This window comes from Streptomyces sp. NPDC048191, from assembly GCF_040652655.1.
Lineage (GTDB): Bacteria > Actinomycetota > Actinomycetes > Streptomycetales > Streptomycetaceae > Streptomyces.
Genome location: NZ_JBEZMO010000018.1, coordinates 1 through 186,037, shown reverse-complemented (window position 1 = coordinate 186,037; position 186,037 = coordinate 1). Strand labels below are relative to the sequence as shown.

Below are 186,037 nucleotides of genomic sequence, written 5' to 3'. Positions count from 1 at the left end.
GCCGCCGCGGGAGCGGCGGCGACAGGCCTGCGTCCAGCGGGCTGTCAGGCCGCGGCCCTGAGCGCAGCCGCCAGCCTGACGGCGCGCTCGGCCTGGATGCGGGCGGCGGCGCGGGTGGTGTCGTCGACGGGGTTGTTGCCCTGGGCGTCGACGTGAGAGGTGCCGTACGGATTGCCGTCGATGAACTTGGCGGGGTCCGTGAAGCCGGGGCTGACGGTGATGCCGCCGAAGTGGTGGATGGAGTTGTAGAGGGCGAGCAGCGTGGACTCCTGTCCCGCGTGGGCCGTGGCGCTGGAGACGAAGCCGCTGTAGACCTTGTCGGCGAGCTTGCCCTGGGCCCAGAGGCCGCCGAGGGTGTCGATGAACTGCTTGAGCTGGGAGGAGACGTTGCCGAAGCGAGTGGGGGTGCCGAAGAGGACGGCGTCGGCCCACTCGATGTCCTCGGGGGTGGCCTCGTGGATGTCCGCGGTGGCCGCGTGGTTGGCCGCCCAGGCGGGGTTCGAGTCGATGGCCGCTTGGGGAGCGAGTTCGGCGACCTTGAGCAGGCGTACCTCTGCGCCGGCCTTGACGCCGGCGTCGCGGAGCTCTCTGGCGATCTCGGCGATGGTGCCGGTGGACGAGTAGTAGACGACGGCGAGATTGACGGGGGTGGCCACGGAGGCTCTCCACTTCATGGGACTAGGGGCAACGGTCGTGAAGCCGACCGGTCACTTATATTAGTCGACCGGTCGTCTAGTGCAAGTGGCAGTTGGCGGGGACGGCCGTCAGGAGCCGACCGGAAGGTGCGCGGGCCGATCAGCCGTACGCGTGGGGCTCAGCTGAAATCGGGCCCGCTCGTGCGCGTCCGCTTGATCTCGTGGAAACCCGACGTGGAGGCAAGGGTGAGCACGCCGTCCCACAGCCGGGCGGCCTCCTCGCCCTTGGGGGCGGGCGTCACGACGGGGCCGAAGTAGGCGACGGGGCCGCCGCCCGCGTCCGGGCCGGGGACGGCGATGATCGGGCTGCCGACGTCCTGGCCGACCAGGGTGATTCCCCGGCCGTGGGACGCCCGCAGCTCCTCGTCGTAACGGTCCGTGTCGCCGGCGTCGGCCAGCTCCACGGGGAGTCCGGTCTCTCGCAGGGCGGCTTCCAGCGTGGCCCGGTCCTTGGGCTGCTGCTGCAGGTGGTAGCGGGTGCCGAGGGCGGTGTAGAGGGGTTCGAGCACCTCGGGCCCGTGGGTGAGGCCGGCCGCGGTCAGGACGCGTACCGGCGCCCACGCCTCGCCCATCAGTACGCGGATGCGCTCGGGCAGTTCGTCCAGCCGGTTCTCGTTCAGGACGGACAGGCTCATGACGTGCCAGGACACCTCGACGGGCCGGGTCCTCGCCACTTCCAGGATCCAGCGGGACGTCAGCCAGGTCCACGGGCACACGGGGTCGAACCAGAAGTCGACGGGGGTGACGGACACGGGGGAGGTCGGTTCGTGCATGGGAAACTCCAATTGCCGCTGCGATGTGTGTGGTTGGGGCCGGAGCCTGGCCGACGAGGTCGGTGCTCCGGCGGCGGTCGGCCGTTGCCGGGGAGTTCGGTGGAGGCCGACAGCGCGGGCCGTGCGGGCGGATTGCGGCCGGTTGCCGACGTCCCCGCTCGACACGGCGCACGGCGTCGCTGCCGGGCACGAGGCGCACGGACGGTTCGTCGCCGTCGAGCACCTGGAACAGGGCCGTCTTCGCGGCGTGTGCGCAATCGCCGCCTGTGGGTCGTCCTCTGCCCGCCGGGCGGCCCGTACCGTGCCGAACACGACGTCGTGGTCCGGTACGGCAGTGGTGGACGGTCTGCCGACCGCAGGCCGTGGGGCGTCGCTCTGCGCGGCCGCTGACGGATCCGGCCTGCTCAGTGCCCCGGCTTGCCGGCCCACAACTCCCAGGCGATGCCGTCCGGGTCGGCCACGGAGATGAATTCCGCGTAGCCGGCGTCCCGCACAGGCGAACGGGGCACCCCGAGACCGTCCAGGTGCCGGGCCCAGCTGCCCAGAGCGGCTTGGTCGGAGAGGCCGAGTGAGAAATGGTCGAGCCCGGTGCGGGACGGGTCGAACATGTCGCCGCTCCGTCGGAGGGGCTGGTGGACGGCCAGGACGAGCCCGCTGTCGGCGTGGTGCATGATCTGCCGGGGATGCCCGACGCCGACCGGCCCGGGCCTCACCTCGCCGACAGGCTCGAATCCGAGCGCCTGTCGGTACCAGTCGACGCCGGCAGCCATGTCGCGCACCACGATGGCGATGTGGGCGATCCCGGTGAACGTGCTCATGTCGCGTTGTCTTCCTGTCCTGTTGTCTCTCGCCGTCTTGATGTCTCTCGTCCACGGCCGCCGGTCACGAGGCGGTCCGAACAGGTCGGCGTACCGGTTCCGGCTCGGCCCGGACGAACCGACGGGAGCGGGGGCGAGGCGGCGCGGGTCCCACTCGGGCTAGCAGCGCTCTCAACTCGGCCGTCGGGCGCTCGTCGAGTTCCTCGACGAGGGTGACGATGTCCTCGCGCAGCGCCGGGGCGGCGCAGGGCTCACTGAGCCGGTGGAACCGCTCGTACTGCGGCCCTCCCGCAGGTCTGCGCATCGAGTGGGTGGCCGGAGGCGGGTTCGGAGTGCCGGACGGGGTGACCGGGCGGCGGCATGTGGTGGGGGAAGCCGATGCGGAGGACCAGTGCGGCGAGCGCCGCGGCCAGGACGACGACGGAGGCCAGGATCAGGGCCTGGTGGTAGCCGTGGTGGAGCAGGGGGGTCGCGACCAGTGGGCCGAGGATCTGGCCGACCGAGTATCCGGCGGTCAGCAGAGCCACGGCGCGTGGGAACCGCAGGTGCGCGCCGGTCGCGAGGGCCAGCGTGCTCACGCCTATGAAGGTCGCCCCGAAGAGCACCGCGGAGATCAGTGCGGCCGCGACCCCGCCGACCAGCGCCGGCAGGGCGATGCCCACGGCCTGCACGCCGAGCGCGGCGAGCAGGAGGCCGGGGCGGGACCATCGGCGGCCCAGCCAGGCCCACAGCGCGGAGGACGGAACGGCCGCCAGCCCGACCAGTACCCAGGCGCCGCTGCCGATCCAGCCGGGCGAGGTCTGCTCGATGGCCGCCACCAGGAAGGTGCCGGAGATGATGTAGCCGATGCCCTCCAGCGTGTACGACGCGAGCAGGGCGCCGAACCAGCGATGGGTACGCGGCCCGGATGTCCGTACGTGCGTCACCGACGCGGACGGGACCGGTCGCGGGGCGGGCTCGGGTCGCAGGCCCCAGGCGGCGAGGGTGAGTGCCGCGGCCAGGGCTGCCGAGGCCCACCACGCGGCCTGCCAGGTGCCGACCGTGCGCAGCATCAGGACGAGCAGGCCCGACAGGGCGATTCCGGCGCCGACTCCGCCGAACGCCCAGCCGGGCAGGTGGGCCGGGTGCGCGCGCAGATGGCTGAGCAGTGAACTGGCGGCGATGACGAAGATCAGCGCGCTGAGGACTCCCGCGCCCAGCCTGAGCAGCAACCACACGGTGGTGGAGTGGGTCAGCGGCATCGCGGCCAGGGAGGCGACCAGCGCCAGCAGGCTCCCGCGCAGCACGGCCGTGGAACGCACCAGCCGCGGCAGGAGGATTCCGGCGAGGGCCCCGACCAGGTAACCCACGTAGTTGGCGGTCGCCAGGTTCGCTCCCGCGCCGGCCGACAGTCCGGCCTGTGCGTGCATCAGCGGGAGGATCGGGGTGTAGACGAAGCGGCCCACTCCCATGCCGGTCGCCAGCGCGGCAGCGGCCTGGGCGACGTGGATCCAGGGTGAGGCGAGCGTGCCTCCCAGGGCGTAGGTGTCGTCTCGCGACGGTGTTGCGGTCATGCGAGCAAGTCCCTTGAGGGTGTTCGGCAGATCAATCGGAACGGCGGGGGCCGGTGGGGTCGCCCGGGGGCGGGACCGACGGGTTGCGGCGGTCATGTCGTGCTGCCGAGCCGCCCGGGCCGTGCTGAGCGGGTACGCCGGTGACCTCGACCGAGCCGCCGTCGGGTCGGTCGAGCGTGAGGTGGTACCAGGCGGGCAGCGCGATGATGTGCCGTCGGCTCGCCGGCCGGCCGCACGGGACCGACTGCGGCCTGCTGCCCGCAGCCTCGGAGCTGACGTGCTGTCCGTTTCCCATGGGCTCAGAGTGCGCCTGGCACCGGGGGAGACTCCAGGACCGGCTTCCTCGTTGCTGGGAGCCTCGGCCTCATAGCGGTTGGAGGACTCTCGGCGACGACATCAATTCCTTCTCCGTGATCGGGAGGTCGTCACCCGCAGGCGGGGGCGCCTCAGCGCGGCCCCGCTTTCCGGCTCGACCGACGGCCGTGGTCCCCACCGTCGATCGGGTGGGCGGTGACGAACAGGAACTCCGCGCGCACGACCACGAGTACGTCGGTGAGGACCGGGAGGGGGGAGCAGGACCGGGCAGCTCGAGCCGGGTCTGCGGGCCGTCGACGTGCGCGTCCCTGATGGCGACGCTCCGCTCGGTTTCGATCCCACCGGCTGCGGGTCACGCGGACGCACGCGCGGTTGGCGGCAGGAGGCGTTCAGTCCGGGAGGTCGTCCCCGCCTGCCCGAGCCCGACGACGTGAGGAGCCGCGAAGCAGCTCGAGTGACGGGACGTGTCTCGTGCGGGCCCTGGTGGCGGGACGGTCAGTACCGGGCGCCGACGGGCGCCGGGATGGCGTCGAGGTCGGCGAGGTCGGTCGCGGACAGCTTGACGTCCGAGCCGCCCGCGTTGTCGGCGAGGTATTGACGTCCGAGCCGCCCGCGTTGTCGGCGAGGTATTTGGGGGTCTTGGTGCCGGGGATGGGCACGACGTGTTGGCCCTGTGCGACGAGCCAGGCGAGGGCGACCTGCGCCGGGGTGGCGCCGACGCGGTCGGCGACTTCGCGCACCTTGGCCGCGATGTCGAGGTTGGCCCGGAGGTTGTCCTGCTGGAAGCGGGGCAGACGCCGCCGCTGGTCGTTCTGCGGCAGTTCGTCGAAGGAGCTGAAGCGGCCGAGGAGGAAGCCGCGGCCCAGCGGCGAGTACGGCAGCAGGCCGATGCCGTGTTCCTGGCAGTAGGGCAGGACCTCGGCCTGCACGTCACGGGTCCACAGGGAGAACTCGGACTGCACGGTGGTGACCGGGTGGATGGCCTGGGCGCGCTTGATCTGCTCCACGCCGACCTCGGACAGGCCGATGTGCCGGGCCTTGCCGGCGGCGACGGCCTCGGCCAGGACGCCCCAGGTCTCCTCGATCGGGACCTCGGGGTCGACGCGGTGGAGCTGGTACAGGTCGATGTGGTCGGTACCCAGGCGGCGCAGGCTGGCGTCGATGGCGGCACGGACATGTTCGGGCCGGCCGTTGGGCCTGACGAGCGGGGCACCGCCCGGGCCGCCGGTGGGGTCGATGCATTCCATCCCGGCCTTGGTGGCGATCACCGCGCGGTCACGGCGGTCGGCCAGGGCCCGGCCGACGAGTTCCTCGTTGGTGTAGGGGCCGTAGACGTCGGCGGTGTCGATCAACGTCATGCCCAGGTCGAGGGCCTCGTGAAGGACGGAGACGGAGGTGGCTTCGTCGCGTGCGGCGGCCATGTCGTAGGCGAAGCTCATCCCCATGGCGCCCAGGCCGATGACGCCGACCTGCGGTCCGTGGGTGCCGAGGGTGGTGGTGCGCATGCTGTGTGCCGCCTTCGTATCGGATCTCGGATCAAGGGGATGTCGCGATCGGCGTCGTACTTGGTCGACCGGTCGACTATTGGCAACGTAGGGGGCTGGGCCGGGGGAGTCAAAGGCCGAGCGGTCCTGAGCCGCGACCTGATTCCTCGCAGCTGAGAGATCCAGATTCCCAGTGCACGTCGGTGCGGCGGTGGCCCCGACGGCGTGGTGCCACAAAGTGGCCTCCCCACCGGCCCGCGGTGCCCAGCGGTCCTTTCATGACGAGTCTTCTCCGAGCTGGTAGGTGAGGCCTCCCACTGCAGGTGGGGGGCCTGTCCCCGGGGTGGGCCGCCGGAAGCGCTGCGGAACATTGCCGACCGGTCGACTAGTTCTCTAGGGCGACCGGCTGACAACGTCGGTTCGCACAATCACTCGCGAAGAAGGTCATCATGAGCATTCCTGGCAAGAAGGTCGCCGTCATCACCGGTGCGTCGCAGGGCATCGGCGCCGGTCTGGTGGACGCCTACCGCAAGCTCGGCTACGCCGTCGTCGCCACCTCCCGTGGTATTGCAGCCTCGGAGGAGCCGGACATCCTCACTGTTCAGGGTGACATCGCCGACCCTGCCACCGCCGAGCGCGTCATCGCCGCCGGGCTGGAGCGCTTCGGCCGCATCGACACCCTGGTCAACAACGCCGGCGTCTTCGTCGCCAAGCCGTTCACCGAGTACACGCAGGAGGACTACGACACGGTCACCGGCGTCAACCTGAGCGGGTTCTTCCGCATCACCCAGCTCGCCGTGGAGCAGATGCTCCGCCAAGGCGGCGGCCACGTCGTCCAGATCACCACCAGCCTGGTCGACCACGCCAGTTCCGCGGTCCCCTCAGTGCTGGCATCCCTGACCAAGGGCGGTCTGCAGTCCGCCACCAAGGCCCTCGCCATCGAGTACGCCACGCGAGGCGTCCGCAGCAACGCGGTGGCGCTCGGCGTCATCAAGACCCCCATGCACCCGGAGGCGTTCCACGAGACGCTCGCCGCCCTCCACCCGGTCGGGAGGATGGGCGAGATCGGCGACATCGTCGACGCGGTCGTCTACCTCGAGAACGCGTCCTTCGTCACCGGCGAGATCCTCCACGTCGACGGCGGCCAGAGCGCCGGCCACTGATCCGTCGCCCCCGGGCGCTGTGTCAGCCGCCCGGGGGCTGCGGTGCCCCGGCATAGACGACCGGTCGTACACTTGCGGCATGGGACGTACCAGTGATGCGCGGGAGAAGATCCTCACCGCCGCGCAGTCGCTCATCGAACTGCGTGGCTACTCGGCGTTGGGCGTGGCCGAGATCTGCAAGGCCGCCGGCGTGCCCAAGGGGAGCTTCTACTACTTCTTCGAGTCCAAGGAGGCCCTCGCCCTCGCCGTGCTCGACGAGCACTGGGAGGCCCAGCGTGGTGACTGGGCCCGGGCCCTGCGGGACGATGTGGAGCCGCTGTCGCGGCTGCGCCGGCTGTTCGAGGAGACCGCGGCGGGCCTGCGCGCGGGTCAGCAGAGCTGCGGGACCGTCTCCGGATGCATGTTCGGCAACCTCACTCTGGAGCTGAGCAACCAGACCGAGCCCATCCGTGAGCGCTTGCAGCAGATCTTCGACGCCCAGGTGGACATGGTCGAGAAGGTCGTCGCGGAAGCCCGGGAGCGCGGGGAGGTCGCCGTCGGCGACACCCGGGACGCCGCCCGGTCGGTCGTCGCCCAACTCGAGGGCCAGGTGCTGTTCGCCAAGCTCTACAACAACACCCAGTACCTCCAAGTCCTGTGGGAGAACTGCCTGTCGCTGCTGTCCGCGCGTCGGACGGACGCGACGGCCGTCAGCTCCTCCTGACCAGCCCTGACCCCGGGGTGCTCGGGTGCTCACCGGGCCCAGGGGTGGTGCGGAACGCGGACACTTCCTCTTCGGCCGGGTGGGCCTCCGGTGCCGCGAGCGCGTATCGCCCCTTCCTGGTGGGTGCGGCCGTCGGAGATCCGGTGGTTGCCTGTGCGGTGGCACGCATTGGCGATTTTCGGTCAGTATGTTCCTGTTCGTGTATTTCCGGCACGCCTTGACGGGGAGGGGCGCGGGTCGACGCCGGCGCGGTGGCGGGTCCCGACCGGAAGGACGATCATGAGCAATCCCAGTCGCAAGGTCGCCGTCGTCACCGGTGCGTCGCAGGGTATCGGCGCCGGTCTGGTGGACGCCTACCGCAAGCTCGGCTACGCCGTCGTCGCCACCTCCCGCGGCATCGCCCCTTCCTCGGATTCCGAGATCCTCACTGTTCAGGGTGACATCGCCGACCCTGCCACCGCCGAGCGCGTCATCGCCGCCGGGCTGGAGCGCTTCGGCCGCATCGACACCCTGGTCAACAACGCCGGCATCTTCGTCGGCAAGCCGTTCACCGAGTACACGCAGGAGGACTACGACACGGTCACCGGCGTCAACCTGAGCGGGTTCTTCCGCATCACCCAGCTCGCCGTGGAGCAGATGCTCCGCCAAGGTGGTGGCCACGTCGTCCAGATCACCACCAGCCTGGTCGACCACGCCAGTTCCGCGGTCCCCTCGGTGCTGGCGTCCCTGACCAAGGGTGGTCTGCAGTCCGCCACCAAGGCCCTGGCCATCGAATACGCCTCGCGAGGCGTCCGCAGCAACGCGGTGGCGCTCGGCGTCATCAAGACGCCGATGCACTCGGACGACTCTGATGAGACGCTCGCCGCCCTGCACCCGCTCGGGAGGGTGGGCGAGATCGGCGACATCGTCGACGCGGTCGTCTACCTCGAGAACGCGCCCTTCGTCACCGGCGAGATCCTCCACGTCGACGGCGGCCAGAGCGCCGGCCACTGAGCGAGCAGGGCGACCGTGACGGCCGCGTCCGTCAACGGCTCTTGATCCTCGGAAGGGGGCGAGGGCGGAGTGGCCAGCCATGAGATTCGCAAAACCAGCCAAAGCTGACACCTTCCGGCAAGCTGGTTGGCGGAGGTGGTCGCCGTGGCAAGCGATGCTCCGCTGATGGTCATGGATGGTGCGGGAGCCGTGGTGGAGTGGAGCCGCCAGGCGCAGGAGCTACTGGGTCATACCGCGGGCGAGGTAGTGGGACGACCCGTAACAAGCCTGGTCAGGCCCGTCCCCGCCGCTTCCGGCCACTCCTTGGGACGCGACCGGGTAGCGCTGTGTCATCGAAGTGGCCGTGCGGTCGCCGTCGATCTGCGGATGCGGCCACTGCTCCGCGAGGACGGCTCTGTCGCGTGGGCCGTGTTCCAGGCCGCAGCGGACGAGCACAAGGCGTCCTGGACGGGCGCGGCAGTGCTCGAAGCCCTCTTCGCGCAGGCACCCTTCGCCGTGTACGTCCTGGATCCGACGCTTCGGATCACCGCATGCAACGCAGCCGCGCAAGTGATGTGCCAAGCGGCCCCGGCGCAGATCGTCGGACGCCGCCTCGGCGATGTGTACGACTTCCCCGCCGCGGAGGACGTGCAGAGCATCCTGCGCGGCGTACTGGAGAGTGGCGCGTCGTCATCGGAGCATGCGGTGTGCTTCCACGCCAGGAACGCCCCGGAAACGGCGTGCACGGCCCGTGTCTCGGCCTTCCGGCTGGAGGACCGGCAGGGGGCGGTCCAGGGGGTCGCCGTGCTGCTGCTCGGTGCCACTCAACGTGAACAGGCGCGTGCCCGCTCGCGCATCGTCCATGCGGTGCGGGAGCGAGTGGGGCGGACCCTCGATCTGATCACCACCTGCCAGGACTTGGCGGAAGCGCTGGTGCCGGGCTTCGCCGACGTGGCGGTGGTGGAAGTCGTGGACGCTCTCGCGCGCGGTGAGGACCTGCCGCTCGGCCCCGTCGGGCGAGACGTTCCGCTACGTCGTGCTGCTTTCCGGTACAGCGGCGGCGAACAACAGGTGCAGGCCCACCCGATCGGCGACGTGCGCGGCCTGCCGTACTCGACCCCCTACGCACAGACCCTGACCGACCTCGAGCCCCACGTCGTCGCACTGGACGGCAAGCCGTCATGGCTGGCGGCCGATCCCGAACGCGCCCGAGCGATCCAGGCGTCGGGTGCCCGCACGCTCCTTGCCGCTCCCCTGACCTTGCGAGGCAGGGTGCTCGGGCTGCTGAGCCTGTACCGGACGAAGCGAGGCGACTGTTTCGGGGAGGAGGATGTCGCTCTGGCCATGGAAGCGGCGGCCCACACGGCCGTATGCCTCGACATTGCTCGACGGTTCGCCCGCGAGCACACCACTGCAGCGACCATTCAGCGGCATCTGCTGGCTCCGTGTCAGGCTTCGGGGACCGGCATCCAAACCGCCCACCTGCTCATGCCGGGAACTCAGGGAGCAGGAGGCTGCTTCGATGCCCTGTCCCTGCCCGGCGCCCGTACCGCGCTGGTGATCGGCGAAGTCGCCGGAGAGGGCATCCACGCCGCAGCCACCATGGGGCAAGTACGCACGGCCGTACAAACCCTGGTCGCCCTCGACCTGGAACCCGACGAGCTCCTGGCGCGCCTCAACGACACCGCGACACGCCTGGCCCGTGAGCGAGCCGCGCTGCCCGCCGACGACCCGCTACGCCGACAGCCGCTGACCGCCACCTGCGCGTACGCGGTCTACGACCCACTCGACAGGACCTGCAGCATCGCCCGGGCCGGCCACCCCCCGCCCGTCCTCGTCCACCCCGACGGCACCACCGAGCTCTTCGACCTGCCCGACGGGCCTGCGCTGGGCAGCGCCGACGGGGCGCCGTTCGCCAAGACGACCGTCTTCCTCACGGAGGGGAGTGTCCTCGCCTTCTACACCACCTCGCTCGTGTCGGCTCTCTCCTCCGACGGACCGGCCGACCTGGGCTCCCTCCACCGGCTGTTGGTACACGGCCCGCGGCCCCTGCAGGACATCTGCGACGACGCCGCCAACCGGCTGGGCGACAACGCCCCCACCGGAGACGCAGTCCTCCTCCTTGCCCGCACCAGCGGCTTTCCCGCAGACCAGGTCGCCACCTGGGACTTGGACAACCGGCCGGAAGCCGTGAGCCAGGCGCGGGCGCGCACGCGGCACCGGCTCGCCAGGTGGGGAGTCGACGACGAGACCGCGTATTCAACCGAATTGATCGTCAGCGAGTTGGTGACCAACGCGATCCGTCACGGTGCCCCACCCGTGCAACTGCGTCTGATCAAAGACCGCACCCTGACGTGCGAGGTCCACGACAGCAGCCCCTCCGCACCACATCTGCGCCACGCCCGAACGGTGGACGAGGGTGGCCGGGGCCTGTTCATCTCTGCGCAGCTCAGCGAGGACTGGGGCGTCCGCTACACCTCCGGCCCCGGCGGCAAGACCGTGTGGGCCGAACAGGCGCTCGCGGTCTAGTGAAGGGGATCCGGCCGACGACCGTACAGGGCTGCCATGTCTCATCCTTGGTGAAGTCGACGCGGGGCCCATGAGTTCGTCCTGCTGCGGCCGGTCGTGATCGGGGACGCGGCCGCGCGTCTGCCGGGGTATCTCTCCGTCAGCTGCCGGCCAGGGGCAAAGCGGCATCACCGGCCGGGGAGCCGCTCGGTGATTTCCTGCAGCACCCAGCCGTTGCCGTCCGGGTCCGTGAACGAGGCGAACGACGCGTAACTGCGCCGCTCGGGGTCCGGACCGGGCACCCGGTTCTCGTTGCCTGCATGGTGGAACACTCCGCCCGAGTCGTGGAAGGCCTCACTTGCCTCAACACCGTTGCGTGCCAGCTCCGCTCGCGCTGCCTCGATGTCCGAGACCACGAGATGGAGGCCCTCGGCGGATCCCGGCACGGCCGAGCTGACCCCGTTACCGAAGATCACCGAGCACGGGGACCCCGGCGGTGTCAGTTGCACCACCCGGAAGCCGTCATCGGCGACGAAGTCGGCATCCAGGCGCCAGCCCAGCGACTCGTAGAAGCCCTTCGACCGGTCGACGTCAGAGACCGGTAGCACTACGACTTCGAGTTTCATGTCCATGGTGGAGCCTTCCTGCCCTTCCGGCGGCTGTGCACACCGCCGGTCGCCACGCCTCCCGCGCTCTGGCACTCAAGAGGTGCAGGCGCGGAACACCTGACGAGGGCTGATTGGGCACCGGCAGCAGATTGGTTGTGGAAGCCCTGCCATGGGGGTGGGCTAGAGGCTGCGCGTGTTCGATCAGGTTCGAGGCAACCGTCGGCCGGTCGCCACCGGCGCGCCGGTCTTCGCACCAGGTCGGCGGCGGCGCGCCGAAGAGACCCCTCCACGGTACTGCTCCGCCACAGCCGCGCCACTCCTGCCTCGAAGCGCCCTCAGCCCTCAGCGCGCCCTCAGGCGCATCCGGCCTGGGGCCCGCGGTGGCCAGGGGCCGGAACGGCAGGTTGGCCCCATGACCAGACGTGCCACACGCGCCGCCGCCCGCGTGACCGCACGGGCCGCCGAGGCGGCCGTCCTGCTGCAGGACGGTCCCGGCCAGGGCCGGTGACCGGGGCTGGCAACGGATGCGAGCGACCGCCAAGTGCGGGACGGTGGATCCGGGGCGTCTCCAGGGCCGGGCACCGGCCCCTGACCTGTATCGACTGAGAGTCCGTGCCTCTCACACGCGAGGAAACCGGTCGTGGCGCCCGGCCCGGCCGACAGACGAACCTGACCACGACCGCGCTCCAGGGGGAGGGCACCCTCGACACGCCGATACAGGACGGTTCTCATGATCAATAGGCGGGCCTTCGGTAAAGCCGTCGGAGCAGGAGCCGCCGGCACAGCGGCCGCGTCGCTGGCGGGACGGCTCGGCTCGTCCTCCGCGTCCGCCTCGGTGGCCACTCCTCCCGGAGGGAACGCCTCGACGGCCGGCCCAGCGCAGGGGCGTACCTCGTTCACGTCGTTGAAGCAGGTCAGGGCCGGCGAGTTGAGCATCGGCTACGCCGAGACCGGCCCGGCCCACGGCCCGGTGGTCATCCTGCTGCACGGGTGGCCGTACGACATCCACAGCTATGTCGACGTCGCACCGCTGCTGGCCTCCGAGGGCTACCGCGTCATCGTCCCCTACCTGCGCGGCTACGGCACCACCACGTTCCTGTCCCGGGGGACCTTCCGCAACGGCCAGCAAGCCGTGGTCGCGCTGGACATCATCGCCCTGATGGACGCCCTCCGGATCGGGAAGGCGCTGCTCGGCGGCTTCGACTGGGGCGCGCGGACGGCCGACATCATCGCGGCACTGTGGCCGAAGCGCTGCAAGGCCCTGGTCTCGGTGACCGGCTACCTCATCACGAACCGGGAGAAGAACAAGCAGCCGCTGCCTCCTGCGGCCGAGTGGGCGTGGTGGTACCAGTACTACTTCGCCACCGAACGAGGCGAGTTGGGCCTGGCTGAGCACCGCCACGACTTCGCCGAACTGATCTGGCGCAACGTCTCCCCGACCTGGCACTTCGACGACGCCGCCTTCAACCGCACAGCTGCGGCCTTCAATAATCCGGACTACGTCAGCATCGTGATCCACAACTACCGCTGGCGGCTGGGCCTTGCGGCGGGCGACCCACGCTACGACGGCATCGAGGCCAAGCTCGCCACGGGCCCGGCCATCGGTGTGCCCACGATCACTGTCGACGGCGCGTCGGATCCGTTCACCCCGGCCGGCGACGGTGCCGCGTACCGCGCCAAGTTCACCGGTCCGTACGCCCACCGCACGCTCAAGCGCACAGGGCACAACGTGCCGCAAGAGGCTCCGGAGGCGTTCGCCCAGGCGGTCCTGGACGCCGACCGCCTCTGACGTCTGGAATTCCGAGGGCCGGCCTCGAAGCTCCGGCGGTTCCCTCGTCTTCCGGGACCTTCTCCGGCCCCGTCCGGACTGTCAGAATGCCGGCATGCACATTCGGGGGGATGCGCGGCCGTGCCTGCGGCGGTTCGCAGCCGGGCCGGTCGGGGGGATCGCGGCCGCGGCCGCGACACTGCTGATCGTCCTGTCGGGCCGCTACGGATTCCACCGCGACGAGCTGTACTTCCTGCTCGCCGGCCGGCACCCGGCCTGGGGCTACCCGGACCAGCCACCCCTCACCCCGCTGCTGGCCAGGCTCGGCGCGGAACTCTTCGGCCCCACCCCGACCGGCGTGCGGATCCTGCCCGCGCTGCTCACCGCGGTCACCATCACGCTCACCGCGCTGATCGCCCGTGAGCTGGGCGCCGGACCCAGCGGGCAGGTACTGGCGGCAGGATCCGCGGCCTGCTCGGGCTACACGCTCGGAATCGGCCACCTGCTCTCCACCGCGACCTTCGACCTGACGGTCTGGCTGGCGATCGTTCTGCTGGCGCTCCGGCTTCTGCGCACGGGTGAGTTCCGTTGGTGGCCATGGCTCGGAGCGTTGGTCGGGATCGCGCTGCTGAACAAGCTGCTGGTGCTGGGGCTGTTGCCGGCCCTGGCGCTGGGCGCGCTGACGGCCGGGCCGCGCGGCTTCTTCGTACCGCGTCCACGCGCGCTGCTGGGTCCGCTGACCGCCGTCCTCGCCGCGCTGCCCTTCGCGATCCCCACTCTGTGGTGGCAGGCGGTGCGCGGCTGGCCCGAGCTGACGGTGGCTCACGGAATCAGTGCCGATGCCGGAACCGGCGGGCGCCTGCTCGCCCTGCCGATGCAGTTGCTCCAGTACTCGCCGGTGCTGGCACCCCTGTGGCTGACCGGGCTGAGCCGGCTGGTGCGCCGGCCGGAGCTGCGCTGGGCCCGACCGATCGTGGTGGCCTGGGTGGTGCTGTGCCTGCTGGTGCTGGCCGGCGGCGGCAAGGGGTACTACCCGATTCCGCTGCTGTACGCGATCAGCGCCGCCGGGTCCGAGCCCTATGCCCACTGGATCCGCGAGCACCGCGCCAAGCTGGCAGGCGCACTGCTCGCGGCCCTGCTCACCAGCGCCCTGGCCGCCCTGCCGGTGCTGCCCGCATCGGCGCTGACCGTGCCCATGGCCGTTGACCCCGACCTCGGCGAGGAGGTCGGCTGGCCACAGCTCGCACGCGCCACCGCCACCGGCTGGGAGGCGATCCCCGCCGACCAGCGAGCCACCGCCGTGCTGCTGACCGCGAACTACGGCGAGGCCGGGGCCGTCGCACGGTACGGGCCCGCCCTCGGCCTGCCCGCACCGTACTCCGGCCACATGGGCCTGCACGCCTGGGGCCCACCACCGGCCACCGCCACCGGGCCGGTACTGCTCGTGCACCCGGCGGGCCACCCCGAGTTGGAGCGGCACTTCACCGGCTGCCACATGGTGGCGCGCGTCGACAACGGGCACGGCACCGCGAACCAGGAGCAGCACGCGGCCGTGGTGCTCTGCGCAGGCCCGGACCGGCCATGGTCCGTGCTCTGGCCGCTGCTGCGCCGATACTGAGTAGCCACGTTCCTCCGCACGGTCACCCGTACGTGGCTCAGTACTCCTTCACGTGCGCGGACGCCCACAGACTCACTCGATCACCGGGCCTTTGAAACGCCGCTGCGCTTCCGCGAGTTCCACCTCGGCGGCCGCTCTCCCGCCGGGCCGTCGCACCAGGTGCGGCCGGGAACATCACGTAACCCTCCCGGCTTGCGGCCGCACATCCGCATCGGTCTCTCGTCGTGAGCGTAGACACCTCACGATGCCAGGCGCCTGCGGCGCACACCCTAACGGTGCGTGGTGCTCCCTTTGCCGACGGTGCCCGGGGCGGCTCCGGCGGGCGGGTGTGGCTTCGCATCGGCCTCGCCGACCGGGGAACTCGGTGTCCCGGGACTCGGGGCGCATGGCCGTCGATCGGCGGAGGAGGTGCCGTTGCCGTGGACGACGGGGAGAAGTGGGAGATGCACGACGAGGTACGGCTGTCGCGCCGCGAACGTCTCCAGCTGCTGCAGATGGAGACCGAGCTGCGGCGGGACCGCCGTTTCGCGCGTCGCATGGGTGATGGGCACGGGGAGTTCTGGCTGCCGCTCGCGGTACTGCTGCTCGGGATCGCCTCCGCGTTCGCGGCCGTCATGGGTGTCCGCACCTCGGACCCCGCGCTGCTGTGGTGCTTCGCCCTCCTGTGGCCCCTGACCCTCATCCAGGCATTCCGCCTTCTGGGCCGGGCGGTCCGGCGCCGGGGCCGCTCCGGGGAGCGGATGCGGCCGTGGCGCCAGAGGACGAGGTGACCCGGACAGAACCGGACCCCGGCCCGGGTGGGCCGGGGTCCGCTGCTCAGTCGTGCGCTCTCAGCTCTGCTTCCCCCGCCCCGACAGCGCGTCGCGCATCCGGTCGACCAGACCCGCGCCCGGCGCCAGCAGCTTGTTGGCCGGGGGAGTGTCCGGGGCCGACGGGTGCGGCCGGGTGGGGGCCATCTTCTTCGCGCGGCGCACCTTGTCACCGAGATCCATCAGCATGTCGGCGGGACAGGCGGCCTCCAACCGCGGGAAGAGGTTCTGCTCCTCGTCGGTCACATGGGACCGGATCTCGGTCATCAGCTGCGCCATCAGCGTGTCGAACCGGGCGTCGTCCGCCCGGCAGCCCTCCAGATCCTTCATGATCTGCTCGGCCTTGGCGTGATCCTCGAGCTCCTTGTCCGCCAGGGCGTCCCCGCCCGTCAGGTGCTCGCGCACCGCCGGGTACAGATAGGACTCCTCCGCGACCGAGTGCCGTACCAGCTCGATGGTGGCCTGGTCGGCGAGGTTCTTGCGGTTCTCGGAGCCGGGCGGCAGCGCCTCGATACGGCCGAAGATCTCCTCGACCTCACGGTGATCGGTCGTCAGCTCCTGAATGACGTTTCCGCCGTGACCCATGTCGTCACCTCCTGCGAGACATCGCGGCGGCCCATGAACGGCCTGCCGTCGCCGCGTCGAGTGCCCCGAGCGCGGCGCGCTACACGGCGGCCCGCCCCGCCGGGCGAGCCCCCGCATGCCGGGCCGCCGGCATCCGGCCCGCTCGCGGAGCGCCGAAGCTCACTCGCCCGGCCGCGTGTCGGCCGAACCCACCGAGGTGCGACACGCCCGGGCAGAATCGTTGCATCGGGCGCGGGGCCGGAGGCACAGTGAACTCCCGGTCAAGACGCGGCCGGCTGATCCTTCCCCGCTCAGGAAGTCCGATCCTCATGGAAAACGATCAGCTGTCCCGCGCCCGGGTCCGCCCCGGCAGTCCGACCCCGCTGCTCCTGCAGATCGTGCGCGAGCACCGGCCCGAGGCAGGGGCGGTCAGCGTCCTGAAGGCCCGGGGTACGGTCGACGGCTCCAACGCCCTGGAGTTCTCGGAGGCACTCGCCGAGCACATCGCCGGGGCCGAGGGCGCCGGCGAGCACCCCGTGCTGGACATGACCGAGGTGTACCTCGCCTGCGCGGCCGCGGTGCGCTCCGTGGACCGGGCGACCGGGGCCCTCGCCTTCTCCGGCCGCGCCCTGCCCGTCGTACAGCCCCGGCCGCATGTGCGGGAGGCGCTGCGTGCGGCAGGGCTGCCGGGCGTCCGGGTGTACGCCACCATGGCGTCCGCCCTCGTCTCCCTGGAGCCCCGGAGACGGGTGAGCCCGCGGCCCGGCGGCCGCGGTTGGTGAGCCGGCCGGCCCGCCCCGCCCGGCGCGGTGGATGGCGCGGTCGGGGGTCGGGCCCCTACCGTGCACCGTGGTCAGGAAGAGGCCGCCCGAGTCCGTCGCGACGTCCTGTCCGGGTGATGCCATGAACCCCTCCTCCGACCCGCCCGCCGCCGCGGCCCCGGTCGTCATCGAGTCGTCCGTCGTCGAGGGGCTACCCGCCGAGGGAGCGCTGTTGCTGCGCATCTCCGGCAGCCTCGACGCCGCCGGGGCCCAGGCCTGGTCGGCGGAACTGCGCGGCCACCTCGAACAGGCGGACCGGGCGGGTCTGCGCCCCGTTCTCGACATGGCCCATGTGCAGCTCGGCGGCGCCGCGGTGCTGCACACGCTCAGCGAGACCAGCCGGTCGCGCGCCGGACGCCCGGACCTGATCATCGTCCGGGCCCGGCCCGGAGTGCGCGAGGCGGTGCACCTCGCCCGCCTGGACGGGGTCCGGCTCTACGCCACCCTCGACGAGGCGCTGCGGGAGCTGGCCCGCGCCGCCTCCCGCGTCGAGGATCTGCCCGCGTGGCGGTCGCAGATGGCGGATCCGCTGCGGCCCAGTTACGAGGATCTGCGCAAGGAGGTCCGCGCGCTGCGCGCCCGGGTGCGCACCGCCCCCGTCATCGGCATGGCGCAGGGCGTGCTCATGGTCCGCTACGGCCTGCCGGACTCCGGCAGCGCCTTCCGGGTGCTGCGCGAGGTGTCGCAGCGCTTCAACGTGCCGTTGCGGGTCCTGGTCTCCGCCGTGGTGGCGGCCAGGCCCCCGGACGGCGAGGTGTGGTTCCCGGGCCGGCGTCCCCTGCCGCTGCCCCAGTTGCGGATCCTGGCCCGCGAGGGGCGCGACCCCCGCTACCGGCGGCAGATGATCGACGCCGTGCTGCACGAGGCGCTGGCCATCGCGCGGGCGGAGGCCGGGTACGTGCTGTTCGTCGACCCGGCCATGAACGCCCTGGTGCCGGAGACCCACTACGGCTGTGCGGACGTGCTGGTCGACCATCTCGTGCGCGGCCGCGACGAGGGCACGGCCGAGGCGGTGGCCCGGTTGCGCGGACGCCCGGTCAGCCTGCCCGACGTGGCCACCGACGCGCTGCTCTCCGAGGACTCCCGGCGCGTCCTGCTCATCACGGGCACCCGCGCCCTGCAGAGCGTCCCGGTGCTGTCCTCGGCCGGCTCCTGCACCGGCGTGATCACCCTGCACTGGCCCGACGCCGGGCACCGGCCCACGGCCGGCGAGGCCGAGGCCCTCGGTCTGCTGGCCTCCGACACGGCGGCCTGGCTGAGCTGGTACCACCGCTCGGTACTCCTCGACGCCCTCGAACACGTGCACCGGACGCTGACCGGCGCCGCGCCGCCGCCCGAGGACGGGGTGGGAGATCCGCGCCGCCCTGGGAACCCGGACCTCGCACGCACCATCCACTCGGAGGGAGTCCGGCGCATGTCCAATCCGCAGCAGCCCGAACAGCGGCGCAGTGACAAGGGAGGCGCCACCCCGCAGGACAGCGGCGAGCTCAAGGCCCGCCAGGCGGCCGCCCGCGACGACGGCGCCCGCCCGCACGGCTCGGACAAGGGGGAGAAGGGCGGCGGCGAGGGCGGCGGAGTGCCCCCGGCCCAGCGCCCCGAGCATCCCTGACCGGCCCTAAGCGGTTCCCCGCGCCCGAAGGGGCGCGGGGAACGGCGTGCCGGGGTGCTCCGCCCGCGGCCTCCGCGCTGCGCAGGCACTACGCTCCCCCGTATGCGGATCTCCGTCTCCTCCGACATGGACGAACCCGTGGCCCGCCTCCTCCTCGCCGAGTTGCCGCGCCGCGGTCACGAGGTGCGGGCGCACGGGGCCCTGCGGCCCGGCGCCGACGCGCAGTGGGCGGCCTGCTCCGAGGCGGCCGCCCGGGACGTGGCCGAGGGTGCCGCGGATCAGGCGGTGGTGTGCTGCTGGACCGGTACGGGCGCCTCCATCGCGGCGAACAAGGTGCCCGGCGTACGCGCGGCGCTGTGCACGGACGCCGTCACGGCGGACGGGGCGCGCCGCTGGAACGACGCGAACGTCCTCGCCCTGAGCCTGCGCCTGACCTCCGAACCGCTGCTGAAGGAGATCCTCGACGCCTGGTTCGCCGCCGAACCCAGCCAGGACCCCGAGGACCGGCGGAACGTGGCCCGCGTCGACGGCCTGGACGCCGCCCGGACGGATTCCTAGAGGCGTACGGCGGCCCGGCGCGGGCCGGGACGGACCGACGGAACGAGGAGTCCCGGTGGTTTCCGGATTCAGTGGGCGCCGAGTCCGCCACCGCCGAAGGAGCCACTGGAACCCCGGCTCCAGCGCGGGCGGTCCTTCGAGGCGCTCGGCTTGGAGTCCTGGTTCCTCAGCTCGTACGGGGTGAGCGGCCGGCCGCCCTCGGGTGTCTGGGGGACCTCCTCGAAATCCCTGTTCTCCCGCACCTCGCGCACCGGGCCCTCGGGCGGCAGCTTGGGCTGTTCGTCGGGCCGCGGCCGGGGGGACTCGCGGTACCGGACGCGGGAGGTCATCCAGAAGCCGCCGGCGAGCAGTGCCAGGACGCCCATGGCCACAATGAACAGGACAAGGCTCATCAGGCCGCTCGCTGCGGCCAGCTGCATCGATGCGGTATTCATAGGACAGGAATACCCGCCCCAGAACCGGACGAACCGGACACTATGTGTGACGGGTGGGGACGTACGGCGACCTCCCCCGCCGGACGGGCGCGTCCCGTCCGGCCCGGCGCGTCAGTGGCGCCCGCCCCCTGGTTTGCGGCCCCGCGCCCCGGCTACCCGCACGGGGTGACCACAACGCCGACTTCGCAGCAGCTCTACCGGTTCCTGGAGGACCGCTTCGCGTGTGCCCAGGCGTGCACCGAGTGCGCCCGGGCCTGTGCGGTGCGCGCGAGTCTGACCGACCCGGACGGCAGCGAGTGTCACGACCGGGTGCGCAGGCTGGGGATCATGTGCGCGGAGGTGTGCGACGCCACGTGCCGTGTGCTGGGCGAGGAGTGCCGGCAGGACGAGGGGGAGATCCGGGTGCGGCTGGAGTGGTGCCGCTCGGTCTGCCTGGAGTGCGCCCGCGCCTTCGACGCCCAGCCCGGCGCAGAGTCGGCAGCGGCCACCTGCCGCTCGTGCGCCGACGCCTGCTCCGAGTTCCTGCAGACTCTCGCCTGACCTTGCCCGGAACCCACACCTGAGCCTCCGGCCGCACGGTCCGTCCCCGCGCCTGCTGCCACCCGGGGCCATCTGCCGCGCCGGCGCTCCCGCCCGCACCGGGGCCGGGACCTCCTTCCCCCGCGGGTCGGGGCCTGCTGCCGTCCCCGCGCCTCCCGCCCGACCGAGGGTCGGACCTGAGCCCTCTGCCGCTCCGCTTCGCCCGTTCCCGCGCTCCTGCTTCTCTCGTCGCTCCTGCGTCTCGCGTCGCTTCCACGCCTCCCGCCCGTGGGCGTCCCGCCCACGCTTGAGCCTCGCGCCTGTACTTGAGTCTCCGGTCCGCACTTGAGCCTCCAGCGCCCGCGCCTGGCGGTGTCCGCTGTTCTCGCGCCTGGCGGTGCCCGCCGCGCCCGCGCCTGGCGGTGCCCGCTGCTCGCTCCCGTCGAATTCCCCCGTGGCGTGTCATTCCCTATTTCTGGAACACGTTCTACGGTGTGCGCCGTCAGGACCGCCCGTGGGGAGCCTGGAGGCGCCGTGCATCTCGACCACACGCCCGAGCAGCAGCGACTGCGCGCCAAACTGCGCGCCTACTTCGCACAGCTGGTCCCGGACCATGCCTACGCCCGGTACGCCGACCCCGCCGCACAGAAGCGGTTCTACCGCGAAACCATCCGCCGTCTCGGCGCGGACGGCTGGCTCGGCGTCGGCTGGCCCGAGGAGTACGGCGGACGCGGCATGACGGCGATGGAGCAGTTCATCTTCTTCGACGAGGCCGCGCAGGCCGGCGTGCCGCTGCCGCTGATGGCGCTGAACACGGTCGGCCCCACTCTCATGCGCTACGGCACCGAGGAGCAGAAGGCGTACTTCCTGCCGCGCGTCCTGTCCGGCGAGATCGACTTCGCCATCGGATACAGCGAACCGGACGCCGGCACCGACCTGGCGTCGCTGAAGACCCGGGCCGTACGGGACGGGGACCAGTACGTCGTCAACGGGCAGAAGATCTGGACAACCAACGGTGACACCGCCGACTGGGTCTGGCTGGCCACCCGCACCGATCCCGCCGCCCCGCCGCACAAGGGCATCACCATGCTGCTGGTGCCGACCTCCGACCCCGGCTACTCCTGCACGCTCATCAACACCCTCGCCTCCCACGACACCACCGCCAGCTACTACGAGAACATCCGCGTCCCGGTCTCCCGGCGCGTCGGCGAGGAGAACCAGGGCTGGCAGCTGATCACCAACCAGCTCAACCACGAACGCGTCACCCTCGCCGCGCACGGCACCATGGCCATCCGCGCCCTGTACGACGTGCAGCGCTGGGCCATGGAGACCAAGCTCGCCGACGGCCGCAGGGTCGCCGACCTGCCCTGGGTGCGCCGGCTGCTGGCCCGTACCCACACCCGGCTCGACGCGATGAAGCTGCTCAACTGGCAGATGGTCGGCGCCGTCGAGGACGGCACGCTCACCCCGCAGGACGCCTCCGCCGTCAAGGTCTACGGCTCCGAGGCCCGCCGGGACGCCTATGCCTGGCTCATGGAGATCGTCGGGGCCGCCGGACCGCTGAAGGAGGGCTCGGCGGGTGCCGTCCTGCACGGCGAGCTGGAGCGCGGCTACCGTTCGGCCGTCATCTTCACCTTCGGCGGCGGCAACAACGAGATCCAGCGCGAGATCATCTCCTGGATCGGTCTGGGGATGCCCAGGGTGCGGCGCTAGCCTGCGGGCATGGGCGACCCCGGGCTGTTCACGCCGAACTCCGTGACCTGGCAGATGCACGGCGACCCCATGATGTGGGTCGCCGGTGTCCGCGCGCTGTACCTCCAGGCCCTGCACCCGCGGGCGGTCCGCGGCGTCATACAGAACTCGGACTTCCGGCGCGACGCGTGGGGCCGGCTGATGCGCACCGCGAACTTCGTCGGTACGACGACCTACGGCACGACCGACGCTGCCGAGCGCGCCGGCGCCCGCGTACGGAAGATCCACAGCATGCTGACGGCGACCGACCCGGACACCGGCGAGCAGTACGGCATCGACGAACCCGGGCTGCTGCTGTGGGTGCACTGCGCGGAGATCGACTCGTATCTGCACGTGCTGCGCCGCTCCGGATTCCCGCTCACCGACGCGCAGGCCGACCGGTACATAGCCGAACACCGGGTCAGCGCACGTCTGGTGGGCCTCGATCCGGTGGCCGTCCCCGCGAGCCGGGCCGAACTCGCCGCGTACTTCGGCGAGGTGCGGCCGGAGCTGGCCGTGGGGCCCGACGCGCGCGAGGTGGACGACTTCCTGCTCCGCCCGCCGACGCATCCCCTTCTCGTACCGGCGCGCGAGGTGCTGTGGCGGCGCGTGGCGGAGCTTGCGTACGCCGCTCTGCCGCCGTACGCCCACGAGTTGTACGGCAGACCGGCCCCCGCACCCGCGGTCGTCACCCGCCGCTTGCGGCTCACGGGCGCGGTACTGCGGCGCGTTCCCCCACGTGTGCGCTGGCAGCTGCCGCCCAAACACATCCTGCGGGCCATGGCGAGGCTCGGCCCGCAAGCGCGTCCGGCACCATACAAAGTGGGGCGATAGACCGCCATACTGGACGAGTCAGGGGGGTCTGGCGCGGATCGGACCGGCGCTTTGCGGCCGGGCGTGGTCCCGAAGTGGCCTTCCGGCGGCGGGGCGGGCGGCGACGGGGGCGGCGGATCGCTATGGGGGAGCACAGGCTGGTTCAGGGCCGGTACCGGCTGCTCGACCTGATCGGGCGGGGTGGGATGGGCGAGGTGTGGCGGGCCCGGGACGAGTCCCTGGGCCGGCAGGTCGCGGTGAAGTGCCTCAAGCCGCTCGGCCCGTACCACGACCCCTCCCTCGCCGGCGTCCTGCGGGAGCGGTTCCGGCGTGAGGCCCGGGTGGCCGCGGGCCTCTCGCACCGCGGAGTGACCGTGGTCCACGACTTCGGCGAGTCCGACGGCGTTCCGTACCTCGTGATGGAGCTGCTGGAAGGGCGTGACCTGAGCCGGCTGCTGCAGGACAACAAGGGCCATCCACTGCCCGTGGACCACGTGGAGGACATCGCCGCCCAGGTCGCGGCCGCCCTCGCCTACACCCATCGACAGGGCGTGGTCCACCGCGACTTGAAACCGGGCAACATCGTGCTGCTGACCGACGGCACGGTGAAGCTCTGCGACTTCGGCATCGCCCGCCTCGGCCACGACATCGGCTTCACCAGCCGGCTGACCGGCACCGGCGTCGCCCTCGGCACCCCGCACTACATGTCCCCGGAACAGATCGGCGGCGGTGAGGTGGACGAGCGCAGCGACCTGTACTCGCTGGGCTGCGTACTGTACGAAATAGCCACCGGCGCACCGCCGTTCGATCTGGAGGACGCCTGGGCGATCCTCATCGGCCACCGCGACACCCCGCCCCGTCCGCCCCGTGAACTGCGCCCGGAGCTGCCCGGCCGCCTGGAGCGGATCATCCTCGGCCTCCTGGCCAAACGGCCCGAGGAACGCCCGTACGACGCCGGTGAGTTGGTCCGCCGGATCCGGGGCGGGCGCGCGACGGACACCGCCGCCACGGCCGTGGAGTTCCCGGCGCCGGCAGGCGCTGCCCGGCCGCCGTCCTGGAGCCGGGGCATGACCACCGGCCACAAGGCGCTCGGCGCCGGACCGGGCGCGCTGCCCCCGGATGCCGGGGCGGCTCTGTCCGGCCGCTGGCTGGTCGCGCCCGAAGGGGGCGCGGGGCCGCGTCCGATACGCGGCTCCGGGCGCGAGGCGGGTCCCCCCGGGATCGAACGAAGCCGGGGAACCGGGGGAGCGGCCGGCGACCACGGACCCGCGGACGCTCGACGCCCCGTGGCGGCGCTCCCCGCAGGGCGCACGGCAGGTCCCGGGGAGCGGCCCGCCCGCCCCGGCCCCGACCACCCCGAGACCCTGGCCGCCCGCTACGAGACCGCCTTCGCCCTCGTCCGCGCCGGCCGGCTCGCCGAGGCGCTGGACGCCTACACGGACCTCGCCGAGACCAGAGCACGCGTCCTCGGCGCCGACCACCCCGACACCCTCGCCACCCGCCAGGAGTCGGCCTATGCGCTCGGCCGGCTGGGCCGTCACTTCGAGGCCCACCAGGTGTACGCGGAGGTGCTGGCCGCGCGGGTGCGCGTCATGGGCCCCGACCACCCCGACACCCTGCGCTGCCGGCACAACCTCGCCTGCACCCTCGGCCGGCTCGGCCGCCTGGACGACGCGCGCCGCACGGCCCTGGAGGTGGCCGCCGCCCGGGCCCGGGTCCTCGGCCCCGACCACCCCGACACCCTGGTCTCACGCTCCGAAGTCGCCTACGCCGAGGGTCAGTCGGGCCGCTGGGAGGAGGCGCTGCGCATCTACGGGGAGGTCGCCGAGGCCAGAGCGCGGGTGCTCGGGGCCGACCATCCCGACACCCTCGCCGCCCGCTACGAGACCGCTCTCAGCCTCGGCCGGCTCGGCCGCAGCGCGGACGCCCTGCGCCGGTACCGGGAGCTGATCGTGGACCGCAGCCGTGTCCAGGGCCCCACCCATCCCGAGACCCTGCGCGCCCGGCACGGGCTCGGGGTCAACCTCGGCCGTCTGGGACGCTGGGAGGACGCGCTGACCGAGGCCCGGGACGTCTGCCTGCTCCGCGAGCACACCCTGGGGCCCGCGCACCCCGACACCCTCGTCAGCCGCCGCGAGGTCGCGGTCGCCCTGGGCTGGCTGGGCCGCTGGGCGGAGGCCCTCACGGAGTACCGGTGCATCGCCGCCACCCGGGAGCAGATTCTCGGCCCGGACCACCCCGACACCCTCGCCGGCCGTGGCGACGAGGCCCACTGCCTGGAGCGGCTCGGCCGGGGCACCGAGGCCGGCGAGCTGTACCGCAGGCTCGCGGTGGTGCGCCGGCACGCGTCCGACGGAGCCTGACCACGGTCGGGGCACGCCTCTGGCCGCAGTGGATCATCACGTGTTACGAAGAACCATGGCTGCCAACGAGCTCACCCGCACATTCGACGCCGTCATTGTCGGCGGTGGACACAACGGCCTGGTCGCCGCCGCCTATCTGGCCCGGGCCGGCCGTTCGGTGCTGGTGCTGGAACGGCTGGACCACACCGGCGGCGCCGCCGTCTCGACCCGCCCGTTCGCCGGCGTCGACGCCCGGCTGTCGCGCTACTCCTACCTGGTCAGCCTGCTGCCGCGGAAGATCCTGCGCGATCTCGGGCTCGACTTCCAGGTCCGCTCCCGCACCATCTCCTCGTACACCCCCGTCGAGCGCGCGGGACGGCCCACCGGGCTCCTCGTCGGTGGCGGCGAGCAGCGCACCCGGGAGGCCTTCGCCCGGCTGACCGGCGGCGAGCGCGAGTACGCGGCCTGGCAGCGCTTCTACGGCATGACCACCCGCCTCGCCGAACGCGTCTTCCCCACCCTCACCGAGCCCCTGCCCGGCCGCGAGGAACTGCGCCGCCGCATCGACGACGAGACCGCCTGGCGGACCCTGTTCGAGGAACCGATCGGCGTCGCCGTGGAGGAGAACTTCGAGGACGACCTGGTCCGGGGCGTGGTCCTCACCGACGCCCTGATCGGCACCTTCGCCGACGCCCATGACCCGTCTCTCGTGCAGAACCGCTGCTTCCTGTACCACGTCATCGGCGGCGGCACCGGCGCCTGGGACGTGCCCGTCGGCGGCATGGGGGCCCTCACCGACGCCCTGGCCGCCGCCGCCCGCTCCGCGGGCGCGGTCGTCGCGACCGGGCACGAGGCGGTCCGGATCGCCACCGACGGACACACCGCCGAGGTCACCTACCGCACGGCCGACGGCGAGGGCGTCGCCGCCGCCCGGCACGTCCTGGTGAACGCCTCCCCGCAGGAACTGGCCGCGTTGACGGGGGACCCGGCGCCCGAGCCCGCCGAGGGCGCCCAGCTCAAGGTCAACATGCTGCTCACCCGGCTGCCCCGGCTGCGCGACGCGGCCGTCGACCCGCGCGAGGCCTTCGCCGGCACCTTCCACATCGCCGAGGGCTACCGGCAGCTCGCCACCGCCCATGCCCAGGCCGCCGCCGGCGAACTCCCTACGGCCCCGCCCTCGGAGATCTACTGCCACTCCCTGACCGACCCCACCATCCTCGGCCCCGACCTCGCCGAGCGCGGCTACCAGACGCTCACCCTGTTCGGTCTGCACGCCCCGGCCCGGCTCTTCGACCGGGACAACGACGCCGCGCGCGAGGAGCTGCTGAAGTCCACCCTCGCCCAGCTCGACGCCCACCTCGCCGAGCCCCTCACCGACTGCCTGGCCACCGACGCCGACGGCCGTCCCTGCATCGAGGCCAAGACCCCGCTCGACCTCGAACGGGACCTGCGGCTGCCCGGCGGCAACATCTTCCACCGAGCCCTGTCCTGGCCCTACGCCCAGGAGGGGACGGGCCGTTGGGGAGTGGAGACCCGCCACCCGAACGTCCTGCTGTGCGGCGCGGGCGCGGTGCGCGGGGGAGGGGTGAGCGGGGTGCCGGGGCACAACGCGGCGATGGCCGTGCTGGAGACCACCGCGTAGCCGACCGCCCCGAAACAATCTGACGGAACGTCAGAAAAGCCCTTCCGTCGTCCGGTCGGCTGCGGCATCCTGCGCCCATGCAGACGGAGCTGAGCAGGAAACTGGGAGTCGAGCACGCCGTCTTCGGCTTCACGCCGTTCCCCGCCGTCGCCGCGGCCATCAGCCGGGCCGGCGGCTTCGGCGTGCTCGGCGCGGTCCGCTACACCGCCCCCGATGACCTCAAACGCGACCTCGACTGGCTCGACGCGCACGCCGGCGGCCGGCCCTACGGGCTGGACGTCGTCATGCCCGCGAAGAAGGTCGAGGGTGTGACCGAGGCGGACGTCGAGGCGATGATCCCCGAGGGGCACCGGCAGTTCGTGCGCGAGATCCTCGCCAAGTACGGGGTCCCCGAGCTCGCCGAGGGCGAGGCGTCCGGGTGGCGCATCACCGGCTGGATGGAGCAGGTCGCCCGCACCCAGCTCGACGTCGCCTTGGACTACCCGATCAAGCTGCTCGCCAACGCCCTCGGCTCCCCGCCCGCCGATGTCGTCGCCCGCGCCCATGACCGGGGCGTGCTGGTCGCCGCGCTGGCCGGCAGCGCCCGGCACGCCCGCAAGCACCAGGAGGCCGGCATCGACATCGTCGTCGCGCAGGGCTACGAGGCCGGCGGGCACACCGGCGAGATCGCCACCATGGTGCTCACGCCCGAGATCGTCGACGCCGTCGACCCCCTGCCCGTCCTCGCCGCGGGCGGCATCGGCAGCGGACAGCAGGTGGCGGCCGCCCTCGCTCTCGGCGCACAGGGTGTGTGGCTGGGCTCTGTGTGGCTGACCACCACAGAAGCAGACCTGCACTCGCCCGCCCTGACCCGCAAGCTCCTCGCCGCCGGGTCCGGCGACACCGTCCGCTCCCGGGCCCTGACCGGCAAGCCGGCCCGTCAGCTCCGTACCGAGTGGACCGACGCCTGGGACGACCCGGCCGGACCGGGCACCCTGCCCATGCCGCTGCAGGGCCTGCTGGTCGCCGAGGCGGTCTCCCGGATCCAGAGGTACGAGGTGCAACCGCTGCTCGGCACGCCGGTCGGGCAGATCGTCGGCCGGATGAGCAGCGAACGCAGCGTCCAGGCCGTCTTCGACGACCTCACCCGCGGCTTCGAGGAGGCCGTGGACCGCATCAACCGCATCGCCGGAAGGAGCGGCCAGTCGTGAGCACACCCCCCGCCGGTTTCTGGGCCGAGGCCGCCCAGCACCCCGACCGCCCGGTCCTCGTCGCGCCCGACAGCGAGGAGTGGACCGCAAAACGCCTGCACAGCGCCGCCAACCGGCTCGTCCACGGGCTGCGCGCGGCCGGCCTGGAGCGCGGCGACGCCTTCGCCGTCGTCCTGCCCAACGGCGTCGAGTTCATCACCGCCTACCTGGCCGCCACCCAGGCCGGCCTCTATCTGGTCCCGGTCAACCACCACCTCGTCGGACCCGAGATCGCCTGGATCGTCGCCGACTCGGGCGCCAAGGTGCTCATCGCCCACGAGCGGTTCGCCGCCGCCGCGCGGGCCGCCGCCGACGAGGCCGGACTGCCCGCCACCCACCGGTACGCGGTCGGCGCGGCCGACGGGTTCCGGCCGTACACCCAACTCCTCGACGGGCAACCGGAGTCCGCGCCCCCTGACCGGGAACTCGGCTGGGTCATGAACTACACCTCCGGTACGACGGGACGCCCGCGCGGCATCCGCCGCCCGCTGCCCGGCAAGGCCCCCGAGGAGTCGTACCTGGGCGGCTTCCTCGGCATCTTCGGCATCAGGCCGTTCGACGACAACGTCCACCTCGTCTGTTCGCCGCTGTACCACACGGCCGTCCTGCAGTTCGCGGGCGCTTCCCTGCACATCGGCCACCGCCTGGTCCTGATGGACAAGTGGATCCCGGAGGAGATGCTCCGCCGCATCGACACCCACCGGTGCACGCACACCCACATGGTCCCGACCCAGTTCCACCGCCTGCTGGCCCTCCCGGACCAGGTGAAGGCCCGCTACGACGTCTCGTCCATGCGGCACGCCATCCACGGCGCCGCCCCCTGCCCGGACCACGTCAAGCGGGCCATGATCGACTGGTGGGGGCACTGTGTGGAGGAGTACTACGCGGCCAGCGAGGGCGGCGGTGCCTTCGCCACCGCCGAGGACTGGCTGAAGAAGCCCGGCACGGTCGGCAAGGCCTGGCCGATCAGCGAGCTCGCGGTCTTCGACGACGAGGGCAACCGGCTCCCGCCCGGTCAACTGGGCACCGTCTACATGAAGATGAGCACCGGCGGCTTCTCGTACCACAAGGACGACGCCAAGACCCGGAAGAACCGCATCGGTGACTTCTTCACCGTCGGCGACCTCGGCTACCTGGACGAGGACGGCTACCTCTTCCTCCGCGACCGCGAGATCGACATGATCATCTCCGGCGGGGTCAACATCTACCCGGCCGAGATCGAGTCGGTGCTGCTCTCCCATCCGGGTGTCGCCGACGCGGCCGCCTTCGGCATCCCGCACGACGACTGGGGCGAGGAGGTCAAGGCCGTCGTCGAACCCGCCCCCGGCCATCAGCCGGGCCCGGCTCTCGCCGCCGCCCTGCTCGACCACTGCGCCGAGCGGCTCGCCGGCTACAAGCGGCCCAAGAGCGTCGACTTCGTCGCCGAGTTGCCCCGCGACCCCAACGGCAAGCTGTACAAGCGGCGGTTGCGGGACCCGTACTGGGAGGGGCGTGCGCGGGTGCTGTGACCGGGAGCGGGGACGGACGGGGTCAAGGGCGAGGGGGCGGACAGCTCTCCAGGAATGCGGCGAGGCCGGCGGCGTCGGTGCCGGTCTTGCGGTACACACAGGACAACAACAGCCGCACGCCTTGCTCGGTGAGGCGCAGTTCCTTGGCGATGACCGGCACCGGGTGCCCCCGCACGACTAGTCCGGCGGCCCGGTGTTCCCGAGCGGTCAGGGTGTCCGCCTGCACATAACGCAGGGGCAGCGGACGCAGTCCGGCCACCGAGAGTTCCTCCCGGGCCCGGGAGGCCAGTGCCTCGGCTCCGCAGTGGACGGCGCCTTCCAGGCCCTGGTAGAGCCGGTCGGCGGCTTCCTGCAGCCGCCCGTTGCGGGACAGCGCGGCGCCGAGGCCGATCTGGGCGCGGGCGAGCTCGTAGGCGGCGGGCGACTGTTCCAGGTGGAGGACGGCTTCCGCGTACAGGTCGAGGGCCGCCGGGCCGCCCGTCACCTCGGCGAGGGTGTGGAGGGCCTGGCCGATGGTCGAGGCGGCGCCGAAGTCCCGGGCGCGCTTCACGGCGTCCCGGGCGTGGCCGGCCGCCTCGTCCGGGGCGGTGGGGGCGAGCGCGGAGGCGAGCCGGAGCAGCCAGGGGCACCAGGCCGGGTTCCGCCAGGCCCGTCCGTCCAGCCAGTCCCCGACCGCGGACAGGAGTGCCGCCGCCTCGACGTGCCGTCCCTCCGCCAGGAGCAGTTCCGCGTACACCGTCCGGGGATCGGGGTAGATGACGGCGTTCGGCGTCGTCTCGCCGAATCGGTGCTCGTCGGCGAGTGCGCGCGCCTCGGTGACGCGCCCACGGGCCAGCAGTGTCTGGACCAGGATGCCGACGGCGAACCACCGCGCGGGTACGGCCCCAGGCACTTTCTGGGCGATGCGCAGGCCTTCCCGCGCGAGGTCGTCGGCTTCGGCCAGGCAGCCCCGGTGGTAGCCGATGTAGCCGGCGAGGGTCTGGCCGAGGGCCAGGTGGGAGCCGCGCCACCCCTTGGCGACGCACTCGGCGATGCCCTTGTTGAACAACTCCTCGGCCCGGCGCGGCTGGTCGCCGTACATGAACACCAGGGCGACCGAGACGGGTACCTCGAATCCGTGGTTCTCGTCGATCCAGCTCATGCCGCCGTGGAGTGCCTTCTCGGCGTACGCGAGGGCGGTCTCGCGCGGTTCGCCGCGCTTGACGGCATCCCACGCCCGTAGTCCGAGGATGTAGCGTTCCTCCAGACCGCGGCCGGGCAACTGCTCGGCCAGCCGCGCCAGCGTCCGGGAGCGGGCGGGTGAGCCGGGGTCGTCGGTGCGGACCATGCTCCAGACGAACTGATCGGCCTGCATGCGCAGTTTGACGCGCGGATTCGTGGCCTGCTTCGCCTCTTTCGCGGCCACGTTCACGGCCTCGGCCAGCTGATCGGTGTGGGCCAGCGCCTGCGTCAGCCGGAAGACGATGGAGGCACGCAGATCGGGGTCGACGGCGCGTTCCGCCAGCGCCTGGCGGAGGTGGCGCACGGTGGCCGTGGGCTCGATCAGGAATGTGGCGCAGGCGAGTTCGTGAAGGACCGCGGCGCGGTCCTCGGGCGGGGGCGGCTCCTCCAGCGCACGGTTCAGCAGACGCCGGGCGGCCTCGGTGGCCCCGGCGCGGAGGTACTCACGAGCGGCCTCGCGCAGGCATGCGACCGTCTCGGAACTGCCCTCGCAGGGAACCTCCAGCAGGTGCCGTGCGGCGGCTGTGGGGCCGTATCCCGCGGCCAGCACGGTCTGTGCCGCGGTGTTGTGCAGGCCGACCCGGAACGCCGTGCGGATCGACCGGTAGATCGTCGTGGCGATCAGGGGGTGAAGGAACTCGAGCTCACCTTCCGGGCCGTGGCCGTCGGCCAGGATCCGGGCCGCGCGCAACTTCTGGGTCGCCTCGGCGACGGCCTCGTCGCCGAGCACCGCGATGGTCGCGGCCAGCCGCGGTGAGAAGGGTGAACCCAGTACGGCCGCGGTGTGCGCGAAGCGGACGGTCGCCGTGTCCAGCCGCTCCAGGCGCTCGATCAGCCCCGGCCCCTTGATCGCGGCGGCGAGTTCACGCATCGCGGGCAGGTCGCTCTCGGTGCCGCTCAGTTTCCGCTCGGCGAGTCCGATGGCGAGCTCCACCGCCTCGAAGGGGCTTCCGCCGGTGGCCGACCAGCATTCCTCGCAGAACCGGTCCTCGGCCGCCGCCCCGATCTCGTTCCTGACGATCCGCGCCACGCCGTCGGCGGTGAGCAGCGCCAGGTCATGAGGGCGGTTCCCCCGGTCTCCGGCCGGCGAACGGAGCTCGCCCGCCTCGGGCGGCAGCTCGTCGGGCCGGTAGGCCACCACGATCAGCAGCGGAAGGTCCTCGACCCGTGGGGCGAAGGAGGCGAGCCAGGTCAGGGACTCCGCGTCCGCCCAGTGCAGATCGTCGAGCAGCAGGACGACGGGCGCCTTCTGCACGGTGAGGCGCGTCATGACCCAGTCGAGACCTTCGCGGACCCCGGTCGGGTCCGGCGCGGGGGCGGAGCCCCTCGCTTCGAGACCGAGCGCGGGGGCGACGATGTCGTACCAGCTCCCCAGGAACGAGCGGAGTTCCGCCCCGTCCATGGCGGCCAGGGACGGCTGCACCAACTGGCGCACCACGCGGAACGCCGCTCCCTGTTCCGTCTCCCCGCCCCTGCCCGACAGCACCGTGAATCCATGGGCCGCGGCCCGGGCACGTGCCTCCGCGACGAGTGCCGTCTTGCCCAGGCCGGCCGGCCCGGTGAAGGCGAGCAGTCCCCTGTGCCTCGCGCGCGGCACGCCGTCCGTGGTGCGCCGCAACTCCTGGAACGCGGCATCCAGGGCCTGGAGTTCCCGTCGGCGCTCGATCAACATCCGCTGCTCCATGATCGGTTGCCGCGGCTCCGTCGCCATGTGCCGTACCGCCTTCTCTCACTCGGCCCGGGAAAGCCGAGCGTACGCCTCGTGGGGGTGCGGCAGACCGGATCGGACTCCATAAGGTGAATCGACGCCGGGGGATGGGAGAATGCCCGCTCGCCGGGTATGGGGTCCGAATGCACTCGCCCCCGCCGCGGTGCGACGGGGGCGACTACGGCTCGGCGGGCACCGACGCCACGTCCGCGTACCGCGGCACGGTGCGTGACCAGTAGTAGCACCCACGGATCCAGCCGATCATGCCCTCCACGTAGCCGACGCCCACCGGACTCAACTGGGGTTCGATCTCCGCGTAGAGCCTCTGGATCTCTTCGATCGTGCCGTTGATCTGCCGGACGGCCAGGAGGACGGCCGTCTGCAGGGAGCACCGGTGTTCACGCTGGTGGGCAAGGGCCAGATTGATCATTTCGCCCGCGCGCTGTTCTTTCACCGCGGAGAAGAGGTCGGGAATCCACACCGCCGCGTCCGCCGACAGGCGGCTCAGCCGCCGTACGACGGGATGGTGGAGTTCGGCAGGGGAGAGCTCATGTGGCTGGGCGGCCTCGCACAGTGGGTGGAACGGTTCGACGCCCGCGGTCAGCGACCGTATCGAGGTGCAGTCTCCGGTCCGCAAGGGGAGGGGGTGGGCCTGAGCCACTGCTTCGTACAACAGGCCGTGCACGTATTCCCGGCTCTTCCAGGCCCACCGCGCGGCCTGTGCGGGTGTGCACCGTTCCCGGACCCGCCGGTGGAGATCGGCCAGTGCCGCGCCGAGCGGAGTGCCGGGCGGCCGGCCGTCCCGCAGAATCGCGATGCTCTCGCACAACATGGGCAGCAGCCCGCCCGGTGAGCCGCGCCCCGTTTCCTCGGCACGGTCGTCGAAGACGAACTGGTAGGCGATCTGATCGGCCACGATCTGCAGAAGACCGGGATCCATGGTGGGACTGTTGTAGGACGCGAGTTCGGCCGGACGAGTGCGGGCGATCATCGCCGCCACACCCGGTTCGTCGGTCAGCCCCCACGCCCTCAGCCATGCCTCGACGCCGGCCGCGGCTTCGGTTTCACCGGGGTTGCGCTGGAAGGGGAACGGCATGTGGAGGTGGCGGTCGATGAGGTCCTTGAGCGTGGAGACCGGAATCGCGTCGGGTACCCCGACCGCGACTTCCTCATGTGTTGCCGACAACGTGGTCACCTGCCGTCCGGGAGTCCGATGCGCGAGAACGGGCTTCGCACGCCATCACCAGGGCGCGCGGCCCCAGTGTGATCGCCGGGCGCGGCGGCTGTGCGACATACCCGGGCACATGGCGCAGGCGCCACCGCCCCGCGAGGGTCGCGAGTGCCAGGGTGGTCTCCACCATGGTGAACTCGTCGCCGAGGCATTTGCGGTTGCCCGCGGAGAACGGCATCATCGCGCGGCGCTGTGCGGCGGTGGGCCTCCCCGGCAGCCAGCGAGCGGGGTCGAAACGCCCGGGGTCGGGAAACGACGAGGGATCGTGGTGCAGGAGGTAGGGGCTGTACAGAACGGTGGCCCCCTCGGGCAGCCGGCACCCGGCCAGTTCCGTCTCCCTGGTGGCGACGCGCGTGAAGAGCCAGCCGGGTGACGAGTGGCGCAGTGTCTCGGAGACCACGCACCGGGTGTGGACGAGGTGCGGCAGATCGTCCGGGCCGGGCCGTCGGCCGCCGGGGAGGACGGCGTCGAGCTCGGCGTGCAGACGGCGCTCCGCCTCCGGATGGCGGGCCAGCAGGCTGAAGGCGTCGGCGAGGCACAGTGCCGGGGCCTCGACGCCCGTGAGCAGCAGCGTGATCAGGTGGTCGTGGACGTCCTGGTCGGTGAGGGCCGCCGCTCCGCCGTCGCCGCGGGTGGCCGCCAGCAGGGTGCCCAGCACGTCGTCCCGGCCGGCGCCCCGGCGGCGCTCCGCGATCGCCGTGTCGATGATCGCGTGCAGGCGGGAGAGCGCGTTCCGGTAGCGGCGGTTGGCAGGGGTGGGGAGACGGAAGAGGCCATCGATCGGTACGACGGTGCGGACGAAGAGGCCACGGACGACGTCGGTGAGACAGTCCCGGACTTCGGCGGTCGTCGCGTCGTCCAGGGCGTCGGACAGGAGGACCCGGCTGATCACGCGTGTCGTGAGGGTCATCATCGCCTCGGTGACGGGGACCGTCCGACCCGTCGGCCAGGCGTCGCACACCGACGCGGCCTCCTCGGTGACGAGCTCCGTGCAGGCGGCCACGTGGGAGGGGCGGAAGCGGGGCTGCAGCAGCCTGCGCTTGTCCCGGTGGGCCGCCTGACGGCAGGTGACGAGACCGTCCCCCATGAGTTTCCCGAGCCTGTCGTAGAGCGGGCCCCCCTTGTCGAAGGTGTGCGGATCCATGAGCACCTCATGGGTCAGCTCCGGGTGGCACACCATCCAGGCGCGCTGGGGGCCCAGCCGTATCTCGACCAGGTCCCCGTACGCCGGCAAAGAATTCAGAAACGCCAGCGGCCGTCGGTATAAGGCGATACCGTGGCCGAGGAGTGGGAATATGCCGGGAGCAGTACCTGTCCTCCACATTCGTTTCTGATCGGGCGCAGCAGAGCTCATGGATACCTCCTGCCCAACGTGACACGCGAAATGAGTGAAGCCGTCACGGACTTGGCACTTGAGACAAGTCCTGCCCAGGTTCAACGGCGCCTCTTTCCGGAAACCTTTCTCCAAAGGGGCGCACGGGAGCACGGAGAAGCAAAAATCACTTTCTGCGCAGGGGCGTTGATGCTTTGTGCATCGAACGCGATGTCCGCTTTTCTCTCACGTCCGGGGTGCTTGACCTGGCTCCGCGACGGAACGAGGATCATGAGCCATGACGCAGGGACACGGCAGCACGGTCGACGGGGTGCTGCGGCGCAGCGCCCGGCGCACCCCGGCCCGCCTCGCGGTGGAGTACGGCGAACGCCGCTGGACGTACGAGGAACTCGACGACGCCGTCTCCCGCGCGGCCTCGGTGCTGCTCGCGCAGGGGCTGAGCCCCGGCGACCGGGTCGGTGCCTTCGGCCACAACTCCGACGCCTATCTGATCGCCTTCCTCGGCTGCGCCAGGGCGGGCCTGGTCCATGTGCCCGTCAACCAGAGCCTGACCGGGGACGACCTGGCCTACCTGGTCGGCCAGTCCGGCAGCACGCTCGTGCTGGCCGACCCCGGCCTCGCGGACCGACTCCCGGACGGCGTACGGACGCTGGCGCTCAGGGACGCCGAGGGCTCGCTCCTCGCCCGGCTGGCGGACGCGAGCCCGTACGACGGGCCCGAACCCCGCACCGAGGACCTGGTGCAGCTGCTGTACACCTCCGGTACGACCGCCCTGCCCAAGGGCGCGATGATGACCCACCGGGCTCTCGTGCACGAGTATCTGAGCGCGATCACCGCCCTGGACCTGAGCGCCGGCGACCGTCCGGCGCACGCGCTGCCGCTGTACCACTCGGCGCAGATGCACGTGTTCCTGCTGCCGTATCTGGCGGTCGGCGCGACCAACATCATCCTGAACGCCCCGGACGGGGACCGCCTCCTGGACCTGATCGAGGAAGGCCGCGTGGACAGCCTGTTCGCGCCGCCCACGGTGTGGATCGGACTCGCGGGCCGGCCCGACTTCGCCACCCGCGACCTCGACGGCCTGCGCAAGGCCTACTACGGCGCGTCGATCATGCCCGTCCCGGTGCTGGAGCGGCTGCGGGAACGCCTGCCGAGGCTCGCCCTCTACAACTGTTTCGGGCAGAGCGAGATCGGTCCGCTGGCCACGGTGCTCGGCCCCGACGAGCACGAGGGCCGGCTGGACTCCTGCGGCCGGACGGTGCTGTTCGTGGACGCCCGGGTCGTGGACGACAAGGGTGAGGACGTGCCCGACGGCACGCCCGGCGAGATCGTCTACCGCTCACCGCAGTTGTGCGAGGGCTACTGGGACAAGCCGGAGGAGACGGCCGAGGCCTTCCGGGACGGCTGGTTCCACTCCGGTGACCTCGCGGTGCGTGACGCCGACGGCTACTTCACGATCGTGGACCGGGTGAAGGACGTCATCAACTCCGGTGGTGTCCTGGTGGCTTCGCGCCAGGTCGAGGACGCCCTGTACACCCACGAGGCCGTCGCCGAGGCCGCCGTGATCGGCCTGCCCGACGAGCGGTGGATCGAGGCGGTCACGGCGGTCGTGGTCCCGCGCGGTGAGGTGACGGAGGACCAGCTCGTCGCCCACGTGAAGGAGAAGCTCGCTCCCTTCAAGGCGCCCAAACGGGTGCTGTTCGTGGCCGAGTTGCCGCGCAACGCCAGCGGGAAGATCCTCAAACGCGAACTGCGGGACCGGTTCAGCGGTTAGCCGGGGCCGTCAGCCGTCTTCGACTGCAGCAGGGCGTCGGACAGCGAGCGCCGCTGCGGCAGTGCCGACGAGCGCCTTCCCCGACAGGCCGGCCGACGCGGCTCTGCCCTCGGCGGAGCGGGCCGCCGGGAGCGGGGTGCCCGGCTATCGTGCCCCGCATGGACACCGCCGCGCTGCGCACCATCGAGGCGAACGGCATCACGCTGGCCTGCCGTACGTGGGGCCCCGCCGACGCCCCGCCCGTCGTGCTGCTGCACTGCCGGGGCGCGGACGGCTCGGACTGGACGCGGATCGCCGAACGGCTCGCGGCACCCCCGCGCCCACGCCGGGTGTACGCCCCGGACCTGCGCGGCCACGGACACAGCGACTGGCCGGGGGACTACCGGGCCGAGGCGATGTGCGACGACGTCCTCGGCCTGCTGGCCGCCCTGGGCCTGGACAGCGCCGATGTCGTGGGCCATTCGCTGGGCGGCATCGTCGCCTACCTGCTGGCGCAGCGCCGTCCCGGACTCGTACGGCGCCTGGTGCTGGAGGACGTCTGCGCACCCGTACCGCTCGTCCCGCCCCGCCCGCCCGCCGAACGGCCCGAGGGAGGACTGCCGTTCGACTGGGCGATGGTGCGGGCGACCGACGGGCAGCGCAACGCGCCCGAACCTGTGTGGTGGGACCACATGGGCCGGATCACCATGCCGACGCTCGTCATCGGGGGCGGCCCCACCAGCCACATTCCGCAGGACCAGGTCGCGCTGCTCGCCGGCCTGATCCCGGGCGCCTCGCTCGTGACCGTGGACGCCGGGCACCTGGTGCACGAGTGCCGCCCGGATGAGTTCCTCGCCCTGGTCCGGGAGTTCCTCGACCGATCCTGACCGAGGGATCGACGTCGGCGGGGTCAGCGCGGTTGTGGACCGAACGCCTTCAGGAACCGGTCGCGGAAGCTGTCCATCGCCCAGATGGGGGCGTTGGCGGCGGGCTTCAGGCCCTCCGTCCAGCCCCAGCCGGAGACCCGGTCCAGCACCTTGGGATCGCGGGCCACGATGCTGACCGGCACGTCCCGGCGCGGGCTGTTCCCGGTGACGGTGGGCACGGGCTGGTGGTCGCCCAGGAAGACCAGGACGGTGTTGTCGTTGCCGTAGCGGCGCAGGAATCCGACGAGGCTGTTCAACGAGTACTCGATGGAGGTGTGGTAGGCGGTGCGTACGCTCGCCGGGTCCTTCCAGACCTCCTCCTGGGACTTGCCCTCCGTCCTGACCTGCTGGAAGACCGAGCCGTCGCCGAGCTTCGCCCAGTCGACCATGCGGGGCAGGGGTGCCCAGGGATAGTGGCTGGAGGTGAGGATGATCTCCGCCATGATCGGGCCGCGGCCGGGCTGGGCGAACTCCCGCCGCCGGAACGTCTCCAGGGCGAACTGGTCCGGCACCTGCGACCAGCCGAAGTCCGGGCCGTGGTAGTCGAGGTGATGGCCGTCGTAGACATGGTCCAGCCCGAAGAACCGGCCCTCGGGCCACGCCACCAGCACCCCCGGCACCACACCGACCGTGCGCCAGGCACCGGTCCTGCGGAAGGCGCCGGTGAGGGTGGTCCGGTCGCTGGAGGTGAGGCTGCGGAACCGCTGCTGGTTGCTGATCCACAGGCCGGACAGGAAGGTCGAGTGGGCCAGCCAGCTGCCGCCCCCGACCACCGGCGAGCGCAGCCAGCCGCTGCGCGCGCGGAACCCCGCGGCCCCGAGGGTGTCCGTGCTCTCCTTGAGGACGGCGTTGACCTGCGGGGCCATGGCCGGGTCCTCGATCGCCGAGCGGCCGTAGCTCTCGACGAACGTGAACAGCACGTCCTTGCCGCGCAGGCCGGTCAGCAGCTGGTTCGGGGGCGTGTGGGCGAAGGCGTCGCGGGCGGCCTGGCGTCGGAACAGCCGTGCGTCGGCGAGGGAGACACGGACCTGTTCGGCGCGGTCGCCGAGGAGACCCGCGTCGAGCGTCGAGGCGACGGGCGTGCCACCGGTCTGCACACCCAGCACGACGCAGGTGACCCAGGCGGTGCCCAGCACCAGGACGGTGCGGACGGACCGGGCGCGGTGGCTGGCCAGCAGCGTGGCCAGCCGGACCGTCGCGCCCGCGGTCAGGACGAGGACGGCGACCACGAGGAGCAGGGCACCGGCGATGGCGGCCAGCTCCCCGGTGCGGCCGGAGGTGTCCCGCAGATAGTCCGCCGCGTTGCCCAGCAGGCCCCAGTCCAGCACCAGGTCGAAGGGGCGGTACAGCACCGAATAGAAGCCGATGTCGAGGAATTTGAGGAGGGTGACCAGCCCGATCAGCAGGCCGGCGGCCACCGCCCCGGCACGCCTCGCCCGAGTCGGCAGCACCAGCAGCACGGTGGCGAGCAGGATCCCCTCGGCCGGCAGGCGCAGGAACGCCTTCGGGGTGAGACGGTCGGGCTGGTCGGGCACCAACAGGGCGGCGAGAATCAGACCGACGGCGAGGACGGTCACGCCCGCCGCCACGACTCGGCCCCACCCGCCGGCCGGGCGGCGCTCGGCGGCCCTCTCCCACGTGATACCGGCCCGTCCGCCGGTCGGTCGGACTGTGGCCGCCACTTCCTGCATGACGCGGGCCAGCCCGCCGAGTGGGCCCGTGGCGGCCGGTCCCCGCCCGCCACGGGCCCGCCTCGCGAGCCGGCGGGCCACTCCGGGCGCCCCCACCTCCCGCGCCACAGGTCCGCCGTCCTTCTCAGGCCTCCCCGCGCCGCCCGCCCCAGCGGCCTCGCCGCCGCCTGCCGACCCGGCCGGACTTCCGGTGCCGACCGGGCCGCCAGCCGCGTCGCCTGCTGCCCGCCCCGGGGGTCTTGTCGCGCCGGTCGTCCCGGTGGGACTTCCGCTTGCGTCCGGCTCGGCGGGTTGCTCGCCCGCTGTCTGTCGGGTGGGGCCGTGGGTTCTGGTTGGTCTGGTGGGTTGGTCGCCGACTGTCTGTCCGGCGGGGCTGTTCGCTGCGGTCGTCCCGCTGGGACTTCCGTCTGTGCCCGGCTCGGTGGGTTGGTCGCCGACTGTCTGTGGGGTGGGGTTGTTCGCTGCGGCCGGTCCGGTGGGACTTCCGTCTGTGCCCGGCTCGGTGGGTTGCTTGCCAGCTGTCTGTGGGGTGGGGTTGTTCGCTGCGGCCGGTCCGGTGGGACTTCCGCCTGTGCCCGGCCCGGCGGGTTGCTTGCCAGCTGTCTGTCGGGTGGGGCCGTTCGCTCCGGTAGCCCCGGTGGGACTTCCGCTTGCGCCGGGCCCGGAGGGCTCCTCGCCCGCTGTCAGTCCGGCTGGGCCGTCCAATCCGGTCGGGCCGGTGGAGCCGTCCGCTCCGGTCGGTCCGGCAGGACTCGCACCACCGGTCGGTCCGGTGGCCCCGACGCCCCCCGGCGGCCCGCTGGGACCCCCCGCCCCCTTTGGCCCGGTGTTCGTCTCGTCCGTGCGCTCCGGCAGGTGGCGTGGCGTGTGGTGAGGCACCCGGAGATCCTTCCGTGCGTGGCCCGGTGCCGGTGCGGAAGGCCGGGACCGGCACCCACCGTCCGACCGATGATCACCCAAAGTAGCCGAAGGGCGTCGATCGTGCGCACAGAGTAGTCCTACGGGGTGGTGAGGGGCGGCACGCCCCGGGGGCTACCGCCGGTCGGCCGACGCCGCCACGTCCCGCGCCCACCGGTAGTCGGCCTTGCCGCTCGGGGACCGCCGGATGGAGTCCGTGATCACCAGCTGGCGGGGGACCTTGTAGCCGGCCAGCCGGGTGCGACAGTGGGTCTGTATGTCGGCCAGCGTCGGATGCGTCGCTCCCTCGCGCAGCTGCACCACGGCCGCCACATGGTTGCCCCAGGTCGCGTCCGGCACCCCTGCGACCAGCGCGTCGTAGACGTCCGGATGCGCCTTGAGCGCCTGCTCGACCTCCTCCGGGTAGACCTTCTCGCCTCCGGTGTTGATGCACTGCGAGCCCCGGCCGAGCACGGTGACCACGCCGTCCTCGTCGACCGTCGCCATGTCGCCGAGCAGGACCCAGCGCTGTCCGTCCTTCTCGAAGAAGGTCTCGGCGGTTTTCGCCGGGTCGTTGTAGTAGCCGAGCGGCACATGGCCGCACTGCGCGACCCGGCCGGGTTCGCCCGCGGCGACCGGTTCGCGCGTCGCCGGATCCACCACACGCGTACGGGAGTTGACCCGCAGGCGGAATCCCCGCTCGGGACCCGAGTCCTCCGTCGCCGTACCGTTGAAGCCGGACTCGGAGGAGCCGAAGTTGTTGAGCAGCATCGCGTTCGGGACCAGCTCACGGAACTGCCGGCGCACCGTCTCCGACATGATCGCGCCCGACGAGGACACGCTGAACAGGGCCGAGCAGTCCGTCCCCTTGAGCGGCCCGCTCAGCGCGTCGATCAGCGGCCGGAGCATCGCGTCGCCGACCAGCGACATGCTGGTGACCTTCTCCTTCTCGACGGTCCGCAGTACCTCGTCCGGTACGAACCTGCGGTGCAGGACGACCCGCTGGCCGAAGTTGAAGCCGATGAACGCCGTCAGCGTCGAAGTGCCGTGCATCAGCGGGGGAGTGGGGAAGAAGGTGATCCCGGAACCCCCGGCGGCGACCCGCTCGGCCAGCTCCTCAGGTGTCTTCACCGGCTCCCCGGTCGGCGCGCCGCCGCCCAGCCCCGCGAAGAAGAGGTCTTCCTGGCGCCACATCACACCCTTGGGCATGCCGGTCGTGCCGCCGGTGTAGATGATGAACTGGTCGTCCCCGGAGCGGGCCGGGAAGCCCCGCCCGGGCGAGCCCGCGGCCTCCGCGTCGGCGAACGGCACCGCCCCGGGCACGGCCACCGGCGCCACCCCGGGCGCCGCCGTACCGACCCGCAGCAGATGCCGCACCTTCGGTGTACGTGGCAGCGCCGCCGCCACCCGGTCCGCGAACTCGCTGTCGAAGACCAGCGCGACCAGGTCGGCGTCCCGGTAGAGGTACACCAACTCCTCTTCGACGTACCGGTAGTTGACGTTCACCGGAACGATCCGCGCCTTCAGGCAGCCCAGCACGGTCTGCAGGTACTCGACGCCGTTGTACAGGTGGAGACCGAGGTGTTCGCCCGGCCGAACGCCGCTGTCGGCGAGGTGGTGGGCGATGCGGTTGGCGGCCGCGTCCAGTTCCGCGTAGGTCAGCCGGCGCTCGGTGCCGGTGCCGGGGTGGTCGACGTAGACCAGCGCCTCGCGGTCCGGGACCACGTCGACGACCGACTCGAACAGGTCGGCAAGGTTGTACTGCACCGCTCCTCCTGACCCCGATCGCGCCCGCATGCGTCCACTAGCGGGCCATCAGAGCAAAAGGCGCCGCAACTGTGAAGGGCTCGCACCAAGAAATCTGACTGTCTGTCAGAAAACCCGTGAAGCTCCCTTGAAGTGCCTCCCCGCCTACTGCAACCTGTTCTCGTTCTCACCGAGGGGAGAAAGCCCATGGGCGGGACGGAACACCTCACCGTGCGGCGTGCGGGCGCCACACTGGTGCTCACGCTCAACAGGCCCGACGCCAGGAACGCGCTCTCGCTCGCGATGCTCGTCGGCCTCTACGACGGCTGGCTCCAGGCCGACGCGGACGACGGGATCCGCTCGATCGTGCTCACCGGGTCCGGCGGCTCCTTCTGCGCGGGCATGGACCTGAAGGCGCTGGCCGGGAACGGCATGCAGGGCGAGCAGTACCGCGACCGGCTCAAGGCCGACCCGGACCTGCACTGGAAGGCGATGCTGCGCCACCATCGCCCCCGCAAACCGGTCATCGCCGCCGTCGAGGGGTACTGCGTCGCGGGCGGCACCGAGATCCTGCAGGGCACCGACATCCGCATCGCGGGCGAGTCCGCGACCTTCGGCCTGTTCGAGGTCAAGCGCGGACTGTTCCCCATCGGCGGCTCCACGGTCCGGCTGCAACGCCAGATCCCGCGCACCCACGCCCTGGAGATGCTGCTCACCGGACGGCCGTACACCGCCCGGGAGGCCGCGGACATCGGCCTGATCGGCCATGTCGTCCCCGACGGCACCGCGCTCGAGTCGGCCCTGGAGATCGCCGAGCGCATCAACGCCTGCGGCCCGCTCGCCGTCGAGGCCGTCAAGGCGTCGGTGTACGAGACCGCCGAGATGACGGAGACCGACGGGCTGGCGGCCGAACTCACCCGCGGCTGGCCGGTCTTCGACACCGCCGACGCCAAGGAGGGCACCCGCGCCTTCGCGGAGAAGCGTCCCCCCGTCTACAAGCGCGCCTGAACCGCCGAAGGAGTCCCAGGATGCCCGAAGTCCTCCAAGCGCCCCTCGTCGTCGAGTTCCCCTTCACCCGCTCCCTCGGCCCCGTCCAGAGCGCCTTCCTCACCGGCCTGCGCGAACGCGTGGTCCTCGGCGTGCGGACCACCGACGGGCGCACCCTCGTCCCGCCCGTCGAGTACGACCCCGTCACCGCCGAGGAGATCCGCGACCTGGTGGAGGTCGCCGCCACGGGCACGGTCACCACCTGGGCGTGGAACCACGAGCCGCGCCGCGGCCAGCCCCTCGCCACCCCCTTCGCCTGGGTCCTGGTCCGGCTCGACGGCGCCGACACCGCCCTGCTGCACGCCCTCGACGCCACCGGGCCCGAGGCCGTCCGCACCGGCATGCGGGTCCGCGTGCGCTGGGCGGCCGAACGCACCGGCGCCATCACCGACATCGCCTGCTTCGAGCCGTACGACGGCGAACCGGCCCGACCGTCCGGCCACACCGGCGCATTCGAGAACCCGCTCACCGGCATCGTCGCCCCGGCCCGCCTCGACTACACCTACTCGCCCGGCCGTGCCCAGTCCGCCTACATCCACGCCCTCTCCGCACAACGGACCGTCGGCGAACGCTGCCCCTCCTGCCGCAAGGTGTACGTCCCCCCGAGGGGCGCGTGCCCCACATGCGGCGTGGCCACGGCGGAACAGGTCGAGGTGGGTCCCCGCGGCACGGTCACCACCTTCTGCATCGTCAACATCAAGGCGAAGAACCTCGACATCGAGGTGCCCTACGTCTACGCGCACATCGCCCTCGACGGCGCCGACCTCGCCCTCCACGCCCGGATCGGCGGTATCCCGTACGACCGGGTGCGCATGGGCCTGCGCGTCGAGCCCGTGTGGACCGAGGGTGCCCGCTACCCCGACCACTACCGGCCCACCGGTGAACCCGACGCCGACTACGACACCTACAAGGAGCTGCTGTGACCCGGGAGATCGCGGTCGTCGCCTTCGCCCAGACCGACCACCGGCGCTCCAGCGAGGAGTCCTCCGAGGTCGAGATGCTCATGCCGGTCCTCCACGAGGTCCTGGCGCAGACCGGACTGAAGACGGCCGACATCGGCTTCACCTGCTCCGGTTCCAGCGACTACCTCGCCGGCCGCGCCTTCTCCTTCACGCTCGCCCTCGACGGCGTCGGCGCCTGGCCTCCGATCTCCGAGTCCCACGTCGAGATGGACGGCGCCTGGGCACTGTACGAGGCCTGGACCAAGCTGCTCACCGGCGACGCCGACACCGCGCTCGTCTACTCCTACGGCAAGTGCTCGCCCGGGTCGGTCCGGGACGTCCTCACCCGCCAGCTCGACCCGTACTACCTCGCCCCCCTGTGGCCCGACGCCGTCGCCCTCGCCGCTCTCCAGGCGCAGGCCCTCGTAGACGCCGGCGACACCGACGAACCCGCGCTCGCCGCCGTCGGCGCGCGCAGCCGGGCGGACGCGGAGGCCAACCCGCACGCCCAGCTCAGGGGCCTGCTGCCGCACGGCGACTACGTCGTACGGCCGCTGCGCACCGGCGACTGCCCGCCCGTCGGGGACGGCGCCGCCGCCGTGATCCTCGCGGCGGGGGAGCGGGCCCGGGAGCTGTGCGAGCGGCCCGCCTGGATCCGGGGCATCGACCACCGGATCGAGGCGCACGGCCTCGGCGTCCGCGACCTCACCGACTCGCCGTCCACGCGGCTCGCCGCCGAGCAGGCCGGTGCCTTCGAACGGCCCGTCGACACCGCCGAGTTGCACGCGCCGTTCACCGCCCAGGAGGTGGTTCTGCGCAAGGCGCTCCGCCTCGGCGACGACGTACGCGTGAACCCCTCCGGCGGGGCCCTGGCCGCCAACCCGGTGATGGCCGCCGGACTCGTCCGCATCGGCGAGGCCGCCGCCCGCATCCACCGCGGCGCGTCCGACCGCGCCCTCGCCCACGCCACCTCCGGTCCGTGCCTGCAGCAGAACCTGGTCGCCGTACTCGAAGGGGATCCACGATGAGCAAGGAGCCCGTGGCCGTCACCGGCATCGGCCAGACCAAGCACGTCGCCGCCCGCCGGGACGTCTCGATCGCCGGACTCGTCCGCGAGGCGGCCCGAAAGGCCCTGGAGGACGCCGAGTTGACCTGGGCCGACATCGACGCCGTGGTCATCGGCAAGGCGCCCGACTTCTTCGAGGGCGTGATGATGCCCGAGCTGTACCTGGCCGACGCGCTCGGTGCCGTCGGCAAGCCCATGCTGCGGGTGCACACCGCCGGCTCCGTCGGCGGATCCACGGCGCTGGTGGCGGCCAACCTGGTCGCCGCCCGCGTCCACGGCACGGTCCTCACCCTCGCCTTCGAGAAACAGTCCGAGTCGAACGCCATGTGGGGCCTGTCCCTGCCGATCCCCTTCCAGCAGCCCCTGCTCGCCGGCGCCGGCGGCTTCTTCGCCCCGCACGTCCGCGCCTACATGCGCCGCAGCGGGGCCCCCGACAGCATCGGCTCCCTCGTCGCCTACAAGGACCGGCGCAACGCCCTGAAGAACCCCTTCGCCCACCTCCACGAGCACGACATCACCCTGGAGAAGGTCCAGGCCTCACCCATGCTGTGGGACCCCATCCGCTACTCCGAGACCTGCCCCTCGTCCGACGGCGCCTGCGCGATGATCCTCACCGACCGCGCCGGAGCCGCCCGCGCTCCGCGGCCGCCCGCCTGGATGCTCGGCGGCGCCATGCGCAGCGAGCCCACCCTGTTCGCGGGCAAGGACTTCGTGTCCCCCCAGGCCGGCAAGGACTGCGCCGCCGACGTCTACCGGCAGGCCGGCATCGCCGACCCGCGGCGGGACATCGACGCCGTCGAGATGTACGTGCCGTTCTCCTGGTACGAGCCCATGTGGCTGGAGAACCTGGGCTTCGCCGCCGAGGGCGAGGGCTGGAAGCTGACCGAGTCCGGGGCGACCGAGCTCGACGGCGACCTGCCCGTCAACATGTCGGGCGGCGTGCTGTCCACCAACCCGATCGGCGCCTCCGGCATGATCCGCTTCGCCGAGGCCGCGCTCCAGGTGCGCGGCCAGGCCGGAGAACACCAGGTGGACGGCGCCCGGAAGGTGCTCGGGCACGCCTACGGCGGCGGCTCCCAGTTCTTCTCCATGTGGCTCGTGGGAGCGGCACCCCCCGACCACTGAAAGTCCTTCCCACGTGGCCTGTTGGGCATCGTGAGCGGTCGCTAGGCTGACCCGCGGACGATGTGACCGGGAGGAGCACGGACGTGGCCGAGACCACCACCCAGCAGAAGCCGCTCGCGGGCTGGGACAAGCCGGAGCTGGACCTCAGCAAGGCCGAGTGGCAGTCCAGCAGCCGAGGGCTGGGAGATGTCCAGATCGCCTTTGTCGAGGGCTTCATCGCGATGCGCAACAGCGACCGTCCGGAGAGCCCATCCCTGATCTTCACGCCGGCGGAATGGGGGGCGTTCGTCTCCGGAGCCCGGGAAGGCGAGTTCGACCTCACCTGACCGGGACGACCTGACCTGAACCGGGGGTGTTCCGAGCCGATTTCCGGACACGCGACCAGTGGGACCGCGCTGGGACCGATGCCTGCGCCAGGCTGGCCCCAGCAAGGGGAAGGTCGTGTTCCGAAAGGTGAGGGACGATGAGCACTGCGCCGGTCATCGCCGCGGTCGACGGTTCGGACGACAGCCTGCGCGCACTGGAGTGGGCCTTCGACGCCGCCCGGCGCCGCGCCGCGCCGCTGCGGGTGGTGCACGTACGGCAGTACGCCGCCTGGGGCCAGGCCGACGTGCTCGTCGCCGCGCCGCCCGAGACGGAGGGCGATCCCGTCCTGGACGACGTGCACACCCGGCTCGCGGACCGCGGCGAGGAGCCCGTCGTCGAGTACGTCGCCCTGGAGGGCGTACCGGGTGCCGTGCTGCCCGAACTGGGCACGGACGCCGAGCTGTTGGTCCTCGGCTCCCGCGGCCGCGGCGGCTTCGCCAGCCTGCTGCTCGGCTCCAACGGGCTCGCCGCCGCCCGGGACGCCGAGTGCCCGGTGGTCGTCGTACCCCGGCCCGGCAGTGAGGTGCACGGGGAGGGGCCGGCCGAGCCCGGGCCGCGGGTGGTCGTAGGCCTGCACGTCGACAGCCCCGACGAGGCCACCCTCGACCTGGCCTTCACCGAGGCCGCCCTGCGCGGCGCCCGAGTCCAGGTCGTCGCGGCCTACCCGTGGCCGGTGCAGATCTGGTCCGCCCCCGGCCAGATCCTGCCGCCCCAGGTCGACCGGGACGCCATCGAACACGAGACGCGCGCCCTCGCCGAGGGCTTCCTCGGCCCGCACCGCGAACGGCACCCCGGGGTCCGCGCCGACGCCGAGGCGCTGCCCGGCGACGCGGCCGGCCACCTCGTCGCCGCTTCCAAGGACGCCGAACTGGTCGTCGTCGGCCGGCACCGGCGACGCCTGCTCGCACCGGCCCGCATGATGGGCTCGGTCACCCAGGCCGTCCTCCTGCACGCGGCGAGCCCGGTCGCGGTGGTGCCCCCAGGGCCGCCGGAGGACTGAGCCGGTCCGGTCGGCGTAGCAGACCGCACCGCGCCCCGCAATCCGTCCGGTGCCGAGCGGCACGGACCGGGCTGTGGTGTCCCGCGCCATGGTGACGGCCCCCACGCGTACGTACGGTTCCGCCACGCCCGGCGCCGAGTGCGCCGTCCCCGCGCACGAGCGGCCGGGACCCGTGTCCTGCGAAGGAGCCGCCCATGACACCGCCCCCGTTCACGAAGGCGCCCGGAGAGCCGCCCCGCGCCCGCCTGCTGCCCCGCCTCCTCGCCGTACTGGCCGTCGTCCTCGGCACCGCGCTCGCCGGCCCCGCACCCGCCGCCCAGGCCTCCGTGACGCTCACCAGGGTGAGCGACTTCGGATCCAACCCGGGCGCGCTCACCATGTACGTGTACCGGCCGGCGTCCCTGCCCGCGCACCCACCGGTGGTCGTGGCCCTGCACGGCTGCACCCAGAACGCCCAGGGCTACGCCGACAACTCGGGTCTGCCCCGGCTCGCCGACCGGGACGGTTTCCTGCTGTTGTTCGCCGAGACCGGCTCCGCCAACAACCCGAGCCAGTGCTTCAACTGGTTCCAGACCACGGACAACCGGCGTGGGCAGGGTGAGGCCCTCTCCGTCCGGCAGATGGTGAGCCAGGCCGTGAGCGCCTATGGCGCCGACCCCCAGCGGGTCTACGTCACCGGTCTGTCCGCGGGCGGCGCGATGACCGCCGTCATGCTGGCCACCTACCCCGACGTCTTCTCGGCCGGCGCCGTCGTCGCGGGCCTGCCCTACGACTGCACCAAGGACAACAGCCCCTACACGTGCATGAACCCGGGCGTCGACCTGAGCCCGGCCGAGTGGGCGCAGCGGGCGCGGGACGCCTACCCGTCGTACACCGGGCCGTGGCCGCGCGCCGCCGTATGGTACGGCGACCAGGACACCACGGTCGTCCCGCGCAACGCCACGGAGTTGCGCGACCAGTGGACGGCCCTGCACGGCCTCTCCCAGACCCCGAGCCGCACCACGGCCATCGGCCCCGACGCCACCCAGCAGGACCAGTACCTGGCCGCCGACGGCACGGTCGCCGTCGAGGTCGACCGGGTCCCCGGCATCGGCCACGGCACCCCGGTGGACCCGGGCACCGGCACCGACCAGTGCGGCAGCACCGGCGCGCCCTACTTCCCGGCCTCGATCTGCTCCAGCTACTGGATCGCCCGGTTCTTCGGACTGGACACCACCGACCCGGGCGGTGGCGACGGAGGCGGTGGCAGCGGCGCCGCCTGCTGGACGGCGAGCAACTACGCCCAGGTGCAGGCCGGACGCGCTACCACCAGCGGCGGAAACACCTACGCCAAGGGATCCCAGCAGAACATGGGCCTCTACAACACGTTCGTCACCCACACCCTGAAGGAGTCGCCCACGGGTTACTACACCATCGCCGACAGCGGCTGCCCCTGACAGAAGGTCAGCCACCCTCGGCCATAGGGGTCGACAACGCTCCGGGGGCCGTCTTCATGGCGGCCCCACACATGTCCGGCGCACCCACCGCGCCCCTAGCCTCCAGCGCGTCCACCCGCAACCGGAGGGAACCCGAATGCCCACCACACCACACGGACGGCCCACCCGACGAGCCGTCCTCCCCGCACTGGCCCTCACCGCGGCCTGCCTGCTCCTGCCCACCCCGGCCACGGCGGCACCCGCCGGCCCGGCCGACGGGCACTGTGCCGGCCGCGCCCAGCTCCGGGTGCCCGGCGCCGAACGGCAACAGGCCGACTGCCTGGACGAGCTGACCACCGCCGGAACCGTGGCCTCCGGCCACACCGACCCCGCCGACTACGCCGGTCTCACCCCCAAGGACCTGCCCACACCCACCGGCGTCCCCGGCATCCAGATCGACGGCTACTTCCCCGACACCTCCACCACCGACACGAACCACGGCTGGCACCACGACTCCCAGTTCGTCGTCCGCCTGCCCGACCACTGGAACGGCGGACTGGTCGTCGCCGGAACGCCCGGCAACCGCGAGCAGTACGCCAACGACAAGGCCGTCTCCGACTGGGTGCTCGCCCGCGGCTACGCCTACGCCGCCACCGACAAGGGCAACACGGGCACCGCCTTCTACCGCGACGGCGGGCGGCCCGGCGACGCCATCGCCGAATGGAACGCGCGCCTCACCCAGCTCACCCGCGCGGCCCGCGCCGTCGTCGCCCAGCGCTACCACCGGCCCCCTGCCCGCACCCTCGCCACCGGCCTGTCCAACGGCGGGTACCTCGTCCGCTGGCAGCTGGAGAATCACCCCGAGCTCTATGACGGCGGAGTCGACTGGGAGGGCACCCTCTGGCGCACCGACGGGCCGAACCTGCTCACCTTCCTGCCGCAGGCCCTGCGCCACTACCCCGCGTACGCCGCCGGCGGCCCGGGCGCCGCCGAGGCCGGGGCCGCGCTGCATCAGGCCGGCTTCCCGGCCGGCTCGGAGTTCCTGTGGCCGTACCACGACCAGGTCTACTGGGACCTCACCCAGCGCATCTACCGCGAGGAACTCGACCCCGGCTACGACGGCGCCACCGAGGCCGGCACCCCCTTCTGCGCCTCCGGCACACCCGCCTGCGACGCCGACTACGACTACGCGGCCCGCCCCGCGTCCGTGCACCGCGCCGTCGACCGGATCGCCCTCACCGGGCGCATCGGAAAGCCCTTGATCACCATCCAGGGCACCCTCGACGTGCTGCTGCCGATCAGCCAGGACTCCGACGTCTACGCCCGCATGGTCCACGCGGCCGGACGCGGCTCCCTGCTGCGCTACTACCGCATCGAGGACGGCACCCACACCGACTCCCTGGTCGACGCCTTCCCCGACCGGCTCCGCCCCATGGTCCCCTGCCACCACGCGGCCTTCGAGGCGCTGGAGGGCTGGCTCTCCGGCACCGCCCTCCCACCCGCCGACCACACGGTCCCCCGCCCGGCCGGTGCCGCTCCGGCGACGCTCCTGACCAGCTGCCCCCTGCGGTGAGGGGCAGCGGGGCCGCGACCCCGGAGGGGCACGCCGAGGGGCGCGGGGCCGTGTCCGACATGCGGCTCCGCCGCGGGCCGCGACGCGCCACAACGGACCCGCGGCCGAAAGACGAACCCGGCGGCCCCGTCGCGGCGCGACGCGCGGAGCCCACGTACCATGGCCGCATGTCGTTCCTCCGCCGCCGCAGCGCCACCCCTGCGGGACCCGACTTCGACGTGCTGGCCATGGACCCGGGCGACTGGCCGGGCAACCTCGGCGCGGGCCTGCTGCCCGCGCCCGACGGCACCTGCCAGGGCGTCTTCCTGCGCTACGACCTCTTCGGCGGCCGCGGCCCCGCCATGATCATCGGCAATCTCCCCGAGGGCTCCCCGGCCCGCGAGGTGGCCGAGGACGAGATCCCCTTCGAGGTGGGCCAGCTGCTGATCGCGCTGGAGAACGACGAGGAGGTCACCGTCGTCGGTGTCGAGGACACCCCGGTCCTCCAGGGCGACAACCTCCTCATCGTGCGGCGGCTGAAGCTGTCCGAGTCCCGCATCTCCTGCGTCCAGTTCGACCGCAGCGACGGCGTCCTCGTCACCATCGCCGCCTGGGACCGCCCCATCACCGACGACCTGTACGCCCTGCTGAAGCCGCTCCCGGCGGAGCTTTTCCAGCAGGGCTGAGGCCACCGGCCGCGGCTAGCCGGCCGAGCCCTCGAGGGTCACGTCCGCCGCACGGACGAAGCCGACCCGGTGGCCGTACTGGATCTCGTAGTACAGGTCCTTGCCCACCACGACCCGGTGCGAGTCGGTGGTGAAGGTGACCGCGTAGTAGTACTCGCCCGGCACCTCGTCACCGGCCACGTACTTCTGTCCCGCCGGGATCGTGTACGGCAGCGGGACGACCGACTGCGCGGGCACTCCCGCCGGGTAGGCCTCCTTCTCCGGATACGCCCTGCCGTACACCGGGACGCTCGCCAGGCCCTCCTTCGGGGTGATCACCAGACCCTTGGCGGGCACCGCCGTCGGCGCCTTGCGCGGGTTCTCGAACCAGGCCTTCTGGCCGAGGTACCAGATCGCGGTCCAGTCGCCCCAGCGGTCCGCGACCGCGTACCGCTGACCGGTCGAGGCACGGGACGACAGGTCGTTCACGTCGATGGTCGGGTCCTTCTTCAGCCCGATGTCCTTGATCAGCGGCGCGTTCACGTCGTGGTCCGAGTACAGCCGCACCTCGCTGGAACCGTGCGCCGTGCACGGCGCGCCGCTGGTGGTGCAGCCCGTGTAGGCCGGCTGGTTCGAGGAGTAGTCCGGCAGGATCGTCACCAGCCCGCCCCGCTTGCCGGCGGTGCGCTCGAACGGGTGGCCCAGCAGCTGGAAGTAGTGCCGCCAGTCCCAGTAGGGGCCCGGGTCCGTGTGCATACCGGGGATCGTGGACGTGGTCGGACCGGGCACGTTGTCGTGGCCCAGGATGTGCTGCCGGTCCAGCGGGATGTCGTACTTCCGGCTCAGGTACTTCACCAGCCGGGCCGAGGAGCGGTACATCGCCTCCGTGTACCAGGCGTCCGGGTTGGCGAGGAAACCCTCGTGCTCGATGCCGACGGACCGGGCGTTGATGTCCCAGTTACCCGCGTGCCAGGCCACGTCCTTCGCCTTGACGTGCTGGGCGATCAGACCGTCCGTGGAGCGGATGGTGTAGTTCCACGACACATAGGTGGGGTCCTGGATCAGGTTCAGCACCCCGTCCCAGGTGCCCTCCGTGTCATGGATGACGATGTACTTGATGCTCTGCGACACCGGCCGGTCGCCGAGATCGTGGTTGCCGTAGTCGTCGTTCCCGAACTGCGCGTACGGTGCCCAGACCGCCTCGCAGGACACCGAGCGCGGGCACTCGACGTCGTCCGTGGGCAGGGTGGGCAGGCCGGTCTCCGCCAGCTGGGCGGTGTCGGCGGTCAGCCCCGGCTGGGCCGCGAGCGCGACCAGCTGGCCGTCGTCCGTGGTGCGCTCCTCGCCGGTGCGCAGCACGTCGTACACGTCGTTCGCGTAGGCCGCCGCGGTCGCCGAGTCGTCGGCGCCGGAGAACCGGGCCACCGCGGCGTACCAGTCGCCCGGGTCGGCGCTCAGCGGCTCGCCGAGCTGCTTCTGGGCGTCGGCCAGCAGGGCCGCGCCGCCGGCCACGTTCGCCTCCGGGTCGGTGCGCAGCTGCTCGGCGGTCAGGCCGGTCAGGCCCGCCGCCTTCGGCAGCGTCTTCAGGCGGGCCGGGAGCGTGGACTCGGCCGGCACCTTGATGTCGGGGTGCACGGCGGCGCGGGCGCTGTCGCCGCGGGCGTCCTCGCCGCCCTCGGCGAGGTGCTCCGTGGTGGCGACGGCGGTCCGGGCGTCCGTGAGGTGCATCGGGCCGTAACCGCCGGACACGCTGGGCGCGCCGGCGTGCCAGTCCCAGCGGGACTGGAGGTAGGAGACGGCCAGCAGGACGCTCTGCGGCACGTGGTACTCGGCCGCGGCGGTGGCGAACGCGTGCTGCAGCCGGTCCGCGGAGGAGTCCGTGGCGCTGTGCGCGGGAGTCGCGCCGAGCAACGGCAGCAGCAGGGCCGCCGAGGCCAGGGGGCCGGCGGCCCGTCGCAGCTGTCTGTGACCGGATGTGGACTGGGAATCGGTGGCGGAACCTCGCAATGCGGCCTCCTGTGACGGGCGGGCGTGGCGGGGCGTGCGGCGCAGAGCTGGGTCAGTGGTACCGGCTTGCCGACGATCCGTCAATGATGCCTTCGAGAGGGCGATTTCCCATGTCACGGAGGTGTTCGGCGAGTTTCGCCGTGGTGGTGTGCGGGCCTGCGAGGCGTCACTGGCGTACACCAGTGGTCGCGGCCGGGGCCGGACACACGAAGGTCCGCGGTGCGCCGCCGCTCTGGCGCACCGCGGAGCCGTCGTCCCCGTCAGCGAGTGCCGACCGCCGCTCGTACGGCCTTGCGGGCCATCTGGCAGTCGTCGTGCAGCCGCCTGAGCAGCAGCCGCTGTTCCTCGCCGGACGGCGCAGCACCCGGGTGGGCCACGCCCGGTGCCGCCGGGGCCACCTCGTGCATCGAACGCTGCACGGCCGTCTCGTAGGTACGGATCTCCCGGGTCAGCACCAGCATCAGATTCACCAGGAAGGCGTCCCGGGAGGCCGGGCCCGCCGACTGGGCGATCTGGCTGATCTGGCGCCGGGCGCCGGGCGCGTCCCCGAGGACCAGCCACAGCGTCGCCAGGTCGTACCCCGGCAGATACCAGCCCGCGTGCTCCCAGTCCACCAGCACTGGACCGGCCGGTGAGAGCAGGATGTTCGAGAGCTGGGCGTCGCCGTGGCAGAACTGCAGCATCCCCTGGCGGCCCACCTCGTGGGCGATGCCGTGCAGCAGCTTCTGGAGGTCGCCGAGGTCGCGGTCGGTGAGCAGGCCCAGCTCGTGGTACCGGGAGATCCGGACGCCGTAGTCCAGCGGCCTGTCGAAGGTGCCCGCGGGCGGCCGCCACGCGTTCACCCGGCAGATCGCGCCCAGCGCGGCCCGGATGTCCGCGCGCGGCGGGGCCTCCACCGGATGCCGCTGCAGCGCCGCCACACGGCCCGGCATCCGCTCGATCACCAGGGTGCAGTTGTCCGGGTCCGCCGCGATCAGCCTCGGCGCACGAACCGGAGGCCGGTGCCGGACGAACGAGCGGTATGCGGCTATTTCATGACGGAACCGCTCGGCCCAGGCGGGCGAGTGGTCCAACAGACACTTGGCCACGGCCGTGCTGCGCCCTGTCGTCCCGACGAGGAGGACGGACCGTCCGCTGCGCCGCAGCACCTGCACCGGAGCGAACTCCGGACAGATCCGGTGCACCGCCGCGATCGCGGTGCGCAGCTGCGCGCCCTGGGGGCCGGACAAGTCGAGTCTTCCGCTGAGTGGTTGGGTGCCGGTCTGGCCCGGGATGCGCCGGGGCCGGCCCGTGACCGGGACGGGGCCGGCCGGACGCACCACCGGGTCCAGGTATGGTCCGCCACCCGCCGGGCGGGGACGCAGCGGTCGGGGCGGGGCGGACACGGAGGACGATGCTGCGTACATGGGAGATACAGATCCCTTCGTGTGCCTACGGTGCCTGCCTGAGGTTCCGTGCCCGTGGCACATGCGCGGGGCCGGGGCTCCGGGGAGCCCGTACTCCGATCGCATGTACTGCGGGCGTGCGCCTGCCCGTCCCGGCCGCCGGGGTGCACCCTGGGGAATGCACCCGCTGGCTCCACAAGAGCCGAGCGGCGACCGGGTCGGGGTGGCGCGTTCCTACTCGACACCCGATGCCCAGTGGCACACCATCTGGCGCACCCTGGCGAACCCTGGCGAATAGTCGCCCGGCAACCTCCACCGGGCTACTGTCAACTCAGCCGAGAACCTGGGGGCTTGACGTGAGCGGACAACCCAACACCCGCCTTGCGGACCTGTTCGGCCTGGCCGGCTGGTCCAAGGGGGAACTCGCGAGGCTGGTCAACAAGCAGGCGGCGGCCATGGGCCACCCCCAGTTGTCGACCGACACCTCCCGGGTTCGGCGGTGGATCGACACGGGAGAGATCCCGCGCGATCCGGTACCGCGGGTGCTGGCAGCTCTGTTCACCGAGCGTCTCGGCCGTGTCGTGACCATCGAGGACCTCGGTCTGGTACGGCACGGGCGTACGGGAAAACGGCAGGGCGACGGGATCGAGGAACATCCCGACGGCGTGCCGTGGGCGCCCGAACGGACCGCCGCGGTCCTCACCGAATTCACGGGAATGGACCTCATGCTCAACCGACGCGGCTTGGTGGGCGCGGGTGCCGCGCTCGCCGCGGGATCCGCACTCAGCGGCGCCATGTACGACTGGCTGCACACCGACCCCACCCTGAAGGCCGACGCCCCCGTCCTCGACGACCCCCTGCACGCCGACCCCGCCGGGTTCGACCGCTATGAGGCCGCCCCCGTCGGGTCGCAGGAGATCGAGGAACTGGAGCGCTCGGTCGAGGTGTTCCGCGCCTGGGACGCGGCCCGTGGCGGCGGGCTTCAGCGCAAGGCGGTCGTGGGCCAGCTCAACGAGGTGGGCGGCATGCTCGCCTACCACCATCCACCCCATCTCCAGCGGCGCCTGTGGGGCGTGGCTGCCAACCTCGCCGTCCTCGCGGGCTGGATGTCGCACGACGTCGGCCTGGAGCCCACGGCGCAGAAGTACTTCGTCATCGCCGCCCACGCCGCCCGTGAGGGCGGGGACCGGCCGCGCGCCGGCGAGGCCCTGTCCCGGGCGGCCCGGCAGATGGTGCACCTCGGCCGGCCCGACGAGGCACTGGACCTGATGAAGCTCGCCCAGTCCGGCTCGGGCGACCGCCTGCAGCCGCGCACGAAGGCGATGTTCCACACCATCGAGGCCTGGGCGCAGGCGTCCATGGGCAAGGCCCAGGCGATGCGCCGCACCCTCGGCCAGGCGGAGGACCTGTTCGTCTCGGACCGGCAGGACGTCGAACCACCGGACTGGATGCAGACCTTCAAGGACGAGGACCTGTACGGCATGCAGGCCCTCGCCTACCGAACGCTGGCGGAGTTCGACCCGAGTGCGGCCGTGCCCGCCCAGCACTACGCGGAGAAGGCGCTCTCCCTGCGCATCGACGGGCGGGAGCGGTCGAAGATCTTCGACCACCTGTCCATGGCGTCGGCCTGCTTCATCGCCGACGACCCCGAACAGGCCGACCGCTACGCTCGGCTGGCCCTGATGTCGATGGGCTCGAACTCCTCCCGTCGCACCTGGGACCGGCTGCGCCAGATGTACCGGCTCACCGCGGAGTACGCCGGCTACCCGAAGATCCACGAACTGCGGGAGGAGATCCGGCTCGCCCTGCCCAAGCCGCGGGCCAAGGGCGCGGGCAGCGCACAGACGTGAGCGCACGGACACCCGGCCCGTGCGCCGCATTCCCTCGGTGACGTCACTTCATGCGGTGGGTCTGTCAGTTCATGCGGTGACCCTGGCGACGAGCACACAGGCGTCGTCCTCGCGTCCGCCCCCGCCGAACTCCTCGACCACCGTCCGTACACAGTCCTGGGCGGTGCGGGCCGCGGCGAACCGTGGGGCGAGAGCGAGCAGTCGCTCCAGGGCCGGGGTCGGGCTGTGCCCCGGCACCAGCCCGTCGGTGTGCAGCAGCAGGAGGTCACCCGGTTGCAGGGCCTCGACGGCCTGCCCGTAGACGGCGCCGGAGGTGGCGCCGAGCAGGACACCGTCGGGTGCCTTCAGCACGCGCCCCGTCCCGTCGCGGAACAGCAGCGGGGCGGGGTGTCCTGCCTGCGCCCAGACCAGGGTGTGGGTCTCGGGCCGGTAGCGGCAGCAGACGGCGCTGCCGAGGGCGGGCTCCACGGTGGCGTCCAGTAACTGGTTGAGCATGCCGAGCAGTTCACCCGGCCCGGTCCCGGCCAGCGCCATGCCGCGTACGGCACCGAGCAGCATCGCCATGCCGGAGGCGACGGCCACCCCGTGTCCGGTGAGGTCACCGACGCTGAGCAGGGTCTCGCCGTCGGCCAGTTCCAGCGCGTCGTACCAGTCGCCGCCGAGCGGGGTGGTCGTCGCCGCGGGGAGGCGGCGGGCGGAGAGGTCGAGGGTCCGTGGCCCCTGGTGCGGGAGCCGCAGGGAGCCGCGCCATGGCGGTAGCACGGCTTCCTGCAGCTCGGCCGCGATCCGGTGCTCGGTCTGCTCCTGCCGGCGCTGATGCTGCAGCGAGTCACGGGTCTCGCGCACCGTGCGCCGGCAGCGGCGCAGTTCGCTGACGTCCCGCAGCACGGCCCACATCGAGGCCGTGCCGCCGTCGGCGCCGAGCACGGGTTCGCCCATCATGTGCACCGCCCGTACCGAGCCGTCGGGCCGTACGACGCGGAACTCCCCGTCGATGGGCTTGCCGTCGACCAGGCAGTCGGTCACCATCGCGGTCAGTTCGGGCCGGTCCTCGTCCAGGACCAGTGCGGGCAGTTCGTCCAGGGTGAGGGCGGGTGAGGCCGGGTCGAGGCCGAGGATCTGGTACAGCTCCCCGGACCAGCTCGCCTCGTCCGTCAGCAGGTTCCAGTCGGCGCTGCCGACGCGGCTGAGCAGCGAAACGCCCGGGCCGGCGGTCGGTACGGGCCGGGCGGCGGGCGTCCCGACGGGCCCGGCCGGGGTGGCCGGCGCGACGTCCGGGCCGTCCCGGAGCTGGGCCAGGTGGGCGTCCAGGTCGTCCAGTTGGTGCAGTGCGAGGTCGTACAGGGCGCGCTGCCAGCGTTCCTCCGGGTCCGAACCCTCACTCGGGGTGTCCCGCCGCACCGCGTCCACGTCCCCCTTGAGCCGCCGCGTCTGGGTGATCAAAGCCTCGACCGAGCCGCGTCCGGGTGGCTGGGCGGCTGGTCGGTCCGCGGAGACAGGGGACGGCATGACGCACTCCGTTGGGGGACGATACGGCCAGGAAGGGGCGGGGGGACCGTTACGACTTTCGCACAGCCCGCGACGCCCCGTAAGGGATTTGGCAACACACGATACGGTGGTGCTTCCGGCATATGCCAGAGTCTTCCCGGAGTGACCCCGGCGCACGAATGACGTACGCGTTCGGCGGCTCAAGTCGTAGGAACCGTACGGGGGTTGTGGCACGCGGGCCGCGTTCGCCGGACGCTCACGCGTATGTTCGTCGCTCCTGTGTTCCAGTGTGCCACGGCCGTCTTGTACCCATCGATTTCTGACCGGATTTGACGGCATGCGAGGCGGCCCTGCGGAGTCCATTAGGACATGGATGCCATCACAGTCGAACAGTCCGCCCAGGCCCGGCTCATCACCGCCGAGGACCACGAGGTCCCGGTGTCGGCCACGCTGCGCTACACCACGGGTGATCCCCTGGCCGTCTTCGTCGACTTCCCCGCCGAGGCCGCCCTCGACGGGGAGGAGGTCACCTGGGTCTTCGCGCGGTCCCTGCTCGACCAGGGGCTGCGCGCCCCGGCCGGCCACGGGGACGTGCAGATATGGCCGTACGGCCGCACGCGCACGGTCCTGGAGTTCCACTCCCCGCACGGACTCGCCCTGTTGCAGTTCCCGGCGTCGGCGCTGCGCCGCTTCCTGCTGCGCACCTACGCGGTGGTGGGCGCCGGGCAGGAGGACGTCGCCGGAGTGGTGGAGCAGGGCCTCAGCACCCTGTTCGGCGGGGTGTGAGGGGAGCCCGGCCGACTTCGGCTCCTGTTCACCTTCGCCTCACCGCATCGGTATGGACCCTGACGATCACCGCGGGCACCTTGGCGCGCGGTGTGCCGCAGGGGCACCGACGACGAAGAGGGCGGGGCGAATGACACCGATCAGCCGAAGAGACTTCGTGGGGCTCGGCGCATCCGTGGCGGCGGGTGTCGCACTGGGCGGCGCCGACACCCGGCCGGCAGCGGCGGCGACCACGGCGACCGGCACGATCCGGGACGTCGGGCACGTGGTGATCCTCATGCAGGAGAACCGCAGTTTCGACCACTACTTCGGCCGGCTGAAGGGCGTGCGCGGCTTCGACGACCGCAGCGGCATCACCCTCAGCGGCGGCTACCCGGTCTTCGACCAGCCGAACGGAACGGGCCGCCAGTACCCGTGAAAGCTCAGCGCCACCCCCTCCGCCGGCGGCGAGGACGGCGCGACCCTCGCCCAGTGCAACGGCGACCTGCCCCACTCCTGGTCCTCGCAGCACTCCGCCTGGAACAAGGGCCGCATGGACAACTGGGTCGCGGGCGTCGGCAACGTCCGTTCGCTCGGCTACCTGGACCGCTCGGACATCCCCTTCCACTACGCGCTCGCCGACAACTACACGATCTGCGACGCCTACTTCTGCTCCACGCTCAGCGCCACCGGACCCAACCGCACCTACCTGTGGAGCGGCAAGGTCGACTCCACCAGCTACGACGGCGGAGACGGGTCCGGCCTGACCTGGCAGAACTACGCCGAGGCGCTGCAGGCCGCCGGAGTGAGCTGGAAGGTCTACCAGAACGCGGCCGACAACTACGGCGACAACGGCTGCGCCTACTTCAAGGACTTCGCGAACGCCAAGGCCGGCGACCCGCTGTACGACCGCGGCATGTCCTCGGTGCCGAAGGTGACCGGCTCGACCCCCGACGACATCGCCGCCGCCATCAAGGCCGACGTGCTGGCGGGCACGCTGCCGCAGGTCTCCTGGATCGTCCCCAACCAGGCCTTCTCCGAGCACCCCTACGCCCCGCCCGGCGACGGCGCCCACTTCGTGAACCTCGTCTACCAGGCCCTCGCCGCCGACCAGGACGTCTTCGACTCGACCGTCCTGTTCCTCAACTACGACGAGAACGACGGCTGCTTCGACCACGTGCCACCGCCGGCGCCGCCCGCCGGTACCGCCGGTGAGTTCCTGGGCGGGGTGCCGTACGGCTTCGGTTTCCGGGTGCCGATGCTCGTCATCTCGCCCTGGACGCGCGGCGGCTGGGTCTCCTCGGAGGTCTTCGAGCACACCTCGGTGCTGCGCTTCCTGGAGACCTGGACGTCCGCCCTCGGCAAGCCCGCCAAGTGCGCCAACATCAGCGACTGGCGACGCAGGGTCAGCGGTGACCTCACCGGGGTCTTCGACTTCGCCAACCCGGTCCACGGCCCGGTGTCCCTGCCCGCGACCAGCGTCATCGGCATGGGCACCTGCGGCCCGCTGCCCAACCCGGTGCCGACCGACAACGCCCTGCCGGCGCAGGAGCCCGGCACCCGCCCGGCCCGCGCACTGCCCTACCAGCCGGGCGGCTACCTGGACCACCTGGAGTTCGGCGCGGCCGGCCAGATCCTCGCCTGGTTCACCATGACCAACCAGGGTGCGCCGGCGTCCCGGGCGGCCCACTTCTCCATCCACCCGAACGCCTACCGCGACACCACCCCCTACCAGTACACCGTCGACCCGGGCGGCACGGCCTCCGACTACTTCAACATCGGTGCGGGCTTCGGCGGCGGCACGTACGACTTCACGATGGTCGGCCCCAACCGTTTCCTGCGCCGCTTCCAGGGCGACGCGACCAAGGCGGGCAAATCCGCGGAGGTGGGCACCCGTTATGCCGTCGAGCCGGGCACGGGCAAGCCGGCGGTCTACTTCAGGATGGCCAACTCGGGCTCGTCCTCGGTGAGGTTCACCATCACCTCGAACCACTACCGCAGCGACGGCCCCTGGACCTACACCGTCGCCGCCGGCGCCTCGGCGGAGGACTACTTCAACGCCGTCGCGTACCAGAACGGGTGGTACGACTTCACGGTGACCGTCGACTCCGACGCGACCTGGTCGCGCCGTTTCACCGGGCACCTGGAGACGGGTGCCGCGAGCGTCAGCGGCTGATCCCGGCGTAGAGGTCCGGGCGCGGGGCGAGGTCGACGGCCACCCGGCCGCCGGTGTCCAGCGCCCGGACCCCCGCCTCGGCGACGACGGACGCCGCGTAGCCGTCCCAGACGCTCGGGCCGGTGACCTCGCCCCTCCGCGTGGCGTCCACCCACGCCTGCACCTCGCGGTCGTAGGCGTCGGCGAAGCGGACGAGGTAGTCCTGCGCCACGTCCTCGCGGGCGCCGCCCGCCGTGGTGACCACCATGGTGTGCTCGTCGCCGATCCGCGCGCTGCCCATCTCGCACACGGCCTCGCAGCGCACCTGGTAGCCGAAACCGCAGTTCACGAAGACCTCGACGTCGACCAGCGCGCCCCCGTCCGTCTCGAACAGCACGAACTGCGGGTCGAGCAGGCCCTCGGGGGCACCGGACGATGGCACGGGGCGCAGCACCGTCACCGCCGTCAACTCCTGCCCGAGCAGCCAGCGGGCCGCGTCGATCTCGTGCGCGACGGAGCTGTTGATCAGCATGGCGCTGGTGAAGTGGCCGGGGGAGGAGACGTTGCGGTGGGTGCAGTGCAGCATCAGGGGCCGGCCCAGCCCGCCGCCGTCCAGCAGCGCCTTGAGCCGGCGGTACTCGCTGTCGTAGCGGCGCATGAAGCCGATCTGGGCCAGCCGGCGCCCCAGCCGTGCCTCGGCCTCCACCACCCGCAGCGCACCGGTGGAGTCGGGCACCATGGGCTTCTCGCACAGCACCGGCAGCCCGCGGGCGAAGGCGGCGAGCAGGGCCTCCTCGTGGGCGGGGCCGGGGGAGGCGATCAGCACGGCCGCCACGCCGGGCGCGTCGAGCGCGGCCACCGGGTCCGCGTGCACGGTGACTCCGTCGAGGCCGGCCGCGGCGTTCCCGGCACGCTCCACATCGGGGTCGGCCACGGCCGCGACCCTGGCACCACTGACCACTTGGTCGAGGCGTCGTATGTGGTCGGCCCCCATGTGTCCGGCACCCAGTACGGCCACTCCCAGCAGGTCACCCATGCGCGCGCTCCCTTACGCCGACGATCACGCCGTAGCGTACGCCGCGCAGGGAGCGCTACCGGGGTGTGCCGGGGGTGTGCCGGGGGGTGCCGGGGATGCCGGGACCTCAGTACCTCAGTACGCCCGCGATGCCGTCGGCGTCGCTCAGCGTGCCGTCGGGTACGAAGCGGACCTCGGCACCGGTCTCCAGGCACTGCTCGACGATCTCGTCCACGATGTCCTCGCGGGCGTCCAGGTCGCCGGCCGCGGTCGGCACCAGATGCTCGCCGAGGTCACTGACGGTCGCCCGGTAGTTCTCCTCCACGGCGAGCAGCCGCACCCGGCCTTCCCGTGCGCTCTGCCACAACTCGTCGAGACCGGCCGCGAAGGTGCGGTGACCGCGTGCCGAGGTCAGCTCCCGGACCACGGCGGTGGTGTCCTTGCGGGCCTCGGCCTCCAGCACCGGCCGCAGCGCCTGCCACACCGCCTCGGGGCCGGCGTGCGCGAGACCGCCGTGCGGGACCTGGACGGCGTTCTTGGCGACGCTGCCGACCTCGTCCAGCAGGGAAAGCGCGGCCTGTTCACCGGTGATGTACACCGGCCGGGGATGGTCGCGCAGGACGGTGCTCATCGCGGTGTCGGCCTCGCGGAGGAACTGTCGGGTCCCCTCGTCGCGGAAGGTGCTCGGCAGGCCGCCCGTGCGCATCTGGCGCTCGGGGTCGAAGTTCACCTGCCTGCGCTCCAGCGGGAAGCCGCCGACATGGTCCTCCACCACGCGCTCCTCGCCGCCGCTCCACAGGGTGACGCGGTCCGCGGAGACGGACAGCACCCAGAAGGGGCGCTCGGCCGCCTGCGCGGCGACCAGGTTGCGGGTGAGGAAGGTGTCCGAGAGCACCACCCGCTCGGGGACGGTGCGGGCCAGGGACCATACCTGGTGCTCGCCCGGAGCGGCGAAGATCACCAGGCCGTCCTCGGCATGCGTCAGATCCACCTCCGACAGTGCCCGGTCGAGTTGCGCCACGACGTCGTTGCGCCGCTCACGGGTGACGGAGGGGTCGGAATCCAGGCGCCTGCGGGCCTCGGTGACCACATTGCGCAGCCGGACGGGGTCCTGGCCGTTCTGGGGTTCGCGGCGGTGCGTGGGGGTCAGCACGGACACCGCCGGATACGGACGCGGCCGCCGCAGTTCGGCGAGGGTAGCGGGACTCAGTGCGTGCTCCATGACAGCACGATAGGTCCGATTCACAGGTCCGGCATTCGGGGTAACGCGGAGCGGAAGGTTCCGTGGAGTTCCGCGCCGGGAGGCGGTGACGCGATGCCCTGCGGGCGGCTACCGTACCGGCCAGTAACCGGACCGCGGCGCACCCCAGGAGGCCTGTATGCCACAGCTCGAAGTCGACGGAGCGACCCTGACGTACGACGACGAGGGTCCCCGGGACGCGCCGGAGGTGCCCCTGGTGTTCGTCCACGGCTGGACCGCCGACCGCCACCGCTGGGACCACCAGGTCGCGCACTTCTCCGAGAGGCGCCGGGTGATCCGGCTGGACCTGCGCGGGCACGGCGAGAGCACCGGGGCCGGGGTGCGCACGATCGCGGAGCTGGCGCAGGACGTCCTCGCCCTCCTCGAGCACCTGGAGGTCGAACGGTTCGTCCTGGTCGGCCACTCGATGGGCGGGATGATCGCGCAGACCATCGCCCTGACCCACCCCGAGCGGGTGGAGCGCATGGCCCTGGTGGGCACCATCAGCCGGATGACGTACAGCCGCGGCCGGGGTCTGCTCATGGCCGCCTCCACCCTCGTGCCGTACCGGCTGTTCGTGGCCGCCAACATCCAGCGCGCCTTCGCGCCCGGGTATCCGCGTGAGGAGATCCGCGCGCACATCCGCGCCTCCGCCGCGACCCCGCGTGAGGTCGTGATGACGCTGTACGGGGCGATGCGCGCCTTCGACGTCCTCGACCGGGCCGGTGAGATCCGCACGCCCACGCTGATGGTGCACGGCTACCACGACGTCCAGTTGCCGGTGCGGCAGATGCTGCGGATGGCCAAGGCCTATCCGGACGCGGTCGTGCGCATCCTCGATGCGGGCCATGAGCTGCCGCTGGAGAAGCCGGCCGAGCTGACCGCCGTACTGGACCGGTTCGTGAGCGAGAAGCCCTGACCGGCGCACTGTTTGGTGAAGTTTTTGCCCGTGGCCTGTTCGTGGCGGCGCCGGTCCGGTGGCGAGGCCTTCGCGGGATTTCGCGTAAGCAAAACACGGCCGAAATGGTGGGGGGTGAGGTGTCGCGCGTGTTGCCGCCAAGTTGACTGCCCGAGGCAACCGACGGAGGCTCGTCGTATAGGTGCTCGATACAACTGGTTTGCCGTCGGGTCCCCTGGCTCACTCGGGAACGCCCAGGTGAGCGCGGGGGTCGGCGGTGAGCCGGAGGCAGGAGGCAGCGCATGTGCGGCATCACCGGATGGGTCTCCTTCGACCGTGACCTGACCACGGAGGCCACCACATTGCATGCGATGACCGAGACGATGGCCTGCCGCGGACCGGACGACCGCGGCACCTGGAGCGAGGGCCCGGCCGCCCTGGGCCACCGCCGGCTCGCGATCATCGACCTCCCCGGCGGCCGTCAGCCGATGTCCCTGGACACCCCCGAGGGAACCCTGGCGATGGTGTACTCCGGGGAGGCGTACAACTTCACCGAACTGCGCCGGGAGCTGGAGGGCCGCGGCCACCGCTTCCGTACCGACTCCGACACCGAGGTCGTCCTGCACGGCTACCTCGAATGGGGTGACGCGGTCGCCGAACGGCTCAACGGGATGTACGCGTTCGCCGTGTGGGACGGCCGCCACGACAAGCTCGTGATGATCCGCGACCGCATGGGCATCAAGCCGTTCTACTACTACCCCACCCCCGACGGCGTCCTGTTCGGCTCCGAACCCAAGGCCGTCCTCGCCAACCCGCTGGCCCGCCGCCGCATCACGCTGGACGGGCTGCGGGAACTGCTCGTCATGATCAAGACCCCCGGACACGGGATCTGGGACGGCATGCGCGAGGTCGAGCCCGGCACGGTCGTCACCGTCGACCGCTCCGGCCTGTCCACACGCGTGTACTGGCGCCTTACGACCCGTCCGCACACCGACGACCGCGACACCACCATCGCCACCGTCCGCTCGCTCCTCGACGACATCGTGCGCCGGCAGCTGGTCGCCGACGTGCCGCGCTGCACCCTGCTCTCCGGCGGCCTCGACTCCTCCGCGATGACCGCGATCGCCGCCCGGCAACTCGCCGAGCAGGGCGAGCAGGTGCGCAGCTTCGCCGTCGACTTCGTCGGCCAGGCCGACAACTTCGTCGCGGACGAACTGCGCGGCACCCCCGACACGCCGTTCGTGCACGACGTGGCCAAGCTCGCGGACACCGATCACCAGGACATCGTGCTCGACGCGCAGTCCCTCGCCGACCCGGCCGTGCGCGAGCGGGTGATCCGCGCCCGCGACCTGCCGGCCGGCTTCGGCGACATGGACGCCTCGCTGCTGCTGCTCTTCCGTGCCATCCGTGAGAAGTCGACCGTCGCCCTCTCCGGCGAGTCCGCCGACGAGGTCTTCGGCGGCTACCTGCAGTTCTTCGACGAGGAGGCGCGCCGTGCCGACACCTTCCCCTGGCTCGTCGGCATGAGCCGGCACATGGGCGACGACACCGACGTCCTGCGTGCCGACTTCACCAAGTCCCTGGACCTGGAGGGGTACGTCGCCGACGGCTACCGCACCGCCGTCGCCGGCATCGACCGGCTGGACGGCGAGAGCGACTTCGAGTACCGGATGCGGCAGATGGGCCATCTGCACCTGACCCGCTTCGTGCGCGCCCTGCTCGACCGCAAGGACCGGATGAGCATGGCCGTCGGCCTGGAGGTCCGGGTGCCGTTCTGCGACCACCGGCTCGTCGAGTACGTCTACAACGCCCCGTGGGCGCTGAAGTCCTTCGACGGCCGGGAGAAGAGCCTGCTGCGGGAGGCGGCCGCGGACGTCCTGCCACGCTCGGTGTACGACCGGGTCAAGAGCCCCTACCCGTCCACCCAGGACCCGCAGTACGCCCGGGCCCTCCAGGAGCAGGCCAAGGAGCTGCTCTCCCGGCCCTCCCACCGGGTCTTCGACCTCGTCGACCGCGACCGGCTCCGCCAGGCCGCCGAACGCGAGGCACCGGTCTGCACCCAGGCGGCCCGCCGCGGCCTGGAGCGCACCCTGGACCTCGCGCGGTGGCTGGAGGTGTACGACCCCGAGGTGGTCCTCAGCTGAGGCCGACGGCCCGGTCCGCGGCCGCTCGCGTGGACTGCCACCACGTCGTCACCGGCTCCCAGACCAGGATCCGCTTCCCCGTGCCGAGCCGCGCGGCGGTGAACGAGCGGCCCCGGTGGGCGGCCGAGGCGGCGACGGTCAGGCTGCCCACCCGGCGGGCCTCGGGGTCCGCCGGGTCGCCGACGGTCCTGACGTCGGCGTAGGCGGTCCCGCCCGCCGCCAGCCGGTGGCTGCCGGCGCCTCCCTCCGGCGTCGGCAGCGCGGCACCGTCCAGGTCCCCGAAGGTCACCGTGGGCACGCCGTCGACGAGGCACGCACGGGTGCCGCGGTTGGTGACGCTCATGCGCACCACGGCCGGGTCGCCGGCCACTGCCTCGGCCCGGATCGTCAGAGACTTCTCGGCGCAGCGGAGGGGCCGGGCGTGAGCCGTGGCGGCCTGGCTCTGCGGCGCGGTCAGCAGCAGGACCGCCGTGGCGGCCGAGGCGGCGGGTACGGCGATGGCGGCGCGGATGCGCATGGGTGTCCCCCTGTCGTGGTCACGTACGGAACGTGGCGGCCGAAGCGCGCCTGCCCGGTGTGACGACCGGGAGGGGCGGGCGGTTGTGCCGGATTCGCGGCTGTCACCCGCTTGTGTCCCGGCTGTCGTCAGCCGGTGGCGTTCGAGGTGGCACTCCAGGCGTTGCCGTCCGCCGGGCAGGAGCTGCCGCTCGGCGGCAGGGAGCCGTAGAGCAGGAAGTCGTTGATCTTCTGGTGCACGCACTTGGAGGAGGCGTAGCCCGTGTGTCCGTCGCCCTTGTTGTCGAGCACCACCGCGGAAGACCCGAGCCGGGCGGCCGTCTCCACCGTCCACCGGTACGGCGTCGCCGGGTCGCCGCGCGTGCCCACGAGCAGCATCCTCGCCGAGGGGACGTCCTTCACCCGGTCGCGGATGAAGTCGGTGCCCTTGGGGCGGCCGTAGCACATGAGCAGCTGGGTGAGGCGGTAGCGGCCGAAGACCGGCGAGGCCCGTTCGTACTCGGCCTGCATGCTCTTGAGGTCCCTGGTGAGCTGTGCCGCGTCGGGCCGGTCGGGGTCGTCGGCGCAGTTGATCGCCATCAGCGCGGCTTCGAGGTTGTCCGTGGGGACGTCCTGCGGGTCGACCAGGCCGCCGTTCACGTGGTGCCCGCGCAGCGCCAGAGCGGCGCCCCCGGTGGCGAAGTTCAGCACGCCCCGCGTGTCGCCGTCCTGGACCAGCGAGGCCAGCGCGCGCTCCAGCGAGGGCCACAGCTGCTTGCTGTAGAGGGCCTGTCCGATGGCACCCACCAGGTCCTGTCCGGAGAACGAACCGCCGAAGTCCTTTGGGACCGGGTTGGCGTCCAGCGAGTGCACGAGCCGGACCACCTGGTCCCCGGCCGCACGCCGGTCCTGGCCGAACGGACAGGCGACGTCCGTCGTACACCAGTCCAGGAAATCGTCCAGTGCGGTCTGCTGGCCCTCGGCGCCGGCCACTCCCTGCTCGGACAGGGGTTCGGTCAGGGTGTCCACGCCGTCGAGGGCGAGCCGGCCGACCTTGTGCGGGAACTGCGCCGCGTACACCGCGCCGAGCCGTGTTCCGTAGGAGAAGCCGAGGTAGTTGAGCTTCTCGTCGCCCAGTGCCTGGCGGATGACGTCCAGGTCGCGGGAGGTGTTCACGGTGCCTATGTGAGCCAGCACCGGGCCGGAGTCCCGGGCGCACGCCTCGGCCGCCTTCCGCAACTTCGCGAGCAGCGCCTGCGGATGGCCGGGGTCGACCTCGTCGTCCGTGGCGGACGAGGCCTCGTCGCCGCCCTCGCCGCAGCTGACGGGGGAGGACCGGCCGACGCCGCGCGGGTCGAACGTGACCACGTCGTAGCCATTGGTCAGGTCCATGAAGTCCTTGGCGTCGGTGACCAGTTCGGGCAGGCCCGCGCCTCCCGGGCCGCCGAAGTTGAGCAGCACCGAGCCCTGCTTCTTCCCGGTGGCCTGGTAGCGGGCCAGGGCCACGTCGAGCGTGCCCGCGCGGGGCCGCGCGTAGTCGAGCGGGACGGTGACCTTCGCGCACTGGAGGTCCTTCGGCATGTCGGGGCCCTTGCAGGCGGCCCAGGTCACCTTCTGCCGGTAGAAGCGGGACAGGTCGGGTTGTGGCCGGTCGGCCGCGGCCGCGGGCAGCCCGGCTCCCAGCAGGGCCAGGGCGAGGGCTCCGGTGGTCGCGCAGCGCCGCACGGCGGGCCGCGTGGACGGCTTGGCCAGCATCGATCGCCTCCCGGGACGCCTTTCGCGGACCGGGGACGGCGCCCTCGGATCACCATAAGCGGGGCCCGGACGGCCCGCCTCCGGGCGGGCGGGTTGGCGGCCGGTGTCGTGCGCTTCGCGCCTTTTAATGATCATTAGACGGCTTTACGTGGAGTTCGATATCACTGTCGCCCAAGGGGGTGAAAGACCGAAAAGCCATAACCCGAAATGTTCACCCGCGTTTCAAAGGGTGCGGGTGACCGCCCGCGACGAAGTCTGGAAGGCAGGAACCTATGAGACGGGCTACCCGAAACGGTGTGATCGCCGTCGTCGCCGCCACCGGCGCGATGGCCGTGGCGCTGCCGGTGTCCGCCGCCTTCGCCGCCGACGGTGCCACCGCCGACGGCTCCGCGGCCGACTCGCCGGGACTGATCTCCGGCAATGGCATCCAACTGCCGGTGCATCTGCCGGTGAACGTGTGCGGCAACACCGTGAACGTGGTCGGGCTGCTCAACCCGGCCGCCGGCAACGCGTGCGCGAACCGCGGTGCCGGGAAGAAGGGCGGATCGTCGGCGTCGGGCGGTGCCTCCGCCCACGGCGCCACGAAGGACTCGCCCGGAGTACTCTCCGGCAACGTCATCCAGATCCCCGTCGACCTGCCGGTGAACGTCAGCGGCAACAGCGTCAACCTGGTCGGGATCGGCAACCCTGCCGTGGGCAACCAGTCGGTCAACGACTCCGGGGACGAGCCCAGCACCACGCGCCACCACCCCAGCAGCCCGGCGCCCAAGCCCCCGGCCACCACGAGGCACCGCTCCCACACGCCGGCTCCGGCCGCCGAGCCGCGGACGGCCACGCTGGCCCACACCGGAGCGGACGTCACCGCTCCCGCCGTCGCCAGCAGCGCAGCGCTCCTGCTCACGGGCACGATCCTGTACCGCCGCTTCCGCCCCGGCCGCACCCGCTGACACCCCTCCCCAGGCCCCGCCGGACGTCGGTCCGGCGGGGCCTGGGCGGCCGTGACCCGGGCAGTGGCGCGGAGTGCAGTAGGTTGACCCGGTGACAGACGGCATACGCGCACGGTGGCGGGCGCTGCCACGCCGCGCGCGCTGGACTCTCGCGGCCTACGCCACCGGATTCCTGGAGGGGACCGGCTCCCACGTCCTCGACCTGGCGCGGGGCGGGCTCCACGCCTACGCCGCCTTCGGCCCGCTTCCGTTGCAGGTCTTCTTCCTCGCACTGGTCGTCCTCGACCCCCTGGTCGTCGCCCTGACGCTGTGGGCGCGGCCCGCGGGCGCCTGGCTGGCGGGTGTCGTGGCGACGGCGGACGTCCTCGCCAACTGGTACGTCAACCGGTCCTGGGTGGCGGCGGATCCGGCCGGACTGCTGCGCCCGGTCGGTCTGCTGCCCATCACCGTGTTCGGGATGTTCGTGGGCGCGTCGCTGCTTCCGCTGCTGCGTGCCCTGGACGGCATGCGACCGCGGTGCGCAACGGCCGATCCCGCCGTGGCGCGGCCCCTGTTGATCCGGAAGGATGCGGCACGGCAGTCCGGTCCCGACGGAAATGGAGCGCACCGATGACCTCTGCGGCCCCCCACGACCTCGTCGTCACACAGGCCACCCTCGCCGACTGGCCGGTGATCGCCGGATGGGCGGCGGCGGAGGGCTGGAATCCCGGACTGTCCGACGGGCCCGCGTTCTTCGCCCAGGATCCCGAGGGGTTCTTCCTCGGCCGGATCGACGGGGAGCCGGTGTCGGCCATCTCCGTGGTGAACTACGGCTCGGACTACGCCTTCCTCGGCTGCTACCTCGTCCGCCCCGACCTGCGCGGTCACGGCCACGGCCTCACCACCTGGAAGACGGCCCTCGCCCACGCCGGAGACCGCACCGTCGGCCTGGACGGTGTCGTCGCCCAGCAGGACAACTACCGCCAGTCCGGGTTCGAACTCGCCTACCGCACCATCCGGTTCACCGGCACCGCCCCGCAGGCCGAGACACCCGCCGGCGTCCGTGCGGCCGGTCCCGCCGACCTCGCCGCGATCACCGCCTACGACAGCGCCTGCTGCCCGGCGGACCGTCCGCGCTTCCTCTCCGAGTGGCTCACCGGCCCCGGCCACCGTGCCCTCGTCCGCCACGACGGGGCCCGCCTCACCGGCTACGGCGTGCTGCGCCCCGGTCACGACACCCTGCGTGTCGGCCCCCTCTTCGCGGACACCGCCGACGACGCCCGCGCCCTGTTCGCCGCCCTCACGGCCGACGCCGCCGGACGCGAGGTCGCCATCGACGTGCCCGAGCCGAACGCGGCCGGCGTCGCGCTCGCCGAAGCGGCCGGATTCCGGGCCTCGTTCGAGACCGCCCGCATGTACACCGGGGCGGTCCGCGAGCACGCCCGGGACCGCGTGTTCGGCGTCACCACGCTCGAACTCGGCTAGCTCCTCGGGGGCGTTGCGCCTGGAAGCGGCGGGTGCAGCTCCCGCACCTCCTGGACGGGCAGCGCCCGCAGCGGCGCCCCGGGCGCTGCGCCCGACTCGGCGAGCCGGTCCGCCGGCTGGGCGGACGGAGCGACGTACGCGATCCGGCCGAACCCCACCCGGGCGTGCGTGGCCGCGCACCTCGGGCAGCGCTCGCCGGACGTGCGGCCGGTGGCCGCCGCACGCTCGGCCGGCGCCGGATGCGCGGCCGGCCGGCGGGCCGGTTCGAACGCGGGACGCCGGGTGCGGTCGCCGCCGGCCACCCGGTTGCGGTCCTCGGCCGGCACCCGGTCGCCCGCGGCCACGGACCCGAAGGGCGCGTCCCTGTCCTCCCACTCCGCACCGCCCGGCGGATGCCCCGGCTCAGCGTCCTTCACCATCGATCACCGACCTCCTCGCAGCACGATCTCCGGCAGCGCACGGCACGGCCGTCCGCGCGGGCCCGGCCGGCGCGTTCGTGCGACGGGCACGGACGTGGCGCAGGGGCGGGAAGGCGTACCGGCGGCCCGCCACGACCGTCACCAGGGCCAGCACCACCGGCGGCAGGGCGGTCCACGGCAGGGCTCCGGCGCCGAGCACGTCCAGCGCCACACCGCCGGTGAGCGAGCCGGCCGCGATGCCCGCGTTGTACACGGTCGTCTGCAACGACGTCGCCACATCCGCCTCGGCCGGCCCCGAGGCGTCGACCAGCGCGGTCTGGATCAGCGTCGGCGCCCCGCCGAAGGCCACGCCCCACAGCGCCACGGTGACGACCAGCAGCGGGTGCGCCCGCGCGCCCAGGCCCAGCACCGGCAGCGCCCCGGTGAACAGGACCAGCGCCGCGAGCAGGGTGGTGCGCAGATGCCGGTCGACCAGCACCCCGGTGACCCAGATCCCGCCCACCGTGGCCGCTCCGAACACCGCCAGCAGCAGGCCCGTACGGCCGTACCCGGCACGGCCGGCGAACGGGGCGACGTAGGTGTACATCACCTGGTGCCCCAGCAGCAGGAACAGGGTCACCGACAGCACAGGGCGGATGCCGGGGCGCAGCGCGACGCGGGTGAGCGGCACACGCGCGTGCGCCGGTTCCCCGGGAAGAGCGGGCACCCGCAGCCGTATCCAGCCCACGAGCAGTACGGCGAGCACGGCCGGCGTCCCGAAGGCCGCCCGCCAGCCCACCGCACCGGCCAGCGCGGTACAGGCGGGCACCCCGAGGGACAGGGCCAGGGTGATACCGGCGAGCACGATCGCGATGGCCCGCCCGCGCCGCTCGGCCGGCACCATGCGGGCCGCGTAGCCGACCAGCATCGCCCACAGCGTGCCGCCCGTCGCGCCGGCCAGCAGCCGCGCGGCGAACGTGAGCGGGTACGACGAGGACAGCGCGACCAGCGTGTCGCTGACGGCGAAGCCCAGCAGGGCGCCGCACAGCACCGTGCGCCGTGGCAGCCCGCGCAGGGCCGCGGTGAGCGGGACGGCGGCCAGGAAGGAGGCCGCCGCATACGCGGTGACCAGGAAACCGACGCGGGACTCCGGAACGCCCAGCGGAGGTGCCATGGAGGGCAGCAGGCCGGCCGGCAGCAGTTCCGTCAGGACGGCGGTGAACGCGGCACAGGACAGGGCCAGCAGCCCGGACCACGGCAGCGGAACAGCCTTGACCTGGGAAGACGTGGAAGACGCGGTCATGCGACCATGGTCGGAGTCTGACATCAGTGTGAAGGTCAAGCGCGGACCTGGGAGGCGGCCATGCGGATCGGTGAGCTGTCGCGTCGCACGGGTGTCCCCGCCCGCCTGCTGCGCTACTACGAGGAACAGGACCTACTCCACCCCGGACGCGGTGACAACGGCTACCGCAGCTACCCCGAGTCCGTGGTCGCCGACGTCCAGCAGATCCGCGGACTGCTGGACTCCGGACTGACCACCGAGATGATCCGCGCGATCCTGCCGTACCTCTCCGGCCCCGGCGAGCTCCATCCGCCCGCCGAGTGCGTGACCCCCGAGACCGCCGCCCTGCTCCAGGGGCACATCGACCGCATCCAGGCCCGCATCGACTGCCTGGCCCGCAACCGCGACCGGCTCACCGCCTATCTGGCCGCCGTACGCCCCAAGGCCGCTGAGGGCTAATCCAGTTGCTCCTGGCCGGCCCGCCATGGTCGGCTCGGGGCATGGATCACTCGGCGGTGCTCGCCCTCTACGACCGTGACCTGCGCGAGAACGCGGCCCCCGACGGCCCCGGCGCCCGGATCGAACGCGTGGGCGCGGTGGTCCGTCAGGTCGCGGACGCCGAGGGGTGGAACGGCGTGCTCTGGTCCGGCCTGGACGCGGCGGGTGCGGACCGGGCGATCAAGGACCAGATCGCGTACTTCACCGGACTCGGCCGCGGTTTCGAGTGGAAACTCCACGGCCACGACCGGCCGGGGGATCTCGGCGCCCGGTTGCTCGCCGCCGGATTCCGGGCCGAGCCCGAGGAGACGCTGCTGATCGCCGAGACCGACCGGCTCACCCTGGACGCCGAACCGCCCGCCGGTGTCCGTCTCGTGCGGGCGACCGACGCGGCCGGCGTCGACCTGGTCGTGGACGTCCACGAGAGGGCCTTCGGCACCGACGGCACCCGGCTGCGGCACCGGCTGCTCGCCCGGCTCGCCGCCGACCCCGGCACCGTCGTCGCCGTGGTGGCGCTCGCCGGGGACGAACCCGTCGGCGCCGCCCGGATGGAGTTGGTGCCCGGCACCCGGTTCGCCGGGCTGTGGGGCGGCGGCACCGTCGAGGCCTGGCGGGGCCGGGGCATCTATCGCGCCCTGGTCGCCCACCGCGCCCGCGTCGCCGCCGCCCGGGGCTACCGCTACCTCCAGGTGGACGCCTCACGCATGAGCCGCCCGATCCTGCAGCGCCTCGGCTTCCACGCGCTCAGCACCACGACCCCGTACCTGTACGGGAGTTGACCCCGGGATCAGTGGCGTACCCGGGACCGGTCCAGCGCCGCGATGCCCACCGCGGCCAGGGCGATCTGGATGAACCACTCGATCCAGTCCGGCCCCTTGGTGTCGGCGACGCCGAACCCGGCCGCGATGGCCGAGCCCAGCAGCGCGGCCACGATGCCGACGACGATGGTCCACAGGACGCCTATGTGCTGGCGTCCGGGGACGACCAGGCGTCCCAGGACACCGATGATGAGCCCGATGACAATGGCACTGATGATGCCCGAGATCTCCATGTCCACCCCTTTTGGTGTTGCCTCCCGCTCCCCGTCTGCCCGCTGTGGGCGGAGCCACTCCACCCCGGTTGGTGCGGCGGCTGTCTGTTCATCGGACCTTCATGCCATGTACCTTTCAACCAATCGACGCGTGTAGAACTCTCAAGCGGGCTCTACGCGCGCAGAATTGGCGCCGCACCGCCTCTCCCCACCCCTCATGGAGGTTCGTCGGATGCTCGGATCCCGGAGATCCCGCCGCAGACTCACCACCGCCCTGGCCGGCTTCGGGCTGCTCGTCACCGGAGCCGCCCTCCAGGTCGGCAGCGGCACCGCCGCCCACGCGGCGACCACGCACCGCGTCCTGTTCGACAACGCGCACGCCGAGACGGCCGGAAACGCCGACTGGATCATCTCCACCAGCCAGCCCGACCCGCTCGGCCAGGACTCCTCCCCGTCCGCGGAGACCGACTGGACCGGCGCCCTGTCCTCCTGGGGCGTGGCGCTGCAGAAGACCGGCGACTACAGCCTGAAGACACTGCCGTCGGGTTCCAGCCTCAGCTACGGCGGCTCGTCCTCGACCGACCTGTCGAACTTCGACACGCTGGTCCTGCCGGAACCCAACACGCTGTTCACGAGCGCCGAGAAGACGGCGATCATGAACTTCGTGAAGAACGGCGGCGGGCTGTTCATGGTCTCCGACCACACCGGCTCCGACCGCAACAACGACGGCGCCGACGCGGTCAAGATCCTCAACGACCTGATGACGAACAACAGCGTCGACTCCACCGACCCGTTCGGCTTCTCGATCGACTCGCTGAACATCAGCTCCGACCACCCGGCGGCGATCAGCGACAGCACCGACCCGGTGCTGCACGGATCCTTCGGCACCGTCACCAAGAGCCTGATCGCCAACGGCACCACCGCCACGCTCAAGCCGTCGGACAACCCGAACGTCAAGGGCCTGCTCTACCGCACCGGTTACTCCGGCAACACCGGCGCCTTCTTCCTCACCAGCACCTTCGGCAGCGGCCGCGTCGCGTTCTGGGGCGACAGCTCCCCGATCGACGACGGCACCGGCCAGTCCGGGAACACCCTGTACGACGGCTGGAACGACTCCAGTGCCACCAACGCCGCCCTGGCCCTCAACGCCACCGCCTGGCTGGCCGGTTCGGGCACCAGCAGCGGCGGTGGAGGCGGGGGCGGCGGCACCGGCACCTGCACCGCGGCCCAGCTCCTCGGCAACAACGGCTTCGAGTCCGGCAACACCGTGTGGAGCGGGTCCAGCGGGGTCATCACCAACTCCACCGGTGAGTCGGCCCGTTCCGGCTCGTACTACGCCTGGCTCGACGGCTACGGCACCGCCACGACCGACACCCTCTCCCAGTCGGTGAGCATCCCCTCGGGCTGCTCGTCGGCGAGGCTCACCTTCTACCTGCACATCGACACCGCCGAGACCTCGACCAGCACGGCCTACGACACCCTCAAGGTGCAGGTGCTCAACAGCTCCGGCACCGTGCTGGGCACCCTGGCCACCTACTCGAACCTCAACGCGGCCTCCGGCTACACCCAGCGCAGCTTCGACCTCAGCAGCTACGCCGGGCAGACCGTCACGCTGAAGTTCACCGGTACCGAAGGCTCCCAGTACCAGACGTCGTTCGTCGTGGACGACACCGCGCTCAACGTGAGCTGAACCGGCCGGGGGTGGGCCCCGCCGGTCCACCCCCGCCGTGCCGTGCCGCCGGCACCGTCCGCTCCGGCGTGTTCCAGCCGGACACCCGCACGCCCGGGGCCGAGCCGTGCAGCTCCTTTGTGCGGTAGGTCGCGGTCAGCGTCACCGACTCGCCCGGCCACAGGCTCACGTCGTCGTCCGACCAGCGCACCGGCAGCACCGGGGTCCCCTGCGCGTCCACGAGGTGGACGTCCGTCAGCAGCGCCGGGGTCCGGCCGCTCCCGGCGTTGCGCAGGGTGACGGTCGTCGTCGACGTGCCATGCGACGACCGTGTGGTCGCCGTCGCCGCCACCGGCACCCGTGCCATCGAGGCCAGCCCCTCGAGGTCGGCGTAGCTCGTCGTCGGCGTGTAGTACCAGGTGGTGGCGTTCCAGTCGAGGGTGTCGGGCCGGGTGGAGAGCCAGTACACGTTCCGGCTCACCTCCCTGCCGTCCGCGTCCGTCAGGACCAGGCGGAGCAGATACGTCGTCGACAGCCCGTTCACCGAGGACGGCAGGGTGAGGGCGGTGCCGTGCGCCCCGTCCCCGGCCACCGTCAGCCCGGTCACGCTCCTGTCGTACTTCTGCGTGCCGTCGGGGTTGAACAGCGTGGCCCGGGCGGTGAGTCCACTCGCCGAGGCGTGCCGGTGGTTGACGACGACGACCGAGCGGTTGTCGTACGAGTACTGGACGTGCAGGGGCTCGTTCGCCTTCTTGGCCCCGAAATAGGCGCCGCCCTGATCGAGGTAGCGGTCCGTCAGCTGCCAGTGCAGGGAGGTCCAGCCGCTGTTGAACATCCAGTGGATCACTCCGGTCGAGGGGGCGGCCGGGTCGGTGGCGTTGCGCTCGTACGCCTCGAACTGGGCGCGCACGTTCTCGTACTGGGCCAGCTGGGCCTTGCGTACGTAGTCGGCGAGGCCGGTGGGGGCGCCGTAGCGGCCGGTGAGGGCGGCGTCGTAGATCCTGAGCGTGCCGAAGACGGAGGACGGCGAGCGGTGGTACTGGCGGGCGTTCGGGTCCTTCCAGAGCGTGTCCAGTTCGGCCGGGGTCAGCATCCGGCGCAGGGTGTCGAGGGTGGGGATGCTCGGGCCCGCGCTGGTCTCGGAGTTGAAGCCGGTGGCCCCGCCCTCCCGTTTGGCGTACCAGTAGGCGGGCGGCACCCAGTCGTACGGACCGGTCATCTTCATGCCCGAACTCCCCAGTCGTGGCGAGGAGTTGTCCGAGGCGGCACTGACCACCGGATCGGGCCAGTCCGCGGCCTTCAGGGCGTCCAGGTACATCTTCTCGATCCTCGCGTCGGGCGCGAAGTCGCTGCCGATCAGGAAGGAGATCACGCTCGGGTGGTCGCGCAGCCGGGCCGCCTCGGCGGCCATGGAGGCCCTCGCCACCGGATAGTCGGCGGCGGTCCACGGCTCGCCGGGTTCGTCGGCGCCGTTGACGTTGCCCTCCCACTTGTCGCAGCACTCCCAGCCCGGCAGCGTGAGAATGCCGTACCGGTCGGCCAGGCCGAAGAACTCGTCGGGCTCCAGGTGCCCTTCCAGCCGGATGGTGTTCAGGCCCAGGTCCAACGCGTACTTCAGCCGGTCCTCGACATAAGTGCGGTCCCAGCGCAGGAACTCGTCGGGCGACCAGCCGCCGCCCTTGATCAGCAACCTGCGGCCGTTGATCCGGTACTGGCGCGCGCCGCCCGCGTCCAGCGGCGCCCGGACGTCGCGGATGCCGAAGCTCTCGTGCGCCGTGTCGGACGTCGTACCGGCGACGGACGCGGTGAGGTCCAGGTCGTACAGCGGCTGTCCGCCCATTCCGGCCGGCCACCACACCCTCGGTGAGGTGAGACGCAGGCCCGGGGTGTCGGTGGGGGAGAAGGTGACGGTCCTCGCCTCGTGCGCGGCGAGCCGCACCCGCCGGGTGAAGGCGGTCGCGCCGATGCGTCCGGTGACCTCGGCGGTGACCGCGCTGCCGGTGTCGTTGCGGGCTACGGCCTTCACCGTCAGGTCGGCGGAGGCGAGCGACGGCACGGCCAGTTCGGTGACGACATGCGCGTCGCGCAGCGCCACCGGTCCGCCCCTGCGCACCAGGACGTCCCGGACGATGCCCATGTTCCGGTCGGGTGGTGGCTGGAGCCAGTCGATCCAGCCCATGGTGAGGTCCTCGGCCGGGTCGTTGGGCCGGACGCGGAAGGCGACCGTGTTGGTGCCGGACCTGACGAGCGAGGTGATGTCCAGCTCGTGGTGCGTGTAGGCGCCGGTGACGTCGGCGGCCGTCGCCACCTGATGGCCGTTCACATGGACGTCGGCCGCCGAGATCACCCCGCTGAAGTCGAGGAAGGTGCGCCGGGAGGTGTCCTCGACGGTGAAGTCGGAGCGGTACCACCAGGGCACCCGGAAGTCGGCCGCCGGGATCTTCTGCTGGTTGGCGGAGAAGAACGGGTCGGCGTACACACCGTCGGCGAGCAACGCGGCCAGGACCGTGGAGCGGGGCCCCGCCGGATACCAGCCGTGTGCCGGGTAGCCGGGGGAGGAGACGGCGGCCGGGGAGTCGCTCACCTTCGCGGAGGACTGGACGGCGTAACCGGCGAGCGGGGTCGCGGTGCCGGCCGCGGCGGGCACACGGGTGGTCCGGGGGTGCCCGTGCGGTGGTCCCGGGTGCCCGGCGCCGGCCCAGGCGCCGCTGGTCAGCGAGCCGAGCAGGCCCAGGACCAGCGCGGTGATGGCGTACCGGCAGCCGGGGGCGGGGCGACGGAACACGGCGGCCTCCAGCCTTGTAAAGTTAGGAAACTTTACTAATCTGGTTCAAGCTAGGGCGCCGCCCCGGTCGTGTCAATGACCCCGGGCGGCCGCGCCGTTGGGGTGTCAGGTTCCGGCCGCCCTGCGCTCGAAGACCAGGTCCCGGGCCGTGTCCAGTGCCGTGGCCACCGCTCCGAGCAGGACGGCGTCCTCGCCGAGCCGGCTGGGCGCGATGCGCGGGCGCAGCGGGGTGAGGGCGCGCACCTGTTCCCGGACCGGCCGCAGCAGCAGGTCCACACTGTGGCCGAGACCGCCGCCGAGCACCACGAGGTCCGGGTCGAGCACGGCGGCGGCCGCCGCCACGGTGTGCGCGATCCGCTCGCCCTCCAGCTCCACCGCCCGCAGCGCGGCCGGACTGCCCTGCCGGGCCGCGTCGAAGACCGCCTTCGCCGTGAGCTGCCCGCTCATCCCGAACTCCCGGGCGGCCTCCACCACGGCCACCCCGGACACCGCGTCCTCCAGCCGCTCCGGCTTCTGCCGGCCCGGCCAGGGCAGGAAGCCGATCTCGCCGGCGAGTCCGTGCGCGCCCGTGAAGAGCCGTCCCTCGCTGACCACGCCCATGCCGAGCCCGGTGCCGATCAGGATGTACGCGAAGAGCCGGCTGCCGGTGCCGACGCCGTACGTGTACTCGCCGAGCGCCGCCAGGTTCGCGTCGTTGTGCACCTCCAGCGGTACGCCGAGCTCCTCGGCCATCCGGTCGACCAGCCCCGCGCGCCCCCAGCCCGGCAGGTGCATCGCGTACCGCACCCGGCGCTGCTTCTCGTCGTACACGCCGGGCGTGCCGACCACGCCGTGCACCACCTCGGCCGGATCCACGCCCGAGTTGGCGATGACCTGGCGTGCGGTGCCCACGACGAGGCCGGTCAGCGCGGCGGAGGCGCGGGCCCGGTTGCGCACGTCCGTGCGGGCGACGACCGTGCCGTCCAGATCGACCACCGCCACGCGCAGCCAGCCCCGGCCGATGTCCACGCCGAGCGCGTACCCGGCGGCCGGGTCGGGGGCGTAGAGCACGGCGGTGCGCCCGCGCTCCGGGGCGTGGGTGCCGACCTCGTGCACCAGGCCGGCCGTCTCCAGGGAGGCCAGTGCGCTGGAGACGGTCGGCTTCGACAGTCCCGTCTCCCGTGCCAGTTGGGCGCGCGACGCGGCGCCGTGGGTGCGCAGCCGGTCCAGCAGGAGCCGCTCGTTGGTGCTGCGCAGCCGTCGGCGGCTCCAGGGCTGTTCCTGCTGCTCCATGACTTCGCTGGCGGCCATCGCACCATTCTCACGCATGCGTCAGGCACACTTGACGCCGCTAGTAAGGCTCCTTAACTTTATCGGCCAGTCAGCCCGCCGGGTGCCGTCGAGCGCGCCCGTGGCGTCAGGAGTCCCCATGTCCGGTAGTCCGCCGCCCACGGGTGGTTTCGTCCGTCGTGTCGGCCCGTTCCAGGCCGCGGCCATCAACATGAGTCAGATGTGCGGCATCGGCCCCTTCGTGACGATCCCGCTGATGGTCAGCGCGTTCGGCGGCCCGCAGGCGGTCATCGGTTTCGTTGCGGGTGCCGTCCTCGCGCTGTGCGACGGACTGGTCTGGGCCGAGCTGGGCGCCGCGATGCCCGGCTCCGGCGGCAGCTACGTCTATCTGCGCCAGGCATTCCAGTACCGCACCGGCCGGCTGATGCCATTCCTGTTCGTGTGGACGGCGATGCTCTTCATTCCGTTGATCATGTCCACCGGCGTGGTCGGCTTCGTGCAGTACCTGGGCTACCTGGCCCCGGGTCTCGGACAGACCTCCGGTGACCTGATCGGTCTCGGCGTCATCGCGCTGGTCGTGATCCTGCTGTGGCGCGGTATCGAGCACATCGCCCGGATCACCGCCGTGATGTGGACCGTGATGATCGCCTCGGTCCTCCTCGTGATCGTCGCGGCCGCGACCGACTTCAGCCCGCACCTCGCCTTCACGTACCCGGCGGGCGCGTTCGACCTGATGAGCAACCACTTCTGGCTCGGCTTCGCCGCGGGCCTGACCATCGGCATCTACGACTACCTCGGCTACAACACCACGGCCTACATGGGTGCCGAGATCAAGGACCCCGGCCGGACGCTCCCGCGCTCGATCCTCTTCTCCATCCTCGGCATCATGGCGATCTACCTGCTGCTGCAGATCGGCACCCTCGGGATCGTGGACTGGCACCGGATGACCGACCCGCACGACATCGCGTCCACCTCGGTCGCCTCGGCGGTGCTGGAGAAGACCTGGGGCAAGGGCGCCGCCGACACGGTGACCGTACTGATCCTGGTCACCGCTTTCGCCTCCGTCTTCACCGGGCTGCTCGGCGGCTCCCGCGTCCCCTACGACGCCGCCCGCGACCGCGTGTTCTTCCGGCCGTACGAGAAACTGCACCCGAGGCACCGCTTCCCGATGCTGGGCCTCGCGACCATGGGTGTGATCACCGCCGTGGGTTTCCTGATCGGCCGCCACACGGACCTGGCCACCCTGATCCAGCTGCTGACCACCGTGATGGTGATCGTGCAGGCCCTCGCCCAGATCGTGGCCCTGACCGTGCTGCGCCGACGCCAGCCGGACCTGCGCCGCCCGTACCGGATGTGGCTCTACCCGCTGCCGAGCGTCCTCGCGTTCGCCGGCTGGTGCGTGATCTACGGCTACGCCGACAAGAACTCCCCGGGCCGTCATCCCATCGAGTGGTCCCTGGCCTGGCTGGCCCTCGGTTGTGTGGCCTTCGTCGTGTGGGCGCGGCTGGAGAAGGTGTGGCCGTTCGGGCGGAAGGAGATCAGCGAGGAGTACCGGGCGGGCGCGGACCCGGACGTGGCACCCGCGGCGTGACCAACGTGCCCGCAAGGGACTGGAGTCAGGCAGTCTGCGCCGGCCTCCCCGGCCCGGACCCTGGTCCGCGGGGGAGGCTTCGTCGTACGGCCGAGACCGTGCTTCCCGATGTCACGGTCCGCCCCGCGACCGCCGAGGACCGGCCCACCGTGGAGCGGCTGTGGCTGATGTTCCGCCATGACGCGTCCGCCTTCCGCGGGGTCCTGCCCGCCCCCGACGGCAGCTTCCGCGGTGAGCGCGTCCCGGTGCGGGTGCCGAACAGCTTCCTCGTGGTGAGCGGGGCGCGGCGCAGGGGTGTGGGCTGCGGGCCGTAGGAGTGGTGCTCGCCCGACATCCGGGTCGTCGGAGATCGCATTTCAGCAGGACGCCCCGCCCGCCGTGGCCTTCTGGCACCGGGTCGCCTCGGACCTCGTCGGGAACGCCCTGCCCGTCCTTGACATGCAAGCAATTGCCTGCATAACGTTGAGTGTGCGATCAGAGGACGACACCGGGATGGACCAGGTCTTCAAGGCGCTGGCCGACGACACGCGCCGACGCCTGCTGGACCGGCTCCACGAGAACAACGGCCAGACCCTGGGTGAGCTGTGCGAGCGCATCGCCATGACGCGCCAGTCGGTCACCCAGCACCTGGCCGTCCTGGAGGCCGCCAACCTGATCAGCACGGTGCGGCGGGGGCGGGAGAAGCTGCACTACCTCAACCCCGTACCGCTCCACGAGATCCAGGAGCGGTGGATCGACAAGTTCGAGCGCCCGCGCCTCGCCGCGCTCGGTGCCCTGAAGCGACGAGCCGAGGAAGCCATGACCGACAAGCCCAGCTTCGTGTACGTCACCTACATCGCGAGCACACCCGAGAAGGTCTGGGAGGCGCTCACCGACGCCGACCTGACGGCCGCCTACTGGGGCCACCGCAACGAGTCCGACTGGCGGCCCGGCTCCCGCTGGGCGCATGTGCGCACGGACGGCTCGGGCGTCGCCGACGTGGTGGGCAGGGTGGTGGAGAGCGAGCCGCCGACCCGGCTGGTCACCACCTGGGCGGCGCCCGACGAGGAGGGCCGGGAGTACCGGCACTCCCGCGTCACCTTCGAGATCCGGCCCCACGAGGACATCGTCCGGCTCACCGTCGTCCACGAGGACCTCAACGACGAGGATGAGCGCTCGGCCGTGGCCGGCGGCTGGCCGGCCGTGCTGTCCAACCTCAAGTCGCTGCTGGAGACCGGCCGCACCCTGCCGCAGGAGCCCTGGCTGGTGCCGAGCCGCTGAGCGGGCGCGAGGCAGGCCGGTCCGCCCGGGCGGACCGGCCTCGCGTCCTGCTCGTCGATCCTTTCCTGTGTCTCCTCCGCTACGGCCTGGGGGTACTCTTCGCCGCCGTACCCGCACAGACGAGTCCGAGTACGAGCGCCAGTGCGCCGATGACGACGTTGTTGATGATCACGCCCATGTCGGGGCCGCTGCCCACGATCCAGGGGGCGATGATCAGCCAGATGCCCATGGCGCACATGGCCCAGCTGAGGCCGTACATCCGCTCGGGGGCCCGGGTGAATCCCAGTGCCAGGAGCCCTATCGCTATGCCCACGATCAGGTTGTGGGTCATGAGCGCGGGCTGGCTCGTCGTGTAGTGCACTATCCACGGAGATGCCGCGCAGTAGAGACCGAGCAGGAAGACCGGCCCGTCCACGAGCGCCACATCACGACCGCCGAGCATGCGGGCGTAGCGTGCCCGCATTTCGGAGACATCGGGGTGGGTTGATATATCACCCCTGTGCAGGTTGGCCATGACTCGTCTCCTTTGACTTCGCAGGCCAGACCGTGTCTGGGTGCTGTGTGCGGTTACTGCCGCATGTTCCCAGTTTGCTCTTATTTACTCTTTATGTGTAGGCCTGCGACCGCGCCCGCTCGAAGCGGGCCAGACCGTCGGCCAGGTCGACGATCGGATCCGGGTAGGCGCCGATGCCGGGCCGGCCCTCGCCCCGGAGCTTCCACGGCTCGTGGACCGCGGCCCCCGGGACGCCGGCCAGCTCCGGCACCCAGCGCCGGACGTACGCACCGTCGGGATCGTGCCGCCTGCCCTGGGCGACGGGGTTCAGCACGCGGTTCGGGCGGGTGTCCGTGCCGGTGCCCGCCACCCACTGCCAGTTCAACTGGTTGTCGGCGATGTCTCCGTCGACCAGCAGGTCCAGGAAGTGGCGGGCCCCGACGCGCCAGTCGACGTACAGCGTCTTCGTGAGGAAGCTCGCCGTCAGCAGGCGACCGCGGTTGTGCATCCACCCCTCGTGCCGCAGTTGGCGCATCGCCGCGTCGATCACCGGGTAGCCCGTACGGCCCTCGCGCCAGGCCTCGACGTCGGCCCGGGCCGTCCGTCCGGAGCGCCAGCGGTCGTGCCGTGTGCGGTAGTCGACGCCGGCCGCGGCGGGGCGTGCGGCCAGCACCTGCCGGTGGAAGTCCCGCCAGGCCAGTTGCCGGACGAACGCCTCCGCGCCGGGGCCGCCGACCGTGCGTGCCCGGTGGACGAGTTCGACGGGGGACAGCGTGCCGAAATGCAGATGCGGGGACAGCCGTGAGGTCGCGTCCCCGGCCAGGTCGTCCTGCCGGTCGGCGTAGCCGGCGAGGCCCGAGCGGAGCCACCAGGTGAGCCCTCCGCGGCCCGCCGACTCGCCGCCGGAGACCAGCCCGGCGGACACGCCCGACAGCGTGGTACGGGACGGAAGCCCCTCGGAGGCGATGCCGTCCGGGACCCGGACCGACCGCGGCACACCGACCACATCGCGCAACCGCTGCGCCGACCAGTGGCGGAAGTAGGGCGTGAAGACGGCGAAGTGGTCGGAGGCGGCCGGTGTCAGCGCCCCGGGCGGCACCACCGTCGTCACCGTGTCGTGCACCAGCAGCCGCCGCCCGTCCGCCTCCAGGGCGCGGCGCAGCCGCCGCTCCCTGCGGTGCGCGTAGGCGCTGACGTCGGCCGCCATGTGCACCTCGTCGGCGTCCACCGCGGCGGCCACCCCGCACACCTCCTCGACGACGTCGCCGGAGCGCACCACGAGCCGCCCGCCGCGCTCGCGCAGCCCGGCGTCCAGGTCCCGCAGGCAGTCGGCGAGGAAGGCCAGCCGGTTGGGCACGGCGAAACCTGCGTCGGCCACACCCCGGTCGCGTACGAACAGCGGGACCACCGGGCGGCCGCCGGCCGACGCCGCGCGCAGGGGAGGGTGGTCGTGCAGACGCAGGTCGGCGGTGAACAGCACGATCGAGGCGTTCATGAGATGTGGCTCCCGGGACGAGGCTGGCGAGGGGGGCGAGGGCCAGGAGCGCGTCGGCACCGAGGTGGCATGTCCGCACCGAATCCGGGCAGGCGCGTAGTACAGGGCGTACGTTCCGTCCACGTCACGGCCTCGGAGGTGACCGACCGTCATGGGTGCGAAGGTGCTGGAGCGGTTCCCCGCCGGGGCCCCGCGAGGATCCTGGCCCGCGGAGGAGTACGCGGCCGCGCGCCGCGCCGAGGGCGAGCGGGTGACCGTGGTGATGGACCTCGAGTCCGACGCCTTCCTCGTCCTGGCCGAGGCGCGCGACGACGACGGCCGCGCCTGAAGGGGCGGCCGGTCAGACCGCGGCCAGTTCCCGCGCCCGGCGTACGAACGCGGCGTGCAGATCCCGGGCCGCCTGCGGTACCGACTCCGCGCGGCGGCGCTGGAGCGTCAGCAGCACCCGGGTGGTGTCGTCGGCGATCGGCCGGCAGGTGATCGTCCCGGACCGCTCCAGCGGATCCCCGACGACACTGAAGTCCGGCAGCACCGTCGCCCCGAGCCCCTCGGCGACCAGCAGCTTGCCCATCTCCGCGCCATCGGTCGAGTAGGAGAACGCGGGCGTACGGCCCGACAGCAGGCGGTGCACGTACCGGTGCATCACATAGCCGGCGCGCATCGCGATCAACGGCACGCCGAGCAGGTCCTCGGCGCCGACCGCCGCCAGTGCGGCCAGCGGGCTGTCCGGGCGCAGGCACACCACCGGCCGGCCGCTCAGCAGTTCGGTGCACTCCATGCCGGCGGGCACGTCGTCGCCCTCCAGGTGGTTGACCAGCCCCAGGTCGAAACCGCCCTCCACGAGGCCGCGCTGGATCTCCGTCTGCTGCGCGCCGACCACCTCGACCTGGGTGGCCGGGTGCGTGGACCGGAACGCGCGGAGCACGGGGATCAGCAGCGGCACGGTCGCCGCGTTCACCGTGCCGACGCGCACCATGCGGCTGATGCGGTGCTGCTCGCCGGCCGCCGCACGCAGCCGGTCCACGGCCTCCAGCACGCTCACGATGTGCGGCAGCAGTTCCCGGCCCGCCGCGCTCATCGTGGCACCCGAGCGCTTGCGCTCCAGCAGGTCGACGCCGAGTTCCCGCTCCAGGTTGCGCACCGTCTCGCTCAACGCCGGCTGGGACAGGCGCAGTTCGTCGGCCGCCCGGCGAAGTGAGCCGAGCCGGGTCACCGCCGCTATGTATTCCAGCTGTTCGGTCCGCACCGCCGCAGAATGCGGGGTGCCGAGAATCCGGTTCAAGGGTTTCCCTGTCACACCTTCGTGAAATTCAATGGTCCGCGATACGAGACCGGTCGGGTTCTCCTTGACGGCCCTCGCCGGCGGCTGCCACGATCGACGGCATGACGATGCGACTGGACCTCACGCGGCGACGCCATGTCGACCTCGCGCGCGTTTCCAGCGCCTCCTGTTGCGCCGCGGCCTGATCGCCCCCTTTTTCCGCCGATCCGCCGCCCTTCGCTCCCGTCCGGCGCCGGCCGCCCTTCGCTCCCGTCCAGCACCGCCCGAATTCCCCCGCCCTTGCACTCGCGTGGAATTCGGCATGCCGGAAAACGTCACCGAGCAATTCCGCACCAGGAGTTCCGCATGCCCGCAGCGCCCCTGAAATTCGCCTACTGGGTCCCCAACGTCAGCGGGGGACTCGTCACCAGTACGATCGAACAGCGCACCGACTGGGGGTACGACTACAACCGCGAACTCGCCGTCCTCGCCGAGAACAACGGGTTCGAGTACGCCCTCAGCCAGGTCCGCTACATGGCCGGCTACGGCGCCGAGTACCAGCACGAGTCGACCAGCTTCAGCCTCGCCCTGCTGCTGGCCACCGAGCGCCTGAAGATCATCGCCGCCGTCCACCCCGGACTGTGGCACCCCGGCGTCCTCGCCAAATTCGGCGCCACCGCCGACCACTTGTCGGGCGGCCGCTTCGCCGTGAACGTCGTCTCCGGCTGGTTCAAGCGCGAGTTCACCGCGCTCGGCGAGCCTTGGCTGGAACACGACGAGCGCTACCGCCGCTCCGAGGAGTTCATCACCGCCCTCCGCAAGATCTGGACCGAGGACCACGCCGAACTCGCCGGTGACTTCTACCGGTTGCGCGACTTCTCTCTCAAGCCCAAACCGTCCAGCACCCCCGAGCGCCCGCACCCGGAGATCTTCCAGGGCGGCAACTCCACCGCCGCCCGGCGCATGGCCGGCCGGGTCTCCGACTGGTACTTCTCCAACGGCAAGGACTTCGACGGCGTCGTCGAGCAGATCGCGGACGTCCGCGCTGCTGCCGCCGAAGCGGGACGCACCGCACCGAAGTTCGGCCTCAACGGCTTCCTCATCGCCCGGGACACCGAGGCCGAGGCCCGCGAGACGCTGCGCGAGATCGTCGCCAAGGCCGACACCGAGGCGGTGGAGGGGTTCGGCGCGGCCGTGAAGCAGGCGGGACAGTCCACGGCCGACCAGAAGGGCATGTGGCAGGACTCCTCCTTCGAGGACCTGGTCCAGTACAACGACGGCTTCCGCACCGGCCTCATCGGCACCCCGGAGCAGATCGCGGAGCGCATCGTCGCCTACAAGCAGCGCGGCGTCGACCTCTTCCTGCTCGGCTTCCTGCACTACCACGAGGAGGTCGAGTACTTCGGCCGGCGCGTGTTGCCGCTCGTCCGGGCACTGGAGGCCCAACTACCGGACACCGAGCCGCAGTCGGTACCCGCGAGTGTCTGACCGGCCTTCCGCCGTCCGCACCGCACCGGGAAGGGGGACACCCGGCAAGAGCAGCACTCCGGCACCCCCCGACCGGTCCAGCCACCCCGCACCCGCCACCGCCCAGGAGCGGATCGCGCGCCGCCGAGGTCGCCGCGGTCCTCGCCACGGGCACCGCCGCAACCCGCGAGCGCCGCGAGGCCGGCCGCAGGGTCCTGGCAGGCGAACCGCCCGAACCCACCTGGTACCCCTGACCGATTCACTCCCCGGGCGTCCGTCCCCTACCTACGGGCGCCCGGCGCACCCCAGAAAACGAGGCACCCCATGGCCACCGTCCTGTCCGTCTCCGGCAGCCCTTCCGCGTCCTCCCGCACGGGTCGTCTGCTGCGCCACCTGGACCAGCGGCTGATCGCCCAGGGCCACGAGGTGATTCCGCTCGACGTCCGCACCATCCCCGCCGAGGCCCTGCTCGGCGCGGACTTCCGGCACCCCGCCATCGCCGAGGCCACCGAGCTGTTCACCCGTGCCGACGGCGTCCTGATCGGCACACCCATCTACAAGGCGTCGTACTCTGGTGTCCTGAAGGCGCTGCTGGACCTGCTCCCGCAGTACGCGCTGACCGGCAAGACCGTGCTGCCCCTCGCCACCGGAGGCTCGGCCGCGCACGTCCTCGCCATCGACTACGCCCTGCGCCCGGTGCTGAACTCCATGGGTGCCGCGCACATCGTCCAGGGCTGGTTCACCCTCGACAAGGACATCGCCGTGGGTGAGGACGGTTCGCTGACCGTGGCCCCGGCCGCCGCCGAGGCGCTGGGGCACGTGGTGGACCAGTTCTCGGCCGCCCTCGACCGCGCCCCGGCGCTGGCGGCGGCGAGCTGACCGCCATGACCGCACACGTGATCGCCGACGACGCCGAGGCGCTCGCCGTCGCGCAGGCCCTGGCCGCGGAGTTCCGCGCCGGGGCCGCCGGGCGGGACGCCGAGCGGCGGCTGCCACGGGCCGAGGTGGACCGCCTGTCCGCCTCCGGGTTGCTCGCCGTGACCGTGCCCGCGGAGCACGGCGGCGCCGACGTACGCGCCGGGACCCTGGCGGAGATCTTCCGGCTGCTCGGCTCTGCCGACGCCAGCCTCGCCCAGATCCCGCAGAGTCACTTCGTCTACGTCAACGTCATCCGCCGGCAGGGCAGCGAGGAGCAGCGGAAGTTCTTCTTCGCCGAACTGCTGGCCGGCCGCCGGCTCGGCAACGCGCAGTCCGAGGCCGGCACCCGGCACGTCCAGGACATCCGCACCCGCCTGCGTCCGCAGCCGGACGGCTCGTACCTGCTGACCGGCGTCAAGCACTACTGCACCGGTGCGCTCTTCGCCGACTGGATTCCGGTGCTCGCCCGCGCCGAGGACGACGACCTGCACGTCGCCCTTGTGCCCCGGGACGCCCCCGGTGTGACCATGGTCGACGACTGGGACGGCATGGGGCAGCGGACGACCGCGAGCGGCACCGTCCGCCTGGCCGACGTGCCCGTGCCCGCCGACCGGGTCCTGCCCCACCACCTCACCTTCCGGGGGCCACAACTCCACGGCGCCGCGGCGCAGTTGCTGCACGCGGCCATCGACACGGGCATCGCCGGGGGAGCGCTCACGGAGGCGGCGGAGTTCGTCCGCACCAGGAGTCGCCCCTGGTTCGAGAGCGGAGCCGAGACCGCGGCCGAGGACCCCCTCCTCGTGCAGCGCTTCGGTGAACTCGCCCTCCAGGTACGGACGGCGGAGGCACTGCTGAAGGAGGCCGCCCGCGCGGTCGACGCGGCCCGCGACCACCTCACCGACGACTCAGCGGCCGAGGCATCCGTCGCGGTGGCAGCGGCCAAGGTGCGCTCGGCCGAGGCCGCGGTGACGGTGGCGAGCGCGCTGTTCGAAGTGGCCGGCACCCGGTCGGCGCTCGATTCCCTGAACCTGCACCGCCATTGGCGCGACGCACGCACCCACACCCTGCACGACCCGGCCCGCTGGAAGATCCAGCACATCGGCCGGTACGTGCTGAACGGAACCCGGCCGCCCCGGCACGGCCTGCTCTAACGGACACTCGCGATCGGAGACCCCGTGTCCCTCACCTTCCACTGGTTCCTGCCCACCAACGGCGACAGCCGCCATGTCGTGGGCGGCGGTCACGGCACCCCGGCCACCGCCTCCGGCCGGGACCGGCCCCCGACGGTCGCCTACCTGAGCCAGATCGCCCGGGCCGCCGAGGACCTCGGCTTCGTGGGTGCGCTCACCCCGACCGGTGCCTGGTGCGAGGACGCGTGGCTGACCACCGCCATGGTCAGCCAGAACTCCGAGCGGCTGAAGTTCCTCGTCGCCTTCCGGCCCGGATTCGTCTCGCCGACGCTGGCCGCGCAGATGGCGTCCACCTTCCAGCGTCAGACCGGCGGACGCCTGCTGCTCAACGTGGTCACCGGCGGCGAGAGCCATGAGCAGCGGGCCTACGGCGACTTCCTCGACAAGGACGCCCGCTACCGCCGTACCGGTGAGTTCCTGCAGATCGTGCGGGACCTGTGGGACGGCAAGAGCGTCGACCTGCGCGGGGAGCACCTGCGCGTCGAGGAGGCCAGGCTCAGCCGGGTGCCGGACCCGGTGCCCGAGGTGTACTTCGGCGGCTCCTCGCCCGCCGCCGGCGAGGTCGCCGCCCGCTCCGCGGACGTGTACCTGACCTGGGGCGAGCCGCCCGCCCAGGTCGCCGAGAAGATCGCCTGGATCCGCGGGCTCGCCGCCGGACACGGCCGTACCCTCCGCTTCGGCATCCGGCTGCACGTCATCACCCGGGACACCTCCGCCGAGGCCTGGGCCGAGGCGGACCGGCTGCTCGACGGCTTCGACCCGGAGACCGTACGGGCCGTCCAGGCGGGCCTCGCCCGCAGCGAGTCCGAGGGCCAGCAGCGCATGCTCGCACTGCACGGCGGCAGCCGGGAGAGCCTGGAGATCCACCCCAACCTCTGGGCCGGCATCGGACTGGTGCGCGGCGGCGCGGGCACCGCCCTGGTCGGCAGCCATGACGAGGTCGCCGACCGGATCGAGGAGTACCACGCCCTCGGCATCGACGAGTTCGTCCTCTCCGGATACCCGCACCTGGAGGAGGCGTACTGGTTCGGCGAGGGCGTGCTGCCCCGGCTCGCCGAGCGCGGCCTGTGGACGCACCCCGACGCCACGCCGCCCGCTCCCACGGCCCAGGTGCCGTTCGCGCTCTGACCAACCGGCCCTGGCAGACCGCCCGTTCATGACGCGACAACCGAACGGGTCCGCCGGGACCGGCACCTGGGGACTGCTGGCCGCGTGGGCCGTGCACGACACAGGAACTGGTCATGGTGCCGAGCTGAGTGCGCACCCATGTGCCGGAGCTGCGCGAGAGGTTCCCCGGCGCGCCGGAGACCCTGAGGCCGTGGACGCCGCACGGGAGTTCGGCACCGCGGTCGGCGCCATGGCGGTGGTGCCGGCCGCCGCGCGCCGACGGCCACCGCACCGGGGGCCGGTCCGCCGTCCACCAGACCGCGCTCAACGCCTTCGGCCTGCACGGTCTGGTCCATCTGGCCCAGGCGGCGGTCGTGCGCGGCTACACGCCGGGCTCCGCGACCACGCCCCTGGTGGTCCTCCCGTTCACCGTGTGGGCCCGTGGCCGGCTGCGCCGCTCCGGCGTCCTGCGCCCGACCCGGCCACGGGATCTGGTCGGGGGCCTCGCCTTCGCGGCGGCGGCCACGGTCGTCACCCACGCCCTGGCCCAGGGTGCGCCGCGACGCCGGTGACGGCGAGGGCCCCGACTCAGGTACCTGCCAGCGCGCGCAGATGTGCCGCCCGGGTCTCGCTCGTCTGCCCCTGGACCAGCAGGAACAGTGCCTCCCGGGCGTGGCGCTGGGCGCGGCTCGTCAGGGCCATCGACCGGCCGCCCCCGGCCACCACTGCCGCCGTGGTGGCCGTACGCAGCAGCTCGTACGCCTCCGCGCGCACCGCCAGCCGCTCCGCGGCCCGCTCCTGCGGTGCCGGCCGGTCGGCCAGGGCGTAGGCGCGGCCGCGGACGTCGGCGAGCCGGGCCGTGAGCGGGGCGGCCGTCTCCGTGTCCAGCAGGGACAGGGCGGCCTCCGTGACGCCGAAGACCGCCGGGCTCGCGTTCAGCGTCCTCGCCCGGTCCCCGGACGCCCAGCGCTCGTACGGCGTCCGCAGGACCACCGCCTCCTCCGGCAGCCACAGCCCGGACAGCTCCAGCGACACCGTACGCGCGGCGGTGAGCGCCGCGAGACGCACCGGCTCCGAGGCCCGCAGCCCCGGCTGTTCGCGCGCCTCGGTGAACGCGAACAGCACCTCGCCCGCATCGGTCACCCCGGCGAGCAGCACCACGTCGTTCAGTCCCCAGCCGGTGTACCAGGGCACGGTCCCGTCGAACCGCAGGCCGCCGCCCTCCCGGCGCACCACCACCGGGACGCGCGGCCAGGACCGCAGATGCGCGTACGCCACCCCAGACAGCAGCTCGCCCCGCGACAGCGGCCCCAACAGCCGCTCACGCACCGGCATTTCGCTCTGGGCCAGCATCTGCACCGGCGTGTGGTGCTGGGTCTGCACGAACCACGTGGAGCAGCACGCCCCGGCCAGGATCTCCGCGGTGCGGCGCAGCACGGCCGGCGGCGCGGCCGAGCCGCCGTACGCGACCGGCGCGCCCACCCCGAGCAGTCCCGACCTCTTCACCGCGTCGATGTGGCTCGCGGGCACCCCCTCCCGGTCGACCCGCTCGGCCTCGGGGGCGAGCAGGTCCGTGGCGAGGCGGCGGGCGCGGTCGATGAGCGGATGAGCAGGGGTGACTGTCATGGGGAAGATTCTTTCGGAGATTTCGCCCCGCGCCTGTCGATCCGGAGGCCGGCTCTTCGTGTAGGAGGTGACGGACAGCCGAGAGACCCTGAAAACCACCAGGAGGATGTCATGAAGCACTACCTGCTCAGCGTGGTCCAGCCGGCCGGCGGTACCCCGCCCGCCGCCGACGCGCTCGCCGCGATCATGCGCGACGTCGAGGCCTTCAACGACGAGCTGCGCGCCGCCGGCGCCTGGGTCTTCGCCGGCGGCCTGCACGGCCCGGAGACGGCCACCGTGCTCCGCCCCGAGAACGGCCAGGTCCTCGTCACCGACGGCCCCTACGCCGAGGGCAAGGAGTACCTGGGCGGACTCTGCCTGATCAGGGCCGCCGACCTCGACGAGGCGCTGGAGTGGGGCCGCAAGGCCGCCCTCGCCACGACGCTGCCCATCGAAGTACGGCCCTTCGTGGACCAGCACTAGGTGTATTGACCTGAAGCGTTGTTCACGCGGACCACCTCGCGGCCGGGACGAGCCGGTCGCGAGGGGCGCCGCGCACGTGTGCGCTGCCTGCGGGCGGTCAGGCCAGCCTCTCGTCCTTGACCGCCAGCCGCTGGTCTCCCCGCCGGTAGCCCACGGTGCGGATGCCGAGCGCGTCCTTCAGCCGGCGGGCGGGCACGACCTGTGGCGTGGGGGCGGGGGCCCGGCCCGGCTTGGGCAGCGGGTAGGCGGTGGTGGTGGCGGAGTGGAAGGTGATGTTGCCCTCCGTCTTGGTGAACAGCTGGTGGACGTGTCCGTTGAGGCAGGTGACCGAGGAGAAGCGGCGCAGCAGTGCGATCACCTTCAGCGCGTCGTCCGTGCTCCAGCCCCACTTCGGGTACATGGCGAACAGCGGGATGTGGCTGAAGACCACGACGGGGGTGTCCGACGGCAGCCCCGCGAGGTCCTTGCGGACGAAGTCGATCTGCTCGGTGCCGAGGTGACCGAGCTTCTCCAGGTGCAGGGTGTTGACCAGGGCGAGGAAGTGCACACCGTGGGTGTCGAAGCTGTACCACCCGTCACCGAGCGTGCCCTTGCCGAAGACCTGGCGGTAGGCGCGGCCCGCGTCGCCGATGGAGTCGTGCTCGCCCGGCACGGTGAAGACACGGTCCGTCCGCAGCCCGGCCGTCATCTGCCTGACCTGGTCGAACTGCCCCGCCGTGGACAGGTGGGTCAGGTCGCCGCTGTGCATGACGAAGTCGGGTCTGAACCCGAGCCCGTTGACCTGCTCGATCGCTTGGGCGAACGAGCCGACCACGTCCGTGTTGGCCGGGCCCTGGAAGCCGATGTGGCTGTCGGAGACCTGCACGAAGCGCAGTGCGCCGCTCGGTGCCGCGGCGGCCCCGGCGGTGGCGTCCCGGGAGCCGGCGACCTGGCTCATCACCTCTCCGCCGGCCACGGTGAGTACGACGGCTCCGCCGAACCACCCGGCGTGGCGGAGGAGTTGACGCCGGGACATGCCGTGTTCGGAGGAGGGTTCCTCGGTGCCGCCGATCGGTGCCGGGCTCCGACGGTCGTGGGGTGCGGTCATGAGGTCACCTCCACGGTGGCGGTCATGAACGGATGGATGGTGCAGAGGTAGGCGTAGGTGCCGGGCCTGGTGAACGTGTGGGTGTAGGTGCCGTGCGTGGCGAGGGCGGCCGAGTGCAGCGGGCCGCCCGAGCCGGAGCTGGTGACGGTGTGGGCATCGGTGTCCTCGTTGGTCCAGGTCACCGTCGTGCCCGCCCTGACCTTCAGCCTGGCCGGGGAGAACGCGAAGTTCTTGATCACCACGGCGTCCTGGGCGACCGGGGTGGCGGCGGTGTTCGCGCTCGGGGAGTTCATGGGCATGGTCATGCCGGGCGTCGCCGTGGAGCCGGACGTCCCGGCAAGGCGGTGCTGACCCGGCCCGGGCGCAAGGGAGCCGGTGTCCGAGGAACGGGGTGACTGGCCGCACGCGCTCAGGAGTCCCAGCGCTCCGGCGGTGACGGCGGCCAGCCCTGCCGCACAGCGCGACCGGTGGCCAACGGGGCGGAAATTGACGTACATGATCTTCATTCCCCACTGATCGGGTGATGCCGTCCGCGACGGCTCATGCCCGGTTTCACGGTCCCCGGCGCCGTTGGGTTCAGCTGATATACACCTTTTTCTCCCTTTCAGCTGGTTATCTGATATAGCACGACAAAACTTCTGATCTGAGTGATGATCTCCTTATGTCATGGAGTGCTCGGAAACGTGGCGGCGCGGCCGATCCGAATCGCTCCGGGCGCCGTGTCTCGGGTGACGGGACTGTTTCGACCACGGACGAGGAACTGCTACGGGCGCTGTACGCCGAGCACGCAGGCCCTCTGTTCCACTACGTACTGCGACTGACGTCAGGAGACCGGCAGTGGGCCGAGGATGTCGTGCAGGAGACGTTGCTGCGGGCATGGCAGCACCCTGCCGCGTTCGAACCCGAGCGCGGTCCGGCGCGCGCCTGGCTGTGCACGGTCGCCCGGCGCCTGGTCATCGACCAGCACCGAGCCCGGCGGGCGAGGCCGGCGGAGGTGGGCGGCGAGGCGCTGGAGCGGGCGGCGGAGCGGACACCGGGCGAGGACCGGATCGAGCAGGCGTTGCAGAGCTGGGCCGTGGCCGAAGCCGTCCGGGCGCTGTCTGCGGACCACCGCGCCGTGCTGCTGGAGGTGTACTACCGGGGCCGGAGCGTGGCGCAGGCCGCGGAGGCGCTGGGCATCCCGCCGGGCACCGTCAAGTCGCGGACGTACTACGCCCTGCACGCCCTGAAGCTGGCCCTGCGGGAACGGGGTATCGAGCCATGACCACGGCATGGAGGAGGTGCCGGCCATGAACGCGGACCATGACGCCCTCCGGCTGGCCCTGGGGGCGTACGTCCTGGGCGTGCTGCCCCCGGCGGAGGCGGAGCGGGTGCGTGCGCACCTCGCGGAATGCGACGGGTGCCGGGCGGAACACGACGAGCTGGCCGGGCTTCCGGCGCTGCTCGCGACGGTCACGGCGGAAGAGGTCGAGGGCATCCCCGTGCCGGTCGGCGACGAGGACCCGGCCGACCGGCTGGTGCGGCGGGCGGCGGAGAGCGCCGGGGGTCCGCCCCCGGCGCCGCCCGGCACGTCCACGGTGCCCGGGGCTCCGGAGGCGGGACTGCTGGAGCGGATGATGCGGCAGGCCGCCGTCAGGCGCCGCAGGACCTGGCGGCGGCAACTGGCCGGTGCGGTCGCGTCGTTGATGCTGGTCGCCGGGGCGGCGGCCGGCGGTACCTGGCTGGCGCTGAGCGGTTCCGTGGCCGGTCAGGCCACACCGCCCGCACCGGTCACGCCGGCTCCGTCGCGCGTCTTCTCCGGGAGCGACGCCACCACCGGCGTCACCGCCACGGTGTGGGTCGCGCCCTCGGCGTGGGGCAGTGTGCTGGAGATCTCCGCCCGGGGGGCGCCCGCGGGCATCACCTGCCGGTTGCAGGCGGTCGGGCCCGGTGGAACCAGGGCGGACGCCGCCACCTGGCGGGCGGGCGCGTACCCGGTCGGCACCACCGTCCCCGGGGCGGTCCCCCTGTCCCCGGCGGCCATCGAGCACTTCGAGATCGTCGCGGGCAACGGCCAGAAGCTGGTCACGATCCGGGCGTGAGCCGAAGAATCAGTGCAAAAAGGGTGAATGGCTCGAACCATATGCACTCGTCGTCCGTAGAACTGAATGAGTGCTCACCACCAGGTTCCTACGCAGAAGAGCCAGAAGACCATGCTTGTCACCGATTCCCCCCGCGCCGGCTCGTTCCCCGCGCGGTCCTGCCACCACCAGGCGATGCTCACGCTGCCCGCGCAGGAGGCACACGTCCCCGCCACCCGTCATCTCGCGGCGGAGCTGCTGGAGTGCTGGCGCGTGCCCGAGAGCCAGCGGGACTCCGCCGTCCTCATCGTCGACGAACTCGCCGCCAACGCCGCCCGGTACGGTCGCGAACGCATGACGCTGCTGCTCGTCCTCGACGGCGGCACCCTGCACATCGTGGTCAGTGACTCCGGAACGGCGGTCGAGCGCGTCCGCCATGAGGTGGCCCCCGACGAGCACGGCCGCGGGACCGGCATCGTCGACTCCCTCGCGCAGTCGACCGAGGTCCACCAGACCCGAGGCGGCCGAGAAGTCCGGGCCTGTCTGCGGTGTTCGGCATGACCGGGCCCGTACGCTTCCGGTGGCCGGCCGCGGCCGTACCGCTGCCGTCCACCGGGCCGCACTCCACGCCAGGGCACGGCGATGTCCGGTTCGCGGCGTGGTCGGACAGAAGGGCACGGGTGCCCATGCCGGACACCGTCGATGTGGAGGCCGTCTTCCGGGCCGAGTACGGTCGCGCGGTCTCCGTCCTCGTCCGCTTCCTCGGCGACATCGACCTCGCCGAGGAAGCGGTGCAGGACGCCTTCACCACCGCCGTGCGCACCTGGCCGGAGAAGGGCGTGCCGCCGAGCCCGGCCGGCTGGATCATCACCACCGCCCGCAACCGGGCCGTCGACCGGCTGCGCCGCGAGTCCTCCCGGGACGCCCGGCACGTCGAGTCCGCCCGGCTGTACACACCCCACCTGTACGCGCCCGACCTGCACGGGCCCGACGCGCCGCCCGAAGAGGGCGCCGTGCGCGACGACCGGCTCCGCCTGATCTTCACCTGCTGCCACCCCGCGCTCGCCCTGCAGAGCCGGGTCGCCCTCACCCTGCGCCTGCTCGGCGGACTGAGTACCGCTCAGATCGCCCGCGCCTTCCTCGTGCCGGAGCCGACGCTGGCCCAGCGCCTGGTCCGTGCCAAGGCCAAGATCCGCGACGCCGGCATCCCCTACCGGGTGCCGCGCGACGCCGACCTGCCCGAGCGGCTCGGCGGCGTCCTCGCCGTGGTGTACCTGATCTTCAACGAGGGGTACACCGGCGACCCCGCCCTGTGCGCGGAGGCGCTGCGCCTCGGCCGGCTGCTCGACGCGCTGCTGCCGGACGAGCCCGAGGTCAGCGGCCTGCTCGCGTTGATGCTGCTGACCGAGTCCCGGCGGCCGGCCCGGCAGGACGCGGACGGCGTCCTCGTGCCGCTGCCCGAGCAGGACCGCACGCTCTGGGACCGCGCCCAGATCGCCGAGGGCCAGGACCTGGTCCGCCGCTGTCTGCGCCTGGGACGGCCGGGGCCGTACCAGATCCAGGCCGCGATCAACGCCGTGCACAGCGACGCCCCGACCGGCGCCGCCACCGACTGGCAGCAGATCGCGCGGCTGTACGAGCAGCTCATGGCCGTGGCGCCGTCCCCCGTCGTCGAGCTGAACCGCGCGGTGGCCGTGGCCGAGACCGAGGGGCCGGCCAGGGCGCTGGAGCTGGTCGACGCCCTGGAACTCGGCCGCTATCACGTGCTGCACGCGGTCCGGGCCGACCTGCTGCGCCGTCTGGGCCGCACCGCCGAGGCGGCGGCCGCGTACGGCCTCGCCGCCGAACTGGCCGGGAGCGAGGCCGAGCGGGCGTACCTGGAGCGGCGCGGGCGAGACCTCGGAGTGTGAGCGCCGTCACCTGGCGTCGGCGGAATGAATTTGAGGACCTGAAAGGTTGGCAAATGCATCCACCGACACCCAGGCTCGGGCCGAAGCCGCCCGTGCACCACCAGCGAGGCATCCGTGAACCTCCCCGCCATCGAGCAGCCCGCCGACGTCGTGGCCCGGCTGCGCGCCACCTTCGCCACCGGTCGCACCAAGCCCGTGGAGTGGCGCACCGGTCAGCTGCGCAGGCTGCGCGCGCTGCTCACCGAGCGCGGCGCCGACCTCGCCGCCGCCCTCCACGCCGACCTCGGCAAGAGCAGCGCCGAGGCCTACCGCACCGAGATCGACTTCACCGTCCGCGAGATCGACCACACCCTGGAGCACCTGGCGGACTGGCTGCGCCCGGAGCCCACGCCGGCCCCTGCCCACCTCGGCGCCGACGCCACGGCCTGGACGCAGTACGACCCCCTCGGCGTCGTCCTCGTCATCGCCCCCTGGAACTACCCGGCCCAGCTGTTGCTCGCCCCGATGGTCGGTGCCCTGGCCTCCGGCAACACGGTCGTCGCCAAGCCGAGCGAGCTGGCCCCGGCCACCTCGGCCGTACTCGCCGAGCTGCTCCCGGCCTACCTCGACACCGACGCGGTCGCCGTGGTCGAGGGCGGCGTCCCGGAGACCACGGCCCTGCTGGCCGAGCGCTTCGACCACATCTTCTACACCGGCAACGGCACCGTCGGCCGGATCGTGATGCGCGCCGCCGCCGAACACCTCACCCCGGTCACCCTCGAACTGGGCGGAAAGTCCCCGGTGTTCGTGGACCGCGACGCCGATGTGAGCGTGGTCGCGGACCGGCTCGCCCGCGGCAAGTTCCTCAACGCGGGGCAGACGTGCGTGGCCCCCGACTACGTCCTGACCGACCCGGAGACCGCCGCCGCCCTGGAGCCCGCGCTGGTCCGCGCGGTCGAGGCGCTGTTCGGCAGCGACCCGGCGACCTCGCCCGAGTACGGCCGGATCATCAACGAGCGGCACTTCGACCGGCTCTCCGGGCTGCTCGGTTCCGGCCGGGTCGCGGTCGGCGGCACGAGCGACCGTACGACCAAGTACATCGCGCCGACCGTCCTCGCGGACGTCGACCCCGCCTCGCCCGTCATGCGGGAGGAGATCTTCGGCCCGATCCTGCCCCTCGTGACCGTCTCCGGCCTGGACGAGGCGATCGGCTTCATCAACGACCGCGACAAGCCGCTCGCCCTCTACGTCTTCACCGAGTCCGACGGCACCCGTGCGCGCATCGCCGCCGAGACCTCCTCCGGCGGCCTCGGCTACGGCCTGCCCCTCGCCCATCTCACCGTCTCCGACCTGCCGTTCGGCGGAGTGGGGGAGAGCGGTATGGGCAGCTACCACGGCCGCTACTCCATCGAGACGTTCAGCCACCGCAAGGCGGTGCTGGAGAAGCCGCTGAGCTGAACTCCCCTGCCCCTGCGGGCCAGTGTGCGAGACTCCGTCGGATGACCGCTGAAACGATCACCGCGGACGCCTGCGGCACCTGGAAACTCGGCGACCTGCCCGTCAACCGCGTCGGCCTCGGCGCCATGCGGCTGACGGGCAGCGCCGCGTTCCACCTCGGCACGTCCAGTGACCGCGCACGCTCCATAGCCGTGCTGCGCCGGGCCGTCGAACTCGGCGTGAACCACATCGACACCGCCGCCTTCTACTTCTCCGCCACGCGCTCCGCCAACGAACTGATCAACACGGCCCTCGCCCCGTACGCCGACGATCTCGTCATCGCCACCAAAGTGGGCCCGTTCCGCGACTACCACGGCGAGTGGGGCACCTCGGCGCGGCCGGACCAGCTGCGCGGCCACGTCGAGGAGAACCTGCGCCAGCTCGGCCGCGACCACCTCGACGTGGTCTACCTGCGCCGGATGCGCCAGGACTCGATCTCCGAGCACTTCGGCGCGCTCGCCGAACTGCGCGAGGCCGGACTCGTCCGGCATCTGGGCATCTCCGCGGTCGGACCGCGCCATCTCGCCGAGGCGCTGGAGATCGCCCCGGTGGTGAGCGTTCAGAACCGGTTCGCGCTGGACCGTCCCGACCCGGTCGACGACGAGATGCTGCGTCTGTGCGGTGAACGCGGCATCGCCTTCGTTCCCTTCTACGCCGTCGCCGGCGAGGCGGGGGACCACGCGGCGTCCGACACCCACGACGACACCGTGCGCGACATCGCCCGCGACCACGGCGCAAGTCCGGCGCAGATCCGCATCGCCTGGACCCTGCACCAGGGCCCGCACGTCCTCGCCATCCCCGGCACCGGCAACCCGGACCACCTCGCGGAGAACGTCGCGGCGGGCGCCCTGCGGCTCACCGCGGACGAACTGGCCCGGCTCGACGCCCTGCACACCCCTGCGGGCTGACGCGCCCGGCCCCCGCGCCGGGGTCCTGCTCCCGGACGGCGGCCCCGTACGGGTGGGCCTCCCATAATGGGCGCGCGGGGGCACAGCCGTACGAAGGCCCGGTTGACTACTATCGTGTAGACAGTCTCCCGGGACGCACACGAAGACGGGGTGAGGAACGTTCCATGACCGAGGCGAAGGACGAGCGCCGGCCTGCCGGGGAACTCGAGGCGAGCGTCATGGGCGCACTCTGGGCCGCGGGCGGACCGCAGACACCCGGCCAGGTGCAGCGGGCCCTCGGTGCGGACCTGGCGCGTACGACCGTGACCACCATCCTCACCCGCCTCCACGACAAGGGGGTCGTCGAGCGGCACCGGCACGGGCGCGGCTATGCCTACCTCCCGGTCCGGGACGTCCAGGACGCCCAGGGCCTCACCGCCCGCCGGATGCACAGCGAGCTGGACCGCGACGGCGACCGCGAGACCGTTCTCGCCCGCTTCGTCGCCCAGCTCCACCCCGACGACGAACGCATCCTGCGGGACCTGCTCGAACCCGGCGAACGATGACCGCGCTCCTGCTGCTGCCCCTGCTGCTGCCGATCGCCCTGCCGGCCCTCGCCCGCCGGGTCCTGGACCGGCTGGCCCCGGTCGCCGCGCTGTGGGCCGTCACCGTCTGTGCGGTGGTCCTCGCCGGCTGCTCGCTGGCCGCGCTCGGCTCGTTCGTCCTCATCGGGCTGCTCAAGTTGCCGCTCTTCGCCGCGCTCGGCGAGCTGATCCATCCCCTGCGTACGGCCTCGGACCTCGTCGTCCTGCCCGTCGCGGCGACCTCCGTCGGCGCCCTCGCCGTCTGCGGCTGGACCCTCGTGCGCTCGGTGCTGCGCCAGTCCCGCGCCTTCCGTGCGGCCCTCACGGAGGCCGGGCGCCGCCCTTCGGCCGGCGACCTGTGCGTCGTGGACTCGCCCCGCCCGGACGCCTACGCCCTGCCCGGCCGACCGCACCGCATCGTCGTCACCACCGCGATGCTCCGCAGCCTGGACGGCCCCGAGCGGGAGGCGCTGTTCGCCCACGAGCGGGCGCACAACGACGGCGGCCACCACTACTTCCTCGCCGCCGCCGAACTCGCCGCGCACTGCCACCCGGCGCTGCGCCCGGTCCGCGAGACCATCAGACTCGCCGCCGAGCGTGCCGCCGACGAGGCCGCCGCCGCCCGCATCGGCGACCGGCGCCTGACGGCCCGGGCCATCGCCCGCGCGGCCCTCGCGGGACAGACCACCCGCTCCGAGCGCCCCGACTTCGCGCCGGCCGCGACCACCGGCCCCGTTCCGAAGCGTGTCCAGGCCCTGCTGGCCGCTCCGCTCGTGCCCCGGGCCGGCCGTACGGTCGCCGCCTTGCTCATCGCCTGCACCGCCGTCTCCTGCGCGGCCTCGGCCGCGGGCATGGCCGACTTCCACCACCGGGTCGAGATCGCCCAGGGCGACGAGAAGCCCTGACCCCCTGCCCGGCCCTGTTCTCCCGAAGCCACGGCGAAGTGCCGAGTGAGTCTCGGTCATCAGAGTGACGCTCGGTCGGGGAGAGCGGCGAAGTCGGCGTGGGCCTGGGCGCCTTCGTGGTGGGCAGACCTCCGGCGGCTGGAGCGAGACGCCGGACAGGAGGACGCGCCCTTCGTACGAGGTCGGGGAGGGTACGAACGGGCAGCGTCATCCCAGGCGGGGCCGCTGGTTCTGCCGGGCTCAGCCCCCTGACGAGGGGGAAGCGGTGCAGTACCTGCTGGACGTGGACGACATCGCGGGGAAGAGCCGGTCCCAGGCACGGCTGTCATCCCCCTGGCCGTGGTCCTGTCCGGCCGCGGCCGGAGAGGACGGCGAAGGGACTGCCTGGGAAGCCGCTGGCCGCCCCACCCCGAGACCTGTACAAGCCCCGCACGAGGTGAGGAGCGCTGCCCTCCGGCCCGTCCCGGGCGAGGCGACACCGGGGTGCGAGGCTTCAGGATGCCGCCCCGGCCGCACCGTCCGCCGCGGACCGGGCGGTTCCTGCTGCGGGCGGGGTTCGGGGGCCGGGGAGCACGGCCGCCGCGGCGGCGGAGTCGAGGCGGGGGGTTCATGTCCGGCTCGAACCGGCCGTAGGGGTTCACGGGGTCCGGAACAACGGGGACAGGGCCCGCCGGTCCGGCGTCGGTGAGCCGCGGGGCCTGCCCGGGGAGTCCCTGGCGAAGCGGCACGGAAACGCGCGTAGAACACGGACTGGCGCCTCCGGGGTTTTACGTATAACCTCACGCGCTAACCACCCTCACCGGAAGGTCCCGATGCGACGCGTCGCCCTGGTCACCCTCGTCGTCGACGACTACGACGACGCCGTCCGCTTCTACACCGAGGCCCTCGGCTTCCGGCTCGCCGAGGACGCCCCGCGCCCCGACGGCTCCCGCTGGGTCGTCGTGGAACCGGGGGGCGAAGGCACCGGCACCGGACTGCTCCTCGCCCGCGCCAAGGACGAGGCCCAGCGGTCCCGCGTCGGCGACCAGACCGGCGGACGCGTCGGGTTCTTCCTGCACACCGACGACTTCGCCCGCGACCACGCCCGGATGGCCGCGGCAGGCGTGACCTTCCTGGAGGAGCCGCGCCGCGAGCCCTACGGCACCGTGGCCGTCTTCCAGGACCTGTACGGCAACCGCTGGGACCTGCTCCAGCCCGCTGGCTGAGCCTCCTGCCGCCCCCTGCCACCACCGTCGGCCCGAACCACCCGCTCAAGGAAAGACCCACCATGACTGCTACGCGCGTAGACGCCGAAGTGATCCGCCGCCTGCCCAAGGCCGTCCTGCACGACCACCTCGACGGCGGCCTGCGCCCCGCCACCGTCGTCGAACTCGCCGCGAAGATCGGCCACACCCTGCCGACCACCGACCCCGACGAGCTGGCCGCCTGGTACTTCGAGGCCGCCAACTCCGGCGACCTGGTGCGCTACATAGCCACCTTCGAGCACACCCTGGCCGTGATGCAGCACCGCGAGGGACTGCTGCGCGTGGCCGAGGAGTACGTCCTCGACCTCGCCGCCGACGGTGTCGTCTACGCCGAGGTGCGCTACGCGCCCGAGCTGAACACGCGGGGCGGGCTGTCGCTCGGCGAGGTCGTGGAGACGGTCCAGGAGGGCCTCGCCGCCGGCATGGCCAAGGCGGCCGCCGCCGGCACCCCCGTCCGTGTCGGCACCCTGCTGTGCGGCATGCGGATGTTCGACCGCGTCCGCGAGGCCGCCGAGCTGGCCGTCACGTACCGGGACGCGGGCGTCGTCGGCTTCGACATCGCCGGCGCCGAGGACGGCTTCCCGGCCGTCCACCACCTGGACGCCTTCGAACTCCTGCGCAGCGAGAGCGTGCCCTTCACCATCCACGCCGGCGAGGCGTTCGGGCTGCCGAGCATCCACCAGGCGATCCAGGCGTGCGGCGCCCAGCGCATCGGGCACGGTGTCCGCATCACCGAGGACATCGTCGACGGCAAGCTCGGCCGCCTCGCGAGCTGGGTGCGCGACCGCCGGATCGCCCTGGAGATGTGCCCCACCTCCAACCTGCAGACCGGCTGCGCCACCTCGATCGCCGAACACCCGATCACGGCCCTGAAGGACCTGGGATTCCGGGTCACCGTCAACACCGACAACCGTCTGGTGTCGGGCACGACGATGACCCGGGAGATGTCCCTGCTGGTCGAGGAGGCCGGCTGGACGGTCGAGGACCTGCGCACGGTCACGGTCAACGCCCTCAAGAGCGCCTTCGTCCCGTTCGACGAGCGCAAGGCCCTCATCGAGGACGTGGTCCTGCCGGGTTACGCGGCCGTGCTCTGAAGCAGCCCCCTGAGGTAGGCGGCCTGTCCGATGTGCTGCAGATCGTCGGACAGGACGCTCACCAGGCGCACCCCCAGGCTGACCGGGGGATCCCAGCGCTCGTCCACGATCCGCTCCAGATCCTTGGCGGCCAGCCCTCCGAGCGCCCCGAGGGTCTGCTCGTGGACGGCGTCGTAGTACCCGGTCAGCAGGTCGGCGGAGTCGACCCGCACCTTGGCGACCTTCGCCGGGGTGTGCCCGTAGCCGTGGTCACGCGGCGGCAGATCGAGGCCGAAACGCTTCTCCCAGCCCTGGCTCAGCCATACCTGCTCAAGGTCGAAGGCGTCGGCGACGTGGTCGTCCTGCACCCGGGTGAGATGCCAGACGAGCCAGGAGATGGAGTTGGCGCCGGGAGCCGGGCGGTGGTTCAGCTCGTCCGGTCCGAGGCCGTCGAGGGCGGCGTGGACTTCTTCCTGGATGCGGCCGTAGCCGTCGATGAGGATGTCCTTTGCATGCATACCGTCCACCATCCCAAACGGCGGGCCCTCATGCGTCCGGAATCCAGCTCCCGTGGAACCCGAGCGGCACCCGCCCCGGCAGGTGCACCCGGGCCACCGGCTCCCCGGTGAAGTCCTGCGCCGCGAGGATCACCAGGTCGGCCGCGCCCCGGTCCGGGTCGTGGACGTACGCGATCGCATACCCGTCGTCCTCGTCCGCCCCGCCGGCGGTCGCGTCCCGCGGCACGAACACCGCCTCGCCCGCCGCCGCGCCCCTCGGCAGCCGGTGCACCAGGGTGGTGCCGCGCAGCAGGTCGTGCTTGACGAGCGCGTTGGAGAACGCGCTGTCCGGTGGGGTACCGCCGTCCGGCGTCAGATACGCGGCCGTCAGCGCGGCGGCCGCCGCCGTGTAGCCGTAGCGGTGCCGCCGCGACACCAGCGACTCGTTCACCCGCGGGAACTCCTGCGGCCGGTCGTCCAGCACGCGTTGCCGTACCCGTCCGTGGCGCAGGTCCACCGTCCAGCGTTCCAGCTTCGTGGTGCCCGTGGCGTACGGGCCGTCCGAGCCGCGCCCGGCGACGTGGAAGGGCGCCGGGTAGGTCGTCATGTCGACCACCACCGATGCGCCGTCGTCGTAGGCGTTGAGCGTGTGCGAGTAGTAGACGGGGTCGATCCCGAACCAGCGCACCGGCCCGCCGCTCCGCCGCATCACGCCCACCCGCGTGGGATGTTCGCGGTTCCAGACGTACGGCACCGGGTCGCCGCGCTCGGCGGCGGCGGGGTCGAAGGTCACGGGGACGTCGATGACGACGACATGCCTCTCGGTGAGTGCGAAGTCGTGCACCATCGGCGCGTCCGGCACCGGGATCCGGGTGGTGCGTGCGACGCGCCCCGAGGGGTCCACCACCATGTGCCGGATGTGGTCCCAGGCGGGGTAGTAGGCGATCGCGTGCAGCTCACCCGCGTACGCGTCGAACTTGGTGTGCGCGGTGAACGCACCCTCCAGCGTGCCCTTGAAGTCGTACGTGCCCACCGTGCCCAGCTCACCGTCGAGTTCGTACGGCAGCGGGCCGCTCTCCTGCAGTGCGAGGATCCGGCCGCGGTGGGGGATCACATGCGTGTTGCACGGGAAGTCGTCCGGCGGAACCGGAGCCGGGTAGGGCTCACCCAGCTTCTTCGCGACCTGCGAGGAGCGCACCCAGCGGTTGCGGTACCACTCGGCCCTTCCGTCCCGCAGCCGCACGCCGTGCACCATGCCCTCGCCGAGCATCCAGTGATGGGCCCGGGGATCCTCCAGGCCGAGGACGTTCGGGCCGTTGCGCAGGAAGCGGCCGTTCAGCTCGCGGGGGATGCGGCCGGTCACCGGCAGGTCGAAGGCCGTCAGTTCCTCGGTGACCGGGGCGAACGCCCCTTCCAGGAACGGGTAATGACGCTCCGTCAACCCCCTTGCCGCATCAGCCGCCGCCGGGCCGGTGCCCAGGCCGGTGAGCGCGCCCGCCGCCGCGAGTCCGGCCGCTCCGCGCAGCACGGTTCGCCGTGTGTGTTCCGCCATGATGGGTCCTCCCGACCGCCGTCCTCACCGACGGTCCCGAGTCTGCTGCGGCGGACGGCCGGAATCAGGAGGCCTGGGACCCCTCCCGGGGTGGTGTCAGGCCCCCTGTCCCGCCTCCTGTTTCCAGGAGTGCGACGAGTGCCCGGGCGGCGGGGCTGGTGGCGCGGTCCGGGGGCAGCAGGGCCACGGTCTCGTACTCCGCCTCGCCGGTGCCCTTCAGCGGCAGCGCCGTGAGCGAGGGCCGCTTGTGCCGGAAGTGCCGGGGTACGACCGCGATGCCCAGGTTCTCGTCGACCAGGTCCAGCAGGCTGTGCACGTCGTTGACCTCCAGCGCGACCGTGCGCCGGACACCGGCCGCGGCGAACGCGGCGTCGGTCGTGCGGCGCGGGCCCCAGTCCGGATGGAAGTCCACGAAGACCTCACCGGCCAGGTCCTCAGGGCCGAGCACCGCGCCGGCCGCGGCCAGCCGGTGCTCGGGATGGCACAGCACGGTCATCGGCTCGCTCGTCAGCGCCACCGACCGCAGCTGATCGCTGTCCGCCTGCGTGCGGTAGGCGAAGGCGAGGTCGAGCCGGCCGGCCCCGACCTCTTCGGCCAGCGCGCCCGAACCGGCCTGCCGCAGCCGGATCTCCACGTCCGGATGCCGGCCCCGGAACGCGGCCAGCATCCGCGCCACGTGCACCCCGGCGATGCACTGCTCGGTGCCCAGGGCCAGCGTGCCGCGCAGCACGCCCTGCACCGCCGCCACCGCCTCGTGCGCCGAACGCACCTGTGCCAGGATCCGCTCGGCCTCCACCAGCAGCGCCCGTCCCGCCTCGGTCAGCGTCACCCGCCGCGTGGTGCGCACGAACAGTGGCGCCCGCAGCTCCCGCTCCAGCGCCCGGATGGACGCCGACAAACCCGGCTGGGAGACCATCAGGCGTTCGGCAGCCCGGGTGAAATGCTGGTCCTCGGCGACGGCGACGAAGTGCTGGAGATGGCGCAGTTCCATGATTGAGAAGCCTAGCCGCTCAATTCCATCGGATTCTTCTGTTGGACCGCTGCGTGCGGCTCGCGCGAGAGTGGCACGGGTAGACCGTGTGCCAACCCCTCTGGAGTCGCGTTGTACACCGCACACCCCGACCGTTACGCCGACATGCCGTACCGGCGCACCGGACGCAGCGGGCTGAAGCTGCCCGCGCTGTCCCTCGGCCTGTGGCACAACTTCGGTCCCGACCGGCCCGTCGAGACCCAGCGGGCCATCCTGCGCCGCGCCTTCGACCTGGGTGTCACCCACTTCGACCTCGCCAACAACTACGGCCCGCCGCCCGGCGCCGCCGAGTCCGCGCTCGGTGAGGCACTCAAGGCGGACTTCGGGCCGTACCGTGACGAGCTGGTCATCTCCACCAAGGCCGGCTACCTCATGTGGCCCGGCCCGTACGGCGAATGGGGCTCCCGCAAGTACCTGCTGTCCTCGCTCGACCAGAGCCTCGCCCGCATGGGCCTGGACCACGTCGACATCTTCTACTCGCACCGCCCCGACCCGGACACTCCGCTGGAGGAGACGATGGGTGCCCTGCACACGGCGGTGCAGCAGGGCAAGGCGCTCTACGTCGGCGTCTCCAACTACTCCCCGCAGCAGACCCGCGAGGCCGCCCGCATCCTGGCCGACCTCGGCACCCCGCTGCTCATCCACCAGCCGCGCTACTCGATGCTCGACCGGCGGCCCGAGGAGCAGGACCTCCTCACCACCCTGGACGAGCTACAGGTCGGCTCGATCGTCTACTCCCCGCTGGAGCAGGGCCTGCTCACCGGCCGCTACCTCGACGGCATCCCGGAGGACTCCCGCGCCGCGAGCGACAGCCCCTTCCTGAACTCGGACGCGGTCACCGAGGACCTGGTCGGCCGGCTGCGCGCCCTGGACGAGGTCGCCAAGTCGCGCGGCCAGACCCTGGCCCAGCTGGCCCTGGCCTGGGTGCTGCGCGGCGGCCGGGTCACCTCCGCGCTGGTCGGGGCGAGCAGCCCGCGGCAGCTCGAGGACAGCGTCGGCACCATCCGCAACCTGGACTTCGACGCCGAGGAACTCGCGCGGATCGACGCGATCGTGAAGCCGTAGGCCCCCGGTCAGGCGCTCGCTGACCTCCCAGAGGCGGGCCGCCGCCTCTGGGTCGACGGCGTACGGCAGCACGCCGGGCAGCCCCGGCTCCGCCCGCCACTCGGCCTCGTTCTCCGGGGCCACCAGGGGGCTGATGTCACGAGGCCGCGGGTGCCGAAGAACTCGGCCGAGTGCGGCCAGACCACGTAGGTCCAGCCGCCGGCCGCCGGACTCTTCTCCAGGACCGCGGTGAACTCCGCGTCCACCGGCCGTGTCGTCTGCATGGTGTCCTCCGTGCGTGGTGCTCCGTCAGGGAATCCCTCGCCAGGACAGACCGCCGCGCACGGCGGAACTCATCGTGGGCCAGGCGGTGTCAGGCACCCTCCGGCACGCGGTCCAGAAAGCCCAGCACCTGCCGGATGCGGCCCTCGTCGTCCAGCGTGACGACGTCGGACCCGGCCACCGGCGCCGACCCGTCGGCCTCACTGACCAGCTCCCAGGCGAAGCGGGCGGTGTCGTGGTGTCCGTCCACCACGCCCAGCGGCCGGAAGACGAACCCCGGGAACTGCTCGTGGACCGCCGCGATCACGGCCGCGATGCCCTCGTGGCCGCGGACGTCGGCGAGGGGGTCGGTGTAGCCGCCGTCCGCGGTCCACGCGGCGGCGACCGCCTTCCGCAGCGCCTCGGGTGCGGTGGCGTTCCAGGCCTCGAAGTAACGGGCGGCGGCGGTCTCGTAACGGTCGGTGTTCGCGGACATGGTGAATCAGCCTCCATCGAGGTCGTAGCTGCTGGTCGGAGCCGGATCCGGGGCTTCGCCGATCCGGTGTGACCACCATGCCGGAGGGCCGGGGAGCGGGTCGATTACCTGCCCGGTAATGCCCGGAGGACCGTGCGCGCCGGCACTTACCGGCCAGAACGCCCGGTGAATATGCCAACAGACTGGCCGGAAAGTCATGGTGACAGTGTTTCGGGAGTGGCGATACTCGAACATCAGGGGCACTTCACCGCACAGGAGCCGAACAGCGAGGGCCGGGCCGGCACACCAAGGCGACGGGGGAGTGAGTGGTGCACGACGAATTCCTGTGCCATGTCACGGCGTACGGCATGTGCGACGGCCGGCGCATCGGAGTGCCGCTCGGCACCTACCGCGCGCCGACGCTGGCCCTGGCCCTGTGGTGGCTGCGCGACCGGGCCTCCTGGATCGCCGAGCGCCTGGACCCGAGCCCGGAGTACCTCGCCTACCCGGCGGGAGCGCTGGTGCCCGTCGCGGACACGGTGGCCGACGTGCCCGCCCTGCTGCGCGCCTGGTGCGCCGACGACGCGGGGCAGGAGCGGGTGGCCGACGAGCTGGCGGGCGGACGGCTGGTGCGGATCGCCGCCAGTGACGACACCACCGAGTACGAACTGCTCGCCGAGTCCGTCGACGCGCTGCGCATGCAGCGCACCCTGCCGGCGCTTGTCGTGCCCGTCGCCTGACACGTGTCCGTCGGCCTGTGCCGTCATGCGCACATGTGAGCGAATCGGTACAATTTGGGCCATGGCGGAGCGGCCGGTCGCCCCGACGGCGCCCGAACTCGTCCTGGAGACCGACACGGGCTCCACGGTGATGAGCCCGGGCCAGGACTACCACGTCGGACGGGACCCGTTGAGCGACATCGTCCTCGACGATGCCCGGGTCTCGTGGCACCACGCCGTGCTGCACTGCCAGCACGACCGCTGGACCCTGACGGACCAGCAGAGCACCAACGGCACCTATGCCGACGGACGCAGGATCGACGAGTGGGGCGTGCGCCCGGGCAGCGTGATCCGCTTCGGCAACCCCACCGACGGCCCCCGCGCCGTTCTGGCCGGCGCCCCGAGCCCGGCCCCCGACCGCCCCTCCGCGGTGTCGCTCCCCCTGCTGACCGGCACCTTCCGCCGGCCCAGCAGCGTCCGCCCGCTGCCCGCACGCACGGTCCGCATCGGCCGGGCCGCCGACAACGACCTCGTGGTGGACGACCTGATCGTCTCCCGCCGCCACGCCGAACTGCGCGCCCACGCCGACGGCACGTACGAGATCGTCGACCTCGGCAGCCACAACGGCACCTATCTCAACGGGCGGCCCGTCACCCGCGCGCCCCTGGGTCCCGGCGACATCGTGGGCATCGGGCACTCCGCGTTCTGCCTGGTCGGCGCCGAGCTCCAGGAGTACGTCGACACCGGCGAGGTCTCCCTCGACGTCCAGGACCTCACCGTCACCGCCGACGGCGGGAGCAAGGTGCTCCTCGACCACGTGTCCTTCCCGGTGGGGGAGAAGTGCCTGCTCGCGGTCGTCGGGCCGAGCGGCGCGGGCAAGTCCACGCTGCTGAACGCACTCACCGGACAGCGGCCCGCCGACCGTGGCACCGTCCTGTACGACGGCCGCGACCTCTACCGCGACTACGCCGAACTGCGCCAGCGCATCGGCCTGGTCCCGCAGGACGACATCCTGCACCCCCAGCTCACCGTGCGCGCCGCCCTGTCCTACGCCGCCGAACTCCGCTTCCCCGAGGACACCGCCGCGGCCGAGCGGCGCGCCAGGGTGGACGAGGTGATCCGGGAACTCGGCCTGCAACACCGCGCCGAGCAGTCCGTGCACAGCCTCTCCGGCGGGCAGCGCAAGCGCGTCAGTGTGGCCCTCGAACTGCTCACCAAACCCTCGCTGCTCTTCCTGGACGAGCCGACCTCCGGTCTCGACCCCGGCATGGACCGGTCGGTGATGAACATGCTGCGTGACCTGGCCGACGACGGCCGCACCGTCGTCGTGGTCACCCACAGCGTCCTCAGCCTCGGCGTCTGCGACCGCCTCCTGGTGCTCGCCCCGGGCGGCAAGGTGGCCTACTACGGTCCGCCCGACGACGCCCTGGCCTTCTTCGGCTTCGAGCACTGGCCGGAGGCCTTCGAGGCCTTCGACCGCGACCCGTACCGCGACTGGGCGAGGGAGTACCGGGAGTCGCCGTTCCACCGGCACTACGTCGCCGAGGCGTCCCCCCAGCCCCACCACCCCGGCCCGGCCCCCGTCACCCCGGCACCGCCGCCCCGCCCCCGCGGCTGGGGCGCCCAGCTCGGCACCCTGGTCCGCCGCTACACGGCCGTCCTCGGCGCCGACCGCACCTTCCTGCTCGTCATGATCGCCCTGCCGTTCGTCATGGGCGCCATGGCCCGCGCGCTGGCCGGCGGCCGGCTCGCGCGGGACACCGCGATGAACGCGCTGCTCATCCTGTGCGTCGGCGCCGTGCTGACGGGCGCCGCCAACGCGGTGCGCGAACTCGTCAAGGAACGCGTCGTCTACCAGCGCGAGCGCGCCGTCGGCCTGCCCCGGTCGGCCTATCTGATGTCCAAGGTCGTGGTGCTCGGCACGATCAGCGTCGCCCAGGCCGTCGTCCTCACCCTCGTCGCCCTCCTCGGCGTCGACCTGAACACTCCGGGCGGCCGCGGCGTCCTGCTGCCACCGCTGGCCGAGATCACCCTGGCCGTCGCCCTGCTCGCGTTCACCGCGATGATGCTCGGCCTGCTGGTCTCCGCGCTGGTACGCAAGGAGGAGGTGACGATGCCGCTGCTGGTGCTGCTCGCCATCGTCCAGGTGGTGTTCTGCGGGGCCCTGCTCAGACTCAGCGATGTGCCCGGCCTGCAACAGCTGTCCTGGCTCGTACCCTCCCGCTGGGCGCTCGGCGCCATGGCCGCGACCGTCGGACTGTCCCGGATCGTGCCCGGCCGGCTCACCGCCGACCCCCTCTTCCGGCACTCGACAGGCGTCTGGCTGCTCGATGTGGCCATGCTGGTGGTGCTCTCCGTCCTCTACGGGCTGGTGGTCGCCCGGCTGCTGCGCCGGCACGAGCCCGCGGTGATGCGGAAGTAGGCGGCACGATGGCACACACGCGGAAGCAGACGGCCCGATGAGCAAAGCGCCCAGTACCGAGTTCCGGCCCACGCACGTGGTGCCGCGGCGCGGAATGCCCGCCTGGGAGGACCCCGACCCGGCCCGGCCCACCGTGCCCCTCGACCCGATGCTGCCGGTCCAGCTGGTGGAGCGCCGCGGTGACTGGGCGCACATCCGCTGTTCCAACGGCTGGGGCGCCTGGGTCGACGGTCGCCGGCTCGTGACCGTACCCGAGGACCCACCCGCCGCCGACGCAGCGTCCGACACGGCCGATCCACGGCCCCTGCTGGCCCGCGCCGAGCAGTCCCTGGCCGACTACCGGGCCGCGGTCGAGGAACTGGCGGCCGGTGCCCTGGAGGGCGAGGACTTCGAGGACCGCACCAGCGGCCTGCGCATCGGGATCGTCGTCGACGGGGAGTCCATGTGGCTGTACGACCCGGAGGAGGGCCGCTGGGTCTACGGCGACGGGCGGCGGCTGACCACCTACGCCACCGACCGGGCGATCACCGGCGAGGACGACCCCGGGCACGCCCCCACCCGGTTGGTCGCGCCCGAAGGTGAGCGCTGATGGCGCGCGAGACCAGCCTGTTCTCCGGCCGGCCCTCGGAACTGATCGGCCGGCAGGTGGCGAGCTACCGGATCGAGAACGAGATCGGCCGCGGTGGCATGGCCGTCGTCTACCGCGCCCGCGATCTGCGTCTGGAGCGCACGGTCGCCCTCAAGCTGCTCGCCCCCGAACTCGCCCGCAACGACACCTTCCGCAAACGCTTCACCCACGAGTCCCAGGTGGCCGCGGCGATCGACCACCCGCACATCGTGCCGGTCTTCGAGGCCGGCGAGACCGACGGCGTGCTCTACATCGCCATGCGGTACGTCTCCGGCAGCGACCTGCGCCGCCTCCTCGACCTGCGCGGACCGCTGCCGCTGCCGGACGCCGTGCGGATCGCCGCGCAGGTGGCGTCCGCGCTCGACGCGGCCCATGAGCACGGTCTGGTCCACCGGGACGTCAAACCCGGCAACATCCTCGTCGCCGAGGGCATCGACAGCGACCACCCCGAGCACGTGTACCTCACCGATTTCGGGCTCACCAAGAAGTCGCTGTCGCTGACCGGCCTCACCAGCGTCGGCCAGTTCGTCGGCACCCTCGACTACGTGGCCCCCGAGCAGATCTCCGGCCGCCCGGTCGACGGCCGCTGCGACGTCTACGGCCTGGCCTGCGTCGTGTACGAGACCCTCGCCGGCCGTCCCCCGTTCCTGCGCGACGACGACATGGCGCTCCTCTGGGCCCACCAGTACGACGATCCCCCTGCGCCGAGCGAGGCCCGCCCCGGCCTCGATCCCGCGGTGGACCCGGTCTTCGCCAAGGCGCTGGCAAAGAGCCCGGACGCCCGCTACGACACCTGCCTCGACTTCGTCGCCGCGCTGCGTGCCCCCAGGGCGACCGGCGCCGGCCCGGCCGAGGGGCGCCCGGCGGAGGCGGACACCGAAACGGACCTCACCGTGACCGAGAACCCGAGCCCACCGCAGTGGGCCGATCCGGTGTTCCGGGACGAGAGCCCGACCGGCCCCGCGGAGTGACGGGCAGCCCGATCGGTGCCCCGTCTGGAGGCCGGGGGCGCGGCCGCCCCTCTGGAAGGTACCTACGGCTGTTCCCCCTCGCCCCGCCGCTGCAACCGCCGGGCCGGCAGGCCGCCCAGGAAGCCGGCGACCAGCCCCCACAGCGCGCCCAGGCCCACCGCCCGCCACAGCTGGGGCTTGAGGAACAGTTCGCCGGACATCCCGCCACCCAGATCGCCGATGCCCAGCAGGGACAGTCCGTAGTGCGCCGAGAGGCGGCCCGTGAGACAGATCATCAGCACCGCCGACGCCAGCGCCACGGCCAGAGGTACGGCGTGCCGCCACAGGCGGATCCGGCCCGGTGAGCGCGCCGCCATCCGGAAGACCACGGCCAGCAGCAGGATCGCGTCCACGACCGGCAGCCACCACCACCGGCCGTCGTAGTCGGTGAGCGAGCGCAGGTTGAGTGCGGAGACGTCCGGGGTGCGCAGGATCGCGTCCAGGACGTGGGGCATCGGAAGGCCGAACGGCCCGTCCACGCGGCCGTTCCAGGTCGCTCCCAGCCCGATGGTGAGGGCGAGCCAGGCCAGGTTGGGCAGCCCGAGCAGGATCAGCGCGAAGATCGCCTGGACGTGCCCGCGGGTGGCCGCCGTGATCAGCGCGACGACGAGGCTCACGACGACGGAGGCGAGGAGCAGGACGAGCACCGCGTGGGCCGCCGGACGCACCGACTCCTGGAACCGCAGCAGCCGTCCCGGCAGCGGCGCCCCCCGTGCCACCAGCAGCGCCAGCAGCAGCACTCCGGCCAGCCACAGCAGCCCGAACAGGACCGTCAGCGGAACGTCCGTGGTGAACCCGACCCGTGGCGCCGCGTCGAACAGCCCGGTCAGATCGCTCAGGGTGCCGCTGCCCACGTCGACGGCGAAGGTCTGCCGGGCACCGAAGGCCAGGCCGATGAGCACCAGCAGCCACAGCACCGCGAACCGCACGGCCCAGCCGGCCAGTTCCCCGGCCGAGGCGACCGCCCGGTGCCGCAGCGGGCGCAGAAATCCCGCGCCGATCACCAGGGCGCCGACGAGGGTCACCGACAGCGGCATCACGGTGAGCCCGGCCCGGGTCTGCGCCAGCGCACCCGCGTTCCCGGACAGCTCCACACTGCCGCCGACCGCAGTGACCAGCGTCGCGGCCACCACCCTCGGGAACGCCCCGTCCGGCAGGTCCGCCGCTCCGGCCGCCCACAGCCCGAGCGCCGCCACCAGCACCATGACGGCAAGCCCGGTCAGCACCGCGGCCACGGCCTGTGCCCAGCCGTGCTGGGCGGTGGGCCGCGCGGAGACGGTTGGAGCGCTCACGCTGCACACGCTATGCAGCTGCCGGGCACCTCGCCCGCCGGGTGAGCCGTCCGCGTCGGCTTGCGAGCCGCACCACCCTGCGACACACAATGGGATCAAAGTGCACCCAAATGCATCAAACGGGACTTGACCGAGAACAGCCGCGTATCGCACCGCGTACCGCACCGCGTATCGCGACGATCGCGACGGGAAGAAGTGCTCGTGAGCGCCGAACCTCCGTCTTCCGGCCGCCCGACCGGACCGCCCTCCGGCCCTCTGTCGGGCTCCTCCCGCCCCCCCTCCGGACCCCCGCCCACCCAACCGCCGGGCGGTGGCGCCGGAGCCCAGGGGCCGCACGGGCCGTGGTGGAAGTCCGTACCCCGCGTGGCAGTCCTCAGTGGCCTCGTCGTCGCCGCCGTCGTCCTCGCGGTGGTCTTCACCCGTCCGGGTGGCGGTTCCTCGGCCAGGGGTGAGGTGTTCCTGCAGTCCGCGGCCAGCAGCGGCCAGGACCCGTTCACGGAGTCGACCGCGAACCAGGGTGCCACCGCGCCCCCGCCCTCCGCCTCCGCCGCGCCGTCGGGCGCGAGCAACGCGGTGCAGGGAGTGGAAGGCGGAGCGCCCGGCCTGTACGGCGGCACCAGGAGCACTGCCGCCTGCGACGTCGAGAAGCAGGTCAGGTTCTTCCAGTCGGACCGGACCAAGGAGAAGGCCTTCGCCGCCGTGGTCGGCGTCCAGCCCTCCGGCGTGCCCACCTACCTGCGCTCGCTGACCCCGGTTCAGCTGCGCGTCGACACCCGGGTCACCAACCACGGCTACCGCAACGGCGCCGCCACGTCCTACCAGTCCGTCCTCCAGGCGGGCACCGCGGTGCTCGTGGACAGCCACGGCGTACCCCGCGTGCGCTGCGCCTGCGGAAACCCGCTGGCCACAGCGGTCCCGCAGAAGACCACGCCGAAGCTCGTGGGCACCCCCTGGTCGGCCTACCGGCCGTCGCGCGTCGTCGTGGTGACGCCGGCGCCGAAGGCCGTCGACAACTTCGTGCTCTACGACCCCCGCCACCACGGCTGGATCCACCGTCTCAGCGGCGATGGCGACGCCCGGCACGACCAGCACGCCAAGCCGCCGGAGTTCCAGCACCCCTGGAACCTGCCGCCGTGCCCGTCGCCGGGCTCGACCGGGAGGTCGGGGCCCTGCCGGTCCGTGCCGCCGTCCACGCCGGGCAATGTGAGCCCGTCCACGCCGGGCAAGGTGAGTCCGTCCACACCGGGCCAGCCGAGTCCGTCGACGCCGGGCAAGGTGAGTCCCTCGACGCCGGGTAAGCCGAGCCCCTCGACGCCGGGTAAGCCGAGCCCCTCGACGCCGGGTAAGCCGAGTCCGTCGACGCCGGGCAAGCCGAGCCCGTCGAAGCCGGGCAAGTCGACGCCGGGTAAGCCGAGTCCGTCCACGCCGGGCAAGTCGACGCCGGGCAAGCCGAGCCCGTCGAAGCCCGGCAAGTCCACGCCGGGCAAGCCGAGCCCGTCGAAGCCTGCCAAGCCCACGCCGGGCAAGCCCAAGTCCACGTCGAATTCGTCCTCGCCCAAGCCGTCCCCGTCCTCTTCGTCGGCCTCCCCGTCGGAGTCGAAATCGTCGGGGTCGAAGTCCCCCTCGTCCGAGTCGAAGTCCCCCTCGGCCGAGTCGAAGTCCCCCTCGGCCGAGTCGAAGTCCCCCTCGGCCGGCCCGTCCTCCACGGGGCCGTCGTCTCCGTCCGCGGGCTCCCCGTCGAGCAAGACCCCCTCCGAGAAGTCTTCGGCGCCCCCGTCCGAGAAGTCGTCGGCGCCCCCCTCCGAGAAGTCTTCGGCGCCCTCCACCGAGCAGTCCTCGGCACCCGCGACCGAGCAATCCTCGGCACCCGCGACCGAGCAGTCCTCCGCGCCTGCGACCGAGCAGTCCTCGGCGCCCGGGACCGAGATGTCGTCGCAGCAGCAGACGAGCGCGACGACCACCTTCGGGCCGCCGTCCCCGGAGAGCTCCGCTCCCGCCCCGGCCACCACTGAGATGCCCGGCGCCACCACTGAGATGCCCGGCGAGACGCAGGCGCCCACGCAGGAGGAGCCGCAGGGCCCGCCCGCGTCCTGAGCGGTCGGATCCCCCCGGGCACCGTGACCATCACCACTCTGCGCGGTGCGCGAACGCCTCGGGGGACTGCCCAGCCACTCTCGGGGTACGAGGACAGGTGCAACAGGCGCCCGGCCATACCGGCCTTCCGAGAGAGACAGCATGACCAAGCACCTGGGCGGGGAAGTGATACCGACTGGTTTCGACGTACCCGTGGAACCGCTGCGACGCGCGGCGCACTACACCGGTGAGCCCGGATGTATCGCGGAAGCGCGCGCCTTCGCGTCCCAGTTCCTGGAGCAGCTGCGCAACGAGTGGTGCGCCGTCACCGACCGCCGTGCCGACGGAGAGCTGCTGTTGGTCGTGAGCGAACTCGTCACCAATGCCGACCGGCACAGCAACGGCCCGTACATCCTGGAACTGGAAGGCACCGACAGCGCCATCACGGTGTGCGTCTACGACAGCAGCACCGCCCTGCCGCACCGCTTCCCGAAGGACCCCGAACGCGTCGGACGGCACGGTCTGGAGATCGTGCACGCCCTGGCCGCCGAGGTCACCGCCGAGCGGGTGCCCGTGGGCAAGCGGGTCCGCGCCCGCTTCGAACTGCGCCGCTGAGGTCCGCACCGCTGGGGCGCCGGGACGTCCGCTGGGGCGGCGGATGTCCCGCCGCCCCGGTGAGCCCCTCCCTCGGGCCGGCTCAGACGCTGTCGAGCTCGCCGAGCATGCCCTCGCGCAGCCGGGTGATGATCCGCTTGATCAGCCGGGAGACATGCATCTGGGAGCAGCCGAGCCGTTCCCCGATCTCCGCCTGAGTGGCCTCCTCGACGAACCGCAGATGGATGATCTGCCGGTCCCGCTCGCTGAGCTCCGCCATCAGCGGGGCGAGGGCGTGGAAGTCCTCGACGAGCTGCAGCCCCTCCTCCTCCACGCCGATGAAGTCCGCGAGCACCGCCTCGCCGTCCTCCGGGCCGTCGCCGGTGAGCGCTGCGTCCAGGGAGGCGGAGTTGTAGCCGTTGGAAGCGAGCTGGGCCTCGACCACCTCGTCCTCGGAGATGTTCATCAGCGTCGCCAGCTCGGCCACCGTCGGGTCCCGGTCCAGCCGGCTGGACAGCTCCTCGCGCGCCTTGGCCAGTTCCACCCGCGCTTCCTGAAGCCGGCGCGGCACGTGCACCGCCCAGGTGGTGTCCCGGAAGAACCGCTTGATCTCGCCGACGATGTAGGGCAGCGCGAAGGAGGTGAACTCGACCTCCCGCGACAGCTCGAACCGGTCGATGGCCTTGATCAGACCGATCATGCCGGTCTGGACGATGTCCTCCATGTCGTCGCCGCGGCCCCGGAACCGGCCGGCCGCGAACCGCACCAGCGACATGTTCATCTCGATGAGGGTGTTGCGCGCGTACTGGTACTCGTGCGTGCCCTCCTCCAGCTCGGCGAGCCGACGGAAGAACTGGCGTGACAGCTCCCGTGCGTCGCGCGGTGCGACGGAGGCCGGGGCCGCGATGCCAGGCAGTGATTCCTCGCCCGTCCTGTCCTGCTCGGTCCTCTCGGTGACCTCTGCTTTCGACCGGATCCCGGCGGTGCTCATTACCTCTCCCCACGAAAGTCACGGTTCTACGTCTGTCACGGCGACCTCTGTGAGGTCCGCTCGCCCCGGTTACCCCGGAGTGCGCTTTTCATGCCTTTCTCTGGATGTCGCTGACAGGGCGGGTACCCCCGGTCACGCCGCGCATGCGCGCTGCGAGCGCAGGTGGCGGAAAACAGCCCGTACGACAGGCCCGGTTCCCTCCGGGCCGTCCGGCGAAGACGGACCCGCTCACTTCTCCCGCAGCCGGCGGAAGAACGCCCGGACGTCGGCGATCAGCAGGTCCGGCTCCTCCATGGCCGCGAAGTGGCCACCGCGGTCGAACTCCGTCCAGCGGACCAGATTCTCGGTCCGCTCCGCCTTGTGCCGCAGCGGGATCTGGGGGTCGGCCGGGAAGACGGCGAGCGCGGTGGGCGCGGTCGACGGCTCGGCCGGCCGGGCGGTCCGGTCGCCGGTGGTGTGCGCCCGCTCGTAGTAGATGCGGGCGGACGAACCGGCCGTACCGGTCAACCAGAACAGCATCACGTTGGTGAGCAGCCTGTCCCGATCGACCGCCTCCTCCGGCAGGTCCTCACAGTCCGCCCACTCCCGGAACTTCTCGACGATCCAGGCGAGCTGTCCGACCGGCGAGTCCGTCAGGGCGTAGGCGAGGGTGTGCGGCCGCGTGGACTGCAGTGCGGCGTAGCCGGCGCCCTCCCGGGACCACTCCTCCCACCGGCGCCAGGACCGCAGGGCCCGCTCCCGCTCCTCGGGGCCGAGCTCGGCCAGCTCCTCCTCGGTCGGCTCGGTGGCCGCCTGCGCGCCGGGCAGCAGATTGAGGTGGACGCCGATCACCCGGCCGGGATGGGCGCGGCCCAGCTCGCGTGAGATCGCCGCGCCCCAGTCGCCGCCCTGCAGCCCGAACCGCTCGTAACCGAGCCGCCGCATCAGCTCCACCCAGGCGTCGGCCACCCGGCGTGCCTCCCAGCCCCGCTCGGTGGTGGGCCCGGACAGCCCGAAGCCCGGGATGCCGGGCACGACGACGTGGAAGGCGTCGGCCGCGTCGCCCCCGTGCGCGACCGGGTCGGTGAGCGGGCCGACCACGTCCAGGAACTCCACGATCGAGCCCGGCCAGCCGTGGGTGAGCAGCAGCGGCGTGGCTTGCGGCTCCGGGGAGCGGACGTGGGCGAAGTGGACATGTGCTCCGTCGATGGTGGTCGTGAACTGCGGCCACCGGTTCAGCTCGGCCTCGGCGGCGCGCCAGTCGTACTCGTGCCGCCAGTACCGCACCAGTTCCCGCAGGTAGCCGGCCGGGACGCCGTACTCCCAGCCGGCTCCGGGCAGCTCGGCCGGCCACCGGGTGCGGTCGAGCCGTTCGTGGAGGTCGTCGAGGTCGCTCTGCGGGACCGACAGCCGGAAGGGTGCGAGCCGTTCGCCAGGTGTGGAGGTCATGATCGGGATGCTAGGCGCGGACTTCGTTCACCCGCCCGGATTATTCGTCGGCCCGACCGATGAGTTTCGCGGCGAGGCCCGGTCGACACTGGTGACCGTGTTCCCCGCCCAGGAGGTACCCATGACCACCGACGGATTCTCCACCTGTCTCTGGTTCGACGGCCGGGCCGAGGAGGCCGCCGAGTTCTACGTGTCGGTCTTCAAGAACTCCAGCCTCGGCCGGATCAGCCGCTACACCGAGGCCGGGCCCGGTGAGACCGGCTCCGTGCTGACGGTCGAGTTCACGGCCAACGGCCAGAGGTTCGTCGCGCTCAACGGCGGGCCCCAGTTCACGTTCAACGAGGCCATCTCCTTCCAGATCCTGTGCTCCGACCAGCAGGAGATCGACCACTACTGGAACCGGCTCACCGAGAACGGCGGGGAGGGCGGTCCCTGCGGCTGGCTGAAGGACAGGTACGGCGTCTCCTGGCAGGTCGTCTACGACCGGCTGCCCGAGATCCTCCACGATCCCGACCAGGAGAGGACCGACCGCACCATGAAGGCGATGATGGGCATGGGCAAGCTGGACGTCGCCGCGCTGGACAGGGCGTACGCGGGGGAGTAGCGGACCTGCGCGCCACCCTCACCCGGCCTCGGCGAGGATCTCGGCGATCACATGCCGGGAGTTCTCCGCCAGGGCCGGGTTGGTGTCCCAGTAGTACGGCAGCTGGATCAGCGAGATCGACAGTGCCCAGCCCCGTCCTCGCGCCCACTCCGCGTCGTCGGCGCCGACGGCCTTGCGGAAGGTGTCCCGGACGCGGGCGGGCAGCAGGTTCCAGGCCACGACCAGGTCCACGGCCGGGTCACCCACGCCCGCGCAGCCGAAGTCGATGACCGCGCTCAGCCGGCCCTCGTCGACCAGCACGTTCCCCGGGGAGAGGTCCCCGTGGGCCCACACCGGCCCACCGGAGTGCTCCGGAGCGCGCAGACACTCCTCCCACAGGGCCGTGACCGCGCCGGTGTCGACCCGCCCGCCCAGCTCGGCGACGGCGGCGCGGGTCAGTTCGTCCCGGTCCCCCAGCGGACCGCCCCGGTGACTGGGCGGCCCGTCCAGCGGGGAGATCCGGCGCAGGGCGCGCACGAACGCCCCGAGCTCCTCGGCGAGCCGTTCGGACTCCGGCACGGCGCCCGCCACCGGATTGCGCCCCTGAAGCCACCGGTAGACGGACCAGGGCCACGGATAGCCCTCGTCCGGCTCCCCGCTGCCCATCAGCTCGGGCACGGCGACCGGCAACTGCGGCCCGAGCCGGGGCAACCAGCGTTGCTCGTGCCGCACATCCGGTACGGCACCGGGCCGCCGAGGCAGCCGTACTAGCAGGTCGGCGCCCAGCCGGAACATAGCGTTCTCGGTCCCGGAGGAGGCGAGCCGCCGTACCGGCAGCGCGGCCCACTGCGGGAACCGGCGGGCGATCAGGCGCTGGACCAGCGGGGCGTCGAGGTCGGCCTCGTCCGCGTGCATCCTCGGCGGACTCGGGCTGTCGTGGTCACTCATCGGTGCCCATCCCAGCGCCTCGGCGCCCTCGCTGTCCACGGAATTCCGCCCGGGCTCAGACCCGGTCGGCCGCGATCAGCAGGTACTGGAAGCTGCCGTTGCGGTAGGCGTCCAGGAACGTGTCCTCGATGCCCGTGACCAGGTGGTCCGCCTCCCTGCGCAGGTCCCAGTAGGGGATCGTGGCCTCGGTCAGGTCCTCGACGTGGACCGGTACCAGACGATTGCGGGCCATCGCCTTGAAGTACTCCGAGCGCGGGTGGATGTCGCAGATGTAGTGGGCGTTGATCAGCGACACCTCGCGCGAGGCCTGCCCGTAGGTGTCGTTGTAGCAGCCGGTGATCACCACATAGCGTCCGCCGCGGCGCAGCAGCCGGGCGTGCTCGGCGAACAGCAGGTCCAGCTCGACGTACATGGTGGACTCGTTGTTCCACGACGCCGCGTAGGCGCCGGTCTCGAATCCGGTGTCGAGCATGTTGCGGTGGTGGTAGCGCACCTTGTCGTCGATGCCCCGGGCGCGGGCCTGCTCGTTGGCGAACCCGGCCTGCTTGGCGGAGATCGTCACGCCGTCGGCGTGGCAGCCGTAGCGCAGGTTCGCCACGACGCTGCCGCCGCCGCGGCCGCAGCCGGCGTCGAAGACGCGGTCGCCGGGTGTGAGCGGCCCGAGGTACGAGGCGAGCAGTTCGGCCTGGGCGTGTTCGAGGCGGTGCAGTTCGGCGGTGACGAGCTCCCTGCGCCGGTCCGGATCGGTTTCGTCGAGCACCGACCGGTCGGCCTCGCCGATGCCGTAGTGGTGGTGGTACAGGTCGTCGATCTTGCCGAGTTCGAGGTTGACCGGGTTCTCTTCGGCGTTCCAGTAGTCCGCGACACGGTTCTGGTACGTGGACTGGGTCGGCACCGGAGCTGACGTCGTGGTCTTCCGGGCGACAGGGGCGGTGGTCAACAGTTGCTCCTCGAAGTGTTGCTGATGGTGTTTCAGGTTGGCTTGGTCTGCTACCAGTAGTCGGGCAGGTGGTAGCGGTGGGTGTTGGTGGCGTGCCACTCGTGGTTGCCGGAGACCCAGGCGGCGAGCCCTTCCGCGTAGCGCGCGATCAGCGGCGAGGTGGCCGACAGGGCGGCGGACTCCTCCTCGAAGGCCTCCATGATCCGGTTGTGGATCTCCACCGATCTCAGATAGGCCGCCTTCAGCCCCCGCCGGTCGTTGGCCGCGACCACCTGGGGCAGGTTGAGATGGTCCGGGTCGCTCGCCAGCTCCTTGGTGAACGAGTACAGGTCGTTCACGATCGTGGTGGCGTTGCAGGCGAGGGCGGTGATCCGCTGGATCTCCGGGCGGGCGTAGATCTGCTCGGGCAGTTCGTAGCCGTCCACCGCGTCGACGAGCGACAGGCAGGGGCGGAAGTTGTTGAACTGCCGCATCACCAGGTACTCCCAGACCCGCGGCACGTACCGGGTCTCCATCCAGGCGGCCTCGGCCAGATAACCCATGTGCAGCCGGGCGACGTCGTGCACGAACCGGTCGGTCTGGCTGGGCGTGGCGAAGCCGGCGTAGTCCGCGAGGGCGAAGTGGTACGAGCGCAGCGGACCGTCGGCCTGGATGCCCTCGCGCCACTCGGCCTCCAGCTCCGGAACGCCGTGGTAGGGGTCGAGCGCCGACTGGGCGATGATCAGCGGGCCGCCGAGGCCGCGCCGTGATCCGCCCCGCCCCTCGTCCTCCTCGCAGTAGCAGGAGTCCACGATGTTCTCGGCGAGCAGCAGTTTCCCGGCGGCGGTGAGCCGGTCCAGGTCCAGACCGCCCGGATGCTGGAGTGCGACGGCCCGGCCGAACTGGAAGCCGGAGAAGTCCCCCTTCCACGCCTCGGGGAACAGGTTCAGTTCGCGGGCCCAGGCCTCCAGTCTGCGGTCGATCTCGGCGGCCTTCTCCGGGTCGGCCGGTACGGCCGGCCGGTGGAGCAGTCCGGGGATGACCCCGGTGCGCCGGGCCGGGCGCAGGCTCTGGGCGATGTTCGGCGGCCCGGGCAGGGTGTACGTGTGGGTGCTCGTGCTCATGGTGTGCTCCAGGCCGTCAGTCGGCGGTCCGGCCGAGCTGGACGTTCTCCAGGATGCCCGCCGCGTCGGGGACCAGAATCGCCATCGAGTAGTAGGCGGTGACCAGGTAGTTGATGACGGCCTGCTCGTTGATGCCCATGAAGCGGACGTTCAGGCCCGGCTGGAACTCCTCCGGGATCCCGGTCTGGTAGAGGCCGATGACGCCCTGGTCCGCCTCCCCGGTGCGCAGCGCGATGATGCTGCTGGTGTGGTCCTCGCTGATCGGGATCTTGCTGCACGGATAGATGGGGACCCCGCGCCAGGCCGGCACCTCGTGCCCGTCGACGCTCGCCGTGCCCGGGACCAGACCGCGCCGGTTGCACTGCCGGAAGAAGGCCGCGATCGCCTTGGGATGCGCCAGGAACACCTTGGTCTTGCGGCGCATGGACAGCAGCTCGTCCATGTCGTCCGGGGTCGGCGGGCCGGTCAGGGAGCTGATCCGCTGCCCGTAGTCGATGTTGTGCAGCAGCCCGAACTCCCGGTTGTTGACCAGCTCCCACTCCTGGCGCTCACGGATCTCCTCGACCGTGAGGCGCAGCTGCTGCTGGGTCTGGTCCATCGGGTCGTTGTAGAGGTCGGCGACCCTCGTGTGCACCCGCAGCACGGTCTGGGTGAGTGACAACTCGTATTCGCGCGGCGTGAGTTCGTAGTCCACGAAGCCGCCGGGCAGTGTCTCCTCGCCGACATGGCCGGCCTGGACCGGGACCTCGGCCTCGCCCTTGCGGTTCATCGGCAGCCGCTGGCGGTCGACATAGGCCTGGAGGTGGGCGCCCAGCGACGGCACCCGGTCCATGACCTCCTCGACGACGGCCCAGGGCAGCGCCAGCACCACGCCCGCGGTCTCCGCCCGGACCGAGGTGAGCCACAGCGGGTCGGACTGCCCGACCGCCTCGTCACCCATCTGGTCGCCGTCGGTGACGACCCCGACGATCTCCTCCTCGCCGTACTTGCCCGCCGCGTACCGGGTGAACCTGCCGTGCACCACCAGGTAGGCCTCGGTCACCGGCTGTCCGGCCTCGAACAGCACCTGCCCGGCGCGCACGTCGCGGGCCTGGAAACGGCCGGCGATCTCGGTCAGCACGTCCAGGTCGTCGTAGCCGCGCAGGATCGGCAGTTCGGTGAGGGTCTGCGGGATGACCCGGATGTCGTCCCCGCCGTTCTGCTCGAAGCTCACCCGGCCGCGTCCGGTACGCAGCGTCAGGCGCCGGTTGACCCGGTAGGCGCCGCCCTTGACGTCCACCCACGGCAGCGTCTTCAGCAGCCACCGGGAGGTGATGGCCTGCATCTGCGGTTCGGACTTGGTGGTCGTGGTGAGCTGGCGCGCCGCCCGGGTGCTCAGACTGGTGAGCTGCCGGTCGGCGCTCGGACCGGGTTCGGGCTCGTCGACGGCGGATCCGAGGACGCTGTCCGGTGTGGACACATTCCCTCCAGCAGAGAGGTGAACAGGCGGGATCTGAATAGCGGTGGTGCGCGAGGTGAGGGTGCGCAGACACAAGCCAAACAGCCGTGATGATCTCCGTATACGGCGCAAAGGGGGCGGTTGCGCTCTTTGGTTGCGTAAACCTGCTGTTCACGGTGGAAAAGGGCGCGCGACGTGATCATGCGCCGGTGGTCCGCCCCCGTGCCCGGGTGCCGGCAGGACCGGCCTCGGGAAGGTCGTTCACCAGCACCGCGGCCCCGTCGAAGCGGCCGCCCTTCAGATCCCGCAGGGCCCTGGGCGCCTCGGAGAGCGGATAGGCGTGCGTGGTCGCGCGGACCCCGTACCGGGCGGCCAGCGTGAGGAACTCACGTCCGTCCGCGCGGGTGTTGGAGGTGACGCTGCGCAGCTCCTTCTCGTAGAACAGCTCGCTCTCGTAGTGCAGGGTCGGCACGTCGGTCAGGTGGATGCCGGCGAGGGCCAGCACGCCGCCCCGGTCCAGGGCGCGCAGTGCGACCGGGACCAGCTCACCGGCCGGGGCGAACAGGATCGCGGCGTCCAGGGGCTCCGGGGGGCGTCCGAGGAGGTCACACGCCGAGGCGGCGCCCAGGCCGAGGGCCAGCTCACGGGCGGCGGGCTCCCGGGTGACCACGTGCACCGTGGCCCCTTCGGCGAGCGCCACCTGCGCGCACAGATGGGCGCTGCCGCCGAAGCCGTACAGTCCGAGCCGGCCTCCCGGTGGGAGCGACGTCCGCCGCAGCGCGCGGAAGCCGATGATCCCGGCGCACAGCAGCGGCGCCGCCGCGACGTCGTCCAGGGCGCCCGGCAGCGGATAGGCGAAGGCGGCCGGGACGGTGGTGTACCCGGCGTACCCGCCGTCGGCGTCCCAGCCGGTGTACTCGGAGTTCGGGCACAGGTTCTCGGCGCCCCTGGCGCAGTACGCGCACACCCCGTCCGTGCGCCGCAGCCAGGCCACACCCACGCGGTCGCCCAGGGCGTGGCCCCGTACGCCGGGCCCCGCCCCCGCGACCTCGCCGACGACCTCGTGCCCGGGCGTCACCCCGGCCCGGCGCACCGGCAGGTCGCCCTCGGTGACGTGCAGGTCGGTCCGGCACACTCCGCAGGCCCGCACCCGCACCAGCAGCTCGTCGGGGCCGGGCACCGGCAGCGGCCGCTCCACGAGCCGCAGCGGGTCTCCCGCGACCGGCCCGGGCCGCACCACCGACCAGGCACGCATCGTCGCAGGCGTCATCGCGTCCGTCCTTCCGGAGGCAACGGTCCCCCTCCAGTGTCCCGTCGGTCCGGCCGCTCGGCGCGCGGGCCGGGGGCGGGGTGGCTAGCGTGAGCTTCGGGGCACATCACCCCAGGTGGGGACCATCCGTACGGGACACACGCCAGGAGGGTCGCGAGCATGGCCGTACAACCCGAGGGAACGCCCTGTTGGGCCGATGCGATGTTCAGCGACGTCGAGGGAGCCAAACGGTTCTACAGCGACGTCCTCGGCTGGACCTTCGGCGAGTCGTCGTCGGAGTACGGCAACTACACGCAGGCCTACGCGGACGGCAAGGCGGTCGCCGCCGTCGTCCCGCCCATGCCCGGCCAGGAGGGCCAGTCGCAGTGGTGCCTGTACTTCGCCTCGCCGGACGCCGACGCCACCGCGCAGAAGGTGCGGGACAACGGCGGCGAGGTGCTGATGGAGCCGATGCAGGTCGGTGACTTCGGCACCATGTGCCTGGCCCGGGAGCCCAGCGGGGCCGTGTTCGGGATCTGGCAGGCCGGGACCCACGAGGGCTTCGAGACGACCGCGACCCCGGGCGCCTACTGCTGGGCCGAGGTCTTCACCCGCGAGCCCGAGAAGGCCGACACTTTCCTGTCGGCCGTCTTCCCGTACCGGATGAAGCAGATCGAGGACCACGCCGTCGACTTCCGGATGTTCGACATCGGGGAGAACACCGTTCTCGGCCGGATGCGGATGACCGACGACTTCCCGCCCGAGGTGCCGTCGTACATCAATGTCTACTTCACCGTCGACGACTGCGACGAGGCCGTGGCGCGCGCCACCAAGCTCGGCGGTGTCCTCCGCTTCGGCCCGATGAGCAGCCCCTTCGGCCGGTTCGCGGCCCTCAGCGACCCGCAGGGCGCGAACTTCTCCGTGATCGACATCACCACCACGGAGGGCGAGATGCCCAAGGCCAGGGACGTCTGACCCGCCCGTGCCGGCGCCCGGCGCGGCCGTGGCATGATCGGGCGTATGCGTGAACGTGTGGTGGCCGCGTGCGACGGGGCTTCGAAGGGAAATCCCGGACCGGCCGGATGGGCGTGGGTGATCTCCGACGACGAGCGGACCGCGGCCCGCTGGGAGGCGGGTCCGCTCGGCCGGGCCACCAACAACGTCGCCGAACTCACCGCCCTGGAGCGGCTGCTCACGGCCGTCGAGCCGGAGGTGCCGCTGGAGATCCGCATGGACTCCCAGTACGCGATGAAGGCCGTCACCGCCTGGCTGCCGGGCTGGAAGCGCAACGGCTGGAAGACGGCGGCCGGCAAGCCCGTCGCCAACCAGGACCTGGTCGTCCGCATCGACGAACTGCTCGACGGCCGGTCGGTGGAGTTCCGCTACGTCCCCGCCCACCAGGTCGACGGCGACCCGCTGAACGACTTCGCCGACCGCGCCGCCAGCCAGGCCGCCACCGTCCAGGAGGCCGCCGGCAGCGCACTCGGCTCGCCCGAGCCACCGGCGTCGCCCGGCACACCGAAGGCGGCCGCCCCGCGCGCAAAGGCGCCCCGCCGCACCGGCGGCGGAGCGTCCTTGCGCACCATCAAGGCCAAGTTCCCCGGCCGCTGTCCGTGCGGGCGCTCCTACGCGGCCGGAGAGTCCATCGCCAAGAACGCGCAGGGCTGGGGCCACCCGGAGTGCCGTACCGCCGGGGCCTGATCAGGTCCGGTCAGTTGTCGAAGGTGTAGAACCTCGTGTGGTCCAGCAGGTCCGCCGGACGCACGTCGTTCCACGGCTTCATCGTGTCGTTCAGGTCCACGACGTCCGGCGTGCCGCCCGTCGGCACATACCCCGCTTCGGGGTGGCGGCGCTGCCACTCGGCCCACAGCTTGTCGACGAAGGCGTGGTGCAGCCAGAACACCGGGTCGTTGGGGGAGACGCCGGTGGCCATCTGCCCGCCGACCCAGACGTGCACCCGGTTGTGGAGATTGACCCCGCGCCACCCCTCCAGATTGTTGCGGAAGCCGTCCGAGGCGCTGTTGTACGGCGCCGTGTCGTAGGCCGGTATGGACAGCACCGACTCCACCTCCGCGCGGGTCGGCAGCTCGCGCACCCCCGTGCCCAGCGAGCGGCGCAGGAAGGTACGGCCGTCCACCCGTATGTTCAGCGGCCAGTTGCCGGCCGACGCGGCGAACGGGCCGTCCATCACCCGGCCGTCCGTGCCGCGCCCGGTGCCGCCGAGGAAGTCCGGCCCCCACAGCGCGGCCCGCACCGTGCGGTCGGTGCTCCAGTCCCAGTACGGCAGGGCGACGGAGGCGTCCACCGACTGCAGCGCCTGCTCGAACTCGAGCAGGAATCTGCGGTGCCAGGGCAGGAAGGAGGGCGAGCGGTGGCCGGTCCGCTCGCCGGTGTCGGTGTCCGACATGATGAACTCGTTGTGCGTGTGGACGAACCCGTCGTAGCGCCCGGTGCGCTTGAGTTCGAGGACGGCGTCGACGAACCGCCTCCTCTCGTCGGTGGTCAGAGTGGCCTGGTTCTTGCGTACGGTCATGGTGCGGATGCTCCGGAAGTCCTTGCGGGGGGCGGTCAGTTGGCGGGGAAGGGGAGCAGCGGGGCGCCCTGCAGCTCGTCCACCGCGGCACGGGCGGCGGCGCGCGGGGTGGCCACCGGCTCGTAGTGGCTGACGACGCTGATCCAGCTGCCGTCGGCGTTCCGCATCACGTGCAGCTGCACGCCGTCGATCAACACCTCGTAGCCGCCGCCGTGTTCGTGGTGGTGGCCGCCGGTGCCCGTGGTCATCGGACGGCCCTGTATCCGGCGGCCCTCGTAGACCTCGTCGAAGGACCCCGGCGTCGGCATCGGGTGGTCGTGGCCGGCGGCCGAGGCGGCGGGGGCCGTGAGGGTGGTGACGGTGGCCGTCGCGGCGAGTGCCGCCGTCGCGGTGAGCGCGCGGCGCCGGGTGATGTCGGGCATGCGGGTCCTCCTGGAGGGTGTTCCGGTGGTGACGACGCATGCCTATCGGGGGCCGCGGGACCGGAGGAAATCCGCCGGAGCCGGTTGGCTGTGATCCGGACAATTGACCACATGTCGTACAGCCTTGAACCAAGATGATCTTGCCTCGGCCGAGGGGTGGTTCACCCCGGAACGGGGAATTCCTTGCCGCGGCCGGCCGTGATCGCGGCGGTCCTTCTCGTCCGCCGCCCGTCCGGGTGGCCCGGCTCACCACGCCAAACTGACGCGATCGCAAGACCCGGCCGTCCTGCTACCCTGCGGTGCCGTTCGATCACATTGGGTGACTGTCAGGGGTGTGTGCGTGAAAGTCGTCTGTGTCGGAGGCGGGCCCGCGGGCCTGTACCTCGCCATCCTGCTCAAGCGGCAGAACCCGTCCCATGACATCACCGTCCACGAGCGCAACCCCGAGGGCTCGACCTACGGCTGGGGCGTGACGTACTGGCGCGGCCTCCTCGACAGACTCCACGAGCACGACCCCGCCTCGGCGCGGGCGATCGAGGACGCTTCCGTCCGCTGGAGCGACGGCGTGGCCCATGTCCGTGACCTGACCACCCGTCACCAGGGCGACCAGGGCTTCGGCATCGGGCGGCACCGGCTGCTCGACCTGCTCGCCGACCGGGCGCGCACCCTCGGCGTGCGGCTGGAGTTCGAGAGCGAGATCACCGAAGCGCCGGCCGACGCGGACCTCGTCGTCGCCGCCGACGGAGTGCACAGTGCCCTGCGCACCCGGCACGCCGCCGCCTTCGGTCCCCGCATCACCTCGGGCCGCAACCACTACATCTGGCTCGGCACCACCAAGGTCTTCGACGCCTTCACCTTCGCCTTCACCGAGACCGAGCACGGCTGGATCTGGGCCTACGGCTACGGCTACAGCGGCGAGCACAGCACCTGTGTCGTCGAGTGCTCCCCGGAGACCTTCACCGGCCTCGGTCTGGACCGGGCCGACGAGGCGGAGTGCCTCACCCTGCTGGAGAAGCTGTTCACGGACGTCCTCGACGGTCACCCGCTCATCGGCCGCCCCGGCGCCGGCTGGCTGAACTTCCGCACCCTCACCAACCGGGCCTGGCACCACGGCAACCTGGTGCTGCTCGGCGACGCCGCGCACACCACCCACTACTCCATCGGCGCGGGCACCACCCTCGCCCTGGAGGACGCCATGTGCCTCGCCCGTGCCCTGCACGAGCACGCCGGCCTGTCCGAGGCCCTCGCCGCCTACGAGCGGCGGCGCACCGCCGAACTGCTGTCCGTGCAGAGCGCGGCCCGCTACAGCGCCCGGTGGTACGAGAACCTGCCCCGCTACATCCAGCTGCCCCCGCACCGGATGTTCGCCCTGCTCGGCCAGCGCCACTCGCCGCTGCTGCCGTACGTCCCGCCCCAGCTGTACTACGGGCTCGACAGGGCGGCCGGTCGGCTGGAGGTGCTGCGCAGGTTCAAGCGCTGGCTCGGCCCCCGCGCGGCCCGCGCCCTGCACGCCCGGTCCGCGGCCCGCCACGACTAGACGACCCCGGTTTCCCTCCCACCCCCACCCGAGGAGCCCCGTCCATGGCCGTGCCCGTCTCCTTCGACCAGACCTCGTCCGGCTACAGTCCGCAACGCGCCTACTGGCTGGCCCGCGCGGCCGACCTGGCCTACAAGGACCGTGCCGTCATCGAGGACCAAGCCGCCGAATGGGGCTTCGACCAGGTGCGGCACCACGAGACCCGGTTCACCCCGCCCTTCCCGCTGCAGGACACCCAGGCGTACACCCTGGCGAGCGACCGGATGGTCATCACCGCCTTCCGCGGCACCGAACCCGCCCGGATCAAGGACTGGCTCACCGACGCCACCACCCCGCCGAGGCCCGGCCCCGGTGGCAACGGGTACGTCCACCACGGCTTCGCCGAGGCCCTGGAATCGGTCTACCCGGCGGTGCACCAGACCCTCGCCGAACTGCGCACCGACGGCCAGAGCGTCTACTTCACCGGGCACAGCCTGGGCGGTGCCCTCGCGATGCTGGCGGGCGCCCGGATGTATCTGGAGGACCCGCACCTGGCGGCCGACGGCGTCTACACCTACGGCCAGCCGCGCACCTGCGACCGGCTGCTCGCCGAAGCGTTCCACAAGGGCTTCGGCGGCCGCATGTACCGCTTCGTCAACAACAACGACGTCGTGCCCCAGTTGCCGCCCGAGCCCGCCTTCACTCACGTCCGGGCGCTGCGCTACATCGACTCCAGCGGCAAGCTCCACGAGAGCATGCCGATGCTCTCGGTCTTCTCGGACCGCGCCAAGGGGCTGACCGCCGACACCTTCGCGCCCGCCTCCGACGGGATCCGCGACCACTTCATGCACAACTACCTGGCCGCCCTGGAGAAGAACCTCGACTGAGCGCCCCCACGGACGGTGAAACATTGGTGAATGGCCATTCACTCGATAGGGTGAATGGCCATTCACCGACCCTCTTCTGTGCCGTCCTTGGGAGCGCCGATGGACCAGCCCGCCCCGATACCCCGTCCCCCGGCACGCCGTGACGCCGAGGCCACCAGGGCGGCGATCCTCAAGGCCGCCCGCCACCTCCTGGCCCGGCACGCGCACGCCGACATCACGCTCCGGGCGGTCGCCGAACGGGCGGGTGTCAGCCCGCCGTTGATCGTGAAGTACTTCGGCAACAAGGACGCCCTGTTCGCCCGCGTGATGTCCTTCGAAACCGACGCGGACGCCCTGCTGGACGCGCCGTTGCCCGGTCTCGGCCGGCACATGGCCCGGCACGTCCTCGCCGGCCAGCGCGAGCGCGGCGCCGACCCGCTGCTGCGCATCGCCTTCGCCCCGCTGCACGGCGACCACGGCGACATCCTGCGCGCCAACTTCCGCGACCAGGTGACCGAGCGCCTCGCCGCCCGGCTCACCGGCCGCGACCCGGACCTGCGCGCCGAACTCGCCGTCGCCGCGCTCGTCGGCCTCGGCGTGATGTACGGCATCGCCCGCGGGCCCCACCTGCGGGAGACCGACGTCGATGCGATCGCCGACCGCTACGGGCCGCTCGTACAGGCCCAGTTGACCCAGGAAGCCTGACTCGGCGCTCCTCGTCCGGCCCGGTGGGCAGGGCCTCGGCGGATGCGCGGAAGGCCGCGAACGGACGGTCGTCGCCGCCGCGGGTCGCCAGGGCCACCCGGCCCGACCGGGCGCCGGGCAGCAGGACCGTGGTCGCGGCCGGCAGGGGCGTACGCAGCAGCCTCTCCTGGCGCCAGGTCAATGCACCTGACGCAGCAGCCGGTCCAGGAAGGCGTTGCCGAACACCTGGTGCGGGTCCAGGCGGTCCAGGGCCGCGACCGCCTGACCCCACACCTTCGCTCCGAAGGAGCCCGGTACGGCGGTGCCGAGGACCCCGGCGTCGCTCCAGGCCGCCTGCGACGTGTACCCCCAGCCCTTGGACCACTCCACGCGGGCGAGGGCGGATCCGCCATCGTAGGTGTCCAGCAGGAACCGCTCCAGCTCGCGCAGGAACGCCTCCGCGTACGGCGTACCGGGCAGGGTCAGCACGTCCAGCCACACCGCGGTGTCCCACTCGGGATGGTCCGCGCTCGGCCGCAGTGCCGACAGCAGCGGGGCGTGCGCGCCGGGCACGCCGGAGTCGGCCGGGTCGTCGAGACCGGTCACGCGGATCTCCACCGAGCCGTTGACCGGGAACCGGCCCCGCGCCGCGTACGCCGCCAGCCGCTCCCGGTAGAACCGCGTGAACTCGTGCACCACCCGCTGCACTCCGGCCCGGCCGGTGAGCACCGCGTACCCGTTCGCGGTCACCCGCAGGGTGGTCGGCCGGAGATACAGCAGGGTGTTCTTCGACGGCCCCCACAGGTCGGCGGAGTCCGTGGCGGCCAGCCCCAGGTTCGCCACCGTGAGCTGCGCGGCGCCCAGTTCCGGCGCCAGATACCAGGCCGCGCCCGCCACCAGCCGCCCCACGAGGTCGGCCACGAGCGTCGGCACGCTGTCGGAGAAGGGGTAGTTGTACGGCGACGTGACGTGACGTGCCGTGACCCGGCCGGCCGCATCGGCGCGACGCTCCACTCCTTGAGCCACGGGAACTCCGTGAAGGCGAACCAGATCGCCTCGACGCGGCCCGAGCGACGCAGAAAGCTCTCCAGGGTGCGCCCGCCGGAGCCGGGCGCCGCGAACAGTTCGCGGGCCGGGACGTCGGTGCGGCTGACGCACCGCAGACCGCTGTCCGGACCCACCCTGAGTACCACCTCGGTGACGAGGGCCCGGCCGAGATGCGTGAGCAGCGCGGCACAGTCCTCCTCGTCGCGGCGGAACGTCCGCAGCGCGTACGCCCCGCTGTCCGCGTCCCACACCACCGCGGTCAGCTCCACAACGCGGTTGCTGAGCGAGCCGTACGTGCTTCCCGGCAGCGGGTGTTCGCCGGCGGCCGGTACGGCGGTGCCGTGCGCGTCGATCGCCAGGGCGCCGCCCAGCGTCAGGTCGCCCGGCGCGGGGGTCGCCGTGAGGCCCAGCCCGTGCACCTCCAGGAAGGTGAGCAGGGCCTCCAGGGTGACTCCGGCGCCGGCACGGACCGCGGAGTCCGACTCCAGCCTCAGCCCCGTCAGATGCGGGGCGGTGTCCACCAGCAGGACGCGGCTGTCCGCCCGCGTCCCCTCGGTGATCGTGAGCGGCGACCAGCCGTGGGAGCAGCCCCGCGCCCGCACCCGCCAGCCGTTGCGCCAGGCCCAGTCGACCACGGCGAGCACCTGCTCCGGTCCCGTCGGCGCGCAGGCCCACAGACCCTCGGCGGTGATCTCGCCCGCCCAGTTGCGGTACGCCGAGCGGTGGAGCGCCACCCGCGCCGGGAACCCGGGGAGTTCGGCCGCGGCCACCGCCGGGTCGGCCGCGAGCAGCACCGGTACGGCGGCCAGCGCGGCGGCGCCCCGCAACAGCCCGCGTCGGCTGAGCGGGTCCGAACCTCCACCGTCGGAAGGAAGGTTGTCCATCGAACGATCGATCACACGGCCACGCTAGGGGCCGCTTTACGTCCCCCGGCGTTCCGTCGACCCATATCACCCATGTGGGTGAAAAACCTCCGGCCCGCCGACCGGAGCGACCCCTTCCGCATGCTCTGCCCGCCGGGTGACAGACTGACGCCATGGACGAACGCGTAATCGGCAGGTCGGGTCAGTGGGCATCGGTGGTCGGACTCGGCACCTGGCAGCTGGGCGCCGACTGGGGTGACGTGGACGACAAGGAGGCGCTGGCCGTCCTGGAGGCGGCGGCCGAGGCCGGGGTCACCTTCTTCGACACGGCCGACGTCTACGGCGACGGGCGCAGCGAGGAGGCCATCGCCTCCTTCCTGCGCGGCCGGCCCGATCTGCATGTGCTGGTGGCGACCAAGATGGGCCGCCGGGTCGACCAGATCCCCGAGAACTACGTCCTGGACAACTTCCGTTCCTGGAACGACCGCTCGCGCCGCAACCTCGGCGTCGACCGCATCGACCTGGTCCAGCTGCACTGCCCGCCCACGCCCGTGTACTCCTCCGACGCGGTCTTCGACGCCCTGGACACCCTGGTCGAGGAGGAGCGCATCGCGGCCTACGGGGTGACTGTCGAGACCTGCGCGCAGGCGCTGACGGCGATCGCCCGGCCGAACGTGGCCAGCGTGCAGATCATCCTCAACCCGTTCCGCATGAAGCCGTTGTACGAGGTGCTGCCCGCGGCCCGCGAGGCCGGCGTCGGCATCATCGCGCGGGTGCCGCTCGCCTCCGGCCTGCTGTCCGGCAAGTACACCAAGGACACCGTGTTCGCCGCCGACGACCACCGCGCCTTCAACCGGCACGGCGAGGCCTTCGACCAGGGCGAGACCTTCTCCGGCGTCGACTACGCGACCGGCGTCGAGGCCGCCGCCGAGTTCGCCGCGCTCGCCCCGCAAGGCTGTACCCCGGCCCAGTTGGCGCTGCGCTGGATCATCGAGCAGGACGGCGTGACCACGGTGATCCCGGGTGCCCGCAATCCGGAGCAGGCCCGCGCGAACGCGGCCGCCGCCAAGCTGCCGCCGCTGCCCGGGGAGACGTCCGGCGCGATCCGTGAGCTGTACGAGCGGCGGATCAAGGAGCAGGTCGAGCACCGTTGGTAGTCATCGTGGCACGCGCCGTTTGAACGGACGGCCCGGCGGTTACACGACAGCGCATGACGGCGGACGGACTGCACAGGGGACGGCACGAGACCGAGGAGGAGCGGGCCGACCGGATGTGGGGCGAGCTCATCCAGGAGGTCCGGGTTGCCCAGACAGGCGTGCAGATCCTGTTCGGCTTCCTGCTGACCGTCGTCTTCTATCCGAAATACACCACGCTCTCCCAGACCAACCAAGCCATCTACATCGTGACCGTCATCCTGGGAGCCTGCTCGACCGGCGCCCTCATCGGCCCCGTCTCGCTGCACCGCCTGGTCTCCGGCCGCATGGTCAAGCCGCAGGCGGTGCGGCTGGCGTCCCGGATGACCGTCGTCGGCCTGGTGCTGCTGCTGGCCACGATGACGTCCGCACAGCTGCTGATCCTGCGGGTGGCCACCCACAACCCCTATGTGCCGTGGCTGGTGACGGCCGTCGTGGCCTGGTACCTGCTGTGCTGGTTCGGCCTGCCCGTGTGGGCCCGCCACAAGTACACGGCCCGGTCCGGGGACCGGCCCGCGAGCCCGCCCGCCGCCCCTCGCCAGGGGCGGACGTAGGGCCGGGTCATGACCTCCATGTTGTGCCCGGCGGGGTCGGCGACGTACGCGCCGCGGCCGCCGAAGAGACGGTTGATCCGGCCGGGCTCGCCGTGGTGCGGATCGGCGTAGTGGGTGACGCCGAGCGCCTCCAGCCGGGCGACCATGCCGGCGAACCGTTCCTCGGGCACGAGGAACGCGTAGTGCTGGGGCTGGACCGGCTCGTCGCGCTTCTCGTAGTGGTCGAGCGTCACGCCGTTGCCGAGGCCGACGGGCAGGAACGGGCCGAACGGGGCGCCGACCGTGAGGCCGAGGACGGCGGGCCTCTCGTCCGCCTCGCGCTCACGCGGGGGCCGGGAACCTCACTCGTGTGTGGCCCATGGCCGACCCGGCGGTCACCCGGCCGACTCCACTGATCACCAAGGGCCGCGGGCAACGCCGCCCCCGGTCAGGGGACCACGGCCCCGCGTGCGGCGGCTCAGCCCGCGGCGAGGATCTCGGCCAACAGCGCGTCGACCGGGACGCGTTCCCGCCCCGGCGGGACCACCCGGTGGGTCTCCCGCAGGAACGCGGCGACCGCGGGGGCCCAGGCGAACACCACCGCGTGGTGCCGGCCCCCGTCCGGCCGGAAGTCCCCGAGGAACTCCATCCGCAGCTCATGCCAGGCGCCGGTCTCGATGGGCCGCAGCCGCACGTCGCCGATGCCGACCGGCCGCGCCAGACCCTCGCCGAGCATCTCCCGGTCCAGCCGCCAGCACGCCAGCACCCTGCCGTCATGGCAGAAGACGGCGGTGACGGCGAACGGGTCGGCGTCGTCGTACGTGAGATGGGCGAGCACGGGACACCGGCCGGTGCCTTCCGAGCGAAGCTGCACCACCAGGGTCTTGTGCACGAACGCGGTCACGGGGCCTCCGGCGAGGATCGGCTCAGGGTCCTCTAGTACCCCCGTGGCGCCCGGGATGCTCAACCGCGCGACGGATTCCCGCCGGATTCGCGCAGAGCGGCCAGACAGCCGCCGATGGCCTGCTGCAGCTCCTCCAAGCGCCGGACCATGTCGTCCTCGTAGAAGTCCTGGGCGTCGTCGAAGGTGAGCTCCTCGAACGCCCTGGTCGCCTTCTGCAGGCTGCTGTAGAACTTCGTCCGCCGCTCCTGGACGCGCAGTTCGGGGTCGGCCTCGACCGCCTCGGCGACGAGCGACCTCATGGTGTCGTAGGCCTCGGTGGCCCACTCGCCGGTGTCCTCGCCGTCCTCCAGCTCGTCGATCAGCGACAGATGGCGCTCGGCCTCTTCGCGCAGCTCGCCCGGCGCCTCGACGGTCTGCCCGGCAGGAGTCCTGATCCGCCCCGACTCCGCGATCTGCCGGACGTACCCGATCCGGTCGGCGGCCCGGCTCTCGGTCGCGACGGCCTTCTTCAGGTCGTCGGTCCGTACGACGTCACGCGCCAGCTCCGCCTGCAGCTCGGGGTCCTCCCGCACCCGGTCCAGCAGCGCGGCGCGGGCCGCGCGGGCGGTGGAGGGGTCGGCGAGGATCGCGGCGCGCAGGGCGGTCGGGTTCTCGGCGACCTCCAGCGCCTTGGTGGGGCGGATGCCCTCGGCCTCGGCGGCCCCGGCGATCGCGGTGCCGCGCTCGGAGGTCGCGCTGTTGCGGGAGACGTAGTAGCTCAGCCACACGTCCGCGTCCGGCAGGTCCACCTCCTGGCCGGGCCGAAGGGCCTCGAAGTGCGGCACGAGCCCGTCGTCGGCGGCCCGGTCCCAGGCCTTGTGGTAGCGCATGACCCGCTCGGGGGAGCAGCCGGCGAGCTGCGCGAACTCCTTGGCGGACACCTTCGGCGTCTCACCGGCGGCCTGTCCGCCCGGCCGCACGCTGCGGGCCACCATCAGCGCGAAGGCCCAGCTCCCGGTGCGCGCGTAGCCGCCGAACTCACGGGCGTCGCGCGCCACCAGGTCGGACAGCGGCCGCGTGGTCGGCGCGCACGTCTCGGACGGGTCGATGACCAGGGTCACGGATGACTCTCCTGCAAGAAGCTCAAGGGACCGCGCCCGGGAGCGGGCACGGACAGGAAAGCCTATATGGACGCATTGGCCATGCTTTGGCGGACCCGTACGGGCGCTGTGCCCGCGGGTCAGTCGAAGGCCTCCCGCAGCGCGGGCAGCAGCGTCTTGGCCGACCAGTCCAGGTACTCCGGTTGTGAGTCGCCGCCGATCTGCACCAGCGCGATCTCCCCGAACCCGGCCTCGGCGTAGGGCCGTACGGCCTCCACGAAGGCGTCCGGGTCGTCACCGCACGGGATCGAGGCGGCGACGTCGTCCTCGTCCACGAACTGCGTCGCGGACTCGAAGGAGTCCGGGTGCGGCAGTTCGGCGTTCACCTTCCAGCCGAGGCCGAACCAGCGGAACTGCGAGTGGGCGCGCTTGACCGCCGTGTCCCGGTCGGGGTCGTAGCACACCGGCAGCTGGCCGACGCGGGGTTTGCCGCTGCCGCCGTGCCGGTCGAAGGCCTCCAGCAGCCCCGGTTCCGGTTCGGTGGCGATGACCAGGTCGGCGAGGTGCCCGGCGAGCCTGCACGACTGCTCGCCGGAGACGGCGATCCCGATCGGCGGCGGCTGCTCCGGCAGGTCCCACAGCCGGGCGGAATCCACGTCGTAGTGCGGTCCGTGGTGGGTGACATGACCGCCGGCGAACAGGGCGCGGATGATCTCCACGGCCTCTTCGAGCATCTCGTGGCGGACGTCCACCGGGGGCCAGCCGCCGCCCACCACATGCTCGTTGAGGTTCTCGCCCGCGCCCAGCCCGAGCCGGAACCTGCCCTGCGACAGCAACTGCACGGTCGCCGCCTTCTGCGCCACGATCGCCGGGTGGTAGCGGAGGATGGGACAGGTCACATAGGTCATCAGCGGAATCCGCGAGGTGGCCTGGGCGGCGGCGCCCAGCACGCTCCACGCGTACGAGGAGTGGCCCTGCGAGCGCAGCCACGGGAAGTAGTGGTCGGAGATCACCGAGAAGTCGAATCCCGTCTCCTCGGCCCGCCGCACGTGCTCCACCAGGTCCCGGGGGCCGGTCTGCTCCGTCATCATCGTGTATCCGATTTGCACCATACGTGGCGAGTCCCCGGGGCGGCGCCACGAAAACGGCCCATGGGCGCCGCTCAGCCCGCCGGCGTCCGGAACGTCTGCAGGAACGTCTTCAGCGCCAGCCGGTTCGCGGCGTCGCCCCAGGTCGCGGCCGGGGTGGTGAAGCGCAGCGAGTAGCCGTCGCCGCCGCCCGTGAGAAAGCCGCGCCCGAAGGTGTGCACCCGCGCGTCCCCCGTCCCGGCCAGCCACTCCAGGTCGGCGGCCCGGTGTCCCTGGTAGGTGGTGGCGCGGACCGTGCCGACCCGGTGGTAGCCGGGGAGCCGCATCAGCCCCGGTTCGACGTCCTCCTGCCAGACGGCCACCGGATCCGGGCCGACCCGCTCGCTGTGCGTGATGGCGAGGGTGGGGGAGGTGCCGTTCTGGCCGAAGGTGATCCGGTACGCACCGGACGCGCGGGAGGTGACCAGCCGCTGCCAGCCGTCGGGCAGGGCCACCGAGAAGCCTTCCGGGGCGGTGTAGCGGTGGTAGCCGGCCGGCAGGGCGGACGGGGTGCCCGCGGTGGCGCTCGGGGAGGGCGCCGCGCTGCCGCCCGTGCGCCTGCCGGCGGGGGCGGTCGAGGCACTGGGACGGGCCGGTGTCCGTGCGGTACTGGTGCCGGTGCCCGGCAGCTGGTGCGTCGCGGCCAGCACGGCGGCGGCGACGGTGATCACGGCCAGCGCGGTGCCGGCCGCGAGGACGCGTCGGCCGGGCTCCCGCCCGGCGAGGCGCACACCCGCGTACGCGCCGCGCAGCCGGGGCACGGGGGCCGGCCGCCGGTCGGCGTCGGTGTCCTCGTCGAGGGTCCGGAGCAGCGACTCCCGGATCACCGGCCGGGTCAGCCGTTCCCGCGAGTTCTTCCGCAGCAGTCCTTGTACGGCCTGGGTGAGCGTGCCGGCGCGCAGCGGGGTGCGCAGCGGCAGCCGGTCCACCGCCTTCAGCGTGGCGTCGGGCCGGCCGCGGTCCCGGAACGGCGGGCGGCCCTCCACCATCGTGTACAGCAGCGCGCCGAGCGCCCACATGTCGGCGGCCGGTCCGATCCGTTCGTCGCGGGCCTGCTCCGGGGAGGCGTACGAGGGTGCCGTGAGCCGCGGCACCAGTGTCGCGCCCGCCAGCCCGAACCCGGCGACCACGACCGGGCCGCTGTCCCGTACGAAGACCTGACCGGGGCTCAGCTCGCCGTGGGTGATGCCCTCGTCGTGCGCGGCCTGCAGCACATCGAGCAGTTGCAGGCCGATCCGGGCCGCCCGGACCGTGTTGAACGCGCCCTCCCGGCCGAGGAGTTCGGCCAGCGGCGTGCCGTCGATCCACTCGGTGACCGTCCACAGCGTGCCGGCCTCCACCACCGCGTCGACCACCGCGGCGACCTGTCCGGGACACAGCAGCCGCATCGTCTCGGAGGTCCGGACGACACGGGCCGTGACCCGGCGCGCGGTGTCGTCGTCGGCGGGCTCCGGCAGGGTGGTCTGGGCCACCAGCCGGGGCTGTTCCGCCGCCACGTCATCGGCGTACCACCACAGGCGGTTCGTCTCGCGGGCGAAGACCTCCAGGAGCCGGTAGCGCCCGGCGACCAACTCGTGTGCGGAGACGTGCGCCTTGACCATGGTCATCCCTCGCCGAAACCCCTGCTGCGTGTCCTTGTGCCGTGTCTCACACAGGTACGCGGGGCGTGCCGGGGTGTGTTCAAAGAATGGGGGATCGGATGCCGTTACTGCCTTTCATTCAACTCTTCGAAAACGCTTGCGAGTTTGGGATGGCCGTCCCCGGCGATGGTTCGACCTGCGGGTAACCGAGGGTAAATACCCGGGGGCGGCATGGTGTCACAGCAGCCCGAACCGCTCGGCCCAGCCGGTCAGTTCGCGCGGTGTCGTATTGCCGCCGCAGACCACCAGTCCCACCCGGGCGCCGTCCCCGACCCGGGCCACCACCTGGCGTGCGGCCGGCAGCAGACAGCCCGCGGCCGGCTCGGCCCACACCTTGGCGTGCTCGGCGAGGTCCAGCGAACCCTGCACCGCGTCCCGGTCCGGCACCACCAGCACCTCCTCGACCAGCGCCGACACGTGGTCGTACGTCAACTGGCCCACAGCGGGTGCGCTGAGGGTGGTGACCAGCGAGGACAGCGGAACCGGCACCGGACCGCCCGCCTGCAGCGCGGCGGACATGGCCTCGGCGCCCTCCGTCTCCACCCCCCACACGCGCACGCCCGGACGTCCGGCGGCCAGGGCGGCCGCGACCCCGGCGACCAGCCCGCCACCGCCGACGCTGACCACGACGTCCGTCAGCTCGTCCCGCGCGTCCTCGGCCAGCTCCAGCCCTACCGTTCCCTGCCCGGCGATCACCACCGGGTCATCGAACGGGTGGACCAGCGTCAGCCCCTCGTCCCTGAGCCGTGTCACCAGCTCGAAGGCGCTGTCCATGCCGTCGGTCAACCGCACCGTCGCCCCGGCCTCCTGAGCGAGCGCGACGGAACGCGCGGGCGCCGAGCGCGGCATCACCACGGTGGCCTTCACGTCGAGGGCCGCCGCCATCACCGCGAGGGCGATCCCGTGGTTGCCGCCGCTGACCGCGACCACGCCGGCCGCCCGCTCGGCCTCGCTCAGCGACAGCAGCTTCGCCGTCGCCCCGCGCGCCTTGAACGAGCCGGTGCGCTGGAGCAGTTCGAGCTTGGCGGTGACCGGGACGCCGAGCAGCGCCGTCAGGCCCGGGCTCGGTACCGTCGGTGTCCGCACGACATGTCCGCTGATCCGCTCCGCGGCGGCTTCGATCTCCTTGATGCCGATCAAGGTGCTTCACCCTTCCGGCGCGGGGGTGAGGGCCGCGCCGACCGCACCCTGACCCGGCGGGAGGCCTGCGGTCAACACGATTCGGACACCGTGATCACCGGCCTCACAGCTCTCGGTCCGCCAGGAAGTCCAGCAGCCGGAACAGGTCCGCGGCGGCACCGGTGGCCAGCGGAGTCCGGGCGAGCAGCGCCCGCGCGGCGGCCGTGTGCCGGCCGGCCTCGGTCAGTGTCGCCGTACGGCCGCCGGCCGACTCGATCAGAGCGGCCGCTTCCTCGGCCCGGCCCGGTGTGTCGAGCAGTTCGGCCAGCCCGCACGCCGCCGGGGAGCCGAGCGCGGCCAGCACCGGGTACGTCTTCTTGCGCGCGCGCAGATCGCCGCCGGCCGGTTTGCCGGTGACGGCCGGGTCGCCCCAGATCCCGAGCACGTCGTCGACCAGCTGGAAGGCGACGCCGAGATGCCGCCCGGCCCGGTCCAGCGCGCCGGCCGTGGCCTCGTCCGCCCCGCCGAGCACGGCCCCCAGCGCGGCGGCACAGCCCAGCAGGGCGCCGGTCTTGCCCTCCGCCATCGCGCGGTACTCCCCGGGCGTCACCCGCTCCGGGCCGGTGCACGGCCGGGTGGCGAACAGCAGGTCGTCGGCCTGCCCGCGCACCAGGTCGGCGAGCGCAGACGACAGCAGCCGTACGGCGCCGGCGCCCTGCGGGGCGGTGGCGAGGGTCTCCACGGCCAGCGCGAACAAGGCGTCACCGGCGAGCACCGCCGGACCCGTGCCGTACGCCTTCCAGACGGCGGGGCGGCGGCGCCGGGTCACGTCGCCGTCCATGATGTCGTCGTGCAGCAGGGAGAAGGCGTGCACCAGCTCCACCGCGACCGCGGCCGGGACACCGGCCCGCCCGTCGGCGCCCGCCGCCCGCGCGCCGAGGACCGCGAGCGCCTGCCGTACGCCCTTGCCGCCCGGCGCGGCGGCGGGAGCCCCGCCGACCTCGCACCAGCCGAAGGAGTACGCGGCCATTTCGGCGACCCACGGGTGCAGCCGCTCCACCGCCTCGCGCAGTGCCGGACGCACCAGGTCGCGGGAGTGGGCGAGGACGTCGGGGGCGGAGGACGGAGCCTCGACGGCGGTCATCGGGTGACCTCCGCGTCGATGCCGAACTCCTGCTGCGCCCGGGTCACCATCTCCCGGGCGTGCTTGAGCCCGCTCCGCTCCAAGGTGCGTGCGAGATCGGCGAGTTCGGCAGCCGTGTCCGCGCGGTCACGGCCGAGCTGCGCCAGCGACTTGGCCAGGCCCAGCCGGGCCAGTGCCTCGCCGCGCGGCTCGCTCATCGCGCGGAACTCCTGCAGTGCCAGCTCGTACAGGTCCCGCGCCTCCGCGTAACGCCCGGCCCGGTACAGGACGTTGCCGCGCATCTTGTGGTTGTAGGCGAGCGCGCTGGAGAGGTTCATCGCCCGGCAGCCGTCCTCCGCCCGGGACAGCAGCTCCAGCGCCCCCTCGGTGTCCTTGTCGCGTACGGAGAGGATGTCGGCGAGCCCCCGCAGCGCCCAGGCGTGCCCGCGCCGGTCCTCCGCCCGCTCGGCTATCTCCGCCGCCTCCTCGAACAGCGCGTAGGCCCGGTCGTGGTCACCGGTGTTGCGGTGCATCTGCGCGATGCCCTCGAGCGCCCACACCGTGTGCCGGGCCTCCCCGCGCCGGCGCGCCTCGGCCAGCAGCTGTTCGTGCAGCCGGCCGACGGCCGCGTAGTCGCCCTGGATGCGTCCGGTCTCCGCGAGGCCGGCCAGCGAGTAGCCCCGGACAACGATGTCGCCGCCCCGCTCGCCGAGTTCGGCCGCGAGCCCGAGCAGCCGCCAGGCCAGCGGGAAGGCTCCGCGCTGCCGGGCGAGGGTGCCGCCGCTCCACAGCGCCCATGCCATCGCGGCGGTGTCACCGGCCGCGCGGGCGGCGCGGTAGCTCGCCTTCCAGGCCCGGTCGGCGTCCCCGACGTGGCCGAGCCGGCGGTGTGCCTCGGCGACGGCGAGGCCGCATCGGGCCGCCTCGCCGGGGCGCCCGGACCGCTCGGCCTCGCGCAGCTTCTCGGTGCCCTCCGCCAGCACGTCGACCAGCGAGGAGTTGACGGACAGGGTGGTCAGGGCGCCCTGGTACTCCGGGGCGAATGCCTTGCCGTACATGCGGTGCCTTTCTATACACGGCGTGTATACATGACGTGTATAGGGTCTCGAAAATACACCCCGGCCTCAGGGACCGGGGCGCGTCGGTCTGTTGCCGATCAAGACGCGGGTACGGCGAGTGGGGTTGCCCGTGCGACGCACGTCACCGTGTGAAGGTTCAGTGCTGCTGGTTCTTCTGCGGCGTCAGCTCGCTCGGGCGCACCACGACGAAACCCTCGCCCTGGAGCATCAGTTGCACGGCCTCACCGGAACCGCCGCGCAGCATCGAGCCGATGGACTGGGAGCGGTGCAGCGAGGTCTGCAGTCGAGCGGTCCAGCCGACGACCGCGTCCGTGTCGACGTACACCGGGGACTGCGCGGAGACCGGAATGACCAGCGGGTTCCCCTCGCAGACCAGGCCGAGCCGGCCCTGCCCGCTGAACACGCTGTTGAACAGACCGCCGCCGGCTATGCCCGACCCCTTGACCGTCTTGATCTCGTACGACAGCGAGGCGTCGAAGCACAGCACGTTGCGCCCGTTGACGGTGAACTGGTCACCCGGCTCCACCTCGACGATGAAACAGTTCTGGGCCTCGTGCGCGAACCAGGCCTCGCCCTGCCCGCGCACCGCCATGAGGGGCAGCCCCTCACCGGTGACCGCACGCTTCAGCATGCCGCCGACGCCCTGCCCCTTGCGCTCGAACCGCAGGCCTCCCCGATGGGCGATCATCGCGCCCTGGCGGGCGTACATCTCGCCGTCCACCGCGTACTTGATGCACTTGGCGTTCTCGACGGACATCCCCGGCTCCACGGCCGGCTGCACCACGTGCTGACTGGAAAAGAGGTCACCCTTCATGCGGGAGATGGTGTCCCGGAGGATGTCGTTCCGCCAAGATCACGGAACGTGCCGGCTCAGCCACCGAACAGCTGGGTCCAGTAAGTGCCCGCCCGGCCGCCGCCCGCGAAGCCGACGCCCAGGTACCCGAACTCCCGTTCAAGGATGTTGGCACGGTGGCCGGGACTGTTCATCCAGCCGTCCACCACCTCGGCGGCGGAGCGCTGCCCGCAGGCGATGTTCTCGCCGACCGCGCGCCCGCGGTACCCCGCGGCGCGGGCCCGGTCCCAGGGCCGGGAGCCGTCGGGTGAGGTGTGGTCGTGGAAGTCGCGGGCGACCATGTCCGCGCAGTGCGCCTGTGCGGCGGCCGCGAGCAGCGGATCCGCGGTCAGTGCAGGCAGGCCGGCCCGGCCGCGCTCGGCGTTGGTCAGCGCGACCACCTCCGCGGCCGTGCGGGACAGCGCGTCCGGGGTGAGCGGAGCGGCCCACAGGGCGGTCCAGTACCGGTCGCCGTCGCCGTCGCCGGCCAGGGCGGCGTGCCGGAAGGACGGGTCGAGCAGGGTGCGCCGCGATCGTGCCGATTCCAGGCAGTACGCCACGAACTCCGCCGGGCCGCGCGGCCCGGAGACCAGGTGCTCACCGACGCTGATGTACGAGTACCCGGCAGCGCCGATCCGCTGGTGCACCGAGACGCCGTCCCGGCCCTCGCCGCCGAGCCGCCCGGCGGCCGCCATGGCGCGGGCGTGGGACCGGGCGGCGCAGGCGAGGCGCGGATCGAGGGCGACCGGTGGTGAACCGGCCCGTGCGCGGGCCGAGTTGACCAGGTGGAGGAAAGCGTCGTCGGCAGGGGCGGGGGAGTCGGCAGCCGGTACGCTCGCCCGGTTCCGGCCGCCGTCATCGGTGACGTCGACCCCGAAGTCGCGGGCGAGCCCGGCCAGCCCGTCCGCGTGCCCCTGGCCGATCGCCCGCAGCTTCCAGCCGGTGCCCGGGCGCAGGTACAGCTCGGCGAGCAGCAGCACGGTCTCCGGGCCGGGGCGGGGCGGCGCGAACCGGGCCACCGGGCGCCCGGAGCCGTCCATGACCGCGAGGCGGGGAGCGGGCAGCCGGCCGAGCGGGGTGCCGGGTTCGGCCGCGCTCACCGCGACCGTGACCTGGCGGGCGCCGTCGCGCAGCCGGGCCGGGTCGACGTCCAGGGTGTCACCGGCGAGCCGGATCCCCGGAGCTCGCGGCTGGTTGTAGAACACGAAGTCGGCATCGGAGCCGACCTTGCCGTCGCTCCGGTGACGAGCGCGGACACGTCGAAGGCACCGCTCACGCGCAGCAGCACCACCCCGGCGGGCAGAGGCAGATTGCCCCCGGGCACCAGTTCGCTCGTCACAGAACGGAGAACGCCCGGCGCTCATGGGAAGGTTCCACCGGTGGGGGCGCGGCCCGGCACGGCATGCCACCCGACCCGCGGGAGTGACCGGTCCTGACGCACCCGCACCCGGCGACGGCGACCGCTCCCTACCTCTCGGCCGCCCTTCCCCCCTTCCCGCAGAACGCCGCATCCAAGGCCTCCGCCAACGCGGCCGACGCGCTCGCGTTGTTCGAGGTGTTGGCGAGGGCCGTGAGGCTGCGTGAACCGTCCTTCGAGGCGAAGGCGTACGTGGAGTACCCCTGCACCACGCCGGTGTGCCCGTACACCGAGACCCCGCACGGCAGATCACGCCGCCGCAGCCCCAGCCCGTACGCCGTGGTGCCGTTGACCCGCGTGAAGCGTTCCATCTCCTCCAGCCGGGCCGGTGACAGCAGCCTGCCCCCGAGCAGCGCGCCGTAGAAGACGTCGAGGTCCCGCGCGCTGGAGATGATCGCTCCCGCGCTCTGGGCCCATGACACCGTCTGGTCGGTGGCGTCGACCAACGGGTCACCGGCCTTGTCCGGGGTGAGGTATCCACGCGCGTACCGGCCCGGAATCCCCGTCCGGGGATGCACGTAGAACGTGTCCCGCAGCTTCAGCGGCTTGAAGACGCGGTCCTCGTACTCGGTGCGCAGGGAGTGCCCGGTGAGCTTCTCGATGAGCATGCCCGCCACCACGTAGTTGGTGTTGGAGTAGGAGTACGCGGCTCCGGGCGCGTTGGTGCGGGGCTTCCGCAGGGAGAGAGCGAGCAACTGGCGGTAGCCGAAGACCTTCTTGCGTACCGCCTCGAAGCCGGACACGCTGTCGGCGAACATGTCGTCGGCGTAGTCGTACAGGCCGCTGCGGTGGCTCAGTACCTCGCGGACCGTGATCCCGTCGTCGGGCAGCAGCTTGGGCAGATAGCGGTTGACCGGCGCGTCGAGGGCGAGCCGGTGCTCGTCGGCGAGCTGGAGCAGGACGACGGCCGAGAACGTCTTGGTGACGCTGCCGACGCGGAACCGGTCGCCGGTGCTGATGGCCCGCCCGGTGGCGCGGTCGGCGACTCCGCTCGTCGCCCTGTACGTGCGGCCGTGGTCGTCGATCCGGGCCAGGGCGCCCGGCGCGCCCCGCTCCACCGCCGACCGCAGTGCCGCTGCCAGGCCCGCGGTGTCGGGTGCCGGAAGTGCCGCCGGCGGATGCGCGGTCGCCGTCGGCGTGTCCGGCTCTCCGGGCGCGGCCCGCGCCGGGACCGCGAGAAGCGACAGCGCGACCGCTCCGAGGACCGCGCCCCGCCCGACCCTTGCTGAGACCATCCGGCACCCACTTTCCGTGAGACCCGTCGATACGGGCCGCCATGACGCTTGATGCGACGTCGGTCACATTCCGGCCCTGGAACCTAGGGGATTGAGTCGACGTCTCCACAGCCGACACACAGTTGGTCAGTCAGTGATCACTCTGTGGCGCACGTTCGTAAAGGATTGTCATAGAAGGTCGCGAAATCGATCATTCCGCCTTTACGTGCACATGACTGATCCGTAAGGGTTACGCCTCGGGGCCCGACCAGCCCCCGTGGCGCGAAACAGCGTCATGCCTCAAGGCGGTTGGTGACCCCTCCTGCCTTCGCACGAAGGAACCCTGATCCTTGCGTAGACCGCACATACGCAGCGTCGCTGTCGCCATCGCGGTGACGACCGCTGCCACGGGCCTGGCCGGCACGGCTTTCGCGGGTCCCAGCACGGGGGTGGAGCGGTCCTCGGCCTCCGCCACCACGAACGCCACGGCGGTAGCGGAGGCGGCGCGCACCGCGGCCTTCGCCCACGCCTCGGCCACCGGCGTCTCCCAGGGCGACGAACTGCACGCCCAGGACGTGATGCTCGACCCCGAGGGCGCCCGGCACGTCCGGTTCGTCCGCACCCACGACGGCATGCCCGTGCTCGGCGGTGACCTCATCGTCCACCTCGACCACGAGCTGGCCTACACGGGCGTGACCCGCGCGGCCCAGCAGGCGGTGAAGCCGGCCACCACACAGGCCAAGCTGACGGCCGACCAGGCCGCCGCCAAGGCCGCCCAGGTCGCCAAGGGCGACGCGGGCAGCGCCCAGCTCGTCGTCGACGCGCGTGGCGGCTCCTCCGCCCTCGCCTACCAGGTGACGGTGGCCGACCAGCAGGGCACCAGCACCGTCGTCGTCGACGCCGTCACCGGCAAGGTGCGCAGCAACACGCCCGACAGCGACGAGTTCCTGTCGCCGAAGCTGCTCGAGAGCCTGCGCAAGCACGGCGAGACGGCCGACCCGGCCACCGGCACCGCCACCCCCGAGGCCGGCCTGCTCGGCGCCGGCGGCCTGGGCGCCACGACCTACCCGTCCGCCGCCAAGGGCACCGGCAAGACCCTCTTCGTGGGCAACGTCGGCCTGACCACCACGGCGACCTCGCGCGGCCACTACCAGCTCAAGGACCCGAGCCGGTACGGCACCGAGACCCGGGACGCCAAGGGCAAGTACACCGAGAAGTTCAGCGCGGGCACCAAGTTCACCAGCACCACCAACGTGTGGGGCAACGGCACGACCAGCAACCGGGCCAGCGCCGCGGCCGACGCCCAGTACGGCATCACCCAGACCCTGGACTTCTACAAGAAGACCTTCGGCCGCAAGGGCATCGCCAACAACAGCAAGGCCGCCGAGGGCATGGTCCACTGGGGCAACAAGGTCGCCAACGCCTTCTGGGACCCGACCTGCGGCTGCATGCTGTACGGCGACGGCGACGGCCAGACCTTCAAGAAGCCGCTCGTCGTCCTCGACGTCACCGGCCACGAGCTGACGCACGGCGTGGTGGACGCGACCGCGAAGCTGGAGCCGACCTACGTCGACTCCGACGGCAACCAGTACGGTGAGCCCGGCGCGCTGAACGAGTCGCTCGCGGACATCTTCGGCTCCAACGTCGAGTTCTTCACGAACAACAAGAAGGACACGCCGGACTACCTGATCGGCGAGAAGCTGGGCCTCGCGCAGAAGTTCCTGCGCCGCCTCGACCACCCCTCGCTCGACAAGCTCGAGGGCACGATCGACTACTGGTCGCCGGACACGTACTACACCGAGGTGCACGCCGGTTCCGGTGTCTCCTCGCACGCCTACTACCTCCTCGCGGAGGGCAGCGGCAGCAAGACGATCAACGGGGTCAAGTACAACTCCCCGACCTACAACCACTCCACGGTCAAGGGCATCGGCCGGACCAAGGCCACCGCGATCTTCTACCGTGCGCTCACCCGCTACATGGTCTCCACGACCAGCTTCCACGACGCGCGGGTCGCGACGCTGAAGGCGGCCAAGGACCTGTACGGCGCGAACAGCACCGAGTACAAGACGGTGGACAAGGCGTGGGCCGCGGTCAACGTCACCGCCGCCAACACGCCGGCCGCCCGTCACTGACGGACTGCCGCGCCCCCGGATGCCCCGCCCCGCGCGGGGCATCCGCATGTCCGGGGTCCACGCGCGGGGCCCCGCCCCTGTGCGGGAACCCCGACAAGAGCGGGGCGACAGCCGGAGGCGTGGCTGCCCGGAGGTGTGGATGCCTGGAGGTGTGGATGTTCCCTGACCGGCACATACGGGCGCGGAAGCCCGTCCGGGGTGCGTATCCGCTGCGCCGGAGGGACCATGACCCCCGTGGGACACGCAGGCACGTACCCGGCGGTCCGCACGCGACCCGGCGGATCCGTCACGTTCCGGGACCTCACCCCGTGACCGGCCCCGTCGGACGCCTCTGCCGCGTCGCCGCGGCCCTGCTCACGGCCGTCGCCTGCCAGCCCGTGCCGACCGGGGCGGCCGCCCCGCCCGAGTCCGCGGAACGCGCCTCCGGAGTCGTCACCTGGGCGGCGAGCGCCGACCTCGTGGGCGAGGGCACGGCCGGCCAGGACTACCGGCTCATCGTCCACACCAGCGTCGGCGGCACCGGACTGCGCGTGCGCGTCACCAACGCCTTCGGCGACCGTCCGCTGACCCTGGACGACGTCCACGCCGGCCTGCGCGGCGAGGGTGCCGCACTGCGCCACGGCAGTAACCGGCGGCTGACCTTCGGCGGCGAGCGCACGGTCACCGTGCCCGAGGGCACCGCCGCCTGGAGCGACCCCTTGCCCGGCACCTGGCCGGCCGGCACCGATCTGGCCGTCAGCCTGCACACCCCGGACGCGGCAGGGCCGGCGACCGGCCACTGGCTGGCGATGCAGACGTCCTACACCGGCCCGGGCGACCACACGGCCGAGGAGAGCGGCACCAACTGGACCGGGACCACCGGCTCCTGGTGGTATCTCGACGCCGTGTCCGTACGGCCGCCCCGGGCGGGCACCGGGGCCCTGGCCGCGCTCGGTGACTCCATCACCGACGGCCGGCGCTCCACCCCGGACAGCAACCACCGCTGGCCGGACTACCTCGCCCGCCGTCTGGCGGTGTCCCGCGCGGCAGTCCGGGGCGTCGCCGACGAAGGCATCTCGGGCAACAAGGTGCTCGCGGACGGCATCGGACAGAGTGCCCTGAACCGGCTGCACCGCGACGTGCTCTCGCTCCCCGGCGTGCGTACCGTCCTCCTCTTCGAAGGGGTGAACGACCTCAAGTCCCACACCGGCGTCACCGCCCGGGACCTGATCGCCGGGTACCGGGAGATCGCCCACCGGGTGCACGCGGCGGGGAAGTGCGTGGTCGTCGCCACGGTCGGGCCGTTCGCGGGCTGGCCCGAATGGGACCCGGCCGCCGAGGCCGTGCGCCGCGAGGTGAACCGATACCTGCGGAACAGCCGGGATTTCGACGCGGTCACCGACTTGGACCGCGTCCTGCGCGACCCCCACCACGTCACGCGGCTGCGGCCGACGTTCGACGGCGGTGACCACATCCACCTCAACGACAAGGGAATGCGGGCACTGGCCGACGCCGTCGATCCGGGCAGCCTCGACTGCGCCCGGCGACCCGGATCCGGCCCGGCTCAGCCCGCGCCGGGCGGCTCGGGCGCGATCGGGCCCCGGCACTAGGTGTACTCGGCCGGGAGGTTGGTGACACGCCTGCTGCGGGTTGCTGCGGCCGCGGGCCAGGAGCCGCAGCACGTCCTGTTCCCGGGCGGTCGGCGACGCTCCGCCGGCCGCGTCCGCGAAGTGGCGGCAGACGGGCGGCCCCGGCGGGGCAGGGTGTCGATCAGCCGTCCCACTGGCCGAGCGTGCACGGCACCGCGACCGCGGACACCGCATCTCCAGCGGATACGGCGAGCAGTCGTGTCCGGCCGGCCCCCACGCCCCTGGCGACCGGCACCGTCCGCGCGGCACCGCCCCGGGCACGCTGCAGCACGCCCATGAGCCGGGCGAGTTCCTCGTCCCGCCCGGTCAACGGCGGTGCACAGATGAGGGCGCCGCGGCCCCTCGAAGGGGCGCGGGCCGTGTCCATGCGCGGCTCAGCCCCGCAACGTCTCCGCCCAGTTGACCGGCACCCGCCCGGCAGGGCCCGGCACCGGCTGGTCGGCGGGATGACTGGCGGGCGGGGCCAGCTCCGGACCCGAGGCGTACAACTCGTCCGTGGCGTAGTCCCAGAACCACTCCTCGCCCGGCTCGAAGCTCCGGATCACCGGATGCCCCGTGGCGTGGTAGTGGGCGGTGGCGTGCTTGGCGGGGGAGTCGTCGCAGCACCCGATGTGCCCGCACTGCGCGCACCGGCGCAGATGGAACCACCAGCCGCCGGCCTCCTCGCACTCCACGCACCCGGGGCCGCTGGGCGGGACGCCCGGGTCGATCGTCTCGGCCTTGTCGGTGGGGCTCATACGGTTTCCTCCGCTTGCTCCTCGGGCGACTCGGACAGGTCGGGGGTCAGGGGCAGCAGCACCTGGAAGCGGGTGTCACCGGGCACCGACTCCACGCGCAGGGTGCCGTGGTGCTTGTTGACCACGATCCGCCAGGAGATGTCCAGACCGAGCCCGGTGCCCTCGCCGACCGGTTTCGTGGTGAAGAACGGGTCGAAGATCCGGTCCTTGATCTCGGCCGGGATGCCGGGCCCGGTGTCCCGGAACTCCACCAGCAGCTGCTCGTGGTCGAGTCCGGTCCGCACGGTCAAAGTTCCCGTGCCGCCCGCGCTGTTGACGGCGGACACCGCGTTGTCGATCAGGTTCGTCCACACCTGGTTCAGCTCCGCCGGGTACGCCGGCACCGGCGGGAGCGCGCGGTCGTACTCCTTCACGACCTCGATCCCGGCGCCGATCTTGCCGGACAGCATCAGCAGGGTGCTGTCGAGGAGTTCGTGCACGTCCACCACCCGGTAGGGCGCGCGGTCCAGCTGCGAGTACTGCTTGGCCGCGTCGACGAGATGCGAGATACGGGTGGTGGAGTCCTCGATCTCCGTCATCAACAGCTCGGTCTCGATGGTGTAGTTGAGCCAGCCGATCGCACCGGGCAGGATCTCCTCGTCGACGGCCGCCTCGACCTGCTCCAGCCAGTCGACGTCGAGCCCGGCCTGCACGAAGGCCGGGGCCAGCTGCCAGGCCTGGCCGATGTCGTGGTCCTCCAGCCAGTCGGTGAGCAGGTCCTCCCGGTCGGCGGCCTCCAGCGGACTGAGCACCGGGGTCTTGGCGACCCGTTCGGCGGTGCGCTCCTGGATCTCGATGAGGCTCGCCAACTGATCGCGGGAGAAGGGGCCTTCGGCGATCACGGCCAGCTTGTGCCGCATCTTCGCGACCCGCTCGCGCAGGGTCGCGGTGGCCCGCACCGCTGCCGCCGCCGGATTGTTGAGCTCGTGCGTGAGCCCCGCCGACAGCGAGCCGAGCGCCAGCAACCGCTCCCGCTGCCCGATCGCCGCCTGGGTGGTCTTCGACCCGAAGAACAGGCCCTCCAGGAGATGCACGGCCATCGGGAACCAGTCGGTCATGATGTCCGCGAAGATGTCCGCCGGCAGCACGAAGAACCGCGTCGGCTCCGTCACCCGCATCGAGTTGTTGTAGACCTGCCGCATCCGGTCGCCGAGGTAGGCCTGCATCGCGCCCGCGTACACCCCGGGCTGCGAGGTGCGGGTGACCTCCACGTCGTCGCCGCCGACCCGGCGGGAGAGCACGACCGTGCCCTCGATCATCGAGAAGAAGCAGGTGGCGGGGTCGCCCTCGGTGTACACCGGGCCGGGGTCGAACCGCTCCACCCGCCCCTCGCTGCAGAGCCGGCCGAGCTGCTCGGGGCTCAGTTTCTCGAACAGGAACAGCGAGCCGATCTCCCGGGGGCTGCACGGCATGATCCGACCGCTCATGACTGCTCCAGATCGTTCATGACTGCTCCAGATACCGGTGGACGAGCATCACGGCCATGGCGCCCTCCCCGACGGCGGACGCGACCCGCTTCGCGGACTCGGCACGGGCGTCACCCGCCACGAACACACCGGGCACGCTGGTCTCCAGGTGGTACGGCGGCCGGTCCAGCTCCCAGCCGGCCGGCGGCCGCCCGTCGGCGGTCAGATCGGGCCCGGCCAGGATGAACCCGCGCCCGTCGCGCAGCACCGCGTCGCCCAGCCAGTCGGTCAGCGGGGCGGCGCCGATGAAGACGAACAGCCACTGCGCGTCGACCCGTTCGCTCTCCCCGGTCACGGTGTGACGCAGCGTCAGCTGCTCCAGGTGGTCCGCGCCGTGCGCCGCGTCCACGACCGTGTGCGGGCGCACCGAGATGTTCGGCGCCTCGTTGATCTGCTGGATCAGGTAGTACGACATCGAGGCGGACAGGTCGGGGCCGCGCACCAGCAGCGTCACCGACTTCGCGCCCCGGGACAGGTACATCGCCGCCTGGCCCGCCGAGTTGGCGCCGCCGACGATGTAGATGTCCTGCCCCTGGCAGGAGGCGGCCTCGGTCAGTGCCGAGCCGTAGAACACCCCGCAGCCGGTCAGGTCGGTGCAGCCGGCGGCCTCCAGCTGCCGGTACTGCACGCCGGTGGCCAGGATGATGCTGTGCGCGGCGATCGCCGAGCCGTCCGCGAACCGTACGACCCGGGCGGCGCCGTTGACCTCCAGCGCGGTCACCTCCCGCGCGGTCAGGATCTCGGCGCCGAACCTGGCGGCCTGCCGGCGGGCCCGGCCGGTGAGCTGGGCGCCGGAGACTCCGTCGGGGAAGCCCAGGTAGTTCTCGATGCGGGAGCTCTGCCCGGCCTGCCCGCCGGTCGCCGAACGCTCGACGAGCACGGTCCGAAGCCCCTCGGACGCCCCGTACACGGCCGCGCCGAGGCCGGCCGGACCGCCGCCGATCACGATGAGGTCGTAGAAGTCGGCCGTGGGTGTCGTCGCCAGGCCCACCCGCGCCGCCAGCTCGGGCGCCTCCGGCTCGACCAGTGTGCTGCCGTCCGGGGTGATCACCAGGGGCAGCCGCTGTCCGTCCTGCCCGGCGGCGGCGAGCAGCCGCTGCCCCTCGGGCTCCTCCACCGAGTACCAGCGGTAGGGCACCTGGTTGCGGGCGAGGAACTCGCGTACGTCCGACGACCGCGCCGACCAGCGGTGCCCGACGACCTTGGTGCTGGGCACCGGCCGGTAGGCGCTGGCGCGCCAGGCGTCCAGCAGGTCGTCCAGGACCGGGTAGAGCTTCTCCTCCGGCGGGTCCCAGGGCTTGAGCAGATAGTGGTCCAGGTCGACCACGTTGATCGCGTCGATCGCCGCGTTGGTGTCCGCGTAGGCGGTGAGCAGCACTCGCCGCGCCCCCGGGTAGACGTCCAGCGCCCGCTCCAGGAAGTCGATGCCGTTCATCTGCGGCATGCGGTAGTCGGCGAGGATCACGGCCACCAGATCGCCGCGCAGCTTCAGCTCGCGCAGCGCCTCCAGCGCGGACTCGCCGGACTCCGCGCGCACGATCCGGTACGACTCGCCGTAGCGCCGCCGCAGGTCGCGGGCGACGGCACGGGAGACTCCCGGGTCGTCGTCCACGGTCAGGATGACGGTCCGCGCTGCTTCGGCGGCCTGTGCCATACGTCTCCCACCCCGAGCGTCGGTTCCGCGGCCGGCGTCGCGGGGCCCGCCCACCGCACCGCTTCGGTGTTCATCGTATGTTCGATCGGGCCGATTCGCCCCGGGACACCGGACGCGGTGCGCTCCCGGGCCGCCTCGGCCGCCTGGTCGTCGCGACATCAGGGGCGCAGCCCGGTGCTGACCTGCCTTCCTCTCCGGCACCCGGCGCGCACGGCGGACCGGGCCGCCGGTCGGGCGCGGGCCGGATCCCGGCTCGTCCCCGGCGTCGTTCACCACGACCCGGTCGAGCGCCCCCGGCCCCGCCGGCCGACGCCCACCTGCTCCCGCTCCACAGCCGTGCCGTCCCCGGGCCCCGCCCAACTGCCCGGAACTCTCGCCGGACGCGTCCGTGTCCTCGACACCCACTGCGCGGCGCTCGGCCGGGACCCGCGGACGATGACCCAGCCCGTGCAGTGCACACCGGATCGTCGTGCCCGTGCGCGACGGTGCCCGATAGTGGGCACCAGCACCGGAGAGCGGCGACGACGAGGAGGCCCACGCATGACACGCCCGATCACGGCAGGGGTGGACGGCACGGACGAGAGCCTGGCCGCGCTGGACTGGGCCGGCCGGGAGGCCGTCCGCCGCGGGCTGCCCCTGCGCGTGGTGCACGCCTGGCGCTACGCCGAGTCCCTCGCCACCGCCGACCGGGAGACCCAGCGCGGGTGGGTCGCGGAGGGCGTGGCGGAGGCCGTGCGCGCCGTCTCCGGGCGGCACCAGGGCCTTGAGGTGAGCGTGGACGTCGTCGAGGGCGATCCGGCGCACGCGCTGGCCGCCGCGGCGGCTCAGACCGAGATGCTGGTGCTGGGCTCGCGCGGGCACGGAACCGTGCTCGGGTTCCTGCTGGGCTCGGTCGGCCAGCAGGTGATCGCGGCGACGACCCGGCCGGTCGTCCTGGTGCGCGCCGGGGACGAGCCCATGGCGGAGGCGGCCGGGCGGGACGTCGTGGTCGGCCAGCACGGCGACCCCGAGGACAGCGCGGCCACGTTGCGGTTCGCGTTCGAGACCGCGGCGGCCCGGGGCGCCACCGTCCGGGCCGTACGGGCGTGGACCCTGCCGCCGGTCTTCGCCTACAGCCCCGGCTCGCTCAAGCTCCTCGACGACGCGGGCGGTCTGGAGCCCTACGAGAGGCAGGCGCTGACCGAGGCGCTCCGGCCGTGGCGCGAGCGGTTCCCCGAGGTGCCCGTGACCGAGCACGTCGAGCTGGGCAGCGCCGGCCAGGTGCTGGTGTCGATGGCCGGCCGGGCCCAGCTGGTGGTCGTCGGACGCCGGGCGCACCGCACCGCCGTGGGGGGCCGGATCGGCTCGGTGGCGCACGGCGTGATGCACCACGCCGACTGCCCGGTCGCCGTGGTCCCGCACGAGTGAGCTACTCGGCGTCGGTGGGCTCCAGCGTCGCGCGCGTCTGGGGCAGGACGTTCTCGATGTAGTCCTTGACGGCCGTGTCGAGGCCCAGGTCGTGCTGGGCGCGCTCGGACAGGTACCAGCGGTGTTCGAGGAGCTGGTGGTAGATCTCGGCCGGGTCCATGGAACCGCGCAGCCGAAGCGGCACGGCGCGCACGGTGGGCCGGAAGACGTCCCGCACCCAGCGGTGGGCCAGCACCTCGGGGCGGGCGGCGAGGGGGTCGCCCGGGGCGTAGTCGTCCTGGGTGGCCATCCAGCTCTCCAGGTCGCCCAGCAGCCGCCGCGCCTGGTTCTCCTCGGCGTCCAGGCCGGTCAGCCGCAGCAGCTGGCGCTGGTGATGGCCGGCGTCGACGACCTTCGGCACGAAGGTGACCGTGTCGCCGCCCGAGGAGTGCTCGATCTGCATCTCGGCCACGTCGAAGCCGAGTTCGTTGAGCCGGCGGATCCGGCGCTCGATGTAGTGGTACTTGCCCGCCGGATACACCGAGGTGCGGGTCAGCTCCTGCCACAGGCCCTGGTACCGGGTGCAGATCTCGTGCCCGAACTCCACCGGGTCGACGGACGGGTGCAGCGCCCCGGAGGCCTCCAGGTCCAGCAGCTCGCCGCTGATGTTCACCCGGGCCAGATCCAGGTCGTACTCCCGCTGCCCGGGGCTCAGCCGCGGATGCAGCTCGCCGGTCTCGGCGTCGACCAGATAGGCGGCGTAGGCGCCCGCGTCCCGCCGGAACAGGGTGTTGGACAGCGAGCAGTCGCCCCAGGCGAACCCGGCCAGATGGAGGCGGACCAGCAGCACGGCGAGGGCGTCCATCAGCCGGTGCATGGTCGCCGGGCGCATGGTCGTCTCGAACATCGAGCGGTACGGCATCGAGCCGCGCAGGTGCCGGGTGATCAGCACCGGCTCCAGCGGGGCGCCCGATCGCTCGGTACGGCCGGTGACCACGGCGAGCGGGTCCACGGCGGGGATCCCGAGCCGGTCGAGGTCGCGCAGCAGCTCGTACTCGCGCAACGCGGGCCGCTCGGCCAGCTCCTTGACGGCGATCACCTCGTCGCCGGCGTGCGCGTACCGCACGACGTGCCGGGAGATGCCCCTCGGGAGTGGCACGAGGTACTCCTCGGGCCACTCCTCCAGGGGCACGTCCCAGGGCAGGGCGAGCAGGAGCGCGGGGTGCTCCGGGTTCGTGGCGCTGATCTGCAAGGCCATGGCACGAACCCTAAGGCCCGGGCGCGCCGTTCTAGGAGGCCCGGTCCCGGGCCTGTTCGGCCGCCGCGCGCACCGGACCCCGGTGGACCGGGCCGTGGCCGGGCAGCAGGGTGTCGCCGTCCAGCGCGCCGATCAGCTCCAGGGAGGCCACGACCCCGGCGCGCTCGTGGTGGAAGAAGTCGGGCAGGATCTGCGGGCCCTTGATCCGCGAGGTCGCGTGGCCGCTGACCAGTGCGTCGCCGGAGATGACGATGCCCGCCCCGGGGAGGTGGTACACGCAGTGGCCGTCGGTGTGGCCCGGGGTGTGCACGGGCACGGGACGGCCGGGCAGGTCCAGCGGGCCCTCGGCCGGGAACGGCTCGGGCGCGGTGACGGGGTTGTGGTCGGTGCCGCCCGCACGGATCACGTGCACCGCCCACGGCACGACACCGGGCCGCCAGGCGTTGCGCACCACGTCTCCGATGGTGGCCTGCTGCAGGAACTCCCGGCGCGCGTGCGGGACTTCGGCCGGGTGCAGATAGACGGGCGTGCCGTGGGTGGTGCGCAGGTACTCCGCCGAGCCCAGGTGGTCGTTGTGCGCGTGGGTGATCAGTACGGCGGCGACCGCCTCCGGTGAACTGCCCACGGCGGCGAGGGACTCCAGGACCCCCTCGCGGTCCCCGGGGTAGCCGGTGTCCACGAGTGTGACGGCGTCGCCCTCCTTGAGGATCACCCAGTTGACGTTGTTGCCGTGCACCAGGTAGGTGCCGTCGGCGACTTGGCGTACCTCTGCCCGCATGATCTCTCCGAGCCCTGTGCGGCTGACCGTCGGGGACAGCCAACCAGATGCGCCGGTGCTCCGCACGACCGGGTCCGCGTCACTGCACGCCGTGCGGCCGGAACTGGATGCTGATGCGCGGCCCGGCCGCCCGGGCGGTCTTCGGGACGCAGTGCTCCCAGGTGCGCTGGCAGGAGCCGCCCATCACGATCAGGTCGCCGTGCCCGAGCGGACGCCGCAGCGTCGTACCGCCCCCGCCGGCCGGACGCAGCAGCAGGTCCCGGGGCGCGCCCACCGAGAGGATCGCGACCATCGTGTCCTCGCGGGCGCCGCGCCCGATCCGGTCCCCGTGCCAGGCGACACTGTCCCGGCCGTCGCGGTAGAAGCACAGCCCGGCGGTGGTGAACGGCTCGCCGAGCTCCTCGGCGTAGTGCCGGGACAGGGCGTCACGGGCCTCGTCCAGCACCGGGTGGGGGAGCGGGTCGTGCGCCGCGTAGAAGGCCAGCAGGCGCGGTACGGCCACCACGCTGTCGTACATCTTGCGGCGCTCCGCGCGCCAGGGCACGTCCGCCGCCAGCTTCTCGAACAGCGCGTCGGCCCCGCCGAGCCAGCCCGGCAGTACGTCGATCCAGGCCCCGGCGTCCAGTTCGGTCCGGCGCAGCCCGTCGAGGGGGCCGAGCCGGAGCTCGTCGGTCTGGTCGAACAGGGAGCCCTGGAGGTGCGTGGACATGAGCCCAGCGTACCCCTCAATCGAAAATACGTTCCCTTTTCGATGTGGCTCGCAGGTCCGTTGCCCAGAGGCTTTCGATACATCGATGTATCCGATACATTCTTGTATCGAACGGAGGTCGGCCCTGATGGAGGACACAGCCAAGCGCGTCACCCGGCGCCGGGTCCGCACCCGGGCCCGGCTGCTCGAGGCGGCGTTCGAGGTGTTCGCGGCCAAGGGTTTCGGACGGGTCTCCATCGAGGAGGTCTGCGAGGCCGCCGGCTTCAGCCGCGGCGCCTTCTACTCCAACTTCGCCACCCTGGACGAGCTGTTCTTCGCCCTCTACCAGGAGCGCGCCGACCTCATCGCCTCCCAGGTGGCCGAGGCGCTCGCCCAGGACGGCCCCGGACTCGACGTGCCGGCCGCCGTGGACCGGGTCACCGAGGTGCTGCTGCTCGACGTGGACTGGCTGCTGGTGAAGACTGACTTCCTGGTGCACGCAGCCCGCGACCCCGAGGTCGCGCGGGCCCTCCTCGACCACCGCGCCCGGCTCCGGGAGGCCGTCGCCGACCGGCTGTTCCGGGCCCGCGGCCACACCGCACTGCCCGCCGTGCTCGGGGACGTGGACGGCGCCGCGCACGCCGTGGTCGCCGCGTACGACGGGGTCACCACCCAGCTGCTGCTGGACAGGGACGTCGAGGCCGCCCGGGCGTGGCTCAAACAGCTGCTCACCGCCCTGCTCACGCACGGCGGCGGTGTCACCACATGACCCCGCAGGACCCCCGCACGAGGACCCTCAGGAAGGACACAGTCAGGATGGACGCGGACGTCATCGTCGTCGGGGCCGGCCTCGCCGGCCTGGTCGCGGCGCACGAGCTCACCAGCCGGGGCCGCCGAGTGGCCCTGGTCGATCAGGAGAACGCCGCCAACCTCGGCGGCCAGGCGTTCTGGTCCCTCGGCGGGCTGTTCCTCGTCGGCTCCCCGGAGCAGCGCCGGCTCGGCATCAAGGACTCCTTCGACCTCGCCTGGAGCGACTGGCAGGGCAGCGCGCAGTTCGACCGGCTCGACGACGAGGACTCCTGGGCGGTGCGCTGGGCCCGCGCCTACGTCGAGTTCGCGGCCGGCGAGAAGCGGTCCTGGCTCAAGGGGCACGGCATCGAGCTGCTGCCGACCGTCGGCTGGGCCGAGCGCGGTGACCTCAGGGCGACCGGCCACGGCAACTCCGTACCCCGCTTCCACATCGCCTGGGGCACCGGCACCGGCGTGGTCGAGCCGTTCGTGAAGTACGCCCGGCAGGCCGCCCGGGACGGACTGCTGACCTTCCACCACCGCCACCAGGTCGACGAGCTGGTGATCGAGGACGGCGCCGCCCGCGGGGTGCGCGGCACGGTGCTCGCCGAGGACCGCTCGGCGCGCGGTGTCGCCTCCAACCGCGACCGCGTCGGCGACTTCGAACTCACCGCCCAGGCGGTCGTCGTCACCACTGGCGGTATCGGCGCCAACCACGACATCGTCCGCCGCTACTGGCCCGCGCGGCTCGGCACCCCGCCGGCCGAGATGGTCACCGGCGTCCCGGCCTACGTCGACGGCCGGATGCTCGACATCAGCGCCGGGGCGGGCGTCCGGCTGGTCAACCGGGACCGCATGTGGCACTACACCGAGGGCCTGCAGAACTGGGACCCGATCTGGCCCGGCCACGGCATCCGCATTCTGCCCGGCCCGTCCTCCATCTGGCTGGACGCCCTCGGCCGCCGCCTGCCCGACCCCTGCCTGCCGGGCTACGACACGCTGAACACCCTCAAGTACCTGCGCACCACCGAGGACATCGCCGGGTACGACCACTCCTGGTTCATCCTCACCCGAAAGATCATCGAGAAGGAGTTCGCACTCTCCGGCTCCGAGCAGAACCCCGACATCACCGCCAAGGACCGGGGGGCCGTCCTGCGCGACCGGCTGCTCGGCAAGGGTGCGCCCGCACCCGTGCAGGCCTTCGTCGACAAGGGCGCGGACTTCGTGACCGCCGGCAGTCTGGAGCAGCTCGTCGGCAAGATGAACGCCCTCACCGACAAGCCGCTGCTGGACGCGGCCGAGGTGCGCCGCCAGATAGCCGCCCGTGACCTGCAGATCGCCAACCCGTACGGCAAGGACTCCCAGGTCCAGGGCATCCACAACGCCCGCCGGTACATCGGCGACCGCCTCGGGCGGGTCGCGGCCCCGCACCGGCTGCTCGATCCGGCCGCGGGCCCCCTCATCGGGGTCCGGCTGCACGTGCTGACCCGCAAGACCCTCGGCGGCATCCAGACCGACCTCGACTCCCGCGCCCTGGCCGCCGACGGCACGCCGGTGGACGGGCTGTACGCGGCGGGCGAGGTGGCCGGCTTCGGCGGCGGCGGTGTGCACGGGTACAACGCGCTGGAGGGCACGTTCCTCGGCGGCTGCCTGTTCTCGGGCCGGGCCGCGGGCCGGCACGCGGCCCGGCACACGGGCTGACCTCAGCTCCTCAGCAGCTCCAGCAGCACCTGCGCGTGGCTCTGCTCCGGCGTCCTGGACGCGGTCAGCAGGGTCACGCGCTTCCCGCGGGCTGCCTCGCGCAGACCGTCGACGAGCTCGGCGGCCTCGGGCGCGTCGAGCTCCGCCTCGTAGCGGCTCCTGAACTCCTCGTACGAGCCGCCGCCGTGGAACCACTTGCGCAGTTCCGTGGAGGGCGTCAGCGCCTTGGGCCAGTCGTCGACGTGTGCCTCGTCCTTGGCGAGGCCGCGCGGCCACAGACGGTCGACCAGCACGCGCAGGCCGTCGTCGGGTTCGGGCGGATCGTAGATCCGGCGGACGCGCACGCTCACGGTCGTCACTCCCTGTCGGGACGGCGGACGGTCCTGTGAGCGTACGTCGGCCCGCCTGGCCTCCTGGGCGGCAACGCGGCGAGACTTGACCGCAAGGAGAGGGATTCCGCCCCACCGGCACCCCTAGTCTGTCGGCCAGCCGATCACCAGCCACCCCCCGAGGAGCGCCCGTGACGCCACCCCGCAGACAGCCCGCCCCGCGCCGTACCGCCGTACTGCGCCGCGAGGCGGTCCTCGCCGCCGTCCCCGTCGCCGTGGCCGCGCTCCTCGGTGCCGCCGGACCCACGGCGGCGGGCACGCCCGGCGCGTCCGGCGCGGGCGACCCCTACTTCCCGCTCAGCGGCAACGGCGGTTACCACGTCCGGCACTACGGCCTGACACTGCGCTACGACACCTCCTCCCGGCACCTCGACGGCAGCGCCGTGCTCGCCGCCCGCGCCACCCAGGACCTCAGCCGTTTCGACCTCGACCTCAAGGGCCTGAAGGTCACCGGCGTCACCGTCGACGGGCGGCCCGCCGCCTTCCGGCGCGACGGCCAGGAACTCGTCGTCACCCCCCGTCACGCCCTGAGCGCGGACCGCGACTTCGTGGTCGCCGTCGCCTATGACGGCACCCCGAAGCCGGTCACCGACCCCGACGGCAGCGCGGACGGCTGGATCCCCACCGACGACGGCGCGTTCGTCGCGGGCGAGCCGCAGGGCGCGATGACGTGGTTCCCGGCGAACGCGCACCCGAAGGACAAGTCGTCGTACGACTTCACCATCACCGTCCCCCAGGGACGCACCGCGGTGGCCAACGGCGTCCTGCTCGGGCAGCACACCGCGCACGGCCGTACGACCTTCCGCTGGCGCGAGACCCAGCCGATGGCCGCCTACCTGGCCACCGCCACGGTCGGAAAGTTCAAGGTCGAGCAGTACACCACCCGCGACGGGCTGCGCGTGTACAACGCCGTCGACCCGCGCGAGGCGAGCGCGGCGGCCCCGGCGCTGAAGAAGCTGCCGTCCGTCCTGCGCTGGGAGAGCCGGCTGTTCGGGCCGTACCCGTTCCGCTCCGCCGGGGCGATCGTCGACCACGCGAACGTCGGCTACGCCCTGGAGACCCAGACCAGGCCGCTGTACGACTCCGCACCCGACATCAGCACCCTCGTCCACGAGAGTGCCCACCAGTGGTTCGGCGACTCCGTCTCCCTGACCGCCTGGAAGGACATCTGGCTCAACGAGGGCTTCGCCACCTACGCCGAGTGGCTGTACGCCGAGCAACACGGCGGCGACAGCGCGCAGAAGACCTTCGACGCCCTCTACGCCCGGCCGGCGGGCAACCACCTGTGGGCCTTCCCGCCCGGCGACCCGGGCAGCGCCGAGAACATCTTCGACACCCCCGTCTACGCCCGTGGCGCCATGACCCTGCAAGAACTGCGCAGGACCGTCGGCGACGACGACTTCTTCCGGATCCTGCGCGCCTGGGCGGCCGGTCACCGCGGCGGCCACGGCACGACGGCGCAGTTCGAGCGGCTGGCCGAGCGGATCTCGGGGAAGCCGCTGGACGGGCTGTTCCACACCTGGCTGTTCACGAAAGGCAAGCCGAACAGCGCCTGAACCCTGACCGGTTCCAAACAAGTGTCGGCCAAGGTCGACACCATGATCCATCGCAGAACCGCCGTCGCTCTCCTCGCCTCCCCGCCGCTCCTCACCGGCTGCGGCGGCGGAGCCGGGGCGACCGAGCGCCGGACACCCCCCACCCGCCCGGCAGTCACCCCCGTCCCCGAGACGGTCGAGGCGGAACAGGCACCCCAGGGCATACCGGGCCTCGGCCCCACCAGGTCGGCGGCGATACCCCAGCGCTGCGCGCAGGCCGTCGTCGTCACGGGGCGGGGGAAGAACTCCCCGCTCTGCACGGTCGTCCTGCACCAGCGCACCTCCACCGGCTGGCAGCCCGGCCCCACCTGGCCCGCCCACAACGCGCTGCACGGCTGGAGCGGCCACCACATGCTCGGTGACCTCCGCTCCCCGCTCGGCGTCTACACCCTCTCCGACGCCGGGGGACTGCTCCCGGACCCCGGCAGCAGACTGCCGTACCACCAGTCCGGCGGATTCCACTCACCCGGCAGCGGCTTCGAGGGCGAACCGCTCGACGGCTGCTTCGACTACGTCATCGCCATCGACTACAACCGCGAGCCCGGCACCTCACCCCTGGACTGGACGCGGCCGCTCGGCCCGCGGCGCGGCGGCGGAGTCTGGCTGCACGTCGACCACGGCGGCCCCACCCACGGCTGCGTCAGCATCGCCCAGGCCCCTATGAAGGAACTGCTGCGCACCCTCGACCCGCACCGGCATCCGGTGGTCGTCATGGGGTACGCCGACTGGCTCGCCCGCTGAGGCGCCTAGGATCCGAACTCGTGTGCGCACATGTACTGGTCGCCGAGGACGACGAGAAACAGGCCGAACTGATCCGCCGCTCCCTGCTCGCCGAGGGACACACCGCCACGGTGGTGCACGACGGGGCCGCCGCGCTGGACGCCGCCCGCCGGCTCAGGCCCGACCTCGTCGTCCTGGACCTGATGCTCCCGGTCGTGGACGGCTTCGGCGTGTGCCGGGCGCTGCGCGGCGGCGAGGCCCCGGACATCCCCGTGGTCATGCTCACCGCCCGCGCCGCCGAGGACGACGTGCTGCTCGGACTCGAACTGGGCGCCGACGACTACATGACCAAGCCCTACAGCCCGCGCGAGCTGATGGCCCGCATCCGTACGGTGCTCAGACGCAGCGGGCGCGGTGCCGGCAGCCGGGAGGGCGACCTCGTCGTCCGCGCCGCCGGGATCAGCGTCGATCCCGAACGGCACGAGGTGCGCTGCGACGGCGTGCCCGTGGACTGCACGCCCGCCGAGTTCCAGATCCTGCTGGCCATGGCCGCGGAGCCGGAACGGGTGTTCACCCGGCGGCAGTTGCTGCAGTGCACCCGCGGCTTCGACCGGTCCTCCACCGAGCGGGCCGTCGACGTGCACATCATGAACCTGCGGCGCAAGATCGAAACCGACCCGCGCCGGCCCGCCCGGCTGCTCACGGTCTTCGGTGTCGGCTACAAGCTGACGAGCACCCGCCCATGAGACGCCGACAGGCGGGAGCCGGGCGGATGGGGGCCCTGGGGCGCGGGGACCGCCGGGAGGCGGGTGCGCAGCGGCGGATCCCGCTGCGCAAGCGGCTGCTCGTCCGCTTGCTGTCGGTCTCCGCCCTGATCGCCGTCTGCTCGGTGGCCGCCACCGCCTGGCTCGCGGTGACCACCACCACCAGCGCCCTGAAGGAGGAGCAGGGCCAGGACCTCGCGGCCGACAACAGCATCCTGGCCCGGCTCAGCGGATACGCCGCCACCCACTCCGACTGGACCGGCGCCCGGCGCACCGTCCGGCAGTTGGCCGCAGAGACAGGACGCCGCATCGCGCTCACCACCCCCGACCGCACCCTCGTCGCCGACTCCGCGCCCCGCGGCACCCCGCTGCCGCCCCGGCCCGCAGCCACCGTGGACCCGCTGCGCACCGACACCTACAGCGAGACCGGCGCCCAGCTCAGCGGCATCGATCCACGCGTGGTCGGCCCCTACCGGCTCCCGGCGGGGGAGCGCGCGAAACTCGAGGCGCTGGCCACCAGGCGCAAGCAGTGCTACGAGCGCTACGGCCTGCAGGCCGGTGTCGTCCGCACGACGAGCGGCCGGACCGTCGTCACACTGCCGGACGGGACCGACCCCGCCGGCTACGGCGCGTCGGTGTGCGAGGACGGACAGCTCAACGCGCCCACCCCGACGGAAAGCAAGGCCCTGGCCGACCTCACCGACCTCGCCAGGCCCTGTCTGAAGCAGTCCGGCCTGGATCTCGGCGGGCAGCTGTTCCTCACCTTCGACCCGAGCGGCAAGGACCCCTTCGGGGGCGGGTACCTCGTCGCCAAGTACGCCAAGGCGGGAAAGGGGGTGATGGCGCGGTCCGCCCAGCACTGCCTGCTGACCGCGCGGCGCACCCAACTGGAGCCCTACGTCGCCCCGGTGGCCGAGCTGTTCCTCGGCATCGGCGACCAGAACCCCTCCCGCTTCGACATGTCCCCGGCCAACAAGGCCAAGGTGATGGGCGCGGCCGGCCTGGTCCTCGCGGTCACCGTAGCCGTCACCGCCGTCGTCGCGATCCGGCTGGTACGACCGCTGCGCGCGCTGACCGAGGCCGCGCAGCAGCCGCCCGAGCTGCATGTACGAGTCCCGGTGACCACCCGGGACGAGACCGGCATCCTCGCCGAGGCCTTCAACGACCTGACCGAGCGCCGTGCCCGCCTGGAGGCCCAGCGCAGGGCGATGGTCAGCGACATCGCGCACGAACTGCGCAGCCCCCTCACCAACATCCGGGGCTGGCTGGAGGTCGTCCGCGACGGAGTCGTCGAGCCGGATCCGCCCCTGCTGGACTCCCTGCACGAGGAGGCGCTCGTGCTGCAGCGGATCATCGACGACCTGCAGGACCTGGCCGCCGCCGACGCCGGCACCCTGCGGCTGCACCGCGAGCCGTTGCGCGCCGCCGATCTGCTGGAGCAGGTGGGCGCCGCCCACCGGGTCGCCGCCGACGCCGGCGACGTCACCCTGCGCACCGAGGCCGACGGCACCGCCTGGCTGGACGCCGATCCGGTACGGATGCGGCAGGCCCTCGGCAACCTGGTCTCCAACGCGCTGCGGCACACCCCGGCCGACGGCACGGTCACGCTCGCCGCCCGCCGGGAGGGCGCCGACGTCGTCCTGACGGTGTCGGACACCGGCACGGGCATCGCGCCCGAGGACCTGCCGCACGTCTTCGACCGGTTCTGGCGCGCGGAGAAGTCCCGCAGCCGCCGCACCGGCGGCAGCGGCCTGGGCCTGCCGATCGTGCGACACCTGGTCGCGGCCCACGGCGGTACGGCCGACGCGGCGAGCGAGCCCGGTGCGGGCTCGGTCTTCACGCTGCGGCTGCCCGCGGCCGTGCCACCCGCGGACGCCACCTGATCGTCTCCGATTCCCGGCACGCGCCGGGGGTACTCCGGTGGCGCGGCACAGCCGAGGGAGGTCATGCCATGAGCGCACCGCGGGAGCTGCCGGTCGTGTCCACGCTCAGCGAGGTGGCCCGCCTCCTGGACGGGCGCCGGGGCCTGTACGTCCGCTGGTCCAAGGGGCCCGACACCGACCTGGCCGAGGTCTCCAGCACCGACGACCTCACCGGCGTAGCGATGCCCGGACTGTCCGCCAGCCCGCTCGACGTCGAGGACTGGTGGGGGGACCGGTCGGTGGAGCTGTGGGTGGCGCGCCGCCTGTACGACTACGCGCATCTGCCGCACGACAAGGGACCCGGCGTACGTCCCTGGGTCCTGCGGGGCCGGGAGACGGGGCGGGGCCCCGACAACGAGCCGCTCGTGGCCGATGTCGAGCCGCTGTGCGGGGTCGCGGACGAGGTGATCGACGCGGCGAGGGCCGAGGTGGCCGGGCAGGAGCAGGAGTGGGGGACCCTGCGCCGCGGCGGCCGCTGAGGCCCGGGCGTGGGCGTCCGGCTCAGCCGGAGCGCGGCCGGGAGCGGGCACGGCGGCGCATCGCACGGCGTTCCAGCTCGGTCGTCCCGCCCCAGATGCCGATGCCCTGGCCCGTCTCCAGCGCCCAGTCCAGGCAGGGCTCCCGGACGGGGCAGTGCCCGCAGACGGCCTTGGCCCGCTGGGTCTGCACCTGCGCCGGCCCGGTGGTGCCGATGGGAAAGAACAGGTCGGGGTCCTCACGACGGCACGCGGCATGGTCGCGCCAGTTGTCCATCGAAGTCTCCTGGATCGGATCGAAGTCGTCCGTACCGTTCGTATGCGCTCTCGGCTTCGGGTGACCGGTGGGAGCGGCGTGAAACGGCGCGTGCGGCAGGGGAATCGGGGGACCGCCGTGTTCCGGTCACGGGCGCGCCCGCGGCCTTGGCCGCACGCGCTCAACAGGCCGGGAAACGGGGGCGGGCGGGCCACCGGGCCGGGGCACCCGTGTCCGACCGGGCACCGGCGGCGCGGAGTTGGGGGCGAGAGCCGGCCGTGGCCGTCGTCCACCGCGCCACCGCCCGACCACCGTACTCCGCCCGGCACTTCCGGCGGGGCGAAACGGAAGAAACGTGACGTGACGGTCAGCGGCGCAGCGCCTCGGCCGCGGTGACCGCCACCGCCTCCGCCAGTGCGGCCAGCGCCGGGGAGTCGAGCCTCCACTGCTGCCAGTACAGGGTGACGTCCATCCACTCCTCGGGCGCGAGGAGCAGCAGCCGGCCCTCCGCCAGCAGCGGGCCCGCCTGCACCTCGGGCACCATGCCCCAGCCGAGCCCCGCGGCGACCGCGTCCAGGAACCCCTCCGAGGTGGGCACGAGGTGCCGGAGCGGTCCGGCGCTGCCGCGGCCGAGCCGGCGGACGAAGACGTCCTGGAAGTCGTCCTTGCGGTCGAAGGTCACGACGGGGACTTCGGGCAGTGCGTCGGCGAGCGGCCGCCCGCCCAGGTGGGTCGCGGTGAACTCCGGTGCGGCGACGGGCAGATACCGCATCCGCCCGAGCGGGCCGACGGTGCAGCCCGCGACCGGCTCGGCGGCGGTGGTCACCGCGGCCATCACCAGACCCTCGCGCAGCAGGGCCGCCGTGTGGTCCTCGTCCTCCCGGTGCAGTTCGAAGCAGAGCCCCGGCGCGCGGGTCAGCGCCGGCAGGAACCAGGTCGCCAGCGAGTCCGCGTTCACCGCCACGGACACCCGGGTCGGTTTCCCGGCGCCGCTCAGCCCCAGCTCGTCCCAGGCGTCCCGCTCCAGCCGGGTGAGCTGCCGGGCGTAGCGCACCAGCACCGCGCCCGACTCCGTGGGCCGGACCGGTTTGGTGCGCTGCAGCAGCACCCGGCCGGTGCGCTGTTCGAGGGCCTTCACCCGCTGGCTGACCGCCGACGGTGTCACATGGAGGGCGGCCGCGGCGGCGTCGAAGGTGCCCTCGTCCACCACGGCGAGCAGCGTCCGCACCTGGTCCAGGGGAAGCTCCGACATCATGAGTGCTAATGATACGTAAGAATCTTTAGCTGGCCTTGGTAAAGGTGTCTTCCTAGGTTCGACGGCATGCAACACGCCCTGACCGCCGCGGCCGCCGGATTCGGCACCGGCCTCTCCCTGATCGTCGCCATCGGCGCCCAGAACGCCTTCGTCCTGCGCCAGGGGGTGCGCCGGGACGCCGTCCTCGCCGTGGTGGGCATCTGCGCCCTGTCCGACGTCGTGCTCATCGCGCTCGGCGTGGGCGGGGTGGGGGCGGTCGTGGCGGCGTGGCCGGGCGCGGTCCGGGCCGTCGGTGTCGTCGGCGGGCTGTTCCTGCTCGGCTACGGCGCCCTCGCCGCCCGCCGGGTGCTCAGGCCCGGCCCGACGGGACTGAGCACCGAGGGGGAGGCCGCCGGTTCCCGGCGCCGCGCGGTGCTCACGTGTCTGGCGATGACCTGGCTCAATCCGCACGTCTACCTGGACACCGTGTTCCTGCTCGGCTCCCTCGCCGCCGACCGGGGCGCGCTGCGCTGGACCTTCGGGCTCGGTGCCGCGTGCGCCAGTCTGTGCTGGTTCTCGGCGCTGGGCTTCGGCGCCCGGCTGCTCGGCCGCCATCTGACCCGCCCGGCGGCCTGGCGGGTCCTGGACGGCCTGGTCGCGGTCACCATGCTGGCGCTCGGGGCCACGCTCATGGCCGGTTCCTGAGCGGACCTCCTCGGGGTGCACACGGGGTCCTGGGATAGTTAGGCTCTCGAATCGAAATGATGTAACGAGCAACCAGGACACCCGTGGACACGAGCGAGAGCAGCACCACCGACCCCGGCTCCCGGGCGGAGCCGGCGGCCCCGCCGCGGCGCGGCTGGCGCCGCTGGGCGATGGACACCCGTCCCCTGGGCATCCCCGCCTACCGGCGCCTGTGGACGTCGACCATCGTCACGGCCGTCGGCAGCCAGCTCACCGCCGTCGCCGTGCCGAAGCAGATCTACGACATCACGCACTCCTCGGCGTGGGTCGGCTACGCCAGCCTGGCCGGCCTCGTGCCCATGGTGGCGTTCGCACTGTGGGGCGGCGCGGTCGCCGACACCGTGGACCGCCGCAAGCTGCTGCTGGTGACCAACTGCGGGATCGCGGTGGCCTCACTGCTGTTCTGGGCGCAGGCCGCCACCGGGCTCGGCTCGGTGACGGTGCTGATGGTGCTCCTCGCGCTGCAGCAGGCGTTCTTCGGGCTGAACTCGCCGGCCCGCAACGCCTCCATCGCCCGGCTGGTCCCGGCCGAGCAACTGCCCGCCGCCAACGCCCTCGGCTCCACGGTCATGCAGACCGGCCTGGTGGCCGGTCCGCTGCTCGCGGGTGTGCTGATCCCGGTCATCGGGCTGCCCGTGCTGTACCTCATCGACGCCCTGGCCCTGTGCGTCGCCGTGTGGGCGGTCTTCCGGCTGCCGCCGCTGCCGCCGCTCGGCGAGGTCGCCGCCCGCCGGGCCGGGGTGCGCGAGATAGCCGCCGGCTTCCGGTACATCTCCCGCCACAAGGTGCTGCTGCTGTCCTTCCTGGCCGACATCGTCGCCATGGTCCTCGGCATGCCGCGCGCCCTGTTCCCGCAGCTGGCCGCGCAGACGTACCACTCCTACGGCGAGGGGCTGGCGCTCGGTGTGCTGTTCGCCGGGATCCCGGTCGGCGCGGTGCTCGGCGGTCTGTGCTCCGGGGTGTTCTCCCGGGCCCGCCGGCACGGCTGGATGGTCATCGGCGCGGTCGTCGGCTGGGGTGTGGCCATCGCCGGGTTCGGGCTGAGCGGCAATCTGTGGGTGGCCCTGGCCTTCCTGGCCGCGGCCGGTGTCGCCGACATGGTCTCGATGGTGTTCCGGGGCGCGATCCTGCTGTCGGCGGCGACCGACGAGATGCGCGGCCGGATGCAGGGCGTGTTCACGGTGGTCGTGGCGGGCGGCCCGCGCCTGGCCGACGTGCTGCACGGCACGGCCGGCTCGGCCTTCGGCCCGCGTGCCGCGGTGGCGGGCGGCGGAGCGCTGGTCGTGGTGGTGATGCTGGCCCTGGCGGCCGCCGTACCGGCGCTGCGCCGCTACCGGATCTGAGCTACAGCAGACCGGTGCGCCGTCGGATGGCGTACTGGTCCATCAGCTTGCCCCGGGTGGTCTCCAGGCGGTGGGCGAGGATCTCGGCCACCGTCCGCACCAGCGAGAGCCCGAGCAGCGGGTCCTCCACGGACAGCCCGAGCACGGAGGGCCCGTCGAACTCGTAGGCGCGTACGTTGCTGAAGGCCACCGCGCCGAAGTCCCACTGGTACGGCGGGAACAGCCAGGACCAGCCGAGCAGGTCGCCCGCGCCGAGCGTGGCCACCGTCACCCGCTGCCGGGAGGTGACCTGGGTGTCCAGGTGGACCGCGCCCGAGCGGATCACCCAGAACCGGTCGGCGGTGCCGCCCGCCTCGAAGATGCGGGTGTCTTCCGGGAACGAGACCTCCTTGGCCACTTCCATGAGGCGCTCGCGCTGCGCCTGGGGCAGGGCGGTCAGCAGTTTTATCGCTTTGGTCATGGCGCGGGGCTCCTCGCCGGCGACGGTTCGGGTGCTTTCCTCTCAGCCCATTTCAGCCGCTGCCGCCCCTGCGGGCACCTCGAAGGACGCGGATTTCCTCGTCGCGCCCTGCGCCCGCCACCGGTTCCGGACAGCAAGAAGCCCTGGCTGGACGGGGGAGGCCAGCCAGGGCCGTATGCGGTGATGCGCACGGGGGGAGGAAGGACGGTTCCGGTCACCCCCGGCATCACGTATGTATGAACGATAAACCATCTGGTGGCTGTTCGGGAAATCGGGAAGGCGGTCACGTGACCCGTTTCACGCCTTCCGCCGGGGTCGGGCGCTTGCCCGGGCAGACGATCTCCTCCAGCACGCGCAGCACCGCTTCGAACGCGCCCGCCCGGGCCGCCGCCTCCCGCGCGCCCTCCGGATCCGTCTCCACCAGGCTGCGCGCGCGCTCCCGCCAGGCGCGCTCCTCCTCGGCCGCGCACTCCCGTCCACGCTGCATCCGGCGCAACAACTCGTCAGCGTCCACGACATCGGTCATGCCCGTCGGGTACCCGCGAGGTCCGCGGTGATGACACGGCCACCGACAGTGTTTGAGGACTCCTGACGCGGTCAGGCGAAAGGAAGAGAGCAGAGACATCCGGTCGGCGCTCAGGGAGGAAGGGATGCGCGAAAAGCACCGGACCAGCTCCTCCACGACGCTGCGGGAACCGTGCCGCCGGTTGCCGTACCGGCCCGCCGACGCCCGCAGAGCCGTGCAGCGTGTGGTGGCCGAACGGTGCAGGGCCCGCGCGATCCCCTGCGGGGCCGACACCATCGCGGACGCCCTGCTGGTCACCTCCGAGCTCACCACCAACGCCATCCTGCACGGCGGCGGCATCACCGGCTTCGACGTCGATGTCGACTCCGGGGGTGTCCGGGTGTCGGTGTGCGACCGCAGCGACGCGCTGCCGGTGGCCGTCCCGCCCGTCGACGCACGGGGCCGTGCCAGGCCCGGCGGACGCGGCTGGCCCATCGTGTGCCGGCTGGCCCGGGACGTACGGGTCGCGCAGCTGCCCTGTGGGGGCAAGCGCATCACGGCCGTCGTACCGCTGCGCTGATCCCGGCCGGGAAGTTCCGCCCGCGCCGTGTTTGCTCCGCAGACCGAGGGGCAGGCGGAAACTCGTGCTTCGGACCGGAGGCGCGCGCCCAGCGGGAACAGTACGACTGCCTGGGTCCCCCTGCCGGTGGACCGGGCGGATCGCCCGCGGCGAACCCTGACACCACCGTTCGGGCCGAGCCCGGAACCACGTTCCGGCACCTGTGCCCTGAAACCACGTTCAGGAGCGATTCCGCATGCTCACCGACATGTCGACAAGCCGTCCCGACACGCACGCAACCACCACCGAGGCCAGCACATCCGTGCGGCGCACCCATGACGACGCCCCCGACACCGCGGAACTCTTCGCCCGGCTTGCGGAACTCGACGACGGCCCGGAACGGGACGCGGTGCGCGACGAACTCGTCGCCGCCTGGCTGCCCATGGCCCACCGGATCGCCGGCCGCTTCCGCGACCGGGGCGAGTCCGTCGAGGACCTGCGGCAGGTGGCCGCGCTCGGACTGGTCAAGGCCATCGACCGCTTCGATCCGTCCCGCGGGGCCTTCGAGAGCTACGCCGTGCCCACCATCACCGGTGAGGTCAAGCGGCACTTCCGGGACCGGATGTGGGCCCTCAGGGTGCCGCGCCGGGTGCAGGAACTGCGCAACCGGGTGCGCGTGGCCCGCCGCGAACTCATCCAGCACCCCGGCAGCGCCGAGCCCACCCTGGCCGAGATGGCCGCCCACACCGGGCTCACCGAGGAGGAGGTCGGCGCGGGCCTGGAGGCGCTGGAGAGCTTCAGCACCCTGTCCCTGGACGCCGAACTGTCCACCGGCGACGACGGCTACAGCCTCGCCGACACCCTCGGCGCGGCGGACACCTCGTACGACGTCGTGGTCGACCGCGAGGCCGCCAAGGAAGGCCTGCGCCGGCTGCCCGAGCGGGAGCGGGCCATCCTCTACATGCGGTTCTTCGAGGACATGACGCAGAGCCGCATCGCCGACCGGCTGGGCATCTCCCAGATGCACGTGTCCCGGCTGATCAGCCGCAGCTGCGCCCGCGTCCGCGACGAGGCCATGGGCCGGCACACCTGCGGGACGGACCCGGCATGAGGGCGTGGCCGACGCGGCGTCACTTCCTCGGCCGGTCCGCCCCGGCGGTGAGGCCGAGGGGCCGGGCCAGGCCCGAGACCGCCTCGTCCAGGCGCTGCAGATGGCGCAGCACCCGGTCGGTGACCCGGCCGTAGCGCGGGGTGCGCAGGGTTCCCGGCTCCAGCATCGAGGCGATGCTGGGGCCGGTCTCCATCTCCGCCGTCGCCCGCGGGTCGGCGACATGCGCGGCGATCGCCTCGATGTTGTGCACGATCCGCGCGCCCGCCCCCCGCAGCCGGGGGTCCGCCGCGATAGACGGGTGCGTCGGCAGCAGCTCGGCCGTGGCCGCCAGCGAGCGTCCGTGGTAGGCGCAGGTCTCCAGCAGCGCCACCACGTACCGGGCGGTGTCCCGGCGTGCGCGCAGCGGGGTGATCGGATGGGTCAGCGGCTGGGTGGCCGCGCGCAGGTCGGCCAGCGCCTGGTCCAGATCGCGCGCCCGGTCCACCAGATCGGCGCCGGCCCCGCCGCTCAACTGGTCCATGGCGCCCCCTGTGACATCGGCGAGCCGGTTCAGCACGTCGACCAGGAGTTCGTTGGTACGGCGGTCGGTGCGGACCGGCAGCACGACCGCCGCCGCGATCACCCCGCAGGCCGCGCCGAGCGCCGTCTCCTCCACCCGCAGCACCAGCACCGCCATGCTGTAGGTGTTCAGCAGCGTGTACAGCAGCCCCAGCATCGCCGTGACGAAGAACGACATCAGCGTGTACGACAGCGGCGCCGTGTAGAACATCGCGAAGATGAACACCAGCACCAGGCCGAACGCCGTCCACGTGTGGTGGCCGACCAGTCCGGCGAGCCCGATACCGGCCACCACGCCGAGCACCGTGCCCAGCAGCCGCCGGTACCCCTTCACCAGGATCTCGCCGGTGGAGGCGGTGTTGAGGAACACGATCCAGCACGTCAGCACCGCCCAGTACCAGCGCTGGCTGGACAGCAGCTCGCCGCCCGCGATGGCCAGCGCGGAGCCGACGGCCACCTGCACCGCGGCCCGTGTCGTGGGCCGTCCGAGACCGGTGGGCCCCGGCTCCTCCGCCTCGGCCTCCTCACCCGCCTCGATCGCGGCGTCCTCCGCGTCCAGTTCCTCGCGCGAGCGGGCGGTCGCCGGGCTGTCGTCGGTCTCGTCCTGCGGCCCGTCCAGCGCGAGCCGCAGCCCCAGCGCGGCCCGCGCGGCCTCGCCGAGCCCCCGGAAGACGTCCTGCACGGCGGGAGAGGCCTTGGGCAGATTGTCCTCCTCGCGGTAGCCGAGCAGCCGGTTGCGCACCTGGGCGAGCGCGGTGCCCCGCGCCTCGCCGACCGGCCGCAGCATCAGCAGCCGCAGTGCCTGCAGATCCCGGCGCAGCGCCGCCGACGCCTCGTCCCGCACCGGCAGCTCACCGCCCAAGGGCAGCGGGGCCCCCGGCAGATGCAGGGTCAGGGTGTCCGTCCGCTCGGCACTGCGCGCGGTGAGCAGCAACAGGCCGAGCCGCTCGGAGGCGATCTCGGCGTCGGCGATCCGGCGCTGCAGCAGCCGGGCCACCGCCGGGTCGGAGGTGCCGTCCTCCAGCCGGCCCTGGATCATCAGCGCCGTCTCGTGCAGCCGGGCGGTGGCGGTGCGCAGGTCCTCCAGGACCTTGTCCACGTCGTCCGGACCGGCGTCCAGCAACTCGGCCTGAACGGCGATCAACTGGGCCAGCCGCGCGCGGAACGCCCGCCGCAGCCGGTCGAGCGTGCCCACCGGGGTCTGCGGCAGCAGCACGAAGCGCGCGAGGGCGCTGCACGCGAACGCCACGCAGATGACCCCGTACAGCGCGGGCAGCGTGGCCGTGGTCGCGTGCACGAACAGGGAGAGGAAGTAGATCTGAAAACCGATCAGGCCCAGTGCCGTGCCGCGGTCGCCGAACCGGCGGCCGTAGACCGCGCAGAAGATGAGGACGACGAAGAACAGGTCCCCGGCGACGACCCGTTGGTTCAGCAGTGCGCCCAGCGACACCGAGGCCAGTGCCACCGGAAGGCCGAGCGCCAGCGTCACGGCCTGCCCCGAGCGCTGCCTCTCGCGGATGGCGAAGGTCGACACCATCGCCGCCATGGCGCCGGCGACCAGTTGGGGCACCGGCACCCGCAGCGCGGCCAGGACGGCGAGGGTGAGGGCGATCGCGGTGACCGTGCGCGCTCCCGCCGTCAGGCGGAGCAGACCGGGATCGGACGCCGCGAGCCGGTCCCACATCCGTACCCGCCCCGACCGTCCCGCTGTGCTCACGCCGCCGCGCTCTCTCCCGTGCCAGAAATCGATCTCCGACCCAGCATCGCACGCCGGTCCGGGCTACCTCCGCTCGGCCGGCTCCGCGGCCACCAGGGCGTTTGCGTGTCCGTGCCCGAGACCGTGCTCGGACTTGAGCCGGCCTCCCAGTTCCCTGTGCCCGGTCAGCGGCGAGGAACGGATCAGCTCCCGCCACTCGGCGATCGGACGGCCGTACTTCTTCTCGATCGAGGGGAAGTGGCTCGCCGGGCCCTTCACGGTCTTCCCGGCCATGGTGGCGTGTCCCTTCGGTGTGACGTTCGCTGATCACACGGCAAGACCGCCGACCGACCGGAAAGCGATCGGCGGTCCCCGGCGATCGGCGTCACATCAGGGCCTCTCGACGCCCGTGCCCTCCGCCCGTGCCCGCACCTGTTCCGGCGTCAGATACGCGTCGGTGAACTCGAAGTCCTTCAGCCGGGCCGGCTTGCGGGCCTGGAAGCCGGTGCGGACGAAATCGTCGCCGGCCACCGCGTTCAGCAGCCAGTTGGTCATCACCCGGGCCTTGGCGACGTTCGTGCGCAGTGCCGACCAGTGGTAGCCGCGGGCCACCGCCTGGGCCGGGATCCCGCGCAGCTCGACGCCGAGCGGCTTGGACACCGCGTCCTTGCCGCCGAGGTCGACGACGAGACCCAGGTCGCGGTGCACGTACGGGGTCAGCGGCCCGCCCCGCAGGGTCGCGATGACGTTGTCGGCGACCTTCCTGCCCTGCCGCATGGCGTGCTGTGCCGTGGGCGGGCAGACCGCGCCCGGCTCGCCCTTGGCCTCGTCGGGCACGGCGGCCGCGTCCCCGAGCGCGAACACACCGTCGTGGCCGGGCAGGGTCATCTCGGCGGTGACCGCCAGCCGGCCCCGGACCGTCTCCGCGCCCAGCGTGGCGATCAGCGGGCTCGCGACCACACCGGCCGTCCAGATCAGCGTGTGCGTCGGCACCACCCGGCCGTCGGTGAACGTGACCTCCTCCGGCCCGGCCTTCTCGATCGACACGCCCAGCGACACCTCGATCCCGCGCCGCCCGAGGATCTCCTGTGCGCTGCGCCCGAGCTTCTCGCCGAGCTCCGGCATCAGCTTGGGCGCGATGTCGATCAGATGCCACCTGATCAGGCCGGGATCCAGGCGCGGATAACGCTGTACGGCGGCGTGCGTCAGCCGCTGCAGACAGGCGGCGGTCTCGGTGCCCGCGTACCCGCCGCCGACCACCACGAACTGCAGCCGCGCCGCCCGCTCGGCCGGGTCGTCGCTGGCGTCCGCGAGGTCGAGCTGCGAGATGACGTGGTCACGGATGTAGGCGGCTTCGGCGAGGGTCTTCATCCCGAAGGCGTGGTCGGTCAGTCCGGGGATGTCGAAGGTGCGGGTCACGCTGCCGGGCGCCAGCACGATGTAGTCGTAGGGCTCGTTGACGATCTTGTCGGTGATGGTCCGCACGACGCACACCTTGGCCTTCAGGTCCACGCCGATCGCGCCGCCCGGGATGATCCTCGTGCGGTACTTCTTGCTGCGGCGCAGGCTCAGGGCGATCGACTGCGGCGTGAGCACGCCGGAGGCCACCTGGGGCAGCAGGGGCAGATACAACTGGTAGGAGTACGGCGTCACCAAGGTGACGTCGGCCTCGGTGGGAGCGAGTTTCCGCTCCAGGCGGCGGACGCACTCGACTCCGGCGAAGCCTGCGCCAACCACCAGGATCCTGGGTCGTGTCACGGTGTTCATCCCTTTCTGCGGCTCCAGGCGGTCCGACTCGACGCCGTTCGTTTGCCCTGGACCGATGCGCCAGCTTCGATCCCACCGTGGCCCCGGCCGTCCCGCCAGCTGGGCGCGGCAGGCAGACGAACGCGTGGGCACCAGCATGCCCCCGCCCAGGCTGGAGTAACCGGTTGTCGCACACATACACGTCGTACTCGCACACGTCGTACGCGTGACGCGACCCGCGCACCGCGCGTAGTCACCAGGGCAGGAACACGTGGATGTCCTTGCCCTTGTCGTCGACGACGACGCTGACCTGCGTGCACAGCGTGTGCACCAGGTGCCAGCCGATGCCGCCGGAGCCCGTGCGCGGGTGGAAGGGCCGCGGTTCCGGTCTGGTCGTGCTCGTGTCGCGCATGGTCACGTGCACGCCGTCGAAGGTGCGGCGCATCCGCAGCCCGAACGGTCCGGGCGCGTACTGGATGGCGTTCGCGGCCAGCTCCGTCACGACCAGCAGGATGTCGTCCCAGTACTCGTGCGCGGCCGGCGGCGCCTGCGCGGCCAGCGCGCACAGGAACTGCTCCGCGGCGAGCCGCGCCTCCGTGACGTTGCACAGCTCACCCGCGAAGGAGAAGGTCCGTTCGTACTTCTCCTCCGCAGGCGGTGTGTCGTCCCCGCGCGGCTCCGTCGCCATCTCGCTTCCCCGGTCACGCCCGGTCAGGGCCTCGGCGGCCCCATCGGCCGGGAGGCCGTAGCTCAGTTTGGATCTCCTTCTGCGCTCGCGGGTTCCCCACAGCAACGCGGACTATCCGTCCGTCCGGCTCGCGGTTCGTACGGGGGTGCCCGCGCGGTGGAGGCGTCACCGGAAGACGTCGTCCTGCTCGTCCCAGTCCGCCGGCTCCGGCGTGCCCCGCGACGTCCGGGACCGCGCCTGGTACATCGCCTCGATCTCCGCGGCGTAGTGCCGGGCGATCTCCTCCCGCCGTAGCTTCATCGAGGGTGTGAGCAGCCCGTTGTCCGTGGCGAACGGCTCCGTGAGGACGCGGTGGACCCGGATGGACTCCGCGCGTGACACGGTGCTGTTCGCGGAGGCGACGGCCCGCGCGATCTCCTCCCGCAGGGCGTTCTCCTCGCGTGACTCCCGGCCCGGGCTGTCGCCCTGCAGCGTCAGCGCGCCCCGCCAGTGCGCGAGGAAGACCGGGTCCAGGGTGATCAGGGCGCCGACGCAGGGCCGGTCGTCACCGACCACCACGGCCTGATGGACGAGCGGATGCATGCGCAGCCGCTGCTCCAGCGGGGCCGGGGCGACGCTCTTGCCGCCGCTGGTGACGATGATGTCCTTCTTGCGCCCGGTGATCGTCAGATAGCCCTCGGAGTCCAGCCGCCCGATGTCCCCCGTGGCCAGCCAGCCGCCGCGCAGCACGGCCCGCGTCGCCGGCTCGTCGCCGACATAGCCCTGGAACACCGACGGGCCGCGCACCAGGATCTCCCCGTCGTCGGCCACCTGCACCTCGGTGCCCGGCAGCGGCCGGCCCACGGTGCCGGACTTCTCCCGGCCGAGCGGCTGCATGGTGATGCCGCCGGAGACCTCGGTGAGTCCGTACCCGTCGTGGACGAACACGCCGATGCCCTCGTAGAACAGGGTCAGTTCGGGGCTGAGCGAGGATCCGCCGGAGGTCCCGCGCAGGACCCGCCCGCCGAGCGCCGCGCGCAGCCTGCGGTACACCGTCCGTTCGTACAGGGCGTGTTGGAGCCTGAGCTCCAGCCCGGGCCCCGGACCGGTGCCCAGCCGGCGGCGCTCCTCGGCCGCGGCGAAGTCCCGCGCGGTCTGTGCGGCCCGCTCGAAGAGGGCACCCCGGCCCGCCTGCGCCGCGGTCCGCAGGAACGTCTTGTACAGCTTCTCGAACACCGACGGCACGCCGTACAGATACGTCGGCCGGAACGTGCTCAGCGCCGACGCCAGCGACGCCTCGGTCAGATCCGGCTCGTGCGCCATCAGGACGCCGCCGCGTACACACGTCAGCATGATCATGAGGCCGTACACATGGGAGAACGGGAGAAAGGCCAGGACGGACGGCTGTTCGCCCGGCGGCGCCGCGGTGTGCAGCCAGCCGGCCAGCAGCGTGTCGCAGGGGTAGGCGAGGCCGCGGTGGCTCAGCGCGCAGCCCTGGGGGCGGCCGGTGGTGCCGGAGGTGTAGACGACCGCCGCCGTGGCGTCCGGCAGCACGATCCGGCGCAGCGACTCCACGGTGGTGTACGGCACCACCGTGCCCCGCTGGACGAGTTCGGGCAGCGCGCCCGCGTCCAGCTGCCAGACATGGCGCAGTCGCGGCAGCCCGGCGCACACCGTGCCGACGGTCATGACGCCCTGTTCGTCCTCGACGACCACGGCCACGCAGCCGGCGTCCCGCAGGATCCACTCGACCTGGTCGCGCGAGGAGGCCGGATGGATCGGCACGATTTCCGCGCCAACGGCCCACAGCGCGTGGCTGAACACGGTCCACTCGTAGCGGGTGCGGGACATCAGGGCCACCCGGTGGCCCGGCGAGATCCCGGCGGCGACCAGCCCCTTGGCCAGGTCCACCACCTCGTCCCGCAGCTCGACGGCGGTCAGCTCCTGCCAGACCGTGGCGGCGGGATCCGCGCGGTGCGCGAGCACCGGCAGGGTGGGATCCCGCTCGGCGGTGTCGAAGACGCTGTCGGCGAGGCCGCCGGTCAGCGGCGGGGCCACCGGGGGAGCGAGGGCGACGTCGCGCATGCGCTGCTCCTGGATGTACAGAGGGTCACACCGCCGATCGGCTCTGTGTCGGCGGTGCTCGAATGTAGCCGAGGTGAGCGCGTCGGGGGCAGGGAACGGCGAAGTCGTGATCGGGCTGATGACGTCGGCGTGTCCGGGGGACTCGGGAGACATGAGTTATGTGAACCCCGATCCCGAACCCGAGCGCACCACCGGGCTGGAGCCGGGCGGCTCCGTACCGCCCGGCGAGACCCCGCCGGCCGAGAGCAGCATGCCCGAGGCCGGGCCGCGCGAGCCATACGCCCAGAGCAGAGGGTGGGCCAAGGCGCCGCTGACGCTGATCCTCGTCCTCGTCGCCCTGGTGGCGCTGTTCTTCCTGGTGTACGCCCTGGTGCTGATCGTCTGACGCTCAGCCCTGGGTGTGCCGTACGCACTCGGTGACGACGTCCCGCAGGTTGCCGGCCCGCTCCAGCAGCCGGCGCTGCGCGCGCGCCCCGTTGCCCCGGCGCAGCAGATCCGCCATGCCCTGTTCGGCGCGCTCGGCGTCGCCGGCGGCGGTGAGCGCGTCCCCGGTGTACTCCAGCAGCGACCGCAGCACCCGCGGGGCGGGCCCGGGACGCATGGTCACCGGGTCGAGCAGATCCCTGTCCAAGCCGTACCGGGCGGCCTGCCAGTCGGCGAGCCGCAGCAGGCTCACGCTGTGGTCGGGCGCCGGCCGTCCGGCCCGCCAGTCCCGCGCGGCCGTCTCCACGAGCCCGCGGATCAGCGTCGCGATCAGCGCGGCGGTGTCGGCGCAGAGGCACACGTCGGACACCCGGATCTCCACGGTCGGATAGCGGGCGGACAGCCGCGCGTCGAAGTAGACCATCCCGTTGTCCAGCAGGGCACCGGTGGCCACCATGTCCGCCACCCTCTGGTGGTACCGCCCGGCAGACAGGAACGGCTCGGTCGGCCCGGCCGACGGCCAGCGGTTCCACACCCGGCTGCGATAACTGGAGTAGCTGGTGTCCCGTCCCTGCCAGAAGGGGGAGTTCGCGCTGATCGCCCGCAGGACCGGCAGCCAGGAGCGGATCCGGTCGAGCACGGCGATGCCCTCGTCGTCGGACTCCACCGACACATGCACATGGCAGCCGCACACCAGCTGCTCCCACGTCGGTATGCCGTAGTGCTCGGCCAGCCACTCGTAGCGCTCGTTCACGCTGAGGGAGGGGCTGACCGGCAGGGGCGAGGTGGCCAGCGCCGCGACCGCGCAGCCGAGTTCCCCGGCGTGCCGCGCGGCCTCCTTGCGGCAGCGCACGATCTCGTCACCGAGGTCCGCCATGTCCGCCTGCGGATGCGTGGCGAATTCCAGCATCTGGCGGAACAGCTCCTTCTCGAACACGTCCTGCCCCGGATCGTCATGGGCGACCCGGGCGAGGACGGCCGCCGCCAGCGCCTTCGGTTCGCCGCTGTCCGGGTCGACCAGAAGGAGTTCCTCCTCCACTCCGACGGTGCGCACGTGGTGCCAGCCTTTCGTGTCCACGCCACGACGGGCAGTCGTGGGTCCGTACGACCCCCGACTGCCCCTGGGCGGGCCGCCGACACCTGTGGCTTCAGCGTTCCGGCGCCAGCCAGACCGTGGCGAGCGGCGGCAGCGTGGCCCGGAGGAAACCGTCCTCGGGCTTCAGCGGACCCCCGGTGCCGACCCCGCTGCCGCCGTAGCGGACGTCGTCGGTGTTCAGCTCCTCCCGCCAGGCACGGGCGGGAATGTCGTCCGGTACCCACAGCCGGTAGTCGTGCCGGACCACCGGCGAGAAGTTCGACACCGCCAGCAGCGCGGAGCCGTCGGCGGCGAAGCGCAGGAACGCGAAGACGTTGTCGTCCGCCGCGTCGCACAGCACCCACCGGAAGCCACCCGGGTCGGTGTCCCGCTCCCACAGGGCCGGGGTCGCCCGGTACACGGTGTTCAGGTCCCGCACGAGGTCCTGGACGCCCCGGTGGTCGCCGGCCGAGTGGTAGTCCTCGCCCAGCAGCCACCACTCGGGGCCGTGCGCCTCGGACCACTCGGCGCCCTGGGCGAACTCCTGCCCCATGAACAACAGCTGCTTGCCGGGATGGGCCCACATGAAGCCCAGATAGCCGCGGTGGTTGGCCCGCCGCTGCCACCAGTCGCCCGGCATCTTCGACACCAGCGCCTGCTTGCCGTGGACGACCTCGTCGTGGGAGATCGGCAGGACGTAATTCTCGCTGTAGGCGTACACCATCGAGAAGGTCATCTCGTCGTGGTGGTACTTGCGGTGCACCGGCTCCTTCTGGATGTACACGAGCGAGTCGTGCATCCAGCCCATGTTCCACTTCAGCCCGAAGCCGAGCCCGCCGCTGTCCGTCGGCCGGGTCACCCCGTCCCAGGCGGTGGACTCCTCGGCGATCGTCACCACCCCCGGACAGCGCCGGTAGACCGTGGCGTTCATCTCCTGCAGGAAGGCCACCGCGTCCAGGTCCTCCCGCCCGCCGAAGACGTTCGGCTCCCACTGGCCGGAGTCCCGCGAGTAGTCCAGGTAGAGCATCGAGGCGACGGCGTCCACGCGCAGGCCGTCGATGTGGAACTCCTGGCACCAGTAGACCGCGTTGGCGACCAGGAAGTTGCGCACCTCCGTGCGGCCGAAGTCGAACTCGTACGTCCCCCAGTCCGGGTGCTCGGCCCGCCGGCCGTCCCCGGGCTCGTACAGCGGATCCCCGTCGAACCGGGCCAGCGCCCAGTCGTCCTTGGGGAAGTGCGCCGGCACCCAGTCCATGATCACGCCGATGCCGGCCCGGTGCAGCGCGTCCACCAGGTACCTGAAGTCGTCCGGGGAGCCCAGGCGGGGCGTGGGCGCGTAGTAGGAGGTCACCTGGTAACCCCAGGAGCCGCTGAACGGGTACCCGGCGACCGGCATCAGCTCGACGTGCGTGAAGCCCATCTCCTTGACGTAGGCGGGCAGTTCGTCGGCGAGCTGCCGGTACGTCAGTCCCGGTCGCCAGGACGGCAGATGGACCTCGTACACCGAGAACGGCGCCCGGTGCACCGGAGTGTCACCCCGGTGGGCCATCCACTGCGCGTCGCCCCACTCGTACCGCGAGACGGCGACGACCGACGCCGTGTCCGGCGGCACCTCCGTGCACCGCGCCATCGGGTCGGCCTTGAGGAACCGATGGCCGTACCGCGAGGTGATCTCGAACTTGTACCGGGCGCCCTCGCCGATCCCGGGCAGGAACAGCTCCCACACACCGGACGCGCCGAGCGAGCGCATCGGGTACTGCGTGCCGTCCCAGTACGTGAAGTCCCCGGCCACCCGGACCCCTTGGGCGTTGGGCGCCCACACGGTGAAGCGGGTGCCGGTCACGCCCTCGTGGGTCATCGGCTCGGCGCCGAGCGCCTGCCACAGCTGCTCGTGCCGGCCCTCCCGGATCAGATGCAGGTCCAGCTCACCGAGCGCGGGCAGGAAGCGGTACGGGTCGTGCACCTCCTGCTCGACGTCGTCGTACGTCACCAGCAGTGTGTACGACGGGATCTCCGGGTACGGCAGGACGGCCGCGAAGAGACCGTCGCCCTCGGACCGCAGGGGGTGACGCATGCCGTCGACGACGACGTTCACCGCCCGCGCGTTGGGTCGCAGTGCCCGGAACAGGGTGCCGCCCGGAACCGGGTGGGCGCCCAGTAGGGCGTGCGGATCGTGGTGGGCGCCGCCGAGCAGGCGGCCGCGGTCGGCCGGGTCGAGCGGAGCGGGATGGGGGTCCTCCCGGACCAAGTCCGGGGGAGGGGCCGCGGCCTTCGGCGCCGGGCCGGCGGCCTCGGGACGTGAGGTGTCGCGCAGAGCCATGACGTCAACCTCCCCACACGGCGAGCCGTTTGATCGCCGCCATCGGTACCGGCAGCCAGTCGGGCCGGTGTCTTGCCTCGTACAGCACCTCGTAGACCGCCCTGTCCGTCTCGTGCGCGCGCAGCAGCGCGTGCTTCTTCCGTGGATCCCAGCCGGCGCGGGCCGCGTAGCCCGCGCAGAACGCCTCCCGGCAGCGGCGCGCCCATTCGGGTCGCCAGGGGCGGCGCTGCCGGGCCGCGTAGTCGAAGGAGCGCAGCATCCCCGCCACGTCCCGCACCGGCGACTGCGGGGCCCGCCGCTCGGCCAGCGGCCGGGACGGCTCACCCTCGAAGTCGATGACGAACCAGTCGCGGCCGGCCCGCAGCACCTGCCCGAGGTGCAAATCGCCGTGGATGCGCTGGGCGGGCGGCCCGGTGTCGCAGGTGGCGAGCGCCCCGAACGCGGCCCGCAGCCCCGGCACGAAGGGCAGCAGTCCCGGCACGGCGTGCGCGGCCGCGTCCAGCCGCGCGCACATCGCCTCGGCCGTACGGCCGTTCTCACCCTGCCCGGCCGGGCCGAACGCCTCGGCCAGTGCCAGATGCACCTCGGCCATGGCCCGGCCCAGCTCCCGGGCCTCGGCCGTGAAGTCGTCGCCCGCGGCGAGCGCGCGCAGCGCCAGGGTCCAGCCGTCGTGCGCGTCCGGCAGGAACGGCTGCAGCACGCCCAGCGTGGCGGGCTGCGGCGCGGTCGTACCGAACCAGGCCACCGGTGCGGGGACCCGCCTGCACCCTTGTGCCACCAGCGCGGCCGTGACCTCCAGGTCCGGGTTGACACCCGGCTGGATGCGGCGGAAGACCTTCAGGATGTACGCGTCGCCGTACACGATCGAGGAGTTGGACTGCTCGGCGTCCAGCAGGCGCGGCGGCAGACCGCCGGGCACGTCGGCGGCCGGGTCCGCCTCGAAGCGCAGCGGACCCGCCGTGCCGGGCTGCCGCAGCCGCTCCAGCAGCAGATGGGCGGAGCGCGGGTCGTGCAGCGCGTCGTACACCGCCAGGCCGGCGAACGGGCCCTGCTCGGCCCGCCCGATGTACGCGCGCTCCAGCCGTGGGGCGAGGCGCTCACGCAGGCCGAGCAGCAGCTGATAGCAGTCGCCGGGCGGCGAAGTGCCGCCCGGCGTGGGCACGGGCGCGTGCGACGCGTGCACCAGCAGGTGCAGACACCCCGGGAACAGCTCGGTCACGGAGAGCACCGTCAGATCGGTGACGGGCCGGTCCTTGCCCGCGAACCAGCGTTGCCTCGGCAGCCATTGGCGCAGCAGCTCGCCCAGCGAGACCAGCGGCCCGTCGAAGTCCGCCGCGGTTCTCGGCCCGGCGGTGATGGTCTTCGGCATGGTGACGCGTCCTTTCCTCGGCGCCGGTCGGTCAGCGACGGCGGCCGATGCGGGATGCGACTCGGGTGAGCCGGAACCAGTAGAAGCCGTGGCCTTGCAGGGTCAGCAGGTAGGGAAGTTCACCGATGGCGGGGAAGCGGACCCCGCCGATCAGCTCGACCGGGTGCCGGCCGTCGTAGGCCCGCAGGTCCAGCTCGGTGGGCTGGGCGAAGCGGGAGAAGTTGTTGACGCACAGCACCAGGTCGTCGCCGTACTCGCGCAGGAACGCCAGGACCGCCGGGTTGGAGGAGGTCAGTTCCGTGAAGGAGCCGAGTCCGAAGGCGGGGTTCTGCTTGCGGATCTCGATCATGCGCCGCGTCCAGTGCAGCAGCGAGGAGGGCGAGGACATGGACGCCTCGACGTTGGTGACCTGGTAGCCGTA

The 186,037-nt window shown here is 72.3% G+C and carries 164 protein-coding genes and 6 pseudogenes; 90 read left to right on the top strand and 80 right to left on the bottom strand.

Annotated features, from left to right (window positions below):
- Positions 1 to 44: 44 nt before the first annotated feature.
- From AB0D93_RS27480 to AB0D93_RS27455, 6 genes are all read right to left on the bottom strand, one after another.
- Positions 45 to 656: an NAD(P)H-dependent oxidoreductase gene (locus AB0D93_RS27480; RefSeq protein ID WP_362124391.1), complete on the bottom strand. Its 612-nt coding sequence runs from the start codon at positions 654 to 656 to the stop codon at positions 45 to 47.
- A 158-nt stretch (positions 657 to 814) separates the two neighbouring features.
- The gene (locus tag AB0D93_RS27475) at positions 815 to 1,468 is read right to left on the bottom strand and encodes a DsbA family protein (protein ID WP_362124388.1); all 654 of its coding nucleotides are present in this window, start codon (positions 1,466 to 1,468) and stop codon (positions 815 to 817) included.
- Positions 1,469 to 1,872: 404 nt separating this feature from the next.
- A complete protein-coding gene (locus AB0D93_RS27470; protein WP_362124385.1) occupies positions 1,873 to 2,286 on the bottom strand; it encodes a VOC family protein in 414 nt (137 codons plus the stop codon).
- 251 nt (positions 2,287 to 2,537) lie between these two features.
- Positions 2,538 to 3,737: a YbfB/YjiJ family MFS transporter gene (locus AB0D93_RS27465; RefSeq protein WP_362124416.1), complete on the bottom strand. Its 1,200-nt coding sequence runs from the start codon at positions 3,735 to 3,737 to the stop codon at positions 2,538 to 2,540.
- Positions 3,738 to 3,870: 133 nt separating this feature from the next.
- Positions 3,871 to 4,134, bottom strand: a complete 264-nt coding sequence (locus AB0D93_RS27460) for a hypothetical protein (RefSeq protein ID WP_362124382.1) — start codon at positions 4,132 to 4,134, stop codon at positions 3,871 to 3,873.
- Positions 4,135 to 4,543: 409 nt separating this feature from the next.
- On the bottom strand, positions 4,544 to 5,659 hold the full coding sequence (locus tag AB0D93_RS27455) for an aldo/keto reductase (RefSeq protein WP_362124379.1): 1,116 nt from the start codon (positions 5,657 to 5,659) through the stop codon (positions 4,544 to 4,546).
- Positions 5,660 to 6,087: 428 nt separating this feature from the next.
- Between AB0D93_RS27455 and AB0D93_RS27450 the strand changes: the two genes are divergently transcribed.
- The 4 genes from AB0D93_RS27450 to AB0D93_RS27435 all read left to right on the top strand — a co-directional run bounded on the left by AB0D93_RS27450 (position 6,088) and on the right by AB0D93_RS27435 (position 11,005).
- Entirely contained in the window at positions 6,088 to 6,801 is a 714-nt protein-coding gene (locus tag AB0D93_RS27450) for an SDR family oxidoreductase (protein ID WP_362124376.1), read from the top strand.
- A gap of 79 nt (positions 6,802 to 6,880) precedes the next feature.
- Positions 6,881 to 7,504: a TetR/AcrR family transcriptional regulator gene (locus AB0D93_RS27445; RefSeq protein WP_362124373.1), complete on the top strand. Its 624-nt coding sequence runs from the start codon at positions 6,881 to 6,883 to the stop codon at positions 7,502 to 7,504.
- Between the two features lie 279 nt (positions 7,505 to 7,783).
- A complete protein-coding gene (locus AB0D93_RS27440) occupies positions 7,784 to 8,497 on the top strand; it encodes an SDR family oxidoreductase (RefSeq protein ID WP_362124370.1) in 714 nt (237 codons plus the stop codon).
- A gap of 135 nt (positions 8,498 to 8,632) precedes the next feature.
- On the top strand, positions 8,633 to 11,005 hold the full coding sequence (locus AB0D93_RS27435; RefSeq protein WP_362124367.1) for a SpoIIE family protein phosphatase: 2,373 nt from the start codon (positions 8,633 to 8,635) through the stop codon (positions 11,003 to 11,005).
- Positions 11,006 to 11,172: 167 nt separating this feature from the next.
- On the opposite strand, the gene AB0D93_RS27430 is transcribed toward AB0D93_RS27435, so the two are convergent.
- Positions 11,173 to 11,616 carry a VOC family protein gene (locus AB0D93_RS27430; protein WP_362124364.1) on the bottom strand — a complete coding sequence of 148 codons (444 nt, stop codon included), beginning with the start codon at positions 11,614 to 11,616 and terminating at the stop codon, positions 11,173 to 11,175.
- A 706-nt stretch (positions 11,617 to 12,322) separates the two neighbouring features.
- Between AB0D93_RS27430 and AB0D93_RS27425 the strand changes: the two genes are divergently transcribed.
- The 3 genes from AB0D93_RS27425 to AB0D93_RS27415 all read left to right on the top strand — a co-directional run bounded on the left by AB0D93_RS27425 (position 12,323) and on the right by AB0D93_RS27415 (position 15,748).
- On the top strand, positions 12,323 to 13,381 hold the full coding sequence (locus tag AB0D93_RS27425; RefSeq protein WP_362124361.1) for an alpha/beta hydrolase: 1,059 nt from the start codon (positions 12,323 to 12,325) through the stop codon (positions 13,379 to 13,381).
- A gap of 94 nt (positions 13,382 to 13,475) precedes the next feature.
- Positions 13,476 to 14,978 (top strand): glycosyltransferase family 39 protein, encoded by a 1,503-nt coding sequence (locus tag AB0D93_RS27420; RefSeq protein ID WP_362124358.1) that lies wholly within the window; start codon positions 13,476 to 13,478, stop codon positions 14,976 to 14,978.
- Positions 14,979 to 15,397: 419 nt separating this feature from the next.
- Entirely contained in the window at positions 15,398 to 15,748 is a 351-nt protein-coding gene (locus AB0D93_RS27415; RefSeq protein ID WP_362124355.1) for a DUF3040 domain-containing protein, read from the top strand.
- A gap of 60 nt (positions 15,749 to 15,808) precedes the next feature.
- Here the strand turns inward: AB0D93_RS27415 and AB0D93_RS27410 are convergent, their stop codons facing one another.
- Positions 15,809 to 16,372 carry a hemerythrin domain-containing protein gene (locus AB0D93_RS27410; RefSeq protein ID WP_362124352.1) on the bottom strand — a complete coding sequence of 188 codons (564 nt, stop codon included), beginning with the start codon at positions 16,370 to 16,372 and terminating at the stop codon, positions 15,809 to 15,811.
- Between the two features lie 308 nt (positions 16,373 to 16,680).
- Between AB0D93_RS27410 and AB0D93_RS27405 the strand changes: the two genes are divergently transcribed.
- The 3 genes from AB0D93_RS27405 to AB0D93_RS27395 all read left to right on the top strand — a co-directional run bounded on the left by AB0D93_RS27405 (position 16,681) and on the right by AB0D93_RS27395 (position 19,339).
- Entirely contained in the window at positions 16,681 to 17,133 is a 453-nt protein-coding gene (locus tag AB0D93_RS27405; protein WP_362124349.1) for an STAS domain-containing protein, read from the top strand.
- A 121-nt stretch (positions 17,134 to 17,254) separates the two neighbouring features.
- Complete coding sequence (locus AB0D93_RS27400) at positions 17,255 to 18,781, top strand: ANTAR domain-containing protein (protein ID WP_362124346.1); 1,527 nt, start codon at positions 17,255 to 17,257, stop codon at positions 18,779 to 18,781.
- 102 nt (positions 18,782 to 18,883) lie between these two features.
- Complete coding sequence (locus AB0D93_RS27395; RefSeq protein ID WP_362124343.1) at positions 18,884 to 19,339, top strand: RpiB/LacA/LacB family sugar-phosphate isomerase; 456 nt, start codon at positions 18,884 to 18,886, stop codon at positions 19,337 to 19,339.
- A gap of 68 nt (positions 19,340 to 19,407) precedes the next feature.
- Here the strand turns inward: AB0D93_RS27395 and AB0D93_RS27390 are convergent, their stop codons facing one another.
- Positions 19,408 to 19,773, bottom strand: coding sequence for a DUF6479 family protein (locus AB0D93_RS27390; protein WP_362124340.1), 366 nt, complete (start codon positions 19,771 to 19,773; stop codon positions 19,408 to 19,410).
- 165 nt (positions 19,774 to 19,938) lie between these two features.
- Between AB0D93_RS27390 and AB0D93_RS27385 the strand changes: the two genes are divergently transcribed.
- The 7 genes from AB0D93_RS27385 (at position 19,939) to AB0D93_RS27355 (ending at position 29,557) form a co-directional block, all read left to right on the top strand.
- The gene (locus AB0D93_RS27385) at positions 19,939 to 20,313 is read left to right on the top strand and encodes a ferredoxin (protein ID WP_362124337.1); all 375 of its coding nucleotides are present in this window, start codon (positions 19,939 to 19,941) and stop codon (positions 20,311 to 20,313) included.
- Positions 20,314 to 20,826: 513 nt separating this feature from the next.
- Positions 20,827 to 22,005, top strand: a complete 1,179-nt coding sequence (locus AB0D93_RS27380) for an acyl-CoA dehydrogenase family protein (protein WP_362124334.1) — start codon at positions 20,827 to 20,829, stop codon at positions 22,003 to 22,005.
- Positions 22,006 to 22,014: 9 nt separating this feature from the next.
- A complete protein-coding gene (locus AB0D93_RS27375) occupies positions 22,015 to 22,857 on the top strand; it encodes an oxygenase MpaB family protein (RefSeq protein ID WP_362124331.1) in 843 nt (280 codons plus the stop codon).
- A 122-nt stretch (positions 22,858 to 22,979) separates the two neighbouring features.
- The gene (locus AB0D93_RS27370; protein WP_362124328.1) at positions 22,980 to 25,199 is read left to right on the top strand and encodes a tetratricopeptide repeat protein; all 2,220 of its coding nucleotides are present in this window, start codon (positions 22,980 to 22,982) and stop codon (positions 25,197 to 25,199) included.
- A gap of 55 nt (positions 25,200 to 25,254) precedes the next feature.
- Positions 25,255 to 26,820, top strand: coding sequence for an NAD(P)/FAD-dependent oxidoreductase (locus tag AB0D93_RS27365; protein ID WP_362124325.1), 1,566 nt, complete (start codon positions 25,255 to 25,257; stop codon positions 26,818 to 26,820).
- A gap of 77 nt (positions 26,821 to 26,897) precedes the next feature.
- Positions 26,898 to 28,010, top strand: a complete 1,113-nt coding sequence (locus AB0D93_RS27360; RefSeq protein WP_362124322.1) for a nitronate monooxygenase family protein — start codon at positions 26,898 to 26,900, stop codon at positions 28,008 to 28,010.
- The gene (locus tag AB0D93_RS27355) at positions 28,007 to 29,557 is read left to right on the top strand and encodes an acyl-CoA synthetase (RefSeq protein WP_362124319.1); all 1,551 of its coding nucleotides are present in this window, start codon (positions 28,007 to 28,009) and stop codon (positions 29,555 to 29,557) included. Before AB0D93_RS27360 ends, AB0D93_RS27355 begins: the two co-directional genes overlap by 4 nt.
- Before the next feature lie 22 nt (positions 29,558 to 29,579).
- Here AB0D93_RS27355 and AB0D93_RS27350 read toward each other — a convergent pair whose 3' ends face one another.
- From AB0D93_RS27350 to AB0D93_RS27340, 3 genes are all read right to left on the bottom strand, one after another.
- The gene (locus tag AB0D93_RS27350; RefSeq protein WP_362124316.1) at positions 29,580 to 32,489 is read right to left on the bottom strand and encodes an AAA family ATPase; all 2,910 of its coding nucleotides are present in this window, start codon (positions 32,487 to 32,489) and stop codon (positions 29,580 to 29,582) included.
- A 175-nt stretch (positions 32,490 to 32,664) separates the two neighbouring features.
- Complete coding sequence (locus AB0D93_RS27345) at positions 32,665 to 33,681, bottom strand: (-)-alpha-amorphene synthase (protein WP_362124313.1); 1,017 nt, start codon at positions 33,679 to 33,681, stop codon at positions 32,665 to 32,667.
- Positions 33,656 to 35,041, bottom strand: a complete 1,386-nt coding sequence (locus AB0D93_RS27340; RefSeq protein ID WP_362124413.1) for a cytochrome P450 — start codon at positions 35,039 to 35,041, stop codon at positions 33,656 to 33,658. Before AB0D93_RS27340 ends, AB0D93_RS27345 begins: the two co-directional genes overlap by 26 nt.
- Before the next feature lie 286 nt (positions 35,042 to 35,327).
- On the opposite strand from AB0D93_RS27340, the gene AB0D93_RS27335 reads away from it, so the two are divergent.
- Together AB0D93_RS27335 and AB0D93_RS27330 are read left to right on the top strand one after the other, a co-directional pair.
- The gene (locus tag AB0D93_RS27335; protein WP_362124310.1) at positions 35,328 to 36,824 is read left to right on the top strand and encodes an acyl-CoA synthetase; all 1,497 of its coding nucleotides are present in this window, start codon (positions 35,328 to 35,330) and stop codon (positions 36,822 to 36,824) included.
- A 158-nt stretch (positions 36,825 to 36,982) separates the two neighbouring features.
- Positions 36,983 to 37,690, top strand: coding sequence for an alpha/beta hydrolase (locus AB0D93_RS27330; protein ID WP_362124307.1), 708 nt, complete (start codon positions 36,983 to 36,985; stop codon positions 37,688 to 37,690).
- Positions 37,691 to 37,713: 23 nt separating this feature from the next.
- Here AB0D93_RS27330 and AB0D93_RS27325 read toward each other — a convergent pair whose 3' ends face one another.
- Positions 37,714 to 39,318 (bottom strand): sulfatase, encoded by a 1,605-nt coding sequence (locus AB0D93_RS27325; RefSeq protein WP_362124304.1) that lies wholly within the window; start codon positions 39,316 to 39,318, stop codon positions 37,714 to 37,716.
- 1,134 nt (positions 39,319 to 40,452) lie between these two features.
- Positions 40,453 to 42,084 carry an acyl-CoA synthetase gene (locus AB0D93_RS27320; RefSeq protein ID WP_362124301.1) on the bottom strand — a complete coding sequence of 544 codons (1,632 nt, stop codon included), beginning with the start codon at positions 42,082 to 42,084 and terminating at the stop codon, positions 40,453 to 40,455.
- A 186-nt stretch (positions 42,085 to 42,270) separates the two neighbouring features.
- Between AB0D93_RS27320 and AB0D93_RS27315 the strand changes: the two genes are divergently transcribed.
- The 9 genes from AB0D93_RS27315 (at position 42,271) to AB0D93_RS27275 (ending at position 51,261) form a co-directional block, all read left to right on the top strand.
- On the top strand, positions 42,271 to 43,071 hold the full coding sequence (locus AB0D93_RS27315) for a crotonase/enoyl-CoA hydratase family protein (RefSeq protein ID WP_362124299.1): 801 nt from the start codon (positions 42,271 to 42,273) through the stop codon (positions 43,069 to 43,071).
- A 20-nt stretch (positions 43,072 to 43,091) separates the two neighbouring features.
- The gene (locus AB0D93_RS27310; protein WP_362124296.1) at positions 43,092 to 44,033 is read left to right on the top strand and encodes an OB-fold domain-containing protein; all 942 of its coding nucleotides are present in this window, start codon (positions 43,092 to 43,094) and stop codon (positions 44,031 to 44,033) included.
- Complete coding sequence (locus AB0D93_RS27305; protein WP_362124293.1) at positions 44,030 to 45,079, top strand: thiolase domain-containing protein; 1,050 nt, start codon at positions 44,030 to 44,032, stop codon at positions 45,077 to 45,079. The genes AB0D93_RS27310 and AB0D93_RS27305 overlap by 4 nt, the downstream gene beginning before the upstream one ends.
- Positions 45,076 to 46,242, top strand: coding sequence for a thiolase domain-containing protein (locus tag AB0D93_RS27300; protein ID WP_362124290.1), 1,167 nt, complete (start codon positions 45,076 to 45,078; stop codon positions 46,240 to 46,242). Before AB0D93_RS27305 ends, AB0D93_RS27300 begins: the two co-directional genes overlap by 4 nt.
- An 83-nt stretch (positions 46,243 to 46,325) precedes the next feature.
- On the top strand, positions 46,326 to 46,568 hold the full coding sequence (locus AB0D93_RS27295) for a DUF397 domain-containing protein (RefSeq protein WP_362124287.1): 243 nt from the start codon (positions 46,326 to 46,328) through the stop codon (positions 46,566 to 46,568).
- 137 nt (positions 46,569 to 46,705) lie between these two features.
- Positions 46,706 to 47,608 (top strand): universal stress protein, encoded by a 903-nt coding sequence (locus tag AB0D93_RS27290; RefSeq protein WP_362124284.1) that lies wholly within the window; start codon positions 46,706 to 46,708, stop codon positions 47,606 to 47,608.
- Positions 47,609 to 47,802: 194 nt separating this feature from the next.
- On the top strand, positions 47,803 to 49,044 hold the full coding sequence (locus tag AB0D93_RS27285) for a PHB depolymerase family esterase (protein ID WP_362124281.1): 1,242 nt from the start codon (positions 47,803 to 47,805) through the stop codon (positions 49,042 to 49,044).
- Positions 49,045 to 49,180: 136 nt separating this feature from the next.
- Entirely contained in the window at positions 49,181 to 50,596 is a 1,416-nt protein-coding gene (locus AB0D93_RS27280) for a 3-hydroxybutyrate oligomer hydrolase family protein (RefSeq protein ID WP_362124278.1), read from the top strand.
- A gap of 167 nt (positions 50,597 to 50,763) precedes the next feature.
- Positions 50,764 to 51,261 carry a hypothetical protein gene (locus tag AB0D93_RS27275; protein WP_362124275.1) on the top strand — a complete coding sequence of 166 codons (498 nt, stop codon included), beginning with the start codon at positions 50,764 to 50,766 and terminating at the stop codon, positions 51,259 to 51,261.
- A gap of 15 nt (positions 51,262 to 51,276) precedes the next feature.
- Here AB0D93_RS27275 and AB0D93_RS27270 read toward each other — a convergent pair whose 3' ends face one another.
- Both AB0D93_RS27270 and AB0D93_RS27265 read right to left on the bottom strand, forming a co-directional pair.
- The gene (locus tag AB0D93_RS27270) at positions 51,277 to 53,247 is read right to left on the bottom strand and encodes a peptidoglycan recognition family protein (RefSeq protein ID WP_362124272.1); all 1,971 of its coding nucleotides are present in this window, start codon (positions 53,245 to 53,247) and stop codon (positions 51,277 to 51,279) included.
- 260 nt (positions 53,248 to 53,507) lie between these two features.
- Positions 53,508 to 54,653: an aminoglycoside phosphotransferase family protein gene (locus tag AB0D93_RS27265; protein ID WP_362124269.1), complete on the bottom strand. Its 1,146-nt coding sequence runs from the start codon at positions 54,651 to 54,653 to the stop codon at positions 53,508 to 53,510.
- Positions 54,654 to 54,988: 335 nt separating this feature from the next.
- Between AB0D93_RS27265 and AB0D93_RS27260 the strand changes: the two genes are divergently transcribed.
- Positions 54,989 to 56,482 (top strand): hypothetical protein, encoded by a 1,494-nt coding sequence (locus AB0D93_RS27260; protein ID WP_362124266.1) that lies wholly within the window; start codon positions 54,989 to 54,991, stop codon positions 56,480 to 56,482.
- A 69-nt stretch (positions 56,483 to 56,551) separates the two neighbouring features.
- Here the strand turns inward: AB0D93_RS27260 and AB0D93_RS27255 are convergent, their stop codons facing one another.
- On the bottom strand, positions 56,552 to 57,991 hold the full coding sequence (locus tag AB0D93_RS27255; protein WP_362124263.1) for a SpoIIE family protein phosphatase: 1,440 nt from the start codon (positions 57,989 to 57,991) through the stop codon (positions 56,552 to 56,554).
- Between the two features lie 348 nt (positions 57,992 to 58,339).
- Here AB0D93_RS27255 and AB0D93_RS27250 point away from each other — a divergent pair, with 348 nt between their 5' ends.
- Both AB0D93_RS27250 and AB0D93_RS27245 read left to right on the top strand, forming a co-directional pair.
- A complete protein-coding gene (locus tag AB0D93_RS27250) occupies positions 58,340 to 58,756 on the top strand; it encodes an SsgA family sporulation/cell division regulator (RefSeq protein ID WP_362124260.1) in 417 nt (138 codons plus the stop codon).
- 130 nt (positions 58,757 to 58,886) lie between these two features.
- A pseudogene (locus tag AB0D93_RS27245) lies at positions 58,887 to 60,911 on the top strand (phosphocholine-specific phospholipase C).
- On the opposite strand, the gene AB0D93_RS27240 reads toward AB0D93_RS27245, so the two are convergent.
- A complete protein-coding gene (locus AB0D93_RS27240; protein ID WP_362124257.1) occupies positions 60,901 to 61,926 on the bottom strand; it encodes a Gfo/Idh/MocA family oxidoreductase in 1,026 nt (341 codons plus the stop codon). The pseudogene AB0D93_RS27245 and the gene AB0D93_RS27240 sit on opposite strands and share 11 nt — an antisense overlap.
- 106 nt (positions 61,927 to 62,032) lie before the next feature.
- Complete coding sequence (locus AB0D93_RS27235) at positions 62,033 to 63,127, bottom strand: chemotaxis protein (protein ID WP_362124254.1); 1,095 nt, start codon at positions 63,125 to 63,127, stop codon at positions 62,033 to 62,035.
- A gap of 157 nt (positions 63,128 to 63,284) precedes the next feature.
- Between AB0D93_RS27235 and AB0D93_RS27230 the strand changes: the two genes are divergently transcribed.
- A complete protein-coding gene (locus AB0D93_RS27230; RefSeq protein ID WP_362124251.1) occupies positions 63,285 to 64,064 on the top strand; it encodes an alpha/beta hydrolase in 780 nt (259 codons plus the stop codon).
- Between the two features lie 281 nt (positions 64,065 to 64,345).
- Positions 64,346 to 66,187, top strand: coding sequence for an asparagine synthase (glutamine-hydrolyzing) (asnB, locus tag AB0D93_RS27225; protein ID WP_362124248.1), 1,842 nt, complete (start codon positions 64,346 to 64,348; stop codon positions 66,185 to 66,187).
- Here the strand turns inward: asnB and AB0D93_RS27220 are convergent.
- Both AB0D93_RS27220 and AB0D93_RS27215 read right to left on the bottom strand, forming a co-directional pair.
- The gene (locus AB0D93_RS27220) at positions 66,180 to 66,704 is read right to left on the bottom strand and encodes a DUF4232 domain-containing protein (RefSeq protein WP_362124246.1); all 525 of its coding nucleotides are present in this window, start codon (positions 66,702 to 66,704) and stop codon (positions 66,180 to 66,182) included. The genes asnB and AB0D93_RS27220 overlap by 8 nt on opposite strands.
- A gap of 128 nt (positions 66,705 to 66,832) precedes the next feature.
- Complete coding sequence (locus AB0D93_RS27215) at positions 66,833 to 68,437, bottom strand: alpha/beta hydrolase (RefSeq protein WP_362124243.1); 1,605 nt, start codon at positions 68,435 to 68,437, stop codon at positions 66,833 to 66,835.
- Between the two features lie 272 nt (positions 68,438 to 68,709).
- Between AB0D93_RS27215 and AB0D93_RS27210 the strand changes: the two genes are divergently transcribed.
- The 3 genes from AB0D93_RS27210 to AB0D93_RS27200 all read left to right on the top strand — a co-directional run bounded on the left by AB0D93_RS27210 (position 68,710) and on the right by AB0D93_RS27200 (position 70,848).
- Positions 68,710 to 69,384 carry a chaplin gene (locus AB0D93_RS27210; RefSeq protein ID WP_362124240.1) on the top strand — a complete coding sequence of 225 codons (675 nt, stop codon included), beginning with the start codon at positions 68,710 to 68,712 and terminating at the stop codon, positions 69,382 to 69,384.
- A 91-nt stretch (positions 69,385 to 69,475) separates the two neighbouring features.
- Entirely contained in the window at positions 69,476 to 69,997 is a 522-nt protein-coding gene (locus AB0D93_RS27205) for a hypothetical protein (RefSeq protein WP_362124237.1), read from the top strand.
- A complete protein-coding gene (locus AB0D93_RS27200; RefSeq protein ID WP_362124234.1) occupies positions 69,994 to 70,848 on the top strand; it encodes a GNAT family N-acetyltransferase in 855 nt (284 codons plus the stop codon). The genes AB0D93_RS27205 and AB0D93_RS27200 overlap by 4 nt, the downstream gene beginning before the upstream one ends.
- On the opposite strand, the gene AB0D93_RS27195 is transcribed toward AB0D93_RS27200, so the two are convergent.
- On the bottom strand, positions 70,845 to 71,267 hold the full coding sequence (locus AB0D93_RS27195; RefSeq protein ID WP_362124231.1) for a nucleoside deaminase: 423 nt from the start codon (positions 71,265 to 71,267) through the stop codon (positions 70,845 to 70,847). The genes AB0D93_RS27200 and AB0D93_RS27195 overlap by 4 nt on opposite strands.
- The gene (locus tag AB0D93_RS27190; protein WP_362124228.1) at positions 71,251 to 72,549 is read right to left on the bottom strand and encodes an MFS transporter; all 1,299 of its coding nucleotides are present in this window, start codon (positions 72,547 to 72,549) and stop codon (positions 71,251 to 71,253) included. Before AB0D93_RS27190 ends, AB0D93_RS27195 begins: the two co-directional genes overlap by 17 nt.
- Before the next feature lie 60 nt (positions 72,550 to 72,609).
- Here AB0D93_RS27190 and AB0D93_RS27185 point away from each other — a divergent pair, with 60 nt between their 5' ends.
- Both AB0D93_RS27185 and AB0D93_RS27180 read left to right on the top strand, forming a co-directional pair.
- A complete protein-coding gene (locus AB0D93_RS27185) occupies positions 72,610 to 72,987 on the top strand; it encodes a MerR family transcriptional regulator (RefSeq protein ID WP_362124225.1) in 378 nt (125 codons plus the stop codon).
- A 41-nt stretch (positions 72,988 to 73,028) separates the two neighbouring features.
- On the top strand, positions 73,029 to 73,805 hold the full coding sequence (locus AB0D93_RS27180; protein WP_362124222.1) for a GNAT family N-acetyltransferase: 777 nt from the start codon (positions 73,029 to 73,031) through the stop codon (positions 73,803 to 73,805).
- Between the two features lie 8 nt (positions 73,806 to 73,813).
- On the opposite strand, the gene AB0D93_RS27175 is transcribed toward AB0D93_RS27180, so the two are convergent.
- Positions 73,814 to 74,077 carry a GlsB/YeaQ/YmgE family stress response membrane protein gene (locus AB0D93_RS27175; protein ID WP_362124220.1) on the bottom strand — a complete coding sequence of 88 codons (264 nt, stop codon included), beginning with the start codon at positions 74,075 to 74,077 and terminating at the stop codon, positions 73,814 to 73,816.
- Between the two features lie 211 nt (positions 74,078 to 74,288).
- Between AB0D93_RS27175 and AB0D93_RS27170 the strand changes: the two genes are divergently transcribed.
- On the top strand, positions 74,289 to 75,746 hold the full coding sequence (locus AB0D93_RS27170) for a hydrolase (protein WP_362124217.1): 1,458 nt from the start codon (positions 74,289 to 74,291) through the stop codon (positions 75,744 to 75,746).
- Here AB0D93_RS27170 and AB0D93_RS27165 read toward each other — a convergent pair.
- Together AB0D93_RS27165 and AB0D93_RS27160 are read right to left on the bottom strand one after the other, a co-directional pair.
- On the bottom strand, positions 75,733 to 78,510 hold the full coding sequence (locus AB0D93_RS27165) for an exo-beta-D-glucosaminidase (protein ID WP_362124214.1): 2,778 nt from the start codon (positions 78,508 to 78,510) through the stop codon (positions 75,733 to 75,735). The two genes, AB0D93_RS27170 and AB0D93_RS27165, sit on opposite strands and share 14 nt — an antisense overlap.
- A gap of 105 nt (positions 78,511 to 78,615) precedes the next feature.
- Positions 78,616 to 79,800, bottom strand: coding sequence for an ROK family transcriptional regulator (locus AB0D93_RS27160; protein ID WP_362124211.1), 1,185 nt, complete (start codon positions 79,798 to 79,800; stop codon positions 78,616 to 78,618).
- Between the two features lie 118 nt (positions 79,801 to 79,918).
- Between AB0D93_RS27160 and AB0D93_RS27155 the strand changes: the two genes are divergently transcribed.
- The 3 genes from AB0D93_RS27155 to AB0D93_RS27145 all read left to right on the top strand — a co-directional run bounded on the left by AB0D93_RS27155 (position 79,919) and on the right by AB0D93_RS27145 (position 82,630).
- A complete protein-coding gene (locus tag AB0D93_RS27155) occupies positions 79,919 to 81,370 on the top strand; it encodes an APC family permease (protein ID WP_362124208.1) in 1,452 nt (483 codons plus the stop codon).
- 98 nt (positions 81,371 to 81,468) lie between these two features.
- The gene (locus AB0D93_RS27150; RefSeq protein WP_362124205.1) at positions 81,469 to 81,684 is read left to right on the top strand and encodes a hypothetical protein; all 216 of its coding nucleotides are present in this window, start codon (positions 81,469 to 81,471) and stop codon (positions 81,682 to 81,684) included.
- A gap of 178 nt (positions 81,685 to 81,862) precedes the next feature.
- Complete coding sequence (locus AB0D93_RS27145) at positions 81,863 to 82,630, top strand: metalloregulator ArsR/SmtB family transcription factor (RefSeq protein WP_362124410.1); 768 nt, start codon at positions 81,863 to 81,865, stop codon at positions 82,628 to 82,630.
- A 79-nt stretch (positions 82,631 to 82,709) separates the two neighbouring features.
- Here AB0D93_RS27145 and AB0D93_RS27140 read toward each other — a convergent pair whose 3' ends face one another.
- Positions 82,710 to 83,144, bottom strand: coding sequence for an SPW repeat protein (locus AB0D93_RS27140; RefSeq protein ID WP_362124202.1), 435 nt, complete (start codon positions 83,142 to 83,144; stop codon positions 82,710 to 82,712).
- A gap of 91 nt (positions 83,145 to 83,235) precedes the next feature.
- Entirely contained in the window at positions 83,236 to 84,618 is a 1,383-nt protein-coding gene (locus AB0D93_RS27135; protein WP_362124198.1) for a deoxyribodipyrimidine photo-lyase, read from the bottom strand.
- A 151-nt stretch (positions 84,619 to 84,769) separates the two neighbouring features.
- Here AB0D93_RS27135 and AB0D93_RS27130 point away from each other — a divergent pair, with 151 nt between their 5' ends.
- The gene (locus tag AB0D93_RS27130; protein WP_362124195.1) at positions 84,770 to 84,946 is read left to right on the top strand and encodes a hypothetical protein; all 177 of its coding nucleotides are present in this window, start codon (positions 84,770 to 84,772) and stop codon (positions 84,944 to 84,946) included.
- Positions 84,947 to 84,958: 12 nt separating this feature from the next.
- On the opposite strand, the gene AB0D93_RS27125 is transcribed toward AB0D93_RS27130, so the two are convergent.
- The gene (locus tag AB0D93_RS27125; RefSeq protein ID WP_362124192.1) at positions 84,959 to 85,864 is read right to left on the bottom strand and encodes a LysR family transcriptional regulator; all 906 of its coding nucleotides are present in this window, start codon (positions 85,862 to 85,864) and stop codon (positions 84,959 to 84,961) included.
- Positions 85,865 to 86,001: 137 nt separating this feature from the next.
- On the opposite strand from AB0D93_RS27125, the gene AB0D93_RS27120 reads away from it, so the two are divergent.
- The 6 genes and pseudogenes from AB0D93_RS27120 to AB0D93_RS27095 all read left to right on the top strand — a co-directional run bounded on the left by AB0D93_RS27120 (position 86,002) and on the right by AB0D93_RS27095 (position 91,133).
- Complete coding sequence (locus AB0D93_RS27120; RefSeq protein ID WP_356032329.1) at positions 86,002 to 86,085, top strand: putative leader peptide; 84 nt, start codon at positions 86,002 to 86,004, stop codon at positions 86,083 to 86,085.
- A 160-nt stretch (positions 86,086 to 86,245) separates the two neighbouring features.
- Positions 86,246 to 87,367 carry a dimethylsulfone monooxygenase SfnG gene (sfnG, locus tag AB0D93_RS27115; RefSeq protein ID WP_362124189.1) on the top strand — a complete coding sequence of 374 codons (1,122 nt, stop codon included), beginning with the start codon at positions 86,246 to 86,248 and terminating at the stop codon, positions 87,365 to 87,367.
- Positions 87,368 to 87,670: 303 nt separating this feature from the next.
- Positions 87,671 to 88,225 (top strand): NADPH-dependent FMN reductase, encoded by a 555-nt coding sequence (gene ssuE / locus AB0D93_RS27110; protein ID WP_362124186.1) that lies wholly within the window; start codon positions 87,671 to 87,673, stop codon positions 88,223 to 88,225.
- Positions 88,226 to 88,230: 5 nt separating this feature from the next.
- Positions 88,231 to 89,415, top strand: coding sequence for an SfnB family sulfur acquisition oxidoreductase (locus AB0D93_RS27105; protein WP_362124183.1), 1,185 nt, complete (start codon positions 88,231 to 88,233; stop codon positions 89,413 to 89,415).
- A gap of 24 nt (positions 89,416 to 89,439) precedes the next feature.
- Positions 89,440 to 90,582, top strand: coding sequence for an LLM class flavin-dependent oxidoreductase (locus AB0D93_RS27100; RefSeq protein ID WP_362124180.1), 1,143 nt, complete (start codon positions 89,440 to 89,442; stop codon positions 90,580 to 90,582).
- A 28-nt stretch (positions 90,583 to 90,610) separates the two neighbouring features.
- Positions 90,611 to 91,133: pseudogene (locus AB0D93_RS27095) on the top strand (HXXEE domain-containing protein).
- A 16-nt stretch (positions 91,134 to 91,149) separates the two neighbouring features.
- Here the strand turns inward: AB0D93_RS27095 and AB0D93_RS27090 are convergent.
- Positions 91,150 to 92,187 (bottom strand): acyl-CoA dehydrogenase family protein, encoded by a 1,038-nt coding sequence (locus tag AB0D93_RS27090; RefSeq protein WP_362124177.1) that lies wholly within the window; start codon positions 92,185 to 92,187, stop codon positions 91,150 to 91,152.
- A 111-nt stretch (positions 92,188 to 92,298) separates the two neighbouring features.
- On the opposite strand from AB0D93_RS27090, the gene AB0D93_RS27085 reads away from it, so the two are divergent.
- Complete coding sequence (locus tag AB0D93_RS27085) at positions 92,299 to 92,649, top strand: YciI family protein (protein ID WP_362124174.1); 351 nt, start codon at positions 92,299 to 92,301, stop codon at positions 92,647 to 92,649.
- Positions 92,650 to 92,746: 97 nt separating this feature from the next.
- Here AB0D93_RS27085 and AB0D93_RS27080 read toward each other — a convergent pair whose 3' ends face one another.
- A complete protein-coding gene (locus AB0D93_RS27080) occupies positions 92,747 to 93,736 on the bottom strand; it encodes a metallophosphoesterase (RefSeq protein ID WP_362124171.1) in 990 nt (329 codons plus the stop codon).
- Entirely contained in the window at positions 93,733 to 94,029 is a 297-nt protein-coding gene (locus AB0D93_RS27075) for a plastocyanin/azurin family copper-binding protein (protein WP_362124168.1), read from the bottom strand. The genes AB0D93_RS27080 and AB0D93_RS27075 overlap by 4 nt, the downstream gene beginning before the upstream one ends.
- A 368-nt stretch (positions 94,030 to 94,397) precedes the next feature.
- Here AB0D93_RS27075 and AB0D93_RS27070 point away from each other — a divergent pair, with 368 nt between their 5' ends.
- The 10 genes from AB0D93_RS27070 to AB0D93_RS27025 all read left to right on the top strand — a co-directional run bounded on the left by AB0D93_RS27070 (position 94,398) and on the right by AB0D93_RS27025 (position 103,896).
- Positions 94,398 to 95,000: a sigma-70 family RNA polymerase sigma factor gene (locus AB0D93_RS27070; RefSeq protein ID WP_362124165.1), complete on the top strand. Its 603-nt coding sequence runs from the start codon at positions 94,398 to 94,400 to the stop codon at positions 94,998 to 95,000.
- A gap of 25 nt (positions 95,001 to 95,025) precedes the next feature.
- The gene (locus tag AB0D93_RS27065; RefSeq protein ID WP_362124162.1) at positions 95,026 to 95,817 is read left to right on the top strand and encodes a zf-HC2 domain-containing protein; all 792 of its coding nucleotides are present in this window, start codon (positions 95,026 to 95,028) and stop codon (positions 95,815 to 95,817) included.
- 111 nt (positions 95,818 to 95,928) lie between these two features.
- Positions 95,929 to 96,357, top strand: a complete 429-nt coding sequence (locus AB0D93_RS27060) for an ATP-binding protein (protein ID WP_362124159.1) — start codon at positions 95,929 to 95,931, stop codon at positions 96,355 to 96,357.
- A gap of 125 nt (positions 96,358 to 96,482) precedes the next feature.
- Positions 96,483 to 97,706, top strand: coding sequence for an RNA polymerase sigma factor (locus AB0D93_RS27055; RefSeq protein ID WP_362124406.1), 1,224 nt, complete (start codon positions 96,483 to 96,485; stop codon positions 97,704 to 97,706).
- Between the two features lie 114 nt (positions 97,707 to 97,820).
- Positions 97,821 to 99,143, top strand: a complete 1,323-nt coding sequence (locus AB0D93_RS27050; RefSeq protein ID WP_362124156.1) for an aldehyde dehydrogenase family protein — start codon at positions 97,821 to 97,823, stop codon at positions 99,141 to 99,143.
- 41 nt (positions 99,144 to 99,184) lie between these two features.
- A complete protein-coding gene (locus AB0D93_RS27045) occupies positions 99,185 to 100,090 on the top strand; it encodes an aldo/keto reductase (protein WP_362124153.1) in 906 nt (301 codons plus the stop codon).
- Between the two features lie 164 nt (positions 100,091 to 100,254).
- Entirely contained in the window at positions 100,255 to 100,635 is a 381-nt protein-coding gene (locus AB0D93_RS27040; protein ID WP_362124150.1) for a BlaI/MecI/CopY family transcriptional regulator, read from the top strand.
- Positions 100,632 to 101,558 (top strand): M48 family metalloprotease, encoded by a 927-nt coding sequence (locus AB0D93_RS27035; protein WP_362124147.1) that lies wholly within the window; start codon positions 100,632 to 100,634, stop codon positions 101,556 to 101,558. The genes AB0D93_RS27040 and AB0D93_RS27035 overlap by 4 nt, the downstream gene beginning before the upstream one ends.
- An 812-nt stretch (positions 101,559 to 102,370) precedes the next feature.
- Complete coding sequence (locus AB0D93_RS27030) at positions 102,371 to 102,763, top strand: VOC family protein (RefSeq protein WP_362124144.1); 393 nt, start codon at positions 102,371 to 102,373, stop codon at positions 102,761 to 102,763.
- 62 nt (positions 102,764 to 102,825) lie between these two features.
- Positions 102,826 to 103,896: an adenosine deaminase gene (locus AB0D93_RS27025; protein ID WP_362124141.1), complete on the top strand. Its 1,071-nt coding sequence runs from the start codon at positions 102,826 to 102,828 to the stop codon at positions 103,894 to 103,896.
- Here the strand turns inward: AB0D93_RS27025 and AB0D93_RS27020 are convergent.
- The 3 genes from AB0D93_RS27020 to AB0D93_RS27010 all read right to left on the bottom strand — a co-directional run bounded on the left by AB0D93_RS27020 (position 103,878) and on the right by AB0D93_RS27010 (position 106,915).
- Positions 103,878 to 104,393 carry a DUF664 domain-containing protein gene (locus AB0D93_RS27020; protein WP_362124138.1) on the bottom strand — a complete coding sequence of 172 codons (516 nt, stop codon included), beginning with the start codon at positions 104,391 to 104,393 and terminating at the stop codon, positions 103,878 to 103,880. The genes AB0D93_RS27025 and AB0D93_RS27020 overlap by 19 nt on opposite strands.
- A 28-nt stretch (positions 104,394 to 104,421) precedes the next feature.
- Positions 104,422 to 105,924 carry a carotenoid oxygenase family protein gene (locus tag AB0D93_RS27015; RefSeq protein ID WP_362124135.1) on the bottom strand — a complete coding sequence of 501 codons (1,503 nt, stop codon included), beginning with the start codon at positions 105,922 to 105,924 and terminating at the stop codon, positions 104,422 to 104,424.
- Positions 105,925 to 105,988: 64 nt separating this feature from the next.
- Complete coding sequence (locus AB0D93_RS27010; RefSeq protein ID WP_362124131.1) at positions 105,989 to 106,915, bottom strand: LysR substrate-binding domain-containing protein; 927 nt, start codon at positions 106,913 to 106,915, stop codon at positions 105,989 to 105,991.
- A gap of 111 nt (positions 106,916 to 107,026) precedes the next feature.
- Between AB0D93_RS27010 and mgrA the strand changes: the two genes are divergently transcribed.
- Positions 107,027 to 108,019 (top strand): L-glyceraldehyde 3-phosphate reductase, encoded by a 993-nt coding sequence (gene mgrA, locus AB0D93_RS27005; protein WP_362124128.1) that lies wholly within the window; start codon positions 107,027 to 107,029, stop codon positions 108,017 to 108,019.
- A 137-nt stretch (positions 108,020 to 108,156) separates the two neighbouring features.
- Here mgrA and AB0D93_RS27000 read toward each other — a convergent pair.
- Both AB0D93_RS27000 and AB0D93_RS26995 read right to left on the bottom strand, forming a co-directional pair.
- Positions 108,157 to 108,282, bottom strand: a pseudogene (locus tag AB0D93_RS27000) (DUF1905 domain-containing protein); the annotation flags it as partial.
- A gap of 89 nt (positions 108,283 to 108,371) precedes the next feature.
- Positions 108,372 to 108,755, bottom strand: a complete 384-nt coding sequence (locus AB0D93_RS26995) for a nuclear transport factor 2 family protein (RefSeq protein WP_362124125.1) — start codon at positions 108,753 to 108,755, stop codon at positions 108,372 to 108,374.
- 308 nt (positions 108,756 to 109,063) lie between these two features.
- Between AB0D93_RS26995 and AB0D93_RS26990 the strand changes: the two genes are divergently transcribed.
- The 4 genes from AB0D93_RS26990 (at position 109,064) to AB0D93_RS26975 (ending at position 113,474) form a co-directional block, all read left to right on the top strand.
- Positions 109,064 to 109,474: a hypothetical protein gene (locus tag AB0D93_RS26990; RefSeq protein ID WP_362124122.1), complete on the top strand. Its 411-nt coding sequence runs from the start codon at positions 109,064 to 109,066 to the stop codon at positions 109,472 to 109,474.
- A 61-nt stretch (positions 109,475 to 109,535) separates the two neighbouring features.
- The gene (locus AB0D93_RS26985; protein WP_362124119.1) at positions 109,536 to 111,875 is read left to right on the top strand and encodes an FHA domain-containing protein; all 2,340 of its coding nucleotides are present in this window, start codon (positions 109,536 to 109,538) and stop codon (positions 111,873 to 111,875) included.
- Between the two features lie 37 nt (positions 111,876 to 111,912).
- On the top strand, positions 111,913 to 112,464 hold the full coding sequence (locus AB0D93_RS26980) for a hypothetical protein (RefSeq protein WP_362124116.1): 552 nt from the start codon (positions 111,913 to 111,915) through the stop codon (positions 112,462 to 112,464).
- Complete coding sequence (locus AB0D93_RS26975; protein WP_362124113.1) at positions 112,464 to 113,474, top strand: serine/threonine-protein kinase; 1,011 nt, start codon at positions 112,464 to 112,466, stop codon at positions 113,472 to 113,474. The genes AB0D93_RS26980 and AB0D93_RS26975 overlap by 1 nt, the downstream gene beginning before the upstream one ends.
- 62 nt (positions 113,475 to 113,536) lie before the next feature.
- On the opposite strand, the gene AB0D93_RS26970 is transcribed toward AB0D93_RS26975, so the two are convergent.
- Positions 113,537 to 114,805, bottom strand: a complete 1,269-nt coding sequence (locus AB0D93_RS26970; protein ID WP_362124110.1) for a streptophobe family protein — start codon at positions 114,803 to 114,805, stop codon at positions 113,537 to 113,539.
- Between the two features lie 363 nt (positions 114,806 to 115,168).
- Between AB0D93_RS26970 and AB0D93_RS26965 the strand changes: the two genes are divergently transcribed.
- A complete protein-coding gene (locus tag AB0D93_RS26965) occupies positions 115,169 to 116,899 on the top strand; it encodes a DUF6777 domain-containing protein (protein WP_362124109.1) in 1,731 nt (576 codons plus the stop codon).
- A 141-nt stretch (positions 116,900 to 117,040) separates the two neighbouring features.
- Positions 117,041 to 117,493 carry an ATP-binding protein gene (locus AB0D93_RS26960; RefSeq protein WP_362124106.1) on the top strand — a complete coding sequence of 151 codons (453 nt, stop codon included), beginning with the start codon at positions 117,041 to 117,043 and terminating at the stop codon, positions 117,491 to 117,493.
- 82 nt (positions 117,494 to 117,575) lie between these two features.
- Here AB0D93_RS26960 and AB0D93_RS26955 read toward each other — a convergent pair whose 3' ends face one another.
- Entirely contained in the window at positions 117,576 to 118,463 is an 888-nt protein-coding gene (locus tag AB0D93_RS26955; RefSeq protein WP_362124103.1) for an RNA polymerase sigma factor SigF, read from the bottom strand.
- Positions 118,464 to 118,691: 228 nt separating this feature from the next.
- Positions 118,692 to 119,891, bottom strand: a complete 1,200-nt coding sequence (locus AB0D93_RS26950) for an epoxide hydrolase family protein (RefSeq protein WP_362124100.1) — start codon at positions 119,889 to 119,891, stop codon at positions 118,692 to 118,694.
- A 121-nt stretch (positions 119,892 to 120,012) separates the two neighbouring features.
- Between AB0D93_RS26950 and AB0D93_RS26945 the strand changes: the two genes are divergently transcribed.
- Positions 120,013 to 120,495 carry a VOC family protein gene (locus AB0D93_RS26945; RefSeq protein ID WP_362124097.1) on the top strand — a complete coding sequence of 161 codons (483 nt, stop codon included), beginning with the start codon at positions 120,013 to 120,015 and terminating at the stop codon, positions 120,493 to 120,495.
- An 18-nt stretch (positions 120,496 to 120,513) separates the two neighbouring features.
- Here AB0D93_RS26945 and AB0D93_RS26940 read toward each other — a convergent pair whose 3' ends face one another.
- The 5 genes from AB0D93_RS26940 to AB0D93_RS26920 form a co-directional block, all read right to left on the bottom strand.
- On the bottom strand, positions 120,514 to 121,422 hold the full coding sequence (locus tag AB0D93_RS26940) for an aminoglycoside phosphotransferase family protein (protein ID WP_362124094.1): 909 nt from the start codon (positions 121,420 to 121,422) through the stop codon (positions 120,514 to 120,516).
- Between the two features lie 55 nt (positions 121,423 to 121,477).
- On the bottom strand, positions 121,478 to 122,362 hold the full coding sequence (locus AB0D93_RS26935; RefSeq protein WP_362124091.1) for a geranyl diphosphate 2-C-methyltransferase: 885 nt from the start codon (positions 122,360 to 122,362) through the stop codon (positions 121,478 to 121,480).
- A gap of 50 nt (positions 122,363 to 122,412) precedes the next feature.
- Positions 122,413 to 123,465, bottom strand: a complete 1,053-nt coding sequence (locus AB0D93_RS26930) for a family 2 encapsulin nanocompartment cargo protein terpene cyclase (protein ID WP_362124088.1) — start codon at positions 123,463 to 123,465, stop codon at positions 122,413 to 122,415.
- Positions 123,466 to 123,481: 16 nt separating this feature from the next.
- A complete protein-coding gene (locus AB0D93_RS26925; RefSeq protein ID WP_362124085.1) occupies positions 123,482 to 124,924 on the bottom strand; it encodes a family 2B encapsulin nanocompartment shell protein in 1,443 nt (480 codons plus the stop codon).
- Between the two features lie 178 nt (positions 124,925 to 125,102).
- Positions 125,103 to 126,158: a zinc-binding alcohol dehydrogenase family protein gene (locus AB0D93_RS26920; protein ID WP_362124403.1), complete on the bottom strand. Its 1,056-nt coding sequence runs from the start codon at positions 126,156 to 126,158 to the stop codon at positions 125,103 to 125,105.
- A gap of 174 nt (positions 126,159 to 126,332) precedes the next feature.
- Between AB0D93_RS26920 and AB0D93_RS26915 the strand changes: the two genes are divergently transcribed.
- Together AB0D93_RS26915 and AB0D93_RS26910 are read left to right on the top strand one after the other, a co-directional pair.
- Entirely contained in the window at positions 126,333 to 127,127 is a 795-nt protein-coding gene (locus AB0D93_RS26915) for a VOC family protein (protein ID WP_362124082.1), read from the top strand.
- Between the two features lie 33 nt (positions 127,128 to 127,160).
- On the top strand, positions 127,161 to 127,853 hold the full coding sequence (locus AB0D93_RS26910) for a ribonuclease H (protein ID WP_362124079.1): 693 nt from the start codon (positions 127,161 to 127,163) through the stop codon (positions 127,851 to 127,853).
- A gap of 10 nt (positions 127,854 to 127,863) precedes the next feature.
- On the opposite strand, the gene AB0D93_RS26905 is transcribed toward AB0D93_RS26910, so the two are convergent.
- Both AB0D93_RS26905 and AB0D93_RS26900 read right to left on the bottom strand, forming a co-directional pair.
- Positions 127,864 to 128,685 (bottom strand): tyrosinase family protein, encoded by an 822-nt coding sequence (locus AB0D93_RS26905; protein WP_362124076.1) that lies wholly within the window; start codon positions 128,683 to 128,685, stop codon positions 127,864 to 127,866.
- Between the two features lie 35 nt (positions 128,686 to 128,720).
- Positions 128,721 to 129,107 (bottom strand): tyrosinase cofactor, encoded by a 387-nt coding sequence (locus AB0D93_RS26900; protein ID WP_362124073.1) that lies wholly within the window; start codon positions 129,105 to 129,107, stop codon positions 128,721 to 128,723.
- A 334-nt stretch (positions 129,108 to 129,441) separates the two neighbouring features.
- Between AB0D93_RS26900 and AB0D93_RS26895 the strand changes: the two genes are divergently transcribed.
- From AB0D93_RS26895 to AB0D93_RS26885, 3 genes are all read left to right on the top strand, one after another.
- Positions 129,442 to 130,644 carry an FAD-dependent monooxygenase gene (locus AB0D93_RS26895; RefSeq protein WP_362124070.1) on the top strand — a complete coding sequence of 401 codons (1,203 nt, stop codon included), beginning with the start codon at positions 129,442 to 129,444 and terminating at the stop codon, positions 130,642 to 130,644.
- Between the two features lie 44 nt (positions 130,645 to 130,688).
- Positions 130,689 to 131,510 carry a lipase family protein gene (locus AB0D93_RS26890; protein WP_362124067.1) on the top strand — a complete coding sequence of 274 codons (822 nt, stop codon included), beginning with the start codon at positions 130,689 to 130,691 and terminating at the stop codon, positions 131,508 to 131,510.
- A gap of 99 nt (positions 131,511 to 131,609) precedes the next feature.
- Positions 131,610 to 132,194, top strand: a complete 585-nt coding sequence (locus AB0D93_RS26885) for a TetR family transcriptional regulator (RefSeq protein ID WP_362124065.1) — start codon at positions 131,610 to 131,612, stop codon at positions 132,192 to 132,194.
- Between the two features lie 177 nt (positions 132,195 to 132,371).
- Here the strand turns inward: AB0D93_RS26885 and AB0D93_RS26880 are convergent.
- Positions 132,372 to 134,104, bottom strand: a pseudogene (locus AB0D93_RS26880) (cholesterol oxidase substrate-binding domain-containing protein).
- A 152-nt stretch (positions 134,105 to 134,256) separates the two neighbouring features.
- Here AB0D93_RS26880 and AB0D93_RS26875 point away from each other — a divergent pair.
- Positions 134,257 to 135,240, top strand: coding sequence for an aldo/keto reductase (locus AB0D93_RS26875; RefSeq protein ID WP_362124062.1), 984 nt, complete (start codon positions 134,257 to 134,259; stop codon positions 135,238 to 135,240).
- Positions 135,241 to 135,293: 53 nt separating this feature from the next.
- Positions 135,294 to 135,830 (top strand): DUF6328 family protein, encoded by a 537-nt coding sequence (locus AB0D93_RS26870; protein ID WP_362124059.1) that lies wholly within the window; start codon positions 135,294 to 135,296, stop codon positions 135,828 to 135,830.
- Here the strand turns inward: AB0D93_RS26870 and AB0D93_RS26865 are convergent.
- From AB0D93_RS26865 to AB0D93_RS26815, 11 genes and pseudogenes are all read right to left on the bottom strand, one after another.
- Positions 135,818 to 136,126, bottom strand: a pseudogene (locus AB0D93_RS26865) (VOC family protein); the annotation flags it as partial. The gene AB0D93_RS26870 and the pseudogene AB0D93_RS26865 sit on opposite strands and share 13 nt — an antisense overlap.
- 161 nt (positions 136,127 to 136,287) lie before the next feature.
- Positions 136,288 to 136,713 (bottom strand): SsgA family sporulation/cell division regulator, encoded by a 426-nt coding sequence (locus AB0D93_RS26860; RefSeq protein WP_362124056.1) that lies wholly within the window; start codon positions 136,711 to 136,713, stop codon positions 136,288 to 136,290.
- A gap of 59 nt (positions 136,714 to 136,772) precedes the next feature.
- Positions 136,773 to 137,813, bottom strand: a complete 1,041-nt coding sequence (locus AB0D93_RS26855) for a hypothetical protein (protein WP_362124053.1) — start codon at positions 137,811 to 137,813, stop codon at positions 136,773 to 136,775.
- A gap of 119 nt (positions 137,814 to 137,932) precedes the next feature.
- Entirely contained in the window at positions 137,933 to 138,904 is a 972-nt protein-coding gene (locus AB0D93_RS26850) for an LLM class F420-dependent oxidoreductase (protein ID WP_362124050.1), read from the bottom strand.
- 50 nt (positions 138,905 to 138,954) lie between these two features.
- Positions 138,955 to 140,526, bottom strand: a complete 1,572-nt coding sequence (locus tag AB0D93_RS26845) for a protein kinase (protein ID WP_362124047.1) — start codon at positions 140,524 to 140,526, stop codon at positions 138,955 to 138,957.
- 210 nt (positions 140,527 to 140,736) lie between these two features.
- Entirely contained in the window at positions 140,737 to 141,699 is a 963-nt protein-coding gene (locus AB0D93_RS26840) for a threonine/serine dehydratase (protein WP_362124044.1), read from the bottom strand.
- A gap of 103 nt (positions 141,700 to 141,802) precedes the next feature.
- Entirely contained in the window at positions 141,803 to 142,822 is a 1,020-nt protein-coding gene (locus tag AB0D93_RS26835) for a polyprenyl synthetase family protein (protein WP_362124041.1), read from the bottom strand.
- The gene (locus tag AB0D93_RS26830) at positions 142,819 to 143,859 is read right to left on the bottom strand and encodes a tetratricopeptide repeat protein (RefSeq protein ID WP_362124038.1); all 1,041 of its coding nucleotides are present in this window, start codon (positions 143,857 to 143,859) and stop codon (positions 142,819 to 142,821) included. The genes AB0D93_RS26835 and AB0D93_RS26830 overlap by 4 nt, the downstream gene beginning before the upstream one ends.
- A 157-nt stretch (positions 143,860 to 144,016) precedes the next feature.
- Entirely contained in the window at positions 144,017 to 144,694 is a 678-nt protein-coding gene (locus AB0D93_RS26825) for an AIM24 family protein (protein WP_362124036.1), read from the bottom strand.
- Between the two features lie 56 nt (positions 144,695 to 144,750).
- Positions 144,751 to 146,051, bottom strand: a pseudogene (locus tag AB0D93_RS26820) (CAP domain-containing protein).
- 128 nt (positions 146,052 to 146,179) lie between these two features.
- Positions 146,180 to 147,364 carry a serine hydrolase domain-containing protein gene (locus AB0D93_RS26815; RefSeq protein ID WP_362124034.1) on the bottom strand — a complete coding sequence of 395 codons (1,185 nt, stop codon included), beginning with the start codon at positions 147,362 to 147,364 and terminating at the stop codon, positions 146,180 to 146,182.
- A gap of 329 nt (positions 147,365 to 147,693) precedes the next feature.
- Between AB0D93_RS26815 and AB0D93_RS26810 the strand changes: the two genes are divergently transcribed.
- Positions 147,694 to 149,475, top strand: a complete 1,782-nt coding sequence (locus AB0D93_RS26810; protein ID WP_362124031.1) for a M4 family metallopeptidase — start codon at positions 147,694 to 147,696, stop codon at positions 149,473 to 149,475.
- Positions 149,476 to 149,852: 377 nt separating this feature from the next.
- Positions 149,853 to 151,064: an SGNH/GDSL hydrolase family protein gene (locus tag AB0D93_RS26805; RefSeq protein ID WP_362124400.1), complete on the top strand. Its 1,212-nt coding sequence runs from the start codon at positions 149,853 to 149,855 to the stop codon at positions 151,062 to 151,064.
- 160 nt (positions 151,065 to 151,224) lie between these two features.
- Here the strand turns inward: AB0D93_RS26805 and AB0D93_RS26800 are convergent, their stop codons facing one another.
- From AB0D93_RS26800 to AB0D93_RS26785, 4 genes are read right to left on the bottom strand one after another with little or no spacing between them, the layout of a single operon-like run.
- Positions 151,225 to 151,470: a hypothetical protein gene (locus AB0D93_RS26800; RefSeq protein WP_362124028.1), complete on the bottom strand. Its 246-nt coding sequence runs from the start codon at positions 151,468 to 151,470 to the stop codon at positions 151,225 to 151,227.
- Positions 151,471 to 151,477: 7 nt separating this feature from the next.
- On the bottom strand, positions 151,478 to 151,840 hold the full coding sequence (locus AB0D93_RS26795; protein ID WP_362124025.1) for a UBP-type zinc finger domain-containing protein: 363 nt from the start codon (positions 151,838 to 151,840) through the stop codon (positions 151,478 to 151,480).
- Complete coding sequence (locus AB0D93_RS26790) at positions 151,837 to 153,306, bottom strand: ATP-binding protein (RefSeq protein WP_362124022.1); 1,470 nt, start codon at positions 153,304 to 153,306, stop codon at positions 151,837 to 151,839. Before AB0D93_RS26790 ends, AB0D93_RS26795 begins: the two co-directional genes overlap by 4 nt.
- Before the next feature lie 16 nt (positions 153,307 to 153,322).
- Positions 153,323 to 154,999 (bottom strand): FAD-dependent oxidoreductase, encoded by a 1,677-nt coding sequence (locus AB0D93_RS26785; protein WP_362124019.1) that lies wholly within the window; start codon positions 154,997 to 154,999, stop codon positions 153,323 to 153,325.
- A 540-nt stretch (positions 155,000 to 155,539) separates the two neighbouring features.
- Here AB0D93_RS26785 and AB0D93_RS26780 point away from each other — a divergent pair.
- Entirely contained in the window at positions 155,540 to 156,406 is an 867-nt protein-coding gene (locus tag AB0D93_RS26780; protein WP_362124016.1) for a universal stress protein, read from the top strand.
- A gap of 1 nt (position 156,407) precedes the next feature.
- On the opposite strand, the gene AB0D93_RS26775 is transcribed toward AB0D93_RS26780, so the two are convergent.
- The 3 genes from AB0D93_RS26775 to AB0D93_RS26765 form a co-directional block, all read right to left on the bottom strand.
- Positions 156,408 to 157,643: a DUF4032 domain-containing protein gene (locus AB0D93_RS26775; RefSeq protein ID WP_362124013.1), complete on the bottom strand. Its 1,236-nt coding sequence runs from the start codon at positions 157,641 to 157,643 to the stop codon at positions 156,408 to 156,410.
- Positions 157,644 to 157,674: 31 nt separating this feature from the next.
- Complete coding sequence (locus tag AB0D93_RS26770) at positions 157,675 to 158,421, bottom strand: MBL fold metallo-hydrolase (RefSeq protein ID WP_362124010.1); 747 nt, start codon at positions 158,419 to 158,421, stop codon at positions 157,675 to 157,677.
- 79 nt (positions 158,422 to 158,500) lie between these two features.
- Positions 158,501 to 159,130, bottom strand: a complete 630-nt coding sequence (locus AB0D93_RS26765; RefSeq protein ID WP_362124007.1) for an alpha-ketoglutarate-dependent dioxygenase AlkB — start codon at positions 159,128 to 159,130, stop codon at positions 158,501 to 158,503.
- A gap of 127 nt (positions 159,131 to 159,257) precedes the next feature.
- Here AB0D93_RS26765 and AB0D93_RS26760 point away from each other — a divergent pair, with 127 nt between their 5' ends.
- Together AB0D93_RS26760 and AB0D93_RS26755 are read left to right on the top strand one after the other, a co-directional pair.
- Positions 159,258 to 159,878, top strand: coding sequence for a TetR/AcrR family transcriptional regulator (locus AB0D93_RS26760; protein ID WP_362124004.1), 621 nt, complete (start codon positions 159,258 to 159,260; stop codon positions 159,876 to 159,878).
- Positions 159,879 to 159,925: 47 nt separating this feature from the next.
- Complete coding sequence (locus tag AB0D93_RS26755; protein ID WP_362124001.1) at positions 159,926 to 161,599, top strand: FAD-binding dehydrogenase; 1,674 nt, start codon at positions 159,926 to 159,928, stop codon at positions 161,597 to 161,599.
- Positions 161,600 to 161,601: 2 nt separating this feature from the next.
- Here AB0D93_RS26755 and AB0D93_RS26750 read toward each other — a convergent pair whose 3' ends face one another.
- Positions 161,602 to 161,949, bottom strand: coding sequence for a DUF488 family protein (locus AB0D93_RS26750; protein WP_362123998.1), 348 nt, complete (start codon positions 161,947 to 161,949; stop codon positions 161,602 to 161,604).
- Between the two features lie 170 nt (positions 161,950 to 162,119).
- On the opposite strand from AB0D93_RS26750, the gene AB0D93_RS26745 reads away from it, so the two are divergent.
- From AB0D93_RS26745 to AB0D93_RS26725, 5 genes are all read left to right on the top strand, one after another.
- Entirely contained in the window at positions 162,120 to 163,544 is a 1,425-nt protein-coding gene (locus tag AB0D93_RS26745) for a M1 family metallopeptidase (RefSeq protein ID WP_362123995.1), read from the top strand.
- 42 nt (positions 163,545 to 163,586) lie between these two features.
- Positions 163,587 to 164,324, top strand: a complete 738-nt coding sequence (locus AB0D93_RS26740) for a L,D-transpeptidase family protein (RefSeq protein WP_362123992.1) — start codon at positions 163,587 to 163,589, stop codon at positions 164,322 to 164,324.
- Between the two features lie 20 nt (positions 164,325 to 164,344).
- A complete protein-coding gene (locus AB0D93_RS26735) occupies positions 164,345 to 165,049 on the top strand; it encodes a response regulator transcription factor (RefSeq protein WP_362123989.1) in 705 nt (234 codons plus the stop codon).
- Positions 165,050 to 165,075: 26 nt separating this feature from the next.
- The gene (locus tag AB0D93_RS26730) at positions 165,076 to 166,950 is read left to right on the top strand and encodes a HAMP domain-containing sensor histidine kinase (protein WP_362124397.1); all 1,875 of its coding nucleotides are present in this window, start codon (positions 165,076 to 165,078) and stop codon (positions 166,948 to 166,950) included.
- A 68-nt stretch (positions 166,951 to 167,018) separates the two neighbouring features.
- Positions 167,019 to 167,468 (top strand): DUF6098 family protein, encoded by a 450-nt coding sequence (locus tag AB0D93_RS26725; RefSeq protein WP_362123987.1) that lies wholly within the window; start codon positions 167,019 to 167,021, stop codon positions 167,466 to 167,468.
- Between the two features lie 22 nt (positions 167,469 to 167,490).
- On the opposite strand, the gene AB0D93_RS26720 is transcribed toward AB0D93_RS26725, so the two are convergent.
- Positions 167,491 to 167,742, bottom strand: coding sequence for a WhiB family transcriptional regulator (locus AB0D93_RS26720; RefSeq protein WP_362123984.1), 252 nt, complete (start codon positions 167,740 to 167,742; stop codon positions 167,491 to 167,493).
- A gap of 346 nt (positions 167,743 to 168,088) precedes the next feature.
- Positions 168,089 to 168,976: a LysR family transcriptional regulator ArgP gene (locus AB0D93_RS26715; RefSeq protein WP_362123981.1), complete on the bottom strand. Its 888-nt coding sequence runs from the start codon at positions 168,974 to 168,976 to the stop codon at positions 168,089 to 168,091.
- A 66-nt stretch (positions 168,977 to 169,042) separates the two neighbouring features.
- Here AB0D93_RS26715 and AB0D93_RS26710 point away from each other — a divergent pair, with 66 nt between their 5' ends.
- Together AB0D93_RS26710 and AB0D93_RS26705 are read left to right on the top strand one after the other, a co-directional pair.
- Complete coding sequence (locus tag AB0D93_RS26710; RefSeq protein WP_362123978.1) at positions 169,043 to 169,660, top strand: LysE/ArgO family amino acid transporter; 618 nt, start codon at positions 169,043 to 169,045, stop codon at positions 169,658 to 169,660.
- Positions 169,661 to 169,743: 83 nt separating this feature from the next.
- Complete coding sequence (locus AB0D93_RS26705) at positions 169,744 to 171,042, top strand: MFS transporter (RefSeq protein ID WP_362123975.1); 1,299 nt, start codon at positions 169,744 to 169,746, stop codon at positions 171,040 to 171,042.
- A gap of 1 nt (position 171,043) precedes the next feature.
- On the opposite strand, the gene AB0D93_RS26700 is transcribed toward AB0D93_RS26705, so the two are convergent.
- Together AB0D93_RS26700 and AB0D93_RS26695 are read right to left on the bottom strand one after the other, a co-directional pair.
- Positions 171,044 to 171,502 (bottom strand): cyclic nucleotide-binding domain-containing protein, encoded by a 459-nt coding sequence (locus tag AB0D93_RS26700; protein WP_362123973.1) that lies wholly within the window; start codon positions 171,500 to 171,502, stop codon positions 171,044 to 171,046.
- A gap of 283 nt (positions 171,503 to 171,785) precedes the next feature.
- Positions 171,786 to 172,028, bottom strand: a complete 243-nt coding sequence (locus AB0D93_RS26695; protein ID WP_362123970.1) for a hypothetical protein — start codon at positions 172,026 to 172,028, stop codon at positions 171,786 to 171,788.
- Positions 172,029 to 172,152: 124 nt separating this feature from the next.
- Between AB0D93_RS26695 and AB0D93_RS26690 the strand changes: the two genes are divergently transcribed.
- Both AB0D93_RS26690 and AB0D93_RS26685 read left to right on the top strand, forming a co-directional pair.
- On the top strand, positions 172,153 to 172,587 hold the full coding sequence (locus AB0D93_RS26690; RefSeq protein ID WP_362123968.1) for an ATP-binding protein: 435 nt from the start codon (positions 172,153 to 172,155) through the stop codon (positions 172,585 to 172,587).
- 235 nt (positions 172,588 to 172,822) lie between these two features.
- On the top strand, positions 172,823 to 173,677 hold the full coding sequence (locus AB0D93_RS26685; protein ID WP_362123965.1) for a SigB/SigF/SigG family RNA polymerase sigma factor: 855 nt from the start codon (positions 172,823 to 172,825) through the stop codon (positions 173,675 to 173,677).
- A 19-nt stretch (positions 173,678 to 173,696) separates the two neighbouring features.
- Here AB0D93_RS26685 and AB0D93_RS26680 read toward each other — a convergent pair whose 3' ends face one another.
- The 5 genes from AB0D93_RS26680 to AB0D93_RS26660 all read right to left on the bottom strand — a co-directional run bounded on the left by AB0D93_RS26680 (position 173,697) and on the right by AB0D93_RS26660 (position 180,429).
- Entirely contained in the window at positions 173,697 to 175,919 is a 2,223-nt protein-coding gene (locus AB0D93_RS26680) for an FUSC family protein (protein ID WP_362124394.1), read from the bottom strand.
- Between the two features lie 96 nt (positions 175,920 to 176,015).
- Positions 176,016 to 176,225, bottom strand: a complete 210-nt coding sequence (locus AB0D93_RS26675; RefSeq protein ID WP_362123962.1) for a DUF4287 domain-containing protein — start codon at positions 176,223 to 176,225, stop codon at positions 176,016 to 176,018.
- Between the two features lie 96 nt (positions 176,226 to 176,321).
- A complete protein-coding gene (locus AB0D93_RS26670) occupies positions 176,322 to 177,698 on the bottom strand; it encodes an NAD(P)/FAD-dependent oxidoreductase (RefSeq protein ID WP_362123959.1) in 1,377 nt (458 codons plus the stop codon).
- A 232-nt stretch (positions 177,699 to 177,930) separates the two neighbouring features.
- On the bottom strand, positions 177,931 to 178,365 hold the full coding sequence (locus tag AB0D93_RS26665) for an ATP-binding protein (RefSeq protein ID WP_362123956.1): 435 nt from the start codon (positions 178,363 to 178,365) through the stop codon (positions 177,931 to 177,933).
- 165 nt (positions 178,366 to 178,530) lie between these two features.
- Complete coding sequence (locus AB0D93_RS26660) at positions 178,531 to 180,429, bottom strand: AMP-dependent synthetase/ligase (protein WP_362123953.1); 1,899 nt, start codon at positions 180,427 to 180,429, stop codon at positions 178,531 to 178,533.
- Positions 180,430 to 180,580: 151 nt separating this feature from the next.
- On the opposite strand from AB0D93_RS26660, the gene AB0D93_RS26655 reads away from it, so the two are divergent.
- A complete protein-coding gene (locus AB0D93_RS26655) occupies positions 180,581 to 180,814 on the top strand; it encodes a DUF6480 family protein (RefSeq protein ID WP_362123950.1) in 234 nt (77 codons plus the stop codon).
- A gap of 3 nt (positions 180,815 to 180,817) precedes the next feature.
- Here the strand turns inward: AB0D93_RS26655 and AB0D93_RS26650 are convergent, their stop codons facing one another.
- The 4 genes from AB0D93_RS26650 to AB0D93_RS26635 all read right to left on the bottom strand — a co-directional run.
- A complete protein-coding gene (locus tag AB0D93_RS26650; protein ID WP_362123947.1) occupies positions 180,818 to 181,906 on the bottom strand; it encodes a glutamate--cysteine ligase in 1,089 nt (362 codons plus the stop codon).
- Positions 181,907 to 182,000: 94 nt separating this feature from the next.
- Positions 182,001 to 184,247, bottom strand: a complete 2,247-nt coding sequence (gene glgB, locus AB0D93_RS26645; protein WP_362123945.1) for a 1,4-alpha-glucan branching enzyme — start codon at positions 184,245 to 184,247, stop codon at positions 182,001 to 182,003.
- A 4-nt stretch (positions 184,248 to 184,251) separates the two neighbouring features.
- Positions 184,252 to 185,616: a maltokinase gene (locus AB0D93_RS26640; RefSeq protein WP_362123942.1), complete on the bottom strand. Its 1,365-nt coding sequence runs from the start codon at positions 185,614 to 185,616 to the stop codon at positions 184,252 to 184,254.
- A gap of 31 nt (positions 185,617 to 185,647) precedes the next feature.
- The coding region (locus tag AB0D93_RS26635) for an alpha-glucosidase C-terminal domain-containing protein (protein ID WP_362123939.1) at positions 185,648 to 186,037 on the bottom strand (390 nt) is incomplete at its 5' end.

Bases quoted from the DNA above. Each gene is read 5' to 3' on its own strand.
- AB0D93_RS26940 (WP_362124094.1), bottom strand. From the start codon at position 121,422: ATGAGTGACCACGACAGCCCGAGTCCGCCGAGGATGCACGCGGACGAG.
- AB0D93_RS26775 (WP_362124013.1), bottom strand. From the start codon at position 157,643: ATGGCCTTGCAGATCAGCGCCACGAACCCGGAGCACCCCGCGCTCCTG.
- AB0D93_RS27085 (WP_362124174.1), top strand. From the start codon at position 92,299: ATGAAGCACTACCTGCTCAGCGTGGTCCAGCCGGCCGGCGGTACCCCG.
- AB0D93_RS26900 (WP_362124073.1), bottom strand. From the start codon at position 129,107: ATGCCCGACATCACCCGGCGCCGCGCGCTCACCGCGACGGCGGCACTC.
- AB0D93_RS27190 (WP_362124228.1), bottom strand. From the start codon at position 72,549: ATGACCGCGTCTTCCACGTCTTCCCAGGTCAAGGCTGTTCCGCTGCCG.
- AB0D93_RS27025 (WP_362124141.1), top strand. From the start codon at position 102,826: ATGACTGCTACGCGCGTAGACGCCGAAGTGATCCGCCGCCTGCCCAAG.
- AB0D93_RS26905 (WP_362124076.1), bottom strand. From the start codon at position 128,685: ATGACCGTACGCAAGAACCAGGCCACTCTGACCACCGACGAGAGGAGG.
- AB0D93_RS27350 (WP_362124316.1), bottom strand. From the start codon at position 32,489: ATGGCGACGGAGCCGCGGCAACCGATCATGGAGCAGCGGATGTTGATC.
- AB0D93_RS26795 (WP_362124025.1), bottom strand. From the start codon at position 151,840: ATGAGCCCCACCGACAAGGCCGAGACGATCGACCCGGGCGTCCCGCCC.
- AB0D93_RS27135 (WP_362124198.1), bottom strand. From the start codon at position 84,618: ATGAACGCCTCGATCGTGCTGTTCACCGCCGACCTGCGTCTGCACGAC.
- AB0D93_RS26695 (WP_362123970.1), bottom strand. From the start codon at position 172,028: ATGACCGATGTCGTGGACGCTGACGAGTTGTTGCGCCGGATGCAGCGT.
- AB0D93_RS27220 (WP_362124246.1), bottom strand. From the start codon at position 66,704: ATGCGCATCCGCGCCGCCATCGCCGTACCCGCCGCCTCGGCCGCCACG.
- AB0D93_RS27375 (WP_362124331.1), top strand. From the start codon at position 22,015: ATGGGCGACCCCGGGCTGTTCACGCCGAACTCCGTGACCTGGCAGATG.
- AB0D93_RS27315 (WP_362124299.1), top strand. From the start codon at position 42,271: ATGGGCGGGACGGAACACCTCACCGTGCGGCGTGCGGGCGCCACACTG.
- AB0D93_RS27090 (WP_362124177.1), bottom strand. From the start codon at position 92,187: ATGACAGTCACCCCTGCTCATCCGCTCATCGACCGCGCCCGCCGCCTC.
- AB0D93_RS26655 (WP_362123950.1), top strand. From the start codon at position 180,581: ATGAGTTATGTGAACCCCGATCCCGAACCCGAGCGCACCACCGGGCTG.
- AB0D93_RS27405 (WP_362124349.1), top strand. From the start codon at position 16,681: ATGGAAAACGATCAGCTGTCCCGCGCCCGGGTCCGCCCCGGCAGTCCG.
- AB0D93_RS27285 (WP_362124281.1), top strand. From the start codon at position 47,803: ATGACACCGCCCCCGTTCACGAAGGCGCCCGGAGAGCCGCCCCGCGCC.
- AB0D93_RS26975 (WP_362124113.1), top strand. From the start codon at position 112,464: ATGGCGCGCGAGACCAGCCTGTTCTCCGGCCGGCCCTCGGAACTGATC.
- AB0D93_RS26770 (WP_362124010.1), bottom strand. From the start codon at position 158,421: ATGCGGGCAGAGGTACGCCAAGTCGCCGACGGCACCTACCTGGTGCAC.
- sfnG (WP_362124189.1), top strand. From the start codon at position 86,246: ATGCCCGCAGCGCCCCTGAAATTCGCCTACTGGGTCCCCAACGTCAGC.
- AB0D93_RS27360 (WP_362124322.1), top strand. From the start codon at position 26,898: ATGCAGACGGAGCTGAGCAGGAAACTGGGAGTCGAGCACGCCGTCTTC.
- AB0D93_RS27195 (WP_362124231.1), bottom strand. From the start codon at position 71,267: ATGGTGAAGGACGCTGAGCCGGGGCATCCGCCGGGCGGTGCGGAGTGG.
- AB0D93_RS26680 (WP_362124394.1), bottom strand. From the start codon at position 175,919: ATGTGGGACCGGCTCGCGGCGTCCGATCCCGGTCTGCTCCGCCTGACG.
- AB0D93_RS27070 (WP_362124165.1), top strand. From the start codon at position 94,398: ATGTCATGGAGTGCTCGGAAACGTGGCGGCGCGGCCGATCCGAATCGC.
- AB0D93_RS27440 (WP_362124370.1), top strand. From the start codon at position 7,784: ATGAGCAATCCCAGTCGCAAGGTCGCCGTCGTCACCGGTGCGTCGCAG.
- AB0D93_RS27275 (WP_362124275.1), top strand. From the start codon at position 50,764: ATGTCGTTCCTCCGCCGCCGCAGCGCCACCCCTGCGGGACCCGACTTC.
- AB0D93_RS27240 (WP_362124257.1), bottom strand. From the start codon at position 61,926: ATGGGTGACCTGCTGGGAGTGGCCGTACTGGGTGCCGGACACATGGGG.
- AB0D93_RS27155 (WP_362124208.1), top strand. From the start codon at position 79,919: ATGTCCGGTAGTCCGCCGCCCACGGGTGGTTTCGTCCGTCGTGTCGGC.
- AB0D93_RS26850 (WP_362124050.1), bottom strand. From the start codon at position 138,904: ATGGTGCAAATCGGATACACGATGATGACGGAGCAGACCGGCCCCCGG.
- AB0D93_RS26730 (WP_362124397.1), top strand. From the start codon at position 165,076: ATGGGGGCCCTGGGGCGCGGGGACCGCCGGGAGGCGGGTGCGCAGCGG.
- AB0D93_RS26985 (WP_362124119.1), top strand. From the start codon at position 109,536: ATGGCGGAGCGGCCGGTCGCCCCGACGGCGCCCGAACTCGTCCTGGAG.
- AB0D93_RS27370 (WP_362124328.1), top strand. From the start codon at position 22,980: ATGGGGGAGCACAGGCTGGTTCAGGGCCGGTACCGGCTGCTCGACCTG.
- AB0D93_RS26920 (WP_362124403.1), bottom strand. From the start codon at position 126,158: ATGCGTGCCTGGTCGGTGGTGCGGCCCGGGCCGGTCGCGGGAGACCCG.
- AB0D93_RS27390 (WP_362124340.1), bottom strand. From the start codon at position 19,773: ATGAATACCGCATCGATGCAGCTGGCCGCAGCGAGCGGCCTGATGAGC.
- AB0D93_RS26790 (WP_362124022.1), bottom strand. From the start codon at position 153,306: ATGAGCGGTCGGATCATGCCGTGCAGCCCCCGGGAGATCGGCTCGCTG.
- AB0D93_RS27425 (WP_362124361.1), top strand. From the start codon at position 12,323: ATGATCAATAGGCGGGCCTTCGGTAAAGCCGTCGGAGCAGGAGCCGCC.
- AB0D93_RS27140 (WP_362124202.1), bottom strand. From the start codon at position 83,144: ATGGCCAACCTGCACAGGGGTGATATATCAACCCACCCCGATGTCTCC.
- AB0D93_RS27170 (WP_362124217.1), top strand. From the start codon at position 74,289: ATGCTCGGATCCCGGAGATCCCGCCGCAGACTCACCACCGCCCTGGCC.
- AB0D93_RS27265 (WP_362124269.1), bottom strand. From the start codon at position 54,653: ATGTACGCAGCATCGTCCTCCGTGTCCGCCCCGCCCCGACCGCTGCGT.
- AB0D93_RS26780 (WP_362124016.1), top strand. From the start codon at position 155,540: ATGACACGCCCGATCACGGCAGGGGTGGACGGCACGGACGAGAGCCTG.
- AB0D93_RS26800 (WP_362124028.1), bottom strand. From the start codon at position 151,470: ATGGACACGGCCCGCGCCCCTTCGAGGGGCCGCGGCGCCCTCATCTGT.
- AB0D93_RS26670 (WP_362123959.1), bottom strand. From the start codon at position 177,698: ATGAACACCGTGACACGACCCAGGATCCTGGTGGTTGGCGCAGGCTTC.
- AB0D93_RS27255 (WP_362124263.1), bottom strand. From the start codon at position 57,991: ATGCCGTCCCCTGTCTCCGCGGACCGACCAGCCGCCCAGCCACCCGGA.
- AB0D93_RS27300 (WP_362124290.1), top strand. From the start codon at position 45,076: ATGAGCAAGGAGCCCGTGGCCGTCACCGGCATCGGCCAGACCAAGCAC.
- AB0D93_RS27105 (WP_362124183.1), top strand. From the start codon at position 88,231: ATGACCGCACACGTGATCGCCGACGACGCCGAGGCGCTCGCCGTCGCG.
- AB0D93_RS27460 (WP_362124382.1), bottom strand. From the start codon at position 4,134: ATGGGAAACGGACAGCACGTCAGCTCCGAGGCTGCGGGCAGCAGGCCG.
- AB0D93_RS27010 (WP_362124131.1), bottom strand. From the start codon at position 106,915: ATGGAACTGCGCCATCTCCAGCACTTCGTCGCCGTCGCCGAGGACCAG.
- AB0D93_RS27215 (WP_362124243.1), bottom strand. From the start codon at position 68,437: ATGCTGGCCAAGCCGTCCACGCGGCCCGCCGTGCGGCGCTGCGCGACC.
- AB0D93_RS27340 (WP_362124413.1), bottom strand. From the start codon at position 35,041: ATGTGGAGGACAGGTACTGCTCCCGGCATATTCCCACTCCTCGGCCAC.
- AB0D93_RS27465 (WP_362124416.1), bottom strand. From the start codon at position 3,737: ATGGGAGTGGGCCGCTTCGTCTACACCCCGATCCTCCCGCTGATGCAC.
- AB0D93_RS27365 (WP_362124325.1), top strand. From the start codon at position 25,255: ATGGCTGCCAACGAGCTCACCCGCACATTCGACGCCGTCATTGTCGGC.
- AB0D93_RS27470 (WP_362124385.1), bottom strand. From the start codon at position 2,286: ATGAGCACGTTCACCGGGATCGCCCACATCGCCATCGTGGTGCGCGAC.
- AB0D93_RS27200 (WP_362124234.1), top strand. From the start codon at position 69,994: ATGACCTCTGCGGCCCCCCACGACCTCGTCGTCACACAGGCCACCCTC.
- AB0D93_RS26815 (WP_362124034.1), bottom strand. From the start codon at position 147,364: ATGGTCTCAGCAAGGGTCGGGCGGGGCGCGGTCCTCGGAGCGGTCGCG.
- AB0D93_RS27395 (WP_362124343.1), top strand. From the start codon at position 18,884: ATGCGGATCTCCGTCTCCTCCGACATGGACGAACCCGTGGCCCGCCTC.
- AB0D93_RS27030 (WP_362124144.1), top strand. From the start codon at position 102,371: ATGCGACGCGTCGCCCTGGTCACCCTCGTCGTCGACGACTACGACGAC.
- AB0D93_RS27145 (WP_362124410.1), top strand. From the start codon at position 81,863: ATGGACCAGGTCTTCAAGGCGCTGGCCGACGACACGCGCCGACGCCTG.
- AB0D93_RS26660 (WP_362123953.1), bottom strand. From the start codon at position 180,429: ATGCGCGACGTCGCCCTCGCTCCCCCGGTGGCCCCGCCGCTGACCGGC.
- AB0D93_RS26690 (WP_362123968.1), top strand. From the start codon at position 172,153: ATGCGCGAAAAGCACCGGACCAGCTCCTCCACGACGCTGCGGGAACCG.
- AB0D93_RS27130 (WP_362124195.1), top strand. From the start codon at position 84,770: ATGGGTGCGAAGGTGCTGGAGCGGTTCCCCGCCGGGGCCCCGCGAGGA.
- AB0D93_RS27455 (WP_362124379.1), bottom strand. From the start codon at position 5,659: ATGCGCACCACCACCCTCGGCACCCACGGACCGCAGGTCGGCGTCATC.
- AB0D93_RS26845 (WP_362124047.1), bottom strand. From the start codon at position 140,526: ATGACCATGGTCAAGGCGCACGTCTCCGCACACGAGTTGGTCGCCGGG.
- AB0D93_RS27410 (WP_362124352.1), bottom strand. From the start codon at position 16,372: ATGGGTCACGGCGGAAACGTCATTCAGGAGCTGACGACCGATCACCGT.
- AB0D93_RS26710 (WP_362123978.1), top strand. From the start codon at position 169,043: ATGCAACACGCCCTGACCGCCGCGGCCGCCGGATTCGGCACCGGCCTC.
- AB0D93_RS27060 (WP_362124159.1), top strand. From the start codon at position 95,929: ATGCTTGTCACCGATTCCCCCCGCGCCGGCTCGTTCCCCGCGCGGTCC.
- AB0D93_RS26675 (WP_362123962.1), bottom strand. From the start codon at position 176,225: ATGGCCGGGAAGACCGTGAAGGGCCCGGCGAGCCACTTCCCCTCGATC.
- AB0D93_RS26785 (WP_362124019.1), bottom strand. From the start codon at position 154,999: ATGGCACAGGCCGCCGAAGCAGCGCGGACCGTCATCCTGACCGTGGAC.
- AB0D93_RS26725 (WP_362123987.1), top strand. From the start codon at position 167,019: ATGAGCGCACCGCGGGAGCTGCCGGTCGTGTCCACGCTCAGCGAGGTG.
- AB0D93_RS27075 (WP_362124168.1), bottom strand. From the start codon at position 94,029: ATGAACTCCCCGAGCGCGAACACCGCCGCCACCCCGGTCGCCCAGGAC.
- AB0D93_RS27250 (WP_362124260.1), top strand. From the start codon at position 58,340: ATGGATGCCATCACAGTCGAACAGTCCGCCCAGGCCCGGCTCATCACC.
- AB0D93_RS27175 (WP_362124220.1), bottom strand. From the start codon at position 74,077: ATGGAGATCTCGGGCATCATCAGTGCCATTGTCATCGGGCTCATCATC.
- AB0D93_RS26665 (WP_362123956.1), bottom strand. From the start codon at position 178,365: ATGGCGACGGAGCCGCGCGGGGACGACACACCGCCTGCGGAGGAGAAG.
- AB0D93_RS26640 (WP_362123942.1), bottom strand. From the start codon at position 185,616: ATGCCGAAGACCATCACCGCCGGGCCGAGAACCGCGGCGGACTTCGAC.
- AB0D93_RS26980 (WP_362124116.1), top strand. From the start codon at position 111,913: ATGAGCAAAGCGCCCAGTACCGAGTTCCGGCCCACGCACGTGGTGCCG.
- AB0D93_RS27040 (WP_362124150.1), top strand. From the start codon at position 100,255: ATGACCGAGGCGAAGGACGAGCGCCGGCCTGCCGGGGAACTCGAGGCG.
- AB0D93_RS26685 (WP_362123965.1), top strand. From the start codon at position 172,823: ATGCTCACCGACATGTCGACAAGCCGTCCCGACACGCACGCAACCACC.
- AB0D93_RS27120 (WP_356032329.1), top strand. From the start codon at position 86,002: ATGACGATGCGACTGGACCTCACGCGGCGACGCCATGTCGACCTCGCG.
- glgB (WP_362123945.1), bottom strand. From the start codon at position 184,247: ATGGCTCTGCGCGACACCTCACGTCCCGAGGCCGCCGGCCCGGCGCCG.
- AB0D93_RS26885 (WP_362124065.1), top strand. From the start codon at position 131,610: ATGGACCAGCCCGCCCCGATACCCCGTCCCCCGGCACGCCGTGACGCC.
- AB0D93_RS26870 (WP_362124059.1), top strand. From the start codon at position 135,294: ATGACGGCGGACGGACTGCACAGGGGACGGCACGAGACCGAGGAGGAG.
- AB0D93_RS27420 (WP_362124358.1), top strand. From the start codon at position 13,476: ATGCACATTCGGGGGGATGCGCGGCCGTGCCTGCGGCGGTTCGCAGCC.
- AB0D93_RS26715 (WP_362123981.1), bottom strand. From the start codon at position 168,976: ATGATGTCGGAGCTTCCCCTGGACCAGGTGCGGACGCTGCTCGCCGTG.
- AB0D93_RS26945 (WP_362124097.1), top strand. From the start codon at position 120,013: ATGACCACCGACGGATTCTCCACCTGTCTCTGGTTCGACGGCCGGGCC.
- AB0D93_RS27035 (WP_362124147.1), top strand. From the start codon at position 100,632: ATGACCGCGCTCCTGCTGCTGCCCCTGCTGCTGCCGATCGCCCTGCCG.
- AB0D93_RS27045 (WP_362124153.1), top strand. From the start codon at position 99,185: ATGACCGCTGAAACGATCACCGCGGACGCCTGCGGCACCTGGAAACTC.
- AB0D93_RS26765 (WP_362124007.1), bottom strand. From the start codon at position 159,130: ATGTCCACGCACCTCCAGGGCTCCCTGTTCGACCAGACCGACGAGCTC.
- AB0D93_RS26755 (WP_362124001.1), top strand. From the start codon at position 159,926: ATGGACGCGGACGTCATCGTCGTCGGGGCCGGCCTCGCCGGCCTGGTC.
- AB0D93_RS27055 (WP_362124406.1), top strand. From the start codon at position 96,483: ATGCCGGACACCGTCGATGTGGAGGCCGTCTTCCGGGCCGAGTACGGT.
- AB0D93_RS26830 (WP_362124038.1), bottom strand. From the start codon at position 143,859: ATGTACGGCAAGGCATTCGCCCCGGAGTACCAGGGCGCCCTGACCACC.
- AB0D93_RS27290 (WP_362124284.1), top strand. From the start codon at position 46,706: ATGAGCACTGCGCCGGTCATCGCCGCGGTCGACGGTTCGGACGACAGC.
- AB0D93_RS27210 (WP_362124240.1), top strand. From the start codon at position 68,710: ATGAGACGGGCTACCCGAAACGGTGTGATCGCCGTCGTCGCCGCCACC.
- AB0D93_RS27235 (WP_362124254.1), bottom strand. From the start codon at position 63,127: ATGGAGCACGCACTGAGTCCCGCTACCCTCGCCGAACTGCGGCGGCCG.
- AB0D93_RS26825 (WP_362124036.1), bottom strand. From the start codon at position 144,694: ATGAAGGGTGACCTCTTTTCCAGTCAGCACGTGGTGCAGCCGGCCGTG.
- AB0D93_RS27475 (WP_362124388.1), bottom strand. From the start codon at position 1,468: ATGCACGAACCGACCTCCCCCGTGTCCGTCACCCCCGTCGACTTCTGG.
- AB0D93_RS27450 (WP_362124376.1), top strand. From the start codon at position 6,088: ATGAGCATTCCTGGCAAGAAGGTCGCCGTCATCACCGGTGCGTCGCAG.
- AB0D93_RS27230 (WP_362124251.1), top strand. From the start codon at position 63,285: ATGCCACAGCTCGAAGTCGACGGAGCGACCCTGACGTACGACGACGAG.
- ssuE (WP_362124186.1), top strand. From the start codon at position 87,671: ATGGCCACCGTCCTGTCCGTCTCCGGCAGCCCTTCCGCGTCCTCCCGC.
- AB0D93_RS27400 (WP_362124346.1), top strand. From the start codon at position 17,255: ATGAACCCCTCCTCCGACCCGCCCGCCGCCGCGGCCCCGGTCGTCATC.
- AB0D93_RS27080 (WP_362124171.1), bottom strand. From the start codon at position 93,736: ATGACCGCACCCCACGACCGTCGGAGCCCGGCACCGATCGGCGGCACC.
- AB0D93_RS26995 (WP_362124125.1), bottom strand. From the start codon at position 108,755: ATGTCCGCGAACACCGACCGTTACGAGACCGCCGCCGCCCGTTACTTC.
- AB0D93_RS26740 (WP_362123992.1), top strand. From the start codon at position 163,587: ATGATCCATCGCAGAACCGCCGTCGCTCTCCTCGCCTCCCCGCCGCTC.
- AB0D93_RS27330 (WP_362124307.1), top strand. From the start codon at position 36,983: ATGGACACCGCCGCGCTGCGCACCATCGAGGCGAACGGCATCACGCTG.
- AB0D93_RS27335 (WP_362124310.1), top strand. From the start codon at position 35,328: ATGACGCAGGGACACGGCAGCACGGTCGACGGGGTGCTGCGGCGCAGC.
- AB0D93_RS26960 (WP_362124106.1), top strand. From the start codon at position 117,041: ATGACCAAGCACCTGGGCGGGGAAGTGATACCGACTGGTTTCGACGTA.
- AB0D93_RS26910 (WP_362124079.1), top strand. From the start codon at position 127,161: ATGATCGGGCGTATGCGTGAACGTGTGGTGGCCGCGTGCGACGGGGCT.
- AB0D93_RS26950 (WP_362124100.1), bottom strand. From the start codon at position 119,891: ATGACCTCCACACCTGGCGAACGGCTCGCACCCTTCCGGCTGTCGGTC.
- AB0D93_RS27180 (WP_362124222.1), top strand. From the start codon at position 73,029: ATGGATCACTCGGCGGTGCTCGCCCTCTACGACCGTGACCTGCGCGAG.
- AB0D93_RS27430 (WP_362124364.1), bottom strand. From the start codon at position 11,616: ATGGACATGAAACTCGAAGTCGTAGTGCTACCGGTCTCTGACGTCGAC.
- AB0D93_RS27020 (WP_362124138.1), bottom strand. From the start codon at position 104,393: ATGCATGCAAAGGACATCCTCATCGACGGCTACGGCCGCATCCAGGAA.
- AB0D93_RS26760 (WP_362124004.1), top strand. From the start codon at position 159,258: ATGGAGGACACAGCCAAGCGCGTCACCCGGCGCCGGGTCCGCACCCGG.
- AB0D93_RS26890 (WP_362124067.1), top strand. From the start codon at position 130,689: ATGGCCGTGCCCGTCTCCTTCGACCAGACCTCGTCCGGCTACAGTCCG.
- AB0D93_RS26720 (WP_362123984.1), bottom strand. From the start codon at position 167,742: ATGGACAACTGGCGCGACCATGCCGCGTGCCGTCGTGAGGACCCCGAC.
- AB0D93_RS26875 (WP_362124062.1), top strand. From the start codon at position 134,257: ATGGACGAACGCGTAATCGGCAGGTCGGGTCAGTGGGCATCGGTGGTC.
- AB0D93_RS27015 (WP_362124135.1), bottom strand. From the start codon at position 105,924: ATGGCGGAACACACACGGCGAACCGTGCTGCGCGGAGCGGCCGGACTC.
- AB0D93_RS26915 (WP_362124082.1), top strand. From the start codon at position 126,333: ATGGCCGTACAACCCGAGGGAACGCCCTGTTGGGCCGATGCGATGTTC.
- AB0D93_RS27185 (WP_362124225.1), top strand. From the start codon at position 72,610: ATGCGGATCGGTGAGCTGTCGCGTCGCACGGGTGTCCCCGCCCGCCTG.
- AB0D93_RS27310 (WP_362124296.1), top strand. From the start codon at position 43,092: ATGCCCGAAGTCCTCCAAGCGCCCCTCGTCGTCGAGTTCCCCTTCACC.
- AB0D93_RS26835 (WP_362124041.1), bottom strand. From the start codon at position 142,822: ATGACCGCCGTCGAGGCTCCGTCCTCCGCCCCCGACGTCCTCGCCCAC.
- AB0D93_RS26955 (WP_362124103.1), bottom strand. From the start codon at position 118,463: ATGAGCACCGCCGGGATCCGGTCGAAAGCAGAGGTCACCGAGAGGACC.
- AB0D93_RS27160 (WP_362124211.1), bottom strand. From the start codon at position 79,800: ATGGCCGCCAGCGAAGTCATGGAGCAGCAGGAACAGCCCTGGAGCCGC.
- AB0D93_RS27280 (WP_362124278.1), top strand. From the start codon at position 49,181: ATGCCCACCACACCACACGGACGGCCCACCCGACGAGCCGTCCTCCCC.
- asnB (WP_362124248.1), top strand. From the start codon at position 64,346: ATGTGCGGCATCACCGGATGGGTCTCCTTCGACCGTGACCTGACCACG.
- AB0D93_RS26700 (WP_362123973.1), bottom strand. From the start codon at position 171,502: ATGACCAAAGCGATAAAACTGCTGACCGCCCTGCCCCAGGCGCAGCGC.
- AB0D93_RS27445 (WP_362124373.1), top strand. From the start codon at position 6,881: ATGGGACGTACCAGTGATGCGCGGGAGAAGATCCTCACCGCCGCGCAG.
- AB0D93_RS26930 (WP_362124088.1), bottom strand. From the start codon at position 123,465: ATGAGCACGAGCACCCACACGTACACCCTGCCCGGGCCGCCGAACATC.
- AB0D93_RS27065 (WP_362124162.1), top strand. From the start codon at position 95,026: ATGAACGCGGACCATGACGCCCTCCGGCTGGCCCTGGGGGCGTACGTC.